This is a genomic window from Mucilaginibacter paludis DSM 18603 (assembly GCF_000166195.2).
GTDB lineage: Bacteria > Bacteroidota > Bacteroidia > Sphingobacteriales > Sphingobacteriaceae > Mucilaginibacter > Mucilaginibacter paludis.
Genome location: NZ_CM001403.1, coordinates 921,729 through 1,152,414, shown reverse-complemented (window position 1 = coordinate 1,152,414; position 230,686 = coordinate 921,729). Strand labels below are relative to the sequence as shown.

Below are 230,686 nucleotides of genomic sequence, written 5' to 3'. Positions count from 1 at the left end.
CCTATTAGTGTTTAATTTACATTAAACCTTAAATTTACTACAATGGTCAAATATAAATTAACGTATATTAATGGCATTTTTTTTAAAAAAATTAGGGCTTAACAATTTTAAAAACCTTATTTGTTAAATTCCGTATAGTTATAAGAAGGGCTTTGCGGATCAGGAAATAGATATCATCCTGATAAAATATGATATATTGATAGATTAACTGACTTGAAAAACGCAATGAATACTGTAAGATCATTTGATGACCATACCGATCTCAAATACCTCGAAGGTATTCGTAATAAGGAGCACTCTGCCTTTACTTCGCTCTATCGCAAATATTATAAAGTTTTAGTACTCGCATCTGATAAATACGTTAAAGAAATTGATGTAGCCAAGGAGATTGTTCAGGATGTATTTCTGAAAATGTGGGAGCAGCCCTTTGAGCTGGACAACGAAGCTTCGATTAAATCGTATCTATATCGCTCGGCTATCAATTCCTCCTTAAACCACATCAAACGCGAAAAAAACATCAGCCAGCACCACTTAAAAATTGCTAATGATGTTACTTATGATTCGCTGGAAGATTTGCATGCGGAACAGGAACTGAAAATTTTGATTTATAACGAGATTGAACTTTTGCCCGCCCAGTGTAAAAAGGTTTTCAAACTGAGTCGCTTTGAAGGCTTAAAGTATCGGGAAATAGCTGTTCTGCTTAATATATCCGAGAAAACGGTAGAAAACCACATGATTAAAGCCTTGAAAACCCTCCGCGAAAGGCTGTATGAAAAGGATGAAGCTAATAATTTGTATAAACTGAAAGTTTTTACCCTGTTGTTTTTGTCAGCTCCAGAAATATTGGCTATTAATAGTCATTTTGGAAAATAATTGAAGTGATTTTCGGTTTTTGTGCCTTTTTTAAGGCTATTTCGAATAAATACGCACTTTTTTAACTTTTTTCTAAAATAATATAAAAAGCACTGGGGGTAAACCTGTGCGTTATTTGTCTTACTGCAAAAACCGAGATACTTTATGGTTGAACAGGAAGATTTTTTAAGAAAAGTTATACAATGCCTCAATAACCCGCACGATATTATTTGCATAGCGAGATAAACTTGCTAATTGAGCAATCAACAGAGTACAAACGCATTTACGACCAGATGGTAACCATCTGGAATAATTCAACCGACCTACAAAAATTAGAGCATCTTGATAATAATGATGCTGTATTGCAATTGGAAACGAAACTTGCTGAGCTTAAGCATCCCACAGAGCAAGTAAATCCCGAAAAATCTAATTTTAAAAGATGGATAGCCGCCGCCGCCGCAGTTTTACTAATAGGTGCGGGCTGGTATTTGCTGTATCAGCAAAATAGCAAAGTTAATTACCTTGTAAAAACCACAGGGGGCACAATTGATTCGGTTACGCTTAATGATGGTAGCAAAATTTTCCTGGATCAGTTCAGCCAGCTCAAGTATCCGGAAAAGTTTAAAGGCGATACCAGGGAGATCAGCCTGGTAAAAGGACAAGCATTTTTCAAGATACACCGGGATACTTTGCATCCTTTTGTGGTTCAAATTAACCAATCGTTGGTAACGGTGTTGGGCACCTCGTTCAATATCAACAACCACAATCGCCAAATTGCATTGAATGTTAAAACAGGTGTAGTTAAGTTTCAGCCCGACGCCGACCGGGCCGACGGATCAATACTGCATGCTGGCACAGGTATTATTTATAGTGAAATCGATAGGCGGCAGGTGATATTAACTGCCGACAACCAAAATAGCCAAGCCTGGTTAACCCACCAACTTCAATTTGTTGATGCATCGCTAACAGATGTGTGCAGACAGCTTCAAGAATATTATAAAGTTAAAATTGTAATAGCCGGCAATATTTCGGCCTTTAAAAAACTCAATGCCACTTTTAAGGATAATAAGCTGAACGATATTATGGTTGTGCTGCAAAATACCTATCCCATTAAAATCAAACAGCTGAGCAGCGATTCGATTGTAGTTCAAAGCATTTTAAAATAATAACTCACTCACCTCATGAATTTTTAATAAACAACAAACAATTATGGATGAAAATTTTTACAAAAAGCGAAAATTAAAAATTAAAACTTTCCTTCTCCTTTTAGCAATCATTTACCTGTATGTTCCAAAGGTTTTTGCCGTGCCCGACCAGCAAGCTCATACCGAAAGGCTTGAAAGCGTGCTTAAAAAAATGGAATTGCAGTATCACGTTAATTTTGTTTACGATGCGGCCGAAATCAACAAAAACCTGGATATCAATATTCCGCCTGGGGCCAAAACAGTTGATGCGGCCTTGCAGCAATTAGGTACTTACGGCATAGCCTACAGGGTAGTTGGCAACAAGGTTATCCTAAAAAAACAGGTTGTTGCCGATATTATTATCAGGGGTAAGGTTGTTGAAAGTAGCGGCCCCAATAGCACCGGTGATGTTTTAATCGGCGTAACCATTTTAGAAAAAGGAACACGCAACGCTGTAGCAACCGGCCAAAACGGCGATTATCAGATTAAGGTAAAAGAAAACGCCATATTGGTTTTTAGTATGATAGGCTACAAAACGCAGGAGATCAGCGTTACCGGCAAAACTACGATTGTGGTATCGCTCGAACCTACGGCCAACAATATGAAAGAAGTTGTGGTTACCGGTTACCAGGATATTAAAAAGAAACTTTTTACAGGCGCTGCCACTACATTAAAGGCTGCGGATGCAAAGCGTGATGGTATAGCTGATGTAAGCCGGATGCTCGAAGGGCGTGTGGCCGGTGTGTCAGTACAAAACGTATCCGGAACATTTGGTGCCGCTCCCAAAATCAGGATCCGCGGAGCCACTTCAATTACCGGCGAAAACAAACCCCTGTGGGTTGTTGATGGTATTATTTTAGAAGACGTGGTTAATATATCCAACGAACAGCTTTCTACCGGTGATCCATCTACTTTATTGGGTTCGGCAGTGGCGGGTATTAACCCGGATGATATTGAAAGTTTTGAGATATTGAAGGATGCCACGGCTACCTCATTGTACGGCGCAAGGGCGATGAACGGGGTTATTATCATCACCACCAAAAAGGGGCGTGTTGGTAACCCTATAGTATCATACACAGGTAACTATTCCAGCTACTTAAAACCAACTTACAGTACGTTTGATATCATGAATTCGTACGATCAGATGTCAGTTTACTCGCAATTACAACGTGAGGGCTTTTTAAACTATTCGACTGTATCAAGGGCCGAGAATGGTGGTGTTTATGCTAAGCTTGCCCAGGGTATAACCAACGGCACTATATTAAATACGCCCGAATCGCGCAACACATTTTTAAACCGTTACGCGCAGGCCAATACCAATTGGTTTGATATCCTGTTTAAAAACTCGTTTATGCAGGAGCATTCATTAAGCGTTTCAACCGGTACCGAAAAATCGCAAACGTATTACTCAACCAGTTACTTAAAAGATAACGGTTGGACGGTTGCCGATAAGGTGCAACGTTTTACAGCAAATGTTAATACAAACTTTAACTTGTCGCCTAAAGTTAGCCTCGGCTTTATCACCAAAGGATCCATCCGCGATCAACAAGCCCCCGGAACACTTGGCCGCACGGGTAACCCCGTTACAGGAGAGTATTCAAGGGATTTTGATATCAACCCGTTCAGCTATGCCATTAATACCAGCCGTACGCTAACAGCCTATGATGAAAATGGCAACCGGGAGTATTTTACCCGTAACTACGCGCCGTTTAATATTTTGAATGAGCTGGATAACAATACGTTGAATTTAACACAGGTTGACCTGAGCATTCAAACCTTATTTAAATATCAAATATTTAAAAACCTGAAATACTCGTTCGATGGTTCGTATCGATACACTAAGTCGAGCCAGGAGCATAAAGTTCGCGAAAACTCCAATATGGCCGAAGCTTACCGCGCTGATTATGATGCCACGGTAAGGGAAAACAACCGGTTTTTATACCGCAATCCTGACGATGCCAACGCCGAGCCTGTTGTTGTTTTGCCGCAAGGTGGTTTTTATTATACGGTTGATGATTACCTTGTAAGTTATTTTTTCAGGAATACCTTAAACTTTGATAAAACCTTCGGTAAACATAAAATAGGTTTGTTTGCCGCTCAGCAGCTGCAATTTGCCAACAGGCAAAACCGTTCGTTTACCGGTTATGGCTATCAGTTTGATAAAGGCGGTGTTCCGTTTATTGATCCTAACGCCATTAAACAAGCTGTAGAGGGCAACTTTAATTATTACAGCATTACCAACAGGTACGATAGGTTTGCCGCTTTTGTGGCCGATGGTACCTACTCTTACAACGAAAAATACAATCTGAAAGGTACTATACGTTACGATGGGTCGAACCTGTTAGGCGAATCGAGCCAGGCGCGCTGGTTACCTACCTGGAACGTAAGCGGCTCGTGGAACGTTGACGAAGAAGAGTTTATGAAAAACCAATCTGTTATTGACGGATTGAAGTTAAGGGTTGGATACGGCCTTGTGGCCAGTTACGGAACGGCAACTAACTCCAGCCTTGTTTTGCAAAGCACAAGCACCAAACGCCCTTACTTATCGGAAGTGGAGACTGCGCTGTACATTGCAGGCCTTGAAAACTCTCAGTTAACCTGGGAAAAGCAGTACGAAACCAATATTGGTATTGATATTAATTTGTTTAAAAATAGGTTATCATTAAGTGCCGATATATATAACCGTGAAGGCTTCGACCTGATTGGCCAAATCCGTACATCGGGTGTTGGCGGCGAAGCGCTTAAAGTTGCCAACTACGCCGACCTGCACACCCAGGGGGTGGAGTTTACCTTGGGTGGTACCATTTTAAAGAAAAAAGATTTCGGCTTTAAGAGCCAGTTAACTTTTGGACTAAGCAAAGGTAAAATCACCAACCTGAAAAGTGAGCCTAATATATTTGACCTTATCGGTGCCGATGGCGGGCCTAAAGAAGGTTATCCCACCAGGGGCTTGTTCTCTATCGATTTTCAAAAACTGCAGGATTATAGAGAGAATCATGGTTTAGCGGGTGTGCCTATTTTTATTAACGAGAAAGGTATCCAGAGCTCAAGCGTTTACCTGCAAGATCCTAATACCTCGTTCCTGACTTACGAGGGGCCGGTTGATCCGCTTTATACAGGTGGTTTTTACAATACCTTCACTTATAAAAACTTCACCTTATCAGCTTTAATTACTTTTAGCGGCGGCAACAAGGTAAGGCTTAATCCGGTATACAAAAACAAATACAGCGATTTGGATGCCTTGCCTAACGAGTTTTTAAGCCGCTACGTATTACCTGACGATGAGAAAATAACATTTGTACCATCCATTGTTGATCCGAGGGGCGTTAGCCAGCTTGATGGCACCTACCCTTATAACGCCTACAATTACTCAAGCGCGAGGGTTGCCGATGGTGGCTTTATCCGGTTAAAACAGGTATCGCTTGGCTACAATGTGCCAACTAAGTACACTACCAAATTGGGCTTAAACAATGCATCATTAAACGTTGTAACAAATAACCTTTGGCTGATTTACTCCGACAGTAAATTAAACGGGCAAGACCCGGAATTTTTTAGCTCGGGTGGCGTGGCTTTACCTATTCCGCGTCAGTTCACTGTATCATTAAAAGTTGGGTTTTAAATTATCATCAATGAAGAAGATTAAATATATATTGCTTATAACGCTCGGAGTTTCTGTTTCAAGCTGCTCAAAGTACCTGGAGCACTCGCCGGATGACCGTGCAAAACTAAATACGGTAGACAAGGTGGCCGAATTGCTGGTAACCGCCTATCCGCAGGCAAACTACATCACCTTTACTGAGTCGATGACGGACAATGCCGGCGACAAAGGTACAGCGAGTACCGATGTGCTTAACAGCGACCCATGGCACTTTATTGATGTAAGAGGCCGGGATCTTGATACGCCGGATTATTATTGGAATGCCTGCTACAAAGCCATTGCGGCCGCCAACCAAGCACTGGCAGCTATTGATGTTGCTACTAATCAGGCCGATTATGCCGCTCAAAAAGGCGAGGCACTTTTAGCGCGCGCGTATGCCCATTTTATGCTTGTTACTCTTTATTGTAAACCATATAACGTAGCCACAGCCGGAACCGACCCGGGGATACCTTATGTAACAGTGCCGGAAACTGTTGTATTCGCCAAATATTCGCGCAAAACTGTAGCTTATGTTTACCAGCAAATTGAAAGCGATATAACTGTGGGATTGCCTTTAATACAGGATAAAGTTTACACTGTTCCTAAGTACCATTTTACAAGCGGTGCTGCACATGCGTTTGCCGCTCGTTTTTATCTTTTCAAAAAGGATTATCAAAAAGTGGTAGACCATGCTAACCAAGTGTTTGGCGGCGGTAATATCTTACCTAATTTGAAGCCTGTTAACAGCACAGCGTACCGCTCGTTACAATATTATGACCTGCAGGCCCAATACACCCAAGCTACCAATAAATCTAACATTTTATTAGTTGAGGCACAATCACTGTGGGGGCGTTCATACGCAAGTTATAATTACGGACTAACCAACGACATTATGTCGAAAATTTACAGTGGCACTAATGTAACCAGTGGAACTTGGGGGTGGATTGTTTACGGAGGTACACCAGAAGTATTGAATGTTCCAAAATTCAGAGAGCATTTTGTGTTAACAAGCCAAAACAGCAGCACCGGCGATCCATACAATATCATTCCTTTATTCACCGCCGAAGAAGTGTTGTTTAACAGGGCCGAAGCCAATACCTACTTAGGCAATACAGCAGCGGTAATTCAGGATTTAAACGACTATGCCAGCGTGAGGGCGGTGTTAAGTTCCGGTAATCCAACCTATAATGCTACAACCCTGGCCATTACTACTGATAAGGTATTGAGATTTTATCCGAGCATGAGCTTAAAAGATGGATTGATATCAACCATACTCGATTTTAAACGTGTTGAATTTTGTTTTGAAGGATTAAGGTGGTTTGATATTTTACGCTATAACCTGCCTGTTGTACATACAGCTTTTGATGGCAAAACTACCTATACTTTGGGCCCCAACGACCCGCACAGGCAGTTACAATTGCCAGCAGAAGCTACTTTGGCCGGGCTGGAAAGAAACCCACGTTAATTAACATTAAAAACTAAGTATATGAAAAATATATATTTTAAAAATGCATTAGTAATCATCTTAGGATTAGGATTAACCATTACCTCATGCGCTAAAAAAGATGTTATCCCGACCACCCCCATAAATGGTTTAGGTGGTGATACCTGGGTGGCAGGAACTATAGATACCTATTTGCTTAATACCTATGTTGTGCCCTACAATATTGAGGTAAAATATAAATGGGACCCTTATGAATTGGATATCAGCAAAGACCTGGTACCGCCTAAGGAATCACTGGTAATGCCGGTGATGAACCTGGTAAAAACAATTTGGATAGATCCATATGATAAACTGGCCGGAAATGGCTTTATCCGCAAGTATTCGCCTAAAGAGTTTGTTTTGGTAGGCAGCGCACAGTATAATAGTAACGGAACCATTACGTTGGGCGAAGCCGAAGGTGGCCGCAAAATAACACTGTTTGTGATTAATGATTTTGATAAAAAGAATTTACCAGCAGTTAGGCAAATGATGCACACCATCGAGCACGAATTTGCGCATATTTTACACCAGAATGTTTTATACCCTCAGGCCTTTAAAAGTTTAAATCCTGAGTGGTATACCGCAACATGGTTTAATAATACCAATGCTCAGGCAAACTTACAGGGTTTGGTAACCGCTTATGCCAAAGCGGGTGTTGATGAGGACTTTGTAGAAACCGTAGCCTATTTGTTAATTGAGGGCCAGGCGAGTTTTGATAGCATGGTAACTACGGTAAACGCCACTAACCCTACTGCGGCAAATATCTTGAAGCAGAAAAACGCTATCGTTATCTCGTATTTTAAAACGGCTTATAATATCGACTTTGTTGCCTTACAGGCCGAAGTTGCAGCCGCCATTGTTAAAGCAACAACTTAATTTAACCAAAATCGATTAAATGAAAAAGTTATTACTATATGCCGCGTTGCTGATGCTAACGCTATCTGCCTGCAAAAAAAGCAACCTGCCAGAAGTTCGCCCGGACGATAGGATCAATGCGCAGCTTGCAGCCTACCAATCTCAGTTATCCGGCTCAACCTACGGTTGGATTGGTTATATGTTCCCGGCCGGGGGCGGGTCATACACATTTACCTTTCAATTTACCAACACTAACCGGGTTACCACGCTGGCAGATATTAACGCCACAAGCGCAAGCACACCGCTTGAAAGTTCATACCGGCTGAAAGCGGCCATGCTGCCTTCGTTATATTTCGATACCTACACTTACCTGCATATTTTGGCCGACCCCGATCCTGCCAAAAGCGGAGGATCACAGGGAGTCGGCTTAGTTTCTGATTTTGAGTTCTCGTTCATTTCCGCAACAACCGATACCATTAGGTTAAAAGGTAATGTTAACAATAGTGATTTGATTTTAGTGAGAAAAAAGCAAACTGATGGCGACGATTTTATAGCCAAAGCGACAGCCTTTAATACTTCCCTGAATCAAATGTCAAACTTTAACTATTACTATAACTTATTATCAATAGGCGGAAAAACTTACGATATCGCCATCAATACCCAGTTGAAAACAGTTAGTTTTTATTACCCCGTAAACGGAACTTTTAAAAGTTTTTCTACTTACTATTCGGTATCAACAACGGGGCTATCCTTACTCCATCCGTTTGTAGATGGCACCACCAATATCTCTGAAATGCATAATTTTACCTTCGATATACCTCAAGGCAAAATGAGCTTTACCGCCGGAACTGTTGCAGGCGCCACCACCAATGTAGCCACACCACTAACAATCAGTTTAACCGCGGCCAGAAAAATGTTTACCGATGGCGGCGGATACGGCAGCTACACAGGTTTTACAGTTGGCGGAGTAATTGATTATTTCAAGCTGACAACCATACCTGGTTTTTCTGTGATTGCTTACTATCCTAATTACTATAATAACCCGGCCGACGTGATCTTTATTTATTATGGCTCCAGAAGCTACGGCCCGGCTTTCAATACCACTTTGCCTGCCAATGGTGCCATCGTATTTGCAAATCCCGGTGGATTTGGATTTCAAGGTACTTCGCCGGGAGCGCCGTATACCACATACGTCACCAATTTCAGAACACAGTTATTCAATACATCAGGATATTACGTATTTCCAACCAGCGATTTTTCTTATGACCTGGTGAGTGTTGCAGACAGCCGGATATGGATACGGTTTTAATTAGCTAAGTACATATTTTAAAAAAATATCAAATGAAAAAATATTTATACTTAAGCGCACTGGCATTCACTTGCTTTACGGCGTGTAAAAAAGATAGCCTTACTAAAATACCATTAGAAAAATCTTTTGACGATCAAAACCCGGTAGTCCAAAAATATCAGGCCACTATCACCGCTGGCGACGGCTGGAAGGCCACCTTTAATACAGCTAAGGGCACCATGTATAACGGTTTCTTTAAATTTGAAACCACTGGCGATTCTAAATTTGTGTTAGATTATTCTTCAGCATCGGCAGCAACAGTGGGCACAGCTAAATATACCGCTACGGTTTATAACACCAACCCAACTTTGGCGCTTTCATCAACGTCAGCATTCGGTACTATTGCATCCGTAAAAAGTCTCGGTATTGATACGTCGTTCACATTTAAGTATGCATCAGCCACCGGCGATACCGTTAAATTAGTGGGTAATAGCTATGGATGCGGCCTTACTTTAGTCAAAATAGCAAAGGCCGAGGGCGATAATTACCTCGCCGGCCAAATGGCTACAGCGATGACATCAGTTGCCAACCTGAATAAGTTTAGAGCGTACTATAAGCGCGCCACCATCAACGGAAAGAATTATGATTTAATTTTTAACACCAAAGCCAAGGTTTTAACTATAAATTATAGTTCGGCAGGCGTTTTTCAGAGGTTTGTAGCCTATTACTCCTATACCCCCAATGGCGTAATGCTGAGCCAGCCGTTTGTTGACGGCACATTAACATTTAGTACAATTAGTGCGTTGCAGGTTGATTTACCCAGCTTTACGGCCACCGCAACCGCAGGTACCAGTAGTGTAGCTATTAACAACGCTACTACACCCGTTGCTATCGATTTAACTTCGGCTAAACGGTTTGAGGTTACCATTGTGCCCATTACCAACTACTGGATATCGTACTATGGTTTTACTATTGATGGCGTTCCCGATGCACTGAACGTGAGCGGAATTATTCCAACCTTCAACTTTATTGCCTTTTATACAAAATACAACGCATCATATGACAGGGTTGGCTTTTGGGCAAATGGCGCCGTAGGTGCGTATGGGCCCGCCGTAGTACCTACTTATCCAACAGACGGCAGGTTAGTTTGCACTTATTTTGGAAGTTTTGGTACATCCACCGTTCCTGCGGTAGCTACGGTTGTTAACGCTGTACGTGACAGGTTTATTGATGCGCAAGGCTATTATGTGTTTCAAACCGGCCCATCAAGCTATGACTGGGTTAGCGTTGCAACGGGCAGAACCTGGATAAGTTTTGAATAATAATCCGAAAACCTTATAATCACAATATCTGGTACTCATTAATGCAAGGCTTCATCTTTTTAGATGAGGCCTTTTTATTTCATGTCATCCGGCCTGGTGTCAAATCCGCCGGTAAGGCCTCATCCCCCCAAACAAAAAAACACCCCCATTCCCAGAGAGGTGCCTGATTCTTAAAATTAACTGACTTTCATTAACGCAATGAAAAAACGATAAAGAACAATTTGGAAATAGCTTTTAGCCGTTCAAATTCCGTTCCCGCTGCACCTTGTTAAATCGGCCGCGGGATCGGTAATCCGAACATTTTTAACTCAAAAAAATGGGGCCGTTACTCAAGCGGCCCCGCTCACTTAACAAACTAATAACAAACGTTTCATCATACCGGGAGCTTGTTTGCCAGCAGCCCGGTATCTTAAAGTTTGATGCAAGGGTAAAAGCCATTGCATCAACCTGAAGTTTATAAATAGCCCATCTAAATCATCTGATGGGCTTTTTCTTGTTGCAAGCTGCGCTTAACCGTTCTTTTCGCTGGTATTTGGGCCAATATGCTTCAACATATCGGCCGTCATGGCGTTAAGGTTGTAGGCGGGTTCCCAGTTCCAGTGGTTGCGGGCCTCCGAGTCGTTGATTGATCCGGGCCAGCTATCGGCAATCGTCTGGCGGAAATCGGGCTGGTAACTAATTTTAAAACCAGGCAATTCTGTTTGGATTGCCTTGGCCAGCTCTGCTGGTGTAAAGCTTAAGCCCGCAAGGTTATAGGATGTACGGACGGTAATTTGCTCTGCCGGTGCATCCATCAATTCCAGTGTAGCACGGATGGCATCGGGCATATAAAGCATCGGCAACAGGGTATCTTCCCTTAAAAAACATACATACTCGCCTTGGGCCACCGCCTGGTGAAAAATATCCACGGCATAATCGGTAGTACCGCCGCCAGCCTTGGCCGAGTAGCTAATTAACCCCGGATAACGTAAACTGCGTACATCCAAACCGAATTTTTCAAAATAGTACATGCACCAGTGTTCGCCCGCGTTTTTGCTGATGCCGTAAACTGTAGTGGGCTCGGTAACGGTATGCTGTGGGCAATTAATCCGTGGCGACGATGGGCCAAAAACTGCTATGCTGCTGGGCCAAAATACTTTGTCCAGTTTTTCCTGGCGGGCAATTTCCAGTACGTTAAGCAGGCTCTCCATATTGAGGTTCCAGGTGGCAAGCGGGTTGTTTTCGCCGCTGGCCGATAATACCGCCGCCAGGTGGTAAATTTGCGTTATACCCAAGCTGCAAACCAGGTTCTCCAGTTCATATTTATCTAAAACATCCAGCTTAAAGTACGGGCCTGTTTCCTGCAGGCTGTCGCTTGCAAAATGGCGGTCGGTTGCAACTACCTTGTCGCGGCCATGTTTTTCCCTCAGGGCTTTTACCAGTTCGGTGCCAATTTGGCCGCAGGCGCCGGTTACCAGGATCATCGTTTTCTTATTGGAGTTTATAGCAGTCATAAATAAAATGTAAATTTTACTATTTACAGGATGGTATTTACTATATTTGAATATATTCAGTTTTTTATCCTGTTATTTAGATAATAAACAGATTTAAAATCTGTTTACAGAACAACCCTTAACCGGAATCAGTTAAAATAACCATTATGCTTAACGCGCTCGACTCCACCGATATCCGCATATTGCAGCTCTTGCAAGAAAATGCACGCCTCACCAACAAAGAAATAGGCGAAAAATTACATAAAACCGCCAGCCCTATCAACGACAGGATTCGCAAATTGCAAGATCAAGGCTACATCAAGAAATACGTTGCCGTACTTGACCGTAAAAAGATTGGCCGCGGACTTATGGCTTTTACCCATGTGCAACTCCGCGATCACAATCGCGAAAGTCTCAACCATTTTGAGAGCGAGATCATCAAATTTCCAGAGGTTTTGGAATGTTACCACATGTCGGGCCAGTATGATTTTATCCTGCGGGTGGCTGTTAAAGATCTGGATGCGTATCACGAGTTTTTGATGAACCATATTTTTGAAACCATCCCCATGGGATCGGTACAGAGTACCTTTGTAATGAAGGAAGCCAAGGCCGAAACAGCCTTCCAGATAGGCGAATTGAACGGGAAAAGCAAGAAATAGTAATTTTTATTGTGGCGATGGGCAGTATTGCCCCTTTCAAAGTCCTGATAATAAAGCAGCGATAGGGTGTGGTAAGGGGCAGTGTCAAAAGCCTTGCAAGTAGGGGCGTGGCCGATTACTCGGATATTCCGCTGGCATTCTGCCCATTTAATTTTTAACTTTGCCCATCATGATATCCGAAAAGCAAATCACCAGCATTAGTAAATTTTTAAGCCTTGTTTTAAGGCATCAGCCGGAGCTAATTGGTATTGAAATGGATGAGCAGGGCTGGGTTAAAGTTACCGACCTGCTGGAAAAAGCCAACGCGCACGGCAAGGCGCTCAATATGGATGTGTTGAAATACGTGGTTGATACCAACGCTAAAAAACGCTTCGCTTTTGATGAAAGCCAAACTTATATCAGGGCAAGCCAGGGCCATTCGGTTGAAGTTGAACTGGGTTACCTCCCGCAGATACCTCCCGAAATATTATACCATGGCACGGGCAGCCAATCGGTTGACGCCATCCTGAAAACTGGCCTCGAAAAACGCGCCCGCCAGCACGTACACCTGAGCCACGATGTGGAAACCGCCACCAAAGTTGGCAGCAGGCACGGCAAACCCGTTATTTTAAAAGTGCTTGCCGCGGATATGCACCAACAGGGCTATGCGTTTTATTTATCCGAAAACAAGGTATGGATTACCGATGGCGTACCTGCCCAGTTTTTGGAGGTGTTTTAATTTGGTGGGGGAATTAAGGTAATTTCCTTTGACGGAAAGGTGGTTAAATTATCCCTCGCATAGGACACACCCCTACGCCCCTCTCGAGAGGGGAATCGCACGGGTCAAAGCTTTTTTACTTATATAATGCTGATAATGAGTATATTTTTTTTGGATCCCCTCTCAAGAGGGGCGGGTTTGGGAGTGCGGCTGCAGGGGGGTGTCTCACCGCGCGACGAACTTTGCAACACTGTGTAAACCGCCTAACGTAATGGTTTTGTCTAATGCTGGTGCGCGCGTTCCACGGTAGGCAACGAACTTATTACCATTTCTTGATCTTACCAACCTGTGTTTATCCGTTAATTTTCAGATAATGCTTTAAACATCCTTGCCCCCAGATCCATAATATCATCCTTACGGGACAGTACATTAAGCCACTGTTCCGGGATGCTTTGGTGTCCGTATAGTAAAGCTGCCAGTCCACCCGTTACCGCGCCGGTGGTATCGGTATCGCTGCCTAAATTAACCGCTTTTAGCACTGCTTCGCTGTAGTTGCTGGTGTTGAGCAGACACCAAATGCTGGCTTCGAGGGTGTGTACCACATAGCCGCCACTGCTGATCTGGTTTTCGGGGATTAAGTCAATCCGGTCAGTTAGCAGTCTGTTAAAAATGTTTTTCTCGGTTGGGTTAATGGCTTTATGGTCCAGAAAATCGGAAATGCTGGTTTGTAGTTGGTGATAGATCTCAAATTTATCCGTTCCCTTTAATAAGCCAGAAGCAAACTCCAGGTAGTAAAAACAGGCAATTACCGAGCGAACGTGCCCGTGTGTGATGGACGATACCTGTTTGGTTATTGCGTAGCGCTCATCCACCGGTTTATCAACCAGGTACAAGAGCAGGGGTAAAATGCGCATTAGCGAACCATTACCATTGCTGTAGGTCTCAAAATCGCCGGCCAAATCCGGCCGTGTACCTTTGGTTAACCGTGTAATGGCATTCTGCGTGGTGATGCCGATGTCAAATACTTCGTTTCGGGCTGCCCAATAGTTATCGTAGCGCCAGTTTACAAAGTTTTGGGCAATAGTATTTAAATTAAAGCCCGATGCCAGCGCTTCGGCCAGGCAAAAGGTTAGCGAAGCATCATCAGAGAAAGTTCCGGTCGGCATCTGGTGCGAGCCATAGCCTCTCATATCTGTAACCGGGTTTTTGCTGATCTCTTCGCGACTCTTAAATTCAACAGGTACGCCTAAGGCATCGCCGATGGCTACCCCCAGCAATACATCAAGGCAGGTATCGTAGCTAAAGAGGCTTGGTTTCATGATTTAGAAATTTTGATTAATAATTAACTGATCTCCGCGCAAATCAAACCGGCTAAGCTCCTTACATCCACAAAATCATCCTGGATATTGGCAGTATGCACGTGCGAGTCGGTACAGATCAGTTTTTTGATCAGGCCGGATTCCTTTAATTTGCGGATGCCATCGTTTACAAACAAGCCGTGGGTGGTAATTACATAAATTGCAGCTGCACCGGCATTTTTATAGGTTTGAGCGGCATTGACGATGCTGCCGCCAGAGCGGATCATGTCGTCATAAATAATAACCGTTTTGCCGCTTACATCGGCGTTAATGGCGCTCACTTCGGTATGGTCGCCTTTTAGCCTTCTTTTCAGGATAAAGGCCGCATTTACGCCGAGGTCGTTGGCCAGCGATTCTACCCACTTGGCACGGCCCGCATCTGTACTGGCCATCACAAAATTATCTCCGCCGTATTGTAGCGCAGCTTGCAGCACAATGTCCTTGCAATACACATGAACGGGGTAAATATCGTGCTCAAAATAATATTGAATACCCTCGGAGTGCAGATCGAACAGCAAGAGCTTGTTGCCCTTGTTGCTGCGTGGGATGGCCGAGAGCAGCCTGGCCCTGGTTTTAGCCGTTACAATTTCGCCGGGCAACACGGCACGCTCCATCGTAGAGTAGCCAAAGTAGGGTACCACCAGCGTTAAGGAGTTGGCCCCATAGCTCACCAGGGACGATGCCAGGTCGAACAACTCAAGTGTAGCGCCGTCGCTTACCGTTCCGCCAATCAGCACGATATCGCGGCCGTCAATATCAGTCAGGATGCGTTGGTAGCGTTCCCCGTCCGAAAAACTGCTTACCTCCAGTTCGCCTTTTTCAAAACTGCCTGTCGCCAGTACTTTTTCGGCCAGGTATTGGTAATCGCTGATGTGGAATAATATCTTCTTCATTTTATAGGTTTAATTTTGAGTTGATGATTTTTGAAATGTGTAAAACGGCCTGCTCAAATCTGCTTGGCCAATTGCCGGATATTTCTGTAAACTGAACCATGTGCGCTGCCAGAACTTCGCGGTGAGAGCGGTCCAGTAAATCGCGATCGGGGTGGCTCAACCGTGTTCCGTCCTGGTGATACGGCACGTCGTTATTTAAATAGAGATACAGACTGGCACTTTGCGTATCATAAACAGAATGGTTAACCGGCAATTCCTGATCGAACATAAACCGGCTATATGATTTTGTGATATGTATGTCGGTGTCAATAATCATTAACGGACTATCGCCCAGCATAGCTTGTGCAATTCTTTTGGTATGCTCATTAGCAACCAGGTGCAAATCATTCATTGCAAAATTGTTCGAATCGGTAATTAGCTCCCGACCGGCCTCAAGTACGCAACTACAGTTATAATGCGCGGCAAGTTGTTGGGTCAGGGTAGTTTTTCCGGTTGATTCAGTCCCGAGGATAACCACTTTGATAGCAAAATAAGGCTTAACGGCTGCCGGTAAAAAATGCCAGTTGGCAAACAAGTGATTACGGATGGCCGTGGCCGATGTTGGGAACTGAACTTTAGCCGGATCAAAGGGAATGTGCCGGATGTGCATAAAATTGGCAACAAACTCACCATACGGTTCGGATGTGATCAGCAGATTATAATCGGGATAAAGCTTTTTAAAAACATCCGACCAGCGTTCTGAAATACTTAACGATGCTACCGAGGTATTGGGCAGCAGATGATGATCATATTGAAGAACTTTTACCTCCAGGTTAGCGGTATCGGCAAAGGTGGTTTCAATCCAATTTTTTCTAACCGCTGCGGGTATTTGCTCTTCTTGATCGCAGCACACCAAAACCGATAAAAAATCGCATTGGCTTAGCGCGAAGCTGATCATGGCCTGGTGCCCCTTGTGAAAGGGTAAAAACTTTCCGAATACGAAGGCCTTAATCATGCTTTAATTGTTTTTGCCAGCTAAACAGCCCGTACGAAGCCAGCCCGAGAAAAATAAAATACTCGAGCGATAAAAAGTAAACGCCTTTTTTAAAATAAAGGATCACGCAAATCACATCTACCAATATCCATAAATACCAGTTGTCAATTTTCTTTCGCGCCAGCAAAACAGTAGCTATAATACTGAGCACCATCACCAGTGAATCTGTAAAGGGATAAGCCGCCTTGATTTTAAAATAGGCAGGCAGGTAGGTGTGGATATTTTTGATAAGGAAGCCTACAGCTATTGATCCCGCAACGATGATGAAGGCGGTTATTAAGCGGCCTTTTAAATGCAGTACAGAAATGCGGTTGGCAGTACCCTGGGTATTCCATTGGTACCAACCGTAAATGGTGACCACAAAAAAGTAAACCTGCAGAAACATATCGGCATACAACTGCACCTGGAAGAAGAGGATAAAAAGGAAAACCTCGTTAATAATGCCCGTTCCCCAGGTTAAAATATTGGCCCTTGACGCAAAATAGACAGAAATTAGGCCAAACAAGGTGCCTATGAGTTCTACGTAGCTAATAGGGTAACCAAGCAGCGTAAAGGCAATATTTGTTATCTCAAAAAAGCGCATCAGAAACTATATTTTACAGAGGTATAAAAATTTGCCGGCGACTGAACAAAATACTTTTTACTGCCATCTACATCCACATAACCGTTGTTATAGTATTTGGTATTGGTGATGTTATTGGCGAAAATACCAAATTGAAAGCCCTTTATATCATATTGTACCCGCGCATTTTAAATAATGTAGTGGTTAAGCTGGCTGCTGTTGGCAAAATCGATAAACGATTGATCCTGGTAACGTGCCGATAAACCCAATAAAAATTGTTTTGTGCCATAGGTAACTTCCTGGTTAACAATAAGCGGTGGTGTTAATATAGGGCTAAAGGTTTGTTGCTGCTCCTTGATGCGGCTGTAGTTAAACGACGAATTGTTGATGAGGCTGATGTGCGGATTAATTTTATAGCTTAGCGTTAACTCGGCCCCGGTTCTGTAGCTCCGCTCAATTTCATTGGTGAGGGCCAGTCCGTTAGGGCCAAACTTTCCGTCGAGCACAATCTCGTTTTTAAAATCCATATAGTAGAGATTAAAATTCAGGTTAATTTTGCCCGATTGATGCCTGAAGCCCAATTCCTGGTCTACGGTATACTCGGGTGCTTTAATTGAAAGTACCGGGCGCCCCAAACTATCGGCCAGTAAATTATCGTTGCCGCCAAACATATCGTTACGGGTTGGCTCGCGACCGGTCCTGCCAATACTGTAATATAAAACAAAGTTGTTGTCGAGCTGGAAGCTGATGCCCGCTTTAGGGTTGATAAAATACCAATCCATCTTGGTGAATGGCACATCGCCATGATAATCAAACGATGCGTAACGGGCTTGTACATCGGCAAACAGTGTCAGCTTATTTATGGTATAATCAACTTTGCTAAATATGCTCAGCTCATTTTTATAGCCGGTGTTTTGGTAGAGCTGCCCGGCTGTATTTACGCTGCCAATATGCCGCCTTTGGTAGGTGTTGCCATGCACGCCGGTTGTCCAGTTGAAATTGTTTTTGGAGTACGTGTAATTGCTGAACATGCCCACCAGATTGGATTGAAAGGCGTAGTTATACAATTCGCTGGTGCCTGGCAAACCTAAAAAGCTGTTCTGGTTAAAATCATAATTGCCCCGCAAAAAGGTATAGTAAACGCTTGATTGAAAGGTAGACGAGCGGCTGGGATGCCAGGAAGCTTGCAGTTGAACCAAGCATTGGGTAAAGTTATCCCTTTCGTTCGAGTCGGTATTGGTTCTTCTGTCGGCATCAATCAGCGGTTGAGATACGCCCAGCCAGGCCAGTTGGTTTTGCTGGTGGCCGGCCAATACGTTTAGCTTGTAGGTGGCTTTATCATACATCAGCGCTCCGCTCATGAAAACCGATTGCGAGCTGTTGGATGAGTTGTACTTATACCCATCAGAGTAGAGTTGAGAGGCGCGTACATAAAAGGCTTTCCTATTTTTAATGCCGCTGTTAAACTCGGCAAAGGCCCGATGGCTATTGAACGAACCATAGCTCAGGCCGATGGTAGTATAGGCAGAATCGGAAAGGTTGGGCGAAAACAACTGAACGCTACCACCATAACTGGCCACGCCGTTTTTACTGGTGCCTACCCCGCGCTGGATCTGGATGCGGCTAACCGAGTTAATGATATCGGGATAGTTGGAAAAATAGGCCCCCTGGTCTTCAGGTTCGTTTAAAGGGACGCCGTCTAAGGATATGTTGATGCGTGTTTGATCAATCCCCCGCATCCGGAAATAAGAATAACCCTGCGTACTGCCAGCATCAGAATACACAGTAATTGAAGGTGTTTCCGACAATAAAAAAGATGGCTCCTGCCCGGTTGATTTAGATTTTAAATCCTTCCCGCTGATGTTCTGGAAGGTAACCGGAGTTAAACGGTCGGCCTGGTAAGTAACGGACACTTCCTTAATCACACGTGCCGTATCACGTTTTACAGGCGTTTGGGCTTTAATTTGTAAAGCTGCCAATTGTATCAGTATCAGAAAAAGCAATTTGGGCTTCATGATCATTTGTGTGTGGTGATGATTTGTATTAGTCCTGAGTCTTGAGCCGGGAGTTCTGAGTCTTGAGTCAGGATTTCTGAGCGATAAGCATTGAAATGCCGACTTAGGACTCCGGGCTTAAGACTCCCGGCTCGGGACTTCCTACTCAAAACTGCCGTGCATTCGCCTTTACCTGCTCAAAGCTGATACTATTCACTAACTCACCGTTTTCAAATACAGTTTGCAGCTCATCGCCCAGTTCGGGGTAATCATTTTGGTTTACAGTTTTAAAGCTTCCATTTATCCTGATCAATTTTAAACGGCCTGATTTGCTCTTTTTAAAGCTCTCGGTAATGTTGCCCTGGCTGTCCATTTCGGTTGGGCTTTTTTCTACGTTTACCTCTTTACCGTTGATGGTGGCGTTGCTGCATTTAATAGCAAACGTTTGGGTGTCGCGGTCAACCTTTTGCAGTAAGGCGCCGCCCATGCCCAACACTAAGTTTTCGGCGCTGATGTTGTTTTGCTTCAGCGCGGCATATACTTCTTTAATGGCTTCGTAATTTACCCCGTCGCCCTGGATTACCCTGAGTTGTGGCGGCAATACCTTGTAGCCTTTGGCATTGGTGGTAAAGCCGAACTGGGCGAACAGGATCTCGAAGATTTTAAGCAGCGTCATGATTGGGTCGCCGCTATCTGGGCGGATCACCAGGGTACCTTGCCGGTTTAAAATGGTTTCCTTTAGCTCTTTGCCCCAGTAATCCTGGCAGGCGCGGAAAATGTTATAGCTATCTGATACGCAGGCGATCGTTCCGGTAGGGAAGGTGCTGAGCACATGTTTAAATACCTCGAGCTCTCCATCGCGGCCCAGCAAGGTACAAATGCTGTGTTCCGTTGCCGGGATACTTAGGCCGTAAACCTGTTGGGCGTTATAATAATTGATGGCCATGCCTGAGCCTGCCAGGTTATCGCTGCCGCTGAAATTAACCAGATGGGCAGCACCTCCAATTTTGGCGCTCTCCACACTGCTTACACCCCGGAAGCCAAAATCGTTGAGAACAAAATCAATCCCTGCTTCGGCGCCTTCGGTAGCTGTTTCCTGGTAGTATTGGGTAATCACCTTCCTGATCTGGTTACTTAAGGTAGCCACAGTGCAGGGGTACCAAACCTGCATCAGCAGGGTTTCTAAAAAGTTAGTGAGCCAGTAGCATTGCGGGTCGGTGTTTTCAATGGTCATTAATACATTGCCTGTGGGTACGGCGGTGCCCTCGGCAACGGCTTTTATTTTTACGGGCAGGTGGCCGTTATAGGTATCAAGCAGGTATTGAAACTTACTTTTATCAAAAACATCATCGCGGCCAAATACCTGTTTCAAAAAGCCGTCGGCTTCGTCCAGTTCCTGCTGGGTAAAGGCCGGGCCCTGTAGGTATTCCTTTAAAAAATATTGCAAACCGAAGAAAATGGTCTCGTTAAATAAACCGCCTCGGCTTTCTAAGTAACTGTAAATTTGTGTGGTACCGGGGTAATATAATTTATGGTGAGCGTATTTGTAGGCATCTGCCAGCAATACTAAGTTTTCGCGTTTCATGATGTTATTTTTTAAGGTATTTGTTAATGATTAAGTTGAACATCTCCACATGTTCATCGCTGATCTGCCCGTTGCTGATCATGTTAGGCAGATCAGCCAGTTTAAACCAGTCGAGATCGGCAATATCGTCTTGCGCGACTGGATCTCCGGCCTGGTAATCGCAGCTGAACAGTAGTGTGATAATTTTATCAGCCTCGTTGCGGTAGCGCCAATCGTTTATTTTTCGGGAAGTTTCATATATCATCGGGCTTGTTGTTAAATTGCCGCATTCTTCGGTCAGCTCGCGCTGGGCAGCGCTTTCGTAATCGGCATCCTCCGGGTCGGCAAAGCCGCCTATAAAGCGCCATTTATTGTTGATCGCTTTTTTGCCCAACAAAATTTCGGTTTTATTATTCCGGAAAACCGCTACATCAACGGTAGGGTAAACCTTGGTGTATTGGTTATAGTAGGCATATAAAATACCGGCTCTAAAATCGTTGGAATCAAAAACCTTGTCGGCATATTGCTTGCGCAGTTCAGTCGCGTTGTAATCGCCATGCTCGGGCAGCTCGATGGTTTCAAACCTGCCGGAATAGAAGGGTATAAAACTATCACGACTGCCATACAGGCAAAATTGTTCGTTCGGGAAGACGCCCTTCAATAGGTTATCCAGGTTATCCGACCATAGTTTATCGCTCGGATGATCGCTTACCGGCAAAACGATAATTTCCGGGTAATCCTTTTTGATCATCTTTTCGCGGGTATAATAATCGTAAGGGTTTTTGCGGCTGCCAACTATCGGGCTAACGCCCAAAATAATAATGAGCTTGCCATGTTTTTTTTGTACCTGGCTAATCAACTCCTTGTGCCCGTTGTGCAGGTAAGGTGTTTGGAAACGGGCGATAATAACTGCTGTTTTCATAGATATTTGCGTTAATTATACGCAAATATAAATATGTGTTTTTAATACGCAAATTATTTTTTTATTTATTTTAAAAAAAAGAGAAAAAGGAGCTTTAAATCTCGAAGTTGATGCCTTCTTTTTTTAACTCGAAGTACTTCTGCTGGTTAAAGCGGAACAGGTTTCCGGGGCGGCCCGCGCCTTCCAGCAATTGCTTCTGGTTGGTTTCTTCTAAAAAGCCAAATTTGTTGATCTTCTTTTTAAAGTTCCGGCGGTCAATGGGGCGGTCGAGTACGGTCATGTACAGTTTTTCGAGTTCGGAGAAGGCGAATTTTTCGTCGAGCAGCTCAAAGCCTACAGGCTCGTATAAAATTTTGTTTTTAAGGCGCTGATGTGCCACACGGATAATCTCCTGGTGGTCAAAAGCCAGTTGTGGCAGCTTTTTAATATTAAACCAGTTCACATCGCTGGCATCGGTATCGGCCTTAATTTCAAAGGCGTCGGGCTTAACCAGTCCGTAATAAGTAATGGAGATTACCCGGTTGCGCGGGTCGCGTCCGGGCTGGCCAAAGCTGTACAGTTGTTCCAGGTAATTGATGGCTACGCCAGTTTCTTCCTTCAGTTCGCGCTGCACGGCTTCCTCAAGCGATTCCTCATCCTTTACCAAACCGCCGGGGAGCGCCCACATCTCTTTAAATGGTTCAATATTCCGCTTAATCAGCAGCACGGCCAAGCCATCCTTTGAGGTATAGCCAAACACAACGGCATCAACCGCAACCTTAATATTTTGAAGAGCAGGCATATTGCAAAGGTATAAATATAGCTAATGCAGGCAAATTAGTTAGGGGGGAGAGAGAAGTGAGAAGCAGGAAGTAAGAAGCAGGAAGTAAGAAGCAAGCCTGGTAAGACCGTAGGATGTAGGAAGGAGAGCGGCGGCGGGCAGATGCATGAAGATAATTGACGGGAATTAATCTCATCGCTTAAAAAAAGTTGGCTCATGTTGTTGTAAAAGAGAGTTTTCTTTGATTGCTATTTTTAAAATTTATGCTGAATTATAGATAACTTGGTAAACAATTAAACTTTAAAAAATACATCCTATCATGGCAAATAAAGAATCGTTTTCGTTAAACGGAGAAACCCTGCTGAAGAAAGTTAAGGAACTGATAGCGGAAGGTAACGTAACCAAAATTACCATTACCGATAAATCGGGCAAGGAGTTTATGAGCATTCCATTAAGCATTGGCCTGGTTGGTGCACTGGTTGCGCCTGTACTGGCGGCCATTGGCGCGCTGGCTGCGTTGGTAGGCGAATGTACCATTACTGTTGAAAGGGGTGAGGTAAAGAAGGACGACGAGCTGTAATTGCCCCACTTATTTAAGAATGATTTGTTTGATTACACTGATTTTTTGAGTGGAGTATACTGCTACGCACTAAAATATCTCTCCGTAAAAATGAAGGATTAGGTTTCACAGGCTTTCTTTAAAAACACGGTTATAAAGTGTATAAGGGGTTTATGCGCCCGCATTAATCTAACCCGGAGGGGGCGTTGCAATGCTTAAAAAAAATCTGGCCGGTTGTTGGACACAACAACCGGCCAGATCTAACCAGGTTTAATCAACAGCATATCTTTTAAAAAAGCTGGTTGTATTATTACAGCTCAATTTTTACTCCCAATAGTTTAATAAAAGCGGCAACAAATGCCGGATGACCGGGCCAGGCAGGCGAGGTTACCAGGTTACCATCTACCACGGCTTCGTTAGGCTGTGCCGACTGGAACAAGCCCCCTGCAAGCGTCACTTCGGGCCCCACTGCCGGGTAGGCCGTAAGCTTGCGTCCCTTTAAAACTCCTGCTGCGGCCAGTATCTGCGGTGCATGGCATATAGCAGCTACCGGTTTATTATGCTGCATAAAATACTGTACTATATTAATCACCTTTTCGTTTAGGCGCAGGTACTCGGGAGCGCGACCGCCTGCAATGGCCAGGCCATCGTAATCGGCAGGGTTTACGTCATCAAAAGAATAAGTTAACTGGAAATTGTGTCCCGGTTTTTCGGTATAGGTTTGATCGCCTTCAAAATCGTGAATGGCGGTTTTTACCGTTTGACCCTTCTTTTTGCCGGGGCAAACCGCGTGTACCTCAAAACCCACCATCTGCAACATCTGGAAAGGAACCATGGTTTCGTAGTCCTCTGCAAAATCACCGGTAAGAAATAAAATCTTTTTCATGTTTTTAAGTTGTTATTCTGAAGAAATAATTGGCCGTTTTTTTCTCATGAGCCCTTGGCATCCGGTAGTATTAATTACACCAAACGAAAGTATCTGCCCTGTAATAAAACTACTAAAAATCAGGCATATCAAAAAATATTTCGCAATCACGCTGCATATGTCAGGGTAGCTTTGCGCACGTCTATTTATATGATATTTTTAAGATTTATTATGGGCTATAAACAAAGGTAAATCAAACTCGTTCATTAAAATATCGGCCATGCTTGTTTTTATCCAGCGGGATACCTGGCTGCGTTGATAAGCGCCTAATATTACAATGCTGTTAGGTGTCTCGTTTTTCAGGTAAGCGATGATCTCTTTTTGCGGATTACCTTTTAGTAAAGCACAAGTAGCCGCCGGGTAATGGCATTTTACAAACTCCCTGAACAGGCTATCCTCAGGCAGTAAAATATCGCTTTCGGGGTCAATAACCGATACTACTTCTACCTTGGTACGGCGTAACCAGGGCAGCAAATAATTGAACATTTTTATGGCATATACCGATGATGGCTTACCATCGTACAGTAGTATTATATTTTCAATAGGCTTATATTCTTTAGGCACAATCAGCACCGGGCAATGCGTTCCGGCCAGTAAGCTACGCACAAACGATGTAGGTGCCAATTCGTTTACCTGGCCCAATGTTTCGTCTTTCCCAATCAGCAGCATATCGCTATAAATACTTTCTTTCAGTAATTCATCAATGGCAAAGCTTTTGTCGTGGTGGGTAACATATTTAACACGTTCTTTAATGCAGGTAGAGCAAAACTTGTTTACCGCTTGCATGCGCGTAATTTCGTCTTCCTCCTCCAATTGCTTCACCTGCTCGCCAGGCAGGCCGCGGCTGCCTACCACATCAAACATATTAAAGCTATGGTATAAAAAATCGTCCAGAAAAACGCCCGAAAGTAATGCGTTACTACTATCGGCCAATTTAATGGCATACTCCAGTGTGGTGTTCGAAAATTTTAATCCATCAAAAGCGGCACTTATTTTTTTCATGGCGTTTAGTATTTAGGTGATCATCATCATCAATTAAATGGCCTAAGCAGGGTTGGATGGCCCTATCCCCGAAAGGCAATATAAAATTGCGAATAATTGCTCAAATAGCGCGATGAGTTTTATCAGTTGCTAATGTGATCTCAATCATATAAACTTGTTTATAGTTGTTACCATCAACCCCAATCTAACTAACTGCTCTTATTCACCATAGTTTATTAAATATCAACCGCCATGTGTCAAATTAGTTCCCTGCTTCATCGTAAACGTTTAGCGCCACCGGTAAACAAGCGGCAACACCGCTTAACCCATTTACGGTTAAGGTAATTAATATGGTATCCCTGATCTCTTTACGGGTGGCGCCCAGTTGTTTGGCCATGGCAACGTGGTAATAGATAGCCCTAACATCACCCAAAACCGCTTTAATGCCTATGTAAATTAATTGCTTGGTTTTAGCATCCAGCCCGGTTGTGTTTTTTAGAGCCTCAATGAGTTGGTTAAAGGCATTGGAAACTTCCGGAGCTTCCTGCTCAAATAACTCTAACGGATTTTTTTTATCATTCATCATCAGGTAGCTTAAAATAAAATCATTCAAACTTAAACTACTAACCGGTGCGCTGCAATGACGGTTATCAACCCAGAGTCTGATAGCCATCAGGTACGGGCCCGGATGTGCTGCATGTTTATTGATTATAAAGGTATCTTCCTCACATATGAATTAACACTGTTGGAGATAGGTTGTAAGTTATTTTGAACAAACTAATCCGCCCCAATAACTCAATAACCAATTCCATCAATTCGCCCCCCGATTTGTCAGCTTGAGCTCCTGATATCGCATCTATTAATCGCTATTTTAAATATCTTTATCAATGGATAAAAACGAACGGCGTATTTGCTGGTACAGTTCGCTGTTAATTGCCCTGATGATGAATTCGGCGAAACTGCTGGCCTTGCGCGAGAATGGCGTTGTTGCACGTTACTGGCATTTTAACCTGGCCGAGCTAAGTTTCCAGGCCGGGTTTAACCTGCTTTTTTGCTACCTTATGTTTTATCTTAACCTACAAAGAAGCAGCCGGATAGCCATTTGCCGTCAGCAAAAACGGCTTATACTTTATTATGCCGCCAATGCCTTTGTAATTGCCGGTACAGCCATTCTGAGCATAAGCCTGCAGTTTAGCCTGTTTGCCGATAGCTCTCTGCGCCGGTTTTTCTGGCCGGGGCATTTTGGCCGGTTTTTGCTCAGTACCGTCCTGATCGGCATTGTTGTCAAAATTATCCTGTTGCTGCGCGAGGGTAAAGAAAAAGAAATAGCACACGAACATTTAAAAAGCGCCTACATGGCCGCCGAACTGGAGCTGCTTAAAGAACAAATGAATCCGCACTTTTTGTTTAACGCCTTAAGCAGTCTTTCGGGCGTTATCCGCGAAGATCCGGACCTGGCACAAAAATACCTGCGCGAACTCTCCAACGTTTTTAGGTACGCTATTACCCACGCTAAGGTAAACCTGGTAAGCCTGGATGAAGAGCTAACCATGCTGCAATCGTTTGCCCAACTAATTACCATGCGGCTGGAAGATGCCTTTGAGCTTGATGTGGATATACCTTCGCAAATGCGTAATTTAAAGCTACCGCATTTATCGTTACAGCCATTGTTGGAAAACGCGGTGAAACACAATGCCGCCACCCGTAAAAAGCCCTTAAGGGTACGTATTTATATGGAGAGTATGGTTGGGGAAGGGTTAGTGGGGAGTGGAGAATATTTAGTTGGGACCAGCGAGAGCTTAGGAAGCAGGGGAGAAGCTGCTTCTGATACCGTTAGTTCTGGCTTTGCTGCGCAGCAACAACCTGCCAAACTGGTAATTACTAATAACATCCGCCAGATACCTGCGCCCGAAAGCAGCAATGGATTAGGACTGGCCAACCTGAACGAACGCTTTAAAATTATGATGCAAAGCGAAATTGAGATTAGCAAAACCCACGAATATTTTACGGTTAAATTACCCCTTACTACATGAAAGCGTTGCGTATAGCTGTAGTTGAAGATGAGGCCGTAACCGCGCGCAACCTTGCGCACCTGTTGCAGTTGGTGGATGGCAGCATAACCATTGCTGCTACCCTGGCATCGGTAAGCGAGGCTGTAGAATGGTTTAACTGCTCTACGGACGGTTACGACCTTATTATGATGGATATCAGGCTGGCCGACGGGCTATCATTCGATATTTTTAAAGCGGTTGATATTACCAGCCCTGTTATTTTTGTAACAGCCTATAACGATTATGCCATCCAGGCCTTTAAAAATAACGGGATTGATTATATACTGAAACCGTTTGATGAAAAGGAGATTGGCAATGCGCTTAAAAAGTTTAGGAGCCTTACGGGCCAGCCGCCAGCCGAAGCCGCCGACAATGGCCGTATCAGCCAGGTGCTACAGCAAATTGATCAACTCACCCGTTCGTACAAAAAATCGTTTCTGGTACATTTTCGCGATAAGCTGATCCCGGTTGAAACAGCTAAAATTGCCTGGTTTTATACTGCTAGCGAACTGGTTTACGCCCACACCACCGACGGCCACCAGTACGTAATGGAATTTACGATGGAACAACTGGAGCAATTACTCGATCCGCAATTATTTTTTAGAGCCAACCGCCAGTTCATCGTCAACCGTGGCTGCATTACCGAGGTTGAGTTTTATTTTAACGGCCGCCTGCTGGTAAAGGTTAAGCCCGAACCTACCGAGCGCATCCTGATCAGCAAGGTACGCACGCCCGAGTTTAAGGCCTGGATGAACCGCTGATACGTTTGATCTGTAGGCAGCGCAAGCAATCGCAAAATATTTTTTGAGCTATTGTAGTCTTAAACTTTTGAAGTCGGTAGATTTGATATTAAATAGTATAGAATATCAAGAATATAAAGAAACGACATATCTATATAACATAGCGTGATTATAAGTCGCACTATACAAAAATTACAAGTCGTAAAAATGTGGCGTGGATAGCTGCCGGATTTTGATTATTTGTTTCGCAGGCAGATGAGAAAGAATAACTAATAACCAACATAAGTAATCAAACCTATCATGAAAAAAATCGCTTCTATCGTTATCGTTCTGTTTATTTTGACAGTATCGAAAGTTAGCTTTGCCCAATATTTCGCCAGTTTTACAGTACAGGGCGATGGTGATAAATTTTATCCTGTCGTGTTTACGGATGTTTATTGGGCCAATGACAAAGCCACGGAATTGGAAATTGGACGGTCGAGTGTCCATTTAGATGCAACGTGGCGTGGTAGTATGATAGCTAAGTTCAGGTTTCATGTAACCAGTTGGGGCAATGGGTCAAATTTTATTGATGCCGATATCCAACAAAACAATCAGGTTACAAATACAGCCTTTATTGCTGGTTGGATGGACTGTTCAACCAGCAGCAACAATCAGGTAATTGTTATCTGGATTAAAGGTGGCTCCACAACCTATTATGTTAATGCGCCTGCTAACCCTAATGTGACAGTGTACGATGGGATACAGAATGCTTTGCCTTATCAGCAAACAAATGGACCGACATATTCTTATAAAACTGATTTGGATAGTTATGTAAACTCTCATGGCGCAAGTATGGGAGGAACTGCATTTTTTAACGGTACAACCAATAATAATTATTTTGCAGGCAACGTGGGCATAGGGACAGCAGTGCCGGATGAAAAATTGACTGTAAAAGGCACCATCCATGCGCAAAGCGTTAAAGTGGATCTTAATGGACCACTGGCTGATTATGTTTTTAACGATGATTACAAATTAACATCTTTAAACAACCTTTACATATACCTTAAAGAAAACCATCATTTGCCCAATGTTCCCTCTGCTGAACAAGCAGCTAAGGAGGGTTTGGATTTGGGAAAGATGAATCAACTTTTGTTGCAGAAAGTTGAAGAGTTAACGTTATACCTTATTCAAAAAGATAAACAACTCCAAAAGCAAAATGCAACCATTACCACACAACAGAGTACATCAAAGAAACAACAAGCGCAGATTAATCAACTAATTAAGAAAGTTAATAGCTTGAGCAGTATTCAGCAAAAATAATCTTTTTATTGACGCAAATATGCGGGCCGGTATCTATCCAGTTAAATGTCTTAACCGGCCTGCATCTTGTCGCTTTCCCTTTATTAGGGCACAATCATTTATTTTTTTGAGCTTTGGATGGAGCCTTCTTGGTCAGTACAGGCACCCGTATTGAAACACAGATCTCTCCCAGTTTATCATCAACCACTGTCGTATTACAAGGGTGTAAGCCCGAACCTACCGAGCGCATCCTGATCAGCAAGGTACGCACGCCCGAGTTTAAGGCCTGGATGAACCGCTGATACGCTTCACCCCCTGGTTTTTCAGTTTCGCCGGGTTCAGGCAGCCTAATCATTCTTTTGTTGCTCAATTTTATGCTGTGTTAGTTAAGGCACGCATAAAAATGCAACATCATGCAACATCAATTTGGCCCATACTCTATTTATATCCTGCTATTTCTGTTCGGCTTAATTACTGCCGAGATCATCTGGAGCTGGCGCAAAAATATCGGCGCTTACCAAGTGAAAGAAACACTTTCAAACCTGTCGGTTTTTGTCGGCTTTCAGCTCTCCAAATACTTTTTTGCGGGTTACCAGTTGGCTCTGCTGGGTGTTTTTGCAAAATTAGCGCCGGTTAAACTGCCGCATAATGGTTGGGTGTTTGTACTCACCTTTATCACCGCCGACTTTATTTACTATTGGTTCCACCGCGTATCGCATAGCTGGAAACCCTTGTGGGCCTTTCATCTTATCCATCACTCGGCTATGCGCCTTAACTTAACGGCGGCTTATCGCCTCAACTGGTTTTCGGCCATCATTAGTCCGCTGTTTTTTATTCCGGCGGCATTGCTCGGGCTGCCTACCGATTATATCGTCCTGTCGTACGCGCTCAACCTGGCCTACCAGTTTTTTTTGCATACCGAGGCGGTAGGTACCCTGGGTGTGGTAGAAAAGGTATTAGATACGCCATCATCGCACCGGGTGCATCATGGCATGAACCCTATTTATATCGATAAAAATTTTGGCGGCGTGCTCATCATCTGGGACCGGCTTTTTAACACCTATCAACCTGAAACAGAAAAGGTGAACTATGGCCTAACCACCGGTTTTTTAAGCTATAACCCTTTTAAACTCAACTTGTGGGGCTTCATCAGCTGGTTTAAACCGGGCCATATTATTAAAACAGATAGCGCTTCGCCCAGCCCTACAGCCCCTTCACCCACCAACACCGGCGTTTCGTCCCGTTCCGGAAAACCAGAGGCTTTGCCTGCTGTCTATCTATCGGTTAATCAATAACAATTTTTAACACACATAAAAAACCTATGAAAAAGATCATTCTGATTGTTGCCCTGGTCTTTGCAAGCGGCATTGATGCCCAGGCTCAAACACGCGTATTAGTTGCAGCTCCGGCCCGGCGTGTAGTAGTAGTTACGCGTAGGCCAGTAGTAGTAGCACCGGTACGCCGTGTAGTTGTTAGGCCCGCTGTAGTTGCGCGGCCCGTTGCGGCCAGGCGGGTAGTGATAGTTCGCCATTAGTTTCAATCCAATCACCATCACATTTTTTAGGTGGTAACAAGGCTGCGTTGATGCTTAACAGCGGTACAAATTATTCCATATCGTAGTAAAAACTAATATATTTAACAAACCAACAAATCATGAAAAAAGCAATTCATCGTTTAACAGCCTATTTAGCGGTAGCCATGTTATTTATGGCCCAGGCAACGCTGGCGCAGGATGCAGCCCAGGCGCTTAAAAGTAAAACCCCCGAGCAAAGGGCCGCTTACCAAACTACATTAATGAAAACTAAGCTACAGCTGGATACCAACCAGGTAGTAAAGGTACAGGCTATTAACCTTAAATACGCCCTTCAGTTCGACCCGATACTTAAAGGCGACGGCGGCCGGATGGCGAAATTTCGCCAGGCTATGTCTATCCAAAAAGCAAAGGATGCCGACCTGAAAACCGCGCTAACCGCCGACCAGTATAAGTTGTACCAGCAATATGAGGCCGAAATGAAAGAAAAGCTCAAGAGTTTTGCCAGTAAGCAGTAATTTGTGTTGATTAATTAAGGTGAGGTGCCTTTTTGATGCGTGTTGGTGAAGGCCAACACGTTTTTTTGTTTGTATTGATGTGCGCGATCAAATTTTTTCGCCGGTGATGTTTTAATTATGATTATTGCCGGAGGATAGGGTAGCACCTGACGGAGCTAAAAAAATGGTTGTATTTTGCTCTCCATCATGTTATCCCGACGCGAGGAGGGACCTTTTAAAAGCGGTAAGTATCCATCATATTCGGTGCGCTGATTGTCAATGTGCTATTTTTTCTCCGACAAGCAGTATTCTTAACTTACAATATCGTCCCGCTCAATCGCCGCGGGAAGGGCTTGTTACTTTTTGTCTTGATACAAAAAGTAACCAAAAAAATCAAGACTGCCCGATCCTTCCACCTACAGGCCAAACCCGGCCCGGCGTGCAGTCAGGCCTTTGCGCACTTTTGCTATCTGCGCTTGGTAATCCATAAGGTTCAAACGTCATCCCTGTTTTTTTTACTTAACACTATCCTTCAAACTGATCTTTCAATCGCTCCAGTTTTTCAATAATCAACTTTACTTTTTCTTTTTCATTGCTGATGATCCTGTCTTTCAGGAAGAGGGAACAAAATACAATGAAGGCGGTAGTTAAGGCATAGTAAACCAGTTTAACTAAAAGTGCCTTGCCTTCAAGCGCCTCAACGGTGTAAAAGCCTATACCAATGGTAATAATGGCGGCGTAGATATAGTAAAACCTGTCGTATAGATAGGCCCTGCGTTTTTGATAAATTTTAAGGGTATCTAAATACTTAACCGGGTCGATGGTAGGGTCGTGGCTCGAGATGGTGCGGTAGTCTCCAATTTGTAAAGAAAGATAAATGCTCATGCCGATGATCAGCGCTAATAAGCCAATATAACTTGCCCATGAGGTAAATACGGCAAACAATAACGAGATCACAATTACGGCTAACGCTATTGATATGCCTATGATGCCCTGCATGGTTTTCAGCCTTAACCCACTCATCCCCTTCTTTACCTGTTTGAGCGCCTCATCCACAGAAAGCTGCTCCTTAACGGGCTGGTTTTGCCAAACCGTCATTAAATGCTCAAAGTCTTTCATAGTGGTTATATAAATCTGTCAATTTTTGTTTGATACGATAAATTTTAACCCGTAGGTTGCCTTCTGATATGCCCGATATATCGGCAATTTCCGGATAAGGTAATTCGTCTAATACCATAGTAATAATAATCCTTTCCGATTCTTCCAGTTTGGAGATGCATTTATAGAGTAGCGCCACCTGTTCGTTTTTTTCGCTAAACTCCTCGCGCCTGGTATCTGCTATCAGCGGTGTCAACTCCTCTTTGGCCTGTCGCTTTTCCGATCGTAAATAAGTTAAACAAGTATTAACGGCAATGCGGTATATCCAGGTAGATATCATGGCCTGGTTTCTAAACTTATCAAGATTTTGCCAAACCTTCAAAAAAGTTTCCTGAAGCAGGTCGTTCGCAGCGTCGTCATCGCCGGTATAACCGTAGCATAAATGGAAAATCTTTTTTGAATTAGCTTCAAATATTTGCTTGAAAACCGCTTCTTTGCTCGACACGTTGTTAGTTAATTTAAGTTTAGATGCACTGCCCTAAAAAATGTTACAACATCAGTTCATCTTTATGCAGCCAGGGTAAATGTTGAATAGCATCGTTAAGCAAATTATCAAATTCGAGGTTATAATCAAACTGCAAGTCTTCGTGCAGCTTTGCAATCGCTTTTTTTGTTTTTTCGAGTTGCTTGATCAGGATAATCCGGAGTGGTTTGTAGGATGTGCGCCTGTCAACATATTCCAGGTAGTTTCGGCTAAAGCTGATGAGCAGTTCTACTTCAACCTGTTTCGATCCGGTAAATTTAGCATACTTGGTAATTTGCTTTAGTATTTTACGTAAAACCTTGGCAGCCTGGTAGCTTAACGATGGTACCTGACTCATCTGTAAGCCAATATCCTGTTTAAAGTTTTCGGCAAAGGATAATTCATCATCGGCATCAAATAATAAATAGGCCAGCAATTCTTTATTCTCTTTTTTATATCGCGCCATGCGCAAACAAATCTCTACCGCTTGTTTACCGTTAATTTGCTGTAGTTCCTTCTTTATTTCCTGTAAGCCGTATTGTTTAATACCCATATACTCCTTTAAAATTTCAACAAAATAGTAATTAGTTGTAGTTTTAGACCTTTATAAAACTACCCATATGCCTAAAAACAAACTTACACTTTTCATTTTTATAGCTTTAGTGGCAGGCGTAGTTGCCGGGTATATTTATAATATCACCGTGCTTAAACCTTATAACGACAGGTTAGCCAACGCCGAGGCTACTATTAAAACGCTGGATAACCGGATTGTTTTATTGAAAGATACTACCCTTGCCGATTATAAAGATTTAAAAGTGCAAAGATCGGCTCAACTGAAAATAAGGAAAGAGAACGATACCATCCGCGAGGATAAACTGGAAGGCTTTACCATTTTGAGCGATATATTTTTACGCCTCATTAAAATGATTGTAGCGCCGCTGGTATTTACTACGCTGGTGGTTGGAGTAGCTAAAGTTGGCGATATTAGTGCCGTAGGCCGCATTGGCGGTAAAACAATGCTTTGGTTTATCAGTGCTACACTCATATCGCTTTTAGTGGGTATGGTATTGGTTAACCTGTACCAGCCGGGCAGCCACATGCACATCCCCTTGCCCGATAGCCATTTGGGTACGGATATTAAAAAAAGCGCCCTTTCGCTCAAAGAGTTTATGAACCACGTGGTGCCTAAAAGTTTTATTGAAGCCATGGCCAATAACGAGATTTTGCAGATTGTGGTATTCGCCATATTTTTTGGTGTGGCCACCGCTGCCGTAGGAGCGCAGGGTTTAATAGTTATTAAAGCCATGGATGCCATAGCACATGTAATTATGAAGATTACCGGCTACGTAATGAAGCTGGCACCCCTGGCTGTATTTGGAGCTATAACAGCTATAGTAGCCAAACAGGGTTTAGGGATATTATCAACCTACGCCATTTTTATTGGTGAGTTTTATTCGGGCCTGTTGTTACTGTGGCTCATTATTATCATGGCTGGTTTTGTGGTGCTCAAAAAACGTGTGTTTACCTTGGTGAGCAGCATTAAGGATGCCATGCTGATAGCCTTCGGCACATCAACCAGTGAGGCCGCCTACCCGCGTGTATTAATTGAACTGGAACGATTTGGCTGTAAGGATAAAATTGTAAGCTTTGTACTGCCTTTAGGCTACTCCTTTAACCTGGACGGCTCCATGATGTACATGACGTTTGCCTCCCTGTTTATCGCGCAAGCGTATAATATTCACCTTTCTACCGCCCAGCAATTTACCATGCTGCTCATCCTGATGCTCACCAGCAAAGGAATAGCTGGTGTGCCCCGTGCATCGCTGGTAGTGATTGCCGGAACCATTTCGGCCTTTAATATCCCCGAAGCCGGCCTGGCCCTGCTAATTGGGATTGACCCGCTGCTGGACATGGGCCGCTCGGCAACCAACGTATTAGGCAATGCCATGGCCACCGCCGTTGTGAGCAAGTGGGAAGGGGAGATGGAGGAGTAGTTATTGGTTATTGGGTTACTGAGTTATTAGGTTATTGGTTATTCAGTTATTTGTTATTAGGTTATTGGTTATTTAGTTATTGGTTATTCAGTTAATAGGTTATTGGTTATTTAGTTATTGGTTACTTCATTATTGACTTTTCATCATGGGGTTAGGTGGGGCTAAACTAAAAGACCGCTGTTTTGAAATCAGAAACGGCTATTTTTTATCGTAAAATAGCCGTTGTGTATATTTATTTTCGCAAGGAAGGCGAATTCAATTAAATTTTGTTTTGGGATGTTGGTTTTGCTTTTGGTTGGGTCCTCTCACATTATTCAATAACCAATAAAAAATCATTAACAATTATCCAGTAACCTATTAACCCAATAACCAATCATCTAATTGCTCAATAACCATTAATGATTCATCCAATAACTTAATAACCTATTAACCCAATAACTCAGTAACTCCATAACCAATAACTCACCAACCAGTAACTCAATAAATAGCCGGATATCGATCAGGGTTGGTTTCGCCCATGATGTTGTAGATGGTTTCAACAATATCCTCGTGCGATGGTTTGCTAAAGTAGTCGCCATCGGAGCCGTAGGGAGGGCGGTGCTGTTTGGCTGTCAGGGTACAGGGCTGGCCATCTAAATGGTAGTAGCCGTTCTGTACTTCTAAAATATGTTGCAGTATGTAGGCCGATGCTCCGCCGGGTACATCCTCGTCAACAATTAAAAGTTTGTTAGTTTTCTTTAACGATTCGGCGCAGATGTGGTCCAGATCAAAAGGATACAGCGTTTGCGGGTCAATAATTTCAATGTTAATACCTATCGCTTCCAGGTCGGCTGCCGCTTCCTGTACCATGCGTAATGTTGAGCCGTAGGATATCACCGTGATATCGCTGCCCTGGCGCAAAATTTCGGCTTTGCCCAGTGGCACGGTAAAATCACCCACGTTGGCTGGCAATTTTTCTTTCAGGCGGTAGCCGTTAAGGCATTCAATTACCAGCGCGGGCTCATCGCCACGCAGCAGGGTGTTGTACATACCGGCGGCCTGTGTCATGTTGCGGGGTACGCAAATGTGTATGCCACGTAAGGCATTTAAAATAAAACCAAGCGGCGAACCCGAGTGCCATATCCCTTCGAGCCTGTGGCCGCGCGTGCGCACAATAAGCGGGGCCTTTTGGCCGGCAAAGGTACGGTAGCTTAAACTGGCCAGATCGTCGCTTAAAACGTTCATGGCATACATCAGGTAATCCAGGTACTGTATCTCGGCAATGGGGCGTAAGCCACGCATGGCCAGGCCCATACCCTGCCCAATAATGGTAGCTTCGCGGATGCCGGTATCAGCAATCCGTAAATCGCTGTATTTGGCTTGCAAGCCTGCAAAGCCTTGGTTTACATCGCCAATGGCGCCTACATCTTCACCAAAAGCAACAATAGTTTTGTCGCGCGTAAAGTTGGTATCAAAGCAGGCGTTTAAAACCTCGCGGCCATCAACTGTCCGGGCGTCGTCGGCATATGCTGCTGCAACAACGGGCACCTTAAGCGGACTGTAAGGCGTATCAGTAAATAATTTAGAGTTAAAGCGATCTTTATTTTTTTCGGTTTCGTTTTTTATCCAGCTTAAAAGAACACCACGTGCCTCGTTGTTTTCTTTAACGGTGGCTAATAATGCCTGGCGCACAGCGGCTACCACATCCCTGCGGGCCGGATCGATACACTCGGCTAACGTTTTTGCTATTTCCTGCAACCTGTCGCTTTTTGCCGACGCCGAAGCCAGGTTATTAATAAGCGTATTGGCGTGGTTAAGCCCGGCCTTAATTTCGTTCTGTAAATCGTTCCAGGCCTCGCGCTGGCAGCTGCGGACATATTTTTTTGCCTCTTCTTCCAGCAAATCCAATTCTTCAGACGTGGCTATCGCCGATTCTACCATCCATTTACGCATCTGCAATAAACAATCGTGCTCATCTTCCCATGCCAAACGTTCTTTCGATTTGTAACGCTCATGCGATCCGGAAGTGGAGTGGCCTTGCGGCTGCGTCATTTCGGTAACGTGTATCATCACCGGCACATGCTCCTGGCGGCAAATGCTGATGGCCTTTTCGTAAGTTTCGCACAAGGCTACATAGTCCCAGCCCCGTACCTTAAATATTTCGTATCCGTTGGTGCCCTCTTCGCGCTGAAAGCCTTTGAGTATTTCGGATATATCCTCTTTGGTAGTTTGATATTTAGCCGGAACAGAAATACCATAAGCATCATCCCAAATGGAAATAGCCATAGGCACCTGCAATACACCGGCCGCGTTAAAAGCCTCGAAAAACAGGCCTTCGGAAGTTGATGCATTACCTATAGTGCCAAAAGCAACCTCGTTACCATTGATAGAAAAATTGCTAAGGTGCTCCAGCTCCTTGTTTTGCCTAAACAGCTTTGACGCATAAGCCAGGCCCAGTAAACGGGGCATATGGCCGCCGGTAGTTGATATATCTGCCGCGCAGTTCATCATCTCCGTCAGGTTGTTCCATTCGCCCTGTTGGTTAATGGTACGCGTAGCGAAGTGGCAGTTCATTTGCCTTCCGGCAGATGCGGGGTCCTTCTCCACATCCGGGTTAGCGTATAATTGTGCAAAAAATTCCTTCAGGGTGCTCATGCCCGTGGCAAACATAAAGGTTTGGTCACGGTAATAACCTGCGCGCCAATCTCCAGGCCTAAAGCTTTTAGCCATAGCCAGTTGGGCCACTTCCTTGCCATCGCCAAAAATCCCGAATTTAGCCTTGCCCGTCAAAACCTCCCTGCGGCCAATCAGGCTGGCCTGTCTGCTTTCAAAGCCTACACGGTAATCCGTTATCACGATGTTTTTAAAATCGTTAAAGCTAAGGGCGGTTTCGGGTTTGTTTGAAGTGTCAAGCGCAGTAGTAGGCATATAAAATTTGGTTTACTAAGCAAAAATATAAAATTCTATTCTGCTTACGTTATAACTCACTTACAAAACTGATAGTTTTTACAATAGTTTCTTGTAAGTGAATATTTACTTATATTTGTATATGAACGCACGGATAGATAGTGCCGTGTGGTACAATGATAATAAATATCTGTGAAATGGGCTATTCAACGTTGTTAAAACTGAAAGCTTTTTTGGATAGGGGTTGATTAACAAATAATTAGTAAATAAAGAACAAGCCGATAAAACTATCGGTATTTGCTTTAGTCAAATTGATATCAGCCGCAATCGTATAAAGCCAGGCTGATTTAAAACAAATAGTATAAATTAACGTAAAAAGAAGCAACGAAGCATTTATGGACTTTTAATCCGCATAGCTTCGTTACAAATAAAAAAAAGCAATATATCTGATGAAAAAATTAATGATGATCTGCGCTGTAATTTTAGGGTTTACCGTTACAGCCTCGGCGCAAACTGATAACAAAGCCGAATTTAAATTTGCCGAAGAGAAACACGATTTTGGAAAAATTCCGCAAGGCAAACCTGTTACCTGCGATTTTACTTATACTAACGTTGGCCAGGAACCCCTGATTATTACCGACGTTAAGCCAACATGTGGGTGTACCATTGCCGATTTTACCAAAACCCCTGTATTAAAAGGTGGAAAAGGTACCATTAAAATTACTTACAATGCAGCGGTTGCGTCAGTTTTTAATAAAACCATTGTAGTAACATCAAACGCTAAAACACCTACTAAATATTTAATTATTACCGGCGAGGTGGTTACGGCGCCAGCCACTACAGGAAGCCGGTAAGCAATTACGGCGATAAGAATTTGAAGGTTCCTGCTATTTAGGCGGGGACCTTTTTGGTTTCAGCCCCCCTCGTACTTGCTGTTAGGTAAATATATTTGCTTATCAGGGTGCCAAATGCCATTTTAAATGCCAGAATGATAGCTTTTAATATAAACAAACGGTTTATTAACTGTGGCGATATACCCCCATATCTAACATTGCGGTTTTTTATTAATTTTGCGCCATGCCAAGTATTTCAACAAAGGGCCTGGAGATGCCCGCTTCCCCCATCAGAAAGTTAACGCCCTTTGCCGACAAAGCCAAACAGCAGGGTAAAAAGGTTTATCACCTTAATATCGGCCAGCCGGATATTGAAACACCCGAGGTAATGCTCAATGCCATTAAAAATATCGATTTTAAGGTTTGGGCCTATACCGCTTCAGAGGGTACTTTATCTTACCGCACCAAACTTACTTCGTACTATAATAAATTGGGCTATAACATCACCCCAGATGATATCATCGTAACTACCGGAGGGTCTGAAGCTATCATCATCACGATGCTTACCTGCCTTAACCCCGGCGACGAGGTGATTATCCCCGAACCTTTTTATGCCAACTATAACGGTTTTGCCTGCCAAAGCGACGTTGTGGTGAAACCCATATTATCGTATATTGAAAATGGTTTTGCCTTGCCGGCGATAAGCGAATTTGAAAAGCTGATCACCGATAAAACCAAAGGCATCATGATTTGTAACCCCAACAACCCAACAGGATATTTATACTCGCCGGAAGAGCTCGAAGCCTTGAAAGAACTGGCATTGAAATACGATCTGTACCTGTTTTCGGACGAGGCCTACCGCGAGTTTTGCTACGATGGCCGCACCTTTACATCGCCCATGCACCTGGATGGCCTGGACGAGCATGTGGTAGTGCTGGATACGGTGAGCAAGCGTTACAGTGCCTGCGGCGCACGCCTGGGCTGCATGATCACCAAAAACAAAGCCATTATAGCATCGGCCCTTAAATTTGCTCAGGCCCGGTTAAGCCCCGGTATGGTTGAGCAAATTGCCGGCGAAGCTGCCGTTGATACCCCCGACGAATACTTTGAAAAGGTAAATAAAGAATACACCCATCGCCGCGATGTACTGGTACAGGCCCTTAACAAAATGGACGGCGTATTTTGCCCCAACCCTGGCGGCGCCTTTTACGTGGTTGCCACTTTACCCATTGATAATGCCGATAAGTTTTGCCAGTGGATACTCGAGGAGTTTGAATACCATAACCAAACCGTAATGATGGCACCTGCTACCGGCTTCTACAGTACCCCGGGCGCAGGCACAAACCAGGTAAGAATGGCTTATGTTTTAAATGCCGACGATTTGCAAAAGGCGATGACCTGTTTGGAACAGGCTTTGCTGGTATATCCGGGAAGGGTGGCCCTGATACCCGAAACCGAAAGTGCAAAGCTTAATCAGGGCCAATAAACAGGAGCTTAGTAAATATAAACCGGGGGCAAAAAAGCTTGATGCTTTGCGCTTCCGGCTTTCAGGTTAATTAAGTATCTTTGTAACCTTATCTTTGACTTTTGACTCAGGGCTAAAGACTCAAGACTAAAAATGGGGTCGACCGGAATTGACAGGATGGAGATAAGTATGTAAGCATGCAGCGCGTTGGGTGAATTAGCGCTTTAATCTGAACACTCAAACTTTCAAATGGCGAAAATCAATTTGCCTTAGCTGCTTAATTTAGAATTAACTAGCTTTTGTCCCGCCGGTGTTCTGTTTCGTTGAACCGGCAACAGGGGCACCGAAAAATGAAACTGGTTTGCGAAAGGTGCGATAAGCGAACGAGAAACAGCACATACGGAAGATAGTACAGGTGAGCGGCTGACCTTCTACTTCCCGACAACCTAACAGCAGATAAGCATGTAGAAAGCCTACCTTATACCATGTTTGGACGAGGGTTCGAATCCCTCCGGCTCCACTAAGCATGTTTTAAAGAACATCAAAAACGCTGTAAATGAATCATTTACGGCGTTTTTTGTTTATAGCCTATTCAAATAAAACCAAATAATCGCATACTTCTGGTGACCTATTGGTGACCTGTAGGGGTTAAAAGCCCAATAGGTCACCAGAAAGCTTATAAGGTGCTGTTATTGAGCATGTTCAGCCATTAAACATCTTGATAGCAGCCATAAAAGGAACTAATTTTATAACTTTTAAAGCTTAAAGCGATGAACAAAACTTTTGGACTACTCTTCTATGTGAAGCGATCAAAAATGACCGGAAACGGAACTGCTCCTGTTTATTTACGGATTACAGTCGATGGAGAACGTATTGAGATTTCCTCTAAACGCTATGTCAATCCCGACAAATGGAATGCAAACGGACAGAAACTAAATGGCACCAGTGAGGAAGTACGCTCGCTTAATAACTACCTAAAAACCCTCGAACATGAGGTTTACGAAATCCACCGATACCTAATGGAAAAGAAACTACCATTAACGGCGGTCAATCTAAAAAATGCCTTGCTAAAAAAAGAAGAAGTGACAACCTGTAAAATGCTGATACCAATCTTTAAAGAGCATAACAGGCAGGTTGCCGCACTTATCGGAACTGAATATGCCCAAGGAACGGCTGACCGCTACGAAACCAGTTTAAAGCATACCCAGGCATTTTTGAAATGGAAGTATAAAGTAGATGATATAAATATCGAAGGTATTGACCATGAATTTATTATGTCCTACGATTTTTATTTACGTTCGGAGCGCAAGTGTGCCAATAACTCCACCGTAAAGTACATGAAGAACTTTAAAAAAATCATCCTGATGTGTATTGACAACGGATGGCTCGACAAAGATCCTTTTATTAAGTATAAGCCTAAAGTAAAAGTAGTAGCGCGGGAATATCTGACTAAAGAAGAATTAGAAACAATGGCTACCAAATCGTACAGCAGTTCACGGATTGAGCAGGTGAAAGATATATTTATTTTCTGTTGTTATACCGGGCTTGCGTATATAGATGTTAAGCAACTTAAACGCTCTGAAATTATTAAAGGCATAGACGGACAGCAATGGATTTTCACCACAAGGCAAAAAACCAATACAGCATCCCGAATACCACTTTTAACGCAAGCCTCGGAAATCATTCAGAAATATAAGCATCACCCTGAATGTGCTGATATGGATAAAGTTTTGCCTGTATTATCGAACCAAAAAATGAACAGTTATTTAAAAGAGATAGCGGATATTTGTGGAATTAATAAAGAATTGACTTTTCATATTGCAAGGCATACGTTTGCCACTTCCGTAACTTTAGCCAATGGCGTATCTATTGAGAGCGTAAGTAAAATGCTCGGTCATAAAAATATCAGGACAACGCAGCATTACGCCAAAATACTGGATTCTAAAGTTAGTGAAGATATGCAGTTATTGAAGCTGAAATTGGCCAATTGATTGATATTAGTGTTCGAAATATTTAATTCTGGGCTGGCATGCTAACCTAAAGCTACACCTAAGCAGCTTTAGGCTTACGGAAAAAGCCGGAGGGAACGTGAAAAATCACGTAAAGAGCTCACTTTCAATATCAATATTCTGGTTTTTGCCTATTGTTTGGAAAACTATGTAACGGAGGGCAGATTTGCGTTGCTCCTGACTATCTCTTCGTTCCCGAAAATCAATTGGAAGAATACATAGAAGCTTTTTGCGGAGAATATAAAAAAATATATAAAGGCATAACACTATTAACCAGCATCATAAATGAAAAAGAAAAAGCACGAATCATTGAACTGATAGCAGATGCCAAGAAAAAAGGCGCGAGAACGGTGCCTTAACGAAGATATGGAGATTATGTCCTTTGAGATTTTTGGGCCAGTTCTTCCAATCATTCCTTACAGAGATTTCGCCGAGGTAATAAAAGCCGTAGGAATGCACAAGCAACCTCTTGCGTTGTATTATTTCGGAAGTAACAACGAAAATTTAAGCCGTTTGAAATCAGAAACGTTATCGGGTGGGATCACCGTCAACGACGTTTTTTTACATCTTTTGCAAGATGACTCGCCATTTGGCGGAGTTGGGAAAAGCGGAATGGGAAGTTACCGTGGATTTGAAGGTTTCTGTTCCTTTTCAAATTCAAGGTCTGTTTTCATCCAATCCAAATTAGATTTTACTTATCTGCTAAAGCCTCCTTACAAAACTTTCAAAGTCAGAATGCTGGATTTTCTTATTGGACATATTTGAACTTACGAATGAGCACCACTTTAATCATCTAAAAGCGTTTCTTAAATTTGCTTCGTTTTGCCGGAAAGCCATAAACCTAATCAACGGCATCACATAAATAAATGATTGATGCTGTTGAAGTAAAAGGATACTGGTTTTTACCTGATGATCCGGATAATAGGGTTGCAGGAATTTTAAGTTACCTGCCTAACCAAAAAATTACGCTGGAATTAATCGGTTCTTTCAACGACCCGCATGATTATATGTTTGCCTTAACGCAGGATGACTCAAAGCGCACTGATATCATCCTGGGAGAAAGTTCTGATGCCAAAAGTATTACTTTGCTCAACTGTTCGTCTTATGGCACCCTGAATTTTAGCTGCTCTTTCCCGATGCAAAAGTTCAGCGTCCAATACTGTTTAATGGGGATACATTTAAGTAACCTGCAAGATGCAGCCTTTAATCAGGTGACGGTTAAAATGCCCGGCCTGACTAAATGGGTAAACCACTATTGCGTTAAATACTCCATACCATTTAAGAATGATAACATGAATGGTTTTAACCTGAGTTTTGATCGTGATAACAGCAACCTTATTTCTGTACAACTTGACAATAATTTAGATTTGGAGTTAGAATTTACCTGTTCGCCGCCCGCGACACCTCATGATGAAAAATTGCTCGTCCGGCAGGCATACCAATTAAACATCCTTTCAAAAAGTAACCTGCCCTTTCGTGAATTGCTATCACAGGTGTCAAAATTCAAATCGTTTCTCACGCTCGGTACGCTATGCAGCATTGGCTACCAATCCATCGAACTATACTCCCCCAATGAATTTCAGGAGTTAAAAGATGGCGAGAGAATTTATCACCCTATCAGCTGCTATTATAATCAATTAGATAAGGTAAATGCGGATACCATAAACACCAAAGACTTTTTGTTTACCTATGACCATATCGAAGCCTCTTTTGAAGATGTAATTAAGAATTGGTACGGGTTTGATGATTTAATGGCGCCGATCTTAAAACATCTTATTGAAAGCATTAAGGAAAAGAACATATTCAATACCGGAGATTTCCTGATTGTCGTACAGGCTTTGGAGGGCTACGCAACCAGGTTCAGGCCGAACATCCCGGCAAAAAAGAAGTTTCCTACATTGATAGAGCAGCTAACCTTTTTGCGCGACGAGTTTTCATATGTGCAGTTGGTTAAAAACACCCCACTTGATCTGGATATAGTGGTCAATTCTCGTCATTACTATTCGCATTTCTTTCCCAAAATGGCGAGCGCACATGTAGCTGCCGGAATAGAACTATATGAACTTACACAAAAGCTTAAAGTGATTCTGGTTTGCTGTGTACTTAGTCAGGCGGGATTTGCGCAGCGTGATATTATTACCATATTGATAGCTTACCGAGATCGGGTTAATTAAACATAAGATGCTTAATATAGATCAATACATAGCGGAGAAAAGTATCACTATCCATGAAGCGATTGCAGACCGTAAAATAATTTATCTCGATTTAAAATACTGGATTTTGCTTAGAGATGCCAACGCCGAACCTGAAAGAGCCTAACTATGTTGCGAACTATTATTTCAGATGCATATAAATGGGATGAACGGGATCAAATTGTTGCTGCGTTAGATACTCTTTGCAATCCAAATGACACCTACGGATGGGCATCAGCAGGTATTTATTGTTACTGGAACTACGAAACGAAAGAAATACTTTATGTAGGCCTGGCAGTTGATCTCACTGAACGCTTTAAACAACATAATGATTATTACCCAAGCATAGACCCGCGAGGCTGTAAGGTAGAACAAGTAAAAAAGTATTTTAACGAGAATGAAAAGCTTGGCTTTTCCATAGTTGTGCAATCTCCACTCTCTCAGCCATCTATACGCAAAGTGCGGGAGCAGTTTTCTGAACTGTTTGAAGAGAATGAACTGGCGAGTGAAACAGGCCAAAGTGGTATTGACGAAATTCAGCGATTGGAAGGCTTTTTAATCGAAAGCTTCCTCCAAATTAACAAAGTCCTTCCATCCTGGAACAAGATTGGGGGTTCAGTCAGGGGACGCCGTTCTGTAAAACCTTCCAACAAAACAGTTCTCCGCATTCTTGCTAGCCATGAAGCACATTACTTGGCTGCGAAATCAACCTTAAGAGAGATCGCTGCCAGCGCCAAACTGGAACGTTACGAAAATTACCTGCATGCGGTCAGAATGTTTGTCCCGTTCATTGGTGCGCAACGCGCTTTTGATTTGCTTGATGCAAAAGATCCGGTAGGCACTTACGGCCATATCATGAGTGATAATTATCTGCAAAAATTATTAACGCTATAAAAGGATTTGAATTCGCAAACTAATTGCGACGGATTGATTCGCCTTTAGCTTCTAACACCCCTGTTGCATACCAGCAATATTTTTTATCACGATTGAATTGAACTTCATAAATCCTCCAGGGTTTATTCTCGCAGATTTCTGGATTATCTTTTCTGTCTTGAAGATCACAACATGTATAGAATGGGCAGCAATGATTTTTTTGTGGAAATCTTTCTACAAGCGCGGTGGACATGCCACCTCTATGACTTAGAAAATAATGATCAAAGCCGACAAGCGCTTTCATTGCAACCGAAATTTGATCAGGTAATATGGTTGCCATGAAATCCCGGTCAAACTCAGGGTCATCACTACCTGTGTCAGGAAGGAATTTGTATAGGTAATCGCACATCGCCGCTGTTTTCAAGATCTTGCCGTACTCCCCTTTTAATAGCCAATCCAATTCAAAGCAAAGATCATCAATGCGTTTATCATATAGCGTCTTGCTGACATCAGCAAGGTATGTGTACGCAATTTCTAATTGATGCCGTCCGGCAAATGCTTTAACATACTCATCCTGCTGCGCGAAAAAATTGGCTCTCTGCTTAATCAATACTTGCTTCACCTCATTTTTAATCTCAGAGAGTGTCACTTCCTGGCCTATTCCATTGTAAAAAGCATTACCGATCCGTTGTAATATGGAAATAAATGCATTGCCGCCATCTATATGTTCAAGGGCCAGTAGCCCAGCAGCCATAGCGATTTCCTGCTTCACATCTGGAAAAATCTCTAGAGCAATCATTCTGCATACCGTGTATTCAGTAAACCTCAACGGGTCTTCGATTTTATCCAGTTTTTTTTGGCGCTTATCAAGAATTTGATCCATTTCATAAGCTAAAAATTCAAACAGGTAAAATCTGCCCAACGTGATCATTGTCTTTGCCGGTTTCCCGTTCAGATAACCAGAATAAGTGATTTCGGGAAAGGGAATTGCACCGTTCTGCTTGCCTTGGGGCGCTAAAGGGAAATGAACTTCCTTTTTACCAGGAGCAATACGCTCAATTTTCCTCATAGGAAATTCTAAATCGGTAGAACCCGTTAGCGCTTCATTGGACTGCCAGCAATTGATAAACTTTGTGACGAGGTCAAAATTGGTATCCGTACCTAAAGAAACAGCAGATGCAGGATTTTTCTCGAGGTAACCCGTGAAAATGGAAAGCATGGCAATCCGGTTCTGAAATATTGCACTGCTTAAAATCGTGCTTACATCATGTATGTAATGAAAGAATTCATGAAAGATCGCCGGTAAATTCTCCTGCTGCAATTTGTTTTGAACTTCTTTAGACAAAGCGCGATGTTCAGGGTTAAATCCGGCTGCACTTCTCACCCATTTGGTCTGAATAGAAAAATAATACCTGTTCAGGTAATAAGTTCCCCAATCTGTACTGGCAATACTTTCAAGTTGCTCGGTTAATACTTTATCCATTGGTTCAGTTGAAATTACTTTTTGATTTAGTTACAGGCTCAAACATCGCCCTTAATAGTCATCTCTTAAAAAATTATGTTTCCTTTCCCTAATCGTGCTTCTCTGGCAATAGGCAATTTGTTTGCCCACAAAAACACGGTGTTCAAGGTAATCTCCCGAGGGCTGCATTTTCTCCAGTACAGCCTTTACTCTTTGCCATGCCCGTTCGTCAATCTCGCCGGATATCGCATCACCACTTAATAGCCGCATAGTTCTTTCGTCCCAGCGAATCTTTTCAAACTGGACAAAGCTTTTATTTGATTCAAGGAAAACCGTTAATAATTCATCATAGTCTTCCTGTACTTTACCTCCAATTACCTTAAAAACAGCTTTCATTCGATTAATATTTTCGGCATTTGCTGCTATATATGCTTTCAAAAATTTACGCCTGTTTTCCCGGTAATTAGGAACTGTGATCGTATTTTCAAACAACTCAGCCAGTAATTCTTCTGCGTGATAGTAGTAACGTTGGTGAGATGCTAAAAAGTTAGTCGCTTTTTCAATGATTTTAAATGCATCTGATAGTTCCCAAACCTTTGCAATTTTCTTCTCATCACTTCGATGAATTGAGCGTTCGTCTGATAATTGATCTAAAACCTTGAGGAAAAATGATGAACGACGTTTCAATATGACCATTAATTCTCTGCCGTCAAGATCGTAATGATCCTCTTTTTTGAGCATTTGAAGGTAGGCCTTTTCCATAAGCCCTGTATCCCGGACATCATCTTCATGGTTTTCAAAAAAATCGTCGTTCAGTATGTAGTCGCTTTTGCCAGACTCAGCATTGGCTATAAGCACCTTTAAGGCTTTGATTAGAAATAAACGATCGATTTTCAGGTAACTTGCCACATTGCTGAAGTATAGATAGAATCTGCCTTCAAAATCTTCTAAAAGATTCAGATAAGCTTGAGATCTGTTTTTATTGATATATCGGTCATCAAGGCTGTTATAATAGGCTAATAAAACATGAAATTTATTAGGATAATTTTCTGAGTTTAAAATGCTCGCCAGGCCTGGTATTGAGTGCGGAGCCAAATCCCTTAGATAATTAAACAGCCGGTCAAAACTGAAAATCTGATTAAATTTCGGTAAATGGATAAGATAGACCAGGAATTCCCCGATAGATATTCCCTTTTCAACAGCGGCGTTAAATAGGATCTGCGCGGCATTGCTGACGTTATAAAAATCCCATAACTGTAATTCCATACAGGTATTGATGAAATTAAACGTATCCTTATAACCTTCAATATTTTTGTGATTGAACGTTTTTAAAATATCCTTCTTCTTTTCCTCAAGAAACCAATTATGCCAGTCATGAAATTGCTGGTCTTCGCGTGGAAAGCGTTCCTTGTTGCGTAGTTGATTATAATCCAAAACCAGAAAGCTCTTGTAATCAGGCGTTTGGGCTTTGTTTTTAATCTCCGAATACAGCTTTTTGTCAAGGCCCATCCGTGCACCACGGTTTATAAACTCATTGATAGCATATACATCCGGAAAACGGTCAAAGCTAAAGTGCTGGTTAAATATTGCCTCAATAAAAGCCCAATCTGATGTACGCACTTCCTTTTGAAAATCAGGGCCGAAAGAATCCAGAATGGCCTTAAAGCTGAAAATAGAAAGTAACGGGAACAGTCCGTATGTTTCATTAAATCTTTTCCAGAATAGGGATCTGATCTGAAGGTATTTTTCTGATGCTGATGGTTCGATATAACTTATATTGATGTTTCGTCCTTCTGAAAAAGAAGTATCGAACCTGGTCTTCAGAAAATGAGGCACCAACTTAAGAAACAGGTAAAAAAAGACCGGTTTGTTAGTTTTAGTTTTTTCTATCAGTAAGTTCGCAAATCGTTCCTCACGGTAGTAATGATAAATACCGTCCTTTACCGAAAAGTTAAAAGAAGATTTGACCTCCCTAGCTACCCGTTCTACCAACAACGGTTTCTTTTTAAGTAAATCAAATGTTAACTGTACGGCAAGGTCAAAATCGTTAGTCAGATTATATGTGAATGGAGAAAGCAGCTCAAGTAAATCATCCTTCGCGTCCTTATTAGGGGTAATATCTCCGGCAACGCCAAACACCTTTTCATTAAACCTGGCTGTAGCTATTCTATTTTCGAGAACGAAATTCTCAGCATCAGGCAATGCAGTTATTTGTTGTTTGATGTATAACAGGGTTTCATCCTGTAAATGATACCAGAAAATTCCAAGAAAATCTTTGGCATTGCATCCGGAATCAATTATATGCTGATACTTTTGATAGATATAAGGCCTTATCAAATTGCCGAAATCTTCAAATCCGAAAGTATTGTTCGCATCAATTGCCGTGTACTTAACTCTGCCGGCATAATCCGGATAAAAATTTTCAAGTATAACACTGTAATCAAGCAGTTTGTCGACAAAGAATACGCGGAAAAATAAATAACCTTCAAGGATCTGGTCTGAGAAACGGGCAGAAGAACGATCTGTAAAAACATCTACGATCTCATTTCTTTCCAACTCGTAAAGCTTCGTCCAGAAATCATTTTCATTAAGGCCAAAAGCGGGCAGGATCTTTCCTGAAACACGTTGATCATCCTTATCTATGGATCGAAAGAAGGCTAAAACGCCAAGTACGCGTAAATAATATTCTGAAGCTAATAATGGGTTATCGCCTGTGATGCGTTCAAAATACAGCTTGTAGATCTCCGCAACATTATTGAGTTCCTCAAGTGTTCTGTCTTTTGCCGCAATTGCAGTCATAATTGCGAGACGGGGATTACCTCTGGCAACCTCTCTGATGCGCTCTAAGAATAAGGGGTGCCGAATTGAAAATGGTTTGGCTTTTACAATTGCTTTTATCTGCTGACTATCAAAATTTTTAACGTTGATGATGGCATTTCGATACCCCTTGATAAATGGCTCGATATCTTTTAGTACATAATCGCGAACTGTTAAAATTAGCCGGAAATCAGCTTGATTTTCCTGGTAAAACATAAGAACATCTCTTAGCTGCGCAATGCTTTTGTTAGCATCATCAATGAAAATGAGGTATTTTTTTTTCTTCCCTGACAGATGACGCCTGAGGTCCATTAATAAGGGCTGATCTTTGTTACGAATGCAAAAAGCTTGGAAATTTCGATGGGTCTTAGTAAACGCCTTTAAGTTTTCAACAACAAGTTTCGTTTTACCAACTCCAGCTTTTCCTGAAATAACGGTGATCAAATTGGCTAGTATTGAATTTTCAATACCAGCCATTTCCTTTTCACGATAAAGAAACGTGTTGGATAAAGGCGTTGCGATCCCCCCTCGTTCATATTCTTCAATAAATTTTTTAATCGGTAATAACTGAAAACTTTCTATTTCAATTCCAAGATGCTCTTTAGCTAAAAATGGATAATCCTTAACTATTTTATGTGCCAGCGTAGATAGGTTGATCAATTGTAGCCTTTTTCCTTTAGCCCAGGCTATATCCCTGAGCTTTTGTTCCTCGGCATTCCCGATATTGCTGTTAAAACAAAGAATTACTAATTCCAGGTGAGTCAGACTTACTTTCGTTTTACGGGGATTAAAACAGTTATTTAAATCTTCTTCCAGCTTTTTATAAAGCAGGGCAGTTTTCGGATAGTCCTCCTGTGTGGTGTATTGAATAAAAATATAGCTACCATCTGTACGCCTTATCCTTGTGTCCGGGGTTCCTTTTCTTGCTTTTTGTTTGCCCTCCACTTGGCCAACCGGAGCTATACTATCGAATTCATCTTCACCTTCAAAAAATAAGTAGGCATCACATAAACGGTGAAACCCGTCCGGGTTCATGATCTTTAATTTGGTTTCGATTAGTTCAATAGTCAGCATCGTTCAGGCTTTGAAAACATTAAATTTAAAAATACGCAGAACGAAATTAAATTTAACAGATATGGTAATAAGTAAGTGACTATAAATAGTTTAATTTACAGTTCATGTGGCTAATATAATAATTGAATTAGAGTTTAAATCCGAGGGTTATTAATGAAAGTTGCGCCCCTTATGAAAAGCGCCTTCTGTGGACACTGCCGGGGCAGCAGACCGCCCATCATAATTAACCGGTTGGGTGGTTTCGTCACCGCGCATCAGGGTTTGCGGCAAATTGGTTTCGGTGAGACTGCGGAGCAATGCGCTCAGGTTAAAGCATTTGCGGGCGACGAGGTGTGTAACGCCATTGGCTATTTGTAATTTACCTGCTACCATCAGTAATTTGGATTGCACGATCTCTTTACGGTAAGTATCGAATAGTTGTTGCCAGACCACTACGTTTGCCGAACCTGTTTCGTCTTCCAGCGTCATAAAGAGTACACCTTTGGCGGTACCCGGACGTTGGCGCACCGTGATTAATCCCGCTAAACAAATAGAATCCCCGTCTTTATATTTGGCCAGGTCGCTAATCCTCACATTGTACAGGCGATTGAGCTGCGTGCGAACCAGCCCAACCGGGTGGTCTTTAAGCGACAGCCCGGTTGAAATATAATCCTGCACCACATGCTCGCCACGGGTCATCAGTGGTAGCGGTACAGCATCTTCTAACACCGTTTCTGAAACCTGCCCGTCAAATAAACCAACGGGCCGGTCAGCCAAAGCCGATATTTCCCAAAGTGCCATCCGGCGATCGGTGCCCATCGAACGGAACGCATCGGCATCGGCCAATTTTTCTAAAGCAGCTTCGGGAACACCGGCTGAGCGTAATTGGTTAATATGCGTATAGCCATCCTTACGTGGATATTCCGGATCCATTGACACCTCGTTCCGGAAAAGTAGAAAGCAGATTCCGCGACAATTTGACCATATCAGATCATTGATTATAAACGTATTTTATAAAAAACGATTACACAAATGGGTGCTCTAAAGCCTGCGGAATGGCCTGGTCAAGCACTCCAGAATCTCCAATCACCTACCTTTCGGCAGATACTTTTGGCAGGGTTGAACCTGCCGATGTTGAAAAGTCGATTCGCCCCGACACTGCATTAATTACCATCATGCACGCTAACAACGAGGTGGGAACCATTCAACCCATTAGCGAAATAGCCACAATTGCCAGAAAAAGCCAGATAGCTTTCCACACCGATGCTGCACAATCGCTGGGTAAAATTGAAGTCGATGTACAAAAACTAAACGTTGACTTACTCACTATAGCCGGACATAAATTGTATGCACCCAAAGGGATTGGGGCATTGTACATCAGGCGGGGTACAAAAATTGAAAATTTAATACATGGAGCAAGTCAGGAAAAGGGAATTCGTCCGGGAACAGAAAATGTTCCCTACATTGTTGGGCTTGGAAAAGCGTGTGAATTAGCACAGCAAAACCTTTCAGCGAACAGCATTCACCTTTCAACCCTTCGTGATAAACTCCTACATGGTTTACAGCAAAAATTGGGAACGACAGTAAAAATCAACGCCAACCTAAACAATTGTTTTCCAAATACCCTAAGTGTGGCTTTTGATACGGACGACGAACACGTTCTTGATGCATTGATTAACAAAAGCGAGACGTTCAAACATTATATCAACTTTGATAGACTAGTATTAGCAAAGGCGGCCTAAATTTTACTTGCGAGACTTGAATACGTTATCTTTGCAGCATGAGAGATTACGATTCATACTAATATCCCCATGACCAAGGAGGAATAATGGACAATGATTTCAAAAAGATCAACAATATGTATATGTCTCAGCCCTTCGCTGAGGATGAGGGCGAAGCCAGCCAGATAGCCGAGTGCCGATCGCTGGCCCGCGTGTATGCGTTCACCGAGAATGCTATTGTCTCGATGGGTGACAACAAGCTCAATTGCAGTTACTGCTATTTCGGTGGGCTGGCCGACGAACTCGGTTTGACCGTCGAAGAGCGCCAGGATATAATTCCTTCGCTCTACGAAGACTTCATTTTCAATCGAGCTGATGCCGACGATTTAGTTCAGCGTCATGCCGACGAACTCGCTTTTGTCCATCTGCTCAAGCCAATACCCATCGCCCGTCGTCGCGATTTCTACCTCAGCGACTATATGCGACTGCGTGACAAGGAGGGCAACTACCGTGTCGTCGAACACCGTATTTTCCCTATGGAAGCCTCGTCGAACGGAAGTTTCCGCCTCATGGCATGTGTCTATACTTTGGCCCGAGAGGAACAGCATCAGGCCAAAATAATCAATACCCGCACAGGTGAGAGACGTGTGCTGACGAATCAGGATTACGCTCATGTGCTCTCTACCCGTGAGTGCGAAGTGCTCCGACTCATCGACCAGGGCAAGCTCTCGAAGGAGATTGCCGACCTCTTGTCCATCAGCATCAACACTGTGAATCGTCATCGCCAGAACATACTGGAGAAACTCAACGTGGATCATGCCATCGAGGCTTGTCGTGTGGCTCGAGCCATGGGGCTGCTCTGAATGGTTATAAATAACTATTGTCCATTACGAAAGATGTCATTTTTTTGCACCCAAAAAAAGTACGATCATCTTTCTTAATTATTTCTACAAAATGTATCAGCAAACCAATACCTATCAGGAATCCAAACCACGTTACGAGATTCTGGACGGACTCAGAGGCGTTGCGGCTCTGGGTGTTGTGATGTTTCACATGATGGAGTGTTATCCCTCTGAGATCTCTCGTTGGGTGATGCCCCACGGCTTCATGTCGGTGGATTTCTTTTTTGCGCTCAGTGGCCTTGTGCTCGGTTATGCCTACGATGACCGTTGGGACAAGATGACCACCTGGGGCTTCTTCAAGCGCCGCCTCACCCGTCTGCAGCCTATGGCCATCATGGGTGTGCTCATTGGCATCTGCTTCTTCTATTATTCGGGTGGTCCCACCTTCAATGCAGTTGATTCTGCCCCCTGGTATATGTTGATGCTCGAGGCATTGCTTCTCATCTGCATGATTCCGCTGCCCAAGTCGATGGACATCCGTGGTTGGGGCGAGCTCACCAGTATCAATGGTCCTATTTGGACCCTTATTTACGAATATGTAGCCAATGTCCTCTATGCCTTCTTCTTGCGTCGCGTAAATAAGGTGCAGCTGGGTATCATCGTGGCCTTCTGTGCCCTACTATCGGCCGATCTGTGCTTGCAACTCAATCTGTGGGGCAATCTGGTGGACAAAGGTTACCAATACACCATCAATGGCGGCTTCATCTTCGATCCTGAGCACGTCTATCGTGCCATGGTGCGCCTTATGTTCCCATTCACCATGGGGCTGCTGCTCTCGCGCATCAATCGTTTTATCTCTATCAAAGGTGGCTTCTGGGCCGCATCGCTCCTTATCATTACCATGGTTTCTACTCCTATGCTCACCGACATCAGCCCACTTTACGAGGGTATCTACGAGCTCTGTGCCATCCTGCTGCTCTTTCCCCTCATCCTCTCTATTGGCGCTGGCAGCCGCCTGCAGGGGCGTCGTGCCACCCGTATCTGCACTGTCGTCGGACAGCTCTCCTTCCCCCTCTACATCACCCATTATCCCATTATGTACATGCACATGAGCTGGGCCGAGAATCACATGGATTCGCCTGTCAGCACCCATGTTTTCGTCGGTATCACCACTTTCATTATGTGCTTGGGCGTAGCATGGGCATGTTTGAAGCTCTATGACGAGCCGGTACGCAACTGGCTGGGGAAACATTGGCTGAAGCGATAATGAGACCTTCCCAAGACTACAGCATCATCAAGCGGTCCTGTTACCTCGGCTTTGTCACGCAGGCCATCGTAGCCAATTTCACGCCGCTGCTGTTCATGGCTTTCCACCGTGAGTATCAGGTCCCGATAGCCAGTTTAGCCCTGATTCCAGCTGTTTTCTACATTGTCCAACTCGTTACAGAGTTCCTGTGTGCCAAGTTCAAGAACATCAACTATCGCATCATCATCATCATCATCATCATCTCTGAGGTCACCTCGGCTCTGGGTCTCGCAGGCTTGGCCATTGTTCCTGCGCTCTTCCCCAATCCGTTGGTGGGCATACTCCTATGCGTCAGCATTTATGCCGTCGGCAGTGGCCTGATCGAGGTGCTTTGTAGCCCCATCATCGAGGCGTGTCCTTTCCCCAACAAGGAGAGCATGATGAGTCTGCTCCATGATGGCAACTATAAGCGTTGGCAATCCTACCGATGGACAAACAATTGCAGACTGTGCTTGTGGTAGTGGTAGAATGATATTGAGTGCTGCAAAGATTAACAGGCTGGATATTCCGGATCCATTGACACCTCGTTCCGGAAAAGTAGAAAGCAGATTCCGCGACACTTTGACCATATCAGATCATTGATTATAAACGTATTTTATAAAAAACGATTACACAAATGGGTGCTCTAAAGCCTGCGGAATGGCCTGGTCAAGCACTCCAGAATCTCCAAACATGTCACAGAATTAGGGTAAATTATGGTATATTTTGTCACAGAATTAGGGCAATTGATAATAATTTCATCATAACCTGTTAACTGACTTTGAATTATTTTGACAATTACGTCGCTTAAGCCAAAGACTTTGATGGGTAATTATTTCACTCTTTTCGACAGCATTTTTATCTGTTTTCGTTCTGCCTACCCTTGTAGTAACACCGAAGGACTTCGAATAGGCAGGTTGTTTGTTTTGAGGTTGATGCTATTTTCCAGAAGGCCTAAATTTATACTTTTCTTCCAGAAGCCCTACACTGATGGTATTTTCATCGATAATGTTCAGTTATCGTTTATCGATGGAGAACTGTGAGTTCAATAATTCAAGAATATCGAATCGTTTTGTATAGCTGAAGTAATTCGCCTTATAAAAATTATGTAATTTCTCCGCAACCAAGAACTGTGTAAGTTCTTAGGTATTTGCATCAAATACAAAGACAATAAAGTCAAAATAAGGAAATACAAATAACTGTCCATCGCTATAATTGACATTAGGGCGATTAACAATTATATTTCAATTATGATCTGTTAGTTCTGGGCATTAGCACAATATATTATTTATCATAATTTTCTCTGGATTAATCTTTTTAAAATCACGCAAATTAAGTTACGATAAGTGCATTATTTTTCTGAGCTCACAGCGAGGCATTGATCTCCACAATTCTTTGCTTTTCCCAGTCGGCAAAATTTTCCGGGTTTTCAAAAAGCTCTGCCCAAGCATCATTTAGTATTTTGGATATCGGCTGACCATATTTGGAGAGTTGATGCGCGTAAACCCTCAGGTCTATTTTTTTGCATCCTTCGTAGACATTATCAGCAAGTTCCTCTAGTGTCGCGTCAATTTGATATTGTCGTATATTTATTATACCTTTATCATCCAAAACGGATATGATAAAGTATAGAGTAACGTTAACAGAAGAAGAGCGGGGGCGGCTAAGTGCAATAATCAGCAAGGGTTCTCACAGTGCCCAACAGTATCGCAATGCTTATATTTTATTGAATTGCGATGAAAGTGGACTTGGGGAAAAGATCATCAACGAAGAAGTCAGCCGTGTTTTAAAAGTAAGCATGCGAATGATTGACCGGGTCAAACAGCGTTTTGTTGAAGACGGTTTTGAAGCGTGCCTGGACCGTAAGCCTATAATCAAGACAAAAGCAAAAAAAATAGACGGGGAAGCCGAGGCGCATTTAATAGCATTAAGTTGTGGCAAAGCACCCGAAGGCTTTTCAAAATGGTCGCTACGTTTATTGGCTGATAAAATGGTTGAGTTGAAATATGTAGAAGATATTTCCTATGAAACGATAAGAAAGACGTTAAAAAAAACGAGTTAAAACCCTGGAAAGTAAAAGGCTGGGTAATACCACCGCACCAAAGCAGTGATTTTGTTGCTAATATGGAGCATTTGCTGGATGTATATAAACGACCTTATAGCCAAGAGTTTCCGGTCGTTTGTATGGATGAGTCCCCAAAACAGCTGATTACAGAAACACGGTTGCCCATCCCAATGAAACCCGGACAAGATGCTCGGGAAGATTTTGAATATGCGCGTTGCGGGGTAGCCAATATATTCTTGGCATCAGAGCCATTGAACGGGAAAAGATATGTGGAGGTGACAGAACGGAAAACAAAAACAGACTGGGCAAAATTCATCAAACAAATAGCCGACGATTGGTACCCGAAAGTCACTAAAATAACCTTGGTAATGGATAACCTTGGCACACATAAACCAGCAGCGTTGTACGAGGCCTTTGAGCCGAAAGAAGCCAAACGACTAAGGGACAGGTTTGAATTTGTTTACACCCCAAAGCATGGCAGTTGGTTGAACATGGCAGAAATAGAGTTAAATGTTTTGATGGGACAATGTCTAAACCGAAGGATTGACAATATCAAAAAGATGCAAAAAGAAGTGTTGGCCTGGCAAACCCACCGAAACAATAAAGAAGCTACCATTAACTGGCAATTTACAAATGACGATGCAAGGATTAAACTCAAACGCCTTTACCCGACAATTTTAACTTGACGTGACACTAGTAATTCTTTCGGAAATACATCGCCGTAATTAGCCGGAACGGGGTTATTAGTAGCTTTCAGAAATTTATCCCAAGCCGCGTCAATTTCAGAAACTTCTGCCGAATGTCCCATTTTGGACAGCAGGTAACAAATCGCCCTCATCCGTGCTTCGTCCGAAGGGTGCTTGGCCGAATCGTTGTATATGTTGGAGTGCCCGCTGCTTAATGTACATATCTTAAGATTAGTCCAGGCATATGCTGGGCCGACAAGGTAGGTAGCAATCAGGTCACAAGAAAACTCCATGACCCACGCGTTGGCCCATCTGACAAGTTTTTCTCTGTAAAAACCTTTTAGTGTCTGCGCGCGTTGCTCGCTGTCTACCCGAATGATTTCTTTGTTGTAAAATACCTCAATAGATTTATTGATCTTGCCAATCAGGAATTTTTCATATTGGCTGAAAAATAGGTGCCCCATTTCGTGATATAGATCGGGCAAATTCAACAAGTTCCGCTGTTCTCCATTGGGTACGGCAATGATATCATAGCCGGGAAACGCCCAAAAATAATCATCGGAATTACTGATTGTCGTAATGATCGGCGGATTTTGAAAAAAGCAATTAATCTCCTCATAAATTTTAGTAATCTTTTTTTTGAAATAAATCTCTGCATCGTCATAGTTGATTATTACTAAAAACCGGAATAGCTCGATATTTAGAATCTTCTCGTGAATCGTATTATAGCGAATGATATTATTGGACGCTAACGATTCGATGTCCAAGTCGCCAGAACCGATTAACAATTGAGTTTCCTGATAAAGTTCATGCAAAAGGTCCTTCGTTTTTTGCAAAAAGGCGCTGTCAATCTCCGGCGAAATTGTTGAGGCATTCAATTCCTCCATCATTTTGGAGATTTTGGATGCTTGGTCAAAGAATAACCCTTTCAGAAAAAAAATCATCCGCGCCCTTTTCTTAGCTTCCTGAACAATGTGCTCCGCTCGCTGTCAAGTACCGTTAATAGATCGTCAAGTACCAGCAGTTCTTTATATTCAATAGGCTGATCATTCGCCACCCGATCGATCAAAGTTTTTAAACCATTTTCCAGGTCATGGTGCTGGGACAATCGGTTTTTATAATCAAGAATGATCAGCGATGGTATGAAATCCGACTTTAACTCATTGTCATCCATGATCTTTTTAATATTATCCAAAAAAGCTGTGAGGGTCTTTTTAGCTTCCGCATGTTCTTCTGCGGACACCGCTAACTTCGGATATTTATCCTTGTTGCTCTTATCGGTCAAGAGGTATTCTTTTTTAAAAGTAATAACCGAGTTATTTACTTTATCCGAGGTCGCAACCAATTGATTGTACTGGTTGGACAATATGCTTACATCACTCATGATATTTAAATTTAATTGATGTCCATCATTTCTTCTTCATCCTCTTCAGCCTCATCCGCAGTCTCTCGGGTAGCGGTCAACGGCTCGAGCAGGGTATCGATGAGTTTAATGATAACCGGGAGGAAGTTACTTTTGTCAGGCGCTGAAAAAGCCAGCATGATTTGACAGAAAACGTCCTCCATGACCTTCATAAAATCGAGATCGCCTTCTTTCATGGATAGGTTTAGGGGCCTTGAAGTTCCTTTAATATCGAACGGATAACCGGTACTAAAAATAAATCCTTCCTTCGGTGATACCAGTTTATAAGAGCCTGCTACCGGGTTTTCCAGTTGGTCATAGCTGTTTGTTTTTGCCGCGATCCTGATCGGAACGGAACTCTGTTTATGTAGATCCACAACGCCATATTTCACTGTATCTTTATTGACAATTCCCTCAGCGGCGAGGGTGTTAATGGCGGCCTGCAACGCTTTATATTCTACTCCAAAGCTTCTGCCGTCCCTTACAATTACGATTCCGTTAGGATTAGGCGCGAAAAGCGGGATATACAATTTCAGCTTTTCGTAGATCACCTTATTCAACGTCTTTGCCCTGACTTTCTCCACGCGCTGGGAGTTTGTTTTCTGCGGTACTTCTTCCGGGTGAAAGATAATTTGCTCACCGTTTTTAAAGAAAAATGTAAAACCCGCATGGCGGTCATGCACATCGATCCCGATATAGATATCATAAAACAAGTTTTTGGCCAAAGCATACGGCCATTTTCTATTTACGATCAGGTGTTCAAGCACCAGATAAAAAAGGTAAGAACTGAAGCGCCCCTTTAAGGCTTCTACTACACGGTATTCAACTATGCCATTGTTGCCAGCAGTAGAAAACGGTTTGAAGAATGAGCTGATGTTATGCGCCGATGCACATTGCACTTTTAGGTCAGGATAGAACTTGCTTTTAAGCAGTTCGTGAAACGTTTTTAGAAAGGCCGGTGAGAAAGCATCCAAGTCAGGGAGTACCACCAGCGCAAAACCATGTAACGCATTCCTGCGGTGAAGCACCTTTTCGATCTCCTGAATCTGCACAGATGCAGAGGTACAGCTTTTGACAGGGTAACGGATAATTATGAATTTATCAAAAGCCGGTGCTAATTTCTTGATCAGGAACTCAGCATTATTTTTGAACCCCTCCACAAGATTGGCGTCCATATACTGTTCATCCGGAACAAGAAGATACTGCACATCAAAAGAAGTGCGGTTAAGAACCCCGTTATTCTTGATAAGTTGTTTCCGTTGGTAAGCAAAATCCCGCATCCCGGAATTAAAACCGGTGATTTTCAAGCGCCGATTGTTATTGAACAACAGTTCAGGTATCCAGAAATTTTTAATCTTTTCCACTAGTGGCTCATTGCTGATAAGTAACTTACCGGCATTAAATTTCAGGTTCTTGAAATAGGAACTGATATAATTATTGATTGCTTCAAATCGCTTCGATGGGCCTTTGATCGACAGGTAATGCAGCGACTTCACCCTTTCATCCTTGGTATTGTAAAGCATTCTAGCCAGGGAAGTGGCACCGCTATGAGGATCCATGGTTCTCCCGGGATAAGTGTAGGACATGGAAAGGTCATTCGGCTTGACATACCTCTTCAGATCGGTACGGCTATGTTCTATCTTTTCAGTAATATAATTCAATACATTATAAGTCGTACCTTCTCTGATAAAATCCTGTTCTTTGACGGATTTTCCAAATCCCAGTAGTTCAATGGTATACCAATTATCGCCGTTCAAATAGAGGAAACGCCTGCCTTTGTAGTTATTTTCAAAAGTCCGCACATTTCCTTCATTGATATAATGAGAAAGACAATATTTATCAATATACTTAGTAGAAAGATCCAAGGTGACATAGAAATGCCCATCAGCTAACCGTGCCAACTTGTAAGTAAAGCCCTCAAAAACGTTTATCGATCCCTGGATGCCCTTCATCGGCTCCCGGAGAAAAAACTGATGGGTATTCAATTTCCAAAGATCACGATGCTGCCCCAACTGCCGCCTGATTTCATAATCAAGGAATTTATAGACTACGTCAAGCTGATGACCTTGTATATCTTTTGAATCGATCCGGTATACCTCCGGGAGAAGTTTGATTGGGATACTGAAAGGTATGCCATCTATGCTTCGGTCCTCCATCTGCTTATCAGCCGGAACAGCTACAAAAAACCGTTGGTTCCTTTTCAAAACAGCAGTTGGACCCTTAGTAACTGAAGAAACCTCTTCCGCAATTTTTTGCAGTTGCTTGTTGAGCAATTCTTCCTTGCCTGCAATAAACGACAGGTCGAAATCGATCAGTTTATAAGAGAAGTCTAGTTCAGACAAGTTGTCTATCCGGTACAGATTTAAGATATGATCCTTCATCGTATATATTGTTATTTTTTATTAAATACCCGCATAGCAATCTGAAATTGCAGTTTTTGCAGGAAACCTGGTTGTTTGTAAGCTCAAAATCTTCAATATCAATATCCTCGCCCGTCATAAGCGCGATATCACGGCTTGTCAGGGAGATATAATCGATCATATTGTTATATATCTCCTGATTAAAGTCGTGATGTTTGGCAATGCCCTTTAACAGATTAACCTCTAAAAGCCCGATATCTTCAAATAGATAAGGCGGCTTACCCGGTGTATCCAGTCTTTTTTTATAAATGGTCAGACCGCTTATCTGTAGCTGGCGAGCGTAGTCGGAAACCATGCTGTCGGACAATTTCCAATCTATGATGACCGGCTTCCAGTTATCGGAGACCAGTAAGTCCATTTGGGGTTTGACAATCGCGTTACCCACGTAAACTAATCTGTCCTCCACATTTGGCTTCAGCCAGTTTGCCTCTTTAAGCAAATTCATCAAATGGCGACCGTCCGGTAAAACGACTAACGGAATATTTAATATGGCTTTCCGTATATCATCATAACATGCTACCAACTCCTGCTCTGTGTATGGTTGACCGGTTTCATGGATGTCAAGAATACAATATTCACTTTCAATATCCCCTTTTTTCAATTCTGGATTATCGTAAAGCTTGTTTTCGGAAAAACGGAATTGTTTCCGGGCGAATGCTACAGCTTGCTCGGAAAGGCTCTGAAAATCCAATTCTTTTTGCGCTGTAATCATTGGTATGATCACCACTTCTAAAAACTTATCGACCACACTTCCCTTCCACATTGTTAAATTCTGCATGGCACGAAGTTCATAGGCTTTCCGTCTGACCAAATTTTTGCGGTTATGGTTAGCTAAAACAGAAGCGAAGTAATATTTGCGATTACATTCCCTCCAGGTATTAACAGTCGTATAGGCCCATTTCACATTCATGACTTATTCGCTTAAAAGTTCATTTAAACGGGTAAGGTATTTTTCCATCGCCAGCTTGTTTTCAAACAATTCTTTGCCATCTGTCTTCGGAACGATATCAGAGATCATATCCTTGGAGATATAAACACTTTTACGAAATGAAGGGTTAAAAGCTGAAAAATTGCTTTTCCCCAGATTCTGATGCTGTAATATCTCGAAGGTCTTATGAATGGCACGTTCTGCTTTTTCAAACGAGATCTTCAAGCCCTTTAACAGGTCTTTCAGAATCACAACTGGAATGTTGTTCGCATATATTTTATCCTCAACTATTTCCCGGATCATTTCTACAGGCAAAGAAGAGGATTCCGCAAGCAAGTCTTCAGAAATTGAAGACTGCACCATCCGCTCCTGGATCAATTGGCCCAGCGACATATTGAGCAGGACATCCCGCAATTTTTTCATAAGTTGAGTTTCGCGTCCCTGATCAATCTCGTCGTCAGGCGATAACGTAAGTACGTAGCTGATCTCTCGTTCAGCAATATGATCATCAGCCTCCTTTGCACTCTCCAGATAGTATATCCTCAAGGCTTCATCCGTAATATCAATGCGGTTGTTCATGGCTTATAGTTGTTTTTCAATTAATTTATCAATCAGTTTCTTCTTAGCACGGTGATGAGTCACTTTAAGTTGCTTATTCTCAACCCCAAGGAAAGCGGATATTTCGTCGTAACTGTAATTTTGCGCACGTAAAAGCAAAATATCCTTGTCCAGCGGGTCTAATGTTTCCAATGCCTCATTCAAATGGAGCAATTCCGGGCTGTCAATAAACTCTGATTTATAATAATCAGTAAATGAAAGCTGATTAATATGCTTGTTAATTTCACTGGAATCTGCTTCCTCACCCGTCAAATCGACATACGCTAATTCATGCTCACTGTTGCAGCGGTTTTTCCTGAAATATTGCCGAAGAAAATTAGTCAGAACCTTATATAGAAAGTTGTCAAAATGCTGCTTAGATTCAAACTCATAATGAGCCAGTTTAAGGATCAGTGTTTCCAACGTCTTATAAATAACTTCCCAGGACTCATCTTCAGATAAATGCCAATTATGGACACAATAGGTATAGAATTTTTTACCATATGTATCATACAATTCCTCAAGTCCTTTGGGGTCTTGATTGATGATCAATTGCATTATGTCTTTGTAGTCTATCATAGCTCTTACTTATATATATGCAATCAGGTTACCGAAAAGGTAGCTGATCAAATAAAGATACAATTTCAACCCGTTAAATGGTTTCTTTAGGTTGTTTTGAGCAGTAAAACACGAATAAGCCCTATCTTTAAACCTTGTTATGGATGAAGCAAAAAATAAAGAATTAGTACTGGCCGGAAAATATATCAACCAAACCGGCCGAAATATTTTTTTAACAGGGAAAGCCGGAACGGGAAAAACTACTTTTTTACGCAACCTTCAAACGATTACGAAGAAAAAGTTCCTTATTACAGCGTATACCGGTATAGCCGCACTCAACGCGGGCGGGGTTACCCTTAATTCTCTTTTCAATCTGCCTAACGCCATTTTTTTACCGGGAGAGGATATTCACGCGTTACAGGCGAATGTTGCCTTACAAACACATATCCTAAAAAACACAAATTACAACACCTCCAAACTCGAGTTGCTGAAGAACCTAGTGTTATGTTAATCGTGTAATGACGGATAAAGTCTTTTCAGTTTTATTCGCGCATCTTTATTTTCGAACTGCCAGTTAATTTTGCTGTTCTTATTATTTCTGTTGTGTTGCCATGCCGCTACCTCTTCATTGATCTTCAGCATTGTTGAAATATGCCTGTTTAGGCATTGCCCATTCAATACATGCAATTCTATCTCGGCCATATTGAGCCAGCTTCCATGCTTGGGCGTATAAACAAACTCAAACCTATCCCATAGCCTTTTGGCTTCGGCTGGTTCAAATGTCTCGTAAAATGCAGAGGCCGAATGGGTTTTAAAATTGTCCATTACTAAAGTTATTTTTTTCGCTGTCGGGTACCATTCATCTGCTATTCTTTTTACGAATAAAGCCCAGTCCTTTTTGGTTTTAAACGCCGTAATTTCTACAAAGCGCTTGCCCCTCAAAGGCTCGTTGGCCATAAATATATTGACTACCCCATGCCTTATGTACTCGTAATCTACTCTTGCCTCCTTGGCCAGGCTTCATGGCTTGAGAGGGCTGCCCTTCTTCTATCAATTGTTTTGGCGACTCATCCATACATACAACCGGAAATTCCTCATCATAAGGTTTTTTGTATACATCCAATACGCGTTCCATATTGGCTACAAATTCGCTGCTTTTTTCCGGTGGTATTACCCAGCCCTTTACTTTCCAAGGCTTAAGTTCGTTTTTTTAAGCACACTTCTTACTGTTACATGCGAAATACTTTCTACATATTCCAACTCTACCATTTTATCGGCGAGTAGCCTTAATGACCATTTAGCAAACCCCTCAGGCGGCTCGCTGCAACACAAGGCAACCAGCTTCGCTTCTACATCGCCATCTGATTTTGTTTCATAAACACGGCTGGTGGGGCGACGATCTAAAACACCTTCAAAACCCTCTTCAATAAACTTTTTCTTCACCCGGTCTATCGTTCGCATCCCTACTTTCAGGACTTTGCTGATCTGTTCATTTGTTATTTTCTCCGCATATTCCCCTTCATCACAATTCAATAGTATATAGGCTGTCCGGAATGTTTGAGAACTATGGGAGCCCTTGTTGATTATCGAGTATAACTCTCCAACCTCCTCTTTTGTAAGTTTTATCGTATAACGTACCATCTGTAATTTGTTTTACAAATATACGCTTTTATACGTCATATTATATTTAACTTAACACTAGAACTATTGGTTATCGATGAGGTTTCGGTCGTAAGGGCGGATCTTCTGGACATGATCGATCTATTACTTAAACAGATCCGAAATGTCCCGGAACGTGCATTCGGAGGCGTTCAAGTGTTATTTATCGGTGATTTGTTTCAGCTTTCCCCGGTGTTGACCGGCGACGAAGAGGCGGCTTTCTCAGCGTGTTATTCCTCTCGCTATTTTTTTGATGCACATGTCATTCGACAGTCTAAGGTGATTTATATCGAACTGTCAACCATCTATCGTCAAAAAGACCCTTATTTTATCGGACTGCTTAATAAAATAAGACATAATGAAATCGAACAACAAAATCTCGATGAACTGAATAGAAAAGTTATTGACCCTAACAGCATCCGGCAAAATCAAATGATTACGCTGACTTCCCACGTTCGCAAAGTGGAGGAAATTAATGCAAGAAACTTGGCGGAATTACCGGGCGAGATGTTTACTTACCCTGCGCAGGTCATCGGTAAATTTGACAGCAAAAACTTTCCGGGCGAGGCCGAACTAAAAATAAAGGTCGGTGCGCGGGTGATGGTAACCAAAAACGATACAGACGGTAGGCAAAGGTTCTACAATGGAAAGATTGGCAATGTTTATCAGATTTCAGATAACGCTATAGCAGTAGTTTTCAATGAATTTGACGAGCCGGTTTTGATCCAGAAAGAGTCTTGGAAAAACTTATCATATGGTTATGTTGATGAAAAAACAATTGTCAGCACTCTGGGCGAATTGAAACAGTTTCCGCTCCGGCTGGCCTGGGCGGTAACTATTCATAAAAGCCAGGGCTTATCATTTGATGAGGCCGTCATCGATGCCGCCGAATCGTTTTCAGAGGGACAGGTTTATGTCGCCTTAAGCCGCTTGACAAATTTCGAAGGATTGTTTTTATCCTCGCCCATTTCAGCGGAAACCCTTAAACAAAGCGAAATTGTCCTCAACTTTGTGATGCAATGCCAGGCAGAAGCCAGTCCGGAATCATCGTTGGACCAGGAAAGCCGGAACTACGTATTCAATCTACTGATCAGCGCTTTCAGCTGGAATTCCCTTTCCGCTTATCTTCATAATACAGCCAAGCAAATTGATTCCTGGCGAATAACGGCAAAATTCGACAAGCTTTTAAAGATAGAAGAGTTATGCGGGATAGTTGAACAACAACAGCAAACTTCTTTAAAACTTGTCCGCCTTTTAACAGAGCAGGTTTCAAAATCGACGGTTGATTTTAAATATATTACGGAAAGAGTAATGGCTGCCCGTGTGTATTTCGACGGTATCATTGAAAAAGATCTGACACCTTTGGCACATTCCATTTTTTCAACAGCTGTTGAAGATAAAGACCAAAAAGAGTTCCAGGAAGCCAATATAAAAATAATGGACCTACTTAAACATAAGCAAATGGACCTGGAAATAGCTCAAAGTCTTGCCTCTGGCATGATGAATGGATTGAGCCCGGAGGATCTGTTTTTTAATTATAATCAGTTAAAAAAACCGTTGAACAGCATGCCAACAGCCACCGTTTCAAATACCCGGAACAGGCCAAACAACAAACAAGCGACACAGCAAAAAACCTATGAATATTTCCGCACAGGCGCGTCGCTTCAAGAAATTGCCGAAAAACGGCAGTTGGCACTACATGTTGTTGAAAACCACATTACTGAACTGATCAAAACAGGAATGATAAAATTGGAGGAGATTTTACCACCAGAAAAGATCATTAACCTGCTAACACTGATACCACATGGAAACGTTGACATTAACGAACTGAAAATTAAGGCTGGGAACAAGTACAGTTTTTTTGAATTGAGGGCCGCTATAAATCATGTCCATAGAGTAACTGATCAATCTGCGTAATATGAGCTCTTCCAGGGACAAATCGAACCTTTTAAAACATTACCTAAAGCGTCCGGTAAACCCATTAGCACATTGATTTCCTGAATATCAGCATACCAAATCGACATTCCCATATTTTGCTGCATTTTTTTCCACTCTTCTTACTTAAAATTGATTAAAATATCAAACACCATTAATCTTTGCTGTAATGGTGAATCACTTTTAATTAATAGCAAAAAATCAGTAATTTGCCATAAATCTTTAATCCTATGCCTTATTTTCATTACACCATCCAAAAAAATAGTATATCTTCCATAAACGGCGTTATCCCGAAATTACCAGACGGATTTCATCTGTATGAAACAAGTTTTGGTGCTGGCGACATTTACTATAAAAGCAACGGCGCTGAGATTAGCGAGGTTGTTTGCAATAATGATCTCGGTCAATCAAAAAGCAATCAAGAGGTCTCTTCATTTCTTTCTAATTTGAATTTTTCCTGATTTAAATACTTATCATGAAACTTTTCAAATTAGCTCTAAGACATTCTTTAAACGTCCCCAAATTTGAGCAGGCTGTACATACAGATCAATTGAATAATCGAAAAGGATATGATCCAGGTTTTCTAAGTGTCCGGCTGCCATTGCCATTGATAGCCTCAACTGACATGGATAAAGTTGCAAGCGTGTTGAAAAATGCCGGCCCGAATGGTGACAAAGTGTTGGATTATACCCATTTCAGTGTATCATTTAATAAAGATGCACGCCTGCCGTTTTTCAGCGCCGTCAATATGTATGGCAAAACCAACCTTTTAGGCATGGTGCACGATGAACGCGGTAGCGATTCTTGGTATGCCGACGAACGCATCATCACCGGTGAAAACACGTTGCAGTATGGAAATGCAGATTACCTGCATTCAGGCTTGGCCAAAGGACATTTGGTACGTTATTACGATCCGGCCTGGGGGACTGCCAAAGAGCAGAAAATTGCCATAGGAGATACTTTCCACTATACGAATTGCTGTCCGCAAATCCCGTATTTCAATGGTGTAGTTTGGAATTATTTAGAGGACTATTGTGCCGCGAGAAATATTTTTCAGGATAATAAGATTACCCTGTTTTCCGGCCCTATATTCAATAAAGCACAATACATCAATGGATTGTTGGTGCCGATGAATTTTTGGAAAATCCTCGTTTTTGAAAATGCAGGAAATCTGAAAGCACTTGGTTTCCTTATGAGCCAGGAGCCATATCTGGATAAGCTTAAAACTCAAAAAGGGCCTTTACTGGAAATACTTAAAACGGTAAAACCAACACTTACAAGAGCAGCTATTGAGCGGCTATTTCAAAAAAAAGAGCTTTTGGCGGCGCAGATCAAAATAAGTCTGATCGAGGAAAAAACGGGGCTTCGTTTTGGATTGAACGATGCCGATGATTATAAGGGAAAAAGCCAATATGCCGCACGCACAATCAACAAGCCGTTGAATCGAGTCATGAAGTTTGAAGAATTTCGTCAACAGATGGATACCTTCGAATGGGGCACATTTCTTCGAGGACTTTGATCATGCAAATCGACCCTATATGTAAACTTTAATTTAAAGGACAACCATGAAAATAAATCACATAATACTTTATACCGACAAATCAACAACAGGCGGCTTTCGCGGTCGCACTTCCGGACCGAGCCTGTCAAAACTCAGCAAAAAAATGGACAAGTTCGTTGTCGCCCCTGAGATAAAAGTCGCAGTAGAACAATTGGAAGGCGACCAGGTCAGACGAATTCAGGATAGGAATAGGGAAGTACTGGCCATAGCTCCTGCGATGCCACTTAAATTGATAAAACCATTTCGTGGAACTGAAAGTACAAGGCCCGAAAGTCAGCCGCTATGGAATATCAAAGCTATTGGCGCAGATACCAGCCCATATCAAGGCGCAGGCGTAAGGATATGTATCTTAGATACCGGAATTGACAGAAGTCATCCTGCTTTTGCGGGTATTCGTATAACGGAAAAAGATTTTACAGGAGAAGGTAACGGCGATACGGAAGGCCATGGAACGCATTGTGCAGGGGTAGCTTTTGGACGAGATGTTTCCGGGTATCGTATAGGAGTAGCAAGGGAAGCGGATAATGTATTGATCGGAAAAGTACTCGGCAAAAACGCGGGCGGAAGTGACATGCTGGTCAATGCCGTCCAATGGGCGGTGAAAGAAGGTGCAAATATTATTTCTATGTCCTTAGGTATGGACTTCCCAGGTTTTGTCGAAGAGCTTGAGCTCGCAGGTATGCATAAAGAGGCGGCGATTTCCTTCGCATTGGAAGGCTACCGCAAAAACGTACTACTGTTTGAAAGCCTGGCTGATCTTGTAACCACACAGGCGCATGCAGAGGCATCACAGCCGGTTACGATTATCGCCGCGGCTGGCAATGAGAGCGCACGCCCCGACTATAAAATTGCTGTTAGCCCACCGGCTGTTTCCCGACAGATTATCTCCGTGGGGGCGCTCGGATGGAATGGCAAAGGTTTATATGTTGCACCATTTTCAAATACGGGGGTGATGTTATCTGGTCCGGGAATGGATATTCTTTCAGCGGAAGCTAACTCAACCGGACTCATCTCTCTAAACGGTACCAGCATGGCTACCCCACACGTCGCCGGGATTGCTGCAATGTGGGCAGAAAAATTAATGAAGAAGAACCAATTCCATACTAATATGCTTCATTCAAATTTGATGGTATCCTGTGACGACGAGCTTTTAAGCGGAGAAATGTCTGAAGATTACGGAAGCGGGATGATTAAAGCGCCTGTAAATTAATTTGACAGCTACCTGCCCGTAAATATAAATGGCGCCCAGTTGAATGGTTCGTAATCGGGGTTTTTAATCAGGGCTTTCATGGCATACTGAAGTGAACGAATTTTAGACAACTTCCTGTTTCGAAACGATTCGTAAAAATATTTAAAAAATTGTCTTGTCGATTTATCTTCCACTTTCCATAATGTTGTAATTACGGCAGACGCCCCGGCTGTCAGCGCGGCTGCGGGAAATCCGATTATTTCGTCTGTGTCTGCCTCAATAGCATTTATGCCTGTCTGACAGCCACTTAACACGAGCAATTCGAGATTGTTTCTGATCAGCATGAGCTCTCTGGCCGAAATACTTTCCTGTCTTGCTAAGAGAAGGATCTGGTCCAGGCCCTTAACGGGCTCGGATTCCGCATGACCGGCGAAATGTAGCACAGAGGAGTGAGACAATGCGTTGATAAATGTGTCCTTATCTGCACTGTTACGAAGATAACAGTCACTGTCAAGTAAAGTGCTCACATAAATAGCCTCATCTTCAGAAAACTGCAGGTCCTCCCGCGAATTTCCAAAGACTGCGAATTTTACAGCTACCTTTCCTTCTTTCGCCTTCGATTTATTTTGAAGATGATATAAAATAGATAAGGCCGGCAAATAAGCTACGGGGTTACGTTGGATCAAGTATTCGCCCTGACCAACATCGATCATATGGAATGGTAATTGATGCAAAAAACCATGCGGAATTATATATAGCAGATCATCACGGTCGCTATGATTGAGGATATGTTGAATTAATGGTAAAGCAGTTGTCATATTTCCGTTGGCTATCGGATCATTTATCAAAGTGTTTACTTCACGGCGGATTTCATCAGATTGAACAGCTAATGTAAAATATTTAGGACCGCTCCACTCCGGCCTTATCAGAAAAAGAATAATGGTTTGATCAAGGATAAAGAATTCGCAAAACATCATCTTTTCAGTAGAGAAATCTAACTGATATGCCATCAGCATCTCTCTCAATTCTTCAAATCCCGGCACGTAAGCCATATCCTCAGGCGCAAATATGTTACTGGTTCTCCAAAGTTCTGTTTGCAGCCGTCTGCTTTTATTTCGCTCCACCCACTCAAGAGCAAGATCTGCGCGCTTTCTGCCGAAGAAAGCAGCCTTAAAAGCCCCTGTAAATACTTTATTGAAATCTGTGGGATGGCCCGAAAATCCATTAACATGTGTAAACTGTTCATCGTATTTTGACAGGACGACCTGCTGAAGCCCTTTTAGATAATCGACAACATTAGCGGCACGTAAAAAACAAGTCTGTGCTCTTTCAAAACTAAGCTCTGCTAGTTCTCCCACAGTATACAACGATGCATATTCTGCGATAGACTGCGCCTCCAACAGTGTACTTCTCCATGAAAAGCGATGCCCATTTATCTGAATGAAGTCCTGCGCGGATTTTGCAAAATCGGTAGCGGCCTCCAATAGTAAGGACGAAATACGGTTAGTCCTCGCCACTTCAAATTTGAGAAGTCCGATATGCGATAACACGAATGCAGAATTGATCCTGAGGTTATTGGAATGATAAAATTTATGCGCCTGATCCAGGCAGTTTAGGGCTTTATCAAATTGCCTTTCATTAAAATAATAGTTGCCCAGTTGCTGTATCGCATTGAACTTTTCAATGTGCGCTTTTAGCGTTTGCACGTGAGCAAATGAATCATGGGCTTTCCGGAAAGTATCTTCGATCTCATTAGCCCCAACTAAAAGCAGGGCTGTTGCATTCTAAGTGAGTAATTGTTTCAATCTGCCGATGTCATTGCAAACGAGTCTTTGTGCTTGTGCTATATTTTGAAAGCCATGAGCTCTGAAAACGTTAATAGCGATGTTTCTAAACACCGATATATTTTCTGGTGCATGAGAAGTTCTAATGCGGGAGGCATCCTCTTTAAACGTGACATCCTTTACCCAATGTAGCTTATTCTCTATCCCCCAATGACTTCTGATTCCATAGCATAACAATTGTGCATTTTCCCTCACACTGCTGATATAGAATGCGCAATCCTCACTGATCTTATTTTTGTCTTTTACCCAACGCTCTACCTTGATTACCTGACTGGCGCCTATCCAGGCTTTACTGATTTCTTCTGGCGCCGGGCATATACATACCGATCTGCGCTCTGTACGTCCTTTATTTTTCTCCAATTCAACGAACTTGCTGCAAACCTTTGCTGTATCCGATGTCAGCGCCGCTATTTTTTCATAAAGGCCCTTTTGATTCTTTTTTACGCCTATCATATAATCATTATTCGTACCTATTATCAGCTCAACTGTTTTTTTTGGCAATGTAAGGCGTCAAGCGTAAACGTTACCCCTTCCAATCCCAGTTCAGCAATAAGCTTGCGTACCACCGGAATTTCACTTTCCTTTGAATTGTCTACAAGACCCTGGGCTAATACTTGACCACGGCTCCCATTATAGATACTCACCAAATTTACAAATCGCTGTTTTTCAAGCGCATAATCACTCATTGTCCCTTTGATCGCTTTGCCATCTATATTCATCCATTCATTTTTATTGATTTCTGTATACTGACTGGCCCATTGATAAAAAACTTCGCTTAAACTTTCAAAATCTAAATTCTGCAGTACACGCCTCACGGTATAAAACGTAGGCAAACGGGATTTTTTCGGAGTGAAATAAGTCAAAAGATCTTTTTGATTACGCTTTATAAAATCACCCAGAGCACGATAGCCGTAATAACCACTCATCGTCCCCATCACAAATAATAACAAAATAAACGTTTGGTCATGCCGCTGACCAGCCTTTCTACGCACGTCTGGCAACTTCTGCAAATAGGTTATGATGCCCTTGTCCATACTCTTTTTTCTGCAAATTTAAATCCTTCTTCTTTTAAATGCAACAGCCCTGCAACTAAAAGGGGAGCTATTTTTTTTTGCTGGGAAAGGTGCAGCGCCAACTCGCGAAAATATTTCCCTAATGAAATGTAGTCTTTTAATTCGAGTGCAATGTCGATCGCCTTCAAAGCAGCATTCTTTGCAGCGATAGGGTCAACTGAGAAAAGCGCGTTGCTGTAGTTGAATAAGGCGTCGCTCAAAAAACTACTTGGTGATGAACCTTGATAATAGTCAACAATGGCTTCAAAGTGCTCCAGGGCCTCCGTCTTTCCCGTGCCCTGACTAAGTGCATTCGCCAGCAGCGCCCTGAGTTGCGGAGCCATGCGGCTTTCTTTGTATTTATTTAAATAAAATCTGCCGAGTCGCACAGCTTCCCGTTCCGGCTTAGCCATGAATGCATGGTGAATCTCCAAGATAGCCTGTATTGCTCCGGTCATTTCCAGTTCGATATGGGTATCCACTTTCGCGCTTTCCCGATAGGCATTGTCGGCTTCTTCTGCCTGGCCCCTCCGCTCATGCCAGTCTGCTATTTTTTTCCAAGCCGACTGGCGGTTACTGAACTCCCCATATTTATCATATAATTTGATCGCATTGAACAAAAATGGCATGCCTTTTTCGTAACCGTATTCTAATAAAAGCATTCCCCATTCAAATTTGACATCAGCTTCCCCCAACGGATGACCCGCTAGTAGGAATTGACAGATAAGTTCATTAATTCGTTGTTCATTTTTGTTCTGATCCAGAAAACAACCTGTATCAAAAGCAGCCTGGTTTTCAAGAATTAAAAGTGATAGTCGAACCGTTGTCGTAAAGTATAAATTATCAGGATGGGTGCTGAAAGGTAACAACTGTTGCAAACACAGAATTGCCTTCGGGATATCGCCGTTATTATAGCTACTGTAAAGAAGCGCTATGGCTTTTATTGCTGAACCGTATTCTATTAGATTATCACTTCTTAAATAAGTATCTGCTGCATCTTGCATGAGTGTTATAGCATGATTTACCGCGTTTTGTGGCCAACTACCAACGGCCATCCCAAATGATATGACGCGACTTTGCAAATAGCATATTAAAGCTTTCAAAGTCTGATCTTCTGTACATCCACTTTCGCCGAGTTTTTCAAATACCTCTTGGAAATTATTCTTTTCTGTAACAAAAAGTTCAAGAAAAATATTCCATGCCTGGAATAGAGGGTAGAAGTCATGATTAGAAGGCATCACAGCAATTAACTTCTTACAATGCCTACTGGCACTAGCAAATTTTCCCAATTCTGCCAATGCACGGAAATGATAGAGATGAGAATGAAAATATTGATGATTGTCTATTGCTAGGCCCGAAGTGATCTCTATAATAAGCTTGTATTGTTTTCGTTTAAGCAAAATGGCAAGGTCAGGCAGCTTGAAGTTCACTGGATGCATCGTATTCGTTTAGATCAAATTTACCGATAAATTCCTGCGAATATTCTAAATTGCTACTTTAAACCCTATCAGTTCGCATGTTATCACTTAGACCCAACCAGATCACGCAAATTCATTACTTGCTCATCACCCAAAAAGATGATTTATTTATCCCTTTCATTCCTCCAGAGGAACTCGAAGGGCCCGCACTCGACTTTGTACGACGCTTGCCAAAGGATATCCTGCAAATAGACAACCCGGTCAATTTCTTCGAAAATGCTTATCGTCTGAGAAATGACAACCCTTACCGTTTAAATGTACTCTATCCGTCAAGCCTCATTCCTTACTTGGCAAATAGTCGCAGGAATATTATCCGGCTTTACCTGATCAACACAAATGTTCCTGAACTGGATAGCGTTTTAAATACGCTTATGGATGCCCATCAGCCCTTAAACTATTACTTTTTTTTTAATAAAAAAGATGATCAGCCACTCGGCCTTGACAACGAAGTAAGTGACCCAGGAGAATTTTTGCGGATGCTTTATGCAGAACATCAGCATATCCTCAAACTAATTGGGGCTCCCGATATTACTTTTCACCCACATGTGGACCTCTACTCCCGGGATTTTTATGATTTCCCCGTATTTGTGCCTGCACAAAATAATTATCATTTGCTCAATTCGATTATTGGAAACTTTAAGTACGGCCCCGGAACAATTGAGAAAAGTAAAGAGGAAATTAAAGCGGAACATGAGCGCGAGCTCATCGAAGCGCAAAAAGCCCCTTACTCATTTGGGCGCCTTAAAACGTTGATCCGATCAACGAGGAAGATTGATAAATTCTTTGAGTTAATGCGTGAGCATAACATTATCAAACCAGTCCATGCGATCGAAACCATGTATTCACCCCTCCTGATCATCGCTCCTTACCAAAATCCCGATCTCGTGAAGTTAGACCGAAGTTCGGCTTCAGCTGAATTTGATGAGGAGTTGGTTAATCTCCTTACGTCTTTAGATTTTGAACAGACGCAGAATTATATTAACTCTCTTCCACCAATGACCGAAGCATCAATGCGTATGGTGATGCGGGTGACTCTTCAAAAAATTAAATATCTTGATTCATTAGGCGCGCTTCATGCCTCATTTGCCTATTCTCCAATTATCCGACTGCCATTCCAAGGCAAAACACTGAACCAAACCTTATCAGCTTTCGACGCCTCTCAGATCGAACAATATGCTGATCATGAAACGCGTAAAATACTCAAAGACACCATTTCTAAATTTGGAAGTCAGCTAGCTGAACGCACATTATCTCCGGGATTAAAGGCTAAATTACTTGTGGAAAATCGTCAGATTGTGGCCATTACTGACCTCCCTATAGAATGGTTGGAAACAGACGGAGTGCCGCTGTCTTTCACCCATGATATCTGCAGACTTCCTGAAACTGCACTTCACGGTTTAATGAGTTCCTTTGCTGCCAATGAGCATTTCATTTACACTGTGCCCAAAGATATCCTGAAAAAGACACTTGTTATTTTTGGTAGTAATGACATGGAGTTACTGCCATGGCGTTACCAAGTCAAAGAGTTAGCTAAAACGCATGAATTTGTTACTGAAGTATGTCTGTCCGTGGCCGCAGCAGTAAAAGCATTTAGAAAATATAAACCGGATCTGCTTATTTTCGATTGCCACGGAGGTTATAACTCTGAAAACAAAACATCATTTCTAATGCTGGGTGACGAGCAACTTACCGGCCCACTTGTTGTCCTTCACAACATCAGTGCTCCTTTGGTGTTCTTATGCGCCTGCAACACTGCACCTACTTATGGCACTATTAATACGATTGCCAACGCGTTTTTCGAGAACCATTGCTTATCTGTCACTACAACTTACCTGCCTATTGCTATTGATTCCAGCAGTACTCTTTATCTTCGGTTATTAAATAATCTCAGACTTGCAGCGACGGAGCCAATACATCCGAACTGGCTCAGCTTTTTATCACATATGATCAGGACGTCTTATATCTCTGAAACATTCCGGCAATCACTCGACCTTAAAACGGGTGGTGGCATTTACAGACGTAATATGCAAGAACAGGCCAATGCATATAACAGAAGTATGCTGTTTCACCAACGACGTAAAGTTTATTCCGAACAGACTTACAAACAGCCAAATGAACAACAAGTAATTCCAGAATATCTTTTTTACAGCAACCTCGGCCGCAGTGATCTGATCCATTTTGATATATATATGGAGCGTTTTAACGAGTTAAATAATATAAAAGGTCATACCAATTAACGAAACCAGCCAATGATTTTCTAATTGCTTGGTTTCGTCGTATAGGACATTGCTATAAAGAAATAGGAACAAAAATTTGTCTGCTATCTAAATGCAGTGGGTTTGTTAAGATTCAACAGCAGATAACTATTTATTATCATTAAGGTGTTTGCAAACAGAAAGCAAACTTATAATTTGATAATTGTTAAACACCTTGTTTACTATTTGTAGTTAGAGGAACGAACCACACAATCTAAAACGCCATTTTACGCAGATCTTTCACAATACAATTCGAGAATTGTTCAGTATGGGCTACTGGATTGGACAAGATTGAAAAATTAAGTTTTGTCCGATTAGGCATACTAGCTTCATTAAGCGATGAAGATGCATGGATACAACTGTAGCTATCATTCTGTAAAAATATTCCCCTAAATAAAGAGTCAACGCCTACCGGGTATTGGTTCTGGCTTTCCTTTTGCGGTGTCGGTTCCTGCCGTGAATGGCCTCGTCATCAATATCGTCTGCGATGTCTATTCGGAAAGGTGCAGCCCAACTTTCATGCGAATAGCCTATTTCCGCTGTCTGTTCTTGTGTGTCTGGTGCCAATTCTAAATCTACCTGTTCCGGGGAAAGGTCTGTACCAATCTCTGCCTCTCGCATTTTAGCGCATGTTTCCTGTTCCAGTTTTTCCATTGTCGCCCTTTCGGTCAGGCTACCGTTCTTTTTGGTATTGGCATACGCCAGTGTATCTTTAAGCTGCCTGTCAAATTCAAACAGGCTGTCGAAGAGACTTTCACCGCATTTTTTAAATGCCAAACGGTCAAACTGGCCCATCTTTTTGGAATGCGCCGCATTTTTTCCGCGCGAATTGTTCATGGGGCTAAGTTTAATGGTATTGGTCGCGTCTTTACGGCTGACAATGACCTGAACATGCAGCTGTTCGCCATCCTTGCGGTCGCCCCGCTTTTTGAGCCCTTGTTTAACCTCCGGGTCGTTGTGGCTGTAATAGCGGTAGTTTTCCAGCTTGGCAAACCATATCAGGTCTTCATGTCCGTTGATGCTCTCTCGTTTGAAATTCTGCGCGTAGGCATCCATTACCCTGACCGCAAATCCTTTCATTTGGTCTCTGGCACCATCTTCGCCGTATTGCTCCTTTAGAAAAGCGATCTCCTTTTGGCTCGGGCTGATATTGACCAAAAAGAATTTGGCATCGTCCTTACCAAGCTTGGCAACATTCCCGTCTATTTTCCGCATGACCTCATAAGGCTGAATACTCACCTGTTGCCCGTTGAACCAGTATTCCGGTTTTTGCCTGTTATCGGTCCGGTTCTCTTTTTCGAGGTAATGCACCAGCTTGCTGCTGCTCCCTTTGTTTTCCGCTTCCCTGCTGTCTGAAATATTGATAAACATACGCCCCCTAACCCCCTAAAGGGCATAGCCGTCAATTTAAGCGACTGTACTCATACATAATTGATTTTCAGTTATTTAATTTTTAGGCGCGGTTTGCCCGCATGGGCAAACCTATGTATTTTTACTCTCATATTTTTCGTTTTTTAAGGCGGGGAGGTTTAGATGACCCCGCCTTTCTTATTTTTGTTTAACTATCTAAATATAGTATTTAAATATCTAATAATCAAATACTTATTACAATTTCTTCTATTTTTAACCTATGTTTTCTGTGCTCTTTTGAAAGGTGCTTTAAGTTTAATTTCTCCAACAGAGCTAACCACTTTGAGCATATCCCTAAAAGCTGCGCTCGCAATTCTTCTTTCGTAGAAGCGATTAGTCGATGCACCTTTAAAACACTAATTTGACCTATCTTACCGATAGCCATGCATATTTTCCAACTCAAAACTGCCCAGATCAACTTACTGTATAATATACTGGTTATACGATCCGAACTTCCTTTGGGGAACGTGTGTATCTTTAAAAACGACTTCCATGCTTTAAAAACCAATTCTATCTGCCATCGCAGGTGATATAACTTTTGGATCAATTCAGCGCTATATTTTTCGCTCACCAGGTTGGTAACAATAAAGTTAAACCCTGCCCGCTCTTTGAATCCCTTACTGGTGGTACTGCCTTTCTTTTTATTGTACTTTTCAGTATTGGCTATCCGCCTTGCCTTGAGCTCTTCACTTACCGGTTCTATTATTATCCTTACCGGCATCTTATCAGCTCCGATATATACCTGTTGATCAAATACGCCGGTTATGCCTTGTAGTTTCGACAACTCTAACTTTTGGTATTGGTCGTCCTTTAATAGATAAATCGTTGTTTTCGGACATAATTTATTAATAAAGAAAGCTTTGACTTTGTTAATATTGTTCATATAACTCAAGTGAGTGTAACCCAGATCTCTCATATATAATACCCCCGGCTGAATTGATGCCTTGTCCAGATGACTCTCACCCTGGTCATTTGCGTTGGCCGGAGTTACTTTGATATCGCTTTTACCACTTTTGATTTCAAATTCAAATTGTACAGATGCTCCCGCTTTCATCCCACTTCCTTTTGTTCCGGGGAATGTCTCTGCAATAACTTCCGGCAACGCGAAACGGGTAGAATCTTTGATACGGATCTCCAAGCCCTGTGTTTGCTCTTGCGGTAACTCAACTGCTATTAATTGCTCAAAAACGGCTTGTACAAACTTTGTCATATTGCTGTGATGTCTTTGATGCAATGCCTGCTTCGAAATATCAAGCCCATCCCTCCGCATTAACTGCATACTCATGCCGTTAAACGATTGATCTCCATCAAATAACGCCATATCCAATAGTTCCTTGCCTCCCACTTTTCGTTTGCGTTGTATCGCCTCTGTTTTACGGGCCAGGCCATCTAACACCGTTGGTTCAAATAGTTCCGAACTCATTCGCTCGAATAATGACTGCAATTTTGCAGTTCCGATTCTTGCTCTAAAAAAATTTTATCCCTTTTTTTTCTAAAGTTGACGGCTATGCCCTAAAGGGGGAATTAAATTATTATAGTAACCTCACCTGCTCTTTAGTGGCAGCAACCAGTTCTTCCTTTTCTCTTCCGGATGTCATCATGCCAAATGCCTCCCGCGACCGGATATAGCCATCAAGGATCAGCACAAACTGTCTTTTCAGGTTCTCTTTGATTTGCATGGCTTTCAGGATGATGTCCAGCACACGGCCTAATTCGCCGAACGCTTTGGAATGGGCGGTTTGATTGTTCAGCACTTTTACATTGTGCTCCAGGACTTCGGTATTAAACCGCTGGATGATCTCGCCCTGTGATTCGGAAACCCTGTCCATCTCTGTTTTAATCGGGATGAGCAGCATGTCCTCCTGTGTCCTGATAAAACCGATATATTGCTGATGGTTCTTCATCAGTGAATTTTTTAACAGTTCATCATTCAGGTCTGCAGGGTCTTTCTTGCTTTTATAAAAATAGTCCACCATCTGAATAAAGACCTGGCGTTTGGTGCGGCCCAGTTTAAGGGCTATCTTTTCAAACTTATGGTCAACCGCTTCGGGGTATCTTACTGACTTAACATTAATATCGTCCATATATTCTTTGTTATTGGTAATAGGCTGTACCAACCGCCTGGTGTGGGGCGATACAGCGCGTTAAGCGTATATACAGCTATGGAGGATACCCGTGGGTATCCTGTTTTCTTTCTTTTTGCCGGTAAAAAAGCGGCTGAGTATCCCCGGAGGATACTCAAAACCCCATTTGCAGCGCAAATGGCAAGCAGAATAGGGCTATGCCCAATTCCCGCTTGCTCCAAACGATTTTTCGTTTGGACACGCGCTTTTGGTAAAAACGCAGTTTTTACCGGCCCCTGAGCCGTTTGCCGTGGTTTAGGCATGGCCTTAACTGTTTTTGTGTTACAAAAACGATGCTTTTTAGGTATTGGCCTTCGTATTGGCGCTGTCAGCGCCAATACGAAGGCTGGTATACGGCTGTTAGTTACGCCGTAACCGGCTCCTTTGTATCTGGCGATTAAATCGCTGGTTCTATTGTGACGGGTTATACCATCTCCCGTTATCTGATAACGGGTTACTAAATCGCTGGTCATGTCGTATCAAGTTACTAAGTTGCTGGTTACTTAATCTCCCGGTACGAGGTACCGGGAGATTTAATATCTATATAGCTGTATATCCAGATGCATAGATATTCAGCTATTTTGTACTTGGAGATTTTATAGCTGTATAGCCAGATACTAGCTATACAGCTATGTTATATCGCCATATCGGGATATAAAGTAGCTCCCGGTCATCCCGACCATTCCGGCCAGTAAACGAGGCTGCCCTTGGTTGGGTGAAAGGACGGCTGGTAACGGATATAACCAAACTCATCCAGCTCCCGGATACACTTGTGGTAAGTGGCTATTGAAGCGATCTTGCCGTAGGCCATCAGCGTTTTCCGGTTCACAGGAAACGGATTGACAAACCCGCTCCGCTGGTAGCAGGCAAACAGGCCGGAGAACAGGCTGACATGGGTAGCCAGCAACCGGTTGTCCTGCGACATGCACCTGATCCATTTACTGTAGACGGCAGCTTCCTGCCGGATAACCTTAGCAATCATTGCAAACCTCCTTCCAGTAATTTGTTGATGTCTTCCAGTTTATAATAAAGGATGCCGCCGATCTTGGTATAACGAAGCGTGCCGTTAATCCGCAGGTTTTGTAGCGCGCCCGGCGAAATGTTCAGCAGCTTCCGCACTTCCTGGCTTTTCAGCCATTGCTTGCTTTGGCCTCCGCCTGCGGGATGCCTGATCGCCTCAATCGCGTTTAACAGTTTGTTCTCTAACTGTTTCAGGTCTTCTTTAGTAATTAAATCAATAGCTGTCATTGTATATTCGTATTAGTAAAACCATTAAAATTTTTGTTTCGGCCCAGTCGATTTTCGCTGGTTACGTTGATATTACCCAATCCGGGGAATACTGCAGGAGTTACTGCTTTATAGAAATCAATACGAATGTATAGAAATGTTATGACAAATTAAAATATATCATAACTTATGGGTAGCTTTGCTTTTAACAGGAAATACCGCGTTTCCGCTGGTTTTTGACAGACTTTGCTGCGGATCTTCAATTTTTAGAAACTTGACCTGCATCAAAACGCATCAAAAGCCGTCAGAAAATATTTTATTTTTTTTCTAATTCTTTTCCGATGAATAAGATCAGTTATAAAACCTACTTCAATGACCGCCTGAAACAGGTAGATTTTCACGGGGTAGCTACTCATCCCTTATATGTCATGGTGACCTATGAACGGCAGACCATTTATTTTAAAAGCTATTATTTCGGATTGTTTTCCAAACCGCGCTTTTTTCTCGATGTGCCGGGAGCAGGAAGCAAAGGGCCGGATATTGAATTGGCTATCAAAAAAGAAAAGGAAGTCATCAGCTTTATCATCGAAAAGCACCGGGATGACTTTTCTATGGAAACGTTTAAAGCAGCTTACGCCTATTACAGCGTTGATTTATGCGACTTGTCAGAAAAGGGTTTCCGGGATTACCTGTTTAATTTCTTTTGGGATGATGGTTCGCCCTTCCTGGGCGACCTGGTCAGGCACGGCGGCAAGCATGTGGTAGCTTATGACCTGGTGCGGGACTTTAAACGGAATTTCGAAAAAACGCGGTATGATAAGCTCGTCAGAAACGCCTTTGATTCCGCGCCGCCCTACCTGCCTTTATACGGTTTCATGTCGGAGAGGAAGCGCTGGCCGGAGCTTTGCCTGACCATGATGGAATGGCAAAGCACCGAGGTTACCCTGGCTTTTAAAACCTACCTGGAACGAATTTACCCTAAGGCAGATGGGTTGGCATTGGTCAAAGAAGTGAATGCCTTGCCGTATTCTAAATGGGCGTGATCCATAGGCGGCGTAAAACTATTGGCGATAATTATTTCTTTGCCTATTTGACACGCTTTCAACGGGGAAGTTCCGCCCCCCGGGTAAGCCTATGCGGCAGGCGGCAAAGACCGTTTTTGTGGACAAACGTACATCTTTGCTAAACGCGGGCGCGTTGACTGGACTTATTTTACAAGGCATGGCAATAGCCGGGTTGAGCTACTGGTCTACAGCCTCTTGTCAGACAAGTTACCGTGAATACACTAATCTCAAAACGGTTCCAGGACATTTCTAATCTATTCTACCGAAACAGCTATAAAAGCGGACATTTGCGCCCTGCAAGTCATTACGCACACCCGCCCATTTTCACCACTTAAGCAACAACAGCGCGGAGCCGGGGTAAATGTCAAGGGCAGGCGGACCAATAAAAAAAACAAACAAAACCGCCTGTTTATATACCCTTTACGTTTATCCCGGCGAGGGCTATCTTTGCGATTGTGGCGTAATTGGCTGTTTCTTTTCAGGAGCAACGGGAAAAGCAAATCAGCCGGAAGCGTAGCGGATGGCTGTTTTGCTGTGGGCGGTGAGGCAGGCGGTGGCAGGTAACCCGCTCTATCGCGGGTGGCCTGCAATCGCTTGCCGGAACCGGATGCCGTGACTGTCCTGACATACCGTTATTATTCCTATAGAAATAGTAACATCATCGGCACCAATTTTGAAAGCAACCATAGTATAATGCCTTTTGAGCGGTGACAAGAAAAGTAGAGGTTTAATATGAAAGCCGTGTGGTATCCGCCCCATTTCAGATTTGTATCGGCGGAACTTCGGGGAAAGTGCAGATCAGGTGGTACGGGTTGTTCAGGTTATATAACTAACATAGTTAGGAATAAAATATGTTAGTTCCCAGATCCAGGCCTTTAACCGGTTACCCTTAAAATTACAATAATCCTTCTTCGCCAAGCTTATCCGCAGTAGACTTTTTAATAATATCCGTGTAGAAATATGCCTTTTCGCGCATATTTCTGCGCGAAAACATAGAAAATCCAAATTTTCGGTTTCAGATATGCCCAGGTATTTTGAATGAAAATACAATAATATTAATTTAGTAGATACCTGTTTAACTATTGATAAATAACAATGATACTATGCTGATACCTGATCTCAATACGAATGTCTATGTCTTATACGAAAACCACCTATTTACAGGAAGAACACATCAACCTGAAAAATACGATCCTCTGCCGAAATACGTCCGAGGGTGTTTTTGACCACTTCGCACAAACGGTAACTTCAGGCTTGCCTGTGCATCGTTCATTCCCCGAAACAAGCCATTCATTCCACCAAATACAGCATTTGTTGAAACTATTTTCAAATGTCCCTGTACCGGAATATTCTTGCTTTTTAAAACCACTTGATTATAAATCATAAAGCATGAATTATTATGGAAAGGCCAATCAAACTGGGATTTAATTCCCAATCCATTATAACTACAATCACCGGCAAGATTCCCGAATGGTGTAAATACAGGATACCCTACGCTGAAACCGAGCAGATTACCATTGAAGAAGGGACGATTGTCTGCCAGTTTCACAGCCATATTCTCTTTTTTATGGAAGTGGTGGAATTTAAATTGCATCAAGACCTTGAAGCGACCTATCTGGTTGAAAGCCCAAGTCTGTTCCTGTTTCTGATGTTGGAAGGCATGATTACTTTTCACACCCCAGACGGAAAGCTGATCGCCGAGGCACCAGGTAACACGTGCTATGTCACCTATAATAAAAAAGGTGAATATAAGTACCGTCTGCCAGCGGGCAGCTATCGTTTATGCTACCTATGCCCAAGGGCGAACTGGATCATCAGGCATTTAAAGCGTTACCCACGCCTGAAGCCGTTCATAGAAAGCATGGAACATAGCGATGAACTGTTCGGACATATGCCTGCCTGCCAGATGGACAACGACATGAAACAAAGCATGGAGCAACTATTTAGAGAAGAAGAGGTATTGGGTGAAGACCTGGAAGCCACCTTGTCCAAGCAGACTAAAATAGTGATAGCCGATTACCAGCGGCTGCTGGATGCCAAATTCACCCAGCGTCCCTATCGCATCAAGGACTTTCTGGAAGAAAACTATGCCGATTCCACGCTGGATAACGCTTCTATCGCAAACCAATTTCACATCAGTGAAAAAACGCTGATTACAGACTTTAAAGAGGAGTTTGAGACGACACCCCATAATTTCCTGATCCAGGTCCGGATGGAACATGCCAAACGGCTGCTGTCCAAAGAAAAAATGCAGGTAAACGAAGTGTACATCCACGTCGGCTATAAGGATTTGCATAGTTTCAGTGTACAATTCACCAAATACTTTAAAAATCCGCCTTCAAATTACTTTAAAGGGCGTTTTCTGCCATTTTTCTGGGCTTTCTAAAAAAGCCACCGGCAAAAAACACACATTTTTAAGACCAATCAGGCCTGAAATTAGCTGAAAGTGGTGTGTTTTCTGCTTCGGGGTTACGCACCCATTCCCGAAATTTACTACAGTTAACAAGTTTTAAATCCAATTTAATAAAAAGGCTTATGAACACGGTAGTAAATCACACACAAAATTCATGGTAGCAGTGGCGCAAACCATTCCATGTATAAACCGGTGGTTACTGGCAAGATTGGACTGGGAACTCATGTAAGGGACGAAGGCAACATCGATAAAGTGCCGAAGTTGAGGGCAGGCGGTGCCTGGGCTGCGCCGGTGAAATGTAAGTTCAATAAAGAGCAAAATGTAAAGAAGATGAAAAACGTAGATGCAGCAAAGATCAAGGATATGGCAGCGGCAATTGCTGCAAAGACCATGTTGGCCGCTATGGTAGTGCTATGCATCCGTTTCATCAGGGCGTACATGGCTGCATCGGTGTGGTGTCAAACCATATCAGTAAAACCACTTTTGACCTGTACTTACGCCCGAAAGAGAGTTGTCAACAGAGTTACACGCGACCGTAAGTTTGCGCTGTTCACGAAAAACCCGAATAGCCGTGCCGGGCTATTCGGGATCAGGTAACCGATACATCAGGGATGTAAAAAGTTACGGTGAGGTCTGCCTAAAGACAAAACGCGATATAAATATACCAAATCAGACATTTTTTAAGGTAATCTTTTTTAGCAAAAAAAGACCATGTTATGAACAGCAAACTGTTCAACCCAATCAAAAACAAAATAGCAGCAACTATTGCATTGCTATTTTTCGTTGTCTTAGGTACTGGCACCATGATGGCGATGAAAGCGCCCGGTGAAGCAAAAGCTATTAAGAAGCAGGATAACACAACCTGGTATTATAATGGTTCAAGCAGCAGCGCCTCTGCTATTCTCACCTCCAGCAACTGGTCAACTAATACAGTGCCTACAGATTGTCAGTCTGGGGGTAACCGTCCCTGTTCCATTTCCGTTGCCGCGAGTGATCAGGCAGAGCTTCAGACTTTCCTGAATGGTGAAACCAAAGATGATGTAATGGCCCTGGCACCTCAGCAAAGACCCTGATTAAATAAATATCAGTTTTTTAAATTATCCAAATATTTAGGATAATACACAGCATATCATGCGATTATTTATTGCATGGTATGCTTATAGATTGACTAATTCATGTATTCTGTCATACAAATTTATCATCTCACCTATAATTTTGCGTTATTCCTGCCAACGATATAATATCATCGGGTATAGGCAAAGCAAAACGAAAATCTCCCGCAGGTAAGTTATAGGCCTGCCCGTTAACTGTTCTTTGCAGGCTGATACTTGCACCTTCCTTATTCAACCTTTTAATATCCATCCACCTTAATCCCCGCATCAGTAATTCCTTTCGACGCTCCTGTAATATCAGTGTGAGGGCATCTGCCGGTGTAGCAGCTGTTAAAGCGATGAATTTACCTGTTTTCCAGCGTTTGCTCAGCAGAGTATTTAAATCAGCCATTGCCGCAGTTACATTATTCTGCCTTGCATAATATTCAGCCCTGGTCAAATAAACTTCATCTGTCGCTATTCCGGTAAATAACGTCGCATTACCGACATAGCACCCTTTGAACCCAACCGATCCATCCGTATTTGCCTTAAAGAAAATCATTTTTCTTAAGTCATTCGAAGCATAGGATTGATAAAGTAAAGGATCAATTTTGGCAACGCTATTATTTAAGGGGTCAGAAAGCGCTGAAGCCCGTTCAAATAAGGTTTCAGCATTCAGGTCTTTTACGGGATATCCGTCTGTGGGGATTAAGGTGTTATAGTCTAACAGTTTATTGTACAATTGAAGCGAAGAGTCTGCATACAGTCCGGCACGGGTATAATCACGCATCCATAGATAGGTGCGGGCAAGCAAGGCGTAAGCCGCCGGTTTTGACGGACGCAAAACACTTGCAGGAGTAACTGGCAAAATTGGTATCGCAGTTCTTATATCGGAAATCACCTGCTGATAACTTTGCTGAACAGATGCCCTGACTGTTTTCTCATTGAAATCCGGGTCAAGCCGTAGGGGAATACCAAGGTCTGTAGCCGCGGTAGTCTGGTCGTATGCCAGTGACCATATCGACAAGGCATCCAGAAACCGGTTAGCCCTGAAAACCAGTGCCTGGCCTTTGATATTATCCCAATTGGTTTGATTTGCAGATGTACGTGCAATTTGGTTAAGTTCATCCAGTACAGAATTGGAGAAATAAACAGCACGGTAAGTATATGACCAGTCATTGCCATTTGCGCCTATATCAAAAAGATGTTCCTTTTGCCAGGTGTACATGGACTGATCAAATATCGAATAGAGCGCAGTGTAATCCGCATCGGTTAAATAATAGTCGTTCGTACTTTCTTCATGGGAATTGGCTCCGGAGTAATTCATCGTTGAATAATTGTCCAATAATGCCTGTAAGTCCGTCAAATTGCTTGGGATCACCAGTTTCTTACTTGACTTCTCGTCAAGGTACTTTTTGCATCCCGCCATAAACCAGGCTAACACGATGGACAAAACAATAAATGATCTATGTATAAATGTTTTTTTCATGATGCGCTGAATTAAAAGGTTGTTTTAAGGCCAAAAGCAAAGGTTACCGGGTTATTCAAAGGATAAGTACTATTGTAGTAATCCGGGTCTATACCTGACTTATTGGCCCTCCAGATGATACCGAGGTTACTAATATTGAGATATACCTGCACGGATTTAAATGGCAATTGATGCCAGGCTTCCTTATTCAGTTCATAACCCAGGTTAATGTACTGTAAGCGGATATGATCACCTTTCTCCACCAATGATGCCGAACCGGCATAGAAATTATCCCGTGCTGAACTTGCCGGATAGACCATGGACGGCACATTGGTCGTCCGCTCGTCGCCGGGCTTTTGCCAACGGTTGGCATAATCCGAATTTCCAAGCCAGGTGGAGTATAGGGAAGAATAATTAATAGATGTTTTCCTGAAATAATAACCGAGCTTATAAACAATGTCGAAATCCAGAGTCAGGTGCCCATAAGAAAAGGTGTTAATTACAGAACCGAATCCTGTAGGAATCGCCGAACCAAAATATTGAAGATCGCCGACCTGAGTACCGCTGCCTGTAATCGCTGTATAATCTTTGCTTACCTGCCCGTTCAGGTAGCCTCGCGGATCTCCTGTCTGTGGGTCAAGACCGGCCGATTTATAGGCGAATACACCATAAACCGGATAGCCTTTTAAACCTGAAACGGTCACATTGTTATTGTAAGAAATAAAATTACTGCCCTGCAAAGATTTCAAATAATAATCAACGACCTGATCTTTGTAATAACTAAAGTTAAGTGTAGTGTACCATTTGATCTTCTGCTCAAGATTGATTGTTTTTAATTGCAGGTCAATCCCCTTTCCTTTCATACTGGCTACATTTTTTACGATCTGCGTACCGATACCAGCAGTATAATCCAAAATGGCGGTTCCAAATAAATCAGTTCCCTTTTTTTGATAAACCTCCAGGCTACCACTGATCCGGTTCCCTTTTGTATGAAAATCAGCCGCTATATTGATCATCCGGGAGTTTTCCCATTTCAGATCAGGATTATAATAGTTACTGAAACGGGCGTAAGGCCTCGAGGTATACGGACTTGTGCCGGAATAATAAGCGATGGTATTTGCAGCCACCAGTGCCGGGTTAATGTTCCCGCTATAGCCATAGGTTGCCCTTAATCTCAAATAAGGAAGTAATTCGCTATGGTAAAAGCTTTCGTCCGAAAGGTTCCAGCTGGCTCCTGCCGACCAGAATGGGTTCCACTGGTCATTTGTATTTAAGCCAAATAAATTAGATGCATCCCGCCGCCCACTTACAGAAATAATATATTTGGATCGATAAGTATAGGCAGCATTGGCAAAATACGATACATAGTTTGTGATCTGGTCACTGATATCACGGTTATCCGGTATCAGTGCGTTGCTGCCTGTGATAAAATTAGGGTATTGCGTAGTATAGTTCACATTGCCATACGTCAGGAGATCATCGTTGTATCCGTAAAAGCGGTTCCGGTCGCTTATGGTATGAGCAGAACGTAATTCACCACCCGCAAGCGCGGAAATATCATTTACACCCCAGGTATGAGTAAAATTCAGCTGGCCTCTCAGGTCATGCGCTTTCAGTGTGGCATCACTTAAATCCGTTATTCCGCCTGCCGGAATATTATTGGTGACTACCCCTGCGGAATTGATCTGTGTAAACCGGTTGACCAGATCACGGGCAAAATAACTGTTCTGATCCCAAAGACTTTTGGTGGTTGTTTGCTGCCGCTCGAACTGGTATTTCACATCGGCATTCAACCCTTTCCAGATACGGCAGTTCACACCTGCATTAGCTACCACATCTGCAATGCCAGTAGTAGTAGTGGCGTGCTGATAGTCTGTTAACGGATAGTAATTCCAGTCCAGTAATTTACCGTTTCCTGCTGTTGACAAATAGGTCTGTTCATAGTCCTTAGTCAGGGCTATTGGATTGCCGTTAGCATCGGCCAGTTGTGCGTAAGGATAAAGATAATAGCCGCTTTTGGGGATAATATCACCGTATCCAGGTTTTCCGCTTATCGTATTGCTCTGTGTGAACCAAATCCCGGACGTAATCTGTAAATCTTTATAAACCTGGTATTTATTTTGAAAGCGCAGGTTTAGACGGTCATATCTTGCGTCCAGATTACTGATGTCTTTATCGTAGCCACCCGTTGCTGTCCATGCCATTTGTTTCGTTCCTCCCTCCAGGCTCAGTGCATACTGCTGGTTTACCGCAGGCTGGTAAAAGTATTTACTAAAATCATTCCGAACATCCACATTGCGCAGGGCGTTGATCTGTGAATTTGCAGCTGCCGCCGATAACGTACCATTAGTTTCTTTGTTCAGCAATTCAATTACAGGGGAAAGTGCCGGATGACTTGAAGAATTGATCTGACTTTTATAATAGCCTTTGCCAAATAGCATTTCTTCCACATCAATAAAGTCCGACGAGGATATTTGGGGGATATAAGACAGATCGGGTTTTCTGCTGATGGACAGGTTACTGTTTAAAGTTACGGTTAAGGGTTGGTTAAAGCGGCCTTTTTTCGTTGTGATAACAACTACACCATTTCCGGCCTGTGCTCCCCAAATTGAAGCTGCTGCTGCGTCTTTCAGGATAGTGACACTTTCTACATCGTTTGGATTGATATTGCTGATATTGCCGTCATATGGGAAATTATCCACGATTACGAGCGGGTCTTTTGGCCCCTGAATGGTGCTTAGACCACGGATCATTAATCTGCCATTAGAACCTCCTGTAGTCCGATCAGCAATAACGCTATTCGCAATGGCGGGTAAACGGCTTAATATGTCGGGGCTTACTTGTTGACTAAGTATTCTTTTATCGAGTTGTTCAAATGAGCCTGTTGCCCGTTCTTTAGGAAGTGTCTGATAGCCGGTGCTGACTGTAACCTCTGATAGCTGGCTTGTTTTTGGCAATAAAGTAATCATTATAGCGGATGTAACAGGCAGGCTTACTTTAATTTCCTGACTTTGAAAACCAATATAGCTTATCGAAAGCGTCAGGTTTGGAAGTAACGTAGCGATAGTAAAATTGCCATTTTTATCTGTAGTTGCTATTTGTCGACTTTCCTGAATTGTTAAAGTAGCACCAGAAAGCGGTTGCTTATCCGCAGCGGAAATTACCGTCCCTTTGAGGGCATGTTGCTGCGCATAAGAAATATAAAAAGCGAACCCAATAAGTATAGTGAGTAACAGTTGTTTCATTTTAGAGCAATTGAAGGTAGATTAATTGGTTATGGCCGTGCTTTGATATCTGCCGATAACGAGGGCTTATCACTAAGGATGAACATGTTTAAGGAGCGTCGTTCTTTAACTAAATCGAGATCATACCTTTTCAAATCTGCTCTCAAGCTATCCAGATCAAGCGAACCTGATAGTTGAATATCTATCATCTGATGATAATTGGTTTCATCAATAACCGGCATCGATATGCTGGTTTCAGCGTTGAGCCTTTTTATAAGGTAGTTAATCGGAAAATTGGTTAGATGAGCAGGTTTTTTGAAAAATAAGGTATTTTCATTTTTACCGCCTTTCGATTTTAGTTTATCAACACCACTGGTTCTTTTGAGTACCAGACATTGTACATCCCTCTTCTCTATGCGCCCAAAGTAATCAGTATAGCGATTCAGGTCACGCAACATTCGGGTATATAATGAGTCTGTCTGTGCAATGGGGACGATCAGGTCGAAATTATATTGGTTATCTGTTTTGAATATACCATACTCACCTTTTGTCAATAAAACCTTAGTGGTATCAGCAACATTTAATAGTAACCGCTTACTATTATAGCTATCCTTTAGCTGTTCAAATAATCCCCTGGCTGCAGCCAGATAAATATTGATCAAAACCTCATTGGTAAATGCTCTTCCGTATACAATACCATTGCTTTTCCGAAATTGTGTTCCACTTCCCAAGCCGCTGTAGGCACCTTTGGAGAATATGGAATAGTAAATTAATTTGCTATCGAACGGATAGTTTTCTGATAGGAATAAGGGACGGCTTTCCTCTAAGTCCTTCTTAACGGTAAGATGGCTTTCTATATTTGAAATCGCTTTAGTAAGATTTACCTTATTTACATCCTCGGCAGAAGTAATTGCAATAACATGGCCGTCTTGACTGATCCAGACACAATGAGGAATAAGACGGTGCGGAAAAAGCTTAGCCAACAAAGTATCGTTGACAGCAGAAGTAATATGATATTTATGCCCTGCTTCTGATGCAAAGAACTTATTGATAGTATTTCTATTCTGATTGGTTACTGCAAGGATTTGCAGTTTCGACCCAAACTCCTTTTCCAGGTCTTCAATTTTAGGGAAGTTTACAATGCAGGAACTGCACCATGTAGCCCAAAAGTCGAGTATGAGTAGTTTGCCTTTGAAATCAGATATTTTGGCGGTAGTAGTAGATTTGCCTCCGTTGTCTTTGTAGTTGATAATATTGTTAATGGTAATATCAGGTACTTTGTCGCCTATTTTTAAGGCGGCTATATTGGGTGTTTTGTCTTGGGCCAGTACGTTAAAATTTAAACAAAGCGCGGCCAAGACGATGTAAATCGTTATTTTTTTCATGAAATGAGGGCGTTAGTTATAATGATTTAATGACGCAAAAAACAGCGCCGCTTTTTAGGACGGCGACTGTCGGGGGAAATCAAAACGCTTTCACTCGGGCGGGCAGATAAGTAGCAGCCAGGTTTGTACCGCGTGGCTATGCATGGCGATTTTCCTCCTGGCTGTTTGCTGCCAGTTGCTGCATGCGGCCCCACTGGTGGACTGCGGCTACTAACTTTGTTAACTGATCGGAAAATTTGGCGAGTTCGTCCACCTGAAGGTTCTTAATGGGTTGGCCGTTACCAGCAATGGCAAAAACAAACCAAGGCCAAAGGATGTCATCCGATGCCGAACCGTTTAATTCAGGGAAAAATTCACCAATTAATCCCCTCAGGGATTCCATATCAACCGGACTGTCTATTTGTTGTTTTCCGCTCATTATTACCTGTACAAATAATGAGCCCTACTAAGAAATAAGCATCCAACCTTAAAAAGGGGGGCTGGACACTTGCATCTTATTGCAGTCGGGGTACTGGTTGAACCCGCCTACACTTTAATAAATTTAAAGTTTCAGCTTCATCATCCCTTTCGGAACGACTATCGTACAATAAAATAAGCAAGCGCCAGCCCCCCTCCCAAAAGGAAAGGGACTGCAAAGATAGATCTTTGGCGCAATACTTACCATCGCACGATAATTACCAGTTTTCGACCGCGAGGCTCGTAATAATTAAAATATACCTTATTTATATAATAACAGTCTTTTAAATTAAATTAATAGATTTTTTACATCTATTCAAATTTATTAAAATTAGATTTTAAAAGCAAATAATTATACATATTAAATCTAATTTAAGATTTAATATGTATATAAATTACTGATTTTCAATTATTTATACTTCAGTATATTTGCTGTCAGCAATGAAAAAGAGGAAAAACAGGATTAATCGAATAAGTATATTTTTAGATGAGGTGGGCCTTGATCAATTAGAATTAGCTAAACTTTTAAAAGTCACAAACGACACCGTTTCACGTTGGTGTAGAAACGCTACTCAACCCTCCCTAAAAAGCCTATCAAAAATTGCTGAATTGGGCCATATAGACATTCGTGCATTATTAGAGCCGACCGAATGGGATGATAATCCATCACCTATCGAGATATATTTGGAAAACAAAGCAAAAAAGGAGTTAGAGGATAAAAAGTTAGCGAAGCAACAAATCAAAAAAAGCAAATAAATGGCAGCTCGCACTTACAAAAAAAACAGTCCTTCTTTTTGCTTTATGGTTATTGATAAAATATTCTTTAAATTTGTATGAACACTAATTTCTACATCCATGCAGATAGAAACACGTAAATTACATTTGATTGAAGAAATGCTCAAAGTAAAAAGTGAGGCTACTTTATCGGCTTTGGAGAACTTGTTAAAGAGATCAGCGAAAGATACAGGCACAAAAAACACTCCAAATCTAAAAGAGTTTTCGGGAATATGGTCTAAGGACGAAGCGGAAGAAATAGAGCGTATCATAGCTGAGTCCTGTGAAACAATCCATCCCGATGACTGGAAATAATCTGCTGGACACTAATATCGTTATCGAATTATTTAAAGGCGATGTTGCTATCACAGCGTTTCTTGAAAGCCTGGAAGACGATATAAATATTCCCTTTGCTGTATTAGGAGAACTCTACCTGGGTGCCTACCGATCTGCCAACCCAAACAAACACATCAAACAGATCAATGCTTTTCTCAAAAGATGCAATGTATTGATCGCCGACAAAGAAACTGCCAATCATTATGCACAGATCAAAACAGCCTTGTTGCAAAAAGGCAAACCGATACCTGAAAACGATATATGGATAGCGGCAGTTGCCCAACAATACGATCTTAAACTGCACACAAAGGATAAGCACTTCAAAGAAATCGATCTTCTGAACTTACAGAGCTGGTAAATTACCAAACCAGTCTATTGCCCCGCCCGCATTTGTGCCCTACCGAACCCCGGCGCACATTCCCTCGCTGTTCCGGTGTTTTGTTGTTTACGGTGAAAGGTTTGTAAGCTATAGCAGACAGGAGTGGCCCACAAAAAAAAACCAAGCAAGGCCTGGCTTTTCAATTTATTAGGGGTGTATGTTTTATTTCTTTCGCAGTTTGTTTCAAGCTTTTCCTTAGTTGTCTGCTAACCTTCCGGAAATTTGCTTCGTTAGTATTAGTAAGCTTGTATTAAAACCAGTGCAGAGATATGTAAAACTTCGTTCAATTTTCTAATCATGGCTAAGCTCAATTTTCTCTTTCCGGAAAGAATCTCAGATTTGCGGGAGCGGTACCCCAAAATATCGCCCAACTCTTTTTCAGAAATCCCCATTTGATCCAGTCTGAATTTAATGGCCTCTAACGGATTTGGAGACGGTATGGGATGATACACTAACTCATATTCTTTAATAAGAATACTAATCACCTCTAAGTCGTCGGAGGCAGTTGACCCTTCCTGTATATCAGTTTGCATTAGTTCGTACACACGCAGGGTACAAAAATTGAAAATTTAATACATGGAGCAAGTCAGGAAAAGGGAATTCGTCCGGGAACAGAAAATGTTCCCTACATTGTTGGGCTTGGAAAAGCGTGTGAATTAGCACAGCAAAACCTTTCAGCGAACAGCATTCACCTTTCAACCCTTCGTGATAAACTCCTACATGGTTTACAGCAAAAATTGGGAACGACAGTAAAAATCAACGCCAACCTAAACAATTGTTTGCCAAATACCCTAAGTGTGGCTTTTGATACAGACGACGAACACGTTCTTGATGCATTGATTAACAAAAGCGAGACGTTCAAACATTATATCAACTTTGATAGACTAGTATTAGCAAAGGCGGCCTAAATTTTACTTGCGAGACTTGAATACGTTATCTTTGCAGCATGAGAGATTACGATTCATACTAATATCCCCATGACCAAGGAGGAATAATGGACAATGATTTCAAAAAGATCAACAATATGTATATGTCTCAGCCCTTCGCTGAGGATGAGGGCGAAGCCAGCCAGATAGCCGAGTGCCGATCGCTGGCCCGCGTGTATGCGTTCACCGAGAATGCTATTGTCTCGATGGGTGACAACAAGCTCAATTGCAGTTACTGCTATTTCGGTGGGCTGGCCGACGAACTCGGTTTGACCGTCGAAGAGCGCCAGGATATAATTCCTTCGCTCTACGAAGACTTCATTTTCAATCGAGCTGATGCCGACGATTTAGTTCAGCGTCATGCCGACGAACTCGCTTTTGTCCATCTGCTCAAGCCAATACCCATCGCCCGTCGTCGCGATTTCTACCTCAGCGACTATATGCGACTGCGTGACAAGGAGGGCAACTACCGTGTCGTCGAACACCGTATTTTCCCGATGGAAGCCTCGTCGAACGGAAGTTTCCGCCTCATGGCATGTGTCTATACTTTGGCCCGAGAGGAGCAGCATCAGGCCAAAATAATCAATACCCGCACAGGTGAGAGACGTGTGCTGACGAATCAGGATTACGCTCATGTGCTCTCTACCCGTGAGTGCGAAGTGCTCCGACTCATCGACCAGGGCAAGCTCTCGAAGGAGATTGCCGACCTCTTGTCCATCAGCATCAACACTGTGAATCGTCATCGCCAGAACATACTGGAGAAACTCAACGTGGATCATGCCATCGAGGCTTGTCGTGTGGCTCGAGCCATGGGGCTGCTCTGAATGGTTATAAATAACTATTGTCCATTACGAAAGATGTCATTTTTTTGCACCCAAAAAAAGTACGATCATCTTTCTTAATTATTTCTACAAAATGTATCAGCAAACCAATACCTATCAGGAATCCAAACCACGTTACGAGATTCTGGACGGACTCAGAGGCGTTGCGGCTCTGGGTGTTGTGATGTTTCACATGATGGAGTGTTATCCCTCTGAGATCTCTCGTTGGGTGATGCCCCACGGCTTCATGTCGGTGGATTTCTTTTTTGCGCTCAGTGGCCTTGTGCTCGGTTATGCCTACGATGACCGTTGGGACAAGATGACCACCTGGGGCTTCTTCAAGCGCCGCCTCACCCGTCTGCAGCCTATGGCCATCATGGGTGTGCTCATTGGCATCTGCTTCTTCTATTATTCGGGTGGTCCCACCTTCAATGCAGTTGATTCTGCCCCCTGGTATATGTTGATGCTCGAGGCATTGCTTCTCATCTGCATGATTCCGCTGCCCAAGTCGATGGACATCCGTGGTTGGGGCGAGCTCACCAGTATCAATGGTCCTATTTGGACCCTTATTTACGAATATGTAGCCAATGTCCTCTATGCCTTCTTCTTGCGTCGCGTAAATAAGGTGCAGCTGGGTATCATCGTGGCCTTCTGTGCCCTACTATCGGCCGATCTGTGCTTGCAACTCAATCTGTGGGGCAATCTGGTGGACAAAGGTTACCAATACACCATCAATGGCGGCTTCATCTTCGATCCTGAGCACGTCTATCGTGCCATGGTGCGCCTTATGTTCCCATTCACCATGGGGCTGCTGCTCTCGCGCATCAATCGTTTTATCTCTATCAAAGGTGGCTTCTGGGCCGCATCGCTCCTTATCATTACCATGGTTTCTACTCCTATGCTCACCGACATCAGCCCACTTTACGAGGGTATCTACGAGCTCTGTGCCATCCTGCTGCTCTTTCCCCTCATCCTCTCTATTGGCGCTGGCAGCCGCCTGCAGGGGCGTCGTGCCACCCGTATCTGCACTGTCGTCGGACAGCTCTCCTTCCCCCTCTACATCACCCATTATCCCATTATGTACATGCACATGAGCTGGGCCGAGAATCACATGGATTCGCCTGTCAGCACCCATGTTTTCGTCGGTATCACCACTTTCATTATGTGCTTGGGCGTAGCATGGGCATGTTTGAAGCTCTATGACGAGCCGGTACGCAACTGGCTGGGGAAACATTGGCTGAAGCGATAATGAGACCTTCCCAAGACTACAGCATCATCAAGCGGTCCTGTTACCTCGGCTTTGTCACGCAGGCCATCGTAGCCAATTTCACGCCGCTGCTGTTCATGGCTTTCCACCGTGAGTATCAGGTCCCGATAGTGGATATTCCGGATCCATTGACACCTCGTTCCGGAAAAGTAGAAAGCTGATTCCGCGACACTCATATCAGATCATTGATTATAAACGTATTTTATAAAAAACGATTACACAAATGGGTGCTCTAAAGCCTGCGGAATGGCCTGGTCAAGCACTCCAGAATCTCCAAAAAAGCTGCGAAGTCAGAAAGATGCTGAATATATCACCCGGCACCTTACAGAACCTGCGCATCAACGGTACTCTACGCTTTACCAAGATTGGCAGCATCATGTATTACAAGTTGGAAGACATTAACAAGGTTTTGGAGGGTAACGGAAAATGATTATCTCAAAAAAATTAGCAAGCTATAACGACCTGATCAAACGCATGGGAAGCGATAAACGGGTACTGGCGACTCATGTCAGCTTATTCACGGGCTTATTTATTTTTTGGCAGCGGAGCGGCTTCGCCAGTCCTTTTGCCATCACCCGTAAAACGGTGATGGCTTATGCCAAAATCGTATCCATTGCGACTTATCATAAGTGTATTAGGGAGCTGGATGAGTATGGATATATCCGTTATCAACCATCTTTTCACCCGGCAAAAGGGAGCCTTATTTATTGGCCGGATAATCTTGAAAAAATTAATTGAAACAGTGCTGCGGGCTTTGCCTATAGCAACACAACCAGACAATTGAACAGCATATATTATCAGCAGCTAAACAGCTGGGTAGCACGAGGAGCATGAGTGACGAAGTGGAGCGAGATACTATTTTGGTATGCAAAAAACCGAACACACCCTAAAGGACTGATTCTCAACCGTCCCTCATTGGTCGGTTTTTTTAAGAACCAGATATTCTTACTGGCTCGAAAAAAAGAAAGGTCTTATCGTTCGCAGTAAAGAGCCCCTTTATGAAACTTTTATCGAAGGTATTTGAGTGTGATATCATTGATCTTATCCCCAAAGAGGTGCCTGTATATGATATTGCGAGATTAACATTAAGAAGGACTAACAAAATCAATAAAAACGGTAGCATTTCCAACAAGAAAGAAACTCAGGTGGTAAAAATAGACCCCGTGGAAAATGATTAGTGCTTAAACGAGAAAAACAATTTTCATGAATTGGGACTATTGAGTAATACCAAACACTAAAGATAAGCACCTCAAAGGAATCGATCTTCTGAGTTTACAGAGCCGGTAAATTACCAAATCTATGAGGGCAAGTGCCTATAGATTACTCTGAAATGTCTGTCTCAAGTCTCTGTTGTAAAAACCATTCAATATATTGGAGTAGTGCAGTGCCGGCATAGTAAGGAAGATTCATCAACAAATAAGGTTTTTTATTAGGCGTAATAGCTTGCTCTACTTTGAACGCTCCTGCGTACATCCGAATAGCATATGGGTGATCAGAGGCTTCAATGAACTGATGGAGTGATTTTAAACTACCTGTACTGCCCGATTTTATTTCTATGGGAATAACCAACTTGCCGTAAGCGCACAATAAATCAACTTCAGCGTTTGACTGCGCTTTTTCTCTTACCCAAAAATTCGGTGTTTGAGCTGAAATACTTTGGATGGAGATCAGTTCCTGCGTTACCAAATGGGGTATCACAGCCCCCTTATAAGCACTGTTTAAATCATCCATTGCCAGCATTTCGGCTTGAATGCCTAAAGAATAATTGACCAGGCCAGTATCTAAGAATTGTAAACGCGGCGCTTTCTTCAAATCAGCCTTCAATGGCGGGTGCAGGTCTGTAGTTGGGTAGATCAAACGCACGATCTTTGCCTCGTCCAGGGTTCTGAACGCTTCTCCTACTTCTCGTGACCTATAATTGGAATTTCCGAAGCCTTGAAATTTTACACGTTCGTCCAAGTACAGCGGTGCAGTATCCATTAAATGTTTAATGATTTTCCTTTCAGTCTCGTTGGATGTGTATTTTTCTACATCATTTTTGTAAGTACCCCAAATGCTTTCATAGATAATCCGTAAATCTGAAAGGCTATGTTTCTCAACGTCTGTTTTGATTACTTCGGGCATACCTCCGATAATCGCATAGCGATGAAAGGCATCCATTAACGTTTGATGGGCAAAAGCTTTCACCGGGACCTGTCGTAATTGTTGCAGCAACGCCTGCTTTCCGGTGGCTTCCAGGTATTCCTGAAAATTAAGCGGATGGAGATATAAAAATTCCACACGACCTACAGGGAAGCTATGCACTTTCTGCATGGCAAACTCCAACAATGAACCTGCGCTGATGACATGAAGCGCAGGTATTTCTTCATAAAAATAGCGTAACAACTGGATGGCCTTGGGGCTCTCCTGTATTTCATCGATAAATAAAAGAGTATTTGTGATCGCCGATGAAGGAATATTATGTGCTAAAAATAAAGCTTCAAAAATGGTTTGCACATCATCAAAATCGTCAAAGTAACGGCGGTCTGCTGGCTTTTCTAAGTTGAGCACAATAGCATGTGCGTAGGTTTGGGCAAAATCCCGTATTAACGTAGTTTTGCCAACCTGCCGTGCGCCTCTTATGATAAGCGGCTTACGCGCAGTGCTTAATTTCCAGCGATTAAGATAATCTTCTATACTTCTTTTAAAAGCCATATTCCAAAATCCGCACTTAATGTAACAGAATAAGGGCAAATTTACACCTTTTTTGTAATAGAATAACCCCTGTTTTTATTATATCTTGTAATAGAATAAAGGCAGTCATTATTTAATTACGTGCATCATGAAATTCAATATACCATTTATTCAACTGAACTTGTGATAAATTTATAACAGATAAGGGAATCGCAAACAGAAAATTATTGCACAAATAAAAATGTTATTCGTTATATTTGTTATCAATAAGCAACAGCATTATTTGGTTTATTTTGGTGGTGACCTATTCGGTGACCTTCCAAGGATTATAAAAACATAAAGAGCTGATTAATAGCGATAAATTCAATAATTATCGTTCCCTCCGGCTCCACTGAAACGGTATCAAACACCACTAAAACCCTTCAAACGCTACGTTTGAGGGGTTTTTTGTTGCATTTTGGTGTCATTTTCGATGGGATTTATGTTTCGTCTAACCGATGAAGAATTTGAGGTCGCAAATTGCGATCTCAAAAAGAAGTGGAAGGCGATACGCTCCGGACGCTTTCAAAAAAATGATCCGCGAGCGCCGATTGGTTTTAAAATTAAAACCTAAGGTAGTGTGCTATATTGACAATTTGTATAACTATAAATATTCCAATATCAAATGTTACCAATTTGGTAACATTTGATATATTCGTAAAAGCGATGCGAGTAATAGCAGCAAAAACTTTAAAAGACTATGCCGCCGATTATCACCAGGCTGAACAAGCTTTGTTGAGTTGGTATGAAGAGGCCTCAGCGGCATCCTGGAATAGTCCTAATGAATTAAAGGATCAGTATCGAAATGCGTCTATACTTACAACCAAACGGGGTGTTTTCAATATTCAAGGTAATACTTACAGCTTGATTGTAGATATTGAGTATAGACTAAAGATCGCATTTGTAGTATGGTTCGGAACACACAAACAGTATGATCAAATAGATGCAAAAACAGTAAGTTATGTTAAAGCCAATTAAAACAGAAGAACAATATAATGACGCTTTAGCTCGTGTGTACGAACTGATGCAAACTGATATAAAGGAGGGGTCAACTGCCTCCGATGAATTAGAGGTGCTTAGTATACTTATTAAAGAATATGAGTTGGTGCATCATCCCATACCATCTCCAAATCCGTTAGAGGCCATTAAGTTCAGACTGGATCAAATGGGAATTTCTGAAAAAGAGTTGGGTGATATTTTGGGGTACCGCTCCCGCAAATCTGAGATTCTTTCCGGAAAGAGAAAATTGAGCTTAGCCATGATTAGAAAATTGAACGAAGTTCTACATATCCCTGCACAGGTTTTAATACAAGCTTACTAATACTAACGAATCGAATTCCGGTAGGTTAGCAAAAAAATTAGGAAAGGCTTAAACAAACTGAGAAAGAAATAAAATATACAACCCGATAAATTGAAAAGCCAGGCCTCGCTTGGCTTTTTTGTGCGCTCTGCTGTCCGCTATTGCTTACCGGAACAGTGCGGGAATGCGCGCGGGGGCGATAGGCCGCAAATGCGAGCGGGGCGAATTGGCTGGTGTGGTAATTTACCAGCTCTGTAAATTCAGAAGATCGATTTCTTTGAAGTGCCTATCTTTAGTGTGCAGTTTAAGATCGAATTGTTGGGCAACTGCTGCTATCCATATATCGTTTTCAGGTATCGGTTTGCCTTTTTGCAACAAGGCTGTTTTGATCTGTGCATAATGATTGGCGGTTGCTTCGTCGGCGATCAATACATTGCATTTTTTGAGAAAAGCATTGATCTGTTTGATGTGTTTGTTTGGGTTGGCAGATCGGTAGGCACCCAGGTAGAGTTCTCCTAATGCAGCAAAGGGAATATTTATATCGTCTTCCAGGCTTTCAAGAAACGATGTGATAGCAGCATCGCCTTTAAATAATTCGATAACGATATTAGTGTCCAGCAGATTATTTCCAGTCATCGGGATGGATTGTTTCACAGGACTCAGCTATGATACGCTCTATTTCTTCCGCTTCATCCTTAGACCATATTCCCGAAAACTCTTTTAGATTTGGAGTATTTTTTGTGCCTGTATCTTTCGCTGACCTCTTTAGCAAGTTCTCTAAAGCAGATAAAGTAGCCTCACTTTTTACTTTGAGCATTTCTTCAATCAAATGTAATTTACGTGTTTCTATCTGCATGGATGTAGAAATGAGTGTTCATACAAATTTAAAGAATATTTTATCAATAATCATACCCCGAGACTGTTCGATTATTTCTCAGACACGGCTTTCAACCGAAACAGTTGCTCCCGCCCCCGCTTCCCATCCTTTACGACAATGGCATTCCTCGGACTTTTGCCAAGCAAATCAGTAATTCTTCTGGGACTAATTTTATTCCTAACTTCTTCCGGCAATTGTTGCCATATTTCTCTGGATTTGCTTGTCGTTTAAAAAAATCAGTAGCCGACATTGTATCCACATAACCAGCACTTTGCCATACCAAGATTTGTAGAAGGTTGGGAGTTTTATATTGGGAAGCGATCTGAAGCGGTACCTTAACGGCGCATAGCACGAAATAGCCCTTTGTTGTGATCTGTAATGCTCGTTAGCTTTAATAGGATAAATCATGAAACGAGCCTGTTGTTAACAAATTAACTTATACCCAATGCCCCTAACGTTGATGATTTGTACGGCAGTATCGTGTTGTAAATGTTTACGTAATTTGTTAATGAATACATCCATGGTACGCGTGTTGAAAAAACTGTCATCACCCCATAAAGTAATCAGCGCCTGTTTCCTCTCCAATAAAGCATTCCGGTGATCATAAAGTAGCTTTAACAGTTGGGTTTCGCGGTGGGACAACCGGTGCTCTTCACTTCCAAATTTCAAAAGCTGCTGGTGTGGAACAAATACATATTTGCCAATGGCTGATTGCGTCTCAAAAGCTGAATGAGGCGGCTTAGCTCTTTTTAATAATTCGTTAATTCTTAAGAAGAGCTCTTCTAAGCTAAAAGGCTTTTTAAGATAGTCATTTCCACCGCTCTGATACCCTTCGATCAGATCATTGGTCGCGGTTTTTGCTGTAAGAAATAAAACCGGCACCTGCGACCCTGACGATCTGATTTGTTTTACCAGTGTGAAGCCATCCGTATAGGGCAACATCACATCGATGATACACAGGTCAAAAAACTGATTATGAAATAAGCTAAAAGCCTTTCTTCCGTCAGGTGCATGTACTACGCTGTAACCCAGCTGTTCCAGGCTGTCTTGGACTACTCGTGCTAAAAAAGGTTCGTCTTCTACCAGCAAAAGATTAAGCTTATCCATCAGCTTAGCGGTAATTTAATCGTAAACACGCTGCCGGTTGGTTGATGGTCAGCTACGGTTACTTCGCCGTGGTGCTGTTGGATCACTTGTTTGACATAGCTCAAACCCAGGCCAAAGCCTTTGACATCATGTAAATTGCCTTGCGGAACCCGGAAAAATTGCTCGAATACCTGAGCATGGTACTCGCGCGGAATGCCAATGCCATTGTCTGTTATCTTAATAACGGCGTGGTTAACTAATGCCATTACTTCAATGGAAACCGACGGTCTGCCAGTCGCATATTTCAACGCATTATCAATAAGGTTTACCATCACGTTCCTTAAGCTGGAAATATCGCCACGTATGCTGGGCGCCGCTTCAGAGGGTCGGTAATCGACAATTGCATCATGGCTTTCTATTAGTGGTCGCAAGTCATTAATCGCCGCTGACACCAATTCGTTAAAATCAATTTCGGTCCAATTGGCAGAATGGTTTTTAATTAGCCGGCCAGTGTTTAAAATCTTGCTGGTGAGGTCCTGAAGCTTATCAGACTGATAGCTGATCATGTCCAGATATTCTCTTTGTATATCCGGATTATACTTAAACGTCTTCAGTGCCTCAGTGGTGATTTTAATGGATGATATTGGTGTGTTGAGCTCATGCGTCATATTGTTAATAAAATCCTCCTTTAATTCGGCCAATTTTTGCTGAGATAGCAACGTCCTCACCGTATAGGTAAAACAACTAATCGTGATAATGATTAAAAGCAGCGAGGTAATAATAACCCATTTCATTTCTTTGAAAAAATAAGTATTGGGGCTTTCAATACCCGCGTAAACAAAATCGTTTTTGAAAGGCTTCCTGAAATTGGTATTGACCTTTCTGGTCAGATACAAGCCGGTCTGACCTGTCGGATTGAACACAAAGGGTGCATTGATATTCTTGTTTGCCAGCTCTCGCTTGAAAAGTTGTTCCAGGTCAGGCGGCTTTACTTTGCTGGCATTAAATACCTTCACCAGGCTATCGCCCAGCATTTGCGTGTAATAGTAAACGATCCCTTCCTTAAGATCACGCTTCAATATCCTATCCCCGAAATGTTTAATCATTAAAGCCTTTGCTTTTGGCGTAATATGGTCCAGTTTTTCCTTAAAATCGTTCAGACCGAACTGGGACTTACTTTTTTTATCTTCTTTAAATTTGGGGTGCGCATCCCGCGTGTAAAATACAGTCATACTATCCCGGTTTTTGTGATCAGCCGTAATGATGATTAAAGAGGTATCTGCCAGCCAGCCCTTAAACTTTGTGACGATCTGTTCCTGCCGCTGATCTGTTTCTTTGGCCACTGCGATATTCAAGGCTTCATTGATATCATGATCAAATGCTCTTACTGTTGTTCGGTAGTTCTGATAATTCCAAAAAAGCTGTAAGCCAACAATACCCGTGACACACAGCGACATCAGTACCAGGATAAGTAAGATATGCTTTTTCATTAATGTAAAATTACAATAAGCGCTTCAGGAAAAGTGGGCGTTAACACTAATTAACTTTGGTTAACCTATGTTAAGGTGCGATGGTTGATGGCAGGAGTACTTTTATAAAAAAAAGATTTATGAAAAGAATATTTATCCTTTTACTGTTAGGTGCAGCACAAGCTTCTGTTGCCCAGGTTAAAAAAAGCGAAACGGTTCCCAATTTGGATTTTAAAACACTGCTTAACTCGCCGGTTAAATCCACAAGCCTGAGCCAGCTTAAAGGCAAAGTAGTCCTGTTGGAATTTTGGGCTACCTGGTGCGGCTCGTGTTTAATAGCGATGCCCCATTTAAATAAATTACAGACCAAGTACCCAAAATCTCTGCAGATAATTGCCGTAACCGATGAAACCGAAAAGCGGGCGGCATTGTACATCAAATCTAAACCAGCTAATTTTTGGTTTGCTATAGATACTGGTCGTGCTATCGCGAAGGTCTTCCCGCATCAGTTGATCCCGCATTCTATCCTTATTGGACCCAATGGCAAATTGATTGCGGCCACCAGCCCGGAATCGATCACCGAAAAAGTAATTGATAGCCTACTTAAAAAGCAACAGGTACACCTGCCGGAAAAAAAAGATAACCTGGTTAGTCATGAGGATTTGATCAAACAAAACTTTTTCGCTTCAGATACCGTGCAATACCGGTTCATGATGCAGGCAGAGATCAAAGGAGATCCCGGGTTAAGCACAACTTGGCTGGACAATAAAGCTTTTAGCGGGCGAAGATTAACGTGCATCAACCTGCCTTTGACTACCCTTTATATGTTGGCTAATGGCCACTATCCCTATAGCCGCACTATTGATGAAACAGAAGTTGGTAAAAAAGCGCCGGTTTATTGCCTGGACCTGATCGTCCAAAATCCGGCAGACCTGTTGCCGGCATTGCAAAAAGAGCTGGCCAAACGCTTCGACCTACAAGCAAAGATCAAACCGGTAATTAAAGATGTCCAAATTTTGCGGATCACTGATACCACAAAATTCAGGTCTATTAAAAAAAATACATCCGGTGAACGCACTTACTATGCCAGGCATGGGGAGATCGACCAGCAAATGATCACCATGAAGGAGTTTGCACAATATGTGGAAAACTATGGTATAGAAAAGCTGGTAGTAGATGAAACCGGCAACGCAGAAAAATTTGATATTAAATTCTCTTTCCAGCCGGAAAATCCGCAAAGCCTACTGAATATTTTAGCCGGCATGGGCTTAGGTTTAACAAAAGAGCAACGGGAGGTCAATATGCTTATACTGTTCAAGCAACCTGTTATTTATTGAATATTCGGCGCGAACGTTGAAGGAGACGTTTCTGCGTTGTATTATCAAATTAAACATTATTTGATAATACAATTAAGCATCTTGCTGTAACGACGGCTACATTAATCTGATGTCGATTTTATTTATTGTCCACTCATTTTTAATAGAAGCATAAATAATTCGACTCAAAAATACACCGTATGGATAAAAAATGATCTATAGCGGACGCTAATTTATTGGCACCTTTGGTTTATTAGTAAGGCTTCCTTTTATAACTGCTTCGTCAATATTGTATCGCTTTTGTAAACTATTCTTGTGTAAGAAATCAGGATAGAATGGGAAGCAAACTTATTGACCCTTCCCTTAATAAATCAGCGTTACGGAACCGCTTAACACTTGCTTAGCGCCGTGTGTGCTAATAATATAATAATATGGTCCTTCCGGAAGTTTTTTTCCGGCCGATGTACCATCCCAGGGTTTTGAATAACCATTTTGGCTATACACCAAGGCTCCCCAGCGTGAATATACTTTGATGTTTGTAGTATGATCAGCATTGAGCCCGCTTATTTCCCAGGTATCATTTTGCCCGTCGCCATTCGGAGTAAAAGTATTAGGTATGTGTATATCTTTACATTGGCTGCTGATGGTGATTATTTGTGTTGCCGTACAACCATTATGATCAGTAACCTTTAAAGAAACTTTGCCAATATTCCCGGTGATAAAGCTTGACGAACCTGCTGAGCCGTTCCATTCGTATTTTGCAAAACCCGAAGGAGCCGTTAAAGTGATGGTTTCATTCGTATACTGACACAATGTGGCATTTGTAAGTGCTAAAACAGGATTGCTTAAAAATTGCACTGCTATACTTTGATAAGCTGTACAACCGGAAGCAGATGTAACGGTTGCAGAATAGGTGCCGCCCTGTGTTACGCTAATGCTGGCGGTGGTTTCACCCGTTGACCATTTGATCGTACTGCCGGTTGGAAAAGTAGCCGTTAGATTGACTGTTTGCCCGGCGCACAAAGTGGTGTTGGTAGTTTGTTGTAAATTGACGGTTGGCGGATTTTGAAAATCCAAAGTGTAAGCAGCAGATGATTGGCTGCATGAGGTTAGCTTGCTTGCTACATCTACCGTATAATTCCCGCCTTGGATAGTGGTTAACGATGTGCTGTTTTGTACAGAAGGAATAAGGATGCCATCGCGGTACCAGTTGATGGTGTAGGTGCCATCGTTAACAAAACTGGTTTTCAGGGTGGCCTGGTCGCCAATGCAATAAGCCATCTTATCTGTAGTGATGATAGGTACATTTATGGTTATAAAGCCAATCGCAGTTTCCTGCGATGCTACCCAGGTGCCAGCGCAGGATAATACTTCTACTTTGTATTTGCCTGGCTGGCTAATTTTAATTGATGCTGTGGTTAAACCGTTTAAAACCCCATCTTTATACCAACGGTATTGATACGCCTGCCAGTTGATGATCTGCGAACCGTCAATTGGCACGGTAGCTGCCAACGTAGCTTGCTCACCCAGGCAGTATGCTGCTTTATCAGCCGTTATTACGGGCTGCGGCATTTTTACAAACGTTAACTGTACTTCTTTTGATGCTACCCAGCCATTGCCCTGGCAACTGCTTACTTCGAGTTTGTATTTACCGCTGATGGTGGTGTTTAGCGTTGCCGTTGTGTTACCATTGAGCACGCCATCCTTATACCAACGGTATTGGTAAGCCGCGTTAGCCCCTGTTGTTAAGGTAGCCGTGCTGCCATCGCAATAACTTTGCTGATCGGGATAATTAAAAGTAAATAAAGGAGCTGTGATGGTGGTTACCGTAAGGTGATTAGACTCGAAATATACAGGGGAGCAAGGGTCATACATGGTTATGTAGTAGTCGCCGGCTGCAGCTATCGATAATGAATTCCCTACCTGCCCTATCATGGGCTGCCCATCTTTATACCATTGAATTACGCCGCCTGTATAAGCATAGCCTAAAACGGAAGCGCTGGTTGTGGTATTTGCGCATATTTGTAGCTGGCTGATATTGGGATTTTGCCCTGTAAATTGTATGGCCGATAGCTTATTAGCCGTATTGACATACGGCGCGAAATTGGGTGTTATCAGGTATAATCCATCAGTGGCGGCTATCCAGGCGCCATCTTCACATACGGGCTTAGCGTATGAGGTCGCATTTACGCAAATGTCATTGATCTTTTTTGTTCCCAGATCATTAAGTAGAAACATCGTATAATGAGGAAGGGTAGCAGAACCAAATATTTGGTACCCGGAATTTGAAAAATATAATCCGGCATCAGTGCCAACCAATAAATTTTCTTTGATTAAACCCGGGTTTGCAATATTCCCAAATGCCGTTAGTCCATAAATTGATGTGATTGCGTTTACGTTGATGCCGTCGAGATAATGGTAATGGGGGTAACCGGAGCCTTTTGAGTTTGCACGGTTGTTTTGGAATAAGCCTTTTTCAGTCCCCCAGTAAAGGTTCATATAGGTTGTGATATACCCGTTATCCTCTATCAGTCCCTGCGTATAAGAAGCGCAATTCAAATTGTAGCCCAAAGTGGAAGTGCCATACCAAAGGTCGCCACCATAAAGCCCAAGCATGTATCCCATAACAGGATATAAAATTGCAGGGTCAGGGTCCATGCCGAACTCTAAATAGCTTGTCAATTCATTTCTGTAAGTGGCTTTGAAAACCCTGCTCGCCACTGTTGATGAATTGGAAAGCATGAGCTCAGTTTTATAGTCGTAACGGCAAAGGCCATGATTTGTAGCAATTAATAAGGCATGTTGGTTGTTAAATTTAACAAAAGGGTAGTTTTGATAGCTGCCGGTGTAATCGATTCCTATAGAATTCACCAACCCAGGTACACCATCGGCCGGCGTTATTAATTTATAGGTTCCCTTTTTATATTCTATAACATTGGACGAATTAGTGGCAATAAAAACCGTGTCCTGGCTGCGCCCGGCAATGTCGATAAATTGATAGCCGCTGTAAGCGCTGAACTGGCTGCTGTAGTCGTCAACCACTTTTGTAACACTGTTCATCCGATATACTTCGTTATTTTGAGCCAGTATCCAAAGATAAAGATCATTAAAATCGCGCTTAACTTTCAGGATATTTTTACCGGCCAAAAACGTCCCGCTTAAATGAAAGTCAACATCTTGCTGGGCACGTGCCCCGTAAAAGGGAAAAACAATAAAAAACAACAGTAGGTAACGAAAAAGCATAGAGTAACTAATATACCGAAAATAATATATCCAACCGGCATAAAATATATAAATAGTTTTTTGCAGGAAGCTTTTTAAAATGAATAAGGGTAAATAAACACCGTTTTTGTAATGAAATAAACCCTATTGTGGCGCCATTTTGTAATAGAATAAGGGTAGTAAGTAAAATTACTGGCAGCATTTAAAATTTCGATAGGCCATTTTGATGATACTACTTAACTCCCCTGATGAATTGATTGTTCAGAAGTCAAATCGGCCTTGTAATAAATTATCACTAAAATATGGTGACAAATAAAGGGAAATTTATTGTTTGAATAACATGGTTTTAACTTCTTGATTGTTAATAATGAGTTTTGTATCAGGCATTAGCTTGCGTATCCTGTCTGTTTCGGCGAGTGTAATATCGCCATGTATTTTAAACTGCTGCACTTTTATATTCGCCATTTCGTTGGGAATATCTACGCCATTGGTAAAGTAAATTTCGAGCAATTTGATAGGCCCTATATAGAAAATCTCGGGCGGAATTGTTTTACTGCGCAGCATAATGCCACCCCAATTATCAAGCGTGTTTTGCTGCTTTAATTGATCTACTAACGGTTGGCTAACTGCTGCTGTGTCTTTTTTTCTAATCATCCAGCCAATTTCGGGACGAAGACCAAATGTTCTATCATTCTGCTTTAAGCCAACAAAGCCAGCCCATAATTCAAGCGGGGTTTTAACAAAATTACCTGCGCCATCGCCTGATTGATATTCCAGGTCAACTTTTACTATTTCGTTAGGCAGGCCGCCCGTTCCCGCAATCTCTTTTAGCTCCATGCGTTTACCATCTTTATTATACGGAAAAAACTTAACTATCCACCCATCAATAATGGTAGGCGAACCGCATTTACCTTCCGAATGATATTTAAACATATCTTTCCAAAAATCCCGGTCAGCTTTACCCTCCGATGCCAGTATAAATTGTTTCAATAAAGGTTCAATTTCGTCAATCCACCAGTCAAGTTTGTATTTTCTCAAGGCCTCGGTTTTGGTTAAAACACGTCGCCAGTCTTGCGGGGTGCCTTCTAAAGTTATTTTGGGTATCCCGCAGCCTATCATGATCACTATAAAATCAAAGTACGATTTTACGGCATTCATCAACGTGATTTGCGATGCTACCTTCGTAACCGGCGTAGTTGTGCTAAAATCGGCAGTTAATGCATCGGTAAGCTGCTTGCCGGTATGATCGGCTATTTGCTTACTAAACTCGGGGAAAACCTCAGGCCAGGGGCTTTTGGCATCATCCAGTTTGATCTTGTTGTTTTGTACAATTAAGCTTGTTTTTCCATCAAAATCAACAAATAATTTACGCAGTTCTTCGCTGTTGTTGTTAACGTGGTTGGCAAAACCCTGGCTAATGAGCAGCCACATCATATCCGGCGATAGCGTAAACGGACGGTGATCTGCGTAAGCGGCATACATACCTTCAAAAAAAGGATGATAGCCGCGTGTTACCAAGCTATCGTGAACCTCGCTTTGGGCAATGATGTTAAATGCAGGGTTGGTATGCGGCTTGTTGAGCGGGTATCTTGATATGCCGTTATCCTGCCGGATAAGATCTTCAAGTATCACCCGGTAATCCTCAACCCTTAAAAGTTTTTCCGGCGGTTTTAGGTCCTCAACCTTAAAGGTTATGCTCTTTTGCCCATAACAGGTAAATATATTAACCAATAAAAGCGCGGTAATGTAAAATTTTCTCATCTGTGTTTGGTTTTGGGTTAGATGCAATGGAGTATACTATTCCATAAATAAATTTTAATAAAAATGACTGATAACGGCAGTTCATTAATATTAAAGCAACACTTTGATAATATCAACCTTGATTTTGCCGAGGTGCTGATCATGGATAGCCAGTCGGCACGTGCCATTGATGTTTTGACGGAACCTGATCCCGCCATTTATAGTAAAAATTATATTTCGATAAAAAATTACCTGTTAGCAAGTGCGCAATATTTGGTAACGCCTGCATCGTACATTAAAATAAAGCAAACGCTGGCTAATCAAATCAAAACAGATGGTAAAGTAAGCGGTTGGGATTTCAGCATGTTTAACACATGGATAGGGGGGCGGTTCTCTGGGCCAACCAAAAGGATGATTTAGTGGCTTTGCAAAACATCTCGAAATAGAATGATGCTGCTTCTGTCCGGTGTTTGCACCGTTCAAACTGTTCCTTCTGTTGTGCTTGTCCACATGCGTTTTCACAATTTTATTCAGGCTTAATCTTGCGCTCGTTAGTGGACGAGTGCCCCAAAATGAGTATATTCACAACAGTCGCCGATGCTGATATTCATCGCAAACATCACTTTTCTCATCACTATACTTTGGGGGTTTATAAAATTACTTTTTATACTTTTACAACCTATGGAAAGTTTGAACATCATCGGTATCGCTGTCAGCACCACGAACCAAAACGGACAGGCTGCGCAGGACATCGGGCAACTTTGGGGCCGCTTTTACGGCGAGGATATTCCCGGAAAGATTACGAATAAAGCTGGCGACGAGGTTTATTCCGTGTATACCGATTACGAAAGCGACTATACCGGGGAGTATACAACCTTCATCGGCTTTAAGGTGCACTCGCTGGATGCTGTTCCCGAAGGTTTGGTGGGCCGCACTTTCGAGCCCCAGCAGTTTAAAAAATTTACTGCAAAAGGCACCATGCCGCAGGCCATTGTTGAAACCTGGCAACAGATCTGGCAGAATGATGAAACCCTACACCGCAGTTACCGCTATGATTATGAGCTTTACGGCGCACTGTCTCAAAACGGCGAAAACCCGGAAGTGGACATTTTTATTGGCGTAAACTAATATGATGCAAAAACGCTCAGGATGAGCCAGTATCTTGCACGGGTGCTTGGTGGCATTGATAAAAGTAGTCGACCTGAACATACCTAACCCGTCAGGCACAAGATGGCGGCTGTGGCAGTTTGGCATTGGCTTTGCTGCCGCACATCAACATAGCTACACGGTAACCGAACTTAAGCTGAACGCCTCAGGCAACCTGGCAGTTGAACTGTTGTGTACGCAGGCAAAGGTGAGTTTTATATCCTGTTAAACATTTTAAGGCATATATTTTCACTGAAATCCTGAACGAAGCTAATGGCGCCATATTCAAAATACCGAAATGGCCTTCTCCCCGAAAATGATTTAGTTAAAATCCCACCAAACTACTTCTTTCGGCGGATCGCCCAGGGTGTAAGGCTCCCCGATACGAGGAACGTTCATCCGCACGCCTAATTTTTCGGCAGCGGGCATCAGCTTTTCTATAGGTTCGTTCCAGGGTTGGTTAGCCTCCTTAAACTTAGCCCAGTGGATGGGCTGTAGCAAACGGGCTTGCAGGTCAACGGCAGCCTGCGCAGGTTGACCGAGCCACAAATGTGTCCATGGCCAATTAGGGCTGTACTGCCCACACTCCAGCAGGGCCAGATCAAAAGGGCCATATTGCTGGCCTATTTGTTTAAACAGAGGCCCATAACCGCTATCGCCGCTGTAAAACAGCCGGTAATGGTCTGCCTGTATCACGTAAGATGCCCAAAGTGTTTTATTTTCGGTAGCGTATGTACGGTTGCTGCGGTGCTGGGCCGGTGTGGCGGTAATTTTCAGGCCACCAGGCAGCGTGGTTGATTCGTTCCAATTCAGTTCGATTATCTTTTTAGGATCAAATCCCCAATACACTAAATCGGCCTTTACACCCATCGGCACTACTGCCATTTTAATTCGGTCTTTCAGTTTTTTCAGGGTGCGATAATCCAGGTGGTCATAATGGTCATGAGAAATGATCAGCACATCAATTGGCGGCATATCCTCGGCGTGGTAGTGCTTAGTACCCGGGAAAGCCGTAATTAACCCAGGCACTGGCCCGGCATGATTGCTAAAAATAGGATCGATGAGTATATTACCCTGCCCGGTTTTGATGAGTAAAGACGAATGCCCGAACCAAACGATGGTTGGCGCTGGTGAGGCCAAGGTCTTCAAATCAGTTTTAACCCACGGTAGCGCTTGAGAAGGCCGGATGCTTTCGGGGTGCTTTTGAAACATCAAACGCAGTGGGCTTTGCTTAACAGTAGAGTCTGATCGTTCGGCCACATTTTCAAAACTGGCACTTTTGTAGTTAGGCAAAGCCTCTAAGCGGGTAAGTTCTTCGCCCTCCGGATTTTTCCCCAATGATTTTACCAACCCACACCCAGCCACAACCGTTAGCAATAAAGCAGCCATGCCAATCCCCACACATCTGTATTTCATACCCTGCAATTAACGCTTAAAGTAGCTTATTATTTTAATAACGGGCCTAATGTGCCGGCAGAGGAAAATGATACCGCGTCGATCTCATATTTTAAACGGCCCTTTTAATTAGGAAAACGGCATTTGCTTGGATGTGGTTTAACAAATAGGGTTAAAAAGACTTTGTTGAGGTATGATATCAGGTGTAACAGGTTGATATGCATTTGAAAAGGATTTTTCGTCGCCCTGATTTAGCATTAAATTAAGATATATTTGTTCTAATCATGCTGATGAATTTATCCTTAAATGATTCAGGTTTTTTAAAAAGATCATTTCTGGCGGCAGGTAGGGAATTGCTGCTTTAGATGGCCGATCGAGGCGGAAAAACTATTAAACCAATTAAAATGAATAACAAGTTATTTTGTTTTTTGCTGTTGTGTTTATTGCCCGGCTGGCTGGCGCATCGGGCTTATGCGCAAGCTGGCGGGGTAAAACAGGTGCAACTAACCGAATTTCAACTGCAATCATCTGTATTAACTAAGGCAGATGGTGCCCGCTTAACGCAAAAAAACGAGCAACCGGCAGGTAAATGGTATCCGGTACGTGTACCATGCACAGTGCTCGGCGGGCTGGTAGCCAACAGTGTTTATCCAAGCCCATACTTCGGGCTCAATAATATGTTGATACCCGATGCTTCCGACGAGTTTAATAAGGCGTATCGACTGGAAAAATACAGCTATATCAAAGGGCATCCCAATCCATGGAAAAACCCTTATTGGTATCGTACAATTTTTACCGTACCGGCAGCAGATAAAGGCAGGCTTTTTCAGCTCATTTTTAAAGGCATTAACTACCGGGCCGAAGTTTGGCTAAACGGCGTTCGTATTGCCGACTCTACACAAATGGTGGGTATGTTTGCCGAATACAGTCTGAATATCTCCAAACAGGTTAAAGCTGGGGGCAGTAATATACTGGCTGTAAAAATTTATCCTTTAGACTATCCGGGCCTACCCGCCAAAGAACAGCTGAAAGCATTAGGCCCCTTTTATGAAAACGGAGGCCCTACCGGCGATATCGGTAAGAACGTAACCATGCTATGTTCGGCCGGATGGGATTGGATGCCACCCGTTCGTGATCGCAACATGGGTATCTGGCAGCCTGTTTACCTGCGTACCACCGGTATGGTAACCATTAGCCATCCTAAATTGGTTACCAATTTGCCGGGGTTACCCGATACCACTAAAGCCGCCGACCTGGCTTTGGGACTAACACTTGCTAACTACGGCGGGCAACCGGTTAACGGCAAGCTGCGGTTAAGTATAATGCCTGAAAACTTTGCCGGAGCAACCCTAACGTTAAACCATACGGTAAGTATGCAGCCGGGCGAAGTTAAAACGATCGATCTGGGTGCTGGTCAATTTAAAGAGCTCGTGATCAAACAGCCGAGGTTATGGTGGCCAAATGGGTACGGGCGCGCCAATTTGTACCGTATTCGTTTACAATATGTAAACCAAGGCCGGGTTTTAGATGATACTTCGTTTGTTTTTGGCATTCGCAATGTTGCCACTAAAACTACGGATGTAAATGGATTTGTTCGCCGGGAGTTTTTTGTGAATGGCCGACGGGTGCATTTGAATGGAGGGGCCTGGGTACCCGATTTGATGGTGAACCGCGATTCGGCCCGGTATGATCATGAGCTTCAGCTTTGCCGGAACGCGAATGTAAACCTGGTTAGGATTTGGGGCGGCGGCATTACACCACCCGACCAGTTTTGGAACGATTGCGACAAATATGGTTTGATGGTATGGTCGGATTTTTGGATAACCGGCGATACCCAGGGCGAGTTTAAGGGCTCGCCGGACTGGCCGCTGGAAAGTAACGTGTTTGTTAACAATATCAAGAGCACCATTTACCGCATCAGAAACCATCCCAGCTTACTGGTTTGGACCGGTGGTAACGAAGGCCATGCCCGGAAAGAACTGTACGACCAGATGCGAAACAGCATTATCAAGTTAGATGGTACCCGCCCTTATATTCCAAGCTCGTCCGGCTTTGCCAAGCTGCCGGTTGGTTGGGCGGGTGCCTGGCCGGATGACGGCCCGGCGGGTGTTTACAGCGGCGGACCTTACGCCTGGAAAGACCCCAAAGCCTATTACAAGTTAGCTGATGCAGGCAAGGATTGGGTTTTTAAGGACGAAACGGGCCTGCCATCCCAACCGCCTTATAACACACTCGCCAAAAATATACCAGATACAAGCTGGGATAATACGCTGCCTTTCCCGCTCAATAACATGTGGGGATATCATGATGCAGCAACGGGCGCGGCAAAATATGATGAGTATTACAAAGAAATGGTGAGCCGGTATGGCGCGCCGCTTAGCAGGCTCGATTTTTCTAATAAAATGCAGTTGATGAACGCTACTGGCTACCAGGGCATCTTTGAATCGGTTGGGCATAAACTGACTGAAACCGGTGGTGTTATGCTCTGGAAACTCAACTCGGCTTTTCCAAGCGTGGTGTGGCAAATTTACGATTGGTATCTGCAACCTAATGCCGGCTATTACTTTATGCAAAATGCGGTAGAACCGGTACATGTGCAGTTCAATCAGAATGATTCAACGGTGGTACTGATCAACCGGGCGCATCAGCCTACCGGCCCTGTAAGTATGCAAGCCGAAATATACGACCAGTATAGTAAGCTTAAATATGAAAAAAATGCGATGTTAGGTATTGATGATGAGGGTGTTAAAGTGGGTGTAAACCTGGCTGCCGATTTGAAGTCGGTTAAGGGATTTAGCTTTGTACTGCTCCGTTTAAAAAACGGTAAAGGCGATGTGATCTCCCGTAATGCTTATTGGATGGCGCCGGGGAATGATTATAAACCGTTGAATACGCTGCCACCGGTACACCTTAATGCCCGGGTGACAAAACTGAAACAAGGGAAGTTTGAAGATGACTGGACACTACAGGTAAGTAATCCGGGTAATGGGATCGCTTTTTTTATCCGACCTCAATTAATGGTTGATCAAGAAGAAGTAAGGCCAAGCTATTGGAGTGCAGCTTACTTCACGCTGGCTCCTAACACAAGTATTACGATAACAGTAAGTGCCCCAACATCAAAATTAAAAGGCGGAAAACCCACACTTACGGTAGAAGCGTGGAATGCCACAAAACAGCTTGTTCAATAATTATATGAATTTGAATTTAATTTATTGATTTTAAATGAATTGATGTTAGGTAGTGGTGCGATGTTATTGTAATTGGTACTTACGATGACTTGCTGGTAAGTTGTTGGTTTTCAATATTAAGTTTTTCTCCGTCATGTCATCCCGACGCGAGGAGGGACCTCCTATGATGAAATATGCAAGGTAAACGAGGCAAAAGGGCTTAAAAAGGGGTTATAACACGTATTGCTTAAATGTTTTAAATATTTTTGGTCAAAGCATGGCCCTGTTTGTTTAACTTTCCAGTGCAAATCAAAAGAGGAAACAGGCGCTGCTGAGGAGCAACCTGCCAGCAATATGATTTGCTGAACCACGGATAAAGGCCTCTGTCAAAGGAGGCTTTTTATTTATCCTGTTCACTGAATGGCTAAAAAAACCTTCACGAATTTTTATTTTAATGCGTTGATAAATGACCAGCTAACCTCCTATAAGCAGACACTTTGCAGGCTGCAGGATCGCGTTCAAATTATTTGGATAAAAGGGCAACCGTAACCTTTTGTATAGCAGACACCTTTCGGGCCGCAGATCCCTCGCTTCGGTTTGCCCATTTCATAAAAAAACCAAACCGGCTTTATCAGGCATTTGTCCTTGTGGACTTATTTGACAACCGAAGTTACGTAAGGTTTTTGATTCTTCATAACGAACCGTATCCGGTTGAGCATTTTTTTAGCTATCCTGATGATGGCCTTATTCTTTTTCATTTTTTTGCAAAGGTTATTGAAAGCCAGCGTCATGGCCGGGTCGAGCCTGACAGCTATCCAAGAGGCCTCGATAAGCTTCTCCCGTAATTGATGATGAGCTCTTTTAGTGAGCCCCAATATGATTTTTTGATCGCCGGAACTATGCATATCCGGTACCAAGCCTATATATCCACACAAGGCATCCAGGGAATCAAAGCGTTCAATGTCGCCGATCTCTGTGACAAATAATAAGGCGGTAATCTCGCCTATACCGGGGATGGTCCGGATCAGTTTTATAATTTGTTGATAACGTGGCTGCCTGGATAGGGCTCTGACTTCCCTGGTGGCTGTGAGTACCATGATACGGGTCTGCTGGTATCCCTGTAGCAGAATATCCAGGTTGATCCGTGCTGATGAAGGCAAGCAAAGGGCCTTGAGCAGGCAGATATAATGATTCGACCAGTATTTATCGGTGTCTACCGTCACCGACTGGTCCTGGAAGTTAAGCCATCCTTTTATTCGGTTCTTATAGCGTGTCTGATCTTTGATCATTTGCTGGTAAACACGGATAATACCGCGGTCATCCTGTTGCTCGATGCCAGGCACGAAGATACCTTTCAGGGCTCCTTCACTTAATGTTTTACTGAGTTTCCGGCAATCGACCGTATCTGATTTGCGCTGCTTTTCCTTGTCTGTCAGCGGGACATCGGCAGGATTTACGACGATGCAGGACATCCCCAGCTCACTAAACTGTCGCTGATAGCCAAAGCCGCAAAAACCGGCTTCGTAAACGAGCCTGTAATCGGCCGAAGGATAGTTCTGTTGTAGATGCCCGCTTAAGGCCTTAGGTGAAGGTTCCTGGGAAAACGTCTTTAGCTCCATATGGGTGCTGCGAAGGCTGACCTTCCAGGACTTCTTGTGTACATCTATGCCAACAAAAATAGTTTGTCCGCTAAAATCTAATTGTGTACCTTGTTTCATGAGTTCTTGGTTTAAAGTGTTTGTTAATGGTTCACTATTAAGCTACAACCTTTTTTTCAAGAACTCTTTTACATCATCTATCGAACCATTTCATACATACGACCTTTTGCGCGCGATAAGTATGCACCAATCAGTATTCTTAATTTAGAGCCGGATCCTTACTCAGTATAACACGTCCTTTTTTGTGCGCAAAAGCGGTCATCCTAAGCCTGTCGAAGGACGTGCGGCATGGCCTTGTACGAGGTGTTTTTTGATGCGACTTATTATTTAGCTTGCCTAAGTTGTTGATTGTCAATATGTATATTATTGCTCTAATATATAGTAGCCTTTAATTTAGAACATCGGCCCGCTCAATCGCCGCTTGAAGGCTTTGCTCGTTATTCACTATTGTTTGTTTTTGGCGTGAAGATTTGATATCGCAATTTTGTCTTGACACAGAAAGAACCAAAACAAAGCGACCTCATGAATACCTTGAAAAACAAACAATAGATGAATAAACCGACCGTAGGGAGCTCATCAGGCGAAACGTAAAGTTTCTTTAATTTTTTAAGATTGGTTAAAGCCCCCAGATTCTCTAATGGCATTTTAGCTTATAAAACATCAGGATATACCAACAAATTAGTTTGTTAATCATCATCAACTCTATTAATTCCGGTAAATGTTTTCATCTTGTGTAAAACTACCGGATGATGAGTTTGTTAAGTTTGATGATGATCAGATTGAATAAAATGCAAATTGGCGTGGCCATGGGTATTGGCGCGGCTGCTATCGCTATGAATTTTTTATCCTGCGTTACAATCCCAAAAGGGGCGAAGGCAGTTAGCCCTTTCCGTAAGGATAGTTACCTGGGCAAATGGTACGAAATTGCGCGGATGGACTTTAAATTCGAGAAGAATCTCGACCACGTTACCGCCGAGTATTCACTTAACCCGGATGGATCCATCCGCGTGGATAATAAGGGTTACAACTATGTGAAAAAACAATGGAAACAAAGTATTGGCAAAGCCAAATTTGTTAAAACACCCGATGCCGCCCGTTTAAAGGTTTCATTTTTTGGCCCCTTTTATGCCGGTTATAACGTCATAGCCATCGACCCTGAATATAAGTACGCCATGGTGGCCGGGAATAACCTGGATTATCTTTGGTTGTTATCCAGAGAAAAAGATATCCCCGCGGCTATACAAACGGCCTATTTAAAACAGGCGCAAAACTTAGGATACGACGTAAGCAAACTGGTTTGGACCAATCAGCGCTAAAATGGGCCGGTCGGTTTACAGCCGATAGCATAAATGAAGATGTAAGCCCCCGTTAATAACAGGAATTGAAAAAATGCAGCCCCGGCTTCGGTTTATTTCTCTGCCGGTAACGGGCTGCATTATTGTTTTTTTGAAATGGAATTGGCGGCCCTTCCTATCTGATCTGACTTTTGATTAAGCCGATCTGAGGTGCAACGCACGACGATTCATGATCTTGGTGATTAGCGTCCGTAAGCGCGATTTATAGTCCTCCGTTAGCCATTCGGTATAGTTTTTAGTCACCCGGCCCAAGCATTTGGCATACTGTTTTACGCGCCAGGCTATCTCTTTTTCCAGCAGTTCGGTCAAAGCCAGGGCTTCGGTCAGTTGATTGCTGTTATCGGCGCACATCAGCGCATGCTGGCGGATAGCATCCCTGATCACAATTTTTGATTTGAGCTGATTAGCCACGGCTTCCTGGTGGGCCTGCTGGATGTCAAATGACAATTGCAGGGTGTTGGGGAACTTGGCGCGAAGGTCGGCAGGTAATTGGTGTGCCTCAAATTCGCTCTTGCTGTGTAAGGCTTCGTAATAGGCCTCTGGTTGCTCAAACACCCGTTGCCAGTCGATAGGTACATGCCATTCACCAAATCGGTCGGTATTATTACCCAGGTCAATAATGGTAAAGGTTTTCTTTTGCGGTAAGCGGCGCGCCGCCCTGCCAATCATCTGATGATAAAGGGTAAGTGAGGTAGTAGCCCTGTTCAGGATCACCGCCTGTACTGTAGGCTCGTCAAAACCGGTGGTTAAAATAGAAACCGAGGTGAGGATAGCGCCTTTAGTTTTTTTAAACCATTTAAGTATCTCTGCACGTTCTGATGGTGCGGTGTGGTTATCCAGGTGTTTCGCCGGGTAACCTGCATCGGTAAATAATTTCAATACCGCTTTAGAGGTAAAAATACCATTATTGAAGATAAGCGTTTTTTTGTTTTTGGCATGCGCCTCATAGGCGTGCAACAATAGTTCAAGCATAGCCGGTGAGGTGTACAAGGCATCCGATGTGGCTACCGTAAAATCGCCGCTGATGCCGGTTTGCAAGGTATTCAGTTCCACATCATAACGCCAGTTGGTAGGTTTAGCTAAAAAGCCCTGTGCAATCAGGTTCTCAATACTTTCGCCAACCACCAGTTCCTGGTAATGCTTGCGCATAGGTAGGTTGATATCTGAGCTGAAGGGTGTGGCAGTTACACCAATTACGGTGGCCTGCTCAAACTTACCCAACAGTTTTTGGAAAGAATTATGGTGTGCCTCATCAATAATTACCAGCCCGATATCTTTTGTAGCAATGATACCCGCTTTAATCCGGTTCTTCAATGTTTCTACCATGGCTACAAAGCAGCGATAGTTCTCTTTTGCGGAGATCTTTTTTACCTGGCTGTTGATTACCTTATTACGGATACCTAAGGCCTTGAGCGCGGCCGAGGTTTGGCTGCACAGCTCTACCCGGTGCGTCAGCACCATCACCTTTTTACCGTACTGGGCAATATAGCGGCCTGCAATTTCCGAAAATATGCGGGTTTTGCCGCCGCCGGTAGGCAGTTGGTAAAGCAGCCTTTGTTGTGCCGGGGCGCGTTCCAGCCGCTCAAACAAAACATTCAGGTCGCGCTCCTGGTAGGGGTATAGTTCGGCTACCGTACAGTTAGTTTTCATGGCGTGGAGAGTTGAAATTTGTGGTGATCAATAAGTTCTTCATGGTTCGTTTTCGAAAACAATATCCATGCCGACAGGCGATAAAAGCCGTCTCGTTGTGCACCGCATTATTTTGCACCGTCAAATTGCTACAGTTTGGCCTATAAATGAGCCATCGGCACCGTCTTTGTTTTCCGCCCATATAAACGCGAATATGATGAAGCTGCTCAAGCGTGGATGATCCGTTCCGTTGAACGCATCGGTTTGAAAATCAAAGCCTGCACCTACCGATGGTGTTTATATTTTAAACGTTGCCAATAAAGTCAAACCTCGCAAAATCCTGCTGATCAAATTTTTTTCGACAAATAAGGGAAGTATATGATGATGGCACATAAAACCGAGAAGAGGCAGATAATTAACACAGCCGCCGAGGCCAAATCTTTTGCCTGTCCAATCAGTGGGTCTTGTTCTTTAGAAATCCGGTCTGCTAATTTTTCAATAGCTGTGTTGAAAACTTCAGCCGTCCAGGCCAGGCCAATCAGCATCAGGGTGATGAGCCACTCGGTTTGATTCACCTTTAGCAGGCTATTTACTACCACTACTGCAGCAGCAGCTGCAAAATGGAAGGTCATACTATGCTCATACCGAAATGCCATCACTATCCCTCGTATAGCATGTCGATAGCTTGCCAGATGTTCCTTAATTCTGCTCGTACAACGCATCTGCTTTTCTATTTAAAAACATGTGCCAAATAAACAATACAATAACTGGCCAAACAAATAATGGAGTTTGAGTTAGGCCGGGCAAATATATTTTGCTTTTCGTCCTTCTCAGTCAAAATATTACTTGCTATTATCCAAAATACAAGAGAAACCGCAATGTCCATAAAGTCAAACCGTCCATTGGTAATATGCCATAACTGAAGTATTTCTAAGCTAACACAAAATATAAGCGGTATAAATACGCAGTTTAGCCGCCATTTATTAAGCTTAACGTAAAACGTTTTTGATGTAAGTGTTATACAAAATACCCATAAGCCTTCGGGCAAAGAGTAAATAGCCAGGCTATTTAGTGGCAATAACCGCCCTACGCGAGCCTTTAACATTTTATATTTCTGGAATGAAATCAGGCGAATCGCAATTTCGTTTACAAATGTCCTGTCTGTTCGATAGAATAAATAAATAAACAAACTGATGAGCATCGCTACACAAATAAAAATATATTTCTTTTTCACTTCTTCTGGTAAATTAAAAGTTTGAAATAGGGCACCAAACCAAAGTTTACCTCTTTTAAAAGGGTGAATTTTGTTATAGCCGCTATGTTATGAATGTGGAAAAACGACTTAAAATGAAGTAGCGTCGAAATTTTTTCAAAAGCGCGATCAATTTTCCCAAGCCAGTTATTGGGTGTGAAATGATTGAGGATAAACACCTGCCCCTGTGGTTTTAACACCCTGAATACTTCTGCCAGTAATTGGTCCGGATTATCCACTACGGCTATAACATGCGAAAGAACAACATAGTCAAACGCTCCATCATCAAACAAAAGAGCTTCGCCATCCATTTTTAAAACCGTTACATTGTCGTAATTTTTTTTCCGGGCTTGTTTAATCATTGCTGCAGATGTATCGATACCGGTGATTTTATGCTTTTTGTAAAACTGGAAATGAGCGCCATTGCCGATGCCGATTTCCAGTAAAAAGCCTTCGGGCAACATGTTGACCTCGCTGAATAAAACCTTTTTTTGTGGTTGGAGGACAACATCTATCAAAGGGTATAAAAAGGCGAATTTGTTGTAAAAGGAATATGTTTGTGCATTCATCATCTTAAATTATCCAATCATTTAAGGTTATGGCTTTGTATTTATAAATCTTCAATTAATAAAAGGACTATTATAGGTATCCGGGAAACAAAAATATCAATTTACTTTTATTTTCAAAGTACTTTGTATTTTTTATAAATGCCAGTAACGATAACCTTTATAATATAAAACGCTTCTGTGCTCATGAGCGCAGATTAAAAATTGCGTTGATACGCAAAAGGTAAATAGGTTACCGGTGACCGAGATATATCCTTGACGATTTAACACGATTGAAAAAGTTTTAGACTGGAAGTAATTACCTGAAGGGTTTAATGTAATAAAGCGTGGCTTGATTAATGTAGTTAAGAAATGCCGATAACATCGTGTTTGAATAAAATGTCGTTATAACTTTCATCTACTAAATTTTGTCCTATGATTTTTACAGCCGAATTATTAAACCGATTAGAACAAAACGAGGATTTAAAAAAGTCGTATGCTGCCCAGGGCAGCACGGGCCAAAATAAATTTGTAGCTGTACCTTTAATTATTGGTTTTATTGCCGCTTTTTTAGTTTATGCATTTTATGGAATGGGAAAAACTGATCCCATTTATACCAATTACGCCATTATAGGTGCCGGAGTTACATTGGTTTGCATCGTGGCTGTTATTGTTATACAGGTAAACGCTAAAAAGAAAATAACTGAAAACTTAGACAATGTTAAAGTATGCATTGCGAAGAAAATTTACGGGAACGACGCTACCCAGGTATATTACAGCATCTACACTATAGGGAGCAGGCGACATGATACGGAGTTTATTGAAGCCATAGCTGATAAGATTTTCAATATCGATGGTGAACGGGATGAACAAGTAAAGAATAAGATAAACAACCTGTTTAGTGTGAATTTTGAAGGCATGAACGCTACCCCCATACTTCTTCCGGTGGCGTTTACTTATGGTGAGGAAGTTTATAAGCAAGAGTTCAAATTTTCTTTGTTGGAGCAGCTGATGAAGGACGATATCGCCGAAAATAACGATCAGTTTATTGCGTTGTCATTCAACAACAGAAGCGTTCTTCCTTTAAAAAGCTTGAATTAGCGCTTAAGCTTGCCAAAGGTAAATGCTGATGTTTCGTGTTTATCACATCGCTTATAAAGGTATAGGATACAGCAAGGGCCGCAAGTGTTTAATTGATAATCAATATGGTATAAACACCTTCACTCATGTCCAATTTTTTTCTGTTTATTTTCAGCATAAAGAACAGGCAGCACTTGTAAATTTTTTAGTATGTTTATTTAATATTACAAAAAAACATGCGACTATTATTACTTTCCTGCCTTATCGTATTGCTTAACTCTGCGGCATTTGCCAAAACTGAAGTGAAAAATGAGATCCCTTTTGAAATGTTACAATCGGGCCATATTTTAGTAAAAGCCAAAATAGATGGGGTAGAAGGCCGTTTTATATTTGATACAGGTGCTGGGTTAACGGTATTTACCAAGGTGTTTTTTAATAAGCTGAAACATACAGTAAGTTCCGGTTCTTATACAGGTTTCAGGGCTACCGGAGAGCGGGTGGATGCCGATCTGTTCCGGGTTAAAGGTGTTCAGTTAGGTGGTTTTCAGAAAGAGGAAGAAGAGGTAAGCTGGCTGGATTTTAACTTGGGAGATATTGATGGTATCTTATCATTAAAATTACTGGAATCACAGCCATTTACTATCGATTTCAATAAGAAAGTGATTGTGCTTGAGTCGAAACAAACGCTTAGTGCAATAAAAAAAATTGCCAAGCCTATGCCTGTACAATTAGAGCAGTCGCGCGATAGGTCACTCACAATTTTCTCTTATTTCAAAATCAATGATACGCTTACGCTACAGTTATCTATGGATAGTGGTGCCGGCAAAGATGTTTTCAGAATTAACTCCAAATATCTGAAGCAGTTGAATGTGGATGTGAACGACACGGTAAGGGTAAAAAGAATTGCAAAAAAGAGCGAGGTTGACACTAAATACGTATCAACTATTTATTTAACTAAATTAAATAAACTTGCGTCGGCTCATGATGCGGCAATCAGCACCTCCAACTTTCCCGTCCAATTCGTTGATGGGCTCATCTACGATGGTATTATTTGGATCAATTGGTTAGGGTCAAAAATAACTTTTGATCTTCAGGATAAATTACTGCTTGTACAGCAATAATTTGATGGCTTGTTTATTGCGTAATGTTAAACGATCCGCTAAATTTTACCTGGTTATTTAAAGAGTCGGCCATAAAGCCGCTGAAAGAACCTTTTATAGTACCCTTTAACTGCTGGCCGTTGTCGGCGAAGTTGTATGTAGTTACCTTAATGGTTTCTCCGCCAGGTGGCACATGGAGTTTAAGAGCGCCTACCTCAAAATATCCGAACGAAGAAGTATAAGTTCCCGGTTGGGTGGCATCAAACTGTAAGCCAATATTATCGGAAGTGCTGATGTTAAATGCAGAAATTACAGTAACATCCGGGCCACCTGCATTCGCCTGCGCAAAGCTTATCAGATGAGATGGTGTAGTTAAAGTAACAGATGCGGCGCTACCTAACTGATAAGTGAATGTTGCACCTGTAGTTGTTGTATTACCGTTGATGTAATGCCCTGGTATTTTTGTGCACGAAGATATGATTAAGGCAAGAGCCAAAAAGATAAGAGGACTTTGTTTAAGGTAGTATGTGTTTTTCATTGTTTAATAGCGATGTTGCGAAGATAAGTATAATAGCCGGTAAACACGGGTAGCTTTAATGCTGATCATGGAACCGGTGCAAAAGGAGGGGCGCTACTTTAAATAGCTTCAATTCGGCTTAATCTTTTAAAATGTAAAGCTTTAATTTAAAATTGTTTATGTTTATTGATATGCATCTTCTGTAAAATAGAGATAGCCTCATCAGCGAGGTCATCGGTAAGTCCGACAGAAGAGCTGGTCAACACGAGACTCGATTTTATATATTCGGGTAAGCCATTTAACATTTTGTCATCATCTATAATTACAAAGTACTCGTTAGGTGTACGTGTATTATTATACCATTGTAATATTTCATCTTTTCGAGTGGTTTTCAGACTATCTGTAGTTAGCCGTTTTAATTTTTTTGCATTAATGCCTCTTGTTTTTAACAAGTTTTTCCATTGTGCAACTTGATATATTGCTTTATGCGAAGTTGTCAATAAAATAGATGCATTGGTTTCCAGCAGTATGCGGTTAAGTGCTGCCACACAACCCGGACTAAACGCAGTGAAACCATCCTCCATAAACTCCGGTTTTTTCCAGGAGTTTGCAGGAACCAAAACGCCATCTATGTCTAATAAAATCAACATAACCCAAATTTACCGCTAATTATTCATCGTAATGTTATTGGATTCATAAATTCTATTTTCTAATGCTGGCAGATGCTCAATTAACATTTAAGACAGGCTAAGCCTATACGGCTACGCCCTCGCTCCATCAACTGCTGATTGTAAAACCCGACATCCTCTTTTAAAACTGCTTTAAAATCTTTGCTTTTTGCATTTTAAACTCATTATCGTCAATCAGCCCGCTATCATACAATTCTTTCAGGTCGATTAGTTTGGCCCTAATTAAAGTGAGATCAGCCGGGTTTGCCAGAGGGGTATTAGTTAGGTTGAGGACAGTTACCACGCCCGCGCCCAAACCATTTTCATTACGTACGGCTTCTCTTAAAGCCATCATTTTTTGCATTTCTTCAAAAGTAAGCCCGGCGAGCTGGGCGGCTTTTGCATCGGCTTGAATGTTGGATATACCGGCTATCCGGTTATTGGTTTCCTGGTCAAACGACGATCCTTCTATCCTGAAGTCAAGCAGTTCAAATCCGAAATCTGCAAACTCGGCTTGTGTTTGTGCTGTGGCATCAGATGCCATCTTTTCCAGGTTGCTGTCCACCTCCGCATATGAAAACTTGGCGTTGGCCAGGTATTGACCCAGCTTTTGCGAAATGCGGGATAAAAGCAGTTCCTGTAAGTTGTAGGCATCATAATTTGATTGCCCTGCAACAATGCGCGTAAAAAACGCTTCGGGCTGCGTAATCCTGATCGAGAAGTTGCCGTATGCACGTAAATTTACGGGGAATGTATAAAAGGGGTCAACATAGGTAACCGGTAACCGTGTGCCCCAGCGCATGTTAACAATATCTGCCGTGCGGTAAAACCAGATCCCGGTTTTATGCTCGCTCTCAAAAAAATTGATGAACTTTTTTAGCGTAGTTATAAAAGGCCTGTTATCAGTCTGTATATCATAAATACCTGGCTCATTAAACAAGCCTTTAACAGTGCCCTCATAGGTATAAATGCAGCCCTGCCCGGGCTGCAATATGAGTTTGGAGATGTTTTTCAGTTCGTCGCCCCGAATGTCAAACTTTCGGAATAGCTCCCATTCCTTCGGGTCATCCCATTGGATAACCGACCTGAACTGATTTTTGGTTGCATTGACTATGCCCATAGTTAAAATTCTATATCCGATGCCAGATCTGATTTGTAATTACTGTATTCACTTTCAAAATGACTGCGCCACTTGTCCTGTAATTGTCTGAAATAATTAAATTTTTCGGCATAATCCGGCGCGGTGTGGTCAAGCAGGCTATTTTGATAATTGAGGTAATGCATATTCAAGGCCCCCCACTTACCTAAATCAATACCATAGCCTTCCAGTACGGTTACGGGGTCTATACCATGTGATGCCGCGACCGACTGATGCCAGAATATTTTTTGATATGTTTCATAGTCGGGCACTAACTGTAACAGTTCGCCGGCATCCATCGCTGTAGTTTCAACTTGAGCAAACCTTCCTGCCTTGGGGTTTGCAAATAACTCGCCATACCGTGTTGCATAGTCCATATCTTCGGTCATCAGTTCGCCAAGTCTATCGTTCCACCGATCAAGGGTTTCGTCCCAAACCGGCTTTTCGAGCCCCAGTATTTCAATTACTTGCGCTTCGGGCATACCTTGTGCCAGGTTGCCGCAAGCAGCGGCATATTCTTCAAATGTTACTCCGTTTATGGTTTCCATAAGATGTTGCTTTAGTTAGATTGTTTTTTTATCGCCAGTTCAATGTCTTTTGTTTTGCTTGCTGCTGTGTGTGGCATCAGTTTTACACGTTCCTCAAAGTATCGCTCATAATATTTACGCTGTGCATTGGTATAATCATCACCGCTTTGGGCTTTAAGCATTAACTTATATTCGTTAAGTGCATATAATGCCGCAATGTTATCTACCACGTTCCACCCAATAGTAACATACTTGGTTTCAGGTTCAAAAGTGTTTACTGCTTGGCAGTAACTACAAACGATGTATTGTGCATTAAAAAAATCTTTTTTTACAGATAGCGGTGAATTGCATTGGCTGCAATTAAAATCACCGTTAATGAGTTGGATAGCATAATCATAATATTTGAGCGATAGTTGCCCTTCGGTGATGTATACCCATAGCGCTAATTGGCGGTTCATTTCTTCGGATACGTTGTGCGCCTTTTTTAACTCAGCGGCCCAGTTTACAGTGGTACTCCTCAGCAAAGGTTCTACCTGGTTTTGCCAGGTATCGCTTACTTTTTGTATCACATCGGTATAAATTTGCTGCTGTATGGCTTTCAACGTTCTAAAAGAGCCATAGTAGTCATATTGGTTTTTTTCTAAACTACTAAGCACGGTTTCTTTTGCGTAAACTAAAGTATCCTCAAACCTGGCCCTTATTTTTTCAAGGAAGTTATTCCACTGGTTAATTGGTTCATGCGTCATGGCCCTATAGTTTATCATGGTTTATTTGAACATCTATATCCATCAGTCGGCAACCGCAATACGCACAGTGGCTTATATTGGTGTTTACCGGCCGCGGGGCGCCGCATTGGAGGCAACAAATGGAACTGACGCCTGAAAAGGTTTTACTACTTTCCCATTGCTTTGCTGATGAGATTGAGTTTTCTGATATCTTTTCAAACGGGTTTCGCATGGTTTTTTAATTAACGTCCATTTACATTGGTTAATCATCCAGTCAATGGAGGCCGTCGTAATTGGCAGTTTAATAAAGGGGGAATCAGAATGTTTATCCCCCTCGGTTCACATCACATTATTTGGAGAAATCAAATTTCCCCTCAAATAATTTTCCTACAACAGGTAGCGGTTTAATAGCCTCGTTTGATGCGGCAATAATACCCATGAGTAATAAAATGATGGATAATATACCCACTACCATGGAAACTATACCCAGGGCCGGTATCAACATGGTTAATATGGATATGGCTATACCCAGTATAAAAGATAGAATAATGAGGCCTAAGGACTGGCCAAGATGGTAATTAACCAACGCGCTTTTTTCTGTACTTTTTTTGTACTCCAGGTAAGATATCACCCAGCCAATAATGGTGATGTAGCTTACAATGGCCATGCTTTTGTTTGTCATCGTATTTTGTTTTTATAGTGAAATGATGGGGCAAAACTAAAGTGCATTTTAACAAAGGCCAAACAAATGGGGCCTACAAGCTGTCTACATCACATGGTTAAGGCATCTACAAATTGTCTACAAAGGGTAGCTAACTGTTTAGTTTTCAGTTGTTATTTCATTGAAGTAAAAGGTAAGCGCTATAACAGGCCCTTAAAATGATATTTTTACAATTATGCCATTTAAAAAGTACTATCTGTTACTCCTGTTTATATGTGCCTGTTTCTACCCGGCCTGTGGCGCTTATAGCCAATCGTTAATCATCGATTCGTTAAACAGGGCTGTGAAAATTGCTGACGCTAAAGAAAGCCCCATTATTATGGGCGAACTGGCCCGGGCAAATTTTGAAAGAGATATAAAAAAGGCGGTAGGTATAAGCAATGAAGCTATCGCGATGGCCCGTCGGCAACATAATGAAGCTGCAGAAGCATTTTGTTATGCTACCATGGCACATTTGCTGGTTCAGCAAAACCAACAGCAGCGTGCATCAAAGTATTTAGATAGTGCTTTGAAAGCCTTAGATAATCATACCGACCCTGTTATTGCTTCATTTGTGTGGTTTAGAAAAGGCTGGCTGGATATGGTGAGGGGTAATAATGAAAAAGCCATGTCTGCCTTGTTAAGGGCCGCCTCATTGATCAGTAACAAAAATGATAGGCGCTCTGTTAATTACAAGGTGCTGATTAATCACTACATAGCCAGTATTTATGCTTACGGCAGCGATACCCTCAAGCAACGCAAGTATGCAGCGGCTTGCCTTGCCACCGCCCGGCGCAGTATTTATGCTGATGATATGCAAATGGGTTATATGACTGTGGCGCACAGTTACTTTTCTGCATTTGAGAAGGATACCCTAAAGCGTAGTGTGTTAGATTCGTCTCTGGTTTACTACCGCAGGGCGCTCACATTTTACGTGCGCAATAAAGAGCGCATATTGCTTCAAAGTAATGCTTCGGCAACTGCGTTAAACATGGCCAACAGCTATTTCAGGTACTATCCGGCAACTTACAAGGATAGCGCTTACAAATATGTTAACCTTGCTTTAAAGATTGCCCGGAGTACTAACGGCCGCGAAGTGATTGCCAACGGGTATGGTATACTGAGCGAATATGCTTTACGCGAAAAGGATTATAAACAGGCAGAAGAATATTTAAACAGGGGGATTGGCGAGTTAGCTACGCTATCGGACGGGGTTGATATTACCCGGTCGAGAATGATGCTTGGCCTGGCCAATGTTGCCGAAAGTAGCGGAAACCTCAAAAAGGCCATGGCATATTACAAGCAATACCTTAATTATCATGATAAGGTTTTTGATGTGCAAAAATTGGCTGTTACACAACAGTTGGAAGAACAATACCAGGCAGCGCAGCGTGAAAATGAAATTGTGCGCCTCCGGGAACGCGACGATTATAACAAGCGGTTGAATTGGTTGTACGTGATTATTGGATCTACCGGGATTATATCGCTCGTATTTTTGCTCAGGTCGTATCATTTTAAGTTAAAAGCATCCCAGCAGGAAAAGAAAATGGCCGACCAGGAGAAAGAAGAAGCCAAATTGATGACCAGATTGCAGGAGGCTGAAGCGGGGCGACTGATACTTGAAAAACAGGAAGCGGAATTAAGAGCCTCGTTGCGCGAAGAGGAAAGTGCCCGCCTGCAAGCCCAACAGGAACTGTTGCAGGACAGAACCGATTGGTTGGAAAAAGCCCTGCTTGCCGGAACGTTGAAAATTGAAGAGAAAAATTCAATTCTGGAGGTATTAAAACAAAAGGCCAGCCAGGCAGACTCTCCCGTAATAGCCAGGCAGATTGGACGCATCGTTAATCAGAATTTGCGAATGGACAAGAATGTAGATGAGCTGCAATCCATAGCTGATGTACATCCGCTTTTTTTTAACGCTTTGCAAAACAGGGCCGGTAACACCCTCACGCGATTAGATCTGAAATATTGCTCGTATATTTTAATGGGCATGGAAAACAAGGATATGGCAACCCGGCTGGGAGTTGATCCGAAAAGTATTAGGATGACGCGTTACCGGCTTAAACAAAAGCTAAAGCTGAATAAGCAGGATAGCCTTGACCAATTTATAAGCAGCCTTGAACTGAAAGGTTAATTGAGTGCTGGATATTTAAAAACAATATCCGCCTCATAGCGTGCCTCGTTCAATTGGTTTTAATGCCGCTTGTATGCAGTATAACAAAGTTCATTGCCAATTTTGATAAACTTATAGCATAAAAATGCGACCAGCAGTTTGTCTTAATACTATCCCTGTTAAGCTGTGATCTTATTGTTAACGATAAGTTAACAATAGAACGCGTAATTTGCGAATACCCTTAATCACATAGAGTGGTGCCACCATGCTGAAATCATTTTATTTGTTGATCATATTTTTAGGTATCGCAGCCAGCGGTTTATTTGCACAACAAAATCAACTCCTTTCTATCGGCGCTCTTAGTCAGCAACATCCGGATTCGGCACTCATCATTTTAAAAAAAATGTATGCCCAGGCGGTCGATAAAAAAGATGATATAACTGAAGGCCGTTGTTTGCAACAAATGGGACAGATTTGTTATAACCAGGGGCACTTTGCGCAAGCCTTGGAGTTTTATATCCACGCCGACAAAATCTTCAGCGTAAACAACCAGCCCGACCTGCAGGCTGCCAACCTGGGCGAAACCGGTGTGCTTTATTATTATAACAAGCAAATGGGCAAATCAAGGGTTATGTATAACAAGGCTTTGGCTATTTATAAACAAAATAACAACTTAAAAGGGCAGGCCGAGATATTAGGAAATATAGGGCACCTTTACGAGAAGAGCCGCCAGTATGATAGTGCTTTTTATTATCAAAACCTGGCGCTTAAAACCTACAATCAGGCCAATTACAAAAAAGGGGCAGCCAAAATTTACGAAAATCTGGGTAGTATATACGAGGATCTGGCCCGGTATGATTCTTCGTACGTGTGTTTTGAAAAATCATTGCGGCTTTACAATGAAGAGCATAATGAGGTAGCTTCCATTGAGGTTGTTAATAACCTGGGCGATATTTTGCGCAAAACGGGCCGTTATGCCGAGAGCGTAGTGCAATCGCGAAGGGCGATGGCCCTGGCAAGGCAAACTGGTAATATTTACCAACTGGCGGCATGCAGTAAAGATTTGGGCAAGGTATATCAACTGATGAACCGCATGGATAGCGCCTACCATTACGCCGAACTCAGCCGGAAATATTCGTTGGAAATTTACTCTAAAGACGGTGTAAACCAAACCGCCTTTTTGCAGGTGCTCTATGATATGGATAAAAAGAGCAACGAGATTATGCGCCTCAACAACATCCGCAAAATGAACCAGGTTATTGTAGTGGCGGTAGGGGTGGTGGTAGTGTTAGTTGTTGTTTTGGGTCTGGTTATTTTTAGCCGCCAACGTTTAAAAATAAAAGATCAGCATACGCTGGCCAAACAAAAGGAGGCCGAGCACCTGGTAATGCAGCTTCAGATTAAAAACCAGCAACTGGAAGAGGAAAGTTTAAAACAACAGCTGGAGTTAAAAAGCCGCGAACTATCTAACCATACCCTAAACCTGATTAGAAATAACCAATTGCTCGAAAACATGCGCGCTACCTTACAGGCTATGGTTAAAGATGATAAACGCGACCAGAAAAAACAAATGCAGCAAATTATACTCCAAATAAACGATAGCTTTAACCATGAGCAGCATTGGAAGGAGTTTACTACTGCTTTTGAGCAAGTACATCAACAGTTTTTTGAAAGTATTAAGCAGCACAGCAATGAGCTTACTTCAACCGATATGAGGTTGATAGCGCTGTTACGAATCAACCTCAACTCGAATGACATCGCCGCTTTGCTGGGCATCTCTGTTGATAGCTTGCGGGTATCGCGGTACAGGCTTCGTAAAAAGCTCAATATCTCGCAGGGCGGCAGCCTTACCGCCTTTATTCAAAGCTTGTAAAAGCGTTACATCTAAGATGTACAGATAGCTGCTTTTGATTGAGAATTAGCACTTAACATAGCCTTAATGTAACGGTAATAAAACCATAATGGAGTTTTGATATATATTAAGTAGCTGTATATGAGTTAGTTGTTTTGTGTTGTTGCTTTTTGATATACGGGCATTGTAACGGTGTTGCTTTTATGTAACCTCGAATATTTCAGTAGTAACAACGGGTATATACACCTTTGTAACGTCAAATAAAACACACGTTATCAAAAAGCAATGAACAAAATTTTATCAATCTTATTTCCTCTCCTTTTTTGTGCTGCAATAGCGAGCGCAACAAAGATAAAGGGCCATGTTTATGATAAGCAGTCGGGCGAGGCGTTGGTAGGCGCTACCGTATTTTTAGATAAAACAGGCAAGGTAACCAGTACCGGCCTTGATGGTTCTTTCGAACTAAAGGATGTACCTGCGGGGCCCGCAACTATCCGTATCACTTACATTACCTATCAAACTATTGTAAAGGAAATCACTATCCTGAAAGAAGATAATCCGCATTTAAAGTTTTATATGGAGCCTGCATCAAAAAGCCTTGCCGAGGTTAGCGTGAGCGCGGCAACAAGCGGGTCTAACGATCATGATGCGAGGCGTATCGAACAGAAGGCCACCCAGCTGATGAACATCGTATCGGGCAAGGCCATCGAAATTTCGCCCGATTTAACCGTGGCTAACGTAGTGCAGCGGGTATCGGGCGTATCCATAGAGCGGAATAGCAACGGCGACGGGCAGTACGCTATTATACGTGGTATGGATAAGCGCTATAACTACACTATGGTTAATGGTGTTAAAATTCCAAGCCCTGATAACAAATACCGTTATATTCCGCTCGACTTGTTCCCTTCCGACCTGTTGGAAAGGCTTGAAGTTTATAAAACCCTCACGCCAAATTTGGAGGGCGACGCTATCGGCGGTGTTGTAAATATGGTGATGAAAAATGCACCCGATCATTTCCAGGTGAATGCCAATTTATCAACCGGGTATAGCCAGTTGTTTTTTGATCGCAACTTCACCAGCTATAATTCGTCAGGTATTAACCATCAATCGCCTTATGAGCTTAATGGCAGTAAATACAACGCCACCCAGGCCGATTTTACAAAAGGTACGTTAGATTATACTTCAAAAAAGCCTGCACCTAATTTAATTGGTAGTTTATCTATCGGCCAGCGTTTTTTGGATAACAAATTGGGTGTCATCGTAGCGGGCAGTTATCAAAATACCTATCGCGGCAGCAACAGTACTTTTTACAGTTCATCTGTAAACGGTACCGATCAGTATGCTGTGATAACAAGTAAAAGTTACCGCGAATATTCCGACCAGCAAAAGCGTTTAGGCGTACAAGGCAAAGTTGATTATGTTTTTAATCAGAATAACAAAATCAGCTTGTACAACGTGTATGTAAACCTGATTAACCAGCAGCTCAGAGATGCTGTAAGTACCAGCTATAACGGCGTTTACGACCCCGCTAAAGGTAATGCCGAATTAACCTACACTACGCGTTCCCGCTTAACCGAGCAACAGATTTATAACAGCACCCTGCACGGCGATCATCATTTTTTTGATGGCAAATTTAAGGTGGAATGGTCGGCAGTATATTCATCGGCAAAAAATGATGTGCCCGATAATACAAGCATCAGTTTGAACGGCATTCAGCAAAATTTTCAGCAAAGCCGTACATCGTTGGTCAATACCTCGCCGGTTAACCGCCGCTGGGAGCGCAATACCGACGAGGACAAAGCCGGGTACCTTGATTTAACCTATAATGTATTCCGTGGCGAAAAAAAGCTGGATTTGATGGCGGGCGGCTTGTATCGCGATAAGCAAAGAAGTAGCTTTTATAACAATTACGCTCTTGGAGCAAGAGAAGGCCATTCGGGCGATCTGTATGGTGTCGATTTTAAAAATTATACCGACCTGGTACTGGTTGTAAGCAATCCAACCGGAGCCGTAGCTAACTCGTTAACTTATGATGCCAGCGAGAAAACGGGTGCCGGTTACGGGATGTTCCGTTTCACATCGGCAAAAACAGAGATTACCGGTGGCGCGCGTGTTGAGCATACCAATCAGGGTTATAACCTGTTGTTCCCGGCCGGCGAAACCAATCCGTCGGGCAGCCAGATTTATACCGATGTATTGCCAAGCTTAACGGTAAAGTATCATTTAAACCAAAAGGCGCAATTGCATGCATCTTATTACAAGGCATTAAACCGCCCGGGCTTTTACGAGATAGTACCCAGCAAGGTAATTAACGAGGAATACCAGGAACGCGGCAACCCCAATTTGAAACGTGCCCTGGCTGATAATTATGATCTGCGCTACGAACTGTTCCCCGGTGCATCTGAGCAATTATTGATTGGCGCATTTTACAAAAAGATAAAAGATCCGATAGAGTACACTTTTCAGGCTGATGCAACACGCGGGCAGGATGTTTATTACAGCCCCGGAAATTTCGGCACGGCCAATAACTACGGCGCCGAGTTGGATTATATCAAGTTTTTTCACAAGATAGGCGTAAAAGCTAATTATACGTATACCCATTCGCGCATTACCACCCCAAAAACGGCCCGGAGGATTAACGCTACAACGGGAGATATCGAAGCTTATTTGGTTGATCAGTCGCGGCCGCTATATGGCCAGGCAGAAAATGTAGGTAACCTGTCGTTATTTTATAAAGACACCAAAAAAGGCTGGGATGCCCAATTGGCAGGTTCTTATATCGGCGAGCGTATCAACACAGTATCGCAGTTTTTAAATAACGACCTTTGGCAAAAAGGTCAGATCCAGGTAGATGCATCAGCCGAGAAAAGGTTTAAACACGGGTTAAGTGTATTTGCTAAAGCGAATAATATTTTCAATAGCCCAGCCAAGCTGTTTATCAAAGGCACCAACGCTGAGAATGATAAGATCAAAGAAAATCTTGTTTCTAACGGCCAAACGCTCATCCGTGCCGATTATTACGGGCAAAACTACCTTATAGGGCTAAGGTATAAGTTTAACTAATAACCGAATATTAAAAAATTCAATATGAAATTGAAACAAATAATTACAATGGTATTTACGGCACTGGCTTTTACGGCCTGCCAGAAAGCTAATATCAAGGTTGACACGACCTCGGCAAATGGTTCGGCAACCGGAGAGATATCGGGTGTATGGGCCAAAGGCAGCGTACACGAAATTAAGGGCGATGTAATTATCCCCGAAGGAAAAACCCTCACCATTGAAGAAGGGGTAACCGTGCTGATGGATACCACCGCCAAGCCCGAGGTTATTGTAAAAGGCAACCTGTACTCGTTAGGTACGGCTACCAACCCGGTTAAATTTACGGTGAATGATCAGTATAAAACTGACGCCAAAAAATTTGGAAAAATGTGGGGCGGTATCCTGGCCGCAACAACCTGCGCCGAGCTGGTGTTGGATTATACGATATTAGAGTACGGTGGCAATACAACTTCCGACGCATCGACATCGGTAAAAATGGGTTTATATAAAGCCGTAGCCGGCGAAAACCTGCCTGCGCTATGGTTCTCCAACGTTAACGGTAAGTTGATCGTTCAGAACAGTATTATCCGCAACTTCCAGGAAGACTGTACCTACATCGAGGGTGGTAAAATTATATTTGCCAACAACCTATTTTATACTACGGGTGTAACCGGGGGCGAAGCCATGAACTTTAAATCGGGATGTTTGGCAGATGTGGCCTATAACCTGGTTTACAGCGCTAATACCAACGCCTTAAAACTATCCAACGCTGGCGACCGTACTCCGCAGGCTTACATTATAGCTTACAATAATACCATGGTTAACACGGGCTGGAGGCGGCCCACAGCCAAAGGCGGTTCGGTTTGGCTGGAAGCAACCGTACGTGCCGAATTGTATAACAACCTTTTTGCCAACACCCGTTTCGGTGTAAAAAGAGATCCCAAAAAACCAGAAGACTCACGGTCTAAATACAGTAACAACTGGTATTACGGTTATGATCAAACCACGGTTAACCAGTTTCAGCCTGGAAGCAACGATGTGATTGCGGGCGTAAACGATGTAAGAGGTACACTTGCAGGGGCCAACGATCCTAAATTTTTGAATTATCCGCTGAATACGCCCGTGCTGAACGCCGTATTCACTACCACCTGGGATTTTCACTTACAGGGTAACTCGCCGGCTTTAACAACAGGCATTACAACCTTTACCCGTAACCATAAAGCCGGTATTACAACATCAAACGGCATAACTTATACCTCGCCAGAACCATCAGCCTTTGTAGGTGCATACGGAGTTAAACAATAAAATAATTAGATGAATTTAAATACGTTTTGCTTTGCTCCACTTGCTTTAATATTTTTAAATACAGCCTGCTTGCACGCACCAATTGATGATACCACTGCTGTTAAGCCTGTAATTATTACCGAAGCGGTAAAGTATGATACCGATGATCCGGCGATTTGGATCAACAAAGCCGATCCGGCCAAAAGTTTGGTAATTGGTACTGATAAGGATGCCGACGGTGCCTTATATGTGTTTGACCTGCAAGGAAAAATAGTAGCAGACAAGGTGGTTAGGGGTTTAAAGCGCCCCAATAACGTTGACCTGGCTTACGGCCTGATGTTGAACGGCAAGCCTACCGACATTGCCATTACCACGGAGCGGATCACCCACAAGCTCCGTATATTTTCGTTACCGGATATGAAACCGGTTGACAATGGCGGGCTGGACATGTTTGTTGGCGAAACCGGCGCCGAGTTTCGCGATCTGATGGGCATAGCCATCTACACGGCAAAAAACGGTAAAATGTATGCGGTTGTTGGCCGTAAAAGCGGACCTAAAACAGGCGGCTATATTTGGCAATATCTATTAGGCGACGACGGCAGCGGAAAGGTTAAGGCCACGCTGGTACGCAAGTTTGGTGAATACAGCGGTAAAAAGGAAATTGAAGCGATAGCCGTTGATAACGAATTGGGATACATTTATTATTCGGATGAGCAGGTAGGCGTTCGCCAGTACTATGCCGACCCGGAGAAAGGGGATAAACAACTGGCCATTTTTGCCACCAGTGGCTTTAAGGCCGACCATGAAGGCATCTCGATTTATAAGCTCACTAAAAATACCGGTTACATTTTGGTATCAGATCAGGGTGCAAACCGCTTCCAGGTGTTTAGTCGCGAAGGCACCAAACAAAATCCCTTTGAACACCGCCTGCTAAAAGTAGTACCCGTACAGGCCCAACAAAGCGATGGATCGGATGTGGTTAACATACCACTCAATGACACCTTTAAACATGGCCTTTTTGTAGTGATGAGCGATGATCGTACTTTTCATTATTACCGATGGGAGGATATTGCGGGGAAGACTTTGCAGGTGAAATAAAGTTTGTAGTGTGGTGGTGCTGATAGCATCATTAGCGGATATTTAATGCACATCTTGACGCTTGGTTGCGTGGGATGTGCATTTTTGGTATGGGGTTGTGATGGTCTTGATGCCCTGCCAGACCTTGTGTTTGATGCATTTAGAGTGGGTTAGCATTTGTCGGTTAGAATGAGCATTGTTTGCGTCTCTGCTGCCTAAAGCGCCAAGTGGTGCTCGTTGCCGCGGGCAGAAAAAAAGTAAAATGCTGATGTTACTTATAGTCTTTGGCTTATAGTCTACATTCTTCCATCTTTACAAAATGGAAATTAAGTCCAAAGTAGGCAGCCGGATAAGAGAAATCCGTGAAAAAAACGGTATTTCGCAAAAAGACTTATCCTATACTGCTGATTTAGACAGAAGTTACATTGCAAGCGTTGAAAACGGCCAAAGAAATATCTCGATTGTCAACTTAGAAAAGATAGCCAAAGCATTAAAAGTTAACCTGAGCGAACTATTTCAAGGAGTATAATGAAGATAAAAATACCGAATGCCCAAATCCAAGAGTTGCTTTCCGGAAAAAGGTACAACTATTTAAAATACGCTACCCAAATCATGAATTTGGCCAATCAAAATGCGCAGGGGACGAGAGCTAAGGTTGTAGGGCAAATGAGTGACCTTATTCAGCAATTTGAAGGCACAACCCTTGCCGATTGGGAAAAATGGTATCTGGAAAGTTATCCCACAGCTATTGATGATGCTTCAGATAAGGTATGGGAAATGATAAAGGCATTTCAGGAGGGCATTAAAAAAATTGACAGAGATACGGTAAGGCAATGGGTTGAAGAACTTGTAATTGTAAAAACATTCGCCGGCTTAAAATTTCAGCAGGCAATCTTAAAAGCTGTTGCAGCTAAATATAATAAACAATACAGGTTAGCTACTCCCGAAGAAGAAAGCAGAGGAATTGATGGTATAATTGGGGATATGGGCGTGAGTATTAAGCCAATTACATACAAAACTAAATTTGGCTTAAATGAAATGATTGATGTACCAATTATTTTTTATAACAAGAAAAAAAGTGAAATTGTTGTTGAATTTGATTTACCGCAATTAGAGAATGGATAAAGAAGAAATAAAAGAGCAAATTGTCGCTATTATTTTGGCCGCCCCAATAGCATAACCGCCGATGATATTTACAGGCAATTAATTTCCGAGGTTGATCCGGGAACAACGCAAGAAGAAATTCGAGGATTGATTAAAGAACTTGTCAATGACGATAACAATTTAATAGGCAGTTCAAACAAAGGATACTTTATAATTAACACGTCAGACCAGTTAGTTACAGCAGAAAAATACTTAATAAGTCGGATATCACATTTGCAAAATCGGGCAAACAATTTGCGTAGACTATGGGACGAACAGCAGGATAACAAAGTAAAAGGAGGATCATAACTCGATGCCCCTCAACAATAAGCTATCAAAAGTTTATAAGTTCTTGTTTCGATATTTTATGTTTTTTAAGTATGAAATGTGCGCTTTTAGCTGTTTCAGTATAAAAAGCTTCAAATCCATTTTCGAGCTTGTTTACTTGGTTGATGAAAGATAACCTTAACTCTGTTTCTTGTAATGTCATCACTGGCAAGTTAAGATGTGAGTTAAAATGCTTGATTTCATTTTTAGTTTCATCATTACTTCGATCATGAAGGAAAAGTTTATGCTGTTCAATACGATTTTGAATGTGTCTGTTTAATTTTACGGGAGTAGCGTTAATAATATTTTCATTAACGATTGGTATGAAAGAAGGATCTATTTCTATTCCTATGCTATTTCTTTCCGAAGCTATAGCAGCCAAGGTTGTTGTTCCGGTTCCCAAAAAAGGATCTAATACTGTATCTCCCTTAACAGAATACATATTAATTAGCCTGTAAGGTAACTCAAATGGGTAAGCCGCGCTACGGTTCCTGGATTCCGGGCTTTCAATCCTTTGCTTAGCTCCCTTTAAATCCCACACGTCAGAGAACCAAACGTTTCTTTCTTCCCAAAAGAATGCGCTCTCTCTTCTTAATTGTTTTTCGGCGTCTGTTTTAAAATTTCTTTTTCCCCCCTTTCGAAAAATTAATATCCATTCATGTTCAAGTGTTACATAAGCACCAGCTGGAAGCATGCCGGATCCCATGAATTTATTTGGCGCATTAGTTTGTTTCCGCCAAATGATATTTGGCATATTGTTAAACCCAAGTTTAATAAAAGCAGAAACTATCCGTGAGTGATTATTATATAACGAAAAATGCTCATTTATTGTTCGCGTTGCATCTCCGATATTAATACAAGCAATTCCTCCAGGTGATAACGTCCGTTCAACTTGTATCCAAATTTTATCTAATTCCTGGTGCATCAACTCAAAGGCAATATCTCCATTTCCTTTGAGTTGTTCTTTGGCGATAGACTGATTTTGAGCAGCCATAATATCATCCCACATTTCAATCATTGGGTATGGCGGGGATGTAACAACCAAACTTATCGAATGGTCATTTAATTTTTCCATTTCCTTATTAGCAGCCCCAGTTAAAATGCTATGCTTAGTAGTGTATGATACCATTTTGTAAAAATAATAAAAGTTACTTAAAGTCGACATTAAGTTTTAGCATAAACTCCTGATGATGGTGGTCGATTACAATACGGTTTTCAATATATTTTCTAACTCCGCAGCAGGGCTTGATGCTGGTGCTTGCGCCGCGCCTTCCTAAAATGTCTATTTTACTCCTTTGTTTACGCAAAATTATCCTTTCACTTGTGTTATGCATTTACTTTTCGTAAAATGCACAGAAGTTTATAAGGTACACATGAATTATTGGAAACACAGCTTATTATCCAAAAAGAAGTTTCAGGGCGACGCCAACGACTATCTGCAGCTTCATAAATTTATGGATACCAGTAAATTATTTTACTTTAATATCAAACATCGCGTATTGTTGCATAATACTTATGGGATAGACTTATGCATTCAAAAGTTTGGGGAAACCTTAATCAACGCTGAAAATAAAAAGGTGCTAATCCGTGATATTGCCGCGGAGCATTGTAAGGAAGACTTGATGGGAGTTGTGCCGACCTTAAACAATTGGTTTAAATATATTGATGAAGCGCTGCTCGATCATATTAAACCGATTAATCCGGCTGATAGTAAATTAAAAGAGTTTGTTTTAAGGCCGCTGTTAATGTCGGGCTTAAAGTCAACATTAATGATAACCCACAGCAATTTTGGAATCTATCTTACAAAGGAGCTATTAGGTATTGACTATGCTTTGGAACTGGTGAATTACCTGCCTGAAACGAACATAAACGAACTGCTTCAATATATTAAATTAAAAGACAGGTGGCAGTATACGCCCGATTTAGAACAGTTAAAAAATATTGAAAATGAGCTTGATTATTAATTTTTTAAGGGGATTATTTGGCAATAATCCAAAAGGTGCAGCCAAATCAACTACAAACGATTACATGCAACGCTGGGAGGAAGACCGGAGAAAAAGTATTAAAGCCACCGAACAGAGGCTTGGTAATTGGATTATAGCACTTGTAAACCAAAAAGGTAGTTTACCTTTTTCGTGGGAGAGCGGCAATGATGAAGCCTTTTTAACATTCACCGACTTTACCGAAGCTGAGGAAGATAATTTTATGGATTTAGAACAATATATAATAAATAAGCTGGATATACCTGACGCCGGAGAATTTGAGATGACTGGCAGCGGTACCATTTACATCACTGGAAATTCAGTAAGAGTAAAGTACAGTTCTACCATAAAGGGCGTTATTGATTATGATGAGGAAACAGATCAGGAAATTTATAGTGAAGAAGAACAGGATAGCGGTGATGAGCTGTTGTTTTCAATTTGAAACTCGAACGTCCTGCACAAAAAATAGGCTGACGCCCAAATTGCCGTTGCGTATGTCGCGCGTTTTTCCCCTCTTCTTGGTGGTTTTTTATAAAACGCTCATTATTAATTTGATATAAAATAATAAGCGGCGGCCCGTGCGATTCCCCTCTTGAGAGGGGCGGAGGGGTGTGTCCTATGCGAGCGATTATAAAGCGCTAATATTCTGCGTTCTTGCAATAAATATATATCTTTTAGGTTAAACTCAACCCCTTTTTATCCATCCAAACAACTTTTTGCACCAACAATTACAATCTGTTAACGAACAAAATGATTTTGATTTGTTATCAAGAGGATGAAGAAACTAACCGCCATCTTACTCTTCCTTACCAGTACATGCGTAGCAGTGGCCCAAACCGGCACTTACCGGTTTAATGCCAAAAGCGGGGCATCCTGTACTATAGCGGTAACGAGTGAAAAAGGCCACATCAGTGCTGATATTTTTGCGTGGTGGCATACCCCCTCTGGCAGAAACGGCGCTTTCGCAGGCGAGGGCCAGTTAAAAAACAATAGCTGTGTTTTAAAAAGTGCCGACGATGCCGACTGTGAGGCCAGGCTTACTTTCAGCCCCGGAAGGTTAACAGCCAAATTTAACAATTGTATTAGCAGTAACTTGCCGGGTGATTTTTCTGGCACCTACCAAAAGCTCACTAACCGTTTACCGGGTGACTACATCATAGCGATAACCAAAGCTTATTTATATAAATGGCCTGGCTCAAAACCGCTCAAAACTTATCTAATTCAAAATAATAAAGTTAGTGTAGACCTGGAGAACATCACCGATGGGCAATGGGTATTTATCAATTTTACCAACGCAGCGGGTAAAACCACCGATGGTTACATGCCTTGGTCTGCCTTAAAATAATAACAAATGAGCTTAATCCTATTCAGAGTGCTATTCTTTTGCCTGGTGCCGGTTGGCATATTCATCCTGGTTAAAACCATACGGATGCTTAAGGGGATATTTGCGGGAGAGGTGATTGCCGAGATCCCCTTTACACAGCAGGAAGTTTTGTTTGAAATTACGCGACCTGGAGTTTATGCCATTTGGCAAAAGGGACAGCTATTCAGGAAAACGCCGGTAGATAAATTTCAGTTGAAACTGAACAAGATTGCTTCGGGCGAGGCTATCTCCTTACCCCAATCTTTTTTTAGGCCGTATATTAATGGATTTGATACCGGGCGGATGGAAATGAATCGCTTCTCGGCCGAAAGTGGCCAGTATCGGCTAACTGTAGTGGAGGGTACAAGCGTATCTGTATTTGAAAAATTGGCGTTTAATTTGTTCCCGGCTAAACCGGTTGATTACAGCCAATACTTTATCCAGGTGAGGGAGAGCCGCCCAATTTATTACATGATTGCGGCCATTCCCCTTTTTACATTAGCGGGCTTTTGTATGATCGGCGGTATGGTAGCGGGGTTTATAGCACCCGATATACTGGCAGGGCTGGGTATTCAAACAGCCGGTAATTTGCAGTATTTATTAAGGATGAATTGCTGCTGATGAAGTTTAAAAACCTAACTTTCGGCGTGTTAGTCATTTGGATTGCCTACTATGTTTTCTTGGGTTATAGCCTTGTTATCACAGTAAGTCAATTAAAAATGGTTACCGTTAGTAACTATACCATGCGTACGGGTGGCGCATTCGGTGTTATTAAGCATTATTATATTGAACCTTATGTTACCACAGCCGCATCGGAGAAAAACTTGCCTGTTGACAGAACCTATGCAGGGTTCTCCCTGGCAGGGATCATGCTGCCTAAACAAGCTATCAATAGGAGCAGGGTAATTACCTTCTACGCTCTGGACGAACGCGAAAAAGTTATTCATTTTGCCGCGAGCGAGGGGACGCATGGTGCTTCTCAAGTTCGGCTGTATATCGATTTACTGGCCTATCTCATAGGTAAATATGTTTATTTGCATGTGGGCCTGTTGCTGCTTTGGGCCTTTAGCGGCACACTTTACGCCAGGTTGAACAACGGCCTGGACGTAGCAGCAGAGATCGCATCGGCAGATCGGTCCACTAACCTGGAAAAAGTACAACTGGGCTTGTTCTTTTTTAGTTTGATTATTTTGTTGATATAAAAAGGGGCGCATAGAGCTAAATATATAATGCTTTTGCAGTTTAACTGCAAAAGCATTATCTGTAAACTCACGTTTTGCAATAAGAAATCGCTTTCATTGATCTGGATGGCTGTAACAGGCTAAAACTGATATATGCTAACTAAAATGTTTATGCAACTTACTGATGGTATTTAAAAGCAAACTTTGCCTTGCCGGTACATTAATAGTGCCGCTGGCTTTGGTTATTTATTTCGCGTTACAGGTATCCCGCTTAAGCAACACACTTTTGCCGATAAAGGCTACTATTAGCTCGTTTGAGAGTAAGGGTTCGCATTCCAATTTTCGGAAAGTGGTTGGCCTGGATGAATATTCCGCGAGTTTGGTGAGATACTACGAGGGCACAAATATGCTTTTTGTTAAAGATTTCAGGGATGTAATTTACCAACCGCCCGCTCCAAACGAAATATCAAGCATTTATTACTTACACCCGAGGCTAAAATCCAAAACCCAGCGGCAGATTAGCTTCTATGTTCAAAAAGCAGATACTGCTAAACTAAGGCAAAGTACGGCGCAAATATCCTATTTCTACCTGCAAAATCCTCCAGCCCTAAAGTCGGGGGCTGGTTATTATACTGATTTGTACCTGTACGTTTACCGTCATCATTATGGTGCTGGCGCAGTGTTTGTTTCGTTGTTGTTGTTTATCGGTAGTTGCATAGGCGATTCCTGGTGGTACGAGCAAAATAAGGCCCTTTTAGCCTATGCCATCTTGATAGTACTTATACATATTTTAATATTTTTATTTTGATATTCTGATTTTATAGCAGCATTGATAATACGGCCACATTAAAAATGGCAGCAACTACCATACAGGCATACCAAATAAATCTACTTTTCTGTTGTTGATTAAGGGCATACATTTTATAGCAAAAAAGTGCGGCAGCGAAACAGCATACTTCGGCAAACAGGTAAGCAACCCATACAAAGTAAAACCATGTTTTAGCTGTGATATAAACCAAAATATCGTAGTAGAAGTCAAATTTTACATATTGTTTGGATGGTGACTGCATGTAAAAAAATTCCACCTCTTCACGCGGATTATCCAGCTTCGTCAAATCATTTTTTAAAATATAACATGCTGCCCTTTGCCCCGTACGATTTGAATTATAGCTACCATCCCCATCGTAAAACAAATCATCTATATTTTTGTGGGCAGTGTTAAATACCGGCGTATGATAGCTCCGGAAGAAAGAGGCACTATAGGGTGCGATTTTGAACCTATACGTATGAGATCCTTTACCGCCGCTTTCTTGAAAAGAACTTACTGTACCTTCTGTTTTTACCAATGAGCCGCTCAAATGGGAAACATAAGCCAATAAAATTCCGGTGAATAGTAATGGCAAGGCCAGTAAAGCAATTAAGGCTAAAGCAAATTTGGATAAATTGCCTGATGGTTGATAGGTGGTACCACTTACAATCACTTCTGCCGGCTGCCTGGCGGTGTTTGTGAACTCCAGCCTGACAATAGTGCCGCTAACCGACTTGATTTTGCCAAAAGCATCTTCAAATTGGAGTGTTATAGGCTGATTGATATAACTTTCCGCGTCATCAGTACCAAAAGAAAATGGGGAACCCAATAGCGCCTGCCGGAATTTTAGTTCGAAAAAACGTTGCTCGTGCAACTGTTGACCATACCGGAAGCCCGACACTTCGGTAATTACAATTCCTTTGATAATGATGTTAATAGGGTCTGGCATCTTGTTTTTGTTTAATCATGGTCTGCTGGTATGATTATAAACAACTGATTGCTAAAATGTTTAACACTGATAGGTAACAATTGCATTTTACCCGGTTTGGCAAGGGGCGATTATATGCCTTGTTTTGGGCGAATGAGCGGGCTGATGCCGGCATTTTAGAATGCCGATTATTAACGCAATAAAACGCATTGATAATCAATGTTTGGTGTAAGGTAGATGTTATAAGGGCTTCGGAGTTAAACGGGATTTTTAAAAAGCACCTGATTGCGGCATCAATACGGATGGCTTCATTCAATTCTTATCTGAACTTATCGTTGAGGGTAGGGGAGCGAGGAGCTGTCCGGATAGCCGCGGATAATAGCTTATCAATAAACAGGGAAAAAAAGTCAACATGGTGGCAATTAAGCCACCATGTTGGTTTAATTAGTTAATGATTGTTCCGTCTTTGATTTCATCATTTGCTGTGCTAATGATCCTGTCTCGCGGAGATAAGGGGCCAAATACTTCGGTGGAATCCTTACCCATCAGGCCTTCCTTAATATCTATTAATGTTGCTTTGCCATCGCGTACGGCTATAACATATTCCCGCTCTGTTGATCTTACTATTGCTCCATTGGGCACCAGTAATGATTTGGCTCCCGATAACATCGGTATCCTCACTTCGGCGTACATACCGGGTTTAAGGTTCCCGTTTTTGTTCATCACGTCAATTTCTATGGCTTCTGATCGCATGCTGCCCAAAGCATTGGCAGACCGGCTTATCCGGGCGCTGTGCTCATCACCAGGCATGGCATTGAACGTGAATGATACAGGTTGTTTAAGGTCGACCTTATCCACATAGTCTTCCGGGATTTCCACTACCAGGCGCATCTTGCTGATATCCTGTAATATCAGCATGGGCTGATCGGTAGATTTTCCGGGCGCCACCAGCGCGCCTGGCGATACGTTACGCTGAACGATCATCCCATCAAAAGGAGCGTAAATGCTTAAATAGCCCTGCATGGTTTTTACCGACTGCACATTTGATTTTTCGGATTGTGCCATAGCGTTGTCCGCCCTCATTTTAGCAGTTGCGTTATCCAGATCTAAGGGTGATACAGATCCCGGCTCGGCAGCGGCCTGTTTTAACCGGGTATATTTTTCTTTACTGGCTTGGGCATTTTCCTGGGCTTGTAAGTACCTTGAGGTGGCCGCCTGTAATTGCGATTCCATTTCGGGTGCTTCCAGGGTCATCAACAATTGTCCTTTTTTCACTATCGAGCCACGATCAACAAAAAGTTGTTTTACAAAGCCATTTACTTTCGGGAAGATGTTGACTTCGTTAAACGCTTTTAATTGGCCAGGCAGCCGCGCTGAGCTTGATAGGGCTTTCTCGGTAACATTACCTATATGGTATTTTTTTGATTGCGATGTTTTAGCGCCGTCGGTTAAGTCAACCGGTTTTTGGTTGCCGGAGCAAGCCGCAAAAAGGCTGGCTACCAGGCTAAATAGGATAATTTTAGTTTTCATTTTATAAAGTTGATGGTTCAAGTTCTGTGGTTTCATCAGGCATTAGCGATGGTGTTGTATAGGTTGTTTTTTGTTGTACCCATGCAAATACCAAGGGCAGTATAAATAAAGCGGCAAGGGTTGAGGCAAACAAGCCGCCAATAACGGCCCGGCCCAGCGGGGCTGTTTGTTCGCCGGCCTCACCCATACCCGATGCCATCGGTATCATGCCCGCTATCATGGCCAAACTGGTCATTAATATAGGGCGAAGCCTGATGGATGCACTGGTTATGGCCGCTTTTGTACTGTTCTGAAATTCGAGCCGCAAGTTTTCGCCATTGGTAACAATCAGGATTGCGTTGGCTACCGATACCCCGGTAGACATGATCATCCCCATATAGGATTGCAGGTTAAGCGTTGAGCCTGTTAATAACAGGGCTGTTAATGAGCCTAATATTACCGCGGGGATGGTACACAATACCGTTAACGACAGTTTGAACGACTGATAATTGGCCGCCAGCAGCAGGAAGATAACTAAAATAGCAAAGCCCAAACCATTTTGTAAACTGGTTAAAGTTTCTGTAAGCAGGTTTGACATGCCTTGCAGATTGGCAATCAGTCCTTTAGGTGGCGTGCCCAAACTGTTAACTGCTTTCTGCACATCGGCAGTGGCCGTACCTAAATCTTTTTTATAAATATTGGCGCTAACTGTTAAATAGCGGCGTGGGCCAACCCTGTCATATTCCCCTGGGGCATAGTTTAGCTTAAAATCGGCCACGTCAGCCAGCGTGGGTGTACTTTGGCCTTTCAGCAAAGGTATTTCCTTCAGCTCGTCCATGGTGTTCATTACATACTCCGGCACCTGTACCTGCACCTGGTAGGTATAAGCCGATTTTTCGTCCAGCCAAAGGTTCTTCTCGGTAAAACGGCTTGATGAGGTACTGGCAGTAACCGAGCGTGCTATGTCTTTGATATTTAAACCCAGTTGTGATACTTTCAGCCTGTCGAGCGTAATGCTCACGGCCGGAAACCGTTGCGGCTGATCTATCTGCACGTCGCGCAGGTAGGTGATGTTTTTAAGTTTAGCTAATACTTTGTTGCTGAAATCAGAAATCTGGGCCATGTTTTTTCCGGCTATCTGAACCTGTATAGGTGTTGAGGCGCCCTGGCTCATAATCTTTTCGGTCATATCGATGGGCTCAAAGCTAATCTCCAGTTCCGGAATTTCCTTTTTGATGTTTTTGCGGAGGGCATCTTTCAGGTCGTCCATATTTACATGGTACTTTTCATCCAGGTTAACCTGCAATACAGCTTCATGGGTCCCCGTATTAAAAACATACAGGTTGCTGCTGCCAAAACTACTGGGCACTAAACCGATATATCCCGAGGTAATCTCCACATGATGATCAACCGTTTTATCAATAATCTGCAATACTTGTTTAAACTTATCTTCGGTGCGTTCTAAACGTGTGCCTTGCGGCTCTTTGATCCGCATCTGGAATTGTCCGTTATTGAGTTTGGGCATCATATCCTTACCTATCACAACAAAGCAAACGCCCGCCAGTACCAGTACCACCACCAAATAAACCGGGATAATTATTTTTTTGTGCGGCATCCAGCGGGTGAGGATTTTCATAAAGGCCATTTTTACCTTTTCAAAAAAGTCATTGTTTTCAGGGTGATCTTCTTCCTGGCGCTGATGCATCTCGATCTGGGATTCTTCTTGCTTATTCAAACCTTCGCCGGCATGGGCATGTATACTGCCATGGTGGTAATGCTGATATTGTTCAGCTTTGATGAGCCAGTTACTCAAAATAGGTACCAGCGTTTGTGCGATGATGAAAGAAACGATCATCGTTAACCCAATCGACATCGATAGCGGCAAAAACATGGCCTTAGGCACACCATTCATCATAAAGGATGGTGCAAACACCGCCAGGATACAAAGCAGGATGAGCAATAGCGGAAAAGAGATCTCTTCGCAGGCATCGTAAATAGCCTGCCTTTTGTTTTTCCCCATTTCAAGGTGCTGGTGTATGTTTTCGATAGTTACGGTAGCTTGGTCTACCAGGATGCCGATGGCCAAAGCCAAACCGCTCAAGGTCATGATGTTGATGGTTTGGCCAAACAGCCCCAAAAGCAATACGCCGATGAGGATAGATACCGGGATAGTAATAACCACAATTAAACTGCTTCGCCAGTCGCGCAGAAACAGCAATACCATCAAGCCGGTTAGCAAAGCGCCTAAACCACCCTCGGTCATTAAACTTTTTACCGCGTTTACCACAAATACCGATTGATCAAATTCGTAGCTGATCTTAACATCATCTGGCAATAAGCCCTGCATTTCGGCCAGTTTACTTTTGAGTGTTTGTACTACTGTCCAGGTACTGGCATCGGCTGTTTTAACCACGGGTATATATACCGAGCGTTTACCGTTTACCAGTGCATAATCTACAGTAACGTCGGCGGCATCGCTAACCCGTGCAATATCCTGGATGTAAATAGGGACACCATTTTTAGTAATTACAGGTATTTTTCCAAATGTGTCGCTGTTTTTAATGAGCGAGTTCATGGTAGTTAAATACATGGTATTACCCATACGCAAATTACCCGATGGCGACATGACATTGAATTTAGACAGGGCATCTACCACTTCGTCGGGTGTTAAATTGTAGCTGCGCAGTTTATTAGGGTCAACGCTTAATATAATAGAGCGGGCATTTGAGCCAAACGGAGGCGGTGCCGACAAGCCCGCAATGGTAGAGAACATGGGCCGTATGCGGGTAGCAGCCATATCGTAAATATCTTTCAGGCTCTCGGATTTGCTGTCTAAAACCAACTGGCCAACCGGCAGCGAAGAGGCATCAAAGCGCACTACCTGCGGAGGCAAGGCCCCCGGTGGGAAAAAGCTTTGCGCCCGGTTAACCTGCAAAGCAACCTGTGCGCTGGCCTCGGCCATATTGGTGCTTTCGTAAAAGGATAGTTTGATGAGGGTTAAGCCCTGGATGTTTTTACTACTGATACTTTTGATACCGTTAACGTACAGAAACTGATCTTGCAGGCGGGTGGAGAAAAAGCCCTCCATTTGCTGCGGCGACATGCCACCGTACGATTCGATAACATAGATAGTAGGCAGGTTGAGCTGTGGGAAAATATCTATCGGGATATTGATGGCGCTAAGCACTGCAAATATTAAAAGGCTCAGGGTAATTACTACTGTTGTAATAGGCCTTTTGAGTGCGGATGTGACTATTGACATCGGTAATTAATTTAAAAGGTTTAAAACTGTACTAAGCTGATTGCCGGTAACTGCTTTTTGGAATAAGGCGCTGGTGTAGTCGAACTTTGCCTGCGCGTAGTCCGTTTCTGCACGGTATAAAATATTAAGGGCAGCATTCAAATCAATAATATCGGTAAGGCCACTGTTGTATAGGGACAGCTTCTGCCTGTATCCGGCATTAGCCGCCCTCAGTTGATTAGGTATTTCTACCAGCCGTTGTTTGGCGGTAGTGAGTTCCACATCGGCCTGGCTAATACCTAAATTAAGTAGAGATCGCTGTTCGTCGAGGCTACGGCGGGCATAATCTGTTTCCGCCTGCTGCGTGCGCAACTTGAGATGCCTTCGGCGCAGGTCAAACAGGTTGTATGAAATGCCTACACCAACTAAATAGTTGTCCCTATTGAAACCAAAGCCAGAAGATAAGGCATTGAACTGGTCGTTGGCATCAACACTTGCCCCTCGGCCCCAGGCGGCAGCTTCCAATAGTATTTTAGGGTTGTACTGTTTTTTAACCAGTTCCTCGCGTTGGAAGCTGTTTTGTAAAAGCGATTTATAATAACTGATCAACGGGTGATTGGCTGTATCCGCACTGGGCAGCATGGACAAGGTTACGCCGTCTATCAGGCGTTTTTCTGCCGATGTATCCGGAATAATGGCCTGGTAAGGTAGGCCGCTTATGGCCGAAAGCTGTAGTTGTACTTGTTTAAGCTGGTTATCCAATTCAATATAATTCAACCGTGCCTTAGATAGTTCTGCTGCGGCAATGCTGGTATCTACGCCAGGGCGGATGCCGCTTTTGGCTAATGATTCTATTGATCGACGGATCTGGGAGGTGCGCTGGATATTGCGTACCTGGATGGCCAAATAATCCTGCAAACGCATCAGCTGCATGTAGTAGCCAATGGCATAAGCCTGTAACTGGTATTTACTTTGCGCAAAGTGGTTTTGTTCTACCTGGATATCCGATTTTGCAACTTTGTTTTGCGCGGTATAAGCGCCAAAGTTGTAAACCTCCCAATCTAATGCGGCGATACCCAGGTTGGTTAATACCGCGTTGGTATTGTTATCGGTACGTACACCGCGCGAGTTAGAGGGTATAATGCCGAAGCCGAAGTAGGGCCCTGCGGTATTGTTATTGGTACCGATATCGGCTTGGTAATTGAGTTTTAAATTTGGCAGCCAGTTGTTGCGGGTTTCGGTAGCCTGGGCCCTGCGGATATTGATAGCGGCAGAATCAGCTATAAGTGCAGGGGCTTTCTGATCTACCCGCTGAAGCAGTGCTTTTAAACTGAGCGGCGGTAAGGCTTGTTGAGCTTGCACGGCAGGTGCCACGAGCAGCAACAACATAGCCACATAGCTATATTTTTTAAGATGTAGCATCTTAGTAATTAATTAGAATGAAGAAATAAATGTTAGGACATGACATTGCCTATTGGCAATATAAGGTAAACCGGTGCTGCTGTTGCAGCTAAGAAAGAGGGGGGATCAAATACTTAGTTTGCCGGCCAGCAAATACAATTGCTGAGACGGAAGCAGGCTTAAGCGAATATTTGCTAAAAAGCCATTAGTGATATTTTTAACAGTGTTTAATACAGCCGGAAAAAGGCTTGCCAACAAACAACCCAAAAGCAAAGTAAGCTCCTGAAGCGGATCGGCCAGGTGCTTTAAGCTGCCCTGGATATCAAACTGGCCGTTCTCAATATATTCATGTTTCCGTTTGGCAAACGCTTTAACCAATATGGTTGGGCTATTTTCCGATTGGAGCTGTTTGTACACGCTGAAACCCATAAAAGGTTTTGATACCAACATGAATGCTGCAATAAACAGGAAGATATGTAGTTTTAGGGCTTGCATGTAATATATGCAACAATGATAACTCAAAGTTGATAAGTATTTGTTTGATAAACTGATTGTAATGTAAATGTTGCATTTTTTGGCGTTTAAGTTCACTTGATGTGAGCAAATGGTGTTTAAAACAGCCTCTTTATTGGTCTTTAGTCTGCTGTGTTTTAAAGGGTGGAGCAATATAATCCTTTGGTAAATATTCTGTTGGAATAGTGGTAGCATTACCATCCCTCAGGGCTTTATAATGCGGCGACATAATTTCAACACCAGCCTGGTTAAACTGATCCTGGATATTCTGATGTAAATGGGAGTAGATAAGCGCTTGTTTATTGGGTTGTTTAGTAAACGCGTTAATGCGGTAGCTCACATAGTAATCATCCAAGCTCGTTTGTAGCACATAGGGGGTAGGTTCGGCATCTATCATCGGTGTTGCCAAAGCGGCGTCTATCAGTAATTGATGTACTTGCCGCCAGGGCGCATCATAGCCAATAGTTACGGTGGTATGTATAATTAAGCCGTTTGTCTGCGCATCGGTACTGTAGTTGACGGTGTGGTTACTCATCACTGTTGAATTAGGGATAGATATGATTTCGTTTTGGATTGTCCTGATCCTGGTGACAAGCAGGTTACGTGCAATAATATCTCCGGTTACTTCGCCTATCTTAACCCGGTCGCCCAGGCGGAAAGCCCGCATATAGGTGAGCACTAAACCGGCTACAACATTGCCTAAAGCGCCCGCTGAACCAAAAGTGAACAGTACCCCCACGAATACGGATACCCCCTTGAATATTGGTGAATCGGAACCCGGCATATAAGGGAAGATGACGATAAGCATAAAGGCCAGGATGAGCACCCGCAATATCTGGTACGTTGGGTTGGCCCAGTCGGCATAAAAGCCGGGAATGGTTAGCCGCCCTCGTTCAATCTCTGTTTTAATGTAGCGGAAAAATTTAAGCACATAACGGAAGATTACCACCAGTACCAGGATGGTGATCAGGTTAGGGATATAGTTCCATATCCCCAGGCCTATCTTTTTTAACGGACTGGTTACATAGCTGATTAATGTTGCAGATAGGTCTTTGGTAAAAGGGAAGATACCGAACAGGATAGGCAGAGCCAGGTAAACCACCACAATAACCAAAACCCATTTAATAGCCTTAATTACAAAGTGAAGTGCGCCAAGCTCTTGTTCCGCATTCAACAACTCATAGTTTCTGATCTTTATTCCATTGGAGTACCACGATTTTTCTGATTTTGTTCGCGACAGGAATAAGCCGAACAAACGGTTAATACCGTAAATAAGCAGAACCACAATCACAAGCACGAGTAGGGCCGTTAGGCCTTCTTTAACCAGTGTTGACCAACTGGTTTCCCGGCGGTAATCTGTCACTGCTTTAGCGATGGTAGTTTTGAGTTGGGCTGCCAATTTTTCTTTACTGGTATTTTGCCATAGTGCATCCTGCTCCGAAACGGAAATGAGCAAGTTGCTTTTATACAGGATATCCATCGTTTGTTCCGATACGGATAGCTTTATTGAATCCGCTTTGAAATTATAATCATCGGCCAGTTTGCGGATACGGTTAACGATGGCTTCTGCGCGGTCTTTCGGTGTGAAACTTCCCTGCCGGGTGAAAATATAGAATAAAGAATCGCGGAAGGGGGCTACTGCAAAGCCGGTAACAAAGTGTTTTAACGAATCAATCTGGTGTTTTTGTTTCGCCAGGCGAAGAGAATCTCCGCGTTTTATTCCCGCCAGTTCCTGCAATAATGCTGCGCGTTTCAGGTGATCTGTCGATTTGAGCTGAGTTACCTGATTTTCAAGGTCTAAGCGCCTTAACGAGTCCGCCAGCCGTTCTGCCGACAACTGTTGAACTTTGGCAGACTGATTATTAAGTTCCGTGTTGAGCAGCGAATCTCTCTTTAACCGGGCCGTGTCCTGCTGAGCAAATACTGAAAGTGAAGCTATGCAAAAAATAATCAGAAAAAGGAGATGTTTCATTTACCAACGATTAAATTACCTAAACTTAAAAGTAAGCAATTTATCATGTGGTTAGCAAATAGGGTGCCTTTTAGTGCCTGGCCTGTGCGATAGATGTGTTATACTATTGAGTGGACCAGCAAGCAATTGTAATTTGGGCTTCTTGCAATTACCCCATTTATTGCTGTGCAACTATTGTATTGCAGATTAAGTTAAAAATATGCTGCTCAATTAATTGGCTTTTAGTTCATTGAGATGTTTCTGTTATTGAGAATTGTTTGGGCTACAAAACACCACCCTACCATTATAGGGTCGTTAATTTTATAAAATGCCTGACAACTAAAAATCAAATACGATGAATTGCAGTATCGTTAGTTTTTTTTTGAATTGCTACATAATAAAAAATGCATCCCAAAAGCAGCATCACGCCGCCTGCAAACATAGGTATTTTAACGGTCCATGCGCCTCCGGGCGTAGTGGTAATTTCCATTGATCCCCCGCTGTCTACAGCATTATCAACGTGTTTGTAAAAGAAAAGGCCTCCAATAATTAGCAATAAGCCAACAATAACCATAAATACACTTACATTTTTCATGATGTCTTTTTATCTGATCAATAAAACCAACAGAAACATTTTCAAGGGCCAATTGCTTTTAATGAATTTAAAGCGATAGAAAAATCGGGTAGGATCAAATGCTTGTGCTTATAATATTAACGTTACCCTTGGCTAATTGTTTTACTTAAAATATTGCCGCAACAAAATGGCAATGTCGTGGGGCTATTACAACAAATGATTTTTTTAAGTAATTAAAAATTTAAACGTGACTGATGCTGAAATTTTCAGTTTAATTAAATAACCATTTAAGCTCGATCCGTTATAGGATAAGAGGATTTGTAGCAATTGGCCAAACCAATAATAATATGGCAAAATCAGTGATAGGGTTTAAAATTTTTGCTTGAATAGGAGGGTATCAGTGCAACCGTTGCTATAGCTTTATAGCCAGATAAATCCAAATGCAGTGTCACTTCTACAATTATGCAATAAACGCAGGTTCGGTTATTTATTACAATTTATAACTTCTCAATTTGCTCGATAGGAAGCTTAGTGGTCCTTGAAATAAATTCATTTGACAAGCCTTCCTTTTTTAGTTCACGGGCAATTATCACAGCTTCTTCGTGTTTACCCTCAAGTTTACCTTCAAGTTTACCTTCAAGCTTACCCTCAAGTTTACCTTCAAGTTTGCCTTCTTTCTTTGCTTCGGCCAATAAAAGCTCTTCTAAGCCCATAGTCTCGCTCCTTTCTGTTAGTATAGCAATCTCTTTCTCAAATTTAGCAAACATATCCGGATTTTCAAAACTCAGGTAATACCTCAAAAAGTTCATCACCTTGCGTATCTTATCTTTAGGTATCTGTTTATCCAATAACCTGCGGGCAAGTTCGTACGCCTGATTGAAAAGCTGCTCGTCTTGCAATAAGCCGCGGGATAACGCCAGCTTTGCCGACGATACCACCATAGCAAATGGATTTTCACTTTCCTGCAATAGCATATCATCCTGATCGATAATCTTAAAGGTATTGTAGCTGTATAAAACCCTTGTGCCTAAAAACTCCCGTTCGTATTGTTTAGGATGAAAGTTTTTATTTGTATCGGCAAAAATGGCAAATGCTGTGATGGGTTTATGGTACTGGTCGAGTATCCTGTAATAATACTGAAACATGCGCTGCGCAAAATTCTGATCGGTATAGGATTGGACTTCGATGTGAATCAAAACCCATTCTTCGCCACCGCTTTTGGTGAAAACTTTAACCAGTTTATCAACATAGCGGGGAGCAGGGTCACCTGCTTGCGGCGGAAAAAGCTGGTCGAGTTCTTTATCCAGGTATTCAAAACCTTGATCAAGATTAAACAGGTTCTCGGCTTCAGGATAAAAAAAACGAAGAAAATCATCAAATAGATCTTCTAACGCTCCCTTCCATAATATATCATGGTTTCTTTTCATTGTAAAAGTAGTGGAATCCAAAAGTAGCAAAGTTAACGATGTTAAGAAGCAGGTATCTTTCCCAATTCCCCTAAGAATAACCTGCAAACCAATGATGTACGCAGGGCTCCTCCCGAAGCATTCTTTTTATTCAATAAAGGCAGTTAATCCGGCAATAATACATTTATTTTGGTAATATTTATCTTACTCAACCAGTCTATAAACACTTATCAGCCTTAATTACGTTATACTTCAGTTTACTAAACACGAATCAAGATTTATGGAAATACAATGCAATAAACCTCATCCAATAGCAATTGGTAATGGCCCTACAGTTCGCCACCCCATTTTGATGTGGTTTTTTACTTTGCTGCTCTTATTGGGTTGGCCGCTTTATACGCTCGGCAATGGGTTCAAATTTAAAATCAAAAATAATTCTAAAATGAACGCGGCCATATTTTATAAGATCAGTAAGAAATCCGGGTCCGTCAAAATAAAGGCTTTAATGAATTTGAACCCAAACGAAGAAAAAATTAAAGAGCTCGACGTGAGTAAGGGGGATACCATATCTTTTTATGGACAGAATGCCGAGGATGCAACCTCCATCACCATCAAGAAGGATTTTGAAACACTGAAAGCCAACAGCAAAACTATTTTTTACATACCCATCATCATTCCTGAAAAACAGACCTCAAACTTTGAATCGCTGGAGGGGTTGAGCATTAAGCTGGAGCACAATAAAGTACTCAACTTTTTACTTAAAATGGACTCGACCTCCATGAGTAGCCTATCCATGCTCGAAAACAATTTTCAGAACATCTACCCGCTTGGCACCTTTATCTTTGTTGATACCAAAACTAACCGTTTACTATTGCCACCGCTGGAGCCTTCGTTTTGGAACAACAGCGAAACCTACCTGACCATACAGGATAGCTTATACGCCATGGTTAACAAAGGCCATACGGGTATGGCCAATACGCAGGTGGCGTATTTTGTGGCTAAAATGTTTGATTCGTTAAAGGTAAACAACACGGCGGAGCTTGAGTTTAAAGCGAAGTTATCATTGATCAGGTGGAAACCGTCGGTAAACGCCAACATCTACCAGGTGTTTAACGATAAAGCGGTGCTTGATTTTATACAAAATTGTTATGCCCAGATCGATAATCCGGATAAAGAATACCAGCGCTATCGCCTTTATTTTTTATCCTCTTACGAACGTATTGATGATCTGGAAATTTACGGTAAACAATTTTATAATTTCAGTAACCAGGCTAACATCTCTCTGAGCGCGCCTACCCAGATTTTTAGTACTAATTTAGGGGTGATGTATACGAAGGATAAAACCCTGAGCAACTATTACTCCATTCAAAACGCGGTTTTACGTACCAAGGCTTATGATTTTACATCCTTGTTATTTAATGGGTTTAAAAATAACGTAAAAAACAAAATCGTAGCGGATAACTATAAGGAGCAAAACAGGATAGCTGCAGCCATTATAGATGAATACAAAAACTTACTGGTTTATAATCCAGATCCCGTGCGGCTTAACCTGGCCGCGCTTGATGCTAAAGATCCCTCACCATCCTTGGTTCCGATTGAAACTACGGTGAGTAACCTGTCTTACTATAATTTCACGCCGGCCGACACCGCAAAAACTACCGATGCGGTAGCCGCTAACTATAAAATAGATACTTACAACAATAAGGTGAAATTCTTCAATTCTCACCTAAAGGTGATTAACGATCTGATTAAACAACTTGATCAGCACAATGCCGATTTAACACGCATTTCGCAAACCGATCCCGGTAAAAGTTATAGCAGCACCGTCAGTTCGCCTGGATTGCTCAAAGAGATTGAGGTGAACAGCAATATCATCCGGAAAGATTAGGGGGCAGGCCCAGGTATATCAATGCTTGCCTGTTACATTTATCGGGTTGAAATTAGCTCATAACATTGAGATGATATAGGGTTGTTTGATCTTTAAGCATCTAATGTATTATACCATTGCTTCAAGGCAGTAACTGTTTTTGTGTTTTGGGAGTTGAATAATTGATAATAAAGCGTTTGGGAAATTATTATTTGCATATATTGCTATCAATTTTACAAAGTTACAGGTGGCTTGGGCTAAAATAAGTTTGGTTATATAGTGGTGGCGTCAGAAATTGAACGTGAAAAACGCTTTCAATTTATTTTGTTATCGAAGCTATATACGCAAACTTTTATTGGCATACCGGGTGCAGCCTAAAGCCATTGTAAATTTTACCTGATAACCAACCAAACCTTATCTATGAAGCTGCTTTTATTAATTGATTTGCTGGATATTAAATTTCAAGCATCCAGGAAGATAACCCTCTTTTTGTGCATCATGCTATCCGCGCTACTGGCAATTGCACAAACCCCAAAAACTACTTACTCCGGTAAAATAACAGGCTACTCTGGCAATATGGGTTTCACAACCGGAAAACTCATCAGGAATAATGTAATAACCGGCGTCAATGAAATGTATGTTATCAATATCCAACCCGACGGCAACTTTTCTCTCACCTTTCCATTGGTTCGTAACGAGGAATGCTGGATAAGTTTTCCGTTTTTTAATAGTTGGGTATATTTTGAGGCTGGCAAAAACATTGTTCAGGACTTTAATATAGCAGATATTCCAAAGGTAGTATCTGCTTTTAAGGGAGATGCGGAAAGGGTTAATAATGATATGAACAAAGTTAGGCCAGTTTTAATGGATTACAATTGGGATAAAATTTATGCCGACATCTATCAGCTTACTCCCGAGCAATACAAATCCTACTTTTTAAAAATTCAGTCCAGCAAACTGGCGTTGATAGATAGTATAGCAAAACAACCGGGATTTGATAAAATTGCCTGGAATCTGGCTGTGCGAAATGTTAAATATGGTACCGCCAGCGACCTGATACACTATAATTATACAAGAGAGGCTGCTTATCGTATGCAGAACAAATTATCGTTTAATAATCGGGAACCAGTACTTCGCCCGGTAACGCTTAAGGCAGATTATTACGATTTTTTAAAAACACTAAAGTATAACGATCCATGCGCCATGGTATGTTATTGCTATTTTGAGTTTATGAACAGGCTAATGTTTATGGACCTGATTTATGACAGCGCAGGTTTGCTTGATTACACCAAAGAAATAGAATCTCTTAAAAGTAAAGATACATCTGATGCTAATATCAAAGCTACCATAAAAATATATCAGGATATGATGAGCCACAAAGCAACTAAACCAGGGGCATTAGAGAAAGCGCGGACTGGTGTATTGAAGGGCTTAATACATGCCGATATTTCGCTGGAACTGGACCTGATGTATCTGCAACCTTTAGCAAATGAGTTGAATTACAAAACTGATACTTTAAAGGATGATTCCCTTGCTAAAATAAAGTCTGTCCTCAAGCATAAATTCCTGATGGGTGATGTGGTGGCGCTGAACGATAAAATTAAGCAAAACATCAGCAATGTTAAAAAACAAACAAGCTACGCCGACAGCCAGATACCGGTAAATACAACTGCCGATAGTATTTTGAGCGCTATACTTGATAGGTATAAAGGCAAAGTGGTTTTTATTGATTTTTGGGCAACCTGGTGTGCTCCTTGTATACAGAGTATACAAGAAATAGCCCCGCTAAAAGAAGAATTGGCGCAGGATAAAGACATTGTGTTTTTGTACATTACTGATACATCTTCGCCCGAAAAAACCTACCAAGCAATGATGCCCCATATTAAGGGTGAGCATTATAGATTATCACAAGATCAACACAATTTTTTAACGGGCCGGTTTCAAATTAATGGTATACCGCACTATGTAATTGTAAATAAACAAGGGAGGGTAGTAGACCCCGATTTTAAATGGCATAGCAATGCAGAAATAAAGCTTAAATTACAAGATCTGGAAAAATGAATAGGTGCACAACGCTAAATATTAACTTTTTGGCAAGCAGGTAAATCTGCAAACACCTCAAAATAAAAAAACGAACCGATGTGTCAAATGGCATCGGTTCGTTTTGTCTAACAACAATTGCTTATTTCGCTGTTGCTATTTGTAAACTTCTTTCAGTTTGTCATTTAAGGCCTCTCCGCGCAAATATTTACCTACAATTTTACCCTGAGGATCAATTAAAAAGTTCATGGGTATGGCCTTAACGCTGTAAAGCTTGGCTACTTCGTTATCCCAGGCTTTCAGGTCTGATACCTGTGTCCAAGTTAACCCGTCATCGGCTATGGCCTTCAGCCATTTTTCCTTGTCGGCAGGCTTGTCTAACGATACGCCCAGGATGCGGAAACCTTTATCCTTAAAAGCGGCGTAGGCCTTAATGAGGTTCGGATTTTCGCGGCGGCAGGGACCGCACCACGAGGCCCAGAAATCAACAAGTACATAATGCCCGCGGAAGTCTGAAAGCTTTACCGCTTTGCCGTCTACATCGTTCTGCGTAAAGTCGGGCGCTATTACGCCTTCCTCGGTGCGTACTACTTCCAGGATACGTTTTAACGAAGCCTGGCCAAGTTCAGAATTGCGTACCTCCGGAGATAATTTGTTGAACACTTTTTCGGTGGTCTGCGCGTCAAAGGTCTCCCCCATTGTTGAATTTAACGCTACAATAGCCATGTACGAGTCCGGATGCTCCAACGCGTATTTTCTTTTAGCGGCTATAGTTTCGGCGGTAACTTTGGCCGCGCGCCTCTCTAACGAGTTAATGTAGGCTGTGTCTGCTTTTTGCTCAGCGCTTTTAGATCTGTATTCATTGTTCAAAGCCGTAAACTGGTCGTAAATAGGTTTCAGCAGCACGCCCATTTTGGCGTTCTCATCGTTCACAGCCGATCCGTAAATTTTAGCTTTACTGATAGAGTCGGCAGTTTCTATCCGGAGGTTTTTGTTCTCGATGTAAAAGCCGTAAACATCATATACAGGTTTGTAGATCGGGTTATCGGGCATACCGTCGTGTATGATACGGATATGTGCTTCCCTGGTTGAAGGGACAGAACCTTTAAACTCAAAGGTACCTTTGTTAAGCACAGTTGAATCGAGATGGCGTACACCATTGATATGGTAGCTCAAAAACGCTTTTGCGGGTTTATCCAGCGTGCCTATTTTACCGCTGATCACGTATCCCTGCTGGGCGGCGCACCATAAAGGCAAGGCTAACATGGTGATTAAAAAGAACGTTAAATTTTTCATGTGTGTTTGTTGGTATTTATTGATTAACTGCTATTAGTTACAGCGCCTTTGCGCCATCAAGATAGGCTGAGTATTGGCGGCCATTGTTTAAAATGTTTATCGCTTCGCGGATGCTTGTATTTTCTTTGCTGATCACACGGAGATAATACTCGTGCCCTGAAAATAACTGCGCGGCAATCTCGGCCTTGATCTCAAGGGCCAGAAGGTCAAAAATGCGCTCCTTATTATGTACAGGCAATTTGATGCCTTGCTTTTCTGCCAGCCTGGCAATTTCGTTCACCTTGCGTTGAGCTACTTTGTAACCCGTATTAAAGCTGTTAAAATCCGGATAGGCAGATCGTAAAGCATCACGGTGCTCATCCACCAACTGCCATGCGGCCTGGTTAACCGCTCCGGTTGCTGCTACTGCCTTAAGCCACGCTGCATCCTGCAAGGTATCCAACGGGACCAACTTATCGGGCGAAATGCCGCTGTGGTTATATATTACCCGCTTATTAACCAGGGTATGAGCTTTTAATGAATCGGGCAGGGTGATTGGTTTATCAGAGAGTAACTCCCCGCTCAGATAACGGTTGGTGATATCCGCGTTGTAATTGACGCCTTTATAGGGCTTCTGCACCGTTCTTCCGGCCGGTGTAAACAGTCTTCCGCCGGTTAGCTCCAGTACCGAGCCATCCGGAAGCGGTACCGGCCGTTGTGTTAAGCCTTTGCCAAACGTTCTGCGCCCAACAATTACCGCGCGGTCCCAATCCTGTAAGGCCCCGGCCAGCAATTCACTGGCCGATGCCGTGTTCTGATCAACCAGTACCACCAGCTTGCCGCCCCATGATGTGCCCGATGCCGAGGCATAGTAATAGTCGCGGCCCTTGTCGCGGTCTACGGTGTAGTATACCATCTGGTCTTTTTTCAAAAACTCATCAGCTACGCCTAAAGCCGCTTCAACGTATCCGCCGCCATTGCCTTGCAGATCTAATATCAGCGATTTCATCCCCTGTTTTTTTAGGCTCTTTAAGGCATCTTCAATTTCGGGTTGTGTTGTTTGGCTGAATATTCCGATAGAAATATAGCCAATATCGCTGTTCAGCATAAAAGCCCCCCTTACCGAATGGTCTGCCACGGCACCGCGAATCAAATTAACCGTAATTATTTTTTTCAATGCCTGACGATAAAGTTCCAGCCTGATCGGTGATTTATTGGTACCCCGTATTTTCTTCAAAATATCCATGTTGCTCAACCTGGCCCCGGTTACCACCACGCTATCAATTTTTAAGATGCGGTCGCCCGGCATTACCCCGCCTTTTTCGGCAGGTCCGCCAGGAATGATTTGGGTGATAAAAACACTGTCGTTCTGCGTAATATATTGTATGCCGATGCCTACAAAAGAGCCGCTCATCATCGTTTTCATCTCCTGCGCCTCTTTGGCGCTGAAATACTTAGAGTGCGGGTCGAGCGAGGTAAACATCCCTTTGATGGCGGCATCCGTCAGGGTTTGATCGCTCAGCGAATCGACATAGTTTTTTTGAATAGCGGTAAGGGCTGCGTTCAACTTATCCTTGGTGCTTATTTGGGCCGAGCTAAATTGGCACGCTGCCATAACAATGATAACCGTTACAAGTATCTTTTTAAGTAACATCTATTTTTCTGATTTTAAAAGTTCAATGGCGTAGGATAATTCGTCGGCCAGTTGGCTCGGACTTCCCGAATAACCTTCGTTGGTGTACCTCATAACACCATCCTTAATGATGATTTTACGCGGGATACCCGATGATTGGAAAAATTTGGCCAGCGGAGCAAAAACTTCATCCTGCGCGCCGGTTTCTTTATTAACGCCATCAAACAGCACTTTAAAGCGCCAGCCTTCGCGTTTAATAAAATCTTTCACCTTCTGCTTATAATCTCCAAACTGCTGGGTGGATACAAAATAAAAATCCACCCGTGGGTCTTTAGCATATTTATCAACCAGCATCTGCATGCCGGGGAAAGCGGCAATACAGGGCTTGCACCAGGTTGCCCAAAAATCAATCACCACAATTTTATCCTCCCAATCGCTTGAGCGTACCAGGTTGCCGTTCAGGTCTTCCAACGCAAAGGGCATAATATCATGGTTGAGCAGGTGTGTTTTCACCTCGGCCTTCAACCCGTTTACTTCATCTGCAGACTTTAACGATGCCAGGTACTGCTCGTAACCCGCCAGGCCCTTATGCTCTGCAGTGTAAATATCCTTAATACGGGCAAACATCTCGGGGGTAACGGCATTACTGCGCACGCACTGTTCCAATAGGCCTTTAACGGCCTGGCTTTGCCCCACTCGGTCAAGCAATTGTATATGTATTGCATTAGTTTCGGCATTGGCAAATTCAGCGCCGGGAGATAGCTTTTTAAAGTAATTCAGGGCGATTTGATTATCGCCAAGGCTGTAATGAATGGTAATTTGCGTACGGATACGGTCGTCCATTTGTTTAATGGCATTGGCGGCCGCGTCGGCAGGCGCATCAAAATCCTCCCGGTACGAATTGTCGTTCATTTTGGTCAGCAAGTCCTCAGCCAGGCTATCAGCCAAAGGTTTAATTACAGCTAAAGGCGCTGTTTTCAGCAGCAGTCCGCGGTCAATATTCCAGCGGTAAATTTCATTTTCGGTTTTAAAATCCCAGGATTTCCTTTTGCTAATGATGGCATCGTATTTACCTTCCGCGAAATAAGCCGCCGCCAGGTTGCGGTAAAGACCATAATAAATATAATCCTGGCGGGGGCTGTTTTTCTGCTGCTCACTCGCCGGAAAGTCAACCAGAAACTTTTCGCTGCTCGCGATGATTTGCTGGTTATTTACTCCTTTTGCGGCTTTTTGGTAGGCTTCCAACCTGGCGAAATCACTATGTGGCGCGCGCTCAATAATTTGTTTCCGCAACTCTGCCGCGCGGGTTTCATCTTTAAGTTCAAATCCGTAAACGTGATAAAGTTCAATGGAGTCCTGGCCTGAAAGGCCGCCGCCTGTCCATAACTTCCCGAGTAAGGCCGGTGCTTCCTCTTTAAACCGCGGCCCGTTGATTAGCCGCTGCAAAGAGATATAAGTGTGAGCGTACCGCGATGGGGAACTGCCTTTAATTTCCTGCTCTTCTTTTAAAAGAGTTTGCAGCGTATCTGCCGATGGCTGGGCGGGGAGTTTGTCGAAATAACCGGCCGGCCCCCCAAGGCTGGCCGGCATGCGGAACAAGGCTTGCGCCAATGCTCCGCCCGGTAATTTTAAACCCTTTTTATCAGTCACTGGCCAGGTATATCCTGTATCATGGGTATGATCAGGGCCTGTTGCCATGTCGAACTTTAACGCCACAAACACCGACCTGCTATCCAGGTTGATTTTTGCCGTCAAATTTCCGGCCTGGGTTTGCAGCGGCAATGTATCTACACGCCATTTAAAGTTTGCAAACTGGTAAACAAAAACCCGTTTTGTTTTTGTGGGGTCGATGTTCTGTTTACCTGGTGTATAAGCCACTTGCAGGGGCTTTCCCTGGATAGGTTTTTCAGGCTTCAGGATAACCTTTCCGGGCACCGTTTGAGCGTGGGCTGACGATGCCAGTAAGGCCAGCGCTATAAAAGTTTTTTTTAACATGAAATTATTTACCGTGGGTTTTGTTCGATTTCGGGGTTGAGCAGGATGTACTTTTGGCCGATAGGATATAAATAGCGATTACTGTTTGGCGCCAGGGTGTAAGTAACACCTTTCAATACGCGGGTTTTAGTTACCGCAAAGGCGGCATCATAATTCATACGCTTCTGATCGAACCATCGGTATCCTCTGCCTACAAACTCGCGTTTGCGTTCATTAATTACTGTATTAAGCGCAGTTGCGGCATCGGTGGTAGGCAAGTCGGCATAATCGGCGTCTAAAAAGCGTTTTTTACGCAAGGTATTCACCACAAGCATAGCAGCGGCTGCGTTACCCTGTCGGGCCAGGCATTCGGCCTTGGTGAGCATCACTTCGGGTACCGATGGGCCAGTCTGAATAACATACTCGCCATTCAGCCTGTATCGCCAATACCCTCTGCCGGTAAACGAAGGGCCAAAGGCGTTACCAGCCCTTGTGAAAAGCGTGTAACGCAAATCACTTGTGCCCAGCAAGTTTAACACGTCGGCACTGATGGGAACACCGGTATAACTGCCATTCACAATTTTGGACAGGATCACCTCCGGATCAACAAGCCTTTTAGGGATAGTACCACCAGCCGAGGCATTATAATCCTTCAAATCAAGCAAGGTGTTTTGTATGTTCAGGGTACTATCGGCATACAGGCCGGCCTGCGTAAAGTTGCGCATGCTAAGGTATGTTTTTGACAGGAGCGCATAGCTTGCCGCTTTTGAGGGTCTGATATTGGCATCAGGAAGTTTAGGAAGCCTGCTTACCGAGGTTCCCAGGTCACTCAATATCTGCGTGTAAACTGCGTTTACACTTGCCCTTTTTAAACTGGCATACAGGTTTGGCGTTGTTAATAAGGGTACGCCCAAATCGGTAGCTGCCGTAGCGGCATTGTATTGTTTGCCGTAAAGGTTAACCAATATCAAATAACAGTTGGCGCGGTGTACCATCGCCTCCGCGTACAGCTGTTGTTTTAAGGCGTCGCTTCCATCCTTCGAACTCAATACACCCTCAATAACCACGTTACAGTTATAAATAATGTTGTATAGTTTATCCCAGTCGGTATCGTTTACGGTTTCGGATATGTAAGTATCCGCCCAGGTGTATACGGCACCCCATATTGTGCTGATGTTGTTCTGCTGGGTAACATCAGAATATTCGGTATCGTCGCCCGATAGGATGGGGTAACCATAGCTGCCCTCAAAGATGTTGGCGTTATCTAAAAGATAACGGTAATCGCTGGTATAAGTCAGGGTGCGGACGCCCGGTTGTGTGATCTCGACATATTTGCGGCAGCTGCTCATCAGGATCAGTACCGCAAGCGTGAATATAGTTTTTTTCATGATGGTTTAAAATGAAGCGTTTACGCCAATTAAATAACTTAAAGCCGGAGGCAGGTTGGAGTAATTCCCGGTATTGGTATACAAGGGGTCCAGATGGTCTTTATTGGCGCGCCAGATAATACCTAAATTTTGGATATTGGCACTAAGCGACAAGCTCTTGAAAACACTCCGGGGTATATACTTCGCCGGCACGGCATACGCTAAACTCACTTGTTGCAAGCGCACATGGTCGCCTTTTTCTACCAGTATATCCGAGTATTGATAACGGTACAAGCTATTGTAGCTTGAATTGGTGATACCTGGTATGTTGGTAGTAGCTTCGTCGCCGGGATTGCGCCAGCGGTAAGCCAGGTCCTGAACTTTTCCGATAGAACCATAAAAGGTATAATCGCCACTGGTTGGATAATTGTTGGTTGTTACTGACTGTTTGGTGAATACATTGCCAAAGTAATAGGTTATTTGCGCCGTTGCAGAGAAAGGCCCATAATTAAACGTGTTGAAAAAGCCGCCGGTATAAGGCGCGTAGGTTACCCCGGCATATTTAAGATCAGCACGCGTAAAATTTGCTGTTGACGCGGTACTGCTCACAATGTTGTTATTGCGGTCGTAAATTTGCGACTGGCCCTTGTTATCCAGGCCTGCCCATTTGTAAACAAATAAGGCGCCAACGGGCAAACCCTCTATATAGGGGCCTGCAGCCAGTATATTGGCCGTTTGGTTGGCATAACGCACGTCGGTAATTTTATTGGTGGCATACGAGAAGTTAAAGGTTGAGCTCCATTTGAACTTCCGCGTGCGGATCACATCGCCCGTTAAACCGAGATCAATCCCGTGGCCAGACATGGTTGCCGTATTGAAGATTAAGTTAGACCAGCCATAGGTTGGGTTATATACCTGACTTACAGGAATATCTACAGTTTTTTTAGTATAAATATCAAAGCTGCCGATCAACCGGTTTTTGAACAAGCCGAAATCGGTACCCAAATTGATCTGACGTGTTGTTGACCACCGCAACGTAGTATTGGCGGGCGTGCTAATAGAAGCTGTAGTTAAACCGGTACGGCTATCGGATGTGCTGCTCACGGAAAGCAAGGCGATGTTGGTTCCGGTTGTGGGTACTGTTCCGCTTGTACCGATCGACGTTCTGATAGCCAGTTTTGATAACCAGCTAACATTGCTTAGAAAGTCCTCTTTACTGGCATTCCAGCGGAAACCTGCAGACCAGAATGGCTTGGCCCTTACGGAGCGGTCGACACCTACCATAGTAGCATCATCAAACCTCACGCTACCCGTGGCAAAATATTTATCCTGAAAGCTATAGCCGGCGTTAGCATAATAAGAAAGATACCTCCGCCTGTTGGCAGAAATACCGCTCAGGTTATTGCTCAGTGTTGTTGAATAACCGTAAAGGGTAGGTAAGGAAGCGCCGGGATTGAATACGCCGATAGAATTAGCATCCTGGTTATAGCCATAACGGGTTGACGAGGTGGTAGAAGTACCTGTTTCCCTGATCTCGGTCCCGGCCAAAGCGGTTACCTGGTGGCCTTCTTTCCACGAATGATCGAAGTTTAATTGCCCGCGTACATCAGTATCGTAAGCAGTAGGCACCGATTCGTAGTAAGTGCCTCCATAAGGTAAACCATACGAAAGTTTGCCGCTGTTTACCACGGTGTACGTATTTAACTGAATGCGGTTGGCATAACTATTCAGTTCGTTGATGGTAACGGAATTGCCAAATTGCCGCTGGCTCATAAAGGATACGTCGGCATTTAAGTCTCTGGTTATTTTTCCGTTCAGGCCTGCGGTGAGCCTGAGGGAGTTTGTTTTGGTAATCGTATTAGAGTAATTTAATTCGTCAATAGCGTTATAACCAAAAGGAAGGTATCCTTGCGCTACAAAAGCGTCGCCAATAGATTGCCTGAAGATGATGGTACGTTGAATATGATTGCCGCTATCGTCAACAAGGTTATCATACGGCCGCAATGAAGTTGTTGTGGTTGAAAGCGCATCTACCGCGGCGCCGTTATACACGCTATTGGAGTAACGGTAATTAAATCCAGTCCTGATGGTTAATGTCTTATTAAACACCTGGGATGTGGTGTTTGAATTCAGGATCATATTTTCGGCCCAGTTCCCTTTGTAAAAAGGCTGGTCTTTGGTATAGTTTCCGGAAACACTGTAAATGGTATTTTCGGCACCGCCGGAAACAGAAATATTGGCCTGGTGGCTCACCGCGTTTTGCAGCAGATATTTATTAATCTGATCGAGCGAGTTATGCGTGCTTAATTCAGCTAAGCCCGCATCCCGCTGGGCGGCCGTTGCCGTTCCACGTTTTACACGGTACATCCATTCTGTGGCGTCGCTATTATTAGCAACATAAAGGGCATTAGTGCCGGTGCTTAAAGCCGGATCGGTAAGTAAGCCCCTGTTCACCAGATCTTGCTCCATATCAATGTACTGCGAGCTGTTCATCCACTTCAGGTTATTTAAGTTTGGCCGCTGGGATACGCCAAAAGTGTAGTTGGCATTAATAACGGGCAGGCCTCTTTTACCCTTGCGGGTTTCGATCACGATAACGCCATTTGCACCGCGCGAACCCCATATAGATGTTGCGGAGGCATCTTTCAATACCGTAATTTGCTCGATATCGTCGGGATTTAAGTTGCCTATTACAGCATTACCGGTTACGTTGCCGGTTAAATTGGTTAACCGGGGCTGATCGCTGGGGCTGATCATCGGGAAGCCGTCTATCACGATGAGTACTTCGCTGTTTTGGTTATAAGCATTTATACCACGAACCTGCAAAAAGTTATTGCGCACATCAAAATTAACACCCGGCAACTTGCCTTCCAGCCTCGACATTAAGTTAACGGCAGGCATAGCCTGTATTTCTTCACCCGAGATGGAGGCGTATGCCCCGGCGGCACGCTCTTTTGATAATTTATGATACCCGTCATAAACCACGCTTACCTCGTTAAGGCGTGTCATGGCGGGCTTTAGTACAATACGGAACGGGCTTTTAGCATCGCGGTTGATATAAGTTTCCTGGCGCTGATAGCCTACGTAGGTAGTTACAAATACCATTCCGGCCGGTGGTATATCCAGGGCAGTAAACTCCCCGTTATTATCGGCCACATAACTTATTTTTGTGCCTTTTACAGTTACAATTGCCCCGGGAAGCGTACTTCCAATGCTATCGGTAACTACGCACCTCACATCAACCGCGGCCGAAAAAACGTTTTTTATTTTATCGAACAGCTTGATCTCCTTGATCACTATTTTTTTATTCTCTAAGGTATACGTGAGTTGCTGCCCGGCCAGCGAGCTTTGAAGCGCCTGCTCCAGGGTAGCGTTAACCAGGTCGACAGTAACGGGCTTGGCCTTTAAAACAAGGTCAAGGTCAAAAAGAATATCGTAGCCGCTTTGCTGGCGGATATCTTTTAAAACGCTCTCTAAAGGAGCGTTATGCTTACTGATGGATATGCGCTGCGCCAGGGTGGCGGCACTAACCTGCATTAGCGTTAATAAGGAAATCAGGGTTGCCCATCGCATAATACGTAGGAGTTTAATGACGTGCGGGTAGGGCACGACACGATCAATAGTATAAATTTTATACATTTGTAATGTTTGGTAATGCAAATCGCGGTTGTTTCGAAGCGCGTGCGATTTACAGGTTAACTATTAATGAAAATTAATTAGGGTTTGCCAAACTTTTAAGGCCAGGAGTGTTTCAGCACTTTTGGCTTTTTTTGTTATGGCTGTAGAGGGTGTGGGTATTACTCTGTCACCATAATCCTCCTTCCTGTAATAGTAAAATGAACTTTTCCGGTGCCTTCCATCATCTCGAGCACTTCAGAAATGTTTTTCTTTCTCGAGATCCAGCCGCCCAGCATCAGCTGTTTTGGTGCCGATTCTGCGTAAACAATATCTACATCATACCAGCGCGCCACTTTACGCAGAGCACTCCTGATGTCTTCCCTGAACACAAAATCATTATTTTTCCAGGCTATAGCCGCTTCAATATCGGCCTGCCCTACGTTAAACCGTCCGGCTCCTGAACTTAATTCCTGCCCCGGACTTAACAATGCTTCGCTGCCGCCTGTTATATCGGGGTTTGAAACTTTAATGCTGCCCTCAAGCAAAGTAGTTTTGCTAAGTGGCTCGTCATCGTAGCAATTAACATTAAAATGTGTACCTAATACCTCAATCTTTTGAGTTTTATTCCGGTTGGTAGCGGATGTTGTCTGCACAACAAAAGGCACCCGTTTATTGCTTCCCTTTAAGGTAAAATGGGCAACTTCAAAATAAGCTTCGCCGGTTAACTCAACCTCCCTTGTTTTCTGGTCAAAAACAGCAGGGTAGCGTAATGATGATACTGAGTTTAGCCATACTTTGGTACCATCGGGGAGTACGATCATGTACTGACCTTTTAGTGGTGTTTGAATGGTATTGATACCTGGCGTGTTTCCCTGGCCGGTAGAATTTCCGGCTGTTTGATAAATAACCTGGCCATCTGCTTTTTTTGATATCTGCGTTCCGTTTTGTACGGCTAATGTTCCGTTTTGGGCATTGGTAAGGTCAATCTTTGTTCCGTTAGCTAAGGTGAGTATAGCTTTATTACCTCCAGGTTTGATATCGGCGAGTTTATTGATGGAATAACCTGTCGACCTGTTATTTTTTGAAATATAGAGGTAGAGACCGGTGGATAACATGACTAACAAGGAGGCTGCGATGGATAGCCGTTTAAACAAGGGCTTAACTTTACCGGTGATTTTTGTTTCAGCTTGTGCGGATAATTTTTGATGTAACATTTTAAAACCTGCTTCTGCCTGCTGTTTGCGGGTTTCTTCAGTTAGCAATATTACCAATACCTTAAGCTCCTCAATGGCTTTTTCATCTTCAGGATGCTCTAATAGCCAGTTATGCCAGTAGTCTGTATCGTATTGATTGCTACCGTTGCAATAATTTAAAAAGCTTTGGTCTTCGAGCAGGTATAAAAAATCGCTTGTATGCATTTTTATTGTGTACTAAACAATAGAGTAGCATTGGTTTGATTTTTACCAGAGATTTTTGAAAAAAATTAAAAAAAAGATGATCGTTAACGATAAAAGACCTAAAATTAAGCTCTTTTCTTTACTTAAGTTGGCTTTTAAAGTAGTTATAGCCTGAAATATTGTATTGTAAGCGGTTCTTACAGATACATTATTAGTTGTTGAGATTTCATTATAAGATAATCCCAGGTAAAATTTCTGGTAAATCATCAATCTTTGCTGCGGCGGTAGCTGCTCTACATAATTTTTAATGGTTTCAGCTACACTTTCTTTTACATTAGCGGTAATATGCTGGTATTCTGCAGATGGAACCGTCAGTAGATCTGATATTTCCATAATATCAATCACGTCTTCTTTAGCCGGGCCCCTTTTGCTCAATAATTTATTGATGAAAAACGTAACCAGGTAATTGTGATGATTTCTTACACCACGCAACTTATCGGAATTTCCCCAGATATACAAAAAAAGATCACTTATCGCATCTTCGATTACTGGAGGGGCGAATCCCCTTTTTTTTCCTAAAAAATGAAAATAATGATAATAACCAATATAAAGATCGTGAAATGCTTTAGAATCTTTACTTGTAATAAATTGTTCCCATTCTGGCAATAAGTCTTTTCCTTTTTTATCATTTGCCATTAACAAATTTATCAATTGTAATTTACATTACATTAATGTTTCATTAATATGTAGAACAGTTTTTATTGTTTTTTTATCTGACCGATAATTAGTGATAACAGGCTTGTATGGGCACTTTACCTGCCGCTGGCATGCACTGCCTTAATTTTATAATGATATCCAATGCGTAATTGAATACATCATTTGGGGGATTGCGGTAGTGAAAGCAAAAAGCCTGGGAATTCATCCCCAGGCCATAAATTTAACGAGTTATATATTAGCATCCTTATAATAATGACTGCCGAACATAAACAAGCAGGTGCATATCAACCTGCCCGGTAACTATCAATGGGTATTATTGGCCATCCCCGAAGGTTGCATCAGCGGTTTGGTTCCCCACAGTTTGTCAGGCTTGTCTTGCAAGTATATTTCCAGTTTGCCGCCTTCAACTACAGCAGCGTAAGTGATGTAATTTTTGCTGATGATTTTCCCGTTTAATTTAACCTGGTGTATATACTGTGCGGTTTTACTCGTTTTATGAGTGGTGATTTCGAAGTTTTTACCGTTAAACAGCTTGATGGTAGTTTGATCAAATAGCGGTGAGCACAATAAATATTCGCCCGATACCGGATTTACCGGATATAAGCCCATGGCCGCAAACATATACCATGCCGACATTTGACCCGCATCATCATTCCCGCTCAGGCCGCCGGGGCCATCGCCGTATTCCCTCGACAGAATGTTACGCACCTGCCGTTGGGTTTTCCAGGGTGAACCGGTAAAATTGTACATGAAAGGAATTTGGTGCCCGGGTTCGTTTCCATGCCAGTATTCGTTCTTTTCAAAAAGACTATCCAACTCCATTTCCAGTTTTTCGCGGCCTCCCATTAACCTGGCCAGCCCAGGTACATCCTGCGGTACATAAAAAGTATATTGGCGGGGAGAACCTTCGGTGATATAGTAAGCTTTGCTATCGGGCAGATAGGGATTTACCCATGAACCATCCGCATGCCGGCCACGTACCATACCTACGCTTTGGTCAAAAATGTTTTGGTAATAGGCCGACCGTTTTAATAATTGCCCATAGTCCGTGGTCTGGCCTATCTTTTTGGCCACCATGGCCAGTGCGTAGTCATCATAAGCATATTCTAAGGTGCGGCTTACCTGTTCTTTTTGATGAAAGGCATCAGGTACGCTGTCTTCTACAGGTATGTAATGGTATTTAAGGTAACTATCCAAAGCCCTGCGTCCTTTGCCTTCTACATAGTCCGCTTTGCTGTCCGGTATGTCGAAAGCGTTCTGGCGCATCAGGCGGTAAGCTTCGTTTATATTAAAAGTACTGATACCTTTTAAATAGGCCGAGGCGATCACCGAGTTGCAATGGTCGCCGATCATTTCAGAAGTATAGCTGTTCCAGCAAGGGAAAATAGACAGCCATCCACCTTGCTGCCCCTTTAATATTAATGAATTAGCCATATTGTCAACCACGGAGGGCTGCAATATTTCAAATAAGGGGATCTGAGCCCTGTAAATATCCCATAAAGAAAAATCGTCGTAATAGTTGCCCTTCTCCAGTTTGCCCAACTGATGTTGAGATGCAAACTTGGGGTAGGTTCCGTCGACATCATTGTACAAACGCGGCTGCTGCATGGCGTGATAAAACGACGTGTAAAATATTTTCTTATCTTTTTCTGAGGCTGTCCGGAGCGAGATTTGAGATAAAGATTTCTCCCATGTTGCTTTACTTTGGGCCGCAATAGCTTCAAAATCCCATCCGGGGATCTCTGCCTGGAGGTTTTTCCTGGCACCTTCAATGCTGCTGAAAGATGTGCCCACCTTAACGCGTATCGATTGGCCCGCTTGCAACTTAAATCCTAAATAAGCACCGCTGTTTTTTTGATTGCTGATGCTGTTGCTTGAAAATACCTTATCGCCCGAAAACGTACCGCTGTTGCCGATGGATTTTTCAACAACGATAACAAAATAGCCGTTAAAACCAGCTTCCTTCCCCCAGCCCTGGTAAATCCGGTGTACGGGATTATAACCGCTTATTTCTCCCTTGCTCGCATCTATCTTAATAGATCCCTTATCGTAATCACTGTTTGGCGTAATGAGCAGGTAAACGCTATCGGCCTGCCGGGCTGTAAAAACCATAATGGCGCTTCTGGGCGTTGAGGTTACCGTGGCCTGCATTTTGTAATTTTTCAAATCAATGCTATACCTGTACGGCGATGAAGTTTCGTCCTGGTGCGAGAACGGAGTGGGGTATTCAGTATTGGCAGTTTTTAATTTGCCGCTAATGGGCATAATAGTTACGCTGCCATAATCCTGGGTACACGATCCGCTCAGCCAATGTGAGCCCCTGAAACCACTGAAATAATGATCCTTATAATAGTACGGCGGCACACATTTATTTTCGGTGAGCTGGGTTTGCGGTGTCCATTGCGTCATGGCAAAAGGCGTTGTTACAGCGGGGATGGTATTTGCAAACAGGGCAAAGCCTTCGCCGTGTTTTAGTGCGGCAGGGGTGTTGGCAATGCCAGTGCCTGCCATGGGTTGTACATAGTTAACCACGTTTTGGCTGTGCAGCGGAAGAGTAACTGTTAGTAACAGGACTAAAAGGTAGCTAAGGCTTAAAAATCTTTTTATCATTCTATAAGTACTGTCGGTTTATTGGTCTAACTTCAGAATAGCTTCATCTCCAGGCGGCAACGTGATGGTTGCACTTTCCAACTGATTTACGTTTTTGTAAACAATGGCCGGTAGGGATACAGACGCAGGTAAGTTTATATTTTTTAACGATAAACCTGTTACATCATCAAATACCATCGCCGGGCGAAAATCACTCTGTTGCAATAAAACTTTAAAATTACTGATTTTGATGTTCCCGGCATGCCTTACATACAGCGCCCAGGATGGTAATTCTCCAAACATGGAAAACTCCGGGTATCCTGCAGCATTTTCAGTAACGGTAGCCAGCGAACCAGTGCTAACATACGCAATTTCTTTTTTAGCACCACCACCGTAACTTATTTCGACATTGGAGATGGATACATTTTGAACAACATGACCAGGTAAGCCCACAATGGAAGCAGGCAGCAGGTTATGCGGAGGTACTTTTGGCAGCGGGCCTTCTACAGGATAACCAATATCCGGTTTGCCGCTGGGTACCTCTACCTTTACGTCGTCGATGGTGATATTGCTGAGTGAACTGTAACGCTCGTCGGGGTTGCGGTGTCCTAAACGGATAAATATGGCGTTCCCGGTGTTGCGGCCAACTACATGGCTGATATGAACATCTTCCAGGCTGCCCCCATCTACGGTTTCAATGGCAATGGCAGACCGGTAAGTATCAAATACAGTAAGGTTTTTTACCGTGATGTTTTTAAAGTTGCCCAAAGAACCGGTACCTATTTTAAACGCGTTTGCGCTTGAACGTGCGATGCAGTTTTCTATCCAGATGTTTTCGCAGGTTTCGCCCTTAACTTCCGATTTAAGGCAAATGGCATCGTCTGCAGCGTTAAAATAACTGTTGGTAATTTTTACATTCTTTGAGTCCACTATATCTAAGCCGTCATTGTTCCAGTACTCGTTGCTATGTACGGTTATGCTGTCAATCACCAGGTCTTTACATTGCTTGTAATTTTGCACCCAGCTTGCAGCGTTTCTTAAGGTTATACCGGTAATATTGATACGCTCACAGTTTTTAAAATAAATCAAGTTAGGGCGGTTAGCTTCGTTAGGGCGTTTGGCTAAATACTGTTCGTCGGTTATTTTACCGGCGCGTAATAGCTCCAGCGCGTGTTCAACCACATCCCGGCCCTGGCCATTAATGGTGCCTTTGCCGGTTATGGCAATGTTGTGCTGTCCTTCGGCCCAGATCACAGACATTTCGCCCTCGTTGTAATCCAAACGGTTGGTGCTACCGTACAGAATGGCATCCGGAGCCAGGTAGAGTTCTACGGAACTCTTCATTTGAATAGGGGCGGTGGCGAAATTACCTGCCGGAACAATTACCCTGCCACCTGTTTTAGCAGCCGCATCAATAGCTGCCTGAATGGCTTTTTTATTATTGATACTCAAGCCCGGTTTTGCACCGTAAGCAACAATATTGTAATCTTTTTTTTGGCCGTAAGTACTTAGCATTGTACCGATGAGCATAAAACCTAATAACTGTGCCTTCATGAATTTAAATTTTCTGTTTGTGTTTATGTATGACCAGGCTCCGTGCCGACATATATTTAGCGATAATTTAATTGGAGGTATACACTTACATATATACCTCCAATTGATGGTTGGATGCATGCTTATCTCAATATCCAGGGTTTTGCGGGAATGCCGCTCCGCGGTTCAAGTCAATTTGCGACTGGGGTATAGGGCGTAGTAAATGGAAAGACTTAATGGTATTGGCAGCCTTTGCTTCATCATTGTAAGTCAGCGTACGCGCAATAAGTTTGCCTGTCCGTTTCAACTCAAACCACCTCAGCTCTTCTCCAACTAATTCGCGTGCCCTTTCATCCAAAATATTATCCAGAGTTAACGTAGTAACCTGCATTTCTGTTGTGTAAGCTATCCCCGAAACCGGGTTAATACCGGTTTTAGCAGCCCGTGTTCTTACCGCGTTATAAAACGGTAATGCCTTGGCTAAATTTCCGGCTTGTAAATAGGCCTCCGCCGCAATCAAATAAGTTTCGGCTAACCGGAATACATAGGTATCCCTGGTACCGCCATTATCGGCATAGGCCAGGTTCAACTCACGGAATTTTTTAAATTCCGGATAAGTTCTGGTCAGCCCCGAAAACGGCGACGAGCGGTATTCATCCGGGTTAAACACAAAGTATTTTTTAGCGGCTTTTTGCGCGGTGGTAAAGGCTACATCCGGGTAGTAAATAACAGTATCGCCCACCGCAAAAGTGCGGCCGTTAACCGTACCGGCGGCTTGCGCAAGCAGCGTATTCCAAACGGTAGCCTGGTAGCGGCTATCGCGTGTTTTGTCAAACAGCGTAAAAAAGTATGGATCAGGAACGGCATTGGTTACTATAGCCTTGTTGTATAAAGCGCTGCGGCCAATTGCAGCCAGAGGATTGGTTTCCCAAAGAAAGTTTTGGTGCAGGTTATTACCCGTAATTGCTGTGGTTTGCACCTTACCCAGGTAATACACCGGGTTGGTTGCCGCGTTGGTACTGTACTGCACGGAGAAAATAACTTCGGAATTGATTTGAAAATTGGCTACAGTAGGGTCAAACAATGACGAGAATACTGGCCTTAAAGTATAAGGGCCGGTGGTAATTAAACTTTCGGCCAGGGTAGCTGCCTGCGTAAAATCATTAACGCCTGCGCCATAGCTTTTGTAGCCGCGGGTTAAATAAACTTTGGCAAGTAAATGCTGTGCAAAACCTTTGGTTACCCTGCCCTGGTCGGTTGTGGTAACCGGCAGTGCTGCCGCTGCTTCGGTAAGGTCTTTAATAATTTGGGTATAAACCTGTTGTTCGGGCGTACGGCTAAAAGCCACACTTGCCGTCACTGATTTTTCCAGCACGAGCGGCACATCGCCAAAAGTTTCTGCCAGCATGTAATAGTAGTAAGCGCGCAGGGCCTTAGCTTCGCCAATACGAGTATTTAACAACGTAGCGTCCATGCCTTTAACCTGAGTTGCCCAATATAAGGTAATGTTTGTAGTGCCTATAGCATAATACAGTTGTTTCCAATAGGTATCCACATCGCTTATTGAGGAATTTAACGAACTATTATACAAATTGAGGGGTTGAACATCCGTAACCGCGTACGACGAGAAAATATCCGTACCCATGTTATATAAGGTGTTGTTGTTAAACAAGTAGCGAAGGTTGGGATAGTTTGATTTCACTAAATCTTCAAAGCCCGGCGCTGTAACATAATACGTTTCAGCGGTCTGGCCACCCAGGTTGTTTTCCTCAAGGTACTTTTTGCAACCAAAGGTGCAAGATACCATGGTTAAAGCCAGTAACCATAGCATTTTATTTTTTAAATATTTCATATAAATAGGTTATGAATTTGAAAATTATAAGGTTACGTTAACACCAATGATAAAAGTACGGGTGCGGAAATCCTGTAATCCAAACGAACTCAGATCTGCAGTCTCCGGATCCCAACCGATGAACTTGGTGAAAATAAAAGGGTTATACGCAGTGGCATAAAGCCTGAGGTTGTTCAGTTTTATTTTGGTTGCAGCTGCCTTGGGCAGGGTATAGCCAAGGGTAATGTTGCTTATTTTAGTATAGGACGAATTTTGGTAAGTAGCGGCGGTTCTTCTGGTAGCATCAGTTTCCACCGCGTTGTTGGCCCAGGTGTTGCTTGGGTTGGTAGGTGTCCAGTAGTTGCGTTGGTAGGCGTTAAAACGTGCCCGGCCCTGGTCCTGATTCATAAACTGATCCAGAAAAGTGCTTTGTTGTACGGTACCCTGGCGGGTATACACGGTGAAACCTAAGTCAAACGCTTTATAGTTAAAGGTGTTGGTAATACCGCCAAACCAATCCGGAATATCGCTGCCAAGTACCACCCGGTCGTCGGCAGTAATTTTGCCGTCGTTGTTGGTGTCTTGAATTTTGTATTGGCCCGGTTTTTCGCCGTAAACTGCAGCCTGTGCAGCTTCGCTGGTTTGCCAAACTCCAATAACTTTATAATTATAAATTACACGTGCTTTTTGGCCAATAAACCTGGCGTTACCCACATCATTAGCGCCGTTGCCAAACAGATCCAGAATCTGGTTTTTATTTTTGGAGTAGTTGATGTTGGTAGTCCAGGTGAATTGTTTGCTTTTAATATTAGTTGTATTTAAACCAATTTCAACACCGCTGTTGCGGATGGAGCCAATGTTTGATACCACGGTGGTAAAGCCGTTAGCTGCAGGTATCTGTTGTGGCAGTAAGGTGCCTTTGGCTGTTTTATTATAGTAATCAAACGTAAAGCCGATACGGTTTTTCAGCACATTTAATTCCAGGCCGGCGTTGTACTCCGAAGTTTTCTCCCAGGTTAGATCATTGTTAGCTAAAGCAGAAATGCCCGAACCATTAGCCGTTGCGCCGTTAAAGTCGTAATAGCTTGTGGTAACGCTCGATTGGGTAACATAAGGATAGAAGTAGCTGCTGTTAACGGCGGCATTACCGGAGCGGCCATAGCTAAACCTGAATTTGAGGAAATTGATAGCGGAGATATTTTTGATAAAATCCTCTTCACTTGCAATCCAGCCTAAAGCGGCCGAGGGGAAAAAGCCCCATTTATGTCCGTCGGCAAAAATGGAATTGCCATCCGCACGACCTGTTACGGTTAACAAATACCTGTTTTTAAACGTGTAATTGGCCCTGAAGAAAAACGAACTGATTGTTTGTTTGGTGTAACTGCTGGATACGGTTGTTGATGGCTGAATAGTGGTGCCGTTAATAGTTACCGCTGTAGCGCTGGCCACATTATACCATAAGGAGCGATAAGGTAAGCCCGACACACTGATGAGGTTATTATCTGTTTGGTAGTAGTTGAGCGAGCTACCTGCTGTAAGGTCAAATTTATTATTGTCGTTGAGGGTTTTGTTATAGGTTAATACGTTATCCAGCGTATAATTGAAAATATGGTTGCTGCTATTGGTTGCCGAACTGGGTTTGGTTCCGGCACCTGTTTTTGAAAACTGATCTGCATAAGTACCGGCGCGCTGAAACGTGATATCAGGCGTGAAAGACGAGCGGAACTTTAAACCCTTTAAAAGCCCTATTTCGGCGTATAAATTAGGTAACATTCTAACGTATTGGGTTATACGTATATCGTTCTCCAGGTCAAACAAAGGGTTAGTGATCTGGGATTCTGTTTCGTAAGCAAAAAAGCGGTTGCTGCCGTCGGCATTGTAGGCGCTGCCTGTGGGCCTTAAACGGTAGGCACTGCGGAAAACTTCGCCGCTTCCTAAATTGTAATCGGCATAAGTGCCGTACATTGATGCACCAACTTTAAACCAATCGTTGATGGTTTTATCCAGGCCTACTTTTAACGTATACTTTTTGGTATCCTCCACTTTAGTAGCTCCCTCGTAATTCTGAAAACCGGCGGATAAAAAGTAAACCGTTTTTTCATCACCGCCGGTTATGGAAAGGTTGTGGTTGGTTTGTAAACCATTTTGTTTGATGAGATTAACCCAATTGGTATAATTGCCGCTGTTGATGTTAGATAGCTCTGTAGGCGAAAATATCTGGGCATCGGTATAGTTTACCTGAGGCGTTAAACTGGCTCCTAAAGTGCTGTAAAATTCCCTGGCGTAAGTAACAAATTCGGGCCCGGTCATCATCCTGGGCAGGTTGTAAGCATTTACTACGCCTACATAGCCATCGTAATTAACTTTAGTTTGGCCGCGCGTACCTTTTTTGGTGGTTACAATAACCACGCCGTTGGCTCCGCGGGAGCCGAATATGGCCGTTGAAGAAGCATCCTTCAATACATCCATCCGCTCAATGTCAGATGGGTTGATATCATTGATACTGGCTACGGGAATTCCATCAACAACATATAGCGGTTGCGTATTACCGTAAATTGAATTAACACCACGGATTTCAATCGTCATATCGGCCCCCGGTTTACCCGACGAACGTTTAACATCCACGCCCGGCAACCTTCCCTGGATAGCTTCCTGAGCATTTGGGGCTTTTGATTTAATAATTTCATCACTGTTTAACGAGGCTACACTACCTGTAACATCGCTCTTTTTCTTGGTGCCGTAACCCAAAACAATCACCTCGTTCAGCGATTTGGAATCGGCTGTCATTTTAACTGTTAAAGGTGATGCGCCACTGGCCGGTATTTCAACAGTAACATAACCAATGTATTTAAACACCAGTATATCGCCCGGGCTTGCAACGGTTAGTTTAAAATTGCCGTTAACATCAGTAATAGTGCCTTTGGTAGTACCCTTTACAGTAACGCTTACCCCAATCAGTGTTTCGTTTTTCTCATCAACTACTTTTCCTTTAACTTCTATATTTTGAGCGGCTGTCGGCGTTTCCACAGCTGGGGTAACAGTACTTTCGGCAGGTTGGGCATCCATTAAAATTACCTTGCCCTTAAATACCTGGTAATTGATGTGGTAGCGCGTTAATAGTTTATCTAAAACTTGTTTAAGGTTTTCGTTATTGAAACTGACCGTAATTTTATCGCTCGTAGCAATAACGTCCTGGTTGTATATAAATTCAACCTGGTGTGTTTTGGCCAGTAACGTCAAAACGTCCGACAGGGTTTTATTCTGTACAGCCAGGCTAACCTTTTTACTCAATACACCCTGGGCAGCGGTGGGTTTTGAATAGGTAATGCCGGTCATCAACATAATGAACAATAACTGGCTAAATGTGATTCTCATGATCTTGTACCAGAAATGGGAATGAAGTAAACAAAAATTCATAAATTTGAAATATTGTATTTGTTAAAAAAATATAATAGCATAGCCCTGTCACCAATTTATTGATGTCATCCAATGGGCTTAAATTTCCAGGTACAGGAGTGTGGCAGCACTCTTGTACCCTTGTTTTGGGAAAAAATTAGGAGATTCAGTTATTAAGGGGGAGTAGTTTTTATCATGGTATTTAAATTTAGGGTTATTGGTTATTAATTAGTTTGCTTTAGGATGATGAGATCGCCGGAGATCTCGTAATTTAACTTCATAGCGGCCTTAAGCACTTCAAGCACTTCCGGAAGGTTAAGGTTAGTTAAATCGGCAGTCATTACGGAGTTATCCAATTCTTTATTGCTGATTTTGATATTGGTATCAAATTTTCTGTTCAGCACAGCAACAATCTCTGTAAGTTTGGCTTTCTCAAAAGAAAGGTCGATATGATCGTATAGCTTCAGATCAGACAAGTTAGCCTGCCTGTTGGTGATAAGTTGTGTATCATTATCAGTTAAAACAGCTTCTTCTTTAGGGTACAGCAATACTTCGCCGGCAGTTAATTTGGCTTGCACTGCTTCACCTTTTTTACTTACAGATACTTTTCCGCTTACAACGGTAACTTTTGCGTTTTTGATATCCTTGCCATCAAGTACCCTGAAGCTTGTGCCCCATACTTTAGTGACGATATGTTCGCTGGTGATAATGAACGGCCGGTTGGGGTTTTTAGTAACTTCAAAAAAGCAACTGCCTGCCATTGCTACATTGCGCGATTTAACGGCGAATTTTTTTGGCCAGCTCAGGCTTGCCTCGGGGCTCAACCATACTACGCTGCTATCGGGCAGTAGCTGCCTTAAAACGTTTTTACTATGGTTAGTAATTGAAAATGAAAGGCTTTGCGGGCGAGTTTGTTGATGTGTATTATTCAGTATAAAAAATTTAAAGGCTACCAGTAACAAGGCTGCCGCTGCAATTCCGAGCCACCATTTGCCGTTCATTGCGCTGATTGTAGCCGTTTTACTGCTGATGTTTGTTTGGCTGGCTATGCTCTCAAATATTTTGGCTTTTAGCAGGCTACGCTTATCCGCCGTGAGGCTTTCCGTATACTCTGGCTCACCTTGCGATTGCTCATACCAATGATTGATAGCCGCTGCCTCTTCAGGGCTGCAGGTACCGTCAAGATACTTATCCAATAATTCAGAAAGTTGAACTTTATTCATACTAAAGAAAGTTTATAACAGGCTTATACCATATAGTCGGAGAAACCCGGGTACCCCCCTTGTTTTTTTTGAAAAAAAATTATTTCAATAAAAAAATAATCAACAGGGTCAGGGCATCGGCCATACCGGAACGGATTATTTGCAGGGCTTTGGTGAGATGGCCTTGTACGGTTTTTTCGGAAATATTTAAAATCTCTGATATTTCTCTGTGGGTTTTATGCTCCAGGCGACTCAGTTGGTACACATTTTTGCATTTACCGGGCAACGACTCGACTAATTTGGAAAGATATTTAGCCAGGTCCCTTGTAAAAATCTGGTCGGAGGTGGAGTTGTCATACTCGGAATGGTTAACCATGATTTCGAATTTATCCTTTACAACCTGCTTCCGGTAAATATCAACCACGTTATACCTTACGGCAACAAGCAAATAGTTTTCCAAACCGACGGTAAAAGTTAATATTTCGCGCTTCTCCCAAAGTTTGATAAAAACATCCTGAACAATTTCTTGGCAAACAGCCTCATCACGAAGCCGTTTATAGGCAGCATTTAACAGTTTACTCCAAAACCTGTTATAAATCGCTTCGAAAGCCCCCACCTCGCCCCGCTTTAGTAGTGATGCAAGTTCTTTATCGCTAAGAGTCGAAAATTCCGGCATTGGTTTACGGGCTTACACAGTAGGTCACTGAATATTGTTTAAAGTACGTGTAAATTTATGAGTTTAACAAAAACAAGCCAATAAGGAAGAGGGGATGCGTTTAGCTGATGCGGAATTCGGGCAAAAGTATATTTTATTTCTGATTTAGCTTTTTTTGAATAACTTTTAGTCGAGGTCAAGCCAGACCAAAGAAACGGATAAATTAATATAACTGAAGCAATATGCACTGGATTTTACAGATTATTTAGCGCGATGAGGTACCGTATTCTCTATTTTTTATCCAATGCTTCTTGTATTTTGTCTTTAAGTGTGTTGCGCTTTCTTTTTGGATTCAGATTATTTTAAATTGTAACTTATTAATTATAGCGCAAATGAAGTTATTGCAATTTGTTATTTCATTAGCCCCTGACGTGAAGGGGAGCAGATGATATAAGCTGTTGAAAAGAAACATAGACCAAGTGGGTTAAGCTTGATGCTGTGAATTATCAATTGTTGCTATATTAGAACCGGGATTACCGATGTGTCCGATAAAAAACCAAATTATAAACGCCAAGGCATACTTACAATGTATTGGCTAATATCCTGATTTTTAAAGGTTAAGGATTAATTGTAGATAAAAATATTAATTTAGGAAATGCATAAGGATCTGGACAGTGATGATGTGCGGCGATTGATGATGGGCGATCAAGCGGCGTTTGAGAAGATTTATGATCTTTGCAGTGAAAAATTATTCCGCCTTGCTTTTCGTTTTTTAAAAGATACCGAACAAAGCGAAGAGATCGTTCAGGAAACTTTTATTAATCTGTGGCTTAACCGCGAGAAGCTCGATTCGCAGGGCAATATTTGGCTTTACCTGTATGTTGTTGGTAAAAGGTTGTCTTTAAATGCATTGAGAAACATATCCCAGTCAAAATTACACACCGAAAAATTACTCGCTAACTTTACCGAAACTCAAAATTACACAGAGGAGCTTGTGTTTGCGCACGATCTTGAATTATTAACCGAAAGAGTAATTGGCGATTTGCCAAAACAACAACAAATTATATTCAGGTTAAGTCGTTTTGAAGGTTTTTCGCACAAAGAAATCGCCGACCAATTGAATATCTCGCCCAATACCGTAAAAAATCATATGGGTACTGCGCTCAAAACCATCAAATCCAGGTTGGGCGATTGCGGCTTGATTTGCCTTTTTCTTTTTCTTTTTAAATAATTTTATTTTGAACTAGTCCTACCGCTTAAGTTGTGTGTTCTATCAATATAAAGCAGGTACCAAACCTGCTAATTATAAACCAATAGAATATGAACCAGGACAGACTTGAGCGTTTGCTGCAGGAATATTTTGATAATACAATAAGCAAAGCAGATGCTGTAGAATTGTTGAGGTATTTAAATAACCCTGAAAATAACATCAGCGATGTTATACAGGAAGAGATGCTCAGGCTGCAAAACGGACCGGTATTTGGCGGCTTGCAGAAAGGCGATGTTTTACAGCGCATAAAGTCGGATCCGAGGTTTATAAATCAACGGGCTAATCCGCAAACTAATCAACCTAAGGTTATTAAATTTTATCAAAGCAGCTGGTTTAAATCTGTTGCCGCAATTTTGTTTATTTGTTTGGGCCTGGGTTTGTATATCATCAATATTAAAAACAAAACGCCAGTTTCGGCGCTGGTTCAAAAGCCGGCTAAACAGCCTGTTATTTTACCGGGGGGTAACAAGGCAACTTTAACCCTTGCCAACGGGCAGGTTATTGTTCTGGATACAGCCAACAACGGCTTGATATCCAACGCTGGCAAAGAAAGTGTGGTTAAAAGCGGTAAATCTCAAATTACCTATAGTTCGGCCAAAGGCAGTTCCTCACCAGCCAGCGCGGGTAAAAATACCGCAATTGCCTATAATATTTTATCAACGCCCAAAGGTGGTGTTTTTAAAGTAGTGCTGCCCGACGGAACCAGGGTATGGTTAAACTCCGCATCTTCACTAAAATTTCCTACAGAGTTTACGGGTAATGAGCGTAGGGTAACACTTACCGGCGAAGCCTACTTTGAGGCTGCTAAAGATAAGAGTAAGCCATTTTTTGTTAATGCTAATGATATCGAGATCAGGGTTTTGGGTACGCACTTTAATATAGCGGCCTATAACGACGATAATAACATCACCACTACTTTGCTCGAGGGCTCGGTACAGGTTAAAAAGAATAATCAGTTATCATTTATTAAGCCCGGAGAGCAAGCCATAGTTGATAATAATACCGATATCATCAAAGTAGCACCGGCAAATATTGAAAAGGTGATGGCCTGGAAGAATGGCTATTTCATATTTGGCGATGAGGATATCAAAAGCATTATAAAAAAAATATCGCGATGGTACGACGTTGAGGTTGAATATCGTGGCGATTTTTCGAATGTACGATTAGGGGGTACGTTTTACCGCTCAAAAAGTATTACCGAATTACTGTCGTATATGGAAGACGTAGGTAAAATACATTATAAAATAACAGGGAGGAGGATACTTATTATGAATTAACACCTACATTCTTTTACACTTCTTTTTAATCAGCAAAGTAAAAAACAGGGGGCGATTGGAGCCGCCCCGTGTTGGCGCGCTAGCGCACTTTGTTAGGTTTTATTCAATTATTTAGGAACAACCAATTTTAACCTAACATTCAAATGTATAAAAAATTTACCGCATTTATTTTCGGTAGGCAATACCGCTGCGTTTATAAAATCCAGCTAACGATGAAAATAACCCTGATTTTGCTCGTGGCAGCTTTAGTGCAGGCTTCAGCTGCAACCTTTGCGCAAAAAGTCACCATACATGTTAAGGGCGCTAGTCTTAAAGATGTATTTAAACAAATTCAGAAGCAAACCAACTACGATTTTCTGTACAATGCCAGGGATCTGGAAATGGCCACGCCGGTTGATCTGGAGGTTGATGATGCCGGTTTAAAGCAGGCCCTGGATATTTGCTTTGCTAATCAGCCGGTAATATATACCATAAAAAATACATCTATTTTAATAACCAAAAAACCGGTAATACAACTTCAGGCTGTTGATAAAAATACCATAACCGGAAAGGTTACTGATGAAAAAGGAGAGCCCCTTATAGGCGTTTCGGTAAAAATAAAGGGGTCAACGATAGGTATCATAACCGATTTAAACGGAAAGTATACCCTTAGCGTTCCGGATAACAAGGCCGTGCTGGTTTTTACCTATATTGGTTATGATACCCAGGAGATTGCTGTAGGAGGCAAAACAGTAATTAACGTGGTATTAAAAACTAAAGAGAATAGCCTGAGCGAAGTTTCTGTTACTGTGGCTTATGGTACCCAGAAAAAAACAACGCTGGTAAGCGCTGTTACCTCTGTTGATCCGGCCGAGTTAAAGGGCCCTACAAGTAATTTGACAACCATGCTGGCGGGTAAAGTTGGAGGTATCATTTCCTATCAGCGAAGCGGCGAACCAGGCCAGGATAATGCTTCGTTTTTTATCAGGGGAGTTGGCACCTTTGGTGCGGGCAAAGTAGATCCTTTGATTTTGATTGACGGGGTTGAATCAAGCACCAATGATTTAGCCAGGTTACAACCTGATGATATAGGCGGCTTTTCGGTACTTAAAGATGCTACTGCAACATCTTTGTACGGTGCAAGGGGTGCCAATGGCGTTATACTTATTAATACCAAGTTAGGGGTACCCGGAAAGTTGAAACTTAATGCCCGTGTAGAAAGTTCAACATCAAGTAATACCCGCAATATTGGGCTTGCCGACAATATTACCTATATGACGCTTGCCAACGAGGCGGTGTTAACCCGGAACCCGCTGGGAGCATTACCCTATTCACAAAATAAAATTGATCATACAGCAAATGGCGATAATCCCTTGCTGTATCCCAGCAATAATTGGATACAGCAGTTAATTAAGGATAAAACCAATAACCAAAGGTTTAACATCAATGCAAGTGGCGGCTCAGACAAGGCTAAGTATTATTTAGCCATGACCTATAATATTGATAACGGTAACCTTAAAGATAATTCGCTTAATGGTTTTAATAACAATATCAAGCTGCAATCGTATTCATTGCTATCAAACGTTACACTAAACCTCACCAAAACCACCGAGGCGCTCATTAGCCTTAAAGGCCGGTTTGACGATTATAATGGCCCCATAGGAGGTGGCAGCCGAACCTATACCAATGCTTTATGGAGTAACCCGGTAGCTTTTCCGGCGGTGTATTCTCCAAGCCTTTTGCCTTATATAAAGCACCCCTTATTTGGTAATGAGCTAATACCGGGCGGCGGCGGCTTATATGTAAACCCTTATGCACAATCGCTGTCGGGTTTTCAAACCTCTAATACAAGTACCATTGTAGCCCAATTGAGCCTTAAACAAAATCTGGATGCGGTTACGCCCGGGTTATCAGCACGGGTAATGGCTTATACCACGCGCTATGCAAGCTTTTCGGTATCGCGTCAGGTGAGCCCTTATTTTTACCGTTCAAACTCGCTCGATGGTGTATTTACCGGGCTAACGCTGCTTAATGATGGCGCGCCGGGCAGCATTGGTTCAACACCAACCGAGTATTTAACTTATTCGCCCGGTGCTGCTACTGTTAACAGCACTATATATGCGGAATCGGCCATCAATTACTCCCATATATTTAGCGTTAAGCATAGTGTAGGCGCATTATTGATAGGTACCATCAGAAACTACCTTACCGGCAACGCACCCAATCTGCAAGCTTCTCTGCCGGCGCGTAACGAAGGTGTTTCGGGCAGGTTTACATACGGCTATGATAATCGCTACCTGGTTGAGTTTGATTTTGGTTATAATGGCTCGGAGCGGTTTGCGGCCAACCACAGGTTCGGCTTTTTCCCGTCGGTAGGTGGCGGCTGGATCGTATCTAACGAAAAATTCTTTAAGCCCTTACTCAAAGTTATTAATCAGCTTAAATTCAGGGGCACTTATGGTTTAGTTGGTAATGATCAGATTGGAGACGTGAACGATCGTTTTTTCTATCTATCTAATGTCAGCTTAAACGGTGGTTCAGCCGGTAATTTCGGAACAAATTTTGGCTACAGCAGGCCTACCATATCAACAGCCCGGTATGAAAACGAGGATATAACCTGGGAGCAGTCTAAACAAACCAACCTGGGTATGGATCTGACGTTATTGAACGACCTCACCATCACGGTGGATGCCTACCGCATGTACCGCAGCAATATTTTAATGGTTAGAAGCTCTATCCCTACTTCCATGGGTCTGCAGGCCCCGATCTCGTCAAACGCCGGGAAAGCCAGAAGCCAGGGTGTGGATTTAGCGCTCGATTATCATAAAAACTTCAGCAATTCTTTTTGGATTCAAACCCGCGGTACATTAACATACGCGGTTAGCAAATTGCTGGTAAATGAGGAGCCGATTTACCCGGCAAATGATCAGAATTTATCTCGTGTTGGCTATTCGTTAGGCCAGATATACGGCCTGGTGGCCGAGCGGCTTTTTATCGATCAGCGCGAGGTTAACAATTCGCCCATACAATACGGATCTATCATGGCCGGGGATATTAAGTACCGCGACGTAAATGGCGATGGTAAAATTACCAATGCCGATTTTGTGCCAATGGGCTACCCGGTAACCCCCGAGCTTATTTATGGTTTTGGTTTTTCGATGGGCTATAAAAATTTCGATATCAGTGCTTTCTTTCAGGGCTCGGCGCGGTCTTCGTTCCTCATCTCATCGGCAGATATCACCCCTTTTACTACACCAGCCAGGCTTAACGTTGATCCGTACTATTTACAGGCTGGTAACCAGGATGGTTTGCTAAAATCTATTGCCGATAGCCACTGGTCCGAAGATAACCAGAACTCTTATGCTTTTTGGCCCAGGTTAAACAGCAGTATTTCCACAAATAATACTCAGCCTTCAAGCTGGTGGCTGCAAAACGGTGCCTTTGTCCGCTTAAAATCTACCGAGATCGGTTATAATGCTCCTGCTTCGATTTTAAAGAAAATTGGTTTTGGCAGCCTGCGCGTTTACATCAACGGTACAAATTTATTTACCATGAGTGCCTTTAAGTTATGGGATCCTGAAATGGGGGCATCCGGACTGGGATACCCTATCCAGAAGGTATTTAATGTGGGTTTAATTGCGGGATTTTAAAATGAAAAAATTGATTGATATGAAACATATTAACCTTAAGCAGGAAAACCTTAAAAAGGAACCTGGCCAATGTCTTTTTTTTACATGGAGTACTCAGGCAAGGTACTGCATGGTTTTACTATCGATGCTATTGATAGTGTTTGGTTCATCGTGTAAAAAATCGTTCCTGGATGTAGTGCCCGATAACGTGTCTACCATAGCTAATGCATTTGCATCAAAAACCGAGGCCGAAAAATATTTATTTACCTGTTATAATTATTTACCCATCGAGGTTGATCCTACTTTCAATGTCGGCCTATCGGCCAGCGATGAGGTTTTTGTACTCGATCCGGCAAGCCACATCCGGTCAACTAACGTGATGCGGCTGATTTATGGCGATCAGAATACTTCAGATCCTATTGCTAACTACATGAACGGCACCAGGGATGCATCTGCCAATTACAAAGCGATAAGGGATTGTAATGTTTTTTTGGAGAACGTAACCGATCCGAATAAAATACCCGATCTGGATATTGATACCCGGGTAAGATGGACCGCCGAAGCACAGTTTTTAAAGGCTTTTTACCATTTTATTTTGTTCCGCGCTTACGGGCCTATACCGGTAATTGATAAAAACCTGCCCATTGATGCGCCTATTGATCAGATCCGCGTTAAGCGCCAGCCTGTTGATAGCGTAGTTAATTACATTGCTAATTTATTAGATGCTGCTGCAGCCAATTTGCCGCTAACCATAAACAATTCGGCATCAGAACTGGGGCGCATTACCAAGCCGATAGCGCTTAGTTTAAAGGCCAGGCTGTTAACTACTGCGGCAAGCCCGCTGTTTAACGGCAACTCAGATTATGGCTCGTTTAAGAATAAAGATGGTGGTGCCTTATTTAACCCTACCTATAGCGTTGCCAAATGGCAAAGAGCGGCCGATGCCTGCAAAGCCGCTATCGATCTGTGCGCCGCGCAGGGTATAGTTTTATACACTTTGCCAGCGGGGGCAACCACCAATACACTTAGTGATACCACCCAAGTACAGTTGGGTATCAGAAACGCGATGAGTGAACCCTGGAACAGCGAGTTAATATGGGGACTGACCGCCAATAACAATATTGGTTTTAATTCTTTTTTGCAATCCATGGCCGTAGGGCAGTTTGATTTCCCCAACGCGGTAGCATCAAAAACTGCAAACCACCCGCTGCTGGGCCCTACCCTAAAAATGGCAAGAATGTTCTATACCAAAAACGGTGTGCCTATTGACGAAGATAAAACCCTCGATTTTACCAATATAGCGGCTTTACGAACTGCCGTACACGCAGAGCGGTTTTATGTAAAGGAAGGCGAAGTTACCGCCAGGCTTAATTTTGACAGGGAACCCCGCTATTATGCCGACCTGGGTTTTGACAGGGGGATTTGGTACATGGCCAACAGCCCATCCAAAAGTGATGAAAATACATTTTGGCTGATGGCCCGTGGTGGCGAAACAAGCCAATCGTCGCCGGTACCGGTTACTGGCTTTTACATGAAAAAAGATTTGAACTGGCATTTCGACTGGAATTCTGTAACTTATGTACCCTATCCTTTCCCCGAGATCAGGCTTGCCGATTTGTATTTGTTATATGCCGAAGCCTTAAACGAAGCACAGGGGCCCGTGGCCGATGTTTATACTTATGTTAACAAGGTACGCACCAGGGCCGGCCTGCCATCGGTACAAACATCATGGGCAAATTTTAGCACTAACCCGTCAAAATATACCACCCAGGCAGGTATGCGGTCAATTATCCAAAGGGAGCGCGCTGTAGAGCTATGCTTTGAGGGCCAGCGTTACTGGGATTTGGTACGCTGGAAAACAGCCGGGCAGGAGCTTAACAGCAATATAACCGGTTGGACGGTGAGCGGCCAAACAGCCGATCTGTATTACCGTGAGGTTTCTTTCCTGTCGAGACATTTTTTAACTCCGAGAGATTATTTATGGCCCATACAAGAAAACGATTTGCTGGTTAACCAAAATCTGGTACAAAATCCTAACTGGTAAAATGATGGTTTGTTAAATATTTCCTTTAAAATAAAACATTAAAAATATGAAAACAACAAGATTGCTATCCGCCTGCTATGTGCTGTTTATTTTGATAGCGATAGCAGCAGGGTGTAAGCAAGACGCAATAAATAAGCCTAACGTTACCAATACCAACGCGCCTGGCGTAGTTAGCAATGTAACCGTAGTAAACCTTAACGGCAAGGCCGCCTTAACCTATACCTTGCCTGGCGATAAAGATCTGCTGTACGTAAAGGCTGTTTACCAGATAGGCCCCGGTCGTACAGAAGAGGTAAAGGCCTCTAACTACTCCAATACATTAACGGTGGTAGGCTTTGGGGATACTTTGGCGCACACGGTGCAATTATACGCCGTAAATTCGAGCGAGGTGGCATCGGCACCTGTTACTGTTACGGTAAACCCCTTAACGCCAGCCATCAACTTAGCCCGCAGATCGTTAAAGGTTATTGCTACATTTGGCGGTTTTAGCCTAACCTGTAACAATCCTACGCAAGAAAACCTGGCTATTATCCCTTTGGTAGATACAACCGGTAAAGGTAAGTGGGTGCAAACCCTGGGCATGGATAATGTTTATAGTAATGCGCCTGTAATTAACAGTATTGAAAGGGGGCAGCCGGCAATAACCAGGAAATATGCCTTTGTGGTTAGAGATAGGTGGCTCAATTTTTCGGATACTTTGTTTACCAGCCTTACGCCGTTATTTGAGCAACTTTTGCCAAAATCAAGCTGGAGCAATTACGTTTTGCCAAATGATGCCACGTTGCTTTACTCGTATACCAATTTGCCGCAAATATTTGATGGTAATTTTAATCCGGGTTGGCCCAATATATTGTTTACTGTAGAAAACGCCGGTACGCCGCAAATGGTAACGCTCGATTTGGGTAAGGCGCATGTATTTAGCCGTTTTCAAATTAATCCGTTTTTAGAAGTTGGCAATGTGTACTATGTGCGCGGTAATCAAAAAGATTTTGAGATATGGGGCTCTAACAATCCTAACCTGAACGGTGCGCTTGATGCCAGCTGGACACTGCTTACCACCTGCCATGTAGTTAAACCTTCCGGCTCGGCCTCGGGTACCGAAACCGCTGCCGACCAGGCTTATGCTAAAAGCGGATGGCAGTTTGATTTCCCGGTACTGAGCCAATCGTACAGGTACGTGCGGATCAGGAGTTTGCAAAACTGGCAAGGATCATATTTTATGAGCATGGGCGAATTTACCCTTTGGGGAAATTAGTTAACCGGGTTTAATCAGATAATACATAAAAAAATGAAACAACATCAAAATATAGCACTTTACACCATCGCCTTGTTGCTGTTAATAGCCGGCGCATGTACTAAAATGGATGCTTACAAAGATAAATACCTTAAAAACGGCTCCATTGTTTATCCGGGCAGAATGGATTCGGTAAAGATATTTTCGGGCAGAAACAGGGTGAAGGTAACCGGGCTTTTTACATCCGACCCCAAAATTGTAAAGTACAGGGTTTTTTGGAACAGCAGGCGCGACTCTGTCGAAGTGGCAATTAAAAGAACATCGGGGGTTGATACTGCCAGGGTGATTATCAGTAATTTACCCGAAGGGCTCATGAGTTTTGAGGTGAGAACTTATGATGCGCAGGGAAACATCTCTGTACCGGTGGATACTGCCGCCAATGTTTATGGAGATTTATATCAGGCTTCTATTACAAACAGGGCCATAGTTGATGCTGCTATGCAAGCCGACGGTTCGGCTTTAATTACCTGGGCCGATGTAGATAAAACATCAGGCATCGTTAATATGGAGATTAAGTATGCCGATAAGTTTAATAAATCGCACGATACCATCGTTACTTCAGCTATAAAGGGGTTAACAACAACGTTGCCTAATTTTAAGCCAGGTAACAGCATTAGCTATAGTACGGCATACGTGCCCACTGCAACCGCTATTGATAAATTTAATACGGCCTATCAAACCCATAGTGTAAAGGCCGAAATTACCAGTATCTATTTATCAAACACAGGGCCGTTTACCCCGGCTGCTAATACTGGAAGATGGGGCGTTCTTGGTGCCCCGTGGATTACCAATGCCGCGGCCATGAATAAGAGTGGAGGTACCATCGGTGGCTATTCATCAGATGTTGGTGGCGTTATTAACTGGGAAACCTGGGATAATACGCCGGTTGTTAACGGTATCGTATATCAGGCCACGTCTTCGCCTTTACCCGCCGGCAATTACATGGTGATGTTTGATGAGTACTCGGAGGTTCAAAGCAATTCTTCCGTATATTGCGTTGCGGCTGCCGGTGGCGGGGGCATCCCGGTGCTGGCCAATCTTTCAACTGCCCTTGGTTACGTTTCGCTGTTTAATGGTGCTACGGTGGGCAAAACAAGCCCTAACGTTAGCGATACCCGCAGTTTTAACTTTACGCTTACGGCTCCCCAGGTTGTGTCTATCGGTTTTTTAGGAAACGTTGTAGGTAGCGGCAACCCGGGTAGCTATTTTCAGGTAAAAAATATCAAGCTATTTCAAAATTAGTTTGGAGATATAAACTGATTTTTATCTCTTCGCAGAAGGTAGTATTTTATTGACCATCAAAATGACCAACCGGTTTTTTGTACCGGCTGGTCATTTGATGTTAGTGTTTTTGTAGTGGATAGGCATAAAATTCAGCCGGTCCAGTAAATAGAGGTAAAATAAGCCTGTTCATATTTTTAATTGATATTATGCCTTTTAAACTCCGCGCAAAAATTTTTAAGCACTTTGTAGTGTTTGGCTTGTTAGCCACATTAAATTTTATCCCGTTTTTAAGTAAAGCCCAGGCCTTAAGCACTAGCAAGCCGCAACCTAACAGCGCCTATCTGTTTGTTTACTTTACCGGTAATGATAAAAGCGAAGAGGCTATCCGCTTTGCCATCAGTGCTGATGGATACCATTATCGCGCCCTAAATAACAATAACCCTGTAATCAAGAGTACGGGTATCAGTGCTACCGGTGGCGTTCGCGATCCGCATATCCTGCGTGGTGCCAACGGTAAAACTTTTTATATGGTAGCAACCGATATGGTTTCGGCAAATGGTTGGGACTCCAACAGGGGAATGGTGCTGTTGAAATCAACCAACCTGATTCAATGGACAAGCAGCAAAATTAACATCCCCCAGGCATTTCCGCAGTTTGCAGGCGTTAACAGGGTATGGGCTCCTCAAACAATTTACGATGCTAAAGCAGGCAAATACATGGTCTATTTTTCCATGCGTGCCGGTAACGAACCTGATAAAATATATTACGCCTATGCCAATCAGGATTTTACAGCGCTTGAAACCGTACCCCAGCAGTTGTTTTTTAATCCATCGGGCGGTGCATGCATCGATGGTGATATCGTACAAAAGGACGGCCAATATCACTTGTTTTTTAAAACCGAGAATAACGGCGCAGGTATTAAAATAGCAGTTTCAAAAGAGTTAACCAGCGGCTATGTACTACAGGATAAGTATGTACAACAAACTACCGACCCGGTTGAAGGATCGGGCGTTTTTAAACTGAACGACGGCACTGGTTATATTTTGATGTATGATTTGTATACCAAAGGTAGATACCAGTTTACCCATACTGCCGATTTGAAGACGTTTAAAGTAATTGACGGCGAGATAAGTATGAATTTCCACCCGCGGCACGGCACAGTTATGCCCATAACCACCCGCGAGGCCGAAACCTTGTTACAAAAATGGATGCCTGCCTCGGATGTTGTTAAAACAGTGCAGGCCCAGGGGCTTAAACCGATCAATATCGTATTAGATACCAATACCAATAAGCTTTATCTGCCTTTTTTGCCGGGTACCAATCTTAAAAGCGTTAAACTGAAGTTTATGCAAATGCCGGGCATCAGCATTAAGCCATCCACAGCTGTTGATTTTACCAAAGGAGGAGTAAGGCTCCAGGTTACTATTGCCGGGCATAAGCCGGTAAAATACCAATTGATAGCAGTGAAAAATCATAACCCTGTTTTGGCGGGTTATTATGCCGATCCGGAGATTTTGTATGCTGAAAAAACGCATCAATTTTATATCTATCCTACTTCTGATGGTTTTACAGGCTGGAGCGGCACTTACTTTAAAGCATTTTCGTCTGCCGACCTGGTGAACTGGAAGGATGAGGGCGTAATTTTAGATCTGGCAAAAAATGTAAGCTGGGCCAAACGCAATGCCTGGGCGCCGTGTATCATTGAGAAAAAAATCAATGGCGCTTATAAATATTTTTACTATTTCTGTGCCGCCCAGAAAATAGGAGTGGCTGTTGCCGATAATCCATCGGGGCCTTTTACCGACCTTGGCCATCCCCTGATTGATAAATTGCTGGAGGGTGTTTCTGGAGGCCAGCAAATTGATCCGGATGTTTTTACCGACCCGCAAACAGGTAAGAGTTATTTGTATTGGGGGAACGGCTATATGGCCGGTGCCGAACTGAATGACGATATGGTATCGCTGAAACCGGGTACTACCACCATCATGACGCCCAATAACAATTTCCGCGAGGGTGTCTATGTTTTTTACCGTAAAGGTACCTATTACTTTACCTGGTCTGAAGATGATACCCGGAGCGAAAACTACCAGGTGCATTATGGCACAGCTACAAGTCCGCTTGGCAAAATAAACGTGCCTTCTGCTAATTTGGTTATCGCCAAAAACAAAGCTGAAGGCATTTATGGCACCGGGCACAATTCCGTGTTGCAAATACCCGGCACAGATGAGTGGTACCTGGTTTATCATCGTTTTAATTATCCTAACGGAATTACCATGGGCGAGGCAGCAGGCTATAACCGCGAGGTGTGCATCGATAAAATGGAGTTTAATGCAGACGGAAGTATCATCCCTGTAAAACCTACACACAAAGGTATTATGCCTGTAAGGGTGAACGCAAACAAATAATTGCCACCTTGCTACCTGGTTGGCATGGTCTTTCTGGCTTAAACAAAACGATGGTAAAATGCCATCGTTTTGTTTAAAGGTATCTTTTTTGGGGGGTTGGTGAGGTTGAATTCAGCTGGCAAAATCGTGCTCTTCATAATTTTTATGTCAATTCATCTCAATTTGTTTAATTCGCCAAACATTTCACCTGTTGGGCTTTACCAATCCGGTTCATTAATATTGATTTCGCACCAACCAATTATCAAATTTTGTGAACCTTTTATCGCAGTTTTTCAAGTGCTTATATATACCTTTAACCAACAGAATTAATTATATTTTAATTTTAACGATAGGTATTCACCAATTAAGCAATTATGGCATCATATTTAATGGATACAGTGCGAACCATAAAATTATTACCATGAGTCATATTAAATCTTTTCTATTGGGTGTAGGCGTATCTTTCGGTGTTTATTATCTTACCAAGCGCCGTGCGGATGGAAGTTCTATCCTGGATGATATTCTCGATAACCCCGAAGAGTTTGTCCACCGGGCTAAAAATCAGGCCATTGCTGATGTAGTTGATACCGTTAAGGAAAAAATATCCTGAATTGCCTAAGATGGATCAACATCAACCCGACAGTACCTACTGGCCAAGCGAAGCCGTATTTTATAGTATTTACCCCTTAGGGATGCTTGGCGCCCCCGAGGCTAATGATTTTGCCAGCCTGCCGGTAAACCGTTTGCAGCAAATTGAGAACTGGATACCTCACATCAAAGACTTGGGCTGCAACGCCCTGTACCTCGGGCCTGTTTTTGAATCGGATTTTCACGGCTATGATACTGCTGATTACCTGACAGTGGACAGGCGGCTGGGCGATAACCAAGCTTTAACAGATCTGAGTATCAGCCTCCATCAAAATGGTATCAGGCTGGTGCTCGACGGCGTATTTAACCACGTAGGCCGAAATTTTTTTGCATTTAAGGATTTGCAAGTCTATGGAGAAAATTCGGCCTATCGCGATTGGTTTTGCGGGGTCGATTTTAGCCGCCAAAGCAGCTATGGTGACGATTTTTATTACGATGGTTGGTACGATGCTTACAACCTGGTTAAATTAAATGTAAAGAATGCTGAAGTAAGCAACTACTTGTTAGGAGCCGTTGCAAGCTGGATGGATAATTTTGATATCGATGGCATCCGCCTGGACGTTGCCGAGATTATTGATAAGGGCTTTCTTGCTCAACTTGCCGCATTTTGCCGCGCACGTAAGCCTAATTTCTGGTTGATGGGCGAAGTGATTAAAGGCGATTACAACGAATGGGCCAATCAGGATATGCTGGATTCAACTACCAATTACGAGGTATACAAAGGCATTTATTCGAGCCACAACGATCATAATTATTTTGAGATAGCCTGGGCGCTCGATCGGCAATATGGCGATGATGGGCTTTATCGCCACCTTTTGCTTTATAACTTTGTTGATAATCACGATTGTACCCGTATAGCCAGTATTTTACACCAGTATAACCACCTTTTTCCGGTTTATGCTTTGTTGTTTACCATTCCGGGCATCCCGTCAGTTTACTACGGCAGCGAATGGGCCATATCCGGTGTAAAAGGAGAACGTGAAGACACCGCGCTGCGGCCTGCGGTCAGCTTTGTGCCCGATTTAGCCGACTGTGCGCTTTATAGTTATATCCGGCACCTTATCCGCATCAGGCAACTGAGCATAGCCCTGCGCCGGGGAAGCTACCGCCAGCTTTTTGTAAACCATGAGCAACTGGTGTTCGAGAGGCGCACCGATGATGAGCTTGTGATTGTAGCCATCAACTCGTCGGAAGAATCCGCAAGCGTAGAGTGTATGACATGGTGTAACGAAGGGACCATATTACAGGATCAGCTGGACCTAAGCTACAAACTTGTTATAGCTAACGGAAACATCAATATTACGGATATACCTGCCAGCGCGGCGCGCATATTGAAGCAAATTGCAGATTAATTGATGCAGAAGAACTGCGTTTGTTTTTGATATAGAGTAGGGGTGAATATCTCCTGGGCTTGGCAATGTCAGGTTAAATATTTGATGCCGGTTGCATTTTTGCCGTTTATAATAATCAAGAAATGTTTATAATTATTTATTTGATTAAATACGATAATTGGTTTTATTAAATAGGTAAATAGTTTAATTTTAGGGTATTATATCACCCGAAAAATAAGCCTAAACAAATGCAAAGTCCAACTTTTCTCAAAATCGCGGAGGTCAGAACGCGTATTGAAAACGATTTTCTGCCCGTTCTGCAAACCATTCAGCAAATCAAGAGTGGCACCCTGCCAGAATTTGATCTTAAAGATTATGAAAATATCGTAGATATCCGACCGGGATATAAAGTAGTTGATGGCGAGCTAACTGATACTAAAGCGATCGTTATCCTGGTGAAGAGTGTGAGCGGCAAAGCAATTCCGGAAGAAATCAATCACATTGCCACTGACGTGGACATTGTTTCTCCTTTTGAGTACATCAGGAAGCAAAATAAAGAAAAAGTGGAAAGCCTTTTACCTGGTACGCAGGTTAACAATACCAAGTATTTACTGGATTCTTCGGAATTTGATACCGAAGGCTTTGTGGCTGAATCATTTGTACCTAAAATTGGCTATCAGCCGCCAACCGACTTTACATTGGATGCGGTTGACGAAGATATTACGCTGATATGCCATGTAAGCCCGGAAGATGGCTGGGAACAACTGTCGGAATTTTTAACAGGGGTGGAGCAGGAATTAAGGGTTGGCATGTACGACTTTTCTGCTCCCGGAATTGAGCAAAGCTTAATTGATGTTGCCAGGAGCGGAGCCGACATCAACCTGGTTTACGACGGTAAACCTGCTGCGGGTGTGGGTAAAGGAAATAAGGCAGACGATAAAACCGAAGACGAGATTATTAAGTCGATAGACGCTGCAAAAACCGGCCAGTTTGTGCATGTTAAAGCCAGCCTGAACAAAGGGGGCCTTTTTGCCAATGCCTATCACATAAAAGTTGCTGTAAAGGATAAAAAAATGTTCTGGCTATCAAGCGGCAACTGGCAATCGTCTAATCAGCCGGATATGTCAAAGACGAGTTCCTTCGCTTCGGCGCTGCAAAATTATAACAGGGAATGGCATATCATCGTAACCAACGATAAGCTTTCGGAAACTTATTACAAGTTTTTAAAATATGATCTGGAGCAATCTGTAAATAAGGCGCAGGGTTTTGTGTCCCTTAATACCGGGGAAACCGATTTGCATGATATATTGCTGCCCGTGAATGCACTGGTACGAACAACGGGATTAAAGAAATTTCCACCCAAGGTAATTACAGCCCGGATGAAGATCCAGCCTGTACTTACCCCTGATAATTATATTGCCCAGATCCGGCCGCTCATTGAAAACGCAACCACAAGGATCTACTTTCAAAACCAATACATCCATATTGGGAAAACCATGACCGACGAATTTACAGGTTTGCTCACCGCGTTAAAAGATAAGGCAGAAACCCTTGATGTGAAGATCATCCTGCGGTACGAGCCCGACGCCCGTTTAATGGTTGAAAACCTGAAAGCCTTCGGCTTCGACAGCAGCAAAATCAGGATACAAAACAATTGTCATAACAAAGGGATCATTATTGACGATGAAATTATCGTTCTCGGCAGCCATAACGGATCTAATGACGGGATGGAGTTTAATCGAGATGCTTCACTAATTATTTATAACAGTGAAGTGCAAAATTATTATGAAGAGGTTTTTCAATTTGACTGGGACAATCTGGCCAAATCCGGAATCGGCAAAGAAGCGGCATCCGGCGACCAGGAAGGATTTTTAGCAGGAGGGGATGTTTTACAGAATTGGGAATCGGCATTTGATTAATCACTTTCATCATGGAAAAACATTATTGCAATTGTTATATCGTTCCGCCCAACATCCTTGAAAAAATGAAGAACGATAACATCATCACAAACGAGGTTTACCAGCGTTCTTCTGAAATATCGCTTAACGTTATTTCGGCAAGAAAGAAGATCAGCGAACAACTGAATGGATTTTTACCCACCAACCCTAAAGGGACTGCCCAGCGGTTTATTTATGACTCCAAGAATACCGCCAAAGAACACTTTGAACTGGTGAGGCAGGAGCATGATGCTGCCATTGCCGACGATACCGCCAACCAGGTTTTTGATAACTGTGGACGCGTACGCGATTTTTTTAACCAGGAGTATAACTTTTTTTCTGTTGATAATAATGGGAAAAATATGGTGATGAATATCCATTACGAGGACACTTTCCTGAATGCATTATGGAGTACCAAGATTGACCAGATGATATTTGGAGATGGTGACGGTGTTACTCTCGGCAATTTTGCGGCAGCGCTGGATGTAATAGCCCACGAGTTAACCCATGGCATTGTTGAGTATACATCGGGGCTTATCTATACCGGACAATCTGGCGCCTTAAACGAGCATTTGGCCGATGTTTTTGGTACGGTAGTTAAACAGCACTATAAGAATCAAAATGCCGCAACTGCTGATTGGCTTATTGGCGATACCATTGTTGGTGCCAACTGGCCTGGCAAGGCGGTCAGGTCAATGTCTGCCCCTGGAACTGCTTTCAACGGCGATCCGCAACCGGATCATATGAGCCACTATAATAATGCCCCGGACGACAATTTTGGAGTACATACCAATAGTGGTATACTAAACAAGGTTTTTTACCTGGTGGCCAACGGAATACCACCCAAAAATGATGGTACCAGTAAAAAAGATGCTGTGGCCGGACTTGATACCCCTTTGGCTGGCCGGCTTTGGTTCGAATCACTAAAAAATATCAAAAGTCCGAATTGTGATTTCAGGGGATTTTATGAAGTGGTTATGCAGACTACACAAACGTTGATGCATGAAAATGTGATCACCAGGGTTGACGCCCTTGATTTTATTAAATTAGCTTTCGGGGAAGTGGGTATCAGTTAAATGACGTTCAGCATAGACATTAACGGCGGATGGATCGGGAAAATGTCGACCCGGGGTAACGTTAACGAGCTTCCTCCGGAGCTGCAAAATGCAATGAGGTCGATTTTTCAAAGCCAGCCGGAATATGTGCCACTGGCAGATAATCAACTGCTGGCTATGGATGAAACCTCGTATTCCCTCCGCGTAGAAGAGGAAGGTAAAGCGGTTGAACTTAAATTCTCCGACGGTACAATTCCCCAGCGTGTAAAGCCTTTGATAAAAAATCTTGCTGACCGAGCCAGGGCACAGCGTTTTGGCGGGTAATCAAATTTTAAGCCGGAACAGAAGTCAACAACATGGCAAGGGGTTCAAAAACGCCGCAGGTGTTGGTAACAAGGCCATATTAAGAATCCTGAATACGATTATCATCACCCTTGTCCAGGCTATTGATTAGTGGGACATACCGCGTTATGATTATATTTCATCAAAAAACAGCATGAAACTTTTATCCTTAGAACCCTTTGTTCCGTCGGGTATCAATTTTGAAGCTTCTAAACAGTTTTTCCAGGAATTAGGCTTTCATATCAATTGGGAGGCAGACGGTTATGCCGGTCTACAGCGCGACGAATGCAGGTTTATCCTACAGCAATTTGAAAACGAGGCATTTGCGCAGAATTTTATGCTCAGTGTAAAAGTGAGCAACGTTGAAGAGTTTAGAAGCAGCGTACTTGATAAGCAACTACCCGAAAAATATGGCATCCGCATCGGGCAGATCACCCCGCAACCTTACGGCCGGGAAGTGAATGTGATAAATATTGCCAGGGTTTGCTGGCATTTTGTTGAGCAATAGTGGGTTGTTGTTAACCAAAGGCTTACTATGCTGAATTAAAACTAAGGGCTAAGCTACCCTCCGGATTGAAATCCGTAAGGTTGTTGCATCTATAATTTACCCGTAAAAATGCATTATCGGCGCAAAGCGGCCAATTGATAAGGGTAGCCTATTGTATTTAAAACTGCCGGCAAAAATTTCTGCCGGCAGTTAAATTAACAAGCACAATTGCTGCGCTATGAAATTGCAAGCTCTAAATTGTCAGGCAAATCTTTGAGTGAAGGGTTAATGCTGAAATTAATGATAAATGCTGCCGTATAGCCTCCAAATATAAGCACGCTAAGAATCCCCACTGGTATAAAAAACGCCTCTACGTTCAGTTCTTTCAGCGAAAGGAAACGCAGTAACTTGCCTGGTATGGTAGCTGTTAAGGTACGGGCAAAAACCTTTCCGTTGGGGTTGCTTGTAGTAGCATATTCAACAATGTAAATAATTGTTTGGGTTGCGCCAACAAGGGTTCTTGATATTTCATTGATCTTTACAATAACGTCGGGTGGCGTTGCAGGGTTTTTCTTTTTGTAGAAATACACAGCAGCCGGAACCAGCAGGCCAATAGCTGTTGCCACATAGCCGATATTGAAGCCCGAACTGCCTGAGCTACCTGTGCTTCCGCAGATCAGTTTACCAGGGTCAACCTCCAGAATCCACGGATTGGTAAATACTGCGGATAAAATTCCGGCACCTGTTGATACATATCCAACGGCATCGTTTACCGTTCCGGTGGAGCTGGCAATGGCAGTAGCTATATCTGCAAAGCTGCCCACAAACATCGAGATAGCATAACCGGCCTTAAAAAGCAGCCTGGCCACTGATTCCTGAGCCGCCGCCGCTGCCGTAGAAAAATCATGGTTTATCCGGCCGCTTATCAAACCAGCCCTCTTTTTCAGGTAGTCGAGCGTGTAGTAATTTTTGAATGCTTGCACCGAAGCCTCGTCTGGAAATGGTGCTACCCCTTCGGATGCTTTATAGATGATATTGGCTGGTATGGCAATAATATACGATAATAACTGTATAGGCCTGAACGAGAGGGTTTCGCCGGTAGCCAGTTTGTATATTTCTGATACGATTGGAATTTCCCACTCCTCATTCATCAGGTTTTTAAATGCGTCGATTACCGAAACGATGATGTCGAGCATGGTTAGGATAACCCCTTTACCAAAATCGAGGGCAAACAGCGCTATGCTTTCCCCAACCTTTACAAGCCCGCTCAGCAGCAGGTCGAGCGCTTTATCGGGGTTGTCCTTAATGTTCGAGAAATAATTTATAGCTTCATCAAACGCCGCCTTTCCATCGCCAAATTCAAAGTTATTCGCCAGGTCCTGCAGCATGATCACCAGATCGTTGATGGGGCTTTCTGCAAAAGATTCGGCAAAACTGGCTTTTACCGTGGTGTCCTTATAATTCTCTTTGTAAGAAATAAACATGGGGTTATGGTCCATGCCGTTTTCAGCTTCGGGCTGCGGCTCTTTATACTCGTTGCCAATGCTCCCCAAACTGGTGTCCGTGTACTTGGCCAAAAAATCGTCAACGGCATCATTAAGGTCCCTTTTAAGGCCGTCAATCCATTGCGCGGCCTCTCCGCGCAAATGCTCTACAGATGCCTTGGTAAAATCAAGGAATAAGTTAGAGTTGTATTCAACAACATGCGCGGTACGTTTAATATCTTCCCAGTTAAAAAAGAAGGCAAGCCATTCGTAAATTTTTTGCGTTGTTACTTTCAGCCAGTTCCATACGCCTTCTACCAGGTTGAACACTTGTTGCGCAGTTTCTACAATCGACTCAAATACCTTGGTAACGCCATCTACTACAATTTCAAACAATACTTTAATGGTGCTGCCAATGGTTACAATAATTTTTTTGATACCGTCAACCACGGCGTTAAATCCACCTTTAATCGCATCCCATACATCTCCCCAGCCGATCCCGAAAATGCCATTAGACGCGTTTGCCATGTATAAGCGTAAATCGTTACTGCTCACATTTCTATAAACCGGGAAGCCCGACGAAAAATCTATTTCCCAGTTGATGCCTGCATTTTTAGCTATATTTAATCCGTTGGTGCGGGCCAGTGGGCTCCTTGCGCGGTTGTGATAAAAATAAACAACCTCATGTTGCTGGTCTGGCTCAACAAGGTTAGCGCTCGATTGCATAATTTTTGCCAGGCTTTCGGCATTGGCCTGCGTTCTGTATTTATCCTGCAGTAAATAGTTGCCGCTTTTGTCTTTGGCATTCAATACATCCGCAGTAGTTGTGCTTTGTATTTTTCCGAGCAATTGCCCGTTTGGCTCAACGGTTATGGGGTTACCGGTACCTGTAAATGGAGTTGTAATATACATGGTGGCACCTGCAAGCCCATTGGAGTTTTGGATGATTGATAACCTGCCCGATACGTCTGTTTTAACCACCACAGTATCAACAATGCTGGGCTGGTAAAATAAGCCGTTTGCAGAAATTGGAGTTTGGTAGGAGGTAGACAGGATAACGTTGGTATTGGGCTGCGGAACTCCATTGGCATCTAAAATAGTGAGATCAACAGAGTGGCCCTGTACACTAATCACTTCTTTCTTTACGCCTTCAACAAGCACTTTATTGGTAAACCATTGCTGCGACTCGGGCGACTGGAAAAAGCGTATAATTTCGTTAGCTGTGGTTATGCTGTATACTTCAGAATAGCCCTGCAAACTGCGCGTAAGTACGTAATTGGTGTTGTTGAACTGCGACCCGAGCGGGAAAAGTACTGACCAGTATTTACCGGCCTTTTGCAGGTAAGTGTAATGTAAATCTCCGCCCAGGCCAATGGCAAATATCTCGATGGTATTATCAAACCTGAGTGTGGCCTGTAACGATTTAAGTTTGGTATTAAAAGGATTGAATGTTCCGGCTATCTGGCTGTCTATTTTTTTCCAATCTTCAAACTCGGTTTTTGTCATTCCGGATAGCGGCTTCTTTTGTTTTTTCTGGTAGAGTTCTCCGGTTTCACTTTCAACCGCGAGGATATTGATCAGCTTTGATTTATCCTCAACTACCGAAAAATGAGCTATTTTTCCGGGCTTCCCTTTGATCAGGGGGGCCAGCAGATCAACCATTGGGGAATCGCGATACCTTGATTCTGAGAATAAAAGGCGTCCATCGTACGATGTGCCTGGCAGCCCGATTGCAAACAGCGATCCTTGTACATCATTATTGGCAACGGTTGATAATTCTCTTACTTTGGCCACATCGCTGGCGGGGTTTTTCACCTGCACCCAGTCTTTTGATTTCCATTGCGGATCAGTGCTGGGGTTAAACATATTATTAACCAGCTTGTCGTCTTCCAGTATCGCTGTTACATAAATGGCTCCTGTGGGGCTCCTGGTGGCGATAAATGATTTCAGCTTTCTGCCCACCTCGTTAGCGGGTTCAAACAGCCGTTGCTGATAGGCGCCGTTTTTGATGGTGCTTATGGTGAGCCTGCTGCCGGTGTCGAGGCCTAAGATTGCCGGGCTGTTTGCGTCCCCTTCGGTTGACAGAAAAAGGGATAGTTGCGATGCCTGTATGCCAAGGTCTGCGGCGGTATAGGGCGCTTTTTCATCGCCAGCGGGGCGCAGGCGGAATACTTTTAAGTCGGTGCCCGAGGTATAGATATCGAGCATGCCGCCCACGTTTAAAAAAGGTTTTATGCTCCCTCCGCCCAGTACCGGTTGTACCTTTTGGAGTGTTTCCATATATTTTGTTGAAACACGCATTAACGGCGATTCCTGAGCTTCTGCTATTTGCAAATATGTTTTTGAGGTAATCATGTGATTTAGGTTTTTAAATAGGTTAGTGTAATGAACTGAGATAATTGATTTTTCTTATTTTTTGAAGCGCTGGCGAAAACCATAACGGCCTACCGTGCGCATTGCAGCATATCGGCCTGTTTTCTGAAAACGGATCATCTTTGTCGGCCGATAGTTGCTTTGTTAACTGCTGCAAAAGTGGCTCTGTATTGGGTACTCCTGCCTTAACGGTTCGTTGAGTGGCAAAATACAGCTCCGCGCGATGGGCGTAATAGGGGGCAATCAACCGCAAGGCACTGTCTTTTGTTCCATACAAGTTTACCGCATTGATAATCAGGTTTACTGTAGCACTGGTTATTTCTTCATTCCCGAAGCCAGCCTCATGATATAGCGCCAACACGTTCAGGTTAACACAGCAATCAATGGGGTTGTCTCTGATTGTTCCATTCATCCACGTTCTGAACAAAGGCCGACCCACCCAGCCACGTTCATGATCTGCAACGAAGGTCATCCTGTGGGGCTCAAGCTGCGTAGCAACCAACTCTTTAATTTCGGCCGGTGTTCGTTTTCCGGCTTTGAGTAAAACAAGTAACGCTAATGCAGAGTCATCACAATCAGCATCCAAACGAATATCAAATCTGGGGCTGCTCCCCGCGTATGGATAAAAACAGAAACGGCCTTTGCTACCCGGCTCCTGGCAGTTTTCAATAAACCCGATGCCACGGTTTATGGCCTCTTGCAACCGCTCATCTGCAGTGTCCGAAGCGATATGAATCAGTTCGAGCAAAACAAGTGAGGTAATAAAACAATTCTCGTCGGCAATTATTTCGGCCCCTGCCTGCACATATGATGGGAAGCCGCCGTAGGCCGACTGGTATTTTAATACTTCACACAGCATGGCCCAGCATATCTTCAGTCAAAAAAGGGCTTAAGCCCACTGTAAACTGAACGCCGCCCTCTTTTGCTACAACAAAGCCAACCATGCCGTGGTAGGTATTGATACAATAATCGGGCGTTTCAAGTGGCTGCGATAAGAGCTTGTACTGCTCCATGTTCCAACCCTGATGATCGCCTAACCGCAAAATGGCATGCCTGATCTGGAAATCGGGGCCAAGCATGGATTGCGCAAAGGCATACAAAGTAAACGCTTCGGCAACACCCTGTGCATTAAATGATACGCTGAAACCTATATCGGGCATGGGGTAATGCTGGTTTATGTTTCTGTAAACAAGTAATTTACAAAGGTATTCTACATCGGCGCCAAGCAGAGGGAGCTTATAAAACGATAATATTTTATCAATATCCGCAGGATACATAAACGAAGCCTTATAATAAACTTCAAAGCTTCCACTATCGGCCTGCCAGCCAAACATAACAGGTAAAATGCCCCGCTCCATAACCCTGGCTATATCCGGGATATGCTGCCCCAGTACGTTTTGCTGCCGCGTTGCCGGTGCAATTTCAACATATAACTTGGGTACTGCCCTCGAGGGCCTTAAGCCCAGCCATGCACCGTATCTGAAAGATTGCGGTGTGCTTTGCAGGCATGCGTACAGGTGGTTGATAATGATTTGCCCTGTGCCGTTATCCCTTGAATCAGATACTTTTTTTAGGCTTTTGGAAAATCGTGTTTCCTGATCGCTATACATATCTTCATCTATGGTACACCGAACCTGGTAGTTTGGCCATACAAAAGCCAGCTCAATAGGTATCCCCCTGTTGGTTAGCCTGCTGCAAAGCCCGGGCTGCTGTAAGTATGGGCTTAGGCAAGTAGCCAGTTGTGCGGTGGCACAACTGGCATTGCCCGAAATAAGGCTTGCAAGTATAGACTGAACTGATAAAATGTCCATCATCAAAAATGGTTATGATATGCAGTAAATCTGTTTATTAGGCACCGGTATATTCGGCACCCTCGCGCAAGGATACCAGTTGATGCGAAAATGTTGGCTTATCACTGGTGCCATCTGCCGGAATAATTACAACCAGTCTGTTGATCGGAGTTTCAGGCATATAGGTGTCTGGTGTGCCGTCATTATGAACATACTGCACACCTATCCAATAAGAAACTTCTGCACTTTTATCAGCCATCAGCGCGTAGAAATACTTATTTAATACAGGTTGCGAGGTACCATTCGGGGTTGTGGCTAAAATAGACGAATTATTCTGTTGTTCGCCTGTCACTTCTTTGCGGATGGCCTGGCTTTCTTTCTTCCCGGCCGGGAATACAGGAAGGTAATACGACAGATGTAACGGGTTAATCTTAGCAAGTGATTTCATCTGGAACAAGGAGACATTGATCTTAAATACTTTGGTCCAGTCTACACGGCTTGTATCAACTTCAACAGATGGGGGAGGTAATTCTGTACCGGTAAGGGTAAGTGAGAATTTTTTTGCCGACTGGCGGTAGCCATTAAATGGCCGTTCGCCTTCGTCGTAAAAAACGGTTCCTGTAATTTCATAATATGCTGCATCAAGGTTTTGGGGCGCATAAAACTCCCATTTAGGTGAGCGGGGTATTATGCTGCTTTTCCAATCAGGCTCCCATGAAAAGTTCTCGGATTCCTCTACATTATTCTGAGGGTCTTTATACTGAACAGTCAGTTCTGCCAGAACTGTGCCCTGGCCCGCCACCTTTCTGGCCATTAAAGTAAACTCCTGTTTTTTAACAGGCATTGTTACTACCTGCAAATCTGTATTCTGTGAGCCAAATGCCGGGGTTGAATCTTGCACCAATACGCTGGTTGTACCATCCTTATGAATAAAATGATAGGTAAGGCGATAGGCGTAACTGTTTTCAAGCGGCAGGTTGTAAAAGCTGCTGAATACTAAGGCATTCGCATCTCCATTACCCTTCATTATTTGCTTGTCTGCCTTGTTCTTTACTCCCTCGGGTCTGGTAAAATAAAAGTCGATCACCAGTTCAGACACAGCTTTATCAGAGCCGGGAGGTACAAATTCCGAACCTTTAAATGGTATCGCGGAGCCTAAAAACTTAACATTGCGGATGCCAAAATCAGCCGGGTTAAACACAACCCGGGTGTCGTTTGCAGTGATATCCGGGGACTTAAAGCCCTTTGTTGGGCCTTCATAAATTACCTCGTACCGGTAGGTATAATAGCTATTGAATACCCCTGCCTTAAAATCTCCATTAGCTGTAAAAGTGTAGGTCGAATTTTTGCCAACATCGGCAGCACCTCCGGCAGTTGGGTAAAGTGAAAAGGTTTGGGTTGCAACGGTTGGGTAATCTACTGTTACATCGATGCGTTTCACTGGTTGCGCACCATCCTGTGTATTGAAAATGCCCAGCGTTTCAAAAATTACAACCAATTGCCGTAAATCTACCTCGCTAAATACTTTGGCCCATGTTTTATCATCAAATTTATCCAATTCGGCAGCTGTAGTAATAGACCATTCTATAATCTGGTTTTCTACAAAGGTTTGTGTAAATGATGAAGTAGAGGAAACCGGAGTATCAGAAGTTGCAGCTTTTTCTGCAGCATCAATGGCCTGGCTCACCATCTTTTCGAGCGTTGTCCAACCCCATTCTTCTACCCTGAAGCGTAGTTCGTCACTTGGTGGTTGGCCTTTCCATTCGATATTAACTTTGCCGGCACCCGACTGCCTCAGGTTTTTCTTTACACCGGTAATTACCGTATACGAATTGCCCCAGGTGTCTTTTTTTTGTTGTGTTTGTTTTTCGTACTCAATGGCTATAGCGGCATCATAGGAAACCGTTGCTTCTACACTTGGTAATGTAGACAGGGCAGAAAGCTGGTATTGTACACGGAATGGAGATACCGTACCCGCGTTGGAATGGAAAGCATCAATAAAGGTTTTAACTGCATCTTCTGAAGACAGGTCGACAGTAAATGTTACCTTGTTTTCGCCGTACATGGATGGGGTTGCGGCCAGTTCTATTTGTTCGCCAGGCACTGAATAGTTAAAGAACGCCATTGCAGATACCCAGTCAAATTGCGCGAACACGTAATCTGGCAATTCTTGCTGTACGGCTTTGCGGGCTTCATCCGGAACCTTTAGTTCCACATCGAAAACACATTTGCCGTAAGTTCTCTGGTCGCTCTTTTTGTACCGGGTTAAGGAAAAGATAGGTTCGCCCGTTGCTGCTTTTCTGACAAAAAATGGTAGTGGGACTACATACATTTTTTTTGTTGCGGGGTCGAAGTCAAAATATACAGTGACATTTTTGGTAGCCCCAGAGCCGTCTTGATAGAAGACGATTCTCGAATTCTGAATATTGATCATGATTTTAGGTTTAGTACCAGCAAATATTAAAATTATTTTTTAAATTACAATAAACAAAGAATAAATAAATTAAAATAAATCTATCAACCTGATTTTGTTTTGTAAGTATTTGTAAAACAGATATTTGAATATTTAAATGATATTTATGTATTGTTTTTTTAGGTATTAAAAAGCCTTATATTTTACTTTGTGCTGCCTCGGGCATCGTCTTCCAATATCTAAAAACTGCGTGTTAGCCTTTTATCCGTACAAAAACTCTTCGTTCTATCATCGCCCAGATAGGGCATACCCTCCGCTTTTTGAGAATTGAACTGCACAGGCGCCGGTATTTTTGTATAATGGATTGATAATGGGGGAATTGATTAAATGTAAAGTTTGTATGTCGCGTTTCATAGTGTCCTGGCATTACCACTGTGCGGGCTATAGATTAGCGGCGGATATCTTGTTATTATATTTGATCAAAAAAAACAGCATGAAATTTTTATCCTTAGAACCCTTTGTTCCATCGGGCAGTAATTTTGAAGCTTCTAAACAGTTTTTTCAGGAATTAGGCTTTCATATCAATTGGGAGGCAGATGGTTATGTCGGCCTCCAGCGCGACGAATGTAGGTTTATCCTACAGCAATTTGAAAACGAGACATTTGCGCAGAATTTTATGCTGAGCGTAAAAGTAAGCAACGTTGAAGAGTTTAGAAGCAGTGTACTTGATAAGCAGCTCCCCGAAAAATATGGTATCCGCATAGGGCAGATCACCCCACAATCTTACGGCCGCGAAGTGAACGTGATTGATATTGCCGGAGTTTGCTGGCATTTTGTTGAGCAATGATTAGTTTGTTGTGTTTTTTAAATTTGGTGTTGGGGAATTTTTAAAATAACGATGGGCATTGCGATGCCGATGTTAGCGCAATTAAATTGAATTAATTATCTCATTATCAATTTGATAAAATAAAAAAAAGCGGCGGGAATGCGCGATTGCCCTCTCGAGAGCATAGCCGTCAATTTAAGTAGCTGTACTCATATATTGTTGATTTTCAGTTATTTAATTTTTAGGCGCGGTTTGCCCGCATGGGCAAACCTATGTATTTTTACTCTCATATTTTTCGTTTTTTAAGGCGGGGAGGTTTAGATGACCCCGCCTTTCTTATTTTTGTTTAACTATCTAAATATAGTATTTAAATATCTAATAATCAAATACTTATTACAATTTCTTCTATTTTTAACCTATGTTTTCTGTGCTCTTTTGAAAGGTGCTTTAAGTTTAATTTCTCCAACAGAGCTAACCACTTTGAGCATATCCCTAAAAGCTGCGCTCGCAATTCTTCTTTCGTAGAAGCGATTAGTCGATGCACCTTTAAAACACTAATTTGACCTATCTTACCGATAGCCATGCATATTTTCCAACTCAAAACTGCCCAGATCAACTTACTGTATAATATACTGGTTATACGATCCGAACTTCCTTTGGGGAACGTGTGTATCTTTAAAAACGACTTCCATGCTTTAAAAACCAATTCTATCTGCCATCGCAGGTGATATAACTTTTGGATCAATTCAGCGCTATATTTTTCGCTCACCAGGTTGGTAACAATAAAGTTAAACCCTGCCCGCTCTTTGAATCCCTTACTGGTGGTACTGCCTTTCTTTTTATTGTACTTTTCAGTATTGGCTATCCGCCTTGCCTTGAGCTCTTCACTTACCGGTTCTATTATTATCCTTACCGGCATCTTATCAGCTCCGATATATACCTGTTGATCAAATACGCCGGTTATGCCTTGTAGTTTCGACAACTCTAACTTTTGGTATTGGTCGTCCTTTAATAGATAAATCGTTGTTTTCGGACATAATTTATTAATAAAGAAAGCTTTGACTTTGTTAATATTGTTCATATAACTCAAGTGAGTGTAACCCAGATCTCTCATATATAATACCCCCGGCTGAATTGATGCCTTGTCCAGATGACTCTCACCCTGGTCATTTGCGTTGGCCGGAGTTACTTTGATATCGCTTTTACCACTTTTGATTTCAAATTCAAATTGTACAGATGCTCCCGCTTTCATCCCACTTCCTTTTGTTCCGGGGAATGTCTCTGCAATAACTTCCGGCAACGCGAAACGGGTAGAATCTTTGATACGGATCTCCAAGCCCTGTGTTTGCTCTTGCGGTAACTCAACTGCTATTAATTGCTCAAAAACGGCTTGTACAAACTTTGTCATATTGCTGTGATGTCTTTGATGCAATGCCTGCTTCGAAATATCAAGCCCATCCCTCCGCATTAACTGCATACTCATGCCGTTAAACGATTGATCTCCATCAAATAACGCCATATCCAATAGTTCCTTGCCTCCCACTTTTCGTTTGCGTTGTATAGCCTCTGTTTTACGGGCCAGGCCATCTAACACCGTTGGTTCAAATAGTTCCGAACTCATTCGCTCGAATAATGACTGCAATTTTGCAGTTCCGATTCTTGCTCTAAAAAAATTTTATCCCTTTTTTTTCTAAAGTTGACGGCTATGCTCTCGAGAGGGGCGGGGGGGTGTGTTCTATGCGAGCGATTATAAAGGGTAGAGAGCCTGTATGTTTACCCGCTATTGCCCGCTTTCGTCAGTTCTGTCTCGAACTGCGGGTTTGGTGACTTTTGTATCAATACAAAATGCGTAGCAATCATTCAGCGCAAGAGGCACACGCCACAGCCGTGCGCCAGCATCTAAGACGTAACAGCAAAATTCCCCACCACCAAACAACTCAACGGCCCTAAATCAGTGTAATCCAATAAATCATCCCTAATCAGTGGGCACTCTCATCACCACTTTTTTCAAATAAATTTTGCAATAACGCAAGGGTTTAACTAATATTGCATTAAATCTATAGATTTAGTAGATATTAAAGCAAGATGAATACACCGCTTATCCAGCTTACATTTAAATTACCGGTAACCGGCTTCGGTAACCGAATGTGCATGCGTTGCTGCTGTTGCTAATTGGCAGCGGCGATAGCCCCCATTAACATACCGTTTAACTTACGGTAATCACTCATCAAAATCAATTCAAAATAGCTTTACGATAACCAGGAACAGGATCGTAAAGCAACAAATACGGGAGGAAGAATACCATGAAAAAATAAATACCAGGCTAAAAACAAAATAGGGAAAGGGTTAATACCCTTTCCCTGGCAAATCTAAAACAACGAAGCAGGGATCGATTGGCGTTGAGCCTGCTTCATTTATGTCATTTTAAACTACTTCAAAATTATGCAAAATATTGCACAAATAAGGAACAGGTATATCCTGTCCTTAGCGCGGATGAGCTTCCATTTTTATACGGGTATCATCCTGGTTTTTATTACAATAGGGGCATCCGCCCAAAATCAACCCACCATCAACTCCAAATTAGTAGGCCGCGTTATTGATGCCAATACTAAAGATCCTCTGCCAGGTGCCGTTGTACGGATAGAGGGTACCACTCACGCTGTTTCTACCGATCTGGAAGGTAAGTTCAGTTTTGTTACCGGTCAAAAATTCCCATATAACCTCACGGTATCCTTTATAGGCTATGAACAAGCTAAGGTTACCGCTAACGGCAGCCCCATCGTTATCGCGTTAAAAGAGATTGCCAACCAGCTTAATGATGTGGTGGTAGTGGGTTATGGCACGCAAAAACGTAAAGATATTACCGGTGCTGTAGCATCAGTACCTGCGCTGGCATTGGCGCAGCCGTCCCTATCATTCGACAGGGCTTTACAGGGCACCATCTCCGGCGTTCAGTTTACCCAGGCCAGCGGCCAGCCCGGAGCCGGTACCACGGTGCAGATCCGCGGTATTAACTCGGTAAACGCCGTAGCCGAACCGCTATACGTTATTGATGGTTTCCCTACATCCAACAGCAATTCTTTAACAGATGCGGGTGTTACCGGCGGTACAGCCATTAACCCTTTGGCATCCATCAATCCCGGCGATATTGAAAGTATGGAGGTATTGAAGGATGCTTCGGCAACGGCTATCTATGGTACCCGTGGTGCTAATGGTGTTATCATTATTTCAACCAAAAAGGGCAAAGCGGGGCAGTCGTCAATTACCTACGACGGCAGCTATGGTGTACAGAAGATAACCCGGACGCTCGATCTGCTCAACAGCGACCAATGGGCGGCCCTGCGTACCGATGCCTTTATCAATTCGGGTAAGGCGGCACCAACTACGGCATCGCTCTTCCCTTATGGCAATATTAATACCGATTGGCAGGCAGCGGCTTTTCGCCAGGCAGGTGTACAAAACCATACCCTATCGATCTTAACGGGGACGGACCGGACGCGTATTGCCTTTTCGGGAAATTATTCAAACCAGGACGGGATCCTGCAAAATACCAATTTTAACCGCTATGGCGGAAGGCTGAACGTAGAACATGACTATAACGATAAGCTAAAAATATCCGCTTACGTGGCAGGCGGCCATACCACAGCCCAGGTAGCGCCAAACAGTGTGGTGCCTGCCATTTTACTGATGACGCCTACCACGCCGATATACAATGCGGATGGTTCTTTTTTTCTGAAAAACGCGTTCGAAGGGGTATATGGCAACCCCATCAATACGCTGTATAACCAGATCAACACCACAACCACCAACAGGATCCTGTCGAACATATCCGGCGATTACAAGGTAACCAAAGATTTAACGGCCAGGGTATTGCTGGGTATTGATATCATCGATAACAAGCAAAACCGGTATCTGCCGTCAACCGTGTACGAAGGCTCCGGCTACGGAGGTCTGGCAGAAACCGGTACTCTTTACTCTACCAACTGGCTCAATGAAAATACCCTTACCTACGTTAAAAAGTTTGGCAAGCACTCGCTCAACGTGCTGGCTGGCTTTACCCAGCAATCCTTTAAGGCCGAAGGCGCTGTAACCGGTTCTTCTGGTTTTGTAAGCGATTTGAACACTTACAACAACATCAGTTCGGGCAGTGTAACATCCATAACCGGCAGCGGCTTCGCTGTAGCGCCTTCATCGTCGTCCAACGCCTGGGCCTTAAAATCATACCTGGGCCGTATCAATTACGGGTTTAACGATAAGTACCTGTTAACGTTAACCATCCGTGCCGATGGTTCATCAAAGTTTGCCAGCGGGCACCAATGGGCAAGCTTCCCTTCGGCTGCTTTTGCCTGGAACGCTTCGAGCGAAGATTTTTTAAAGAATGTTGAAACCATCAGCCAGTTGAAACTGAGGCTGAGCGCGGGCTTAACCGGTAATAGCGATATCCCGCCTTACCAGTCGTTTTCGCAATTAGGCTCGTACCGTTACAACTTTGGCAATACTACCGTAATAGGTTTTGCGCCAAATACTTTGTCCAACCAAAACCTCACCTGGGAAAAAACCGCTCAATATGATTTTGGTTTCGATTTAGGTTTATTGAAAGACCGCATTAGCCTGGTGGCCGATGTCTATTACAAAAAAACAACCAACCTGCTCATCTACCTGCCGTTACCGGCAACCAGTGGTTTAACCATTATTACCAACACCGCTGTTACCAACCCGCAGCAATTTGAAAACGTGGGTTCGATTGAAAACAAGGGCTTTGAGTTAGGCTTAAATACGCGTAACCTGATTGGCGATTTTAAATGGAACACCGGTATTGTTTTTGCCATTAACCGCAATAAAGTATTGAGTTTGGGCGGTAACGGGGTTAATCAGTTTATTCCCGATTCGTCGTTACCTTCTATTTTAAAGGTGGGCGAGCCTATCGGTTCGTTTATCGGCTACAAAACCAATGGCTTAATACAGGCTGGCGGCACCGCTTTAACACCGGCGGCCAATACATCACCGGGGGGGCAGGCTTATGTTGATGTAAATAACGATGGTAAGATAACACAAGCCGGCGACAGGGTGATATTAGGCAACTCGCAACCCAAATTTACCGGAGGCATCACCAATACATTTAGCTATAAGGGCATCGATCTCAGCGTGTTTTTACAAACCTCGTATGGCAACAAAATTTATAACCAGCAACGGTCCTTACTTGAATTAGGTACCGGTTACACCAACGCCACCACCACCTTGCTAAACCGCTGGACACCCACCAACACCAATACCGATGTACACAGCGCTTACCAGGACCCTGCGGCTACCATATCCGACCGGTTTATTGAGGATGGCTCGTACCTGCGGTTAAAAAACCTGAGTATCGGCTATACTTTCCCCAAGTCTGTCCTCTCCAAATCGCCCATTCAAAAGGTGCGTATCTACGTAACGGGAGTTAACCTGGCCACCTGGACACATTATACCGGTTATGACCCGGAAGTGAGCAGCAACGGGCAGAACGCCATTAGCTCCGGGGTTGATAACGGCGCTTATCCAAACTCCAAATCTGTTGTAGCAGGCGTTTCGGTAACCCTTTAATTATAGATCACTATTAAAGCACACAAAAAATCATGACTAAAATAAAATACTTGTTATTGCTGGCTGTAGGTTTTGGGGCCGTTTCGTGCGCCAAACTTTCAGAAACACCGCAATCATTTATCTCGGCGAGCCAGTTTTATAAAACACAGGCCGATGCCATTGCCGCAGTAACGGCGGTTTACTCGCTGCTTAACGCGGGTTCAAATAGTGTACAAACGCCCTATAACACGCTGTTTAATACCGGGATGAATTTTATGGGCGATGATGAAGGCCCTGGCCCGGGAGCTACCAATGCCGATGTGCGCTCGCAGGCGGTATTGGGGCATTCGTCTACAGGCCTACGCGTGTTACAGATCTGGCAGCAGCATTACGCGGCTATTAAAAAAGCAAATATCGCTATTGATACCATTCCGTCGATATCATTTGATGCTACGCTTAAAGCGAGGCTGGTTGGCGAATCTAAATTTTTAAGGGCTTTATATTACTTTAACCTGGTGAGGTTATATGGCGATGTGCCTTTGGTGCTGCACGACCAAACCTCAATCAACCTGGCCGACCTGCAAGTTAGCCGTACACCGGCGGCTACCGTTTACGCGCAGATTGAGAAAGACCTTACCGACGCATTCGCTGTTTTACCGGTAAGCTATGGCAGCTCCGATGTAGGCAGGGCAACATCCGGCGCGGCCAAAGCATTGCTTTCCAAAGTATATTTAACCGAGAGTAAGTGGCAAAGCGCCGTTACCGCCGCCGATGCCGTAATTGCAACCGGTACTTACAGGTTGCTTACCAATTACCCTGATGTGTTTTTGCCAGCCACAAAAAACGGTGTAGAGCATATCTTTTCGGCTCAGTTTAAATCAAACTCACAGGGGCAGGGCAATAACCAGGCGCCGCGCTCGGTTTTAACGGGTATACCCGGAATAGTATCTTCTTATGCCGATCAAACTGTATTTTACAACGTTACGGACGCTTCAAAACCCGATGGCATCGATCATTATTTCAGCGTGTATAAGCTTTATACTACAGGTGATAAAAGAAAAACGGAAACCTTTGTAACCCGGTTTTTAAGCCCATCAAACGGGCTGTATTACGGTAAGCTGAACGACCCTAAAATAGCGGGCGACTCGGTACCTTTCTTCAATAAATACTGGGACCCCAGTGTAGTTAGCAACCTGAGCGAATCGGGCGCCAATGTGCCCATCATTCGCTACGCCGAAGTATTGCTGATAGATGCCGAAGCCGAAAACGAGCTGAACGGGCCTACCGCTAAAGCATACAGCGCCATTAACCAGATCAGGGCGCGTGCGGGTATTGCCGCATTAACACCCGGTTTATCTCAAGATCAGTTCAGGCAGGCGGTATACCTGGAGCGCCGGTTAGAATTTGTGTTTGAATACCAGCGCTGGTTCGACCTCATCCGCGAAAAAGATCCCTCCGGTACAGGTTATCAGCATGGCATACTTGAGGCGGCTTTATTAAAGGTGGGCAAAACCAATGTCAGCAAAGGCCTATTTGGTAAATTTTACCTGTTCCCCATCCCGCAGCAGGAAATTGATAACAGTAACGGTAAACTCACTCAAAACCCCGGTTGGTAATCATGAAAAAAGCAATCCTCTTATTATTGGTCGTTATCGGTTTCAGATCGGCAAATGCCCAGAAAACCATTAATGCTGGTTCGCACCGGATCGATCCCCAAATAAAAATTGAAGTATATAAGGTGCTCGACCAATACCTAACGGCATTTAATGCCAAAGATTTAAACGCCTGGGAGCGTACCTACCAGTTTCCGCATTACCGGCTGGCAAGTGGTAAAATATCGGTACTGGAAAAGACGGGCTTGCGCGACCCGAAGAAAGTGTTTGGCGAGTTGCAGCAACAGGGCTGGGACCACAGTAAATGGGACCATCGCAATATTATACAGGCATCCGGCGATAAGGTACACGTGGATACCGAGTTTTCGCGCTATCGTAAAGACGGGAGTTTAATAGGGCATTACGAATCGCTCTATATCCTGACCAAAGAGAATGGGCGCTGGGGAATTAAATTCAGATCAAGCTATGCCGATTAACAAGAAATTACTGATGGTAAAGAGAAACTTAATTGCCCTGTTATTGCTGGTAGCAATAACAGGCGCCAGGGCGCAAAACATCCAGGCACGCTACGTACAAAAGAGCGCCAACAAAATTGCGGTAACCGCGCAAACCAGCAAAGGCCTGCTTGCCGAAATAGCGCAGGGTAAAGCTTACCTGGTAGATGTGCGTACACCCGAAGAGTATGATAAACAGCATTTAAAGTATGCCCAGAATATCAATATCCGCTCCCCGGATTTTGCCGCCCAGGTGAACAAGCTGGATAAAAATAAGCGGGTATACCTGTACTGCCACTCCGGTAACCGGAGCGGCAGGGCTGCCGATAGCCTGCAAACCCTGGGTTATACCCGCGGCTATAATATTGGCGCTATAGATAGCTTAATTAAGGCCGGTTTCCCGGCGCAATAATCATTTACCGAACCTAACACCAGAACATGAAAATATTAAGCAACAAAAAATGGCCGGCTTTGCTGGCGCTGGCTTTAACCGGCTTTCAACTGGCATATTCGCAAACGCCCGTGCCTTACGGGGGCGTAGTGGGCAAAACCCTGAACGACTCGAAAGAGTGGTGGCCCGAACCTAAAAAGGCACCCGCCGGTGCGCCTAACGTATTGTGGATTATTCTGGATGATGTGGGCTTTGGCGCAACGGGCACCTTTGGCGGTGTAATCAACACCCCTAATTTTGATACGCTGGCCAACGGCGGCTTGCGCTATACCAATTTCCATACGGCGGGTATTTGCGCGCCAACGCGGTCGGCACTGTTAACCGGGCGCAATCACCATTACGTACACGAGGGCGGCTTTTCGCATGTTACCATGTCGGCCGGTTTCCCGGGATATGATGGCCGCATACCAGCCGATAAAGGTACCATTGCCGAAATTTTGCGCGAAAACGGTTATAACACGTTCGCGGTTGGTAAATACGGTTTAACGCCCGACGAAGATGCTACCGATGCCGGCCCGTTTGACCGCTGGCCGACCGGCAAGGGCTTTGACCACTTTTTTGGCTTTTTAGGCTCGGCTACCGACCAATACAAGCCCGACCTGGTAGAAGATAATGCCCATGTAACGCCCGATGGCCGCCACCTGAACGAGCAGATCACTGATAAGGCTATCTTTTACCTGAGCCGTCAGCATAAGGTAGCGCCCGATAAGCCCTTCTTTTTATATTATTCGCCCGGAGCTACCCATTCGCCGCACCAGGTTGCCAAACAATGGAGCGATTTGTATAAAGGCAAATTTGATGGCGGATGGGACAAGTTTAGGGAAGACGTGATTGCTAACGAAAAAAAACTGGGCATTATACCGCAGAACGCCCAATTGCCCGCGCGTAACCCGCGCATACCCGCCTGGAATAGTTTACCGCCCCAGGAGCGCAAGCTGTATGCCCGCTTTATGGAAGTATACGCCGGTTACTTAACCTATACCGACCACGAAGTTGGCCGCTTAATTAACTATTTAAAAACCAGCGGACAGTTAGATAATATCCTGGTATTTGTTATTCTGGGCGATAACGGCGCCAGTAAAGAGGGAACCGTTCATGGGGTGATCAACTCGAAAAAGAACGCCCCGCGGTTAACCAAAGAAGATGCCTACCTGAAAACCAACTTGGAGGACATTGACGATATAGGCACCCCACAGGCCAGCACCAATTACCCCTTAGGCTGGGCCCAGGCAGCCAACACGCCCTTTAAGTTTTGGAAACAGGATGCCAACTCCGAAGGCGGCACCCGCAACCCTTTAATTGTTTATTATCCTAAAGGCATTAAACAGCAGGGCATCCGTACCCAATACGGCCATGTTATTGATGTTTTGCCAACCACGCTGGAGTATTTAGGTATTAAACTGCCAGATTATATCCGGGGTATTAAACAGGATACTTTACAGGGAACCTCGTTGGCCTATTCGTTTGATAATGCCAAAGCACCTTCAAAACATACCCTGCAGCATTACTACATCTTCGGTTCGCGCTCCATTTATAAAGATGGATGGAAGGCCGAAGCCGCCCACCACCCCGATAACGTTGAGCTGGGCGATTTTAAGGTAGGCCAAACCATACCCGACCAAAGCTTTGACGATGATGTATGGGAATTATACAACCTGAACGAGGATTTTAACGAGCGCATCGATCTGGCTAAGAAATATCCCGAGAAGCTTAAAGAATTAAAAGCCGTGTTTGACGAGCAGGCTAAAAAGAACAACCTGTATCCGTTTATTGATTGGTATGATGTTTACCACTTACGCATCCACCAGAATTATAAAAAATAATTAAATCCTTTTTATGAAAACTACTTACAGCACATCATATAAAGCCGCGGTTTTAGGACTATTGTTGGTTTGGGGATTGAATGCGAGCGCACAGCAGAATATTCCGCCGTCAACACCCGAAACTTATAAGGGCGTGGTTAAAAAAACACTGGCCGAATCGAAAGAATGGTGGCCCAAGCCGCAACATGCCCCGGCAGGCGCGGCCAACATTGTATGGATATTGCTTGACGATGTGGGCTTTGGCGCTTCGGCCACATTTGGCGGCCTCATCAGTACCCCTAATTTTGATACGCTGGCCAATGGCGGTTTGCGGTATATCAATTTCCATACAGCCGGTATTTGCGCGCCAACACGGTCGTCGTTATTAACGGGCCGCAACCATCATTATGTGCACATGGGTAATTTCGCCCATGCCAGTACCGCTGCGGGTTTCCCAGGGTATGATGGCCGTATCCCGGCCGATAAGGGCACCATTGCCGAAGCTTTACGCTACAACGGCTACAGCACATTTGCCGTAGGGAAGTGGGGCGTAACGCCAGATGAGGATACCACCGATGTTGGGCCGTTTGACCGCTGGCCAACCGGTAAGGGCTTTGACCATCACTTCGGTTTCCTCGAATCGGCAACAGATCAATACCATCCGCCGCATTTGGTTGAGGATAATTTTCACGTTAAACCCGATGGCCGCAACCTGAACGAGCAGATTACCGATAAGGCTATCGCTTATATCGACCGAGCGTATAAAGCCGCGCCCGATAAACCTTTCTTTTTATACTATGCCCCCGGTGCAACCCATGCGCCGCACCAGGTTGCCAAAGAGTGGAGCGACCTGTACAAAGGCAAATTTGATAAAGGCTGGGATGTATACCGCCAGGAAGTATTTGCCAATCAGAAAAAGCTGGGCTACATACCAGCCTACGCCCAATTGCCCGAGCGTAACGAAAGGGTAAAGGCATGGAACAGCCTCCCTGCCGATCAGCAAAAGCTGTATGCCCGCTTTATGGAGGTTTATGCCGGTTATCTTACCTATATCGATCACCAGGTTGGTCGCGTAATTGCGCATTTAAAGCAATCCGGGCAGTTTGATAATACCCTGGTTTTTGTAATGATAGGCGATAACGGCGCCAGTAAAGAGGGCACGTACAGCGGTGTGATCAAACCATCAAACTCGCCTTTAACCAATACCGAAGAGCAGTACATCAAAAATAACGAGGCCGAGTTGGAAAAAATAGGCACGCCCGAGGCCAGTACCAATTACCCTTTGGGATGGGCGCAGGCAGCAAATACGCCATTTAAGCAATGGAAATCAGACGCGGATGCCGAAGGCGGAACCCATAACCCGCTCATTATTTACTATCCTAAATTAATTAAAGAGAAGGGTACCATCCGTACACAATACGGCCACGTGTCGGATATTTTTCCAACTACTATCGAGGCAGCGGGCTTAAAGCTTCCTGAGTACATCAAGGGTATTAAGCAAGATACCTTACAAGGTAAATCGTTGTTCAGTTCGTTCAATAATGCTAAGGCGGCATCCTTGCACACTACCCAATACTATTACATTTTTACTTCGCGCTCTATTTACAAGGATGGCTGGAAGGCCGAAGCGGCACATCGCCCCGATAACCTCGACCTGCTGATTTACCCCGGTTTAAAAACCAGCGGCCCGCCGGATTATGATAAGGATGTATGGAAGCTGTATAACCTGAACGAGGATTTTAACGAGCGCATAGATCTGGCTAAAAAATACCCCGAAAAGCTCAAAGAACTTAAAGCCGCTTTTGAGGCCGAAGCCTGGAAAAACCATATCTATCCCTTTATTGACCGGGATGACGTGAACAATAAACGTATCCATCATTTAGAAAATAATCAAAATTAAAAACCATGAAAAACGTAAAATTAATTATCGCCGGGCTGCTCGCCATGATGTGGGTGGGCACGCATGCCCAAAACAAAAATGCCATCAGCCTGGCACAATTTAACGCCGCCCTGAAGCAGGCGGGCAGCAATGCGCAGATACTTGATGCGCGCGGCAACGAAGAGTTTCTGCAAAACCATATTGAGGGCGCCGTTAATGCCGATCAAAAAGCAGCCAACTATCAGCAGGTTCTGGACGGTTTGGATAAAACCAAGCCAACCTTTGTGTACTCCATAGCCAATGGCCGCAGCTCGGTATTATCAGCGCAATTGCGCACCGAAGGCTTCAAAGCCGTTTACGAACTTCCGGGCGGCTTAGCTAACTGGATAGGTTCGGGTTATCCTATTGTTTCAACCACAAAAAAAGGTGTATCGCTTTCATTGGCACAGTACCAGGAGTTAACCGGTTCGGCAGACCTGGTTTTGATTGATTTTGGCTCTAAATACTGCGGGGCATGCAAACGCCTGGTTCCCGTGCTCGATTCGCTGAAAAGCAAGCCCGGTTTTGCCGCCAAAGTGATTAGTATAGAAGAGTATGATAATACGGCTTTGGCCAAGCAGCTTAAAATAAACGTATTGCCAACCCTGGTGCTTTATCGTGGTAAAAAAGAGGTATGGAAAAAATCGGGCCTTTCGTCAACCGCGCAAATTGAGCAGATTGTAAACAATAATAAAACCAAACTGGCAAGTGCAGTTAACTAAGCAAATAAAATCAGTGTATCCGAAGCAATTTTTCTTGTTGCTTATCGCCCTGCTGCTAACCGGCAGCGGGGCTTTGGCGCAAGCTCCTGATAAGGCAAAACCCAATATCGTGATCATTCTGGCCGACGATATGGGCTTTGCCGACCTGGGCAGTTTTGGCTCGGAGATCCATACCCCTAACCTTGACCGGCTTGCCGCCCAGGGCTTAAAGCTCACCCAGTTTTACAACGCGGGCAGGTGCTGCCCATCGCGCACGGCCCTGCTTACCGGTTTATACCCGCACGAGGCCGGCGTTGGCGATATGGTTAAAGACTGGGGCGACCCCGCTTACCAGGGATACCTGAACAATAAATGCGCTACCATAGCCCAGTTGCTTAAAGCAGAGGCCGGTTACAATACCATTGTTTCGGGGAAGTGGCATGTGGGTTTGGTACCATCGGCATTGGCTTATAACCGGGGCTTTGATCAGTCATTCACCATGCTGAACAACGCGAGCAGCTATTTTAACTCTGGCCCCTTGTTTAACGATGGCAGCAAAATAACTTTTATGCTGAACGATAAACAGATCTACCGGAACGATACTTCCGAATATTTAACGCAGGCCATTACGCATTTTGCCATCCGCTCGTTAGATCAGATCAAAAACGACCCTAAGCCTTTCTTTTTATATGTGGCTTATAACGCTCCGCATTGGCCTATCCAGGCGCTGCCCCAGGATATTGCCAGGTATAAAGGGAAGTATTTAAACGGTTGGGATAAGCTGCGTGCGCAACGGTACCAAAAGCTAAGGGCTGCCGGAATAATTAAAAACGAGTGGAAGCTATCGCCCCGTTACGAAAAGGTGCCGGATTGGGATAAGCTGAGTGCCGGAGAAAAAGACAAATGGGATATCCGGATGGCAATTTACGCGGCCATGATTGATAGGATGGATGCCGGGGTAGGGGAGATATTGGCCAAACTAAAGCAAATAAAAAAGGATAAAAATACGGTGGTGCTCTTCATGTCCGACAATGGTGGCAGCGCCGATGATGTAAAGAACTGGACCAACGTAATCCAGAAGGATGGTACACCTGGTTCGGTAGTATCAATTGACAGTTATGAAACGCCCTGGGCCAATGTAAGTAATACCCCTTTTAAAGGGTTTAAAAAAAATACCCACGAAGGCGGCATAGCCACCCCATTGATAGCTTATTATCCTGGGGTAATTAGGCCTGGTAGCGTTAACAATCAGCCCGCTCATTTTATTGATATTTTACCTACCTGCCTCAATTTGGCCGGAGTGGAATATCCTGAGCAATTGGATGGCCGTAAACTGATACCTGCACAAGGTGTGAGCCTGATTAATGCATTTTACGGAAAGCCATTTAAGGAGCATGATGCCTTGTTTTGGGAGCACGAGGGTAGCCGCGCCATCCGTAAAGGGCAATGGAAGCTGGTTGCCGAAAACCACGCCACATGGGAACTTTATGACCTGAACGATGATCGGTCGGAAACCAATAACCTGGCTGAAAAATATCCCGACAGGGTAAAAGCTTTAGAAACAGAATACCTGGCCTGGGCGGCCAAAGCAGGCGTAAGAAACTGGGACGAATTAAGTAAAGCAGCTAAAAAAGCCGAATAGCCAAAGCGGCATCGCTATCAACAGAATAACTAATCAACTCAAAACAACCCGTATGACACTAAACGATGTAAACCTGTTAGGGAAAAAGATACTCCTGGGTATCGTGATTTCCATCATTCCGCTGATCATCACTGTTGGCGGCTTAACCTTGATCCGCAAATTATTTACGGATCGGGATACACAAACTCAAGTCTCCAATACAAACCATCAAAATCAAGAAAAATGAAACTGGAAGAACCTGTTAGAAAAAGGATCATCAGGAACGCTATCCTGAGTTTGTTCATCTATGCGCTGCCGGTCATCTTAATGATCATTACGTTTTATTTTACCGGGCAGCGCCCCTGGGTAAAAAATCAGCAGCATAAACAAGTCAATCAGTCAACCGTAAATCGTTAAAGCTCAAATTATGATCAAATTTTTTCAACAGACATTCCTGGGTGCCGACGGTTACGGGTTTGTGATTTTTGTATGGACGCTTGGCGCGCTGGAGTTTGCCTTCGGCTTATATAAAAAGCGCTGGAACAAGAACGAAAGATGGGTGGATATTACCTGCTATACGCTGCCCAAACTGGTTATTAAGCCTGCGGTAGCTTATTTTGCCTTAAGGTTTTTACCGGCGGTGCTACCCGATCTGAAAAATACGTTTAGCTGGGTGCCGTTTTTCTGGGGAGCGCTCATTATCGCCATTACAGACGATTTGACACAGTATTGGTATCACCGGTTGCACCACGAGTTACCCTGGCTGTGGCGCTTTCATCGTACCCACCATTCTGCCAGCTATATGGGTATGGCCATGGCCAGCAGGCAAAACGTAATTTATTCGTTATTTTTTTCGCAAACCTATGTTACCGCCACTTTGGTTTACCTGGGCCTGGGTATTCCGGCGGTTATTGTTAAGGGTATTAAAAGTGTAATTACCACGCTGGCACATTCCAGCATCCCCTGGGATAAGCCATTTTACCAATACAAAATACTGCACCCCATTGCCTGGCTACTTGAACGTACCATATCAACACCGGCTACACACCATGCGCACCACGCCGCCACAACAGACGATGGCGTAGGATATTACAAGGGTAACTTTGGTAATATGTTTTTTATCTGGGATATTATTTTTGGAACGGCTCATATTTCGAGGCAATACCCGGCGGCTTACGGTATATCGCATTACGAGGCCGACCCCTGGTATGCGCAATTAGCCTGGCCTATCTTTAAATCAAATGTTGCCGGTAGCGAGCTGGCTGCCGATGGGCCTATGGTTAGGGAAGATATCAAAAAAGCAGAAGCAGATGAAGAAGGCCATCAGCACGATTGGATACCCGTAAATACTGATGCCAGCCAAGCGCAAAATGCCCCTGCCTATAGTTAAGCCTAATTGTTTCTATATACTGGCAACTGTTTTGTAAGTGTTGCCTGATTGATAACCGGGGAACGGTTGTATTGCAAGCCGTTCTCCCGGTTAAATGGTATTATAATACAATGCTGTCGATGCCTTTTTGTAAGGCTGATGCTGCCTGGCCGGGATAGGCCAAACCCTCTGCACGAAAAACGGTCAGGTCCGTCATCCCCATAAAGCCTAATAAGCCTTTTAGGTAAGGCGACACAAAATCGAACGCCTGCATAGGCCCGCTCGAATATATAGCACCCGATGCCATGGCGATATAAACCACTTTGTTTTTAATTAAACCCTCGGGGCCAGCTTCGCTGTATTTGAAGGTAACATTGGCACGGGCAATATGGTCAATCCAAGCTTTCAATACCGACGGTATTCCGAAATTCCATAATGGGGCGCCAATCACAATAATGTCTGCATCCTTAATTTCGGCAATGGCCTGATCTGAGTTTTTAACGGCCTCTTTGTTTTCGGGCGTGTGGTTTTCTGCCGGGGTATAAAAGGCCGAAAGGGTTGCTTCTTCCAGATGAGGGAACGGATGTTTGGTCAGGTCCTTAACGTGTACGGTACTTCCCGGGTTTGCTTCCTTAATTTTGTCAACAATGGCGTTGCCCAGTTTAATACTGAATGAGTTTTCGCCTTTGGGGCTCGAAATGATATGAAGGATCTTTTTCATGTTGAAAATATTTTGTTTGTAACGGCAGCAAACATAGGCAGCATAACTTTCTAAAAGATACTACTATCCTAAAGGATACCGGTATCCTTTAGGATAGTGCTTTGCTTAGCGATGTAAGGATACAGCTACCGATATAAGAAACTGGGAATGGGCATGCCCAGCCCCAAATCAGAATTTAATAGAAAATAATTAGCTTAGAAGAGTGATTGCTGTAACTGGCTGATAAAAAAGATATTGAAAAAGGGAATGTAAAAAACATTCGTGAAATTACCCTCAACATTAAAGAAGGGTGGATCATCAGCTACCACCCCTCATTTTTTCGTCTCTGCTGCCGGTCGGCCTGTCTTGAGTTTCTTTTACCTTTTTATTGCCGAAGCGCCATGTAAAACTTAAAGACAAACGCCTGCTTTCCCATGTTTTATTCTGCGTATAGTTTAAATCGCCAAAGTTCACCAGGGTGTTTGTTTTTTGCATGCTGAAGATATCACTGATACCTACCCGGAACGAGCCTTGTTCTTTTAATATTTTCCTGCCAATGCTTGCACTTACATTGGCGTTGCTCTGCTGGTAATCAATCAGATTTTGAAAAGGCGAGTTGTAGCGAGCGTTAATAAGCAATGAATATTGATGGGCTAAGGTTATCCGCTGACTGGTAGACAGCGCGTAACTCCACTTGCCTGCATTTAAAATTCCCTGGTATAATTGCCCGTTAAAATGATTGTAAAAGCCGTTCAATTTGTTCAGCATATTCCACCATTTGGTTATTTTAACCGGGTAATTTAAGTTAAAATTCCAGCCATCCATTGTTCCCGAATTGATGGTGGTATGGTAAATGCTGTTTCCGCGCGTATATATTATGGGGTTAAATAGGTCAGTGGTATGGGTGTAAGCCGCGGTAAAGGTAATCCTGTCATCATAAGTATAAGAGAGTTCCACATTGCTGTTTTTTTGTACCCGGAGGGCCGGATTGCCTGTTTGGTAGGTGAAGGCATCCAGCTGATAATTAAAAGGTTGTAAAGCGCTGTAATTGGGCCTTTTAATTCGCTCGTTAAAAGACAGCCGAAAGGCGTGTGAGGCCGAGGGTAAATAAGTAAGATACACTGCCGGTAGAAGGCTGAGGTAAGCCGAGTCTGGCTTCAACAGTGGATGATCTGTAACGCCGGTAGTAATGCCTTGCGTTTTACTGTGCTCTGCACGCAGGCCAATTTGCAGCCCCCACTTGCCGTAATTTCTCGACAGGTTGAAGTAGGCCGCGTTAACGTACTCCGTATATAAAAAACTATTGGTTTGGCTGCCGCCTGCTTGAGTATGGTTGTTTGTTAAATCGCTAATAGCTAAATAATTATCAGTGCTCACCCCGGAAATTTTAAAACCAGCCTCTGCTTTAAGTTTGTTTTTCCACTGGTGGCTATAATCGCCCTTAAAGGTATTGATGGTGATGGCGGTTAAGGTTTCATACCTATTGCCGCTCAGTGTATTGATGCCGGATGTATTGTTGACTATATTGTTTTCATCGTTTTTATTATAGAGGGACCTGTCCAGGTCAATGTTTATTTCTGTGCCCTTAGCATCAGCAAACCGGTAATTGAGGTTGTAAGTATTCCAGCGGCTGGTGTTAGGGCCGTATGCGTTTGTTTGGTAGCTCGAGTCGCTCAATGATGTTTGCTCAAGAACGGATGATGTAGTGGCGCTGGCTATATTATGACTTTCCTCGTGGCTGAATATTCCGCCCAATACCTGTTGGCTGTTCAGGTAATATTCTGCCGTGATCCGGATAGCCGGGTCTCTCCATTGATCGACGCTCTCAATGCTCTGTTGTAATACGGCACTGCCCAGGTAACGGTTGGTAAGGGTCTGGGTAGGATAGTTTCCGTAATGGTAGGCCAGGTAAGTACTGATGGCAAACTTACCTGAGCCATAGTTTAAATTACTGGCCATGTCACCCATATTGTGCCGCGCCTGCGAGTGCGACAGATCAATATTGCCTGTAATCCCTTTTTCTGTGTTCTGCCTGGTTTTGATGTTCAGCATTCCTTTATTACCCGATACCTCGTATCTGGCCGATGGATTGTTGATCACTTCCAACTGACTAACCGAATTGACCGGCATCGATTTTAAAAGTTTAAGCAGGTCCCTGCTGCTTAGCTTAAGCACCCTGTTGTTAATCATCACTTCAACCTTTTCCTTACCGCTCATCTGCAGGGCATCCTCATTATCAGATAGGGTGATGCCTGGGGCCAGCCTGATTACATCCAATGCATTTTCGGCCAGTTTCTTCACCTGGTCATTCACCACAATCACGGTTCTGTCCGTTTGCTGCTGCACGATGGCTTGCCTGGCTTTGATAACCACCTGCTTTAATAAATTTTCATCTGCACTTAACCGGATGGTTCCCAATTTGCCATCCGTTGCGTATCTGATTTTTTCCCAGCTAATTTTAAAAGTTTTAAACCCGGTATAAGTAATCAGGATGTAGCAGTTGTTTAATGCTTTAAGCTTAAATTCAAAATAGCCTTTATCGTCGCTGGTGGTGCTTGCCAGGAGCACGTCGTTGACGTTGTTATATAAGCGCAAAGTGGTATTGGGCAGTGACGTTTGCTTGTCATCGGTAATATATCCGCTGACTTGATTGATGACGAGAGGGCTTTGTTGGCTAAAGCCTTTTATACTGAAAAGAATAACAAATAAGCAGAAGATTAATTTCATACGTTGCGTTTTTTTCTTCGCAAGGTATGCCGGGTTTCAAGCCGGGTCGCTTCAAAACATGGTTTGACACCCATTAATGGGCATGGCTTTAATTATACCACATCCCCTGCCTGGTAATCTTTAGGGTTTTTGCCGGTTATCTTTTTAAATGCACGGTTAAATGTTGATTTGGAATTAAAACCGGCATCAAAAGCAATAGCCAGTAAATTCAAGTTTTTATACCTGGCATCGCCCATCAGCCTAATCGCTTCTTCCACTCTGCATTTATTAATCAGGTCATTGAAACTCATTTCAAAACAGGTATTGATCACCTTGCTCAGCAATGATGCATTTGTTCCCATCTTTTTGGCCAGCTCGGTAATGGTAAGTTCAGGTTCTATGTAAACACGCTCGGTTGCTATCATGTTGGTTAGCTTTTCTTTCCAGCTGTTCATCCACTCATTATCTGGTGCTACCGTATCAACAGCCGTATATGCTATATCAATGGTGGTCGGGGTTTGCATTTCCAGCCTTAGCGGCTGTTGATAGTGCAACAGTAAATCCGGCTCAAAATTCAGCTTTAAACCTTTAACCGGGTTAGCATGATAAGCGCTTATGGCCATGTAGTAAGTAATGATAGCGAAAGCAAAAAAATAATACCATGACCGTACGTATTCCAGTTGTATAAAAAATGATAAAATTTGTT

Annotated in this window: 187 protein-coding genes, 1 other RNA gene and 2 pseudogenes (1 of these 190 running past the window's edge); 100 read left to right on the top strand and 90 right to left on the bottom strand. The window is 43.1% G+C overall.

Translation table 11 applies throughout. From position 1 onward, the window contains the following. The first annotated feature begins 225 nt into the window (after positions 1-225). The 7 genes from MUCPA_RS04930 (at position 226) to MUCPA_RS04900 (ending at position 10,621) form a co-directional block, all read left to right on the top strand. On the top strand, positions 226-873 hold the full coding sequence (locus MUCPA_RS04930; protein ID WP_008504821.1) for an RNA polymerase sigma-70 factor: 648 nt from the start codon (positions 226-228) through the stop codon (positions 871-873). A gap of 209 nt (positions 874-1,082) precedes the next feature. Continuing rightward, positions 1,083-2,018 (top strand): FecR family protein, encoded by a 936-nt coding sequence (locus MUCPA_RS35710; RefSeq protein WP_008504820.1) that lies wholly within the window; start codon positions 1,083-1,085, stop codon positions 2,016-2,018. Positions 2,019-2,061: 43 nt separating this feature from the next. Then, positions 2,062-5,655, top strand: a complete 3,594-nt coding sequence (locus tag MUCPA_RS04920; protein ID WP_008504819.1) for a SusC/RagA family TonB-linked outer membrane protein — start codon at positions 2,062-2,064, stop codon at positions 5,653-5,655. Positions 5,656-5,665: 10 nt separating this feature from the next. Then, positions 5,666-7,138, top strand: coding sequence for a RagB/SusD family nutrient uptake outer membrane protein (locus tag MUCPA_RS04915; RefSeq protein WP_008504818.1), 1,473 nt, complete (start codon positions 5,666-5,668; stop codon positions 7,136-7,138). 21 nt (positions 7,139-7,159) lie between these two features. Next, entirely contained in the window at positions 7,160-8,032 is an 873-nt protein-coding gene (locus MUCPA_RS04910) for a putative zinc-binding metallopeptidase (protein ID WP_008504817.1), read from the top strand. A gap of 19 nt (positions 8,033-8,051) precedes the next feature. Beyond that, the gene (locus MUCPA_RS04905; RefSeq protein ID WP_008504816.1) at positions 8,052-9,320 is read left to right on the top strand and encodes a DUF4302 domain-containing protein; all 1,269 of its coding nucleotides are present in this window, start codon (positions 8,052-8,054) and stop codon (positions 9,318-9,320) included. A gap of 32 nt (positions 9,321-9,352) precedes the next feature. Beyond that, on the top strand, positions 9,353-10,621 hold the full coding sequence (locus MUCPA_RS04900; protein ID WP_008504815.1) for a DUF4302 domain-containing protein: 1,269 nt from the start codon (positions 9,353-9,355) through the stop codon (positions 10,619-10,621). 509 nt (positions 10,622-11,130) lie between these two features. Here the strand turns inward: MUCPA_RS04900 and MUCPA_RS04895 are convergent. Beyond that, positions 11,131-12,114, bottom strand: coding sequence for an NAD-dependent epimerase/dehydratase family protein (locus MUCPA_RS04895; RefSeq protein WP_008504814.1), 984 nt, complete (start codon positions 12,112-12,114; stop codon positions 11,131-11,133). Positions 12,115-12,260: 146 nt separating this feature from the next. Between MUCPA_RS04895 and MUCPA_RS04890 the strand changes: the two genes are divergently transcribed. Both MUCPA_RS04890 and MUCPA_RS04885 read left to right on the top strand, forming a co-directional pair. Further along, positions 12,261-12,752: an Lrp/AsnC family transcriptional regulator gene (locus tag MUCPA_RS04890; protein ID WP_008504813.1), complete on the top strand. Its 492-nt coding sequence runs from the start codon at positions 12,261-12,263 to the stop codon at positions 12,750-12,752. 169 nt (positions 12,753-12,921) lie between these two features. After that, on the top strand, positions 12,922-13,470 hold the full coding sequence (locus tag MUCPA_RS04885) for an RNA 2'-phosphotransferase (RefSeq protein WP_008504811.1): 549 nt from the start codon (positions 12,922-12,924) through the stop codon (positions 13,468-13,470). A 338-nt stretch (positions 13,471-13,808) separates the two neighbouring features. Here MUCPA_RS04885 and MUCPA_RS04880 read toward each other — a convergent pair whose 3' ends face one another. From MUCPA_RS04880 to MUCPA_RS04845, 8 genes are all read right to left on the bottom strand, one after another. Next, positions 13,809-14,768: an ADP-ribosylglycohydrolase family protein gene (locus tag MUCPA_RS04880; protein WP_008504809.1), complete on the bottom strand. Its 960-nt coding sequence runs from the start codon at positions 14,766-14,768 to the stop codon at positions 13,809-13,811. Between the two features lie 23 nt (positions 14,769-14,791). After that, positions 14,792-15,700, bottom strand: a complete 909-nt coding sequence (locus tag MUCPA_RS04875; protein WP_008504808.1) for a ribose-phosphate diphosphokinase — start codon at positions 15,698-15,700, stop codon at positions 14,792-14,794. A gap of 1 nt (position 15,701) precedes the next feature. Then, on the bottom strand, positions 15,702-16,694 hold the full coding sequence (locus tag MUCPA_RS04870) for an AAA family ATPase (RefSeq protein ID WP_008504807.1): 993 nt from the start codon (positions 16,692-16,694) through the stop codon (positions 15,702-15,704). Further along, positions 16,687-17,316, bottom strand: a complete 630-nt coding sequence (gene pnuC / locus MUCPA_RS04865) for a nicotinamide riboside transporter PnuC (RefSeq protein WP_008504806.1) — start codon at positions 17,314-17,316, stop codon at positions 16,687-16,689. Before pnuC ends, MUCPA_RS04870 begins: the two co-directional genes overlap by 8 nt. A 167-nt stretch (positions 17,317-17,483) precedes the next feature. Further along, positions 17,484-19,310 (bottom strand): TonB-dependent receptor, encoded by a 1,827-nt coding sequence (locus MUCPA_RS04860; protein WP_217220409.1) that lies wholly within the window; start codon positions 19,308-19,310, stop codon positions 17,484-17,486. A gap of 145 nt (positions 19,311-19,455) precedes the next feature. Continuing rightward, positions 19,456-20,874 carry a nicotinate phosphoribosyltransferase gene (locus tag MUCPA_RS04855; RefSeq protein WP_008504805.1) on the bottom strand — a complete coding sequence of 473 codons (1,419 nt, stop codon included), beginning with the start codon at positions 20,872-20,874 and terminating at the stop codon, positions 19,456-19,458. Between the two features lie 4 nt (positions 20,875-20,878). Beyond that, complete coding sequence (locus tag MUCPA_RS35705) at positions 20,879-21,775, bottom strand: NUDIX domain-containing protein (RefSeq protein WP_008504804.1); 897 nt, start codon at positions 21,773-21,775, stop codon at positions 20,879-20,881. Positions 21,776-21,869: 94 nt separating this feature from the next. Continuing rightward, entirely contained in the window at positions 21,870-22,556 is a 687-nt protein-coding gene (locus MUCPA_RS04845; protein ID WP_008504803.1) for an NUDIX hydrolase, read from the bottom strand. Positions 22,557-22,854: 298 nt separating this feature from the next. Between MUCPA_RS04845 and MUCPA_RS04840 the strand changes: the two genes are divergently transcribed. Beyond that, a complete protein-coding gene (locus tag MUCPA_RS04840) occupies positions 22,855-23,115 on the top strand; it encodes a DUF4342 domain-containing protein (protein WP_008504802.1) in 261 nt (86 codons plus the stop codon). 289 nt (positions 23,116-23,404) lie between these two features. Here MUCPA_RS04840 and MUCPA_RS04835 read toward each other — a convergent pair whose 3' ends face one another. From MUCPA_RS04835 to MUCPA_RS04825, 3 genes are all read right to left on the bottom strand, one after another. Further along, on the bottom strand, positions 23,405-23,980 hold the full coding sequence (locus MUCPA_RS04835; protein ID WP_008504801.1) for a DJ-1/PfpI family protein: 576 nt from the start codon (positions 23,978-23,980) through the stop codon (positions 23,405-23,407). 198 nt (positions 23,981-24,178) lie between these two features. After that, positions 24,179-25,021, bottom strand: a complete 843-nt coding sequence (locus MUCPA_RS04830; protein ID WP_008504800.1) for a universal stress protein — start codon at positions 25,019-25,021, stop codon at positions 24,179-24,181. Between the two features lie 241 nt (positions 25,022-25,262). Continuing rightward, the gene (locus MUCPA_RS04825; RefSeq protein WP_217220405.1) at positions 25,263-25,673 is read right to left on the bottom strand and encodes a carboxymuconolactone decarboxylase family protein; all 411 of its coding nucleotides are present in this window, start codon (positions 25,671-25,673) and stop codon (positions 25,263-25,265) included. Between the two features lie 214 nt (positions 25,674-25,887). Between MUCPA_RS04825 and MUCPA_RS04820 the strand changes: the two genes are divergently transcribed. The 3 genes from MUCPA_RS04820 to MUCPA_RS35700 all read left to right on the top strand — a co-directional run bounded on the left by MUCPA_RS04820 (position 25,888) and on the right by MUCPA_RS35700 (position 29,093). Then, entirely contained in the window at positions 25,888-27,033 is a 1,146-nt protein-coding gene (locus MUCPA_RS04820; RefSeq protein WP_008504798.1) for a sensor histidine kinase, read from the top strand. Beyond that, on the top strand, positions 27,030-27,812 hold the full coding sequence (locus MUCPA_RS04815) for a LytR/AlgR family response regulator transcription factor (protein ID WP_008504797.1): 783 nt from the start codon (positions 27,030-27,032) through the stop codon (positions 27,810-27,812). Before MUCPA_RS04820 ends, MUCPA_RS04815 begins: the two co-directional genes overlap by 4 nt. A gap of 279 nt (positions 27,813-28,091) precedes the next feature. Beyond that, positions 28,092-29,093 carry a tail fiber protein gene (locus MUCPA_RS35700; RefSeq protein ID WP_008504796.1) on the top strand — a complete coding sequence of 334 codons (1,002 nt, stop codon included), beginning with the start codon at positions 28,092-28,094 and terminating at the stop codon, positions 29,091-29,093. Between the two features lie 94 nt (positions 29,094-29,187). Here the strand turns inward: MUCPA_RS35700 and MUCPA_RS04805 are convergent, their stop codons facing one another. Then, positions 29,188-29,442 (bottom strand): hypothetical protein, encoded by a 255-nt coding sequence (locus tag MUCPA_RS04805; protein WP_169316153.1) that lies wholly within the window; start codon positions 29,440-29,442, stop codon positions 29,188-29,190. Positions 29,443-29,485: 43 nt separating this feature from the next. On the opposite strand from MUCPA_RS04805, the gene MUCPA_RS04800 reads away from it, so the two are divergent. The 3 genes from MUCPA_RS04800 to MUCPA_RS04790 all read left to right on the top strand — a co-directional run bounded on the left by MUCPA_RS04800 (position 29,486) and on the right by MUCPA_RS04790 (position 31,121). Next, positions 29,486-30,367 (top strand): sterol desaturase family protein, encoded by an 882-nt coding sequence (locus MUCPA_RS04800; RefSeq protein WP_008504793.1) that lies wholly within the window; start codon positions 29,486-29,488, stop codon positions 30,365-30,367. Positions 30,368-30,393: 26 nt separating this feature from the next. Then, complete coding sequence (locus MUCPA_RS04795; protein WP_008504791.1) at positions 30,394-30,606, top strand: hypothetical protein; 213 nt, start codon at positions 30,394-30,396, stop codon at positions 30,604-30,606. 119 nt (positions 30,607-30,725) lie between these two features. Then, positions 30,726-31,121, top strand: a complete 396-nt coding sequence (locus MUCPA_RS04790; protein WP_008504789.1) for a hypothetical protein — start codon at positions 30,726-30,728, stop codon at positions 31,119-31,121. Between the two features lie 504 nt (positions 31,122-31,625). Here MUCPA_RS04790 and MUCPA_RS04785 read toward each other — a convergent pair. From MUCPA_RS04785 to MUCPA_RS04775, 3 genes are read right to left on the bottom strand one after another with little or no spacing between them, the layout of a single operon-like run. Next, positions 31,626-32,219 carry a hypothetical protein gene (locus MUCPA_RS04785; RefSeq protein WP_008504787.1) on the bottom strand — a complete coding sequence of 198 codons (594 nt, stop codon included), beginning with the start codon at positions 32,217-32,219 and terminating at the stop codon, positions 31,626-31,628. Further along, positions 32,206-32,703, bottom strand: a complete 498-nt coding sequence (locus MUCPA_RS04780; RefSeq protein WP_008504786.1) for an RNA polymerase sigma factor — start codon at positions 32,701-32,703, stop codon at positions 32,206-32,208. The genes MUCPA_RS04785 and MUCPA_RS04780 overlap by 14 nt, the downstream gene beginning before the upstream one ends. Before the next feature lie 43 nt (positions 32,704-32,746). Further along, complete coding sequence (locus MUCPA_RS04775; RefSeq protein ID WP_008504782.1) at positions 32,747-33,274, bottom strand: hypothetical protein; 528 nt, start codon at positions 33,272-33,274, stop codon at positions 32,747-32,749. Between the two features lie 67 nt (positions 33,275-33,341). Between MUCPA_RS04775 and MUCPA_RS04770 the strand changes: the two genes are divergently transcribed. Continuing rightward, complete coding sequence (locus MUCPA_RS04770; RefSeq protein WP_008504780.1) at positions 33,342-34,715, top strand: dicarboxylate/amino acid:cation symporter; 1,374 nt, start codon at positions 33,342-33,344, stop codon at positions 34,713-34,715. A gap of 477 nt (positions 34,716-35,192) precedes the next feature. Here MUCPA_RS04770 and MUCPA_RS04765 read toward each other — a convergent pair whose 3' ends face one another. After that, positions 35,193-37,622 carry an alpha-ketoacid dehydrogenase subunit alpha/beta gene (locus tag MUCPA_RS04765; RefSeq protein ID WP_008504778.1) on the bottom strand — a complete coding sequence of 810 codons (2,430 nt, stop codon included), beginning with the start codon at positions 37,620-37,622 and terminating at the stop codon, positions 35,193-35,195. A 428-nt stretch (positions 37,623-38,050) separates the two neighbouring features. Between MUCPA_RS04765 and MUCPA_RS04760 the strand changes: the two genes are divergently transcribed. The 9 genes from MUCPA_RS04760 (at position 38,051) to MUCPA_RS04735 (ending at position 44,994) form a co-directional block, all read left to right on the top strand. Further along, positions 38,051-38,455, top strand: a complete 405-nt coding sequence (locus MUCPA_RS04760; RefSeq protein WP_008504775.1) for a DUF1573 domain-containing protein — start codon at positions 38,051-38,053, stop codon at positions 38,453-38,455. Between the two features lie 223 nt (positions 38,456-38,678). Then, on the top strand, positions 38,679-39,920 hold the full coding sequence (locus tag MUCPA_RS04755; RefSeq protein ID WP_008504774.1) for a pyridoxal phosphate-dependent aminotransferase: 1,242 nt from the start codon (positions 38,679-38,681) through the stop codon (positions 39,918-39,920). 134 nt (positions 39,921-40,054) lie between these two features. Further along, positions 40,055-40,422: a transfer-messenger RNA gene (ssrA, locus tag MUCPA_RS36670) on the top strand. Positions 40,423-40,669: 247 nt separating this feature from the next. After that, positions 40,670-41,890, top strand: coding sequence for a site-specific integrase (locus tag MUCPA_RS04750; protein ID WP_008504772.1), 1,221 nt, complete (start codon positions 40,670-40,672; stop codon positions 41,888-41,890). Between the two features lie 152 nt (positions 41,891-42,042). After that, positions 42,043-42,267: an aldehyde dehydrogenase family protein gene (locus MUCPA_RS39165; protein ID WP_050982027.1), complete on the top strand. Its 225-nt coding sequence runs from the start codon at positions 42,043-42,045 to the stop codon at positions 42,265-42,267. Beyond that, positions 42,233-42,673 (top strand): aldehyde dehydrogenase family protein, encoded by a 441-nt coding sequence (locus MUCPA_RS35690; RefSeq protein WP_083839303.1) that lies wholly within the window; start codon positions 42,233-42,235, stop codon positions 42,671-42,673. The genes MUCPA_RS39165 and MUCPA_RS35690 overlap by 35 nt, the downstream gene beginning before the upstream one ends. Positions 42,674-42,774: 101 nt before the next feature. Continuing rightward, a complete protein-coding gene (locus MUCPA_RS04740; protein ID WP_008504771.1) occupies positions 42,775-44,082 on the top strand; it encodes an ApeA N-terminal domain 1-containing protein in 1,308 nt (435 codons plus the stop codon). Between the two features lie 7 nt (positions 44,083-44,089). After that, positions 44,090-44,227, top strand: a complete 138-nt coding sequence (locus tag MUCPA_RS37575; protein WP_008504769.1) for a hypothetical protein — start codon at positions 44,090-44,092, stop codon at positions 44,225-44,227. A 2-nt stretch (positions 44,228-44,229) separates the two neighbouring features. Next, positions 44,230-44,994 carry a GIY-YIG nuclease family protein gene (locus MUCPA_RS04735; protein ID WP_008504768.1) on the top strand — a complete coding sequence of 255 codons (765 nt, stop codon included), beginning with the start codon at positions 44,230-44,232 and terminating at the stop codon, positions 44,992-44,994. Positions 44,995-45,013: 19 nt separating this feature from the next. Here the strand turns inward: MUCPA_RS04735 and MUCPA_RS04730 are convergent, their stop codons facing one another. The 3 genes from MUCPA_RS04730 to MUCPA_RS04720 form a co-directional block, all read right to left on the bottom strand. Further along, on the bottom strand, positions 45,014-46,456 hold the full coding sequence (locus tag MUCPA_RS04730; protein ID WP_008504766.1) for a hypothetical protein: 1,443 nt from the start codon (positions 46,454-46,456) through the stop codon (positions 45,014-45,016). Between the two features lie 51 nt (positions 46,457-46,507). Next, on the bottom strand, positions 46,508-50,326 hold the full coding sequence (locus tag MUCPA_RS04725) for a hypothetical protein (protein ID WP_008504764.1): 3,819 nt from the start codon (positions 50,324-50,326) through the stop codon (positions 46,508-46,510). A 150-nt stretch (positions 50,327-50,476) separates the two neighbouring features. Continuing rightward, positions 50,477-51,238, bottom strand: coding sequence for an OB-fold nucleic acid binding domain-containing protein (locus MUCPA_RS04720; protein WP_040625721.1), 762 nt, complete (start codon positions 51,236-51,238; stop codon positions 50,477-50,479). 122 nt (positions 51,239-51,360) lie between these two features. Between MUCPA_RS04720 and MUCPA_RS04715 the strand changes: the two genes are divergently transcribed. The 4 genes from MUCPA_RS04715 to MUCPA_RS37570 all read left to right on the top strand — a co-directional run bounded on the left by MUCPA_RS04715 (position 51,361) and on the right by MUCPA_RS37570 (position 54,635). Beyond that, complete coding sequence (locus MUCPA_RS04715) at positions 51,361-52,047, top strand: cysteine desulfurase family protein (RefSeq protein ID WP_050982025.1); 687 nt, start codon at positions 51,361-51,363, stop codon at positions 52,045-52,047. 86 nt (positions 52,048-52,133) lie between these two features. Then, positions 52,134-52,889 (top strand): helix-turn-helix transcriptional regulator, encoded by a 756-nt coding sequence (locus MUCPA_RS04710; protein ID WP_008504716.1) that lies wholly within the window; start codon positions 52,134-52,136, stop codon positions 52,887-52,889. Between the two features lie 91 nt (positions 52,890-52,980). Then, the gene (locus MUCPA_RS36840; protein WP_008504715.1) at positions 52,981-54,135 is read left to right on the top strand and encodes an acyltransferase family protein; all 1,155 of its coding nucleotides are present in this window, start codon (positions 52,981-52,983) and stop codon (positions 54,133-54,135) included. Next, positions 54,135-54,635, top strand: coding sequence for a hypothetical protein (locus tag MUCPA_RS37570; protein WP_008504763.1), 501 nt, complete (start codon positions 54,135-54,137; stop codon positions 54,633-54,635). Before MUCPA_RS36840 ends, MUCPA_RS37570 begins: the two co-directional genes overlap by 1 nt. Positions 54,636-55,518: 883 nt before the next feature. On the opposite strand, the gene MUCPA_RS04695 is transcribed toward MUCPA_RS37570, so the two are convergent. Beyond that, the gene (locus MUCPA_RS04695) at positions 55,519-55,764 is read right to left on the bottom strand and encodes a hypothetical protein (RefSeq protein WP_040625719.1); all 246 of its coding nucleotides are present in this window, start codon (positions 55,762-55,764) and stop codon (positions 55,519-55,521) included. 7 nt (positions 55,765-55,771) lie between these two features. On the opposite strand from MUCPA_RS04695, the gene MUCPA_RS36835 reads away from it, so the two are divergent. Further along, a protein-coding gene (locus MUCPA_RS36835; RefSeq protein WP_085983319.1) for an IS630 family transposase occupies positions 55,772-56,904 on the top strand; the annotation gives its coding sequence in 2 pieces (ribosomal slippage) (positions 55,772-56,198 and positions 56,198-56,904; 1,134 coding nt in all). Here the strand turns inward: MUCPA_RS36835 and MUCPA_RS04680 are convergent. The 6 genes from MUCPA_RS04680 to MUCPA_RS04655 form a co-directional block, all read right to left on the bottom strand. Then, positions 56,883-57,794, bottom strand: a complete 912-nt coding sequence (locus tag MUCPA_RS04680; protein ID WP_157543814.1) for a hypothetical protein — start codon at positions 57,792-57,794, stop codon at positions 56,883-56,885. The genes MUCPA_RS36835 and MUCPA_RS04680 overlap by 22 nt on opposite strands. A gap of 50 nt (positions 57,795-57,844) precedes the next feature. Continuing rightward, positions 57,845-58,288, bottom strand: coding sequence for a hypothetical protein (locus MUCPA_RS04675; RefSeq protein WP_008504759.1), 444 nt, complete (start codon positions 58,286-58,288; stop codon positions 57,845-57,847). A gap of 11 nt (positions 58,289-58,299) precedes the next feature. After that, complete coding sequence (locus tag MUCPA_RS04670; RefSeq protein WP_008504757.1) at positions 58,300-60,687, bottom strand: argonaute/piwi family protein; 2,388 nt, start codon at positions 60,685-60,687, stop codon at positions 58,300-58,302. Continuing rightward, positions 60,641-61,537, bottom strand: coding sequence for a hypothetical protein (locus MUCPA_RS04665; RefSeq protein WP_169316152.1), 897 nt, complete (start codon positions 61,535-61,537; stop codon positions 60,641-60,643). Before MUCPA_RS04665 ends, MUCPA_RS04670 begins: the two co-directional genes overlap by 47 nt. Positions 61,538-61,639: 102 nt before the next feature. Next, positions 61,640-62,233 carry a hypothetical protein gene (locus tag MUCPA_RS04660; protein WP_008504755.1) on the bottom strand — a complete coding sequence of 198 codons (594 nt, stop codon included), beginning with the start codon at positions 62,231-62,233 and terminating at the stop codon, positions 61,640-61,642. Between the two features lie 3 nt (positions 62,234-62,236). Further along, on the bottom strand, positions 62,237-62,830 hold the full coding sequence (locus MUCPA_RS04655; protein ID WP_008504754.1) for an RNA polymerase sigma factor: 594 nt from the start codon (positions 62,828-62,830) through the stop codon (positions 62,237-62,239). A 139-nt stretch (positions 62,831-62,969) separates the two neighbouring features. Between MUCPA_RS04655 and MUCPA_RS04650 the strand changes: the two genes are divergently transcribed. Next, entirely contained in the window at positions 62,970-63,320 is a 351-nt protein-coding gene (locus MUCPA_RS04650) for a DEAD/DEAH box helicase family protein (RefSeq protein WP_040625716.1), read from the top strand. Here MUCPA_RS04650 and MUCPA_RS37565 read toward each other — a convergent pair. Next, positions 63,317-64,450 (bottom strand): annotated as a pseudogene (locus tag MUCPA_RS37565) (IS630 family transposase). The gene MUCPA_RS04650 and the pseudogene MUCPA_RS37565 overlap by 4 nt on opposite strands. A 66-nt stretch (positions 64,451-64,516) precedes the next feature. Here MUCPA_RS37565 and MUCPA_RS35685 point away from each other — a divergent pair. The 3 genes from MUCPA_RS35685 (at position 64,517) to MUCPA_RS04620 (ending at position 69,174) form a co-directional block, all read left to right on the top strand. Beyond that, a complete protein-coding gene (locus MUCPA_RS35685) occupies positions 64,517-66,385 on the top strand; it encodes a helix-turn-helix domain-containing protein (RefSeq protein ID WP_050982024.1) in 1,869 nt (622 codons plus the stop codon). A gap of 493 nt (positions 66,386-66,878) precedes the next feature. Further along, entirely contained in the window at positions 66,879-67,922 is a 1,044-nt protein-coding gene (locus MUCPA_RS35680; RefSeq protein WP_008504751.1) for a DNA/RNA non-specific endonuclease, read from the top strand. Between the two features lie 46 nt (positions 67,923-67,968). Then, positions 67,969-69,174 carry a S8 family peptidase gene (locus MUCPA_RS04620; protein WP_008504749.1) on the top strand — a complete coding sequence of 402 codons (1,206 nt, stop codon included), beginning with the start codon at positions 67,969-67,971 and terminating at the stop codon, positions 69,172-69,174. Positions 69,175-69,182: 8 nt separating this feature from the next. On the opposite strand, the gene MUCPA_RS04615 is transcribed toward MUCPA_RS04620, so the two are convergent. The 3 genes and pseudogenes from MUCPA_RS04615 to MUCPA_RS04600 all read right to left on the bottom strand — a co-directional run bounded on the left by MUCPA_RS04615 (position 69,183) and on the right by MUCPA_RS04600 (position 73,488). Beyond that, a complete protein-coding gene (locus MUCPA_RS04615; RefSeq protein WP_008504747.1) occupies positions 69,183-70,859 on the bottom strand; it encodes a CHAT domain-containing protein in 1,677 nt (558 codons plus the stop codon). A 78-nt stretch (positions 70,860-70,937) separates the two neighbouring features. After that, positions 70,938-72,031 (bottom strand): annotated as a pseudogene (locus MUCPA_RS38140) (ISAs1 family transposase). Beyond that, positions 72,013-73,488: a hypothetical protein gene (locus tag MUCPA_RS04600; protein ID WP_008504744.1), complete on the bottom strand. Its 1,476-nt coding sequence runs from the start codon at positions 73,486-73,488 to the stop codon at positions 72,013-72,015. The pseudogene MUCPA_RS38140 and the gene MUCPA_RS04600 overlap by 19 nt, the downstream one beginning before the upstream one ends. A gap of 77 nt (positions 73,489-73,565) precedes the next feature. On the opposite strand from MUCPA_RS04600, the gene MUCPA_RS04595 reads away from it, so the two are divergent. Then, positions 73,566-75,764 (top strand): hypothetical protein, encoded by a 2,199-nt coding sequence (locus MUCPA_RS04595; protein WP_008504742.1) that lies wholly within the window; start codon positions 73,566-73,568, stop codon positions 75,762-75,764. 426 nt (positions 75,765-76,190) lie between these two features. Here the strand turns inward: MUCPA_RS04595 and MUCPA_RS04590 are convergent, their stop codons facing one another. From MUCPA_RS04590 to MUCPA_RS04565, 6 genes are all read right to left on the bottom strand, one after another. Next, on the bottom strand, positions 76,191-77,153 hold the full coding sequence (locus MUCPA_RS04590) for a DUF5712 family protein (RefSeq protein ID WP_008504740.1): 963 nt from the start codon (positions 77,151-77,153) through the stop codon (positions 76,191-76,193). Positions 77,154-77,376: 223 nt separating this feature from the next. After that, positions 77,377-78,615 (bottom strand): IS4 family transposase, encoded by a 1,239-nt coding sequence (locus MUCPA_RS04585; protein ID WP_008503844.1) that lies wholly within the window; start codon positions 78,613-78,615, stop codon positions 77,377-77,379. A gap of 109 nt (positions 78,616-78,724) precedes the next feature. Continuing rightward, on the bottom strand, positions 78,725-79,276 hold the full coding sequence (locus tag MUCPA_RS04580; RefSeq protein ID WP_008504738.1) for a BfmA/BtgA family mobilization protein: 552 nt from the start codon (positions 79,274-79,276) through the stop codon (positions 78,725-78,727). Beyond that, entirely contained in the window at positions 79,249-79,788 is a 540-nt protein-coding gene (locus MUCPA_RS04575) for a hypothetical protein (protein WP_008504737.1), read from the bottom strand. Before MUCPA_RS04575 ends, MUCPA_RS04580 begins: the two co-directional genes overlap by 28 nt. A gap of 197 nt (positions 79,789-79,985) precedes the next feature. Further along, a complete protein-coding gene (locus tag MUCPA_RS04570) occupies positions 79,986-80,297 on the bottom strand; it encodes a hypothetical protein (protein WP_008504736.1) in 312 nt (103 codons plus the stop codon). Further along, a complete protein-coding gene (locus tag MUCPA_RS04565) occupies positions 80,294-80,563 on the bottom strand; it encodes a helix-turn-helix domain-containing protein (protein WP_008504735.1) in 270 nt (89 codons plus the stop codon). The genes MUCPA_RS04570 and MUCPA_RS04565 overlap by 4 nt, the downstream gene beginning before the upstream one ends. 320 nt (positions 80,564-80,883) lie before the next feature. Here MUCPA_RS04565 and MUCPA_RS04560 point away from each other — a divergent pair, with 320 nt between their 5' ends. From MUCPA_RS04560 to MUCPA_RS04540, 5 genes are all read left to right on the top strand, one after another. Beyond that, complete coding sequence (locus MUCPA_RS04560) at positions 80,884-81,585, top strand: hypothetical protein (protein ID WP_008504734.1); 702 nt, start codon at positions 80,884-80,886, stop codon at positions 81,583-81,585. Positions 81,586-82,740: 1,155 nt separating this feature from the next. Continuing rightward, positions 82,741-82,992 (top strand): hypothetical protein, encoded by a 252-nt coding sequence (locus MUCPA_RS37560; RefSeq protein WP_008504730.1) that lies wholly within the window; start codon positions 82,741-82,743, stop codon positions 82,990-82,992. Positions 82,993-83,005: 13 nt separating this feature from the next. Continuing rightward, entirely contained in the window at positions 83,006-83,992 is a 987-nt protein-coding gene (locus MUCPA_RS35675) for a helix-turn-helix domain-containing protein (protein WP_008504727.1), read from the top strand. A gap of 207 nt (positions 83,993-84,199) precedes the next feature. Next, positions 84,200-84,616 carry a hypothetical protein gene (locus MUCPA_RS04545; RefSeq protein WP_008504725.1) on the top strand — a complete coding sequence of 139 codons (417 nt, stop codon included), beginning with the start codon at positions 84,200-84,202 and terminating at the stop codon, positions 84,614-84,616. Positions 84,617-84,735: 119 nt separating this feature from the next. Beyond that, entirely contained in the window at positions 84,736-85,092 is a 357-nt protein-coding gene (locus MUCPA_RS04540) for a hypothetical protein (protein ID WP_008504724.1), read from the top strand. A 130-nt stretch (positions 85,093-85,222) separates the two neighbouring features. On the opposite strand, the gene MUCPA_RS04535 is transcribed toward MUCPA_RS04540, so the two are convergent. From MUCPA_RS04535 to MUCPA_RS04520, 4 genes are all read right to left on the bottom strand, one after another. Continuing rightward, positions 85,223-86,599, bottom strand: a complete 1,377-nt coding sequence (locus tag MUCPA_RS04535) for a RagB/SusD family nutrient uptake outer membrane protein (protein ID WP_008504723.1) — start codon at positions 86,597-86,599, stop codon at positions 85,223-85,225. Positions 86,600-86,610: 11 nt separating this feature from the next. Then, complete coding sequence (locus MUCPA_RS04530) at positions 86,611-89,823, bottom strand: SusC/RagA family TonB-linked outer membrane protein (RefSeq protein ID WP_008504722.1); 3,213 nt, start codon at positions 89,821-89,823, stop codon at positions 86,611-86,613. A 29-nt stretch (positions 89,824-89,852) separates the two neighbouring features. After that, the gene (locus MUCPA_RS04525; protein WP_008504721.1) at positions 89,853-91,187 is read right to left on the bottom strand and encodes a TlpA family protein disulfide reductase; all 1,335 of its coding nucleotides are present in this window, start codon (positions 91,185-91,187) and stop codon (positions 89,853-89,855) included. 136 nt (positions 91,188-91,323) lie between these two features. Further along, positions 91,324-91,605: a hypothetical protein gene (locus MUCPA_RS04520; protein WP_008504720.1), complete on the bottom strand. Its 282-nt coding sequence runs from the start codon at positions 91,603-91,605 to the stop codon at positions 91,324-91,326. 479 nt (positions 91,606-92,084) lie between these two features. On the opposite strand from MUCPA_RS04520, the gene MUCPA_RS36665 reads away from it, so the two are divergent. From MUCPA_RS36665 to MUCPA_RS04505, 3 genes are all read left to right on the top strand, one after another. Further along, entirely contained in the window at positions 92,085-92,399 is a 315-nt protein-coding gene (locus MUCPA_RS36665) for a helix-turn-helix domain-containing protein (protein WP_008504719.1), read from the top strand. A gap of 99 nt (positions 92,400-92,498) precedes the next feature. Then, entirely contained in the window at positions 92,499-92,732 is a 234-nt protein-coding gene (locus MUCPA_RS04510) for a hypothetical protein (RefSeq protein WP_008504704.1), read from the top strand. Beyond that, complete coding sequence (locus MUCPA_RS04505; RefSeq protein ID WP_008504718.1) at positions 92,719-93,111, top strand: type II toxin-antitoxin system VapC family toxin; 393 nt, start codon at positions 92,719-92,721, stop codon at positions 93,109-93,111. The genes MUCPA_RS04510 and MUCPA_RS04505 overlap by 14 nt, the downstream gene beginning before the upstream one ends. Positions 93,112-93,368: 257 nt before the next feature. On the opposite strand, the gene MUCPA_RS04500 is transcribed toward MUCPA_RS04505, so the two are convergent. Then, the gene (locus MUCPA_RS04500; RefSeq protein ID WP_233276843.1) at positions 93,369-93,677 is read right to left on the bottom strand and encodes a helix-turn-helix domain-containing protein; all 309 of its coding nucleotides are present in this window, start codon (positions 93,675-93,677) and stop codon (positions 93,369-93,371) included. Positions 93,678-93,692: 15 nt separating this feature from the next. Here MUCPA_RS04500 and MUCPA_RS38790 point away from each other — a divergent pair, with 15 nt between their 5' ends. The 6 genes from MUCPA_RS38790 to MUCPA_RS38135 all read left to right on the top strand — a co-directional run bounded on the left by MUCPA_RS38790 (position 93,693) and on the right by MUCPA_RS38135 (position 97,324). Then, entirely contained in the window at positions 93,693-94,040 is a 348-nt protein-coding gene (locus MUCPA_RS38790; protein WP_157544079.1) for an aminotransferase class V-fold PLP-dependent enzyme, read from the top strand. A gap of 86 nt (positions 94,041-94,126) precedes the next feature. Beyond that, complete coding sequence (locus tag MUCPA_RS04495; RefSeq protein ID WP_008504716.1) at positions 94,127-94,882, top strand: helix-turn-helix transcriptional regulator; 756 nt, start codon at positions 94,127-94,129, stop codon at positions 94,880-94,882. 91 nt (positions 94,883-94,973) lie between these two features. Beyond that, positions 94,974-96,128 (top strand): acyltransferase family protein, encoded by a 1,155-nt coding sequence (locus tag MUCPA_RS36825; protein WP_008504715.1) that lies wholly within the window; start codon positions 94,974-94,976, stop codon positions 96,126-96,128. Positions 96,129-96,369: 241 nt separating this feature from the next. Continuing rightward, entirely contained in the window at positions 96,370-96,576 is a 207-nt protein-coding gene (locus MUCPA_RS04485) for a helix-turn-helix domain-containing protein (RefSeq protein WP_008504713.1), read from the top strand. Further along, on the top strand, positions 96,573-96,884 hold the full coding sequence (locus MUCPA_RS04480) for a hypothetical protein (protein WP_008504712.1): 312 nt from the start codon (positions 96,573-96,575) through the stop codon (positions 96,882-96,884). The genes MUCPA_RS04485 and MUCPA_RS04480 overlap by 4 nt, the downstream gene beginning before the upstream one ends. A 260-nt stretch (positions 96,885-97,144) precedes the next feature. Beyond that, positions 97,145-97,324, top strand: coding sequence for a hypothetical protein (locus MUCPA_RS38135; protein ID WP_008504711.1), 180 nt, complete (start codon positions 97,145-97,147; stop codon positions 97,322-97,324). A 142-nt stretch (positions 97,325-97,466) separates the two neighbouring features. On the opposite strand, the gene MUCPA_RS04470 is transcribed toward MUCPA_RS38135, so the two are convergent. Continuing rightward, a complete protein-coding gene (locus MUCPA_RS04470; RefSeq protein ID WP_008504710.1) occupies positions 97,467-98,840 on the bottom strand; it encodes an ATP-binding protein in 1,374 nt (457 codons plus the stop codon). 684 nt (positions 98,841-99,524) lie between these two features. On the opposite strand from MUCPA_RS04470, the gene MUCPA_RS04465 reads away from it, so the two are divergent. Beyond that, positions 99,525-99,836, top strand: a complete 312-nt coding sequence (locus tag MUCPA_RS04465; protein ID WP_008504708.1) for a type II toxin-antitoxin system HigB family toxin — start codon at positions 99,525-99,527, stop codon at positions 99,834-99,836. Beyond that, positions 99,820-100,179, top strand: a complete 360-nt coding sequence (locus MUCPA_RS04460) for a helix-turn-helix domain-containing protein (RefSeq protein WP_008504706.1) — start codon at positions 99,820-99,822, stop codon at positions 100,177-100,179. Before MUCPA_RS04465 ends, MUCPA_RS04460 begins: the two co-directional genes overlap by 17 nt. 222 nt (positions 100,180-100,401) lie before the next feature. Here the strand turns inward: MUCPA_RS04460 and MUCPA_RS04455 are convergent, their stop codons facing one another. The 4 genes from MUCPA_RS04455 to MUCPA_RS35670 all read right to left on the bottom strand — a co-directional run bounded on the left by MUCPA_RS04455 (position 100,402) and on the right by MUCPA_RS35670 (position 103,611). Continuing rightward, positions 100,402-100,794, bottom strand: coding sequence for a type II toxin-antitoxin system VapC family toxin (locus tag MUCPA_RS04455; RefSeq protein WP_008504705.1), 393 nt, complete (start codon positions 100,792-100,794; stop codon positions 100,402-100,404). Then, positions 100,781-101,014, bottom strand: a complete 234-nt coding sequence (locus MUCPA_RS04450; protein WP_008504704.1) for a hypothetical protein — start codon at positions 101,012-101,014, stop codon at positions 100,781-100,783. The genes MUCPA_RS04455 and MUCPA_RS04450 overlap by 14 nt, the downstream gene beginning before the upstream one ends. A gap of 444 nt (positions 101,015-101,458) precedes the next feature. Continuing rightward, complete coding sequence (locus MUCPA_RS04445; RefSeq protein WP_008504703.1) at positions 101,459-102,142, bottom strand: response regulator transcription factor; 684 nt, start codon at positions 102,140-102,142, stop codon at positions 101,459-101,461. Further along, complete coding sequence (locus MUCPA_RS35670) at positions 102,142-103,611, bottom strand: sensor histidine kinase (RefSeq protein WP_008504701.1); 1,470 nt, start codon at positions 103,609-103,611, stop codon at positions 102,142-102,144. The genes MUCPA_RS04445 and MUCPA_RS35670 overlap by 1 nt, the downstream gene beginning before the upstream one ends. A gap of 119 nt (positions 103,612-103,730) precedes the next feature. On the opposite strand from MUCPA_RS35670, the gene MUCPA_RS35665 reads away from it, so the two are divergent. Further along, a complete protein-coding gene (locus MUCPA_RS35665; protein WP_008504699.1) occupies positions 103,731-104,927 on the top strand; it encodes a redoxin family protein in 1,197 nt (398 codons plus the stop codon). A 342-nt stretch (positions 104,928-105,269) separates the two neighbouring features. Here the strand turns inward: MUCPA_RS35665 and MUCPA_RS04430 are convergent, their stop codons facing one another. Both MUCPA_RS04430 and MUCPA_RS04425 read right to left on the bottom strand, forming a co-directional pair. After that, on the bottom strand, positions 105,270-108,149 hold the full coding sequence (locus tag MUCPA_RS04430) for a gliding motility-associated C-terminal domain-containing protein (protein WP_008504698.1): 2,880 nt from the start codon (positions 108,147-108,149) through the stop codon (positions 105,270-105,272). 303 nt (positions 108,150-108,452) lie between these two features. Then, positions 108,453-109,889 carry a DUF4419 domain-containing protein gene (locus MUCPA_RS04425; RefSeq protein ID WP_008504697.1) on the bottom strand — a complete coding sequence of 479 codons (1,437 nt, stop codon included), beginning with the start codon at positions 109,887-109,889 and terminating at the stop codon, positions 108,453-108,455. Between the two features lie 63 nt (positions 109,890-109,952). Between MUCPA_RS04425 and MUCPA_RS04420 the strand changes: the two genes are divergently transcribed. The 3 genes from MUCPA_RS04420 (at position 109,953) to MUCPA_RS04410 (ending at position 111,243) form a co-directional block, all read left to right on the top strand. Further along, positions 109,953-110,288, top strand: a complete 336-nt coding sequence (locus MUCPA_RS04420; RefSeq protein ID WP_008504696.1) for a hypothetical protein — start codon at positions 109,953-109,955, stop codon at positions 110,286-110,288. Between the two features lie 261 nt (positions 110,289-110,549). Continuing rightward, positions 110,550-110,996, top strand: a complete 447-nt coding sequence (locus MUCPA_RS04415; RefSeq protein ID WP_217220400.1) for a GyrI-like domain-containing protein — start codon at positions 110,550-110,552, stop codon at positions 110,994-110,996. Positions 110,997-111,045: 49 nt separating this feature from the next. Next, positions 111,046-111,243: a hypothetical protein gene (locus MUCPA_RS04410; RefSeq protein ID WP_157543812.1), complete on the top strand. Its 198-nt coding sequence runs from the start codon at positions 111,046-111,048 to the stop codon at positions 111,241-111,243. A 92-nt stretch (positions 111,244-111,335) separates the two neighbouring features. On the opposite strand, the gene MUCPA_RS04405 is transcribed toward MUCPA_RS04410, so the two are convergent. Then, positions 111,336-112,430, bottom strand: coding sequence for an MBL fold metallo-hydrolase (locus MUCPA_RS04405; RefSeq protein WP_008504693.1), 1,095 nt, complete (start codon positions 112,428-112,430; stop codon positions 111,336-111,338). A gap of 383 nt (positions 112,431-112,813) precedes the next feature. On the opposite strand from MUCPA_RS04405, the gene MUCPA_RS04400 reads away from it, so the two are divergent. Continuing rightward, positions 112,814-115,597 carry a glycoside hydrolase family 2 protein gene (locus MUCPA_RS04400; RefSeq protein WP_008504692.1) on the top strand — a complete coding sequence of 928 codons (2,784 nt, stop codon included), beginning with the start codon at positions 112,814-112,816 and terminating at the stop codon, positions 115,595-115,597. A 632-nt stretch (positions 115,598-116,229) separates the two neighbouring features. Here the strand turns inward: MUCPA_RS04400 and MUCPA_RS04390 are convergent. Beyond that, complete coding sequence (locus tag MUCPA_RS04390) at positions 116,230-117,294, bottom strand: IS110 family RNA-guided transposase (RefSeq protein WP_008503956.1); 1,065 nt, start codon at positions 117,292-117,294, stop codon at positions 116,230-116,232. 686 nt (positions 117,295-117,980) lie between these two features. On the opposite strand from MUCPA_RS04390, the gene MUCPA_RS04385 reads away from it, so the two are divergent. Continuing rightward, a complete protein-coding gene (locus MUCPA_RS04385) occupies positions 117,981-118,550 on the top strand; it encodes a lipocalin family protein (protein WP_316928917.1) in 570 nt (189 codons plus the stop codon). A 174-nt stretch (positions 118,551-118,724) separates the two neighbouring features. Here MUCPA_RS04385 and MUCPA_RS04380 read toward each other — a convergent pair whose 3' ends face one another. The 3 genes from MUCPA_RS04380 to MUCPA_RS04365 form a co-directional block, all read right to left on the bottom strand. Next, positions 118,725-120,239, bottom strand: coding sequence for a DEAD/DEAH box helicase (locus MUCPA_RS04380; protein WP_008504690.1), 1,515 nt, complete (start codon positions 120,237-120,239; stop codon positions 118,725-118,727). Positions 120,240-120,565: 326 nt separating this feature from the next. Continuing rightward, positions 120,566-120,940: a diacylglycerol kinase family protein gene (locus tag MUCPA_RS04375; RefSeq protein WP_008504689.1), complete on the bottom strand. Its 375-nt coding sequence runs from the start codon at positions 120,938-120,940 to the stop codon at positions 120,566-120,568. Positions 120,941-121,448: 508 nt separating this feature from the next. After that, complete coding sequence (locus MUCPA_RS04365) at positions 121,449-122,042, bottom strand: class I SAM-dependent methyltransferase (protein WP_008504687.1); 594 nt, start codon at positions 122,040-122,042, stop codon at positions 121,449-121,451. Positions 122,043-122,450: 408 nt separating this feature from the next. On the opposite strand from MUCPA_RS04365, the gene MUCPA_RS04360 reads away from it, so the two are divergent. Both MUCPA_RS04360 and MUCPA_RS04355 read left to right on the top strand, forming a co-directional pair. Further along, the gene (locus MUCPA_RS04360) at positions 122,451-123,116 is read left to right on the top strand and encodes a hypothetical protein (RefSeq protein ID WP_008504686.1); all 666 of its coding nucleotides are present in this window, start codon (positions 122,451-122,453) and stop codon (positions 123,114-123,116) included. A gap of 215 nt (positions 123,117-123,331) precedes the next feature. Then, positions 123,332-124,216: a retropepsin-like aspartic protease gene (locus MUCPA_RS04355; RefSeq protein WP_008504683.1), complete on the top strand. Its 885-nt coding sequence runs from the start codon at positions 123,332-123,334 to the stop codon at positions 124,214-124,216. A gap of 13 nt (positions 124,217-124,229) precedes the next feature. On the opposite strand, the gene MUCPA_RS04350 is transcribed toward MUCPA_RS04355, so the two are convergent. From MUCPA_RS04350 to MUCPA_RS04325, 6 genes are all read right to left on the bottom strand, one after another. Beyond that, a complete protein-coding gene (locus tag MUCPA_RS04350; protein WP_008504681.1) occupies positions 124,230-124,733 on the bottom strand; it encodes a hypothetical protein in 504 nt (167 codons plus the stop codon). A 146-nt stretch (positions 124,734-124,879) separates the two neighbouring features. Further along, the gene (locus tag MUCPA_RS04345) at positions 124,880-125,362 is read right to left on the bottom strand and encodes an HAD domain-containing protein (protein WP_008504679.1); all 483 of its coding nucleotides are present in this window, start codon (positions 125,360-125,362) and stop codon (positions 124,880-124,882) included. A 160-nt stretch (positions 125,363-125,522) separates the two neighbouring features. After that, on the bottom strand, positions 125,523-126,500 hold the full coding sequence (locus MUCPA_RS04340; protein ID WP_008504677.1) for an SPFH domain-containing protein: 978 nt from the start codon (positions 126,498-126,500) through the stop codon (positions 125,523-125,525). Between the two features lie 2 nt (positions 126,501-126,502). Next, positions 126,503-127,066, bottom strand: coding sequence for a DUF6620 family protein (locus MUCPA_RS04335; RefSeq protein WP_008504676.1), 564 nt, complete (start codon positions 127,064-127,066; stop codon positions 126,503-126,505). 11 nt (positions 127,067-127,077) lie between these two features. Next, the gene (locus tag MUCPA_RS04330) at positions 127,078-127,791 is read right to left on the bottom strand and encodes a hypothetical protein (RefSeq protein WP_008504674.1); all 714 of its coding nucleotides are present in this window, start codon (positions 127,789-127,791) and stop codon (positions 127,078-127,080) included. A 328-nt stretch (positions 127,792-128,119) separates the two neighbouring features. Next, on the bottom strand, positions 128,120-128,452 hold the full coding sequence (locus tag MUCPA_RS04325) for a hypothetical protein (RefSeq protein ID WP_008504673.1): 333 nt from the start codon (positions 128,450-128,452) through the stop codon (positions 128,120-128,122). Between the two features lie 214 nt (positions 128,453-128,666). Between MUCPA_RS04325 and MUCPA_RS04320 the strand changes: the two genes are divergently transcribed. The 7 genes from MUCPA_RS04320 (at position 128,667) to MUCPA_RS04290 (ending at position 138,963) form a co-directional block, all read left to right on the top strand. Continuing rightward, positions 128,667-130,604, top strand: a complete 1,938-nt coding sequence (locus tag MUCPA_RS04320) for a regulatory protein LuxR (protein ID WP_008504672.1) — start codon at positions 128,667-128,669, stop codon at positions 130,602-130,604. A gap of 244 nt (positions 130,605-130,848) precedes the next feature. Further along, positions 130,849-132,456: a tetratricopeptide repeat protein gene (locus tag MUCPA_RS04315; RefSeq protein ID WP_008504671.1), complete on the top strand. Its 1,608-nt coding sequence runs from the start codon at positions 130,849-130,851 to the stop codon at positions 132,454-132,456. 264 nt (positions 132,457-132,720) lie between these two features. After that, positions 132,721-135,498 (top strand): TonB-dependent receptor, encoded by a 2,778-nt coding sequence (locus MUCPA_RS04310; RefSeq protein WP_008504670.1) that lies wholly within the window; start codon positions 132,721-132,723, stop codon positions 135,496-135,498. A gap of 24 nt (positions 135,499-135,522) precedes the next feature. Then, positions 135,523-136,782, top strand: a complete 1,260-nt coding sequence (locus MUCPA_RS04305) for a hypothetical protein (RefSeq protein WP_050982018.1) — start codon at positions 135,523-135,525, stop codon at positions 136,780-136,782. A 9-nt stretch (positions 136,783-136,791) separates the two neighbouring features. Next, a complete protein-coding gene (locus tag MUCPA_RS04300) occupies positions 136,792-137,859 on the top strand; it encodes a phytase (RefSeq protein WP_008504668.1) in 1,068 nt (355 codons plus the stop codon). Between the two features lie 298 nt (positions 137,860-138,157). Continuing rightward, on the top strand, positions 138,158-138,367 hold the full coding sequence (locus MUCPA_RS04295) for a helix-turn-helix domain-containing protein (RefSeq protein ID WP_008504667.1): 210 nt from the start codon (positions 138,158-138,160) through the stop codon (positions 138,365-138,367). Next, positions 138,367-138,963 carry an MjaI family restriction endonuclease gene (locus tag MUCPA_RS04290; protein ID WP_008504666.1) on the top strand — a complete coding sequence of 199 codons (597 nt, stop codon included), beginning with the start codon at positions 138,367-138,369 and terminating at the stop codon, positions 138,961-138,963. Before MUCPA_RS04295 ends, MUCPA_RS04290 begins: the two co-directional genes overlap by 1 nt. Before the next feature lie 352 nt (positions 138,964-139,315). On the opposite strand, the gene MUCPA_RS04285 is transcribed toward MUCPA_RS04290, so the two are convergent. Continuing rightward, on the bottom strand, positions 139,316-140,437 hold the full coding sequence (locus tag MUCPA_RS04285; protein ID WP_040625707.1) for a DNA-methyltransferase: 1,122 nt from the start codon (positions 140,435-140,437) through the stop codon (positions 139,316-139,318). 199 nt (positions 140,438-140,636) lie between these two features. Here MUCPA_RS04285 and MUCPA_RS35660 point away from each other — a divergent pair, with 199 nt between their 5' ends. The 6 genes from MUCPA_RS35660 to MUCPA_RS04250 all read left to right on the top strand — a co-directional run bounded on the left by MUCPA_RS35660 (position 140,637) and on the right by MUCPA_RS04250 (position 144,642). Further along, positions 140,637-141,272: a DUF6915 family protein gene (locus MUCPA_RS35660; RefSeq protein ID WP_050982017.1), complete on the top strand. Its 636-nt coding sequence runs from the start codon at positions 140,637-140,639 to the stop codon at positions 141,270-141,272. Next, positions 141,256-141,732, top strand: a complete 477-nt coding sequence (locus MUCPA_RS04270; protein WP_008504662.1) for a hypothetical protein — start codon at positions 141,256-141,258, stop codon at positions 141,730-141,732. The genes MUCPA_RS35660 and MUCPA_RS04270 overlap by 17 nt, the downstream gene beginning before the upstream one ends. Before the next feature lie 333 nt (positions 141,733-142,065). Next, positions 142,066-142,635, top strand: a complete 570-nt coding sequence (locus MUCPA_RS04265) for a hypothetical protein (protein ID WP_008504661.1) — start codon at positions 142,066-142,068, stop codon at positions 142,633-142,635. Between the two features lie 6 nt (positions 142,636-142,641). After that, complete coding sequence (locus tag MUCPA_RS04260; protein ID WP_008504660.1) at positions 142,642-143,274, top strand: hypothetical protein; 633 nt, start codon at positions 142,642-142,644, stop codon at positions 143,272-143,274. Next, the gene (locus MUCPA_RS04255; protein WP_008504659.1) at positions 143,274-143,855 is read left to right on the top strand and encodes a hypothetical protein; all 582 of its coding nucleotides are present in this window, start codon (positions 143,274-143,276) and stop codon (positions 143,853-143,855) included. Before MUCPA_RS04260 ends, MUCPA_RS04255 begins: the two co-directional genes overlap by 1 nt. Before the next feature lie 163 nt (positions 143,856-144,018). Continuing rightward, on the top strand, positions 144,019-144,642 hold the full coding sequence (locus MUCPA_RS04250) for a hypothetical protein (RefSeq protein ID WP_008504658.1): 624 nt from the start codon (positions 144,019-144,021) through the stop codon (positions 144,640-144,642). 10 nt (positions 144,643-144,652) lie between these two features. On the opposite strand, the gene MUCPA_RS04245 is transcribed toward MUCPA_RS04250, so the two are convergent. The 8 genes from MUCPA_RS04245 to MUCPA_RS04210 all read right to left on the bottom strand — a co-directional run bounded on the left by MUCPA_RS04245 (position 144,653) and on the right by MUCPA_RS04210 (position 156,186). Continuing rightward, positions 144,653-145,591 carry a hypothetical protein gene (locus MUCPA_RS04245; protein ID WP_008504657.1) on the bottom strand — a complete coding sequence of 313 codons (939 nt, stop codon included), beginning with the start codon at positions 145,589-145,591 and terminating at the stop codon, positions 144,653-144,655. A 423-nt stretch (positions 145,592-146,014) separates the two neighbouring features. Beyond that, positions 146,015-147,100, bottom strand: coding sequence for an efflux RND transporter periplasmic adaptor subunit (locus MUCPA_RS04240; RefSeq protein WP_040625706.1), 1,086 nt, complete (start codon positions 147,098-147,100; stop codon positions 146,015-146,017). A gap of 1 nt (position 147,101) precedes the next feature. Then, on the bottom strand, positions 147,102-150,341 hold the full coding sequence (locus MUCPA_RS04235) for an efflux RND transporter permease subunit (protein ID WP_008504655.1): 3,240 nt from the start codon (positions 150,339-150,341) through the stop codon (positions 147,102-147,104). Between the two features lie 6 nt (positions 150,342-150,347). Then, the gene (locus MUCPA_RS04230) at positions 150,348-151,742 is read right to left on the bottom strand and encodes a TolC family protein (RefSeq protein ID WP_008504654.1); all 1,395 of its coding nucleotides are present in this window, start codon (positions 151,740-151,742) and stop codon (positions 150,348-150,350) included. A 105-nt stretch (positions 151,743-151,847) separates the two neighbouring features. Continuing rightward, complete coding sequence (locus tag MUCPA_RS04225) at positions 151,848-152,216, bottom strand: hypothetical protein (protein WP_008504653.1); 369 nt, start codon at positions 152,214-152,216, stop codon at positions 151,848-151,850. A 130-nt stretch (positions 152,217-152,346) separates the two neighbouring features. Next, positions 152,347-154,206 (bottom strand): mechanosensitive ion channel family protein, encoded by a 1,860-nt coding sequence (locus tag MUCPA_RS04220; protein ID WP_008504652.1) that lies wholly within the window; start codon positions 154,204-154,206, stop codon positions 152,347-152,349. A 325-nt stretch (positions 154,207-154,531) separates the two neighbouring features. Continuing rightward, positions 154,532-154,780 carry a hypothetical protein gene (locus MUCPA_RS04215; RefSeq protein WP_008504651.1) on the bottom strand — a complete coding sequence of 83 codons (249 nt, stop codon included), beginning with the start codon at positions 154,778-154,780 and terminating at the stop codon, positions 154,532-154,534. A 476-nt stretch (positions 154,781-155,256) separates the two neighbouring features. Then, positions 155,257-156,186 (bottom strand): Rpn family recombination-promoting nuclease/putative transposase, encoded by a 930-nt coding sequence (locus MUCPA_RS04210; RefSeq protein WP_008504650.1) that lies wholly within the window; start codon positions 156,184-156,186, stop codon positions 155,257-155,259. Positions 156,187-156,670: 484 nt separating this feature from the next. On the opposite strand from MUCPA_RS04210, the gene MUCPA_RS04205 reads away from it, so the two are divergent. Then, on the top strand, positions 156,671-158,053 hold the full coding sequence (locus MUCPA_RS04205; RefSeq protein WP_157543809.1) for a hypothetical protein: 1,383 nt from the start codon (positions 156,671-156,673) through the stop codon (positions 158,051-158,053). Between the two features lie 399 nt (positions 158,054-158,452). Continuing rightward, positions 158,453-160,093 (top strand): TlpA family protein disulfide reductase, encoded by a 1,641-nt coding sequence (locus MUCPA_RS04200; RefSeq protein ID WP_008504648.1) that lies wholly within the window; start codon positions 158,453-158,455, stop codon positions 160,091-160,093. A gap of 135 nt (positions 160,094-160,228) precedes the next feature. Here MUCPA_RS04200 and MUCPA_RS04195 read toward each other — a convergent pair whose 3' ends face one another. From MUCPA_RS04195 to MUCPA_RS04135, 13 genes are all read right to left on the bottom strand, one after another. After that, a complete protein-coding gene (locus MUCPA_RS04195; protein ID WP_008504647.1) occupies positions 160,229-161,368 on the bottom strand; it encodes a redoxin domain-containing protein in 1,140 nt (379 codons plus the stop codon). A 37-nt stretch (positions 161,369-161,405) separates the two neighbouring features. Then, on the bottom strand, positions 161,406-163,001 hold the full coding sequence (locus tag MUCPA_RS04190; RefSeq protein ID WP_008504646.1) for a S41 family peptidase: 1,596 nt from the start codon (positions 162,999-163,001) through the stop codon (positions 161,406-161,408). After that, entirely contained in the window at positions 163,002-164,975 is a 1,974-nt protein-coding gene (locus MUCPA_RS04185; RefSeq protein WP_008504645.1) for a TlpA disulfide reductase family protein, read from the bottom strand. A gap of 8 nt (positions 164,976-164,983) precedes the next feature. Next, a complete protein-coding gene (locus MUCPA_RS04180; protein ID WP_008504644.1) occupies positions 164,984-166,342 on the bottom strand; it encodes a RagB/SusD family nutrient uptake outer membrane protein in 1,359 nt (452 codons plus the stop codon). 6 nt (positions 166,343-166,348) lie between these two features. Further along, a complete protein-coding gene (locus MUCPA_RS04175) occupies positions 166,349-169,960 on the bottom strand; it encodes a SusC/RagA family TonB-linked outer membrane protein (RefSeq protein ID WP_008504643.1) in 3,612 nt (1,203 codons plus the stop codon). Positions 169,961-170,118: 158 nt separating this feature from the next. Then, complete coding sequence (locus MUCPA_RS04170; RefSeq protein WP_008504642.1) at positions 170,119-171,357, bottom strand: FecR family protein; 1,239 nt, start codon at positions 171,355-171,357, stop codon at positions 170,119-170,121. A 42-nt stretch (positions 171,358-171,399) separates the two neighbouring features. Then, positions 171,400-172,032 carry an RNA polymerase sigma factor gene (locus MUCPA_RS04165; RefSeq protein WP_008504641.1) on the bottom strand — a complete coding sequence of 211 codons (633 nt, stop codon included), beginning with the start codon at positions 172,030-172,032 and terminating at the stop codon, positions 171,400-171,402. A gap of 324 nt (positions 172,033-172,356) precedes the next feature. After that, positions 172,357-174,663: a GH92 family glycosyl hydrolase gene (locus tag MUCPA_RS04160; protein WP_008504640.1), complete on the bottom strand. Its 2,307-nt coding sequence runs from the start codon at positions 174,661-174,663 to the stop codon at positions 172,357-172,359. A gap of 18 nt (positions 174,664-174,681) precedes the next feature. Then, a complete protein-coding gene (locus MUCPA_RS04155) occupies positions 174,682-176,196 on the bottom strand; it encodes a glycoside hydrolase family 28 protein (protein ID WP_008504639.1) in 1,515 nt (504 codons plus the stop codon). Between the two features lie 127 nt (positions 176,197-176,323). Further along, complete coding sequence (locus MUCPA_RS04150) at positions 176,324-178,027, bottom strand: RagB/SusD family nutrient uptake outer membrane protein (RefSeq protein ID WP_008504638.1); 1,704 nt, start codon at positions 178,025-178,027, stop codon at positions 176,324-176,326. 24 nt (positions 178,028-178,051) lie between these two features. Continuing rightward, entirely contained in the window at positions 178,052-181,381 is a 3,330-nt protein-coding gene (locus tag MUCPA_RS04145) for a SusC/RagA family TonB-linked outer membrane protein (RefSeq protein ID WP_040625705.1), read from the bottom strand. Positions 181,382-181,626: 245 nt separating this feature from the next. Then, positions 181,627-182,625, bottom strand: a complete 999-nt coding sequence (locus tag MUCPA_RS04140) for a FecR family protein (protein WP_008504636.1) — start codon at positions 182,623-182,625, stop codon at positions 181,627-181,629. Positions 182,626-182,704: 79 nt separating this feature from the next. After that, a complete protein-coding gene (locus tag MUCPA_RS04135; RefSeq protein ID WP_008504635.1) occupies positions 182,705-183,280 on the bottom strand; it encodes an RNA polymerase sigma-70 factor in 576 nt (191 codons plus the stop codon). A 634-nt stretch (positions 183,281-183,914) separates the two neighbouring features. On the opposite strand from MUCPA_RS04135, the gene MUCPA_RS04130 reads away from it, so the two are divergent. The 13 genes from MUCPA_RS04130 to MUCPA_RS04070 all read left to right on the top strand — a co-directional run bounded on the left by MUCPA_RS04130 (position 183,915) and on the right by MUCPA_RS04070 (position 202,181). Then, positions 183,915-184,490: an RNA polymerase sigma factor gene (locus MUCPA_RS04130; RefSeq protein WP_008504633.1), complete on the top strand. Its 576-nt coding sequence runs from the start codon at positions 183,915-183,917 to the stop codon at positions 184,488-184,490. A gap of 89 nt (positions 184,491-184,579) precedes the next feature. Beyond that, complete coding sequence (locus MUCPA_RS04125; RefSeq protein WP_008504632.1) at positions 184,580-185,806, top strand: FecR family protein; 1,227 nt, start codon at positions 184,580-184,582, stop codon at positions 185,804-185,806. Between the two features lie 212 nt (positions 185,807-186,018). After that, positions 186,019-189,435, top strand: a complete 3,417-nt coding sequence (locus MUCPA_RS04120; RefSeq protein ID WP_217220397.1) for a TonB-dependent receptor — start codon at positions 186,019-186,021, stop codon at positions 189,433-189,435. Between the two features lies 1 nt (position 189,436). Beyond that, positions 189,437-191,458, top strand: a complete 2,022-nt coding sequence (locus MUCPA_RS04115) for a RagB/SusD family nutrient uptake outer membrane protein (RefSeq protein ID WP_008504630.1) — start codon at positions 189,437-189,439, stop codon at positions 191,456-191,458. 46 nt (positions 191,459-191,504) lie between these two features. Further along, positions 191,505-192,713: a DUF5000 domain-containing lipoprotein gene (locus MUCPA_RS04110; protein WP_008504629.1), complete on the top strand. Its 1,209-nt coding sequence runs from the start codon at positions 191,505-191,507 to the stop codon at positions 192,711-192,713. Between the two features lie 33 nt (positions 192,714-192,746). Further along, the gene (locus MUCPA_RS04105; RefSeq protein ID WP_008504628.1) at positions 192,747-193,994 is read left to right on the top strand and encodes a DUF4998 domain-containing protein; all 1,248 of its coding nucleotides are present in this window, start codon (positions 192,747-192,749) and stop codon (positions 193,992-193,994) included. Positions 193,995-194,182: 188 nt separating this feature from the next. Further along, the gene (locus tag MUCPA_RS38785; protein WP_008504627.1) at positions 194,183-196,381 is read left to right on the top strand and encodes a family 43 glycosylhydrolase; all 2,199 of its coding nucleotides are present in this window, start codon (positions 194,183-194,185) and stop codon (positions 196,379-196,381) included. A 400-nt stretch (positions 196,382-196,781) separates the two neighbouring features. Continuing rightward, on the top strand, positions 196,782-196,970 hold the full coding sequence (locus MUCPA_RS36820) for a YtxH domain-containing protein (RefSeq protein WP_008504626.1): 189 nt from the start codon (positions 196,782-196,784) through the stop codon (positions 196,968-196,970). A gap of 10 nt (positions 196,971-196,980) precedes the next feature. After that, positions 196,981-198,360 (top strand): alpha-amylase family glycosyl hydrolase, encoded by a 1,380-nt coding sequence (locus MUCPA_RS04090; protein WP_008504625.1) that lies wholly within the window; start codon positions 196,981-196,983, stop codon positions 198,358-198,360. Between the two features lie 227 nt (positions 198,361-198,587). Continuing rightward, on the top strand, positions 198,588-200,258 hold the full coding sequence (locus MUCPA_RS04085; RefSeq protein ID WP_008504624.1) for a phospholipase D-like domain-containing protein: 1,671 nt from the start codon (positions 198,588-198,590) through the stop codon (positions 200,256-200,258). 11 nt (positions 200,259-200,269) lie between these two features. Then, positions 200,270-201,352, top strand: a complete 1,083-nt coding sequence (locus MUCPA_RS04080; protein ID WP_008504623.1) for a M4 family metallopeptidase — start codon at positions 200,270-200,272, stop codon at positions 201,350-201,352. Beyond that, the gene (locus tag MUCPA_RS04075) at positions 201,353-201,655 is read left to right on the top strand and encodes a protealysin inhibitor emfourin (RefSeq protein WP_008504622.1); all 303 of its coding nucleotides are present in this window, start codon (positions 201,353-201,355) and stop codon (positions 201,653-201,655) included. It begins immediately after the preceding gene. Positions 201,656-201,827: 172 nt separating this feature from the next. After that, a complete protein-coding gene (locus tag MUCPA_RS04070) occupies positions 201,828-202,181 on the top strand; it encodes a VOC family protein (protein ID WP_008504621.1) in 354 nt (117 codons plus the stop codon). Between the two features lie 215 nt (positions 202,182-202,396). On the opposite strand, the gene MUCPA_RS04065 is transcribed toward MUCPA_RS04070, so the two are convergent. From MUCPA_RS04065 to MUCPA_RS04050, 4 genes are all read right to left on the bottom strand, one after another. Further along, positions 202,397-205,924: a hypothetical protein gene (locus MUCPA_RS04065; RefSeq protein ID WP_157543808.1), complete on the bottom strand. Its 3,528-nt coding sequence runs from the start codon at positions 205,922-205,924 to the stop codon at positions 202,397-202,399. 97 nt (positions 205,925-206,021) lie between these two features. Then, the gene (locus MUCPA_RS04060; protein ID WP_008504619.1) at positions 206,022-206,876 is read right to left on the bottom strand and encodes a hypothetical protein; all 855 of its coding nucleotides are present in this window, start codon (positions 206,874-206,876) and stop codon (positions 206,022-206,024) included. After that, complete coding sequence (locus tag MUCPA_RS04055) at positions 206,866-207,831, bottom strand: hypothetical protein (RefSeq protein ID WP_040625703.1); 966 nt, start codon at positions 207,829-207,831, stop codon at positions 206,866-206,868. The genes MUCPA_RS04060 and MUCPA_RS04055 overlap by 11 nt, the downstream gene beginning before the upstream one ends. Positions 207,832-207,865: 34 nt before the next feature. After that, a complete protein-coding gene (locus MUCPA_RS04050; RefSeq protein WP_008504617.1) occupies positions 207,866-210,241 on the bottom strand; it encodes a hypothetical protein in 2,376 nt (791 codons plus the stop codon). Positions 210,242-210,713: 472 nt separating this feature from the next. Here MUCPA_RS04050 and MUCPA_RS04045 point away from each other — a divergent pair, with 472 nt between their 5' ends. Then, on the top strand, positions 210,714-211,067 hold the full coding sequence (locus tag MUCPA_RS04045) for a VOC family protein (RefSeq protein ID WP_040627031.1): 354 nt from the start codon (positions 210,714-210,716) through the stop codon (positions 211,065-211,067). A gap of 361 nt (positions 211,068-211,428) precedes the next feature. Here the strand turns inward: MUCPA_RS04045 and MUCPA_RS04040 are convergent, their stop codons facing one another. Then, the gene (locus MUCPA_RS04040; RefSeq protein WP_008503844.1) at positions 211,429-212,667 is read right to left on the bottom strand and encodes an IS4 family transposase; all 1,239 of its coding nucleotides are present in this window, start codon (positions 212,665-212,667) and stop codon (positions 211,429-211,431) included. 821 nt (positions 212,668-213,488) lie between these two features. Between MUCPA_RS04040 and MUCPA_RS04035 the strand changes: the two genes are divergently transcribed. Genes MUCPA_RS04035 through MUCPA_RS03995 form a run of 11 tightly spaced genes read left to right on the top strand, consistent with a single transcriptional unit; the run spans position 213,489 to position 226,595 of the window. Further along, complete coding sequence (locus MUCPA_RS04035; RefSeq protein ID WP_008504615.1) at positions 213,489-216,626, top strand: SusC/RagA family TonB-linked outer membrane protein; 3,138 nt, start codon at positions 213,489-213,491, stop codon at positions 216,624-216,626. Between the two features lie 32 nt (positions 216,627-216,658). Next, on the top strand, positions 216,659-218,221 hold the full coding sequence (locus MUCPA_RS04030; RefSeq protein WP_008504614.1) for a RagB/SusD family nutrient uptake outer membrane protein: 1,563 nt from the start codon (positions 216,659-216,661) through the stop codon (positions 218,219-218,221). A gap of 2 nt (positions 218,222-218,223) precedes the next feature. After that, positions 218,224-218,694 (top strand): hypothetical protein, encoded by a 471-nt coding sequence (locus MUCPA_RS04025; protein ID WP_008504613.1) that lies wholly within the window; start codon positions 218,224-218,226, stop codon positions 218,692-218,694. A gap of 13 nt (positions 218,695-218,707) precedes the next feature. After that, positions 218,708-219,124 carry a rhodanese-like domain-containing protein gene (locus MUCPA_RS35655; RefSeq protein ID WP_157543807.1) on the top strand — a complete coding sequence of 139 codons (417 nt, stop codon included), beginning with the start codon at positions 218,708-218,710 and terminating at the stop codon, positions 219,122-219,124. A 26-nt stretch (positions 219,125-219,150) separates the two neighbouring features. Continuing rightward, positions 219,151-220,986, top strand: coding sequence for an arylsulfatase (locus tag MUCPA_RS04015; RefSeq protein ID WP_008504609.1), 1,836 nt, complete (start codon positions 219,151-219,153; stop codon positions 220,984-220,986). 13 nt (positions 220,987-220,999) lie between these two features. Continuing rightward, entirely contained in the window at positions 221,000-222,865 is a 1,866-nt protein-coding gene (locus MUCPA_RS04010; RefSeq protein ID WP_008504607.1) for an arylsulfatase, read from the top strand. Between the two features lie 5 nt (positions 222,866-222,870). Further along, on the top strand, positions 222,871-223,605 hold the full coding sequence (locus MUCPA_RS04005) for a thioredoxin domain-containing protein (RefSeq protein ID WP_008504605.1): 735 nt from the start codon (positions 222,871-222,873) through the stop codon (positions 223,603-223,605). Positions 223,606-223,618: 13 nt separating this feature from the next. Further along, on the top strand, positions 223,619-225,226 hold the full coding sequence (locus MUCPA_RS04000) for an arylsulfatase (RefSeq protein ID WP_040627028.1): 1,608 nt from the start codon (positions 223,619-223,621) through the stop codon (positions 225,224-225,226). Positions 225,227-225,278: 52 nt separating this feature from the next. Next, complete coding sequence (locus MUCPA_RS37550; RefSeq protein WP_008504603.1) at positions 225,279-225,452, top strand: hypothetical protein; 174 nt, start codon at positions 225,279-225,281, stop codon at positions 225,450-225,452. After that, positions 225,449-225,622: a hypothetical protein gene (locus tag MUCPA_RS38130; RefSeq protein ID WP_008504602.1), complete on the top strand. Its 174-nt coding sequence runs from the start codon at positions 225,449-225,451 to the stop codon at positions 225,620-225,622. The genes MUCPA_RS37550 and MUCPA_RS38130 overlap by 4 nt, the downstream gene beginning before the upstream one ends. 10 nt (positions 225,623-225,632) lie before the next feature. Next, a complete protein-coding gene (locus tag MUCPA_RS03995) occupies positions 225,633-226,595 on the top strand; it encodes a sterol desaturase family protein (protein WP_008504601.1) in 963 nt (320 codons plus the stop codon). 100 nt (positions 226,596-226,695) lie between these two features. On the opposite strand, the gene MUCPA_RS03990 is transcribed toward MUCPA_RS03995, so the two are convergent. From MUCPA_RS03990 to MUCPA_RS03980, 3 genes are all read right to left on the bottom strand, one after another. Then, a complete protein-coding gene (locus tag MUCPA_RS03990) occupies positions 226,696-227,295 on the bottom strand; it encodes an FMN-dependent NADH-azoreductase (protein ID WP_008504599.1) in 600 nt (199 codons plus the stop codon). A gap of 297 nt (positions 227,296-227,592) precedes the next feature. Beyond that, on the bottom strand, positions 227,593-230,001 hold the full coding sequence (locus MUCPA_RS03985) for an outer membrane beta-barrel family protein (protein ID WP_008504597.1): 2,409 nt from the start codon (positions 229,999-230,001) through the stop codon (positions 227,593-227,595). 92 nt (positions 230,002-230,093) lie between these two features. Beyond that, positions 230,094-230,686: the 3' end of a helix-turn-helix domain-containing protein gene (locus MUCPA_RS03980; RefSeq protein ID WP_008504595.1), read on the bottom strand. The gene runs 616 nt beyond the window's last position; only the last 593 of its 1,209 coding nucleotides appear in the window; the start codon falls outside the window, past its right edge; the stop codon is at positions 230,094-230,096.

Excerpts from the sequence above, each read along its gene's own strand:
- MUCPA_RS04130 (WP_008504633.1), top strand. The coding sequence starts at position 183,915 with ATGCATAAGGATCTGGACAGTGATGATGTGCGGCGATTGATGATGGGC.
- MUCPA_RS04065 (WP_157543808.1), bottom strand. The coding sequence starts at position 205,924 with ATGGAAACACTCCAAAAGGTACAACCGGTACTGGGCGGAGGGAGCATA.
- MUCPA_RS04870 (WP_008504807.1), bottom strand. The coding sequence starts at position 16,694 with ATGATTAAGGCCTTCGTATTCGGAAAGTTTTTACCCTTTCACAAGGGG.
- MUCPA_RS38785 (WP_008504627.1), top strand. The coding sequence starts at position 194,183 with ATGCCTTTTAAACTCCGCGCAAAAATTTTTAAGCACTTTGTAGTGTTT.
- MUCPA_RS04260 (WP_008504660.1), top strand. The coding sequence starts at position 142,642 with ATGAGCTTAATCCTATTCAGAGTGCTATTCTTTTGCCTGGTGCCGGTT.
- MUCPA_RS04900 (WP_008504815.1), top strand. The coding sequence starts at position 9,353 with ATGAAAAAATATTTATACTTAAGCGCACTGGCATTCACTTGCTTTACG.
- MUCPA_RS04010 (WP_008504607.1), top strand. The coding sequence starts at position 221,000 with ATGAAAACTACTTACAGCACATCATATAAAGCCGCGGTTTTAGGACTA.
- MUCPA_RS04775 (WP_008504782.1), bottom strand. The coding sequence starts at position 33,274 with ATGGGTATTAAACAATACGGCTTACAGGAAATAAAGAAGGAACTACAG.
- MUCPA_RS04110 (WP_008504629.1), top strand. The coding sequence starts at position 191,505 with ATGAAAACAACAAGATTGCTATCCGCCTGCTATGTGCTGTTTATTTTG.
- MUCPA_RS04270 (WP_008504662.1), top strand. The coding sequence starts at position 141,256 with ATGAGCTTGATTATTAATTTTTTAAGGGGATTATTTGGCAATAATCCA.
- MUCPA_RS04075 (WP_008504622.1), top strand. The coding sequence starts at position 201,353 with ATGACGTTCAGCATAGACATTAACGGCGGATGGATCGGGAAAATGTCG.
- MUCPA_RS04310 (WP_008504670.1), top strand. The coding sequence starts at position 132,721 with ATGAACAAAATTTTATCAATCTTATTTCCTCTCCTTTTTTGTGCTGCA.
- MUCPA_RS04715 (WP_050982025.1), top strand. The coding sequence starts at position 51,361 with ATGGCCTGGTCAAGCACTCCAGAATCTCCAATCACCTACCTTTCGGCA.
- MUCPA_RS04210 (WP_008504650.1), bottom strand. The coding sequence starts at position 156,186 with ATGAAAAGAAACCATGATATATTATGGAAGGGAGCGTTAGAAGATCTA.
- MUCPA_RS35700 (WP_008504796.1), top strand. The coding sequence starts at position 28,092 with ATGAAAAAAATCGCTTCTATCGTTATCGTTCTGTTTATTTTGACAGTA.
- MUCPA_RS04815 (WP_008504797.1), top strand. The coding sequence starts at position 27,030 with ATGAAAGCGTTGCGTATAGCTGTAGTTGAAGATGAGGCCGTAACCGCG.
- MUCPA_RS37570 (WP_008504763.1), top strand. The coding sequence starts at position 54,135 with ATGAGACCTTCCCAAGACTACAGCATCATCAAGCGGTCCTGTTACCTC.
- MUCPA_RS04750 (WP_008504772.1), top strand. The coding sequence starts at position 40,670 with ATGAACAAAACTTTTGGACTACTCTTCTATGTGAAGCGATCAAAAATG.
- MUCPA_RS04225 (WP_008504653.1), bottom strand. The coding sequence starts at position 152,216 with ATGCAAGCCCTAAAACTACATATCTTCCTGTTTATTGCAGCATTCATG.
- MUCPA_RS04505 (WP_008504718.1), top strand. The coding sequence starts at position 92,719 with ATGACTGGAAATAATCTGCTGGACACTAATATCGTTATCGAATTATTT.
- MUCPA_RS04405 (WP_008504693.1), bottom strand. The coding sequence starts at position 112,430 with ATGAAATACAGATGTGTGGGGATTGGCATGGCTGCTTTATTGCTAACG.
- MUCPA_RS04205 (WP_157543809.1), top strand. The coding sequence starts at position 156,671 with ATGAATTTGAACCCAAACGAAGAAAAAATTAAAGAGCTCGACGTGAGT.
- MUCPA_RS04535 (WP_008504723.1), bottom strand. The coding sequence starts at position 86,599 with ATGAAAAAAACATTTATACATAGATCATTTATTGTTTTGTCCATCGTG.
- MUCPA_RS04820 (WP_008504798.1), top strand. The coding sequence starts at position 25,888 with ATGGATAAAAACGAACGGCGTATTTGCTGGTACAGTTCGCTGTTAATT.
- MUCPA_RS04895 (WP_008504814.1), bottom strand. The coding sequence starts at position 12,114 with ATGACTGCTATAAACTCCAATAAGAAAACGATGATCCTGGTAACCGGC.
- MUCPA_RS04660 (WP_008504755.1), bottom strand. The coding sequence starts at position 62,233 with ATGAACAACCGCATTGATATTACGGATGAAGCCTTGAGGATATACTAT.
- MUCPA_RS04230 (WP_008504654.1), bottom strand. The coding sequence starts at position 151,742 with ATGCTACATCTTAAAAAATATAGCTATGTGGCTATGTTGTTGCTGCTC.
- MUCPA_RS04190 (WP_008504646.1), bottom strand. The coding sequence starts at position 163,001 with ATGTTACTTAAAAAGATACTTGTAACGGTTATCATTGTTATGGCAGCG.
- MUCPA_RS04255 (WP_008504659.1), top strand. The coding sequence starts at position 143,274 with ATGAAGTTTAAAAACCTAACTTTCGGCGTGTTAGTCATTTGGATTGCC.
- MUCPA_RS04180 (WP_008504644.1), bottom strand. The coding sequence starts at position 166,342 with ATGAAAAAAACTATATTCACGCTTGCGGTACTGATCCTGATGAGCAGC.
- MUCPA_RS04575 (WP_008504737.1), bottom strand. The coding sequence starts at position 79,788 with ATGACCAGCGATTTAGTAACCCGTTATCAGATAACGGGAGATGGTATA.
- MUCPA_RS04465 (WP_008504708.1), top strand. The coding sequence starts at position 99,525 with ATGCGAGTAATAGCAGCAAAAACTTTAAAAGACTATGCCGCCGATTAT.
- MUCPA_RS04760 (WP_008504775.1), top strand. The coding sequence starts at position 38,051 with ATGAAAAAATTAATGATGATCTGCGCTGTAATTTTAGGGTTTACCGTT.
- MUCPA_RS04005 (WP_008504605.1), top strand. The coding sequence starts at position 222,871 with ATGAAAAACGTAAAATTAATTATCGCCGGGCTGCTCGCCATGATGTGG.
- MUCPA_RS04840 (WP_008504802.1), top strand. The coding sequence starts at position 22,855 with ATGGCAAATAAAGAATCGTTTTCGTTAAACGGAGAAACCCTGCTGAAG.
- MUCPA_RS04215 (WP_008504651.1), bottom strand. The coding sequence starts at position 154,780 with ATGAAAAATGTAAGTGTATTTATGGTTATTGTTGGCTTATTGCTAATT.
- MUCPA_RS04335 (WP_008504676.1), bottom strand. The coding sequence starts at position 127,066 with ATGGAAACCATAAACGGAGTAACATTTGAAGAATATGCCGCTGCTTGC.
- MUCPA_RS04885 (WP_008504811.1), top strand. The coding sequence starts at position 12,922 with ATGATATCCGAAAAGCAAATCACCAGCATTAGTAAATTTTTAAGCCTT.
- MUCPA_RS04105 (WP_008504628.1), top strand. The coding sequence starts at position 192,747 with ATGAAACAACATCAAAATATAGCACTTTACACCATCGCCTTGTTGCTG.
- MUCPA_RS04825 (WP_217220405.1), bottom strand. The coding sequence starts at position 25,673 with ATGGCTATCAGACTCTGGGTTGATAACCGTCATTGCAGCGCACCGGTT.
- MUCPA_RS04315 (WP_008504671.1), top strand. The coding sequence starts at position 130,849 with ATGCTGAAATCATTTTATTTGTTGATCATATTTTTAGGTATCGCAGCC.
- MUCPA_RS04400 (WP_008504692.1), top strand. The coding sequence starts at position 112,814 with ATGAATAACAAGTTATTTTGTTTTTTGCTGTTGTGTTTATTGCCCGGC.
- MUCPA_RS04590 (WP_008504740.1), bottom strand. The coding sequence starts at position 77,153 with ATGTTTATCAATATTTCAGACAGCAGGGAAGCGGAAAACAAAGGGAGC.
- MUCPA_RS04120 (WP_217220397.1), top strand. The coding sequence starts at position 186,019 with ATGAAAATAACCCTGATTTTGCTCGTGGCAGCTTTAGTGCAGGCTTCA.
- MUCPA_RS04600 (WP_008504744.1), bottom strand. The coding sequence starts at position 73,488 with ATGCATCCAGTGAACTTCAAGCTGCCTGACCTTGCCATTTTGCTTAAA.
- MUCPA_RS04460 (WP_008504706.1), top strand. The coding sequence starts at position 99,820 with ATGTTAAAGCCAATTAAAACAGAAGAACAATATAATGACGCTTTAGCT.
- MUCPA_RS04145 (WP_040625705.1), bottom strand. The coding sequence starts at position 181,381 with ATGAGAATCACATTTAGCCAGTTATTGTTCATTATGTTGATGACCGGC.
- MUCPA_RS04150 (WP_008504638.1), bottom strand. The coding sequence starts at position 178,027 with ATGAAATATTTAAAAAATAAAATGCTATGGTTACTGGCTTTAACCATG.
- MUCPA_RS03985 (WP_008504597.1), bottom strand. The coding sequence starts at position 230,001 with ATGAAATTAATCTTCTGCTTATTTGTTATTCTTTTCAGTATAAAAGGC.
- MUCPA_RS04380 (WP_008504690.1), bottom strand. The coding sequence starts at position 120,239 with ATGAAAACTAACTGTACGGTAGCCGAACTATACCCCTACCAGGAGCGC.
- MUCPA_RS04880 (WP_008504809.1), bottom strand. The coding sequence starts at position 14,768 with ATGAAACCAAGCCTCTTTAGCTACGATACCTGCCTTGATGTATTGCTG.
- MUCPA_RS35655 (WP_157543807.1), top strand. The coding sequence starts at position 218,708 with ATGGTAAAGAGAAACTTAATTGCCCTGTTATTGCTGGTAGCAATAACA.
- MUCPA_RS04330 (WP_008504674.1), bottom strand. The coding sequence starts at position 127,791 with ATGACGCATGAACCAATTAACCAGTGGAATAACTTCCTTGAAAAAATA.
- MUCPA_RS04060 (WP_008504619.1), bottom strand. The coding sequence starts at position 206,876 with ATGCTGTGTGAAGTATTAAAATACCAGTCGGCCTACGGCGGCTTCCCA.
- MUCPA_RS04530 (WP_008504722.1), bottom strand. The coding sequence starts at position 89,823 with ATGAAACAACTGTTACTCACTATACTTATTGGGTTCGCTTTTTATATT.
- MUCPA_RS04125 (WP_008504632.1), top strand. The coding sequence starts at position 184,580 with ATGAACCAGGACAGACTTGAGCGTTTGCTGCAGGAATATTTTGATAAT.
- MUCPA_RS04080 (WP_008504623.1), top strand. The coding sequence starts at position 200,270 with ATGGAAAAACATTATTGCAATTGTTATATCGTTCCGCCCAACATCCTT.
- MUCPA_RS04040 (WP_008503844.1), bottom strand. The coding sequence starts at position 212,667 with ATGAGTTCGGAACTATTTGAACCAACGGTGTTAGATGGCCTGGCCCGT.
- MUCPA_RS04845 (WP_008504803.1), bottom strand. The coding sequence starts at position 22,556 with ATGCCTGCTCTTCAAAATATTAAGGTTGCGGTTGATGCCGTTGTGTTT.
- MUCPA_RS04470 (WP_008504710.1), bottom strand. The coding sequence starts at position 98,840 with ATGGCTTTTAAAAGAAGTATAGAAGATTATCTTAATCGCTGGAAATTA.
- MUCPA_RS04235 (WP_008504655.1), bottom strand. The coding sequence starts at position 150,341 with ATGTCAATAGTCACATCCGCACTCAAAAGGCCTATTACAACAGTAGTA.
- MUCPA_RS03990 (WP_008504599.1), bottom strand. The coding sequence starts at position 227,295 with ATGAAAAAGATCCTTCATATCATTTCGAGCCCCAAAGGCGAAAACTCA.
- MUCPA_RS04250 (WP_008504658.1), top strand. The coding sequence starts at position 144,019 with ATGGTATTTAAAAGCAAACTTTGCCTTGCCGGTACATTAATAGTGCCG.
- MUCPA_RS04920 (WP_008504819.1), top strand. The coding sequence starts at position 2,062 with ATGGATGAAAATTTTTACAAAAAGCGAAAATTAAAAATTAAAACTTTC.
- MUCPA_RS04055 (WP_040625703.1), bottom strand. The coding sequence starts at position 207,831 with ATGATGGACATTTTATCAGTTCAGTCTATACTTGCAAGCCTTATTTCG.
- MUCPA_RS04295 (WP_008504667.1), top strand. The coding sequence starts at position 138,158 with ATGGAAATTAAGTCCAAAGTAGGCAGCCGGATAAGAGAAATCCGTGAA.
- MUCPA_RS04905 (WP_008504816.1), top strand. The coding sequence starts at position 8,052 with ATGAAAAAGTTATTACTATATGCCGCGTTGCTGATGCTAACGCTATCT.
- MUCPA_RS04290 (WP_008504666.1), top strand. The coding sequence starts at position 138,367 with ATGAAGATAAAAATACCGAATGCCCAAATCCAAGAGTTGCTTTCCGGA.
- MUCPA_RS37575 (WP_008504769.1), top strand. The coding sequence starts at position 44,090 with ATGCTTAATATAGATCAATACATAGCGGAGAAAAGTATCACTATCCAT.
- MUCPA_RS04015 (WP_008504609.1), top strand. The coding sequence starts at position 219,151 with ATGAAAATATTAAGCAACAAAAAATGGCCGGCTTTGCTGGCGCTGGCT.
- MUCPA_RS04795 (WP_008504791.1), top strand. The coding sequence starts at position 30,394 with ATGAAAAAGATCATTCTGATTGTTGCCCTGGTCTTTGCAAGCGGCATT.
- MUCPA_RS04135 (WP_008504635.1), bottom strand. The coding sequence starts at position 183,280 with ATGCCGGAATTTTCGACTCTTAGCGATAAAGAACTTGCATCACTACTA.
- MUCPA_RS04325 (WP_008504673.1), bottom strand. The coding sequence starts at position 128,452 with ATGACAAACAAAAGCATGGCCATTGTAAGCTACATCACCATTATTGGC.
- MUCPA_RS35680 (WP_008504751.1), top strand. The coding sequence starts at position 66,879 with ATGAAACTTTTCAAATTAGCTCTAAGACATTCTTTAAACGTCCCCAAA.
- MUCPA_RS04560 (WP_008504734.1), top strand. The coding sequence starts at position 80,884 with ATGAATAAGATCAGTTATAAAACCTACTTCAATGACCGCCTGAAACAG.
- MUCPA_RS04355 (WP_008504683.1), top strand. The coding sequence starts at position 123,332 with ATGCGACTATTATTACTTTCCTGCCTTATCGTATTGCTTAACTCTGCG.
- MUCPA_RS35690 (WP_083839303.1), top strand. The coding sequence starts at position 42,233 with ATGCCAAGAAAAAAGGCGCGAGAACGGTGCCTTAACGAAGATATGGAG.
- MUCPA_RS04340 (WP_008504677.1), bottom strand. The coding sequence starts at position 126,500 with ATGGGCATAGTCAATGCAACCAAAAATCAGTTCAGGTCGGTTATCCAA.
- MUCPA_RS35665 (WP_008504699.1), top strand. The coding sequence starts at position 103,731 with ATGAAAAGAATATTTATCCTTTTACTGTTAGGTGCAGCACAAGCTTCT.
- MUCPA_RS04875 (WP_008504808.1), bottom strand. The coding sequence starts at position 15,700 with ATGAAGAAGATATTATTCCACATCAGCGATTACCAATACCTGGCCGAA.
- MUCPA_RS37550 (WP_008504603.1), top strand. The coding sequence starts at position 225,279 with ATGACACTAAACGATGTAAACCTGTTAGGGAAAAAGATACTCCTGGGT.
- MUCPA_RS04430 (WP_008504698.1), bottom strand. The coding sequence starts at position 108,149 with ATGCTTTTTCGTTACCTACTGTTGTTTTTTATTGTTTTTCCCTTTTAC.
- MUCPA_RS04765 (WP_008504778.1), bottom strand. The coding sequence starts at position 37,622 with ATGCCTACTACTGCGCTTGACACTTCAAACAAACCCGAAACCGCCCTT.
- MUCPA_RS04830 (WP_008504800.1), bottom strand. The coding sequence starts at position 25,021 with ATGAAAAAAATAAGTGCCGCTTTTGATGGATTAAAATTTTCGAACACC.
- MUCPA_RS04085 (WP_008504624.1), top strand. The coding sequence starts at position 198,588 with ATGCAAAGTCCAACTTTTCTCAAAATCGCGGAGGTCAGAACGCGTATT.
- MUCPA_RS04495 (WP_008504716.1), top strand. The coding sequence starts at position 94,127 with ATGGACAATGATTTCAAAAAGATCAACAATATGTATATGTCTCAGCCC.
- MUCPA_RS04360 (WP_008504686.1), top strand. The coding sequence starts at position 122,451 with ATGATTTTTACAGCCGAATTATTAAACCGATTAGAACAAAACGAGGAT.
- MUCPA_RS04520 (WP_008504720.1), bottom strand. The coding sequence starts at position 91,605 with ATGAGCGGAAAACAACAAATAGACAGTCCGGTTGATATGGAATCCCTG.
- MUCPA_RS37560 (WP_008504730.1), top strand. The coding sequence starts at position 82,741 with ATGTCTTATACGAAAACCACCTATTTACAGGAAGAACACATCAACCTG.
- MUCPA_RS04650 (WP_040625716.1), top strand. The coding sequence starts at position 62,970 with ATGGATGAAGCAAAAAATAAAGAATTAGTACTGGCCGGAAAATATATC.
- MUCPA_RS35705 (WP_008504804.1), bottom strand. The coding sequence starts at position 21,775 with ATGAAAACAGCAGTTATTATCGCCCGTTTCCAAACACCTTACCTGCAC.
- MUCPA_RS04480 (WP_008504712.1), top strand. The coding sequence starts at position 96,573 with ATGATTATCTCAAAAAAATTAGCAAGCTATAACGACCTGATCAAACGC.
- MUCPA_RS36665 (WP_008504719.1), top strand. The coding sequence starts at position 92,085 with ATGAAAAAGAGGAAAAACAGGATTAATCGAATAAGTATATTTTTAGAT.
- MUCPA_RS04570 (WP_008504736.1), bottom strand. The coding sequence starts at position 80,297 with ATGATTGCTAAGGTTATCCGGCAGGAAGCTGCCGTCTACAGTAAATGG.
- MUCPA_RS04200 (WP_008504648.1), top strand. The coding sequence starts at position 158,453 with ATGAAGCTGCTTTTATTAATTGATTTGCTGGATATTAAATTTCAAGCA.
- MUCPA_RS04445 (WP_008504703.1), bottom strand. The coding sequence starts at position 102,142 with ATGGATAAGCTTAATCTTTTGCTGGTAGAAGACGAACCTTTTTTAGCA.
- MUCPA_RS04450 (WP_008504704.1), bottom strand. The coding sequence starts at position 101,014 with ATGCAGATAGAAACACGTAAATTACATTTGATTGAAGAAATGCTCAAA.
- MUCPA_RS04365 (WP_008504687.1), bottom strand. The coding sequence starts at position 122,042 with ATGATGAATGCACAAACATATTCCTTTTACAACAAATTCGCCTTTTTA.
- MUCPA_RS04510 (WP_008504704.1), top strand. The coding sequence starts at position 92,499 with ATGCAGATAGAAACACGTAAATTACATTTGATTGAAGAAATGCTCAAA.
- MUCPA_RS04740 (WP_008504771.1), top strand. The coding sequence starts at position 42,775 with ATGATTGATGCTGTTGAAGTAAAAGGATACTGGTTTTTACCTGATGAT.
- MUCPA_RS04930 (WP_008504821.1), top strand. The coding sequence starts at position 226 with ATGAATACTGTAAGATCATTTGATGACCATACCGATCTCAAATACCTC.
- MUCPA_RS04050 (WP_008504617.1), bottom strand. The coding sequence starts at position 210,241 with ATGATCAATATTCAGAATTCGAGAATCGTCTTCTATCAAGACGGCTCT.
- MUCPA_RS04835 (WP_008504801.1), bottom strand. The coding sequence starts at position 23,980 with ATGAAAAAGATTTTATTTCTTACCGGTGATTTTGCAGAGGACTACGAA.
- MUCPA_RS04420 (WP_008504696.1), top strand. The coding sequence starts at position 109,953 with ATGACTGATAACGGCAGTTCATTAATATTAAAGCAACACTTTGATAAT.
- MUCPA_RS04910 (WP_008504817.1), top strand. The coding sequence starts at position 7,160 with ATGAAAAATATATATTTTAAAAATGCATTAGTAATCATCTTAGGATTA.
- pnuC (WP_008504806.1), bottom strand. The coding sequence starts at position 17,316 with ATGCGCTTTTTTGAGATAACAAATATTGCCTTTACGCTGCTTGGTTAC.
- MUCPA_RS36825 (WP_008504715.1), top strand. The coding sequence starts at position 94,974 with ATGTATCAGCAAACCAATACCTATCAGGAATCCAAACCACGTTACGAG.
- MUCPA_RS04915 (WP_008504818.1), top strand. The coding sequence starts at position 5,666 with ATGAAGAAGATTAAATATATATTGCTTATAACGCTCGGAGTTTCTGTT.
- MUCPA_RS04115 (WP_008504630.1), top strand. The coding sequence starts at position 189,437 with ATGAAAAAATTGATTGATATGAAACATATTAACCTTAAGCAGGAAAAC.
- MUCPA_RS04890 (WP_008504813.1), top strand. The coding sequence starts at position 12,261 with ATGCTTAACGCGCTCGACTCCACCGATATCCGCATATTGCAGCTCTTG.
- MUCPA_RS36820 (WP_008504626.1), top strand. The coding sequence starts at position 196,782 with ATGAGTCATATTAAATCTTTTCTATTGGGTGTAGGCGTATCTTTCGGT.
- MUCPA_RS04090 (WP_008504625.1), top strand. The coding sequence starts at position 196,981 with ATGGATCAACATCAACCCGACAGTACCTACTGGCCAAGCGAAGCCGTA.
- MUCPA_RS04035 (WP_008504615.1), top strand. The coding sequence starts at position 213,489 with ATGCAAAATATTGCACAAATAAGGAACAGGTATATCCTGTCCTTAGCG.
- MUCPA_RS35675 (WP_008504727.1), top strand. The coding sequence starts at position 83,006 with ATGGAAAGGCCAATCAAACTGGGATTTAATTCCCAATCCATTATAACT.
- MUCPA_RS04195 (WP_008504647.1), bottom strand. The coding sequence starts at position 161,368 with ATGAAAAATTTAACGTTCTTTTTAATCACCATGTTAGCCTTGCCTTTA.
- MUCPA_RS04220 (WP_008504652.1), bottom strand. The coding sequence starts at position 154,206 with ATGAAACATCTCCTTTTTCTGATTATTTTTTGCATAGCTTCACTTTCA.
- MUCPA_RS04620 (WP_008504749.1), top strand. The coding sequence starts at position 67,969 with ATGAAAATAAATCACATAATACTTTATACCGACAAATCAACAACAGGC.
- MUCPA_RS04240 (WP_040625706.1), bottom strand. The coding sequence starts at position 147,100 with ATGAAAACTAAAATTATCCTATTTAGCCTGGTAGCCAGCCTTTTTGCG.
- MUCPA_RS04385 (WP_316928917.1), top strand. The coding sequence starts at position 117,981 with ATGATGAGTTTGTTAAGTTTGATGATGATCAGATTGAATAAAATGCAA.
- MUCPA_RS04595 (WP_008504742.1), top strand. The coding sequence starts at position 73,566 with ATGTTATCACTTAGACCCAACCAGATCACGCAAATTCATTACTTGCTC.
- MUCPA_RS04755 (WP_008504774.1), top strand. The coding sequence starts at position 38,679 with ATGCCAAGTATTTCAACAAAGGGCCTGGAGATGCCCGCTTCCCCCATC.
- MUCPA_RS04140 (WP_008504636.1), bottom strand. The coding sequence starts at position 182,625 with ATGAATAAAGTTCAACTTTCTGAATTATTGGATAAGTATCTTGACGGT.
- MUCPA_RS04565 (WP_008504735.1), bottom strand. The coding sequence starts at position 80,563 with ATGACAGCTATTGATTTAATTACTAAAGAAGACCTGAAACAGTTAGAG.
- MUCPA_RS04540 (WP_008504724.1), top strand. The coding sequence starts at position 84,736 with ATGAACAGCAAACTGTTCAACCCAATCAAAAACAAAATAGCAGCAACT.
- MUCPA_RS04070 (WP_008504621.1), top strand. The coding sequence starts at position 201,828 with ATGAAACTTTTATCCTTAGAACCCTTTGTTCCGTCGGGTATCAATTTT.
- MUCPA_RS04730 (WP_008504766.1), bottom strand. The coding sequence starts at position 46,456 with ATGGATAAAGTATTAACCGAGCAACTTGAAAGTATTGCCAGTACAGAT.
- MUCPA_RS04425 (WP_008504697.1), bottom strand. The coding sequence starts at position 109,889 with ATGAGAAAATTTTACATTACCGCGCTTTTATTGGTTAATATATTTACC.
- MUCPA_RS04735 (WP_008504768.1), top strand. The coding sequence starts at position 44,230 with ATGTTGCGAACTATTATTTCAGATGCATATAAATGGGATGAACGGGAT.
- MUCPA_RS04670 (WP_008504757.1), bottom strand. The coding sequence starts at position 60,687 with ATGAAGGATCATATCTTAAATCTGTACCGGATAGACAACTTGTCTGAA.
- MUCPA_RS04245 (WP_008504657.1), bottom strand. The coding sequence starts at position 145,591 with ATGCCAGACCCTATTAACATCATTATCAAAGGAATTGTAATTACCGAA.
- MUCPA_RS04155 (WP_008504639.1), bottom strand. The coding sequence starts at position 176,196 with ATGAAGGCACAGTTATTAGGTTTTATGCTCATCGGTACAATGCTAAGT.
- MUCPA_RS04790 (WP_008504789.1), top strand. The coding sequence starts at position 30,726 with ATGAAAAAAGCAATTCATCGTTTAACAGCCTATTTAGCGGTAGCCATG.
- MUCPA_RS04265 (WP_008504661.1), top strand. The coding sequence starts at position 142,066 with ATGAAGAAACTAACCGCCATCTTACTCTTCCTTACCAGTACATGCGTA.
- MUCPA_RS04720 (WP_040625721.1), bottom strand. The coding sequence starts at position 51,238 with ATGGATCCGGAATATCCACGTAAGGATGGCTATACGCATATTAACCAA.
- MUCPA_RS04350 (WP_008504681.1), bottom strand. The coding sequence starts at position 124,733 with ATGAAAAACACATACTACCTTAAACAAAGTCCTCTTATCTTTTTGGCT.
- MUCPA_RS04785 (WP_008504787.1), bottom strand. The coding sequence starts at position 32,219 with ATGAAAGACTTTGAGCATTTAATGACGGTTTGGCAAAACCAGCCCGTT.
- MUCPA_RS04285 (WP_040625707.1), bottom strand. The coding sequence starts at position 140,437 with ATGGTATCATACACTACTAAGCATAGCATTTTAACTGGGGCTGCTAAT.
- MUCPA_RS04800 (WP_008504793.1), top strand. The coding sequence starts at position 29,486 with ATGCAACATCAATTTGGCCCATACTCTATTTATATCCTGCTATTTCTG.
- MUCPA_RS04045 (WP_040627031.1), top strand. The coding sequence starts at position 210,714 with ATGAAATTTTTATCCTTAGAACCCTTTGTTCCATCGGGCAGTAATTTT.
- MUCPA_RS04305 (WP_050982018.1), top strand. The coding sequence starts at position 135,523 with ATGAAATTGAAACAAATAATTACAATGGTATTTACGGCACTGGCTTTT.
- MUCPA_RS04345 (WP_008504679.1), bottom strand. The coding sequence starts at position 125,362 with ATGTTGATTTTATTAGACATAGATGGCGTTTTGGTTCCTGCAAACTCC.
- MUCPA_RS04855 (WP_008504805.1), bottom strand. The coding sequence starts at position 20,874 with ATGAAACGCGAAAACTTAGTATTGCTGGCAGATGCCTACAAATACGCT.
- MUCPA_RS03995 (WP_008504601.1), top strand. The coding sequence starts at position 225,633 with ATGATCAAATTTTTTCAACAGACATTCCTGGGTGCCGACGGTTACGGG.
- MUCPA_RS04860 (WP_217220409.1), bottom strand. The coding sequence starts at position 19,310 with ATGAAGCCCAAATTGCTTTTTCTGATACTGATACAATTGGCAGCTTTA.
- MUCPA_RS04030 (WP_008504614.1), top strand. The coding sequence starts at position 216,659 with ATGACTAAAATAAAATACTTGTTATTGCTGGCTGTAGGTTTTGGGGCC.
- MUCPA_RS04580 (WP_008504738.1), bottom strand. The coding sequence starts at position 79,276 with ATGGACGATATTAATGTTAAGTCAGTAAGATACCCCGAAGCGGTTGAC.
- MUCPA_RS04375 (WP_008504689.1), bottom strand. The coding sequence starts at position 120,940 with ATGCGTTGTACGAGCAGAATTAAGGAACATCTGGCAAGCTATCGACAT.
- MUCPA_RS04585 (WP_008503844.1), bottom strand. The coding sequence starts at position 78,615 with ATGAGTTCGGAACTATTTGAACCAACGGTGTTAGATGGCCTGGCCCGT.
- MUCPA_RS04725 (WP_008504764.1), bottom strand. The coding sequence starts at position 50,326 with ATGCTGACTATTGAACTAATCGAAACCAAATTAAAGATCATGAACCCG.
- MUCPA_RS04485 (WP_008504713.1), top strand. The coding sequence starts at position 96,370 with ATGGGTGCTCTAAAGCCTGCGGAATGGCCTGGTCAAGCACTCCAGAAT.
- MUCPA_RS04545 (WP_008504725.1), top strand. The coding sequence starts at position 84,200 with ATGTATAAACCGGTGGTTACTGGCAAGATTGGACTGGGAACTCATGTA.
- MUCPA_RS38135 (WP_008504711.1), top strand. The coding sequence starts at position 97,145 with ATGAAACTTTTATCGAAGGTATTTGAGTGTGATATCATTGATCTTATC.
- MUCPA_RS04525 (WP_008504721.1), bottom strand. The coding sequence starts at position 91,187 with ATGAAAAAAATAACGATTTACATCGTCTTGGCCGCGCTTTGTTTAAAT.
- MUCPA_RS38130 (WP_008504602.1), top strand. The coding sequence starts at position 225,449 with ATGAAACTGGAAGAACCTGTTAGAAAAAGGATCATCAGGAACGCTATC.
- MUCPA_RS04675 (WP_008504759.1), bottom strand. The coding sequence starts at position 58,288 with ATGAGTGATGTAAGCATATTGTCCAACCAGTACAATCAATTGGTTGCG.
- MUCPA_RS04165 (WP_008504641.1), bottom strand. The coding sequence starts at position 172,032 with ATGGCAAATGATAAAAAAGGAAAAGACTTATTGCCAGAATGGGAACAA.
- MUCPA_RS04025 (WP_008504613.1), top strand. The coding sequence starts at position 218,224 with ATGAAAAAAGCAATCCTCTTATTATTGGTCGTTATCGGTTTCAGATCG.
- MUCPA_RS04320 (WP_008504672.1), top strand. The coding sequence starts at position 128,667 with ATGCCATTTAAAAAGTACTATCTGTTACTCCTGTTTATATGTGCCTGT.
- MUCPA_RS04455 (WP_008504705.1), bottom strand. The coding sequence starts at position 100,794 with ATGACTGGAAATAATCTGCTGGACACTAATATCGTTATCGAATTATTT.
- MUCPA_RS04175 (WP_008504643.1), bottom strand. The coding sequence starts at position 169,960 with ATGTATAAAATTTATACTATTGATCGTGTCGTGCCCTACCCGCACGTC.
- MUCPA_RS04185 (WP_008504645.1), bottom strand. The coding sequence starts at position 164,975 with ATGTTAAAAAAAACTTTTATAGCGCTGGCCTTACTGGCATCGTCAGCC.
- MUCPA_RS04415 (WP_217220400.1), top strand. The coding sequence starts at position 110,550 with ATGGAAAGTTTGAACATCATCGGTATCGCTGTCAGCACCACGAACCAA.
- MUCPA_RS04710 (WP_008504716.1), top strand. The coding sequence starts at position 52,134 with ATGGACAATGATTTCAAAAAGATCAACAATATGTATATGTCTCAGCCC.
- MUCPA_RS04655 (WP_008504754.1), bottom strand. The coding sequence starts at position 62,830 with ATGATAGACTACAAAGACATAATGCAATTGATCATCAATCAAGACCCC.
- MUCPA_RS04300 (WP_008504668.1), top strand. The coding sequence starts at position 136,792 with ATGAATTTAAATACGTTTTGCTTTGCTCCACTTGCTTTAATATTTTTA.
- MUCPA_RS04390 (WP_008503956.1), bottom strand. The coding sequence starts at position 117,294 with ATGAAACAAGGTACACAATTAGATTTTAGCGGACAAACTATTTTTGTT.
- MUCPA_RS04680 (WP_157543814.1), bottom strand. The coding sequence starts at position 57,794 with ATGATGGAGGAATTGAATGCCTCAACAATTTCGCCGGAGATTGACAGC.
- MUCPA_RS36840 (WP_008504715.1), top strand. The coding sequence starts at position 52,981 with ATGTATCAGCAAACCAATACCTATCAGGAATCCAAACCACGTTACGAG.
- MUCPA_RS04770 (WP_008504780.1), top strand. The coding sequence starts at position 33,342 with ATGCCTAAAAACAAACTTACACTTTTCATTTTTATAGCTTTAGTGGCA.
- MUCPA_RS35670 (WP_008504701.1), bottom strand. The coding sequence starts at position 103,611 with ATGAAAAAGCATATCTTACTTATCCTGGTACTGATGTCGCTGTGTGTC.
- MUCPA_RS04170 (WP_008504642.1), bottom strand. The coding sequence starts at position 171,357 with ATGCATACAAGCGATTTTTTATACCTGCTCGAAGACCAAAGCTTTTTA.
- MUCPA_RS04160 (WP_008504640.1), bottom strand. The coding sequence starts at position 174,663 with ATGATAAAAAGATTTTTAAGCCTTAGCTACCTTTTAGTCCTGTTACTA.
- MUCPA_RS35660 (WP_050982017.1), top strand. The coding sequence starts at position 140,637 with ATGCATTTACTTTTCGTAAAATGCACAGAAGTTTATAAGGTACACATG.